The sequence below is a fragment of the Phytomonospora endophytica genome (genome assembly GCF_014202425.1).
GTDB lineage: Bacteria > Actinomycetota > Actinomycetes > Mycobacteriales > Micromonosporaceae > Phytomonospora > Phytomonospora endophytica.
The window spans coordinates 57,672-288,357 of the sequence record NZ_JACHGT010000009.1 but is presented as its reverse complement, the minus strand read 5'-3'; the positions used below and the strand labels follow the sequence as shown (position 1 = coordinate 288,357).

Here is a 230,686-nt window from a genome sequence, read left to right as displayed (position 1 = left end):
GGGCCGACCCGCGTCCCGGCGACGCGCAGGCCCTCGACGACTGCATTCCCTACCTCGCGCCGCGCGGTCCCTGGGATCGCGTGTGGGCGGCGCTGTGGGCGCTGACGTTCCTGGCGGCGGGCGCGGGCCTGCTCGACCTGGCGCTGAGCGGCTACCGGTACCAGAACGAGCTGATCGCGCATGGCACGCCGAGTTCGGCGATGTCCGCCAACGTCGTCGACGCTCTCATGTTCGCCGCGGTCTGCATGCTCGGCGTTGGTGGTTACCGGCTCCTGGTCAAGCCTTTCCGCAGGGGCGCGCGGGCCTACACCCTTCCGCGTCTGGGGGGCCGGGACCAGCCGCTGATCACGCGGTCGGCCGACAACCACAACCCGACGCCGCCGCGTCCGCCGGAGGCCGGGCCGCGCAGTCTGCGGTTCGGCGAGTACCCGCCGCGCGAGTTCGGGCGCGCGCCCCGGCGGGTCGCCGCCGCCGTCGCGGCTCCCGTCGCGGGTCTGTTCGCGCTGGCCGGTCCGGTCCTGGCGGGCCTGGCGATGCTGCGGGCGGCGCAGGCGAGCGCGGTGCCGTCATGGTTCTGGGCGGCGGTCAGCGTCCTCGCCTTCGGTCTTCCGGGGGCCTTCTACTGGGTGCACGGCAACGTCGTGCGCCATTTCCAGGCGGTGAACCGGACGAGCCTGTGGCTCGACGGGAACCGGCTGATCTGCGACGGCCCGCGCGGGGTCCATCGCGGTGACCTGCACAGTCCGCGCGTCCAGGTCAAGACCGTCTACGGCAACGCCGTGCTGTACATCCCCGTCGACGGGTGGTGGCGTAGGTATCCGGTGCTGCTCACGCAGGGCAAGACCGACACGTGGCGGCCGATCGTCGACCTCCACCGCCTCGTCGCGGCCCTGCGGGCCTCGCCGTACCGGGCGGGGCGGGTGTGCGCGACGCAGATCCTGTCGATCGCGCCGCTCGCGGCGGGGGAGCGGCTGCCGAAGCTGCCGGCGCCGTCGAGCCGCCGGGTCCCGCCCGCGGTTCCGGCGATGCCGGCGACGGTCGCGGGCCGCGGTGTGCGGGCGCTGGCGCTGACGTGCACGGCGGCGTTCGTGGTGCTGGTGGGCCTCACCGCCGCCTCGCAGGCGGGTGGGCGGCCGTTCGAGAACGCCGACGGCGAGGAGCGGGTGCTGGTCACGGCCTGCCGCGACGGTGCCCCGATGGGCCCGCACGGTTTCGGCAGTCTGCCGGAGTGCGAGGTGTCGCGGCCGGACGGGTCGGCGGTGTGGGTCACCGGCGGTGAGTTCGGCCCGGCGGACCTCGGCCATTACGTGACGGCCGCCTATGTCGACGTCGACGCCTCGGCGTCCTGGTACGAGCGGCTGTTCGGGACTCCGGGGCCGAGCGTGGTCCGTGCCGACCGGGAGCGCGACTGGTCGGCGCTGCCGATGCTGGTCTTCGCGTTGTGCGGGGCCGCGCTGGTGTTCGTGCAGGCGTGCCGGCTGGCGTTCCGCAAGACCGTCGGGACCGGCTAGCGGCCGATCGCCCGGCCGACGCGGCGGACGACCTTGCGGGGGTTCTTGCGCAGCTCGCGCAGGGAGGTCCGCAGCGTCACGCGGGGGCCGAGCGTGCGCAGCCGTACGCGCAGGCCCAGCGAGGGCTCGCGCAGCGTCGACGGGTCGAAGCCGAGGGTGCCCCAGGTGTCGAGCTTGCGGACGCGGGCGGTGACGTGGCTGAGCACGGCGTCGAGCTGCCCGGCCTCGATGAGCGCGAACTGGCGGCGCAGGTCGGCGGGCATGCCCAGCGCGACCCGTGACTTCGACCAGGCGACGACCGTCGGCGCCACGGCGTCGAAGGCCTGCCGGCGCGCCTGCGGGTCGGGCTCCTTGGTCATGTGCCACAGCAGGCCCTGGAGGCCCTTCTCCATGTGCCGCCGCATCAGCAGGTCGCGGTGGTTCCCGGCCGGGAGTTCGGCCTTGAGCAGCGTGAACATCCGCAGCAGCGACTCAAGGCGGCTCGCCACGCCCGACTCGCGGGCGGTCTTGAGCGTCACGCCGTTCGCGTCGGGCCTGCGGGTGGCGTAGTAGCAGTCGTAGTCGGCGACCACGGAGATGACACGGGCGTTGATGTAGGCCTTGGCGACGAAGGGCTGATCCTCGCCGAAGGCCGCGCCCACGGGGAAGCGCAGGCCCAGGTTCTCCACGAGCTCGCGGCGGAACAGTTTGAGCGGCGAGAGGGTCCAGTAGACCTCCGAGCCGTACAGGGAGACCTTCCGGCGCGTCTTCTTGAACATGACCTTGGGGACGCGGCGGCCGGCGACGCCGACCATCTTGCCCAGCACGACGTCGGAGCCGTTCTCCTCGGCCATCGCGACCATCCGCTCGATCGCCTCCGGACCGAGGTAGTCGTCGGCGTCGAGGAAGAACACGTACTTCCCGGTGGCGATGTCCAGGGCGGTGTTGCGCGGGGCGCCCGGGCCGCCGCTGTTGGGCTGGTGCACCGCACGGACGACCTTCGGATGCGCGGCGGCGAAGCGGTCGGCCTCGTCACCGCTGTCGTCGGTGGACCCGTCGTCGACGACGATGATCTCCATGTCGTCATGCCCGATCGTCTGTCCGAGGGCGGACTCGATCGAGCGGGTCAGATAGGGCATCGCGTTGTACGCGGGCACGACGATGCTCACCAATGGCGCAGACATTAATCCCCGTTGACTGTGCGTTAGAAGTTCATGGCTCTAGTCTGTGGACTTCTCGACGTGTTCGCAGGCGGATTCGAGCGCGCCCACGAGTACGTCCCCTTCCCACTTGTAAAGAGCCCTACGGCGGGCCGTAGGTTGTGTAATCGTGACCGGGGTCACACCCTCGGCGGTGTCGGCGACGAGGTGCTCATAGGCCGCCCGCAGGGCCGCCACGGGCTCCGGATCCGGCTCCGACCCGCGCAAACGTGAAGCGATCTCGGCGTACACGGCCGCCACCGCGCCCCGAAATTCGTCCACCGGCGGCAGCTCCGGCGAGTCCACGTCCGGCAGGTGCGCCTCAAGGACCATCATCGGCCGCGCCGCCCACCCGAGGTCATAGGAGATCCGCCGCGCGTCGGCGCTCATCGGCCCCGGCGCCGTCACCGGCTCGGCCGCCGCCTTCACGATCGCCGCGTCCATCTCCGCCCGCGCCAGCCGCAGATCGTCGAGGGTCTTGCGCAGCTTCCCCTCCTTGCGCCGCGACGGCTTCGCGTGCCGCGACAGCACCAGGTCGGCGTAGGCGGCGTAGCGCTCGGTCAGATCGGCCAGGCGCTCGCCCAGCAGCGGCGTCTCCCACTTCGGCCAGGCCAGGAAGAACAGCAGCGCGAACACGCCGCCGACGATCGTCGCCGCGACCCGCTGCGTTGCCGCGTACAGGGGCGAGTCGCCGCCGAGCTCCATGTTGAACACGACGAACGCGGCCACACTGGCGCTGTAGAGGACATAGGAGGCCTGGAAGAGCAGGTAGGACACGAAGGCGAAGACGATCACGACCGGTGCGATGTAGATCGGGTCGACCGGCAGCAGCGAGGACAGCAGGCCCGCGACGAGCGCGCCGGCGGTCGTGCCGATGGTGCGGCCGACGCCCTTGCCGATCGTCCCGGCGAAGTCGGCCTTCAGCACCAGCCATGCCGTCAGCGGCAGCCAGTAGCCGTGGTCGCCCTGCCACCACAGGGCGCCGACCATCGCGATCCCGACCGCCATGGACGTGCGCAGTGCCTGGCGCAGCGCCGTCGAACGCCACGACAGGTTCGCCCGCAGCGTCACCAGCGCACCCTTGAACATCTCCCGCACGGGCGGGATGTCGGGGACGAGGCGCCAGCGCGAGGCGTCCATGCGGTCGCCGTCGCCCTCGTCGACCGTCGGGGTAGCCGCGGTCGTCGCCGCCGCCCGCACCAGGCTCAGCAGGCGCGTCGACTCGTACTCGGGCACGGGCAGGTAGGTCGACTTGTTGTCCTCCCGGACCTGCTCGACGGCCGCGCTCAGCCGCTTGTGCCACGCCGGTTTCGGCACCTCGCGCTCGGCGAGGGCGTCGGCGATGATGTCGAGCGCGTCGGCGGCCTCCCGCAGGACCGCGGCCAGGTGCCGCGCGGCGGTCGGGTCGGCGTCGGCGAGGCGGCTGCGCGCCGAACCGACCGCGGCGATCACCGCTCGCAGCCGACGCGCGTGCGTGAGGGCCGTCAGGAAGACCTCGGGCGTCTCCCGGTGCGTCTCCAGGACCTGCTCGGCCAGTTCGAGGGGCGCCGTCGACGGCGGGCCGTGCGTCTCGTCGGCCGTCGCGCGGGCCTCGGCGGCGAGCCAGTGGTAGACCCCGGCCAGGGCCATGCGCTCACTGCGGTGGCGGTGGCGGGGGAGGAGCACGACGATGACGGCCTGCGTCACGCCGCCCGCCAGGGCCGCCAGCGCGGCCGTCTCGGGGGAGTTGTCGACGGTGAGGCCGTGGGCGAGGAAGATCGCGGTGCCGCAGGTGACCGCCACCGAGCCGGCGATGTCGCTGAGGGTCCCGATCAGCCCGAAACCCAGGCACCAGACCATCGTGACCGCGATGGACAGGACGGGGAACCCGGCGGTGTGCCCGCCGATGAGGACGCCGAGGCCCATCACCGTTCCGGCGAGGACGGCGAGCATCGGGCGCGGGCGCGCGTCGCGGTGGAAGGTCGTCAGACCCGCCGACCACGCGCCGATCGCCGCCGCGCCGCCGAGCGCGGGATGGCCCAGGAGCATGCCCCCGAGCAGCGGAATCGCGATGCCCAGGGCACAGCGGAAGGCGGCATGGGGGTCGATGCGGTCGGGTGTCCAACCGAGCAGCGACCGCCGCACCTCCTGAACCGGGGCCCGCACCGCCATTCCGGGAGGATATAGGGGCGGAGGGGGCGCGGCGCTCTTGATCCCGAAGGGCGGCATCGACGGCCGTCACACGACCAACACCACCCGGCGGGCGCGCGCCGACCCCCAATTAAGCTGCACACATGACCCTGCCTGCACCGGTTCTCGTCGTCGACTATGGAGCCCAGTACGCACAGCTGATCGCGCGGCGCGTGCGCGACGCCCGCGTCTACTCCGAGATCGTCCCGCACTCGATGCCGGTGGCCGAGATGCTGGCCAGGAACCCGGCGGCGATCATCCTGTCGGGCGGGCCGGCCAGCGTCTACGCCGAGGGCGCGCCGACCACCGATCCCGCGCTGTTCGAGGCGGGCGTCCCGGTCTTCGGGATCTGCTACGGCTTCCAGGCCATGACGGTCGCGCTGGGCGGCACCGTCGAGTCGACCGGACGGCGCGAGTTCGGCGGGACGCCGCTGTCGGTGTCCGAGCCGGGTGCGCTGTTCGCCGGGCTTCCCGCGGCCCAGTCGGTGTGGATGAGCCACAACGACTCGGTCACCAAGGCCCCCGAGGGCTTCACCGCGACGGCCAGCTCGGCCGGTGCCGCCGTCGCCGCCTTCGAGGACCGCGACCGCAGGCTCGCCGGGGTGCAGTTCCACCCCGAGGTCGCGCACACCCCGCACGGGCAGGCCGTGCTGCGGCACTTCCTGTACGAGATCGCCGGGATCGCGCCGACCTGGACGATGAGCAACGTCATCGAGGAGCAGGTCGCGGCCATCCGCGAGACCGTCGGCGACAAGCAGGTCCTCTGCGCGCTGTCGGGCGGCGTGGACTCCGCCGTCGCCGCCGCGCTCGTGCACCGCGCCATCGGCGACCAGCTGACCTGCGTGTTCGTCGACCACGGCCTCCTGCGCGCGGGCGAGGCCGAGCAGGTCGAGACCGACTACGTCGCCTCGACCGGCATCAAACTCAAGGTCTACGACGCCGCCGAGCAGTTCCTCTCCGAACTGGCCGGCGTGACCGAGCCCGAGACCAAGCGCAAGATCATCGGCCGCGAGTTCATCCGCCTCTTCGAGCAGGCCGCCCGCGACCTGGAGGCCGAGAACCACATCGACTTCCTGGTGCAGGGGACGCTGTACCCCGACGTCGTCGAGTCCGGCGGCGGTACCGGGACCGCGAACATCAAGTCGCACCACAACGTCGGCGGCCTCCCCGACGACCTGAAGTTCACGCTCATCGAGCCCCTGCGGACGCTGTTCAAGGACGAGGTGCGCAGGCTCGGGCTCGAACTCGGCCTGCCCGAGGCGATGGTCTACCGCCAGCCCTTCCCCGGGCCCGGCCTGGCCATCCGGATCATCGGCGAGGTCACCGCCCACCGCCTGGAGATCCTGCGCGCCGCCGACGCCATCGCCCGCGCCGAACTCACCGCCGCCGGCCTCGACCGCTCGGTGTGGCAGTTCCCCGTCGTGCTGCTGGCCGATGTGCGTTCCGTCGGCGTCCAGGGCGACGGCCGCACGTACGGGCACCCCGTCGTGCTGCGCCCGGTGTCGAGCGAAGACGCCATGACGGCCGACTGGTCACGACTGCCCTACGACCTGCTCGCGAAGATCTCGACGCGGATCACCAACGAGGTCGAAGACGTCAACCGCGTGACCCTGGACATCACCAGCAAGCCGCCGGGGACGATCGAGTGGGAGTAGTGGACGGGAGCGGGGATTGGGGTTCGAGCATGGGTCCCGGGGGTTGAGGGTCGGGGCCGACGTTCGAGGTCTGAGGTTCGGGGCCTGAGGTTTGGGGCGGCGGTTCGCGTGTGCGCGGGCCGCCGCTTCTTCGTGAGGTGGGGCGGGGTGGGTTCGCGGGCTTGCGGGCTTGTGGGGCGAGTTGTCTTCCGCGCGCCGCCAGCGCGGGTTCCGTGCTCTGCGCTACCGCTACCGCGACCGCGACCACCACGGCCACCGCCGCGACCGCCACCGGCTACCGCTACCACCACGGCCACCGCGATAGCTACCGCAACCGCAACCGCAACCACCGCCACGACGGTGGCGGCCGTTCTGCCGCCGCTGGGTCGAGGGGTGGTCGCGCGTCGCGGGCTCGCGCTCTCAGCCTCTGGTGGAGGTGTGGCGGAGGGGCCGGTCACCCGGCCCGCAGTACCTCGGCGCTCGCGAACGCGGGTCGCGGCCCCGCCTTCCCGTCGGGCCGCGATCGCGTCCGCCATCGCCTCCGCGCCCCCGTCTTCTCGCGCTCACCCCACTTCGTTGCCCGGTCCGGCGTCTCCGTCACGGCCGGTCCGCCCCGCGTCCCACCGCCACGCCAGGCCGCGCGCTCCCTCACCCGGCCCCGTCGCCCACCCGGCCCGCCGTCACCGCCGCGTCGTCTCCCACCCACCCGTCTCCTCCGCACGGCCCGTCCGCGTCTCGCCACCCCGCCACGCCAGGCCGCGCGCTCCCTCACCCCGCCCCCGTCGCCCACCCGGCCCGCCGCCACCGCCGCGTCGTCCCCCACCCACCCCCGTCTCCTCCGCACGGCCCGTCCGCGTCCCGCCACCCCGCCACCCCGCCCCGCCACCCCGCGCCCCCCCTCACCCCGCCCCCGTCGCCCACCCTGCCCGCCGTCACCGCCGCGTCGTCCCCCACCCACCCCCGTTGATCTCCCCCGCCGTCCCCGTCTCCTCCGTCACTCGTCGCGTTTCCCCAGGTCGTTTCCCCTGTACGGTTGATAGATGCGGCAAAAGAACAACTTTCGGCTCGCGGCCTACGGGGTGGTGTACGACGAAGACGGACGCATCCTCCTCGCCAAAGGCTCCCCCCGGGCCATCTACCCCGGCTCCTGGTTCCTCCCCGGCGGCGGTGTCGAGCACGGCGAGCACCCGCGTGACGCGGTGGTCCGCGAGTTCTCCGAGGAGACCGGCCTCAGCGTCGCCGTCGGCGGCATCCGCGACGTCGTCTCCACCGTCATGGACGGCCCGACGGGCCCCGTCCACACCAACGCGGTCCTCTACGACGTCCGCGTGACCGGCGGGACCCTGCGTCCCGAGGTGGACGGCACGTCCGAGCTCGCGACGTGGAAGCGTCCCGACGAGGTCGCCGGGCAGCCGATGACGCCTTTCGTCTCTCGCGTCCTCGAAGTCGCCGGCGCGCCCGTGACGTTGCGCCCCGACTTCGAGCCCGCCGCCGGCGGCGACTCGTCCTCCCCGCCCCGGCGCGGCCAGCGGTTCGGCGCGTACGGCGTCACCACCGACGCCGACGACCGCGTCCTCCTCGCCCGCATCTCCGAGGGCTACCCCGGTGCCGGCAACTGGCACCTGCCCGGCGGTGGCGTCGACTTCGGCGAGCAGCCCCGTGACGCCGTCGAGCGCGAGCTCTACGAGGAGACCGGCCAGCACGGCGAGGTCGGCGACCTCCTCGACGTCACGTCCTTCCGCACCCGCCGCGCCATCGGCCCGGAGGGCTACCCGCTCGACTGGCACGGCGTGCGCGCGATCTTCCGCGTCTTCGTGGCCAAGCCGACCGCGGCACACGTCGTCGAGATGGCGGGCGGCTCGACCTCGGAGTCGAAATGGTGGCCCAGGCGTGCCCTCGACGAGCTCCCGATCACACCCGCGGTGATGGACGGACTTCGGCTGATCTGAATTCGTTGATTAGGACTTAGGCGTTTTGCACGCTAACGTTGGCCCGGCAGGCTACCGAAGGTAGCTCCGTTTCGGTGGGCTTCGCGGCAATTTACCCCCTTATGGGAAAATTTTGCCCTCGCGAGGGATCGCCAAATGTGGCATGGATGTGCCATGGTGTACAGCGCAAAGCTGGGAGACCATCGGAAGGGGAACGAACGCGGTGGTCGGGCGAGAAGGAGATCGCGTGCGAAGGACCTTGTGGCTGCGTCGTCGCAACAACGACAGCCCGCGGCCGGCGGGGCGGGGGATCGCCCGTGGCCTGCGCCGCGGCGGTACGTTCGCGCGCCGACTCGTCCTTGAGCCGCTCCCGCCGATCCGCCTGCGCCGGCGCAACGCGCTGAGCGCCGAGACCCTCGCCGAGCTCAACGAGGTCGAGGAAGCGGCGGTCAAGGAACCGGCCGGCGACGAACTGGCGCCCCCGGCGCCGATCCGGCTGCTGCCGGGCGAGGCGACCGTGGCCCGCCGCATCCAGTTCGCGATCGTCAACGGCTGCACGGTCACTTCCATCGCGCTCGGCATGACCGCGATGATCCTGGCCTCCCGCGGCCCGGAGATGGTCAAGTGGGCCGCGTTGTGCCTGCTCGGGAGTGTCCTCATGGACGCCCTCGACGGCCCGCTCGCCCGCCGCTTCGGCGTCGCGAGCCCCTTCGGTCTCCAGATGGACTCCCTGGCCGACATGTGCTCCTTCGGCATCGCCACCCCGATCGTGGTCTACCAGTGGCTCCACGGCGACGCGCCCGTCGCGGTCGTGGCCGCCGCCTGCGGCCTGGTCGCGATCTGCGCGGCGATCCGCCTGGCGCGCTTCAACGTCTCGCCGAAGGACGGCCGTTTCTTCTCCGGCGTGCCGACCACGATGGCCGCGGCCGTCCTGGTCATCGCGACGGTGCTGATCCCGCAGCCGACCGAGGCGATCGTCCCGACGCTCGGCCTCGCGCTGGTCGTCGCGGCCCTGGCGCTGCTGATGGTGTCGAGCTTCCCGTACGTCAAGCTCGGCCAGCTGCGCAAGCTCCCGCCGGTCCTGTGGATTCTGCCGGCCTGCGGCGCGCTCCTCGACCTCCAGGCCACCTTCGTCATCGTCGTCGGCCTGTACCTGATCTCCGGCCCGCTGCTGTGGGTCAAGCACCGCCGTGCCGACGCCGCCAGCGCAGGTACTGCGGCCTGAGCCCGGCACAGGCCTCGTAGGCCTCGACCGCCAGCGCGCCGAGCCGCTCGCCGTACGCGGCGATCGGCGAGGCACGATGCCACAGCAGCCGGTGCCGCACCCACATCGGTGAACCCGCCAGGGGACGCACCACGACGCCCTCGGGTGCCGGGAACGTCGCCTGGCACGGCACAAGTCCCTTCCCGGCGCTGAGCAACTCGTGCAGCAGCCGCGTCTCGGCGACGTGGTGGCCGACGACGGGCGAGAAGCCCGACTCCCGGCAGGTGTGCGTGAAGTACTCCGGCCAGCCCGCGCCGTCGGAGCGCGGCAGCACCCACGGTTCGCCCGCCAGGTCGCACAGTTCGATCTCCTCGAACTCCGCGAGCCGGTGCCCGGCGCCCATCGCCACGAAGACCGGATCGGCGACCACCGGGCAACCATCCACATGGGACGGTGTGGCCAGTTCGCGGCCCGGATAGTCGACGACGGCCGCCGCGTCGAGCCGTCCCGTCGCCACCAGGTCCAGCAGCAGCCGCGGCGAGTACTCCGCGCGCATGGCGACCCGCCACTGCGGGAACGCCGTCGCCAGCCGGTCGGCGAGCCCGACGATGATCGGCCCCGACACCCCGCCGAGCCGCAACTCGTGCGCGTACTCGTCGCCGACGCGCTGCCGCAGACCGCCCGCCAGATCGGCGAGGTCGGCCAGGATCGCCCGGGATCGGGCGATGAGGTACTCGCCCAGCGCCGTCGGCTCGACACCACGCGGGTGCCTCGCGAATAACGGCGCCCCGGCGGCCTCCTCGATGCGGCGCAGCTTCGCCGTCAGCGCGGGCTGGGACACCCCGAGGACGCTGGCCGCGCGCGTGATGCTGCCCTCGTCGGCGATCGCGCAGACGATGCGCAGATGGCGCGGCTCCAGGTCCATTCGCTGGATGTTATGGGCGTTTGGGATGCGAAGGCAATGCCTCGGTTCGTCCATAGTCGAGGCATGAAGAATCCCGGCAGACCATTACGTTCCGGTCTCGCGCTCGCGTCCGTCGCCGCGCTGGGCCTGATCCTCCTCCACGGACCGGCGGCCTTCGCCGCCGAACCCTCCCCGGCCGCCTCGTACGGCATGCGCACCGAGCTGCGCGAGGTCTTCGCCCCCGACGGATCCATTACCCGGCAGCCGATCGCGGTCCCGGCCGTGGACACGCCGGCCCCCGACTCGGCGGTCGCGGCGGCGGCGGTCACGCCGATCATCAACAACGGCGACCCGGCGACGCACCTCGACCTGGTCATCGTCGGCGACGGCTACACCAGCACGCAGCTCGGGACCTATGACAGCCACGTCCGCTCGAAGGTCAACGAGCTCTTCGCCGTCGAGCCCTTCGCGAGCTACAAGAGTCTTTTCAACGTCTGGAAGGTCGACGTCGTCTCCTCCCAGTCCGGTGTCGACCACGACCCCTACGGCACCTACCGCAACACGGCCCTGGACATGTACTTCTACTGCGGCGGAACCGCGCGGCTGTTGTGCGTCAACGAGAGCAAGGCCAACCAGTACGCCCGGCAGGCACCCGACGTCGACCAGGTCGTCGCCCTCGCCAACACCACCACCTACGGCGGTGCCGGCGGCGGCGTCGCGACCGCCGCGGGCGGCAACGCCTCCGCCGGGCAGATCGTCGTGCACGAACTCGGCCACTCCATCGGCGGACTCGCCGACGAGTACGACTACGGCGGCGGCACCAACTACACCGGGGCCGAACTGCGCGAGGCCAACGCCTCCATCTACACCCGCGCGACCATGGTGAGCCGCCAGACGAAGTGGTGGCGGTGGATGGGACAGTCCACACCGGACGGTGGCGTCATCGACACCTTCAACGGTTGCCGCTACTACACCAACGGGATCTACCGGCCCAGCTCCAACTCGATCATGCGCACCCTCGGCAGACAGTTCAACCTGCCCGGCCGCGAACGGATGATCGCGTCCTTCTACGCCAAGGCGACCATCGCGAGCAGCGAGAAGGCGCTCGAAGTCCTTGTCCCGCAAGGGATCGAGACCATCGACATCAGCTGGACCGTCGACGGGAGGGAAGTCACCCCGGCCCGGGGCGCCACCACCCTCGACCGCGCGAGCCTGACCGCGTTCGGCAGCGGAGGCCACGAGGTCACCGTCACGGTCACCGACCGCACCGAGTGGGTCCGCGATCCCGCGCTGCTGGCGGGACTGACCGGCACCTTCACCTGGCGGATCTGAGCCGGGATCGTCGCGACGGCACCGAAGGCGCGTCCTGCGCCTCCGGTGCCGTCCATGCCGTGTCCCGCGTCCCGGCCTTGGCTCTGTGCACCGGCCCGCAAGGTGTCCGGATACATGCGTTCGGCTCTGTTCGCCCGCCGTTCATAGGGTCGACAGACGTGGCATATCCCCCGTAACGTCGGTCCCGGTCGGCCTTCACACCCGGGCCGGCGCAGGGGAGCGCTGGGGAGCAGAGGGTGCGCGCGGCGCCGTCGATCACCGCATTCCGCCGCGCTCCCGTCGGCATGCTTCCACGCCGTCTCCCGTCGCATGGATGTACCGTGGCCGATCGGCCACAGGGGGGAAACATGGACTTCCTGATTCTAGGACCGGTCGCGGCTTCCGTGGGGGGACGCGAACTTGCTCTGCCCGGACGCAAACGGCCAACCCTGCTCGCGATGCTGCTCCTCGACAACAAACGCGTCGTCCCCACCGAACGCCTCATCGCCGCCCTCTGGGACGAGGATCCGCCGGCCACCGCGCGGCAGCAGACCCAGAACCTCGCCTCGGCCATGCGACGCGACCTCGCCGCGCTCGGCGCGCCCGTCCTCCTCGACGCCGTGCCCGGCGGATACCGCATCGCCGTCGACGACGACCAGCTCGACGCCTCCGTCGCCGACGCCCACGCCGCCCGCGCCCGCGCCGAAGCCGCCGCCGGCCGCCGCGAATCGGCCCTCGCCCGTTTCGAGCAGGCCCTCGCGCTGTGGCGCGGACCGGCGCTCGCCGGCCTGTCCGGGCCCGTCATCGAGGCGGCGGCGCTGCGCCTCGACGAGGCCAGACTGGCGCTGCGCGAGGAATGCGAGGAGACCCGCCTCGCCCTCGGCCGCCACGACGAGGTCATCGCCGCCACCCGCGCGCTCCTCACCGAGCAGCCCTACCGCCAGCGGACCGTCGCGACCCTCATCACGGCCCTCGACCACAGTGGACGGACGTCGGAGGCCCTGGAGACCTACCGGATGTTCCGGGAACGCCTCGGCGACGAACTCGGCATCGACCCCGGTCCCGAGATCAAGGCCGCGCACCTCGCCGTCCTCCGCCCCGAGACGCCGCCGCCGCCCACGACCCCGGCGGTCGTCCCCGCGACGCCCAGTGCACCCGCCGAACTCCCCGCCGACATCCCCGGCTTCGTCGGCCGCGACACCGAACTCGCCGCCCTCGACAACCTCGACGGCCACGGCCTCGCCGTCATCTCGGGCCCGCCCGGCGTCGGGAAGACCGCGCTCGCCGTGCATTGGGGGCAGCACAACAGATCCCGCTTCCCCGGCGGCCAGCTGCACGTCGACCTCCGGGGCCATCACAGCGCCGAACCGGCGCTGCTCATCGACGTTCTGTGGCGGTTCCTGCGCACCCTCGGCGCCAACGGCGAGCTGTCGCCCGACGTCGAGGAGGCCGCGGCCGCCTACCGTTCGATGGTCGCCGACCGCGCGCTCCTCGTCGTCCTCGACAACGTCGCCACCGCCGACCAGGTCCGCCTGCTGCTGCCCGGCGGACGGGCCAGCCTCGCCCTGGTCACCAGTCGCGACAACCTCTCCGGCCTCATCGCTCGCGACGGTGCCCGGCCCGTGCGGCTGCGCAGCCTCTCCGACACCGACGCCGTCGGCCTCCTCGCCCACGTCCTCGGCCCGGAGATCGCCGATGGTGAGGAAGGGGCCCTCCGTCGCCTGTCCGAGCTGTGCGGAGGGCTGCCGCTCGCGCTGCGCATCGCCGCCGCGAACGTGCTCTCCCAAGGGGACCCGACGATCGCGGCCTACATCGACCGACTCGAACGCGACCGCCTCGGCGGACTCGCCGTGGACGGCGAACCCGACACCGCCGTCGACGCGATGCTCCGGTTGTCCTACGAAGCGCTCGGCACCACCGAACGCATGCTGTTCCGCCGTCTCGGACTCATCTCCCGCGGCGCCTTCGGCAACGACCTCGCCACGGTGCTGCTGGGCGCCGACGCGAGCGTGCCCCTCCGGCGCCTGCTCAGCCAGAACCTCGTCGAGACGCAGAGCCCCGGCTGCTACCGCCTCCACGACCTCGTCCAGGACTACGCCCACCAGTGCTCCCTCGCCGACGATCCGCCCGACGAGCGCGCGGCGGCCGTCACGCGGCTCTTCGAGTACCACCTCGACGTTCACGCCGAACCCACCCGCGACAACCGTGTCTACGTCGCGGCGACCGCGCAGAGCTACCCCGACCACCCCATGGCCTGGCGGCTCGTCTACCTGCTCCGCAACGCCATCAACCAGGACGCCGACATGCCCAACGCCCAGGAACTCCTGCGCATCGGTTACGACTCCGCCACCGCGCAGAACGATGTCGTCGGACAGGCGCGCATGCGGCAACTCGCCGCCAGCCACCTCTGGCTGACCGGCAAGGACGCCGAAGCCGTCGAAGTCGGCGAGGAGGCCCTGACCCTCGCCCGCCGCACCGGCGACACCGCGATCCAGGCCCTGGCCATCGGAACCCTCGCCGCGTTCCACTCCCGGCGCGGCAGGTTCGCCGACGCCGCCGCCCTCCACGAGGAGGGACTGCACCTCGACGCCGAGAACGCCGCCGCGCCACCGCGCCTCATCATGCTCGTCAGCCTCGCCGGCACCCGCATCATGCTCGGCGAACGCGTCGAGGCCGAGAAGGCCCTCGCCGCCGCCGAGAAGCTCGCCGCGGACCTCGGCGGCATGTGGCGCGGGACGGTCGCGCTCAGCCAGAGCGTGCACACCCGCGAGATCGGCGCCCACGTCACATCCCGCGACCAGGCCCAGCGCGCCCTCGACCTGTTCGTGCAGGAAGGCAACGAACGCACCCAGATCTGGGCGCTCGCCGCCCGCGCCGACGCGCTCCGCGAACTCGGCGAGGTCACCGCCGCCCGCGCCGACGCCGTCGAGGCGATGTCCGTCGCCGAGGAGCTCGGCCTCGACCGGCAGGTCTCGATCGTGCGGACCGTGCTCGCCCGCGCCCTCAGCGCCTGCGGCGACCACGCCGAAGCGCTCGCCCAGGCGCGCCTCGCCATTTCCGAGCAGGAGGAGCGCGCCGCCGTCGGCGAGGTCGCCGACAGTCTGTGCGTGCTCGCCGAGGTCCACCTCGGCGCGGCGGACACGGCCGCCGCACTGGCGTGCGTCACGAGGGCGCTGGAGACGGTCGGGGACCTGCGCATGCCCGGTGTTTCGGGCCGGGCGCACCTCCTGCGCGGGCACGCGCTGCGCGCGGTGGGCGACGTGCCCGGCGCGCGCGACGCGTGGACGCGATCGCTGGACGCGTACCGGGGCTGGGCGGAAGGGCACGCGATGGAGGTGGAGCTGCTGCTGGGGGAGCTGGCACCCTGGGCGGGGCGGCGAGGTTGAGGGCACGGCGGCGGTGGTGCGGCACGTGCGTTCGTTTGGGGCGGCGGTTGTCTGGACCGGTGGTTGTCTGTGCTGGGCGGGCCGGGCGGGTTGATGCGGTGGCGTGCCTGCGCCGGGCGGGCCGGGCGGGTTGATGCGGTGGCCTGCCTGCGCTGGTTCGGCCGGGCTGGTTTGGACCGGCATGTGTCTGCGTTGGCCGGGCCGGGCTGGTCTGATCCGGCGGCCGTCCGCGCTGGCTCGGCCGTGCTCGTCTGATCCGGCGGCCCGCCTGCGCCGGCTCGGCCGTGCTCGTCTGCGCCGGGCGGGCCGTGCTCGTTTGGACCGGCATGTGTCTGCGATGGCCGGGCCGGGCTGGTCTGATCCGGCGTCCGCCCGCGCTGGCCGGGCCGTGCTCGTCTGATCCGGCGGCCCGCCTGCGCGCCCGCCCGCTCTAACGCGAGCAGTTCTCGCACGCGCCTTTCTGTCACATCTTGCCCGTATCGTGTTTTTTGGGGCCCCTTTGGGGTGATCGGGGGAGCGCGCGATTCGCTCGGCCGCCCGTCGCTTCACGCTGCCCGCGAACCCGTCACTTCACGCTGCCCGCGAACCGCGAACCGCGAACCGCGAACCGCGAACCGCGAACCGCGAACCGCGAACCGCGAACCGCGAACCCGAACCGCGAACCCGAACCGCGAACCGCGAACCGCGAACCGCGAACCGCGAACCGCGAACCCGAACCCCGAACCCCGAACCGCCAACCCGACCCCGAACCCCGAACCCCGAACCGCCAACCCGACCCCGAACCCCGAACCCCGAACCCCATACCGCCAACCCGACCCCCGCCCCCACGAAAAAGCGCCGCCGCGGTCACCCGCGGCGGCGCTTCGAAACCCGGTCCCTACTCGGCGGTCCAGCGCGCGACCACCGTCTCGCCCCCGACGACCCGCTCGCCCGGCGCCACGAGGGCCTCGGCGCGGTCGGCGGGCAGGTAGATGTCGGTCCGCGAACCGAAACGGATCAGCCCGTAGCGTTCGCCCTTGGCGACCAGCGCGCCGACCTTCGCCCGGTTGACGATGCGGCGGGCCAGCAGCCCGGTCCGCTGCGCCACGACGGCACGGCCGCGCGGGGTCTCCACGACGGTGTAGCAGGCGACGTTGTGCTCGGCGGCGGCCTTCATCGCGGGGGCGTAGCCGCCCGACTCGCGGAACACGTCGACGACGCGCCCGGCCACCGGCGAACGGTTGACGTGCACGTCCAGCACCGACAGGAACACCGCGACCCGCAGCCACTCCGTCCCGGCCTCACCGGTCAGCCCGCCGAAACGGTCGTCGGTGAGGTGCTCGACGGACAGGACCTTCCCGTCGCTGGCGGCGACGACGGCGTCGGTCTCGTCGGGTACCGAACGCTCGGGGTCGCGGAAGAACGCGGCGACCGGCGCGGCGGCCAGCGCCGGGACGAGCCACAGCTTCGACTTCGGCCGGACGCGCTTGAGCAGCACGGCCGCGCCGAGCGCGATCGCGCCGGCGGCCACGCCGTTGGAGTCGATGTGCATGCGCCCGGTCACCGGCACGCTGGACGGCCGGTAGGCCGCGGTCAGCTTCTCGGCGGCGGCCGCGGGGGCCACGCCGAAGCGGAGACGGTGCACGCGCAGCGGCGGCCGGTTGCGCAGGACCAGGTCCTCGGCGACGCCGTGCTCGGCGATCAGGTCGGTGAGTTCGAAGGCGACGGGGCCGCGCGCCGGAACGGCGAGCACGAGCATCCCGTTCTCCTTGACGACCGCGCGCAGCGACTCCAGGTACTTCGCCGTCTCACCGTCGAGGGTGGAGACGGGCGCGGCGACCATGACGACGTCGGCGGGGCGGGCGTCGGCGAGGGCGGTGACGACCTTGGCGCGGTCGGCCACCCAGCTGCCCTGCGCGTCGAGGTGCTCGGTCATCGCCGCGGCGGACTCGGGGTCGGCGACGATGGTCAGCTCGTCGCCCGGCGCGAGCGCGTCGAGCGCGGCGGCCAGCGCGGGCGAACCCGCTTCGGCGCCGACGAGCAGGCCGGTCTGCGGCTCACCGCGGCGGGCGAACTCGTCGGCGATGGCGCGGGCGGCACGTTCGCCGACTCGCGAGGATGGGGACAGACTCATCAAAAGCTCCACAGGTGGCAGAAGACCCCATCCAGCATAGGCGGCGCCTCAGCCGCCGCTCTTCCGGTCGCCGGTCTCGTCAGGCGTGTCGGGCTCTTCGGGCCACTCCGGCCGTGTGACGGGACTCTCGTCGCGCGGGATCTCCACGGTCGGCTCCTCCGTGACGCGGGGGATCCGCGCGGTCGGGTCGACCGTCGACGACGCGCCCGGCTCGTCCTCGACGACGGTCTGCGCGCGCGCCTCGCTCATCTTGCGGATGAGCTCGTCGGCGCGGGCGCGGTCCTCCTCGCTGAGCCTGTTCAGGTCGAGGCCGCCGAAGCTCGGCGGGTCGTCGTCGACGGTGGTGCTCGCACCGGACTCGAACAGCCCCGGCGTGGGCGCCGGGCCCGCGGCGGGCGCGGGCTTGCGCGGCCGCAGGGCGCTGACCAGGCCGATCAGTCCGGCGGCGATGAGCGTCCCGGCGACCATGAGGCCGAAACCGGCGGGCGTGAGCTCGGTGAAGCGGGCGGCGAGCCACCAGCCCACCACGCCAAGGAAGATGACGGCGAAGACGAGCGAGACGGTGTCGGTCTGGTGCTTTTTCATCGGGTGACCTCCAGGGCGCCGAACTCGACGTTGCCGTTGATGGTGACGTGGCCCCCGCCGGGGCCGTCGTGGCCGTAGTTGTCGGTGGTGCTGTCGATGTCGTTGCCGCCCGACTCCCACCCGAACAGGTTCACGTAGCCCAGGTCGACGCTGCCGGTGGCCGTGACGTCGACCTCGGGCGGCAGGATCACGTGGAACGAGCCCGCGTCGACGTTGATGTCGAGGGTGATGTCGTCGGTGTCGGTGAAGTCGACCCCGGTCAGGTCGACGGTCCCGTCGACGGTCTCGAAGGTGTATTCGCGCTGGACGGCGGCGACCGTCGTCGGTGCCCAGGTCTTGGGCGGGCCGGAGTCGAAGGTCTCGACGGTCCAGGACACGGCCGTGTAGGCCATGAGGACCAGTGACAGCACGATGCCGAGGGCGATCATGCTGCGCGCCCGGCCGATCCACGTGCCGACGAGCAGGCCGCCGGCGCAGATGGTCAGGGCGGTCGCGAGGTACCAGCCGAAGGGCACCGAGGCGCCGGCCAGGTCGATGACACCGACGATGCCGAGCCCGATCGCCATGACCGACAGCACGCCCAGCGGCAGTTTCGAGCGGGGGCGGCGCGGCCTCGGCGCCGGAATCGGGGCCTGACGCGGTGGCCCGTAGACGGGACGCTGCGGGGGCGGCGGGGGCGTGCCGTAGCGCGGCGGCGTCGACAGCGGCGGCAGGAAGGGCTTCGCGCCCGGCTCGGTGCGCGTCTGGGCGCCGTGGACCGTGCTCTGCGTCGTGTAGGCCGCGTAGGGGCCGTAGGGGGCGAACGGTGCCCGGTAGCCCGTCGGCGGGGTGTGCGGCGACGACGGCGGCTCGAAGTTCGGCGGCGGCACCGGCGGCGGGTAGCCCTGCTGCCGGTAGTCCATGCGCGCCCGCCTCTGCGGTTCGGTGCGCACCAGGTAGACGACCGCCAGGATCAGCGCGACGCCGAGGCCGACCGCGATGGGGAAGTTGTCCCAGAAGATCACGAAGGCGGCGATCGTCACACCGACGGCCAGCGCCAGCGTCAGCGGCGCCGGGGTGCTCGACCGTCCGCGCCCGAACAGCGCTTCGAGCGGGGAGGCGGTGTCGCCTTCGGCGGGGGTGAACAGCCACAGCAGGGCGTAGACGATCAGCCCCGCTCCGGCGAAGAGGATGAGGACGGCGAACAGGACGCGCCACAGCAGCGGGTCGCTGCCGGTCGCGCGGGCGATGGCGGAGCAGACGCCGGCGACCTTGGCGTCCTCTTTCGGCCGGACCAGGCCCAGCGGAGGCCGGGGAAGGCTCCGCGGGGCGGGTCCGTGCGGGCCGGCTTCCGTGGTGTGGTCGTTCATGTCTCGATCGTGCCGAAAATCGGCGCCGAAATCCTCGGGGAGGCCCCTGAACTGACCCTGAGATCCGCATTTCGGGGTCGTAAGACATGGTCACGGGCACGCACGCGTGTGACGATCGAGAAGCGCACCGGTCCCAGCCGCGAAGGAGCCCGATCATCAGCGTTCAGCAGGCACCCCGCCGCCCACGGAGGCGGACGTGACCGCCGCCATGCCCGCCGCGCCCCCGCCGGTCGCCCCCGCCGCCGAACCGCGGCGGCTGCGCCGCGCGGTGAGCGGGCGCATGTTCACCGGGGTGAGCCGAGGGCTGTCGAACCACCTGGGCGTCAGCGTCGTCCCGCTGCGGATCGGCTTCATGGTCGCCTCGCTGTTCTTCGGGCTCGGCGCGCTGCTGTACGTCGCCTACTGGGCCGTTCTCCCACGTGACGCCGACCCCGCGGGCGTCCGCCGGGGGCGCACCGACATTCGCCAGATCCCGGCCTTCATCGCGCTCGGCGCCGGCGTCCTGCTGGTGCAGATCACGACCGGCTGGGGCGGCACGAACATGCTCCTCGGCTGGCTGATCGTGCTCGTCGTCGGCGGCGCCGGGATGATCTGGCAGCAGGCCGACCCGGCGCAGCGCAAACGCTGGGCCGAACAGTCGAAGGGCGCGCCGTGGGTCGGGGCCCTGTTCGGGCGCTCCGGCGGGCGGATGCTGTTCCTGCGCATCGCCGGGGGAGCGCTGCTGATCCTGGTGGGCGTGGTCGGTGTCGTGGCCGTCGTCGACCCGGGCGACACCGGCGGTGAGGCACTGCTGAACTCGCTGATCTTCACCGCCGTCGGCATCGTCGGGATCGGCATCGTGCTCGGGCCGATGGTGTGGCGCGCACTGACCGAACTGAGCACCGAGCGTGAGGCGCGCGTGCGCGAGCAGGAGCGCGCCGAGGTCGCCGGGATGATCCACGACCAGGTGCTGCACACCCTCGCGCTGATCCAGCGCCGCGCGGAGGACCCGCGTGAGGTCGCGCGCCTGGCGCGCGGGCAGGAGCGGACGCTGCGGAACTGGCTGTACAAGCCGACCGCCGAGCCGACCGAGAAGCTGTCGGCGGCCATCGACCAGGTCGCCGCCGAGGTCGACGAGGCCTACGGCCTGACCGTCGACGTGGTGTGTGTCGGCGACTGCGACGTCGACGGCCCGACCGTCGCGCTGGTCGCCGCCACGCGTGAGGCGCTGGTCAACGTGGCGCGGCACGCGGGCGTGGACACGGTGTCGGTGTACGCCGAGGTCGAGGACGAGCAGGTGTCGGTCTTCGTGCGCGACCGTGGTGTCGGTTTCTCCCTGGAGGCCGTGCTGGACAACGAGGAGAGCGACCGGCACGGCGTGCGCGGTTCGATTCTCGGGCGCATGAAGCGGCACGGTGGGGACGCGCGGATCATCAGCGAGCCCGGTGGCGGGACCGAAGTACGCCTGTCGATGCCCCGCGCCGAGGCCTAGGGTTTGGACGGAGGGCCCCCGCGGCCCGCCGACGAGTGGAGGAATTGAGATGAGCGAGCGCCTGCGGGTCTTCCTGGTGGACGACCACGCCATGTTCCGCGCCGGAGTGCGCGCCGAACTCGGTGAGCGCGTCGACGTCGTCGGCGAGGCCAGCAATGTCGCCGATGCCGTCCGCGACATCTCCGCGGAGTTGCCGGAGGTCGTGCTGCTGGACGTGCACATGCCCGACGGCGGCGGCCGCGCCGTGCTGGAACGGGTCCGGTCGGCGCACCCGGAGGTCAAGTTCCTGGCCCTGTCGGTGTCCGACGCCGCCGAGGACGTCATCGGCCTGATCCGGGCCGGCGCCCGCGGATACGTCACCAAGACCATTTCCTCGGATGATCTGGTCGACGCCATCCGCCGCGTCGCCGATGGGGACGCTGTTTTCTCACCGAGGCTCGCGGGCTTCGTCTTGGACGCCTTCGCGTCGAAAACCGTTGGCACCGGAACGGATCCGGAGCTCGACCAGCTGACCAACCGCGAGCGCGAGGTGCTGCGTTTGCTGGCGCGCGGGTACGCGTACAAGGAGATCGCGAAGGAGCTGTACATCTCCATCAAGACGGTGGAGACGCACGTGTCCAATGTGCTCCGTAAGTTGCAGATGTCCAACAGGTACGAGTTGTCCCGTTGGGCGGCGGATCGTCATATTGTTTGATAGCACCGGATGTGCCAACTTGAGATCCACTTTGTACCCGAGTTGAGAAGCAGTTGTGAAGTGTGCAACCGTGTCCCGTCGCGTGTCGTGTGAAGACACGTAAACACCACCCCACTCAACGTTCCCGGGGAGGGACACCCTTCATGAAAACCCGCTTGATCAAGACGGCGCTGGTCGCTGCCGTCGCGGGAATCACCCTCATTGGCTTCGCGGGCACCGCGCAGGCCGAGGACCCGATCACCACGCAGGACGCCGAGGGCACCGTTTCCAGCAAGGACGGGATCAGCGTCTACAACGACGCGACCGACGGGGCCACCTCGGCCCACCCGCTCGTGCTCACCGCGGGCGGGCAGGAGCAGTACGTCTACTGCATCGACCTGCACACGTCGCTCCAGTTCAAGCACACGTATGTGGAAGAGGACTGGGAGACGTCGGGCGTCGCCAACCTCGGCAAGATCAAGTGGATCCTCCACAACGCGTTCCCGAACGTGTCGGCCGCCGACCTGCTGGCCAATGCCAAGGCCACGCTGCCGGACACCTACAGCGAGGACGAGGTCGACTCCTTCGTCTACGCCGCCACGCAGGCCGCGATCTGGCACCGCAGCGACGGCTTCAACCTGCGCGCCGAGGACTCCACCAAGGCCGATGACGACGTCGACGCCGCCGTGCTGGCGATCTACACGTACCTGACGGACGCGGACGCCGAGCTGCCCGACCCCGGTAAGCCGGAGCTGGCCTTCAGCGGTTCCACCACCGGCAAGACCAGCGACAAGATCAAGGTCGACGTCGACAGCAACCTCGGCACCATCACGCTGAAGGTCGACGGCGGCAAGGCCGTGGACAAGGACGGCAAGGAGATCACCGAGATCAAGGGCGGCCAGTCCTTCTGGCTGACCAGCGACAAGGCGGGGACCGTCACGGTCACCGGCACCGGTGAGATCAACGTCCCCGCCGGCCGCATCTTCCTGTCGAAGGAGAGCCTGGCCGACCCGGAGAAGAAGTCGCAGAAGCTGATCCTGGCCGGCGCGCTCGTCAAGCCGGGCGAGGGTAAGCACGCGGTCAAGTTCACCGAGGCCCCGGCCCTGGCCGTGACCGGTACCAGCGTGACCATCATGAGCATCGCCGGTGTGGCGCTGCTGGGCGGCGGCGTCGCCCTCGCCATGATGTTCATGCGTCGTCGCCGGGCCGCCGCCGCGGTCTGGGGTGGCGACGAGGACGGTCTGGCGTAGCGCCACCGTTTTCGGCTCCGGCCGAGCAAGCACCACCGTGAGCAACGGCGGGGCATGGTCCTTTGTGGACCGTGCCCCGCCGTTCGTTTCACGGAAAGAACCATCACCGAGGAGAACAGTGGCGATGTGTTGACTTCGGCAGGGCTCCATGTGTTTACTGGGCGACGCGAGTGCCCGCTCCGTTACGCCCTGGAGGCAAAGTGCCCAGCCCTGCCCGGCGTTGTGTCCGCCCTGCCCTTTTAGTCCTCGTCGCGTCCGTACTCACCGTGCCGCTGGCCGAGCAGTCGGCGCAGGCGTCCACGTGCCCACCCGTCGCCTGGACCGAAGCCGAGGCCGTGGAAATCGCGGTCGAGTGCTCCCAAGAGGTGGAGGTTCTCTCGCTGCGCTCGGAGACCGGCACGATGGTCGCCGACCTCACCGGCGAGCTGACCTGGTCGGAGTCCGTGGAAGCCGAACGAGTCCAGGAGGCCGACGGGACCTGGCTGGCCGCCGACGCCAGTCTCGAAGCCGAAGCGAGCGGGACCTTCCGCCCGGCCGCGGCCACCGTCGACTACTGGTTCCCCGGCGCCGGACACCGGCCCGAGGTCTTCGCGCAGTTCGGTGCCTCCGGCCTCATCCTCGAACTCGAAACCGGTGGCGCGACGGTGCTCTCGGCGCCGACGATCACCGACGACGTCGCCACCTACCCCGAGGTCATGCCGGGCGTCGATCTGGAACTGACCGCCGGTGTGGACGGCTTCTCCCACGTCCTCGTGGTGAAGACGCCCGAGGCCGCCGCCAGCCCGATGGTCAGGGACGCCGCCTTCCGCCTCAAGGGCGACGGAGTCGTCCTCGCCGGCGGCGGCGACGAAGCCCTTCGCATCGAGTCGGCTGCGACCGGAACGACGTTCCTCGAAGCCACCTCGGCCTACATGTGGGACTCGGCGGGGCAGTCCTCCGGAGTCTCGCTCGACGCGAAGACCGCCGGGGGACCCAAGGTCGCCGAACTGGACGTGAGCATCGAAGGCGACCTGCTGAAGCTCGGTGCCGACGAGAAGCTCCTCGACAGCCCGACGACGGTGTACCCCGTCTACATCGACCCGGTGTGGACGGCGAAGAAACGCAGCGCCTGGGCGACTCTCACCGACATCAAGGGCTCGTACTACAACGCCTACCACCCGCCGTTCAACAAGGACGGCGGCGGCGTGAAGGTCGGCAAGTCCCCGGCCGACGGGATGTTCACCGCGCGTTCGCTGTTCAAAATGCCGCTGTCGGGTGTCGCCGGCAAGACCGTCACCTACGCGGAGTTCTCGATGACCCAGGGATGGTCGTCGCGAGCGTGCGGGACGAGCGAGGCGACGAGGCTCTACGAGGTGCCGGCCTTCGGGTCCTCCGTCGACTGGAACACCTCGTGGAACTCGTCGGGATCCGGTTGGCAGGACCACATCGCGACCAACGACGAGGTACGCCGCTACGACTCCTCCGGAGACTGCGCGAAAGGCCGCGTCGAGTGGGGGATCACCGACGAGGTCGCCACCGCCGTCGATGACGGGAGGTCGCACATCTACCTCGGCCTCAAGGCCGCCGACGAGGGCTCGACGAACTCGTGGAAGAAGTACGTCCTCGACGCCCACCTGACGGTCAAGTACAACACCCCGCCGCAGAAGCCCGAGTCGGTCACCGTGATGGGGAAGAAGTGCGCCACCGGTGCCGCGCGCCCGATGATCGGCGCCGGTGCCCTCGCGAACGACCCCGTCACGATCGGCGGCAAGCTCAAGGACGTCGACGCCGCCAAGGACACCGAGAGCGCCAAGCTCACCGCGCAGGTCTGGTGGTCGCCGCTGGGAGATGGGTGGTCGGACACGAGACTCCGCCAGCAGCCCGGCCTCGGCCACAACTCGGCGATGTCCGTTGAACTGCCGACCCTGGCCGACGGCAAGTACGCGATACGGGTCAGAGCCAAGGACAAGATCGACAGCGGCGGTTTCGTCGTCTGCGAGTTCGAAGTCGACACCGCGAAGCCGGGCACACCGGCCGAGGTCGACTCCGCCGACTATCCCTCCTCCGAGGAGAACGCCAACGGATCCGGCGGGATCGGTCAGGCCGGGACCTTCACCATCGCGCCGCCGGCGAACACGACCGACATCGCCGGTTACCACGTCACGCTCAACGACGAGTCCTTCGACGCGAAGGCCCCGGTCGCCGCGGCCGACGCCGCCGGAAACGCCAGCGTGCGGATCACCCCGAGCACCTACGACTCGTCGACGCTTCGCGTCTGGACGGTCGACAAGGCCGGGAACGTCAGCGACGGCCCGCGTGCCTACAACTTCACGGTCCTCAAGTCCTTCACCGAACCGACCGGCGCGTGGTCCTTCGACGTCCGCGACGGAACGACGATCGTCGACGAGTCCGGAAACGGCCGTCCGCTCACGCCCGTCGGAACCCCGGCGACCGTGCCCGGGCACATCCTCCAGGACAGCGGGGCCGGATTCACCGGTACGAGCACCGCGTACAACTCCCCGGCACCGGGCACCGTGCCGATCATCGACACCACGAAGGGCTTCAGCGTCTCGACCTGGGTCAGGATCAACGCGCTGACCACCCAGCAGACGGTCATCGCCCAGTCGGGCGTGAACCAGCCGGGATTCCTGCTGGAGTATCACCTCTCGCGCAACCGCTGGAACTTCAGCATGCCCGGTTCCGACATCGCGAGCCCCACCTGGTCGCAGGTCTCGTCCACCGCCGCGCCGACCGTCGGGCGCTGGACGCACCTGGTCGCGGTGTACGCCGAAGGCGCGCCCGGAACCATGTCGCTCTACGTCGACGGGAAACTCCAGGGGACACCGGTCTCCCGGACGACGGCGTGGAAGGCGCCCGGGCGCCTCTGGGTCGGACAGTCCGCCACGACCGCCGGCGTCACGAAGGCACCACTCGCCGGAGCCGTCGACGACCTGCGCATCTGGAACCGCGCGGTCAACGCCACCGAGGCGGGCTCCCTCTACGGGCGGGCCACCAAGACCGGCCACTGGGCCCTCGACGACGAAGGCACAGGCGTCTCCTCCGACGCGTCCGGTTACGGCAACCCCATGACCCTGGGCGCCGGAGCCGCACCAACCTCCGACGGCAAGGGCGTCCAGCTCACCGGAAACACCTGCCCCACGGTCGGTGAACCCGTCGTGTTCGGCAACACCTCCTTCTCCGTCGCCGCCTGGGTCAAGCTCACCGACAAGGGCGACCACCGCAACGTCATCACCCAGACCGGCGTCAACCGGCCCGGCTTCTACCTGCAGTACGTCAAATCGACCGATCGCTGGCGCTTCACGATGCCCAAGACCGACACGGCCTCGACGACCTTCGTCTCCGTCGACTCCCTCCAGGTCGCCGTACTGCACTCCTGGACCCACCTGGCGGCCACCTTCGAGGCCGCCACCGGCGAAATGCGCCTGTACGTCAACGGGGAACTCGCGGGCACCGCCGTCACCCCGGCTCCCTGGTCCCCAACCGGGCCGCTACGCGTCGGATGCGCGGCGACGCAGGCCAACCCGGCCGGATACCAGCACTTCGTCGGCTCCATCGACGACGTGCAGGTCTACGCCGGCGTACTCGCGGGCGGCAACGCCTTCGACGGCACGCCGACGGTGAAGCGAGTGCTCACCGGAGCCAACCGGCCCATGGGCGGCCTGCCCGACCGCGACCTGCCGGAGAACAACCTGGTCGTCGAATCGGACGACGGACAACTCGTGATCCAGGAGTTCGGACTCGACCAGGCCACCGCGACCTGGGGCAGCCGCGAGATCTGGCGCTCGCCTAACAGTGACTACGGCGTCGGCGAGAACGTCTACTTCGGTGATTTCACCGGCGACGGCGAACGGGACGTCGCGATCCTGATGGAGCGCCAGGAGTACGAGTACTCGCCCTGCGCGGACAACGGAATCCTCACCGTCTGCGCACCCGAGACGATTTACCGGCACATCGAGGTGGATCTGTACGAGATCGACGAGTTCGGGTTGTCGCTGGTCGCTCGCAAGTTCCTGGGCAGCGCTGAAACCGCACCCGGCACCGGCCCGCTGCCTCCCCTGCCCTGGTCCTACGGCGAAAACGACGTCGCCGTCGGCGATGTCGACGGTGACGGTGACGACGATCTGGTCCGCGTGGTCAGCGAATACCACTCTGGCGGCCATCACTGCGCGGGCAAGGCCCTGATCCTTCCGGCCGTCGCCGGTGAGTTCGGTGCTTCCGTGGAGTCGACCTGGGACTTTCTCAACAACTGCTCGACCTACACGCACATCGGTGACCTGGCTGTCGAAGACCTCAACGGCGACGGAGCCGAGGACCTCGAACTTCTCGGTGGCTGGCTCGGTCAGCTCGGCGTGGCCGTGGCAGGTGTGCGCTCGCTCGGGGCGTTCAAGTTCGCGGCACCGGTGAAGCTCTGGGAGACCACTCAGTGGAACAACGAGTCGCCCTATGAGCTGTACGGCGCCGACATCAACGGAAACGCCGACGATCCTCGCGTCGAGCCGAAAACCGGCAAGCGCGGACAGGGCTTCGCCGACCTCGTCGTCACCGCTCCCGGAACCGTGAACGGCACCTGGATCCGGCACGTACTCCGAGCGGTGCCCGGCTCTTTCGCCCTCCAGTCGCCATATCCGTTGCAGTTGCCGCAGGTCGACTCGACACCGGTGGCACAAGGGGCCGTGCTGCACACCGACGTCGATCGTGATGGGGACGGCGACGCCCTCGTCGTCCAAGTCGGTCCCGACTCCGCCGAAGTGCGCCTCTTCACCAACGACGCGGGAGCCTTCACCGGCGGCGAGCCCGTGCTGACCCTGCCGCTCGTGCCCGGCGTCTACTACCGCAACTTCCTCTGACCCATCCGCCGCCCACGGACCTGGAGCCCGCCATGCCCGCTGCCCACTCGCCCCTGAACCGCCGACTCCGCAGGCTCAAGCCGAAAGCCCGCACGCTCATCGCAGCGGGCCTCGTCTTAGCCCTGACCGCAGGCCTCGCCGCGTCGATCCCGCGGCTTCCCGAAGAGCCGTGGGCGGCCGGGGCGGGTGACATCGAAGCCATCGACGTCACCGGCCTGCCGGTCACCGAGGCGGGCGCCGACCCGACGGCCGACACGGTCCTGACGGCACCGCCACCGACTCCGGTGTGGCCGTCGGCGAGCGTCGTGGAGGTCGCGAGTGACACGGCCGCCGTTTCGGTGGGCGGGCTCCCGGTCCAGATCGAAGGGGGCGCGGGGCCGGTGCGGGTCGAGACCCTCGGCCAGGACGCCAGCGCCACGGCGGGGATCGACGGCGTCCTGCTGCGGATCGGCGAGGACACGGCCGACTCCGCGACCGTGCGGTTCGCGGCCGACTACACGGCCTTCGCCAACGCCTACGGCGCCGACTGGTCGACGCGGCTGCGGTTCACCGCGTTGCCCGAATGCGCGCTGACGACGCCCGGAAAAGCCGAGTGCGTCGGCGATCCCCTGCCCACCAGCGCGAACGACACGCCGGACCGGCGGGTGTCCGCCGCGCTCGACGCCGGTGCCTCGCAGCTCGTCGCGATCTCCGCCGCACCGGCCGGCGCGGCCGGCGACTACGCGGCGACCTCGCTCTCGTCGTCGCAGGGCTGGTCGTCGGGCAGCTCGACCGGCGAGTTCAACTGGTCCTACCAGGTGCCCACATCGAAGGCGTGGAACGGGATGTCGCCGTCGGTGACGTTCGGCTACTCCTCGGGCAATGTGGATGGTCGAACGGCCGCCAGCAACAACCAGCCGTCCTGGCTGGGTGAGGGCTTCGAGTACGAACCCGGCTACATCGAACGCAAGTACATCCCATGCGCCGAGGACATGGAGGACGGCAACAACGTCGAGAAGAACGGCGACCTCTGCTGGTTCGAGGACAACGCCTTCATGTCGCTGGGCGGCCGCGCGACCGAGCTCATCAAGGACGCCGACAGCGGCGTCTGGCGGCCGAAGGCCGAAGACGGCTCCCGTATCGAGCACAAGACCGGCGGTCCCAACGGCGACGACGACGGCGAGTACTGGATCGTCACGACCACCGAGGGCACCCGCTTCTGGTTCGGCCGCAACCGCCTCCCCGGCTGGACGGCCGGAAAGACCGAGACCGAGTCCGTCTGGACCGTGCCGGTCTTCGGCAACCAGGACGGTGAACCCTGCCATGCCTCCACGTTCGCGGGCTCCGACTGCGACCAGGCCTGGCGCTGGCAACTCGACTACGTCGAAGACGTCTGGGGCCACACGAGCGCCTACTGGTACGACACCGAGCAGGGCGTGTACGGCCGCGACATGGATCCCGAGGACAAGGCCCCGTTCACCCGCGGCGGCTGGTTGCGCCAGATCGACTACGGGACCCGGTCCAACACCTCCTACGGCACACCGCCGAACAAGATCACCTTCGAGGTGGCCGACCGCTGCCTCTCCGAGTGCGACGACCGCACCGACGCCAACTGGCCCGACGTTCCCTGGGACCAGGACTGCACCGAGGACGCCTGCACCGAGGTCCTGTCGCCGTCGTTCTGGACGACCAGGCGACTGGCGTCGGTGACGACCTGGGTCGTCAACGGCACCACCCACCAGAAGGTCGACTCGGTGACCCTCCGGCACTCGTTCCGCGACCCCGGCGACGGCACACGCGCCGGACTGTTCCTCGAAGGCATCACCCGCAAGGGACACGTCGGCACCGAACTCGCCCTGCCGGAGGTCACCTTCGGGGGCGCGCAGCTCGCCAACCGCGTCGACGGCATCGACAACGCCCCGATGATGAACTGGTTCCGCATCGGGTCGATCATCACCGAGAGCGGCAGCGAGATCCTCGTCGACTACTCCGAAGTGGACTGCGTCGACGGCACCCGCATCCCCGACGAGCCCGCCGGCAACACCTGGCGCTGCTTCCCGACCTGGTGGTCGCCGGTCCAGTTCGGCGATCCGGAGCTCGACTGGTTCCACAAGTACGTCGTCGACGGCGTCTCGGTCATCGACCACGCCGGCGGTGCGCCGCCGGTCGCGACGAAGTACCAGTACCTCGGCGGGGCGGCCTGGCATTACGAGGACGGCAACGGCCTGACGAAGAAGAAGCACCGGACCTGGTCGCAGTGGCGCGGGTTCGCGCGCGTGCGCACGACCGTCGGCGACCCGGCGAAGGGACCGGTGCAGCGTACGGAGGTGCTGTTCCACCAGGGAATGCACGGCGACAAGGACCCCGACGGTGGTACGACCACGGTGAAGGTCAAGGGAAGCGACAACGTCGAGGTCACCGACTTCGACGAACTCGCCGGACGCCCGCGTGAGCAACTCGTCTACGACACCGGTACGGGCGCGGTGCACACCAGCACGATCAGCGGTTACTGGCGCTCGGATCCGACCGCGACCCGGGAGGTCGCCGACCGGACCGTGCACGCCCGCTACGTCGCCGCCGACGAGACCGTCACCAGCAGTCTGCTCGACGGTGGTCGAGGCACACGTGTGGCCACCAGTGCGACCACCTACGACTCCCGTGGCCGAATCGTGAGCGTCGACAGCTCCGGCGACGCGGGCAGCGGCGAGGACGACCGCTGCGTGAAGACGAAATACGTCGTCAACGAGTCGGCCTGGATCATGAACCTGCCGTCGAAGGTCGAGACCTACGCCGTGCGCTGCGCGGCCGTGCCGGACATCGACTCCGACGCACAGGTGCTCAGCATCCTGCGGATGTCCTACGACGAGCAGGCGCACGGCGCCGTGCCGCTCAAAGGCGCGATGACGTACTCCGACTCCCTGATCGAGTGGACGACGACGTCGCAGCGCTATCTGATGGCGTCGAAGTCGGGCTACGACGTGTACGGGCGCGTCGTCTCGGCGACCGACAACACCGGCGCGACGATCACGACGCGTTTCTCGCCGGCCGTCGGCGGCCCCATCACGGCCGTGCAGACCACGAACGCGCTGGGACACGTGGAAACTGCGGGACTCGACCGCCACCGCGGTCTGAAGTCCTATGTCACCGACATCAACGGAGGCCGCACCGAGTACCGCTACGACGGTCTCGGGCGTCTGCTCAAGGTCTGGTTCCCGGGCCGGTCGACCGGCGACGGAGCGAACGTCGAGTACCAGTACCAGTTCGAGGCGGGTAAGCCTCCGGCGGTCACCACGAAGTCGCTGATCCACAACGGAAGCTACGTCTCCAGCACCGCCGTGTACGACTCGCTGCTGCGCGATCGGCAGTCGCAGTCGCCCGCCGTCGGCGGCGGGCGCATCGTCTCCGACGTCCTCTACGACTCCGCCGGACGCGCCTACCGCGGCTACTCGGGCTACTTCGACTCCACGTCGGCGCCGAACACCGCGATCACCGCTCCGGCGTCGCCGGGCTCGGTCGAGCGAGTGTCCACAAAGGTCTTCGACGGGCTCGGCCGCACCACCGCGGAGATCTTCTCCTCGCTGGGCACGGAGAAGTGGCGCACCTCGTACGTCTTCCACGGTGACGCCACCGACGTCGTTCCGCCCGAGGGAGCCTCGGCCACCACGACGATCGTGGACAGCTCGGGTATGACGACCGAGCTCCGCCAGCACCACGGCCGGACCGTCGGCACCGATCCCACGGGCTATGACGCCACCACCTACGAGTACGACAACAAGGGCCAGCTCACGTCGGTGACCGATCCCGTCGGCAACGTCTGGTCGTCGACCTACGACTTCCGGGGCCGGGTCATCGCGACCAGCGACCCCGACAGCGGCGACACCGAGTTCACCTGGGACGAGGTCGGCCGCCTCGTCTCGGCGAAGGACGCACGAGGCGAGGTGCTCGCCTATACATACGACGATCTGGGGCGGATGACCTCGGTTCGCGACGACAGCCCCACCGGCCCGAAGCGCTCCGAATGGGTCTACGGCACGACGACCGGCTACAAGGGACTCCTCGTGTCGAGTTCCCGCTTCGTGGACGGCAAGGAGTACAAGACCACCGTCGACTCCTACGACGCCGGCTACCGGCCGTTGTCGACCACGGTGACCATCCCGTCGGGGCACGAAGGGCTCTCGGGGGCGTACACGTTCACCCAGACCTACAACGGGGACGGGTCGGTCAACACCAGTACCTTCCCGGCCGCCGGCGGTCTTCCCCGCGAGACGCTCACGCACGTGTACGACGACGTCCTCGGCATGCCCTATCGCCTCGGCACCGACTACGGAGACCTGTCCGGCTACGTCATCGACACGACCTACAACCGCCTGGGCATGCTCAAGAGGGTCGACCAGGCCACGGACACCGCACCGACGACGCCGTCGATCGTCCAGACCTTCGAGTACGAGACGGACACGCTGCGGCTGTCGCAGATGGTCGTCGGTCGGCAGCCGATCACCCCGAACCGCTTGCAGGAACTGAACTTCGGCTATGACGCGGCGGGCAACATCGAACGCATCGCCGACCTCCCCGCCGGTGCCGCGCAGGGCGGCGCCGGCAACGAGATCCAGTGCTTCCAGTACGACCACCTGGCCCGGATGACGCAGGCGTGGACACCCAAGGTCGACGACTGCGAGGGGACGAGGACCGGCACCACCGACGGGTCCGATCTCGGCGGCCCGGCGCCCTACCGGCAGTCTTACGAGTTCGACAAGACCGGCAGCCGCACGGAACTGGTCGAGCACAGCACCCTGGCCTCGCCGGTCACCAAGACGACGAGTTACGAACCGCCAGCGCCAGGCGAAGGCCCCGCGCACGGACTGGGATCCACGGAGACGACGACCACCGGTTCATCCGGCGCCTTCACCGAGACTTACGGCTATGACCCGTCGGGCAACACGATCTCCCGCCCGGACGGCGGCGGCAAACTGCAGGAACTGGCATGGGACGCCGAAGGGCTGCTGTCGCGTGTGTCCGATGTGGACTCCGGTGCCGAACTCGGGTCGTACCTCTACGACGCCGACGGCGCCAGGCTCATCGCGAAGGACGCCGAAGGCGAGACGCTGTACCTCGGCGGAATGCAGCTGCGCCGCAACAATGACGGCAACGAGGTCGTCGGCACGCGGTACTACTCCCACGCGGGTCTGACCGTCGCGGTTCGCAGCAGCAAGAACGGATTGAGCTGGCAGACCGCCGACCACCAGGGCACCGCGAGCCTGTCGATCTCCCAGGACACGACGGAGGTCGTCCAGCGGCGGCAGGATCCCTATGGGAACACGCGCGGCCCGGAACCGCTGGAGTGGCACGACAAGAAGGGCTTCGTCGGTGGTGAGAAGGACCCGACCGGACTGACGAGCGTCGGCGCGCGCTACTACGACCCGAAGGTCGGGCGGTTCATCTCGGTCGACCCGATCATGACCGGTGATCCGCAACAGGCGCACGGGTACGCGTACGCGAACAACACGCCGATCACGAGCAGTGACCCGAGTGGGCTCGTCACGACTTCCGGCAGTGGCGGCGATCCGATGTCGGAGCCGGAAAGGTCGCCGTCGGGCGGCAGCTACACGCCGTCGGAGCTCGACCCGGACTCCGTGTACGGGCAGATCGTGAACGGTCTCGCCGCCGGGCTGGCGGACCTGCCCCTGTTCGCGTTCCTCGAATCCATGGCCGACGTGATCTCGTGCGGGATGGACATCGAGGCGTGCGCCAGCGACATCACGGCGTTCTTCCAGTACATCTGGAACAACCCGGGAGCCGCGCTGGAGAGCGCGCTGTACGAGATCGTGGCGCCGGTCGTGGATCCGCTCAAGGAGGGGCGGTACGTTGAGGCCGGGATCGCGGTGGCGAGCGTCGGGGTCGCGCTGGTGTTCGGCGGGTATCTCGGACGCGTCCGGAAGCTGATCAAGGGACTCGGTAAGCCGGATTCCAGTAACAAGGACGGTTCCAGCAGCTCGGGGAGCCCGTCGGGGACGTCGACGGGCGATCCCGATCCCGGGCTCACCGACAGCGAGATGGCCGACCTGAAGTCGGACACCTACGACAGGCAGACCGACGCGCGGGACGACGATGATCCGGGGCCGAAGGACGGGACCTCGGACACCGACGGGAAGGACGAGCAGGAGAACTGCAACTGCTTCGTCGAGGGCACGACCGTCGCGATGGGCGACGGATCGCTCAAGGCGATCGAAGAGGTGCGGCCCGGGGACGAGGTGACGACCTACAACACCGATACCGGCGAGCAGGAGACTCACACCGTTACCGCGCTGTTCCACAAGTCGGCGCAGGTGCTGCTGGAGTTCACCGTCGACGTGTCGGGCAGTCCCGGCGCCGAAGAGGAGGAACGAGCGGGAGACCCGACGTCCGGGACGGTCTCGGGCACCGACCCGCCGGCCGGATCTCAGGTCGAGACGTTCACCGTCACGCCGGAACACCCGTTCTGGCAGGTGGACGAGCAGGCGTGGGTCGACGCGGGGGAGCTGGAGGCCGGCGACGGGCTCCTGCGGCGGGATGGCGACCGCATCGAGATCGTCGCGGTGGAGAGGCTGGAGCGGGATGCGCCGTTCACGGTTTACAACTTCACCGTTGACGGGACGCATAACTACTATGCGACCGCGGTCGACACGTTGGTGCACAACTGCAACGCCGGCGAGGCCACGATTCACCTGGACCCGGACACAAGGCATGCCACGATCACTGTTCGTTACCAAGATGAGTCTCGTCTGGTAGAGCAGTGGGGCTACACCAACAGTCCTACGAACGGCGTTAGAGACTACGATCCTGCAAAGATCTCTTCCCGGGCTTTCCATATCACCGTAGCGCTCCCTAACGCGAATGGAGCACTGGCCTTTATTGAGACGATGATATCTCGGTCGGGCAAGGGTAAATATCCCGCTTATGACCCGCAGGAGCAGAGCTGTGTCACTTTCTGTATGCAGGTGCTTCGAGCCGGTGGAATACCCGACGTCCCAACCAATACCATTGCCGGAACGACTTGGCTATGGCGAAGGCATTGAGAGGAGCTGGGCGTAATGAATGAACTCGGGGCGGATTTGCCTGCTCCTTGGGAGGTTCCTCAAGGTTTGCTGGGACCTTCACGCTCGCCGGACATGAACCTCGTCATCCAGCTGCTCTCATGCGAGCTTCTCGGCTATGACGTGCACCTGGCGGTCGGTAGATATGTGGCCGAGCAGGCGCTGTTCGCAGCTTGGTTCCATGGCGATGCCAAGGCGTCCAGCGTCGAGGCGCTGGAAATGCTGCATCTGCTTGCGTTCGCGCAGAGTCAAACCGCGCGGGTGTTCGATGCATGGAGTCGCTTCCGTGCGGCGAAGGATGCCGACCAGGGTCCGCCGGGCCTGGGGCCGGGAGCCGAGATCCGATCGGCCTATCGTGGGATCCTCGCGGCACTCCATAGTGCGATCGAGTCCTTGAACGGCGTGCGAACCGAGAGTCGGGCTGTGGGCTGACGTCGCAGGACGCACAACTCCAACCCCGTCCTAAACCCGACACCCCACGCGTCACAACTTCCGCGGAGTCGGATCGTTGACCGTCCGAGGTGGGTAAAGCTGGCACAGTGACCCCGACCTCGACGCAACGTGAGGGGGACAAGGTGCTCGACAACGGATCGGCCGGCCACTGCGCGGCCACGCCCGCCGAGGTGCTCGCCCGGCGGTTGGGCCTCACGGCCATGGGCGAACGCCTCCCGACGGCGCGCGTCCGCGTCTACGGCCACGAGGCGCGCCTCGTGTGTCGCCTCGACCCGCATGAGCACGTCCGGCGGGCGGGGGTCGCGCAGCGGCGGCTCGTCCTCGCCGACTGGGGTCCGTTGAACCTGCTGATGGGCCTGCCGCATGAGGAGCCGGTCCCGGTGTCCACATTGTCCAATCGGGAGCGCGGCATGATCTCGCGGCTCCCGCAGTGGACGCACGAGCTCCGCGACGGCCACATCCGCCGCCTCGCGCGTCCGCCGCTGCGGCCGGTGCTCGCCGTCGTCGGGGCCACGCGCTGGTCGGAGGGCCTCGACGCCGCCGTCACCTACCGCCCCTTCTGCGCGCCCGTCGTGGAACTCAACGTCGGCCTCGACGACCCCTTCGCCCCCATGGAGGCCGCCGATCGGGGCATCGGGCTCATCGTCGACGGCGACAGCCTCGTCGAGCCGACGCCCGCCCGCCCCTGCCCGAGCGCCACGAGCTGGTGGCTGGCGGAGCACGCCTACCGGCGCATGGCCGGCTAGAACCGCGCGCGGTTGCGCACGGCCCACTCCCGGTACGTTCTCGCGCGCACGCCGGTGACGTCCTCGATCGTCGTCGTGATGTCCGGCGGCGCCGTCACGGCACGCGCCGACGACGCGAGCATCTCGTCGAAGACCGCGGGCGGGATCCGCGACGGCCGTCGCGCGTGCGCCTCTTCGTCGGTCAGGGCGCGGACGGCGATCGGGTGGCCGAGGACCTCGGCGAGGATGCCGACCTGGTCGCGGTGGCTGAGCGACTCGGGCCCGGTCAGATACAGCGACTCGCCTTCGCGCCCACCGTGGCGAAGGACTTCGACGGCGACGCGTGCGACGTCGTCGGGGTCGACGAAGGCGAGGCGCGCGTCCGGGTGGGGGATCTCGACGGTCCGGTGTGCGCGGATCGACGGTGTCCACGACAGCGAGTTGTGCGCGAGCGCGTGCGGGTGCAGGACGGTGTGGCCGAGACCGGACGCGGCGAGTGCCTCTTCGACCTCGCGGTGGCGGCGGGCGATGGAGTTCGTGGCGGCGCCGGGCATGCGGACCGCCGACGACGACAGCTGCACGACGAGCTGGACCCCGGCCTTTCGGGCCGCGTCGACGAAGGCGTCGATCCCGCCCGGCTGGGTGTAGAGGAACACGCGGTCGACGCCGTCGAGTGCGGCGGCGAGGTCGGCCGGGTCGGGGGCGGCGAGGTCGAGGCGGGCGGTTTCCGGTCCGGACGGCTCTGTGCTGGTGCCGCGTGCGGGGATGTCTTCGGCGGCCAGGCGGGCGAGTACGTTGCCTCCGATTCCGCCGCGGACTCCGGTGACGAGCACGGTCATGGGGTGGCCTCCCTGATAATGCCTTCTAGAGCAAAGCTAATTACCTCTGTGTGCAAAGATATTTTGGAGGCAAAGCCATGTCAAGTCCCGCTGCGGCCGAAGGCGACCTCGACGAGAGCATCCGCACGATGCTGCTGCTCATGCCCCGGCTGGTGGCGAGGGCGAAACGGATCAGTGTCCCGGAGTCGCTGCGCGATTTCGCGCCGGCACCGCGGCATCGGACGCTGCTGGCGCTGCTGCTGTTCGACGGGAAGATGACGGTCAGCGACCTCGCCACGCGGCTGGAGGTGGCGCCGTCGACGGTGAGTCTCATGGTCGGGGATCTGAGCCGCAAGGGCCTGCTCGACCGCAGGGAGGACGACGCCGACCGGCGCCGCATGATCGTCAGCGTCGCGCCACGGTACGAGGAGGCCGTCGTCTCCTGGCTGGCCCCGGGCGCCCGCGCCTGGAACCGCGCGCTGGAGCCGCTGACGGACGAGCAGCGCCGGCTGTTCGTGGACACGATGCGTGCCTACGAGGAGGCGACGCTGGTGGAACGCGGGGAGTGAGGCACTCACGGGTGGGGAGGCCGTTGGGAGGACGACCCCATAAGCGAGGGGCCCCCGCGCTATGCGCGGGGGCCCCTACTGGGAAGGGACGGCAGGCTCTCACCGGCCACGGGGGCTCACGCCCGGCTCGGCCGAACCCGGCGCCTTGAACGCCCGATCCGGCACCCGCCCGAGCGGATCACCCCGTACCACCCTGACTAACTCTCACCGGCCGGAAAGGTTACGACCTGTCCCTACAAATTGTGACAAGCCGTTCAGGCCAGCTTCTTGCTCAGGTTCTCGGCCAGCGCGGCCATGAACTCGTCCGTCGACAGCCAGGCGGCGTCGCCGCCGACCAGCAGCGCGAGGTCCTTGGTCATCTGGCCGCCTTCGACGGTTTCGACGCAGACCGCTTCGAGCGCCTGGGCGAACTCGGTCACCGCGGGGGTGTTGTCGAGCTTGCCGCGGTGCGCGAGGCCCCGCGTCCACGCGTAGATCGACGCGAGGGGGTTGGTCGAGGTCTTCTCGCCGCGCTGGTAGGCGCGGTAGTGGCGCGTGACGGTCCCGTGCGCTGCCTCGGCCTCGACGGTCTTGCCGTCGGGGGTCATGAGCACCGAGGTCATGAGCCCGAGCGAGCCGAAGCCCTGCGCGACGGTGTCGGACTGCACGTCGCCGTCGTAGTTCTTGCAGGCCCAGACGTAGCCGCCCTCCCACTTCATGGCCGCGGCGACCATGTCGTCGATGAGGCGGTGCTCGTAGGTGAGCCCGGCGGCCTTGAACTGGTCGGCGTACTCGGCGTCGAAGATCTCCTGGAAGACATCCTTGAACATGCCGTCGTAGGCCTTGAGGATGGTGTTCTTCGTCGACATGTACACCGGGAAGTCGCGCTGCAGCCCGTAGGCGAACGACGCGCGCGCGAAGTCCTCGATCGACTTGCGGTAGTTGTACATCGCCATGGCGACGCCGCCGCCCTCGGGGTATTCGGCGACCTGGAACTCCATCGGCTCGCTGCCGTCGGCGGGCGTGAACGTCACGGTGAGCGTGCCGGGACGGTCCACCTTGAAGTCGGTGGCCTTGTACTGGTCACCGTGGGCGTGACGGCCGATGACGATCGGCTTGGTCCAGCCGGGGACGAGCCGCGGCACGTTGCTCATGATGATCGGCTCGCGGAAGACGACGCCGCCGAGGATGTTGCGGATCGTCCCGTTCGGGGAGCGCCACATCTTCTTGAGGCCGAACTCCTCGACGCGGGCCTCGTCGGGCGTGATCGTGGCGCACTTGACGCCGACGCCGTGGCGCTTGATGGCCTCGGCCGAGTCGATGGTGACCTGGTCGTCGGTGGCGTCACGGTGCTCGATGCCCAGGTCGTAGTAGTCCAGCTCAACGTCCAGGTAGGGCAGGATGAGCTCGTCTTTGATCTTCTTCCAGATGATCCGGGTCATCTCGTCGCCGTCGATCTCGACGACGGGGTTGGCTACCTTGATTTTCGCCATGCGACCTGGTGCTCCTCTCGGATCTGCCGTGTAACAGTACGAGCGTACGGCACGCGGCGGGGGTGGCTGCAATGACGGTGGGCACCGACGCGGGGTGAGGTCGGCCTCACTTGATGCCGTCGAAGTAGGCGGTCTGCCCGGCTCCCTTCGCGTTGATCGCCTGGACGGTCACGCACGTGAGCGACGGGTGGTTGATGTCGACCCGGAAGGTGCCCGAGCCCACGTTCTTGAGCGTCTCACCACTGCACTTCTTCACCACGTACCCCGTGATCGTCAGCCCGCCGTCATCGGCCGGCCGCTCCCACTTCGCGGTGTACTTCCCCTCCGACGCCCACCACGCGCCGAAGGCCTCGGGACGGCTCGCCGTCGACGTCGTCGGCGGATTCGTCTTCTTCGGGGCTGGCGGCGGGGCCTCGGCGCCGTCGCCGTCATCGGAGCCGCCCGAGTCGCCCGAGCCACCGCCGGGCGGGTCCTCGGGGGCCTCGCCCGCCGTGCCCGGCTTCGCGCTCTTCGACGGCGACTTCGACGGTGACCCCGACGGGGACGGTGGCGTCGTCACCACCGGCTCGTCCGGCGAGACCGAGGTCGGCGCCACGGTCGGCGGGACCGGATCCCCGGCCGTCGCGGCCTGCCCCGGATTCGACGTGCGCGCCATCGAGACCGCGATCGCGCTCACCAGCACCACCGCGATCAGCCCGACGACCACCATGACCGCCCGCGGACTGCGCGTCCGCGACGCCATCCGGCCGGCCAGCGCGCGCACCCGCTGGGGCATGTCCGGCCGGTCGCTGCTCCAGCGTCCATCCATGATCCGCTCTTTCCCGGGGTTTAGGGGTTGTTGGGCACGTGGCCCGTGGACTTCGCGCCCTCACCGGCGGCGTTGACCGCCTGCACGGTCGCGCAGTCGATGAACGGGTAGTTGAACTCGATCGCGTAGGTCGCGTCGTTGACGCGGATGATCTCTTTCCCGCCGCACTCCCGCAGCACGTAGCCACTGATCCGCAGGCCACCGTCGGAGACGGGCCACTCCCAGTTCGCCGCGTACTTGCCGTCGCCCGTCCGCCACACGTCGAAACTCGTCGGGCCCGTCGACACCGTGCCCTTCGGCTTCTTCGTCGTCGGCTCCGGCTCGGGCTCGTCCTCACCGCCGCCACCGTTGTCGTCCTGGGTCGGCTCCGTCGTCGGCTTCTTCTTCGTCTTACTCGGCGATGGGCTCGGGCTCACCGGGGGAGTCGTCGTGGGCGCGAGTGAAGGCGCCGACGTCAGCACCGACTCCGCGGCCGTCGAAGCCGCGCCCTCCCCCTCATCGCCGCCCGACGTCAGCATCGAGACCACGATGGCGACCACGAGCACGGCGGCGACCCCGCCACCCGTCAAGCCGACCACCTTCGTACTGCGACCGCCCTCGCTCAGCCGGCCCGCCCAGCGGCCGAGCCGCTGCGGCATGTCGGGTCGCGTGCCGTTCCAGCGTCCATCCATGATGTCCTTCCGTTCTCTCGTCAGCTGAAGGCGAAACGCTGCGAGGCCGCGCCGGTCGAGCACGCCGCCCCGCCCACCTGGGCGCCTTCGGTGTTGCGGTACCAGGGGAAGTCCATGCAGGTCCCGTACGCGTTCGACTTGATCAGGTACCGGCCGCTCCCGGCGGGCACCAGCGTGAAGGTCTGCCGTGAGCCGCCGTCACAACCACGTGCGGCGAAGAGTTCCCCGTGGTCCTCGTCCGCCCCGACGCACGCCGACCAGTCCTCGGCGGCGAAGTACAGCGTGAAACGGACGGTGTCGTCATCGACTTTGGCCACCGTCAACGACGGCTTCGCCTGCGAGCAGGAATCCTGCACCAGCACCGTGCGGTCCGGATTGTTGATCTCCGGGCCGATCCCGAGACACAGACCCGTGTGCGCGGGCTTGATGTCATAGGTGCCACCCGACGGGAAGACCGGCTCGGACGCGGCCCCACCATCGTCACCGCCACCCGCATCGCCATCGTCGTCCGGCTTCGGTTCCCCCGTCGACTTCGACGGCGACGACGAAGGCTTCTTCGACGGTGACTTCGACGCAGAAGGACCCGACGCCGAAGGCGACGCCGACACCACCGGATCACTCGTCACCGGGAAATCCAGCGGATCGTCCAACGCCGCCCCCACACCGGACGGCGAGGCACCATCACCCCCGCCCGACAATAAGGTCGAACTCGCCACCGCCACGATCAACACCGCGACGACCACACCCACACCCACCCCGACCGCCCGGCCACTACCCGTCCTGCGTCTCGTACCGCGCAACGCCGAACGGATCCGCTCGGGCATCTGCGGTCCGCTCCTCCGCCACCGTCCGTCCACGATCACTCCCTGCTTGTTTTGCGGCGGCGAACGAAACCGCCTGAGAGGTAGGGGATCGGGCTCGGCCTCGCCGCGGTGCCGGGTTCCCGATCTGGATGAATGAAGTTGGGTGGGAGTGGTCTCGGTGAGGGAGGCCGGTCCCGATCTGGGTGGGTGAAGTCATGTGGGCGGGAGCGGCCGTTGTGGTCGGGGCCGGTTCCCGGGGGCCGGTGAGTGGAGAGGTGTGGGGCTGGCCTCGTGAGCGAGGCCGGTTCCCGGTCGTGGTGGTTGAAGGTGTGTGGGGCCTGCTCTTGTCTAGACCTTGTCGAAACGGAACTGCTGTGAAGCCGAATCCGGGTTGCACGTGGCCGCCGCGAACAGGGTCTTGGCCGCCGCCAGGCCCTCCCACGCGTCCATGCACAAGCCGCCCGGCGACTTGATCCGGTACACGCCGTCGGCCACCGGATCCAAGGTGAAATCGTGCAGCAGCTCGTCCTCGCAGGGCTTCGGTCCATAGAGGTAGCCCGGCTCGTCGCCGTCGAGGGTCAGGCAGGCGATCCAGTCCTCCGCCGGATAGTGCAACTTCACGCGATAGACGCCCTTGTCGGGCATCTGCTCGATCGTCATCTTCGGCTTCGTCTTCCCACACGCCATCTGCATCAACGCGTGCCGGTCCTTGCCCGGTTGCTCGTCGACCCCCCAGCAGTAACCCGAATGCAGCACCTGCACGTGGTACTCGCCATCGGCGGGGAAAGTCGTGCTGGGTGGGCCCTCCACGGCGTCCGAACCATCCGGGGCCGGTTCGCCCGACGTGCTCGCCGAATCCTGCGGGGCCGACGGGTTCCCTTTCGCCTCAGGGTCGCCCGAGCCGGAGTTGGCCACCGCGACCACGATCGTGATGATCAGGACGGCGACCACCACACCCGCCGCGATCGCGACCGTGCGGGCACTGCCCGCCCCCGATCGCGTCTTCGCCAACACGCGACTGACGTGGGCCGGGGCGTCTTGGCCCTCCGGCTTCCACTGGCCTTTCATCTGGTCACCACCGCGGAATCGTTTGTCGTCAACCGGAAATGAACTGGAACTGCTGGGATGGCACGCCCTCGGCGCAGGGTTCGGTGTCGAATTGGGTACCGGCCGCGATGCTCCGCTCGATCACGTCGACGCACATCTCCCCGGCCGGGATCTCGATCTGGAAGCGGTCCCCGCCGACGGGCCTGAGCTGGAACACCTGCCACGGCACGTCATCACAAGCCCAGGCCGCGAACAGCAGACCCGCCTCGGTGCCCGGCTCGTCCACGGCGAGGCACTCCTTGCCGGGATAGTCGGGCTCGGCAAGCTTCAAGCGGAACCGTCCCTTGTCGACCTTCTCCAAGAGCACGTTCGCCTTCCCCGCGCACGCCGACTGCACCAGCACGACACGGTCGGGGTTGCCCGGCTCCGGGCCGGTCGTCATGCACAACTCGCTGTGGGCGGCCTTCACCTCGTATCCGCCCTCGGCGGGGAAGTCCTGTTGCGGCGCCTGGCTCTCACCCGACGAAGGCGCCTCCGACGGGGAAGCGGCCGCCGGGTCGGCGTCACCGGAACCGGAGTTGACCACCGCGATCACCACCGTGACCACGAGGACAAGGACGACGACGCTCGCCGCGATCGCCACGGTCCTGGAACTGCCCGCACCGGTGCGCGTCTTCGTCCACATGCGACCGATGCGCGCCGGGGCGTCGTCCTCGGGCTTCCACCGGCCGTTCACCGCGCGACTCCCATCAGACCGGCAGGATCTCGAAGCGCTGGGAACCCTGCCCCTTGTCGCACTTCGTCGTTTCGAAGGGAGCGCCACGAACCGCGCTGCGCTCTTTGACGCCCAGGCAGAGCCCGCCCACGGGCACGCCGATCTGGTAGAACCCGTCCGGCAGGGCCTTGAGCTTGAAGGAGAGCAGTGCGGAGGTCTTGCACTCGGTGGGGACGAAGACCGCGCCGGGCTGGGTTCCGGGCGCTTCGACGCCGACGCAGGTCTCCCAGCCGCGGTCGGCGAACTTCCATACGATCGTGAAGGTGCCGTCCTTGATCTCGGTGAGCTCCAGGTCCGGCCAGGCCTCCTCGCAAGGCTGCTGCACCATGATGGTGCGCTGCTCCTCGCCGCGTTCGGGACCGGTGCCCAGGCACATCGAGCTGTGCTCGACGCGGATCTGGTAGAGACCGTCGACCGGATACAGCGGCTGCTCGGCGGCCTTGTCGTCGGCCGGCTGCGAGTACTGCGTCGTCGTATCGGGAGGCGTCTGCGCGCCCGCTCCCTCGGCCTCGAACATGTCGGTGGCGTAGGCGACGATCGCGCCGGCCAGTACGAGGGTGAGGACGCCGGCGACCACCATGGTCACCCGGCGCGCGCCGTTCCGTTTGCGCACGTGGGCCTTGGGCACACCGCGTTCCAGCACGCCTTCGGTCACGGGAGGGCCGCCGTTCATCGACGCGCCTCCGGTGAGCCGAGCCGGACCCGTCGATCGTTCATGAGCTTTCCACCACCGCCGGCTGCTGCCTTTGCTGTTCTTCTTGCGTGATCTGCTGCTGTCGTTTGAAGGCGCCGGTCACCGCGACCGCGGCCACGATCACCGCGACCAGGATGATCCCGGCCAAGGCCGCCGGCCACAGCGCCTGCCGCTGCCGCCAGCTCCGTGACGATCCATAGAGGACGGCGGCCCGCAGCTGGCGGCGCCGGAGCGCCGCGGCCTGCAGGATGTAGCGCTCCGAGTTGCCGGTGCGCCGCATGGTGAGCGACACGTCCCCGGTCTCGAGCCGCCCGTCCTGAGGGGCGGGCGGCTCGGGAGGCGAGGCTGTCGGCAGGGTCATGCCGAGAAGGTGCGGACCAGGTTGGCGCCGAGGGTGCTGATCTCCGTCGAGGCGTCGTCGGTCGCCGACTTCATCCGGTTGAGCGCGTCCTGCATCATGTTGAACTCGGTGCCGTACTTGTCCATGAGGGACTTGTGGTCGACCTGACCGGCACCGTCCCACAGACCGAGGACCGTGGCGACGTTGGTCTTGACCTGTTCCATGATGCCGTTGAACTTGCCGTGGTGCGTGGCCTGATCGGTCGCCAGGCCGGCGATCTTCGTGGCGTCGCCGCCGATCTCGAACATTCCGGGCATCGGACTACCTTCCGCCGAGGCTGGGGATGGACTTGCCGACCGAGCCGAGGGTGCTCTCGATGTTGGTGTCGGCCTGGATGGTGAAGTTGTTACCTTCGCCGAGCGCGACGGCCTTGTCGCCGAGCTTCCGGCGCAGCTCCTGGTATCCGATGATGAACTGGTTCATCGCCGACTGGAACTGGACCTGGGCGTTGCCCCACAGCGAGTCCTTGACCTTCTCCATGTCGGCGAGAAAGGTCTGCACCTGAGTGTGGATGTTCTCCGTCTCGATGCCCTGGTTGTTGCTGGACTCACTGAAAGCTGTGGCCTTGGTCAGACCGAGCATCTGGTCGCCTGGCATGGCGTCCTCCTGGTTCGAGATGTTCAAGGGCCGTGGTCGGTCCATCGTAGGGGCTGCCGAGGGCACATGGGAGTGTCCAATGTGAACAAGTTTTGACCGGCCCCGGGTGGATCGGGACGAAGTGGATCACCCGGATGGGCGCGCTCCCACGGATTCAGCTCTCGTTAACCCACGCGAAACCCGCCGGACGCTGCGAGACCTTTCCGACGTGGGGTCATGACCGATAAAGTCCGGGTGTCCTTCCCGGACTGTCCACTCTGGATGGAGGAATCATGGCAATCGTCGGAGTGAATCCGAACGACGCGGCCGCGTCGGGGACGCAGACCACCGGAATCGCGGGCGGCTTCAAGGGACTCGCCGAGGGCTTCCGCACCGCCGTGGGCGACGCCGCCGCCGCGGCGGGCAAGGATCCCGGCGTCACCGGCTGGGAGAAGGACTTCGGCGCCGACTGGGTCGGCGCGCTGACCGAGGTCGAGAAGCACGGCGTCGCCGTCGGCAACAACCACGTCTCCGGCGCCGGACAGGGGACCACGGCCGACACCGGCATCGGCAAGGGCTACCAGGGCATCAAGATCCCCGCGCTCGCCGCCATCAACCGCTGATCGAGGAGTCCGTCATGGCCGTCTCCGCCCTCATCCTCCCCGACACCGACGCCGAACCCGGCAAGCTCACCACCGCCTCCGGTCAGTTCGAGGACCTCGGTGGCCGGATCACCGGCACCGGCGGCTCCCTGCACGCTGAGATCCGCAAGGGCGCCACCACCTTCTCCGACCTCATCGCCGACCCGATCCGTGATCTCGCCGAGAAGAACAAGTCCTCCTGGCAGAAGGCCGTCCAGGGTTCGACCTGGGGCGCGGCCGTGACGGCCGCCTGGAGTGAGAACGTCACCGAGTTCCGCACCCGCCGCCAGGAGATCCTCGACCGCTGGACGGCCGCGGCCGCCGCCGACTTCGGCGTCACCATGGACGTCACGCAGCCCGGCATGGCCGAGGCCAAGGCCGCCGAACGCTTCAACGCCGAGGTCGACGAGAAGGGCGCCGCCGTCAAAGGCGAGTTGATGCGCGAGTTCCAGCGCGTCTGGAACAAGCTGGAAGAGGACGCGGGCGAACGCACCACCGAGCTGAAGGCCGGTCCCACCAAGGCGACGCTGGCGACCCTCGTGGACACCGGCGCGCTCGGCTGGGCCGGTTTCAATCTGTGGGGCGCGAAGTCGCCGACCCCGCTCGACGGCGCTGCCGGCAAGGCCCTCGCCGACAAGATCAATGCCGCGCTGAAGCGCGGTGAGGCGCCCAGTGCCGCCGACATGGCGAACTTCAACGCGCTCCTTGCGCACGCGGCCTACCTGCAGAAGAACGGCGGAACGCTCAGTGCCGGCGAGCGCGCGTTCCTGAGCAGTCTGTTCTCGGGGCTGGACCGCAAGGACATGAACAAGAACTTCTCCAATCTCATCACTCCCGGGTGGCTGGACGCCATCAAGGACAAGGCGGCCGCCGACGGCCTGCGGGCCGCGCTCGGCAACGGGCTGCTGGCGCTGTCGGACGAGCGTCTCGGCGGCGGCTACGACCAGTTGCCCGAGGGTGTGCGCGAGATCCTCGACGCCGAGCAGCGCGAGGGGATGAACAAGGGCGACTGGGGTCTGGGGTTGTCGGGCCTGGCGGGCCTGCTCGCCGCGACCGGTGGCAAGTACGCCGCCGTGAAGCTCCAGGGCGGTGCGGAGTTCTCGGCGTTGACGACGATCCGGATCACCCAGAACCTCACCGACATCAACATCGCCAGGGACGAGAAGCTCGCGCTGGGCGCCCTGGAGGCCGCGTTCCGCAACCCCCGGGGCGCCGGCGACATCCTGACCGGGAAGTACGACGACATCACCGGTTACGGCAAGGACACCAATGAGTGGATGATGCGCGAGCTGTGGGGCCGCAAGTGGCCCGATGACGGCAAGACCGTCGCGGGCCTCATCGACTGGATCCCCGGCGCGCTCGACTCCAAGGACCCCGGGCTGAGCGAGCTGGCGGCCAAGTCGGCCTTCGAGGTCTACACGACCACCACGAACGTGGAGAAGACCCGGTGGGACGAGTCGGCCTTCCAGTGGATGACCGACGGGTTCGGTCGCGTCGGCTCGGACCCGGCGGCTCCGTTGGCGTCGCGCAATCCCTTCGTCACCGGTGCCATCGGCGATCTCATCGGCCACGATCTGGACGATGTCTTCGGTGACGCCAAGGACGGCGTCGAGACCAGGCTCGACGGTGGGAAGATCAGCCTTGACTGGGAGACCAGGGAGAGGTTGTTCGAGATCGCGATGGCGGACAAGGGAACCGCCGACCGTCTCGGTAAGGCGATCTACGCCGACATCATCAAGGAGGCCGGCGGCATCGAGAACTGGTCGCCGGGCGAGGGCCAGGGCTTCGGTTCGAAGAACGGCACGCTGGCCAACCTCCTCGACGCGGGTCTGGCGCGTCTCCAGGCCGACACCGGCGACGGGCTCAACGACGCCACGGACGCGGCGAAGGCGGCCAAGGACGAGCAGCGGGTGGTGCGCTGGGCGAACATGGGCGCCGCGGTCCTGAAGGAGGCGGTGCTGGCGATTCCGGGTGTCGACAAGGCCGGCGACATGACGAAGCTCGGTACGAAGGTCTTCTTCGAGTTGGCCAAGACCGCGCCGGGCAGTGCGCACACCGAGGGCTGGTGGAACCTCCGTGAGACGGGGACCGGCATCTCCGGTGAGAAGGCGGTTCCCGGCTTCGCCAGTCTCAACGGGCAGGTCTACCGCTCGGTCCTGGAGGGCTCGGGCGCCGGCTACGGCGACATCGAGAAGCACTTCAACGCCCTGGACGAGAGGCTGCGCGGCGATCTGCGGATGGACGACCTGATCCAGCGCGACGGAACCCTGCGCGAGTGGTCGGAGATCGATCCGGAGCGGCGGCGCGCGGCGTCGGCGATCTACTACGACACCATGACCGACCGGGAGCGGGCCGTCGTCGACCAGTACCTCGAAACGTTCCGGGGTGAGCGCGACGAGGGCAACAAGTAGCCGTACATCGCACGGGCCCGGCCGCCGAAGCGGCCGGGCCCGTGCGTGCGCGTCGTGGTCAGTTCGACATGGCCGCGACCATGTCGTAGATGCCGACGACCTTGCCCGCGATGGCGACCAGCGCGCTGACCAGGACGATCTCGGCGACGCCGACGATCCGCCGGGTGCGGGCACTGCCCACTGTGGACCGCGGGATCGTCGTCGTGCCGGCGTAGCCGAGCGCGACGAGGACGGCGACGGCGGGCAGCCAGGGGCTCATTGCGGTGACCTGGTTGAGCCAGATCCAGGCGGCGAAGCCGACGGCGGCGGTGCCGGCGATCCGCAGCGGTGCCACGTGCCGGATCTGGTCGAAGACACGGGATCGGGTCAGCAGCGCCACCGCCGAGCCGACGGCGAGCCAGCCCTCGAAGACGCCGCCGTCGATGGTCAGCACGATCGAGGTGAGCGCGACGGAGAAGGACAGCGCGATCAGTCCGCCGCACAGCATCGCGTCGATGCGTTCGAGGCGCAGCCGCAGGTCCTCGGTGGTGGCCGACTCGCCGGCCTGGATGCGGCGGTCCATGCCGAACAGACCGCCGGTGGTCATCGAGACCCGGGGCATGATGCCGAGGGTGAACAGCGCCGCCAGCAGGACGCCCGCGGCGGTCGGCGCGAGTGGCGCGCCCATCGCGAGTGCCGCCGCCCCGATGGATCCGAGCAGCGTCACCCCGCCGAGCGCGGTGACGTAGGGGAGCGCCAGGGGAGTGCCGATGAGGCACAGGACGGTGACGAGCAGCGCCGCCGAGGCGCCGTAGGTGTGCCGGGTCGCCTCACCGGCCATGCCGTCGCCGACGACCCCGGCGGTCGCCAGGTGCGCCACGCGCCAGGCCCACAGGGCCCCGCCGATGATCGCGAGCCTTGCCAGGGAATGGTTCTCGGCCGCCGACCACCAGGTGACCACCACCGACAGCAGGCAGATCAGCACACCGGTCAGGATCACCGCGGTGGCGCTGCCGCCGAGGAAGGCCGCCGCACCGACGACGAGCGCGGCCAGCGCGGTGGCGTAGACGCGGCCGGTACCGGCCTGCCAGGCCCTGCCGCCGCCGTCGACGTGATCCTCGATGGCGTCGCGGATGTCCTCGACGGGCGTCGGGATGATCTGGTCGGTGGCGTCGTGGAGGTGCAGGACCTCGCCGTCGCCGACCTCGGCCTCGGCGAGGGTGCGGCCCGGCGCGATCCGGTAGCCCTCCACCGTGGTCAGCGTCCAGCCGGCCGGGTTGACCTCGGTCGGCTCGGTGCGCAGCAGCCCGGGCCGCAGCAACTGCGGCAGCAGTTCGGCCAGCGGCACATTGGTCGGCAACGCGATGTCCCTTGTGGACTGCGGTCCCACCACGGTCACCGCACTGTACTGACCTGGCAAGGAAATCTCCCTGTAGTTCAAGATTTGGCCACTGCAGCTTGCCAGGATCACGCCTGCTGCACAACGATACGCTTGGCCCCCGTTAACCGGGGATGTCCATTGAGGAGCATCTGCATGGGAGGAATCCGGTGAGCACGACGCTGGTGCGCAGGCCCGCCAGGCAACCGGTCCCGGAGGTCTCCACCACTCCGATCAAGCTGGCCGCGCCACCGCAGCTGCCCGAACCGGGCAGCGCCGCGATGAACATGGCGATGGTCATCATGCCCATGATGTCGGGCTCCGGCGCGCTCATGATGGCCCTGACCAACGCCAACCGGCCCCTCTACGCCGCCGCCGGGCTGCTCATGCTCGTCGCCAGCGTCGCCCTCGGCGTCGTCATGTGGATCTCGATGCGCAGCGGCCCCAAACGGAAGCTGCGCGACCAGCGCGAACGCTACCTCGACTACCTGGAGGACATGCGCGGCACGATCCGCAAGGCCGCGCGCGGACAGCGGGAGTCCCAGGCCCTGCGCCACCCGCACCCCGAGCTGCTCGCCGACATCGTCAGCGGCCCAGCCCGCCGCTGGGAACGGCGCGGCGCCGACCCCGAACTGCTCACCATCCGTTGTGGACTCGCACGCGTGCCACTGGCCCGGACCCTCACGCTGAACGTGGATCCCAACCCCCTCAACACATACGACCCCGTCTGCCAGAGCAGCGCCGAAGAGCTCGTCGACCACTACGCGACGATCGGCGGCCAGCCGCTGACCATCCCGCTGGGCCGCTACGGCAACGTCTCCGTCATCGGCGACTACGAGAACGGCCGCGCCGTCGCCCGCACGATGCTCACCCAGCTGACCACCCTCGTCTCACCCGATGACGCCCGCGTCGCCATCGTCAGGCACCGCACCCTCGCCGACCGCTGGCACTGGTCGCTCTTCCTCCCGCACGTCCTCGCCGAAGGCCCCGGCAGCGGACCCCTCCCGCGCCCGCTGCTGTGCGAGAGCACCGGCGAACTCGCCGAAGCGCTCGCCGAGGACATCCACCGCCGCAGCCAGGACTGGCGCCGCCGCCGCGGCGGCCCGCCCGGCCCGGGCACCCAGCACCTGGTCGTCATCGTCGACGGCGAACAGCAGGTCTCCATCGCCGGGCTGTGGGACGAGGACATCTCCCCGGCCGACCTCGGCATCCACATCGTCAGCATCATCGCCGAACAGCGGCAGGAGCCCGAACGCGTCGAGGCCCGCCTCCTCGTCACCGGCGACGGTGAGGTCACCGCGGCGCTCGACCTCCGGATCCCCGTGGAGACACCCCCGGGCGAGGAACCGAAGGAGCGCGAACCGCTGCTCGGGCTCATGGACAAGGTCGGGATCGCCGAGGCCGCCGGGATCGCGCGGGCCCTGAGCCCCTACCGGCTGGCCGAGGCCGAGAGCGGCGAGGCCCTGCACAGCGTGCACGGGCTCGCCGAGATCCTCGGCCTGTCGGACCCCGGAACCGTTGACGTCGAATACATGTGGAACTCACGCCGGGACGAGGACGCGCTGCGGGTGCCGATCGGCGTCGGACCCGACGGCGAGATCGTCGACCTGGACCTCAAGGAGTCCGCGCTCGGCGGCATGGGCCCGCACGGCCTGATCGTCGGCGCGACCGGTTCGGGAAAGTCGGAGGCGCTGCGGACGCTCGTGGCCGCCCTCGCCGTCCGGCACAACCCGGAACAGCTCGCGCTGCTCACCGTCGACTTCAAGGGCGGCGCGACCTTCGCCGACCTGGATCCCCTGCCGCACAACGCCGGCAGCATCACCAACCTCGCCGACGACCTCGCCCTCGTCGACCGTTTCCGCGAAGCCCTTTACGGTGAGATGCTGCGCCGCCAGCAACTCCTCAAGGACGTCGGGAACCTCCCGAACGTGCACGCCTACACGCGGCTGCGCAAGACCCGGCCGGAGCTGGATCCCCTGCCGCACCTGCTGGTCATCATCGACGAGTTCTCCGAGCTGCTGACCGCCAAACCCGACTTCGCCGAACTCTTCGTCGCCGTCGGCCGCATCGGCCGCTCCATCGGCGTCCACCTCCTGCTGGCCACGCAGCGACTCGAAGGCGGCGCGATCCGCGGCCTGGAATCGCACCTGTCGTACCGGATCGGCCTGCGGACCTTCTCCGAAGGCGAGAGCCGCGACGCGATCGGCGTCCCCGACGCCTACCGCCTGCCGCCCGAGCCGGGCTCCGGCTACCTGAAGGTGGACACCTCGGTGTTCACCCGTTTCAAGGCCGCCATGGTCTCCGGCGCCTACCAGCCGCCGCGCGAGGACAGCGAGGAGCGCCTGCCGGTACTGCCGTGGCCGCCGCCGGCCGCGCCCCTGATGGGCGTCTCCCAAGCGCTGGCGGCGATCGCGCCCGACGGCTCGTCCGGTCACGGCGGCCACGCCGCCCCCGAGGAGCGCACCGTCCTGCAGGTCCTCGTCGACCGGCTCTCCTCCACCGAGGCCGCACCCGTGCGGCCGGTCTGGCTGCCGCCGCTGCCGGACGCGATGACCCTCGACGCGGTCCCGGGCGCACTCGACCCCGTCACCGATCCCCTGAAGGTCACCGCGATCCTCGGTCTGCACGACGCCCCGCGCGACCAGCGGCAGAAGCCCCTCGAATGGGACCTGACCGGTTCCGACGCCAACCTCGCCGTCTACGGCGCCCCGGTCTCGGGCAAGTCGACGCTGATCCGCACCCTCATCTCCGGCCTCGCGCTGCGCTACGAACCCGGCCAGATCGCCTGCTACATCGTCGACTACGGCGGCGGCGCGCTCGCGCCCCTCGCCGCGCTGCCGCACGTCGCGGCCGTCGCGGGCCGCTCCGAGCCGGAACTGATGCGTCGCGTGATCGCCGATGTGAAGGCGCAGCTGGACATCCGCGAAGCCGCCATGCAGCGATACGGCCTCGACTCCCCGGCCCGCCTGCGCAAGGCGCGCGCGGCCGGTGAGATCCCGCCGGAGATCGCCGGCGACGTCGTGTTCGTCATCGACGGCTGGGGCGCGCTGCGCGAGGTGGACTTCGAACTCGAAGACCCGCTGATGGAGATCGTCGGCCGCGGCCCGGCCCTCGGCGTGCACACCGTGCTGACGGCGGTGAACTCGACGCAGATCCGCACCCGCCTGACGGCCTCGATCGGCGGCCGCGTCGAACTTCGCCTGTCCGACCCCTTCGACTCCGGCATCGACCGCAAGCTCGCCGAGGCGCTCCCGAAGGAGGTCCCCGGCCGTCTACTGTGGTCGGACGAGCAGTACGGCCACGTCGCGCTGCCGCGCATCGACGGCGTCACCGAATCCGAGGACCTCCCGGCCGCGATCGCCCAGCTGGCCAGGGAAGTCAGCGGGCGCTGGCCGCAGCCACCGGTCCCACAGGTGCGCGTCCTGCCCTCGCACGTCGAGATCGGCGAGCTCGTGCCGAGCTACGTCGCCGACGACGCCGAGGACCCCTTCGGGATGCTGCCGGTCGTCGGACTGTCCGAAAGGGATCTCGGCCCGGCGCGCATCGACTTCGACGTCGACCCGCACCTGGTCGTCTACGGGGATCCGCAGACCGGCAAGTCGACGCTGCTGCGGACGATCATCGGCCAGGTGATCCGCCGGCCCGTCGGCGACGTCGGCGTCATGATGGTCGACTTCCGTCGCACGCACCTCGAAGAGGTGCCGCCCGAGTACGAGCTGACCTACTGCACCTCGGCGGCGCACACGGCGCAGAACGCGCAGGAGCTCGCCAACGGGCTGCGCGCCCGCCTCCCGGGGCCGGACGTGACGCCGAAGCAGCTGCGGGATCGTTCGTGGTGGAAGGGATATGAGGTCTTCCTGATCGTCGACGACTACGACCTGGTCGCCTCGGCGAACGGGAACCCGCTGGCGCCGCTGATCGAGTTCATCCCGCAGGGGCGCGACCTCGGGTTCCACGTGATCGTGGCGCGCCGGACCGGTGGTGCCTCGCGGGCGCTGTACGAGCCGTTCCTGCAGACGCTGTCGGACATGTCGCCGCCGACCATGATGTTCTCCGGCGACCGGATGGAAGGGCGGCTGGCCAATGGTGTCGCGCCGCAGCGGCTGCCGGTCGGGCGCGCGCTGATGACCCGGCGCGGTGAGCCGCCGGAGCCGGTGCAGGTGGCGACGTAGGGCGTTGGCCGGGCCGGGATCGACATCTTTCGGCCTGCGCGGAGTTGACACTCTGGGTTCGAACGTCCCCGTTCGCGGAGAACGCGGCACCCCCGGTGACACCTGGCCGGGGGTGCCGCGCTCGTCTGGGGGTCAGACTCCGGGTTCGCCGTCTCCGCCGAAGGCGAGGTGGATCGCGTAGGAGTCCTCGTGCATGTGGTACCTGGTGACGCGGCCGCCGGTCACCGTCAGGCGCAGGGCGAACGTCGAGTCGAAGTTCTTTCCGGTCTCGTTGACCAGGTAGCGGAAGTCGCCGAGGACGACGGCCTCGTCGCCGTCGACGACGATCGTCTCGATCTCGAAGCGTTCGGGCGTGCAGAGGTTGTGGATCAGGTTGAAGAACTCGGCGACCTGGATGTGGCTGCTTCGCCTGCCCAGCCACGGAACGAGCGGCGATCCGTGCACGGCCATGTCGATCGGGTCGGCGCAGAGGCCGAGCACCCCGTCGATGTCCCCTTTTCCGAGGCCGGCGAGGAAGGTCTCGACGGTCTGGCGCGTGTCGCTCATGGGTGTTCCCTTCGGATGTGGTTGCGATGGGCGGAAAACGCGGCCGACGCCCCGAGGGCGGTGACGGCGGCGGCGACGAGGATCGAGGTGGTCCGTCCGTCGAGAGTGGACGCGACCGGTCCGGCGACGCTCGCGCCGGTGAGCAGGCAGGCGTTGAAGATCCCGGCCCCGAAGGCGCGGGCGGGTCCCGATTCGGTGCCGACGGCCTCGGCGAGACTCGGCGCGGAGGTCGCGACGGCGAGCGTGAGGACGAACAGCAGCGCGGCCAGCACGACGGTCGGTGCGGTGACGAAGGCGAGGATCGCGGTCACGACGGCGACCACGGCCAGCCCGATCGCCGCGCGCCTCGTCGGTGTCATCCGCGACCGTCCGATGAGGAACGGCACGACCACTACCGCCGGAACGGCGCTCAGACGCAGCCAGGGCAGCGATCCGGGATCGACGTCGCCGGAGAGCTGGAGTCCGGTGTAGACGGTCACGAAGCCGACGAGCAGCGTGAAGGCCGCCGCGTACAGTCCGGTCAGTCGTCCGGTGACCTTCAAGCGCGCGGGCGCCGAGTCCTTGGTGCGCACCGGATCCGGCCGCAAGACGAGCCGGACCGCGACCGCGGCGGCGAGCATGAGCGCGGCCCCGCCGAGGAAAGCGGTCCGCCAGTCGGTCACGGCGACCACGCCCTGTCCGGCGAGCTGGGCGAGTCCGCCCGCCGCCAGGAAGCCGCCGGTCAGGCAGGAGAACACCAGTCCCTTGCGCGCCATGGGAACCGTCGCGCCGATGTAGGCGAAAGCGGCGGGCGGGAAGGCGCCGACGGCGAAGCCCTGGACCCCGCGCAGGACATAGGCGCCGGTCAGGTCGCCGGCGAACGTGACGGCCGCGGTCGCCAGGGCGGCGGCGAGCAGGCCGTAGGTCATGACCCGCCGGGCGCCGAGCCGGTCGACGAGGAGACCGAAGACGAGGACGCCGGTGGCGTAGCCGAGGCCGAAGGTGGTCAGCGCGCTCAGGGCGGCGGCGGGCGTGGCCTGCCAGTCGGCGGCGACGGCGGGGACGAGCGGGATGCCGAGGTAGAGCTGGCCGGTCGCGAGGAGGGCCGTCGGCGCGAGGACGAGGATCGTGGGGAGGAGGCGGGTGGCGGCCGGGACGGCCCGCGCGGTCCGGGCCGGTCGGTGGAGGGTGGCCGTTGTCATGTGCACACGCTAACCAACCAACTAGTTGGTTGGCAACCGGCTAAGCTGTCATGCATGTCACGCAACCCCGAAGCGACGCGCGGGCGACTCCTCGACGCCGCCCGCCGCGAGTTCGCCGCGCACGGTCTCGCCGGCGCACGGGTCGACCGGATCGCGCGCGAGGCCGGGGCCAACAAGGAGCGGATCTACGCGTACTTCGGGAGCAAGGAGAAGTTGTACGACATCGTGCTGGAGATGGCGCTCCAGCAGATCCGCGCGGCGACGCCGCTGGAGATCGCCGAGGGCGAGAACGTCGGCGACTTCGTCCGCCGCGTCTTCGAGTTCCACCGCCGCGACCCCAGCCTCATGCGCATCTTCATGTGGGAGTCACTGGAGATGGGCAACCGCGACCTCGTCGCCGACGCCGAACGCCGCGCCTTCTACCGCGCGCGCATCGAGGACATGGCCGCGCAGCTGGGACTCACCGACATGGGCGAGGCGCAGCGGCTGTTCCTGACGCTGGTGGCGATCGCGGGCTGGCCGACGGTGATGCCGAACCTCGCGCACCTCATGACCGACGGCGACACCGACGCGCCCGAGGGGATGGACGCGCTCCGCGAGTTCCTGACGCGCTTCGCCGTCGCGGGTGCGGAGGCCGTGGGGAAGGGCGGGGACGGCCGCGCGCAGGGGCGGCCCGCGGATCCGCGGGCGGGAGCCGCGGCGGATCCGGGACGGACGCGTGATGACAAAGCGGATGTTTAGGGCCATACGAGGATGTTCGCACCCAGGGTGTTAACTCCGCGTAAGTCGAAAGGCGTCGATGTGAGTGGGGGAGTTCGGCTCCGAGCCGCGTCCGGGAAGCGGCCGGTCCGGAAGTCGAGCAGTCCGACGACCACGAAAAACGTCCGGCCGGAAATCCCGGCCGGACGTCTGCCGAACCACCACCGGCCTCGCGACGACCGGTGAATCCCGCACCTCGGTGCGGGCGTTCCCTACCCGACTACATGCTCGCGACGTCAGCCTGCTTGGCGCGGACGGCCTCGGCGGCCTCCTTGAGCCCGGCGAGCTCGGTGTCGGTCAGCGAGGTCTCGACGACCTTGCGCACGCCCACGGCGCCCAGCTCGGCCTCGACGCCCAGGTAGACGCCTTCGATGCCGTACTCGCCGTCGACCCACGCACAGACCGGCATGACCGCGCCGGAGTCCTCGGCGACGGCCTTGGCCATGCGGGCCGCGGCGGCCGAGGGCGCGTAGTACGCCGAGCCGGTCTTGAGCAGTGCGACGACCTCGGCACCGCCGTTGCGCGTGCGCACGACGAGCTCCTCGATCTTCTCGGCCGACAGCACGTCCGACAGCGGCTTGCCGTCGACGGTGCACGCGGACGGCACGGGCACCATGGTGTCGCCGTGCGAGCCGAGGGTCAGGGTCTTGACCGCGGCGATCGGGACGCCGGCGGCCTCGGCCACGAAGTGGCTGAAGCGCGCGGTGTCGAGCATGCCCGCCTGCCCGAGGACGCGCTGCTTGGGCAGCTGCGAGGCGATCTGCGCCAGCGCGGTCATCTCGTCGAGCGGGTTGGTGACCACGATGATCACGGCGTTCGGCGCGTACTTCGCGACGTTCTCCGACACGGGGCGGACGATCCCGGCGTTCTTCTCCAGGAGGTCCATCCGGCTCATGCCCGGCTTACGCGGGAAACCGGCCGTGATGATGACGACGTCGGAGCCCTCGATGACCTCGTAGCCCGACCCGTCGGTGCCGACGGTCTTGCCGATGACCTGGGTCTCGAAGCCCTCGATCGGCCGCGACTGGTTCAGGTCCAGCGCCAGACCCTCCGGCTTGCCGTCGACTACGTCCACCAGCACGACGGTCTCGAAGACGTCGTACTCCGCCAGCCGCTGCGCCGTGGTGGAGCCGTAGAAACCGGCGCCGACGACGGTGACCTTCTTGCCCATTCTGGCTGCTCCTTTGAGTCCCTTGACAGGTCGTTAAGGCGAACCTACGCGCACGCCCGGCGCCCGAGCCCGTCGGGTAGGCGTGGGAGGTCGCGGATCTCACGCGAGCTGTTCGGCGCGCTCCACGACGTTCGTCAGCAGCATCGCGCGCGTCATCGGCCCGACCCCGCCGGGCATGGGCGCGAGGTGACCGGCGACGGCGGCGACCTCGGGTGCGACGTCGCCGAGGATCCTGGCCTTGCCGTCGGCCTGGACCTCGCGGGTCACGCCGACGTCGAGCACGGCGGCCCCGGGCCGGACCATGTCGGGCGTGAGCAGCCCGGCCTTGCCGGCGGCGACGACGATGATGTCGGCGCGGCGGGTGTGCTCGGCCAGGTCGCGCGTTCCGGTGTGGCAGAGGACGACGGTCGCGTTCTCGCTGCGACGGGTCAGCAGCAGCCCGAGCGGGCGCCCGACGGTGATGCCGCGCCCGATGACGACGACCTCGGCGCCGTTGAGGGGCACGTCGTAGCGGCGCAGCAGCTCGACGATCCCGCGCGGCGTGCACGGCAGCGCGCCCTGCTCGCCGAGCACGAGCCGGCCGAGGCTGACGGGGTGGAGGCCGTCGGCGTCCTTGTCGGGGTCGATGCGCTCCAGCACGGCCTGCTGGCTGATCCCGGCGGGCAGCGGCAGCTGAACGATGTAACCGTGAATGGCGTCGTCGGCGTTGAGCTCGTCGATGACCTCGGCGATCTGCGGGAAGGTCGCGTCGGCGGGCAGCTGCTTTTGCACCGAGTGGATCCCGACGGCCGCGCAGTCGCGGTGCTTGCTGGCCACGTACACCTTCGAGGCGGGGTCGTCGCCGACCAGAACGGTCGCCAGACCGGGCGTGACCCCCTTGGTGGCCAGGGCCTTGACCCGGATCGTCAGTTCGTCTTTGATGGCCGCGGCGGTGGCCTTACCGTCAAGGAGCTGCATGGCCGCATCCTCCCACAGCGCGCGTCCGACGCCGAAGAGTGACGACCCTAGAGTGGCAAGGCATGACCTATGCCGATGATCTCGCCATCGCCCGCCGCCTCGCCGATCTCGCCGACCCGATCTCCATGCGCTACTACGACGGCGAGGACCTCGGGACCGTGACCAAGCCCGACGGTTCGCCCGTGACGCTCGCCGACCGGGAGGTCGAGCGGGTCTTGCGCGACGAGCTGGCCTCCGTACGTCCCACCGACCTCGTCATCGGCGAGGAGTTCGGCACCGACGACGGTCCCGGTTCGCGCCACTGGATCATCGACCCGATCGACGGGACCTCGCACTTCATCGGCAAGAAGGACGCCTGGAGCACCCTCATCGGCCTGCAGGACGACGGCGTGGTCACCGTCGGTCTCGCCTCGGCGCCCGCCCTCGCGCGACGCTGGTGGGCGGCCGTCGGCGAAGGCGCCTGGACGGCCCCGAACGGGGGAGAGGCCAAGCGCCTCGGCGTGACCTCGACGGCGACGCTGGACAAGTCGGCGATCGCGATGTGGCCCGTCGCCCACCGCGTGTCCGCCGACCGCCGCCCGGTCGTCGACGCCCTGAGCGCGGCCGCCGCCGTCCTGCGCCCGACGCGTGAGGAGGGCGACTCGCTGCGGGAGGCGACCGGCAACGTGCACGGCGGCCTGATGGTCGCCGAGGGCCTGCTCGACGCCTACGTCCTGCTCGGCGGCGGGGCCTGGGACCACGCCGCCGTCGTGCCGATCGTCGAGGAGGCCGGCGGCCGTTTCAGCGACCTGTCGGGCGGGACCCGCGTCGACCTCCACGCCGGCCTGTACAGCAACGGTCACGTCCACGACGAGCTTCTGCGCCTGGTGACCGCGGCCCTCGGCTAGCTCAGCCGAGGACCTCGTCGACGTAGCACCAGCGCCACTCCTCGCCCGGCTCGGCCGAGCGCATGACCGGGTGGCCGGTCTCCTTGAAGTGGGCGGTGGCGTGCTGGGCCGAAGAGGAGTCGCAGCACGCCACGTTCCCGCATTCGAGGCACATCCGCAGGTGCACCCAGTCGTGCTGGCCCGCCTCGACGCAGCGGGCGCAGAACAGTTCCGCGGGCAGCGGCATGTCCCCGGCGTGGTCCAGGTGCGTGCAGTTCATGGATGCTCCTCGTGTGCGCCCGACCGTGGCGTCGCCGCCACGAGATCACCGTAACTCCGCGAGGGCTATCCGTGTTCCCGCCCGAGCAGGGACTCCTCCAGGTCCATGTCGCGCTGGACGCGGGTCAGGACCTCGTCGGGGATGCGGCCCTCGTCGCGGGCGGAGACGAACACGCCCCGCTCGGTGTCGAGCATCGCGTGCCGCAGCCGCCGATAGCTGTCCGAGGGCGTCTCGATCTCCTCGGGCCCGAGCCGCTCCCAGGCGTGGTTGGCGCGGATCGTCGCCCCCTGCCGCAGTCGCTGCACGACCTCCTGCGGTGCCGGCTGTTCGGTGATCTCCTGTTCGAGCCGGACGAGGGCGGCGCGCGTGGCCTCGTGCTGGACGGCCGCCTCGGCGAGCGCGTCCATCTTCGGGTCGTCCTGTTTCACCTTGAGTTTGCGGACCAGCGTGGGCAGGGTCGTGCCCTGGAGCAGGAGGGTCGCCATGATCGTGACGAAGGCGAGCCAGATGAGCAGGGTCCGGTGCGGGAAGGGCGTGACCCCGTCGGACAGGTACAGCGGCAGGGTCAGCGCGGCCGCGAGGGTGATGGCACCGCGCATCCCGGCCCAGCTGAGCACGATGGGGTAGGTGAGGGACTCGCGGTCGCGGTCGCGGTTGGGGAACAGCCTGGTCATGTAGCTGGCCGGGATGATCCACAGGAAGCGCGCGACGATGACGATGCCGACGACCAGCGCCGACAGTCCGATGAGTACGTGGATGGGCTCGGTGAGGTCGTGCACGATGAGGTTGATGTGCAGCCCGACCAGCACGAACACCGCGCCTTCGAGCATGAACACGACCATCTTCCAGAAGGCCGCCATCTGGAGTCTCGACGCCGCCGACATCATCGTCGGGAGCCGGTGCCCGACGTAGAGGCCGGTGACGACGACCGCGACCACACCGGAGCCGTGGATGAGCTCGGCGGCGTAGTAGGCCGCGAAGGGCGTGATGAGGCTGATGGCGTTGTCGAGCAGCGGGTACAGGGTGCGCCGGTGCAGGAAGGAGATGACGACCCCGGCGATCAGCCCGACGAGCAGGCCGCCCCCGGCAGACTGCGCGGCGGTCAGGGCGACCCCGCCGATGCCGACGGCCTCGCCGACCGCGGCGGCCACGGCCACGCGCAGCAGCACCAGCGCGGTCGCGTCGTTGAGCAGGCTCTCGCCTTCGAGGATGGTCACCAGCTTGCGCGGCAGCCCGAGCTTGCGCGCCACGGCGATCGCCGAGACCGCGTCGGGCGGCCCGACGACCGCGCCCAGTGCCAGCGCCGCCGACAGCGGGATCTCGGGCATGACGGCGTGCAGCGCGAAACCGACGGCGAGGGACGTGAAGATCACCAGCCCGACGGCCAGCAGCAGGATCGGGCGCATGTGCAGGCGGAACGCCGGTACGGAGAACTCCTGCGCGGCCACGAACAGCAGCGGCGGCAGGAAACCGAAGAGGATCAGCTCGGGGTCGAGGCCGGGGGTGTTGATCCACGGCGTGAGGCCCAGAATCACGCCGGTGATCATGAGGGGGATGGGGGCGAGGATCCCCATCCGGCGTGACGCCGCGTACACGGCGACCACGACGATGACGATCCCGAGGACGGTCAGGTACTGGGTCATGTCTTGACTTTCTCTCCACCTAGTGGAGGGTTCTCACCCTCGCGGGCGAGGGTTCCTGCTTCACGGCCGATCGCGGAAGGGGTGTCCCTCGCCGTCCCATATCGGCTCCACAGGCCGCAACCGAACGTCCTTCGGCCAGGATGTTCTTCGCCGCGTCGACGTCCCTGTCGTGCGGGGTGCGGCATGAAGGGTACGTCCGGCGCCCGGTCGTGTCGGCCGGGCGGGCCGGGAGGTGCCCGCGGTGGGAGCAGGTTCGTGACGAGGGGAAGAACCGGTCGACGGTGATCAGCCGGCGGCCCCACCTGGCGGCCTGGTACTCCAGCATCGACCGAAACGCCGGCCACCCGGTATCGGGAGGGCGTTTGGCGTAGCGGCGGTTGGGGCGCGGGCCGGTCACCGCGAGTTCTTCGACGACCAGCAGATCGTAGCGGCGCACGAGGCCGGTGGAGGCGCGCTGCGGAAAGTCGGTGCGGGCGCGCCGTGCGCGGCCGCGGGCGCGGTCGGTCTTCGCCCTGGCCTTCGCGCGGTTGCGCGAACCGGGGCGGCGGTGCGCGGCCCGCCGCAGGTGGCGGGCCGGTTTCCGCTCGTGCCGCGACAGGCGCGCCGGGCCGGTGAGGCGCTCGCCGCCGGAGGTCACCGCGAGATCGGCCGCGCGGGACTCGATACCGTCGCGGCCGGTCTCGGGCCACGACCACGTGAAGCTCAGCGGGGCGCTCATCTTCGCCAGGCGTTCCAGACCTCGCGCACACGCCCGAACGTGCGGGGAAGGATCGCCGCCTGCTCGGGGCCGGGATACGCCCGACACCTGTACGCCCCTCTCATGTGGACGACCTTACCGCCCACGGGTATCCGGTGCTGAGGATGCCCGCCAGGCGGGATCGCCGCCGGTCACGGGTCCGTGACGACGCGAGTCGCCCTCAAGCGGACGAATCACCTATTTCTCAAAAATCAGCGCGTATGGTGGCCAATGTGACCTGGGCTGGCCGTTCGCGCACGCGTCCTGGCGGCCCCGGCCGGTCGACTTCGAGGCATAGGGAGACGCAATGGGGAAGCGCGCGCTTTGCGCCTTCGTGAGCATGCCGCTCGCCGCGGCCGTGCTCGTGGGCTGTGGCGGCGGGGACGACGGCGGCGGCAGTGGTGAGGGGTTCATCAGTGTCGGCATCGGTGAGCCGAAGAGCCTCCTGGTGACGTCGGTCGGTGAGACCGAGGGACACCAGGTCCTCTCCGCGCTCTACACGCCCCTGGTCCGATACAACGACAACCTTGAGACCGAGCTCGAAGCGGCCGCGTCGATCGAGCCCAGCGAGGCCAACAAGGTCTGGACCATCAAGCTCAAGGACGGTTACACCTTCCACAACGGGGAGAAGGTCACCGCCGACAGCTACATCAACTCCTGGAACTACGGCGCCTACGGCCCCAACGCCCAGGACCTCAACTCCTACTACAACAAGATCGACGGCTACGCCGCGCTGAACCCGACCGACGGTTCCACGCCGCCCACTGACCGGATGTCGGGCCTGGAGAAGGTCGACGACCTGACCATCAAGGTCACTCTGGCCTCGCCCTACGCGGCCTTCGACACCACCCTCGGGTACACCAACTTCCTGCCGCTGCCCTCGGTCGCCTTCGACGACACGGCCGCCTTCCAGAACTCGCCGATCGGCAACGGCCCCTTCAAGATGAAGGGCAACTGGGAGCACGACCAGCAGATCTCGGTCGAGGCCTGGGACGCCTACACCGGCACCAAGCCGAAGATCAAGGGCGTCGACTTCAAGATCTACCAGGACGCCGGGGCCCAGTACAACGACGTCGTCGGCGGCAACCTCGACGTCGTCAAGACCATCCCGACCGCGCAGATCGGCAACGCCAAGAGCGACCTCGGCGACCGCTTCGGGCAGACCCCGTCGGGCTCCTTCCAGGGCCTGGCCTTCCCGGTCTACCAGAAGGAGTTCGAGGACGTCCGCATCCGCCAGGCGATCTCGATGGCCATCGACCGCACGGCGATCGTCGACACGATCTTCCAGGGCTCGCAGACCCCGGCCACCTCGTGGGTCTCGCCGCAGTTCCCCGGCGCCCGGGAGAACTCCTGCGGCGAATGGTGCCAGTTCAACCCGACCGAGGCCAAGACGCTCTACACCGCGGCCGGCGGGAAGGACACCATCCAGATCAGCTACAACGCCGACGGCGGCCACAAGGAGTGGATCGACGCCACCTGCAACCAGCTGGCCACCAACCTCGGCGTGACCTGCACCGGCAACCCGGTGCCGAAGTTCGCCGACCTGCTGACCTCGCTGTCGAAGAAGGAGGCCGTCGGCCTCTTCCGTCAGGGCTGGATCCCCGACTACCCGACGATGGACAACTACCTGGAGCCGCTGTACAGCTGCAACGCGATCCCGCAGCCGAACTACTCCGGTTTCTGCGACGAGAACTTCGACGACCTGCTGAAGAAGGGCTTCGGCGCCGAGACCGCCGAGGCGTCCTTCCCGGACTTCCAGGCCGCCGAGGACGTCCTCGCCGAGAAGCTCCCGGTCCTGCCGATGCGCTTCGGCCGTAACAACTTCGGCTACTCCGACAAGGTCAAGAACGTCACCATCGACCTGTTCTACGAGCTCGACCTGCTGGCGATCGAGAACGCCTGAGGCGGACGGCCGGGGCGGTCCGCCGCCCCGGCCCCCGTCCACAAAGGACACCGTGAGGGGCCGCCCCGCCGGCCCATGAGGGGCTGCGATGTTCCGCTACATCATCCGCCGACTACTCCAGATGGTGCTCGCCTTCTTCGGCACCACGCTTCTGGTGTACTGGCTCATGTTCGCCGCCAGCGGCGACCCGATCGCCGCGCTGGCCGGCGAGAAGCCGCTGAGCCCGTCGGTCCGGCAGGCGCTCATCCAGGAGTTCCACCTCGATCAGCCGTTCATCGTGCAGTACCTCTACTACATGAGGGACCTGCTGACCTTCGACCTCGGCGTCAACACCTCCGGCCGCGACATCGGCCAGATCGTCGCCACGGCCTGGCCCTACACGCTGAAACTCGCGTTCATCGCCTTCATCTTCGTCGTCGTCGTCGGCATCACCCTCGGCGTGATCGTGGCGATGAAACGCGGGGGCGTGTTCGACACCGTCGTGCTGCTGCTGACCCTCATCGTCATCTCGATCCCGGTGTTCGTCATCGGTTCGACCCTGGCCCTCTTCGGCGCCAAGTGGGGGCTGTGGACCACCAACGTCGGCGGATCGGGAAAGCTGTTGGCCTACCTCGTCCCGGCGCTCGTCCTCGGCTCGCTGTCCCTGGCCACGGCCGTGCGGCTCACCCGCAGCTCCGTCGGCGAGAACCTGCGCGCCGACTACGTCCGCACCGCCAAGTCCAAAGGGCTCAAGCGATCCCGGGTCGTCGGCGTGCACGTCCTGCGCAACTCCCTCATCCCGGTCATCACCTTCCTCGGCATCGAACTCGGCGGCCTCATGGGCGGCGCCATCGTCACCGAGAAGATCTTCAACATCCCCGGCATCGGCTTCGAACTGGCCAAGGCCATCGGTCTCGAAGACGGCCCGACGGTCGTCACGATCGTCAGCCTGCTGGTGATCGTGTACCTGCTCATGAACCTGCTCGTCGACGTCCTGTACGCCGTCCTCGACCCTCGGATCCGCTATGAGTGATCAGAACGCACTGCCGCCCGCCGACTCCGTGGTCGCCCTCGCCGAAGGCGAGGCCGGCGCGGGCCGCGCGCGGTCCCTCGCCTCCGACGCGTGGCGGGACCTGCGCAAGAACCCGATCGCCATCATCTCGGCGGTCATCATCGTGATCCTGGTGCTCATGGCCGTCTGGCCGTCGCTGTTCACCGGCGCCGACCCGGCCGCCTGCGACCTGAGCCGCTCGCTCCAGCCGCCGAGCTCGGAGGCCTGGTTCGGCTACAACCTCCAGGGCTGCGACATCTACGCGCGCACCATCTACGGCGCCAAGGCCTCACTCCAGGTCGGCCTGTACTCGGTCATCGGCGTGGCGGTCATCGCGATCGTCCTCGGCATGCTGGCCGGCTACTACGGCGGCTGGGCCGACGCGGTCATCGCCCGCGTCACCGACATCGTCCTGGGCATCCCGCTGCTGCTGGGTGCGATCGTCATCCTCTCCTCGGTGGAGCTGGACGGCGTCTGGCCGGTCGTGCTCGCCCTGGCCCTGCTGGGCTGGACGAGCCCGGCGCGGATCGTGCGCTCCTCGGTGATCTCGGCCAAAGGCCAGGACTACGTGCAGGCCGCGCGCATGCTCGGCGCCAACGACAAACGCATCATGATGCGCCACATCGCGCCCAACGCGATGGCCCCCGTCATCGTCGTGCTCACCATCGCCCTCGGCTCGTTCATCTCCGTCGAGGCGACCCTGTCCTTCCTCGGCATCGGCCTCAAAGGCGAGATCTCCTGGGGCGCCGACATCGCCGACGCCACCGGCCGCGTCCGCAACGCGCTCGGGCCGGTGCTGTTCCCGTCGACGTTCCTTGCCCTGACCGTGCTGGCCTTCATCATGCTCGGCGACGCCGTGCGCGAGGCCTTCGACCCGAAGTTGCGGTGAATGAGATGGGTAGACACTCGCAGTCCATTGTGGAGAAGGAGAGCTCGCCCGGTCCCGACGACGGCGGCGGGCACCTCCTGGAGGTCGACGACCTCTACGTGGAGTTCCGGACCGGGGAAGGGGTCGCCAAGGTCATCAACGGCGTCTCCTACCACCTCGACGCCGGCGAGACCCTGGCCGTGCTGGGGGAGTCGGGCTCCGGCAAGTCGGTCACCGCGCAGGCCATCATGGGCATCCTGGACAGTCCGCCCGGGTTCGTCACCGGCGGCCGGATCCTCTACCAGGGCAAGGATCTGCTCAAGGTCGGCGAAGCCGAGCGGCGGGCCGTGCGGGGCCGGGAGATCTCGATCATCTTCCAGGACGCGCTCTCGGCCCTGAACCCCGTGTTCACCGTCGGCTGGCAGATCTCCGAGGCCCTGCGCAAGCGCGAAGGACTGTCCAAGAAGGACGCCCTGGAACGGGCCGTCGAACTGATGGAACTGGTGAACATCCCGGCCGCGCGCGAGCGGCTGAAGTCCTACCCGCACCAGTTCTCCGGCGGCATGCGGCAACGCGTCATGATCGCCATGGCCCTCGCCCAGCAGCCGAACGTCGTCATCGCCGACGAGCCGACCACGGCCCTCGACGTGACCGTGCAGGCCCAGATCATGGACCTGCTCGGGGAACTGCGGCGCGAGATGAACACCGCGATGATCCTCATCACCCACGACCTCGGCGTCGTCGCCGACGTCGCCGACCGCATCGCCGTGATGTACGCCGGCCGGATCATCGAACACGCCGACGTGCACGCCCTGTACCGCAGTCCCGCGCACCCCTACACGCTCGGACTGCTCAACTCGATCCCGCGTCTCGACGACAAGGGCAAGACCCTGCGCACCATCCCGGGGCTCCCGCCGAACCTGACGAAGATCCCCTCGGGCTGCCCGTTCCACCCGCGATGCCGCTTCGTGCGGGACGTGTGCCGTTCCGAGGTGCCGCCCTCACTCGACCTCGGCGGGCGCCAGTCGGCCTGCCACTTCGCCCGCGAGCTCCTGGCCGGCGAGCTGGAGCCCACCCGGAAGGAGCCCGAGCTGTGACGACGCAGACGGGGGCGACCGCGGTCGCCCGGCCGGGTCTCGGCGAACCGATCCTCACCGTCAACGGGATGGTCAAGTACTTCCCCATCACCCGCGGGATCCTCTTCCGCAGCAAGATCGGCGACGTCAAGGCCGTCGACGGCGTCGACTTCGTCCTGCACAAGGGAGAGACGCTCGGGGTCGTCGGCGAATCGGGCTGCGGCAAGTCGACACTCGCGAAACTGCTGATGCGACTGGAGACCGCGACCGCCGGAACCGCGATCTACGACGGGCGCGACATCGTCGCCGCCAAAGGCGGCGAACTCCGCAGGCTCCGCCGCCAGGTGCAGATGGTGATGCAGGATCCGTACACGTCGCTGAACCCGCGCATGACCGTCGGCGACATCATCGCCGAACCGCTGGTCATCCACGGCGTCGGCGGGAACGACAAGGCACGCGAATCACGGGTCCGCGAACTCCTCGACGTGGTCGGGCTCAACCCCGAACACATCAACAGGTACCCGCACCAGTTCTCCGGCGGACAGCGACAGCGGGTCGGCATCGCCCGCGCGCTCGCACTGAACCCCGAGATCATCATCTGCGACGAACCCGTGTCGGCTCTGGACGTTTCGATCCAGGCGCAGGTCATCAACCTGCTGGAGAAGCTCCAAGCCGAGCTCGGGCTCTCCTACATCTTCATCGCCCACGACCTGTCCGTCGTCCGGCACATCTGCGACCGCGTCGCCGTCATGTACCTCGGGCGGATCGTCGAACTCGGCACCGAGGACGAGATCTACTCCCGGGCCACACATCCGTACACGCAGGCGCTGCTGTCGGCCGTGCCCGTACCGGACCCCGACGCGCGCGAACACCGGCAGATCATCCGGCTGTCGGGGGATGTGCCGTCACCGGCGAACCCGCCGTCCGGATGCCGCTTCCGGACCCGGTGCTGGAAGGCGACCGACCTGTGCGCGCAGGAGACACCGGCGCTGATCGAGCGGGAGGCGGATCCGCACCTGAGCGCGTGTCACTACGCGGAGAGGGCCGAGCACATCATCGGCTAGGGGATGTCGGGCGTGGCGGGTCAGAGCGGTGGGGCACCGAGATGGCGCGCGTATCCCGCGACCCCGCCGCCGGCCCTCCACACCGAAAACCGGGCCGCACCCGAAGGCGCGACCCGGTCCCCTGTGGACTGCTCTGGGCCGTTAGGCCCGGATCACCACGGTCGTCGTACCCAGCACCGCACCGGTCGCGTCCCGGTACGTCACGATGCCCCGGTACTCCAGACCGGCCGTCAGGCCGCTCCAGGTCCCGGTCAGCGTGTACGCCTGGTCGACCTTGACCGGCTGCGAAGGCCTGCTCATCACCAGGTTCCCGGCGTCACCGCCGAGCGCCAGCGTGTGCAGCTTCGCCGTCACCGGCAGGTTCGACGGGGAGGCGAACAGGTCGACGTACACGACGTAGGTCGCCCCGCCGGGAAGCGTGGCGCCCTCCTGCGCGGTCGTCCCCGCCGAAGCGCCCAGGTAGGTCAGCGACCCGTTGGCGTTCTTACGGTAGAAGAACAGGTCCAGGTCGGTGCCCGAGGCGTAGTCGGCGTCGTAGGTGTTGAACGAGCCCGTCGCGCCGGCCGGGACCGCAGTCTCGACCTTCTTGACGTGGGCGTTCTCGGCCGGGGCGCCCGTCGGGAAGTTGCTCCCGTCGGGGTTGCTCAGGGCGAGCGGGGTCGTCACGACCGGGGCCAGGCCCGTCACCGTCGCCGAGAGCGTCCCGGTGTAACCGCTGACGCCGTTGAGGTTCAGCGAACCGCTGGACCCGCTGCCCTCGACCGACTTCGGTGCCGACAGCGCGCCCGGCTTGACCACCACGGGGCTGCGCACGGCGTGGCCGCGCATGTCCCGCCAGGTGTAGGAACCCTCGGTGTAGGCGCCCAGGGGCGCCGTGGTCCGGGTGATCGTCACCTTGAAGGACGCCGACTGACCGGGACGCAGCGTCAGCGACTGCGGCGAGACGGTCAGCTTGGTGCCCTCGGGGGCGTCGGTCGTGGCGAAGTACGTGCTGGTCTGGTTCGCGACGTTGGTGACCGTGCGGGTCACCGTCTCGGAGCGTACGAAGTTGCCGATCGCGATCGACGGGTAGTTCATCTGCGTCGGGTCGAGCGCGCCGAACTCCGCGCACAGCTCCGGGAAGCGCGGCGCGAGTTCGCCGATTCCGCAACCCCAGCGCAGCCAGTCGACGGCGTCGGAGTCGTAGACCAGGCCCGGGTCGAAGGCCTTGCCGACGTTGACGTGCCCGGCTCCGTAGTCGAAGGCCGTCGCGTCGTGCCCGCCGCGCTGGATCGGGCGGCCGGCGTTGTCGGTCTGGGTCGCCGTGGTCATCAGCGAGGACTTGACCGCCATCGGCGACCAGTCCGGGTGCTTGCCGATCACGAGCGCGGCCAGACCCGCGATGTGCGGGCTCGACATCGAGGTGCCGCTGTTCGGGCCGAACATCTGCCCGTTGTTGTTGGGCGGAGCCACCGCGGCGTAGACGTCCACGCCGGGAGCGGTGATGTCGGGCTTGAGCAGGTCGCCTCCGGCGGCCAGCGCGGGGCCGGCCGAGGAGAACGCGGCCATCTCCGGCGCGGGCACCATCGACGGGACCGCCGAGCTGAGCGACGCCGTCGGCGTCGCGGTCCCGGCGATGTAGGCCAGCAGCGCGCTGCCGGCGGCGGCCTTGACGTGCACGGCCGGCAGGACGTGGGCGTCGAGGACGACGTCGTCGGAGGCGGGATCGGGGTTGTACAGGATCATCCCGACACCACCGGCCGCGAGGACGGCCTTGCCCTTGTCGACACGGCTGACCGTGCCGCGCGCGCAGGCCACGATCTTCCCGGCCGCCTTGGCCGGGTCGAGGGAGCCGACGGCGCACAGTTCGGCGTTGCCGCCGCCCGGGAGCCCGATGTTCTTCGACGCCACGACCGGGGCACTGGGCAGACCGGCGGTGAGGCTCGCGCCCTTGAAGGTCGCTCCGTTGCCGAGGGTCACCGTCGACTCCGAGACGCGGCCGTGGGTGCTGGCCGCGACCGTGGTCACCCACGGGGTGTTGTGCGCGACGGTGCTGCCCGGACCGCTGTTTCCGGCCGAGTTGGCCACGAACACGCCGGCGGCGGCGGCGTTGAAGTACGCCTGCTGCTGCGGGGTGAAGGCGACGTTCGTCGAACCGGAGATGGAGTAGTTGATGACGTCGACACCGTCGTTGACGGCGTCCTCGATCGCGGCGACGGCGTTGGCCGACGAGACCGTGCATCCGCCGTCGGCGGTGGTCCAGCAGATCTTGTAGTAGGCCAGGCGCGCGGCCGGGGCCATACCGGAGATCTTGCCGAGCGACTTGCCGAAGACCGTCGCCTCGACGCCGTGGTTGCCCGCGGCGGTGGAGCCGACGTGCGAGCCGTGACCGTTGTGGTCGCGCGGCGAGAGGAAGTCACCGGGCTGGATCACCGCGGGCGGGTAGTACCGCGCGCCGATGACCTTGTTGTTGCACTCGATGTCCTTGGCCGGGTCGCCGGTGGCGCCGGTGTCGCAGGTCCCGTTCCACTTGCCGTCGATGACGTCCTGGTCCGGGCGGGGCTCGGGAAGCGCGCCGAAGGACGGGTTCTCCGGCCACACACCGGAGTCGAGGATGCCGACGATGACGCCCTCACCGGCGTGCTCGTCGCCGCCGTACTGCCGCTCCCACACACCGCCGGAGCCGGTCAGTCCCAGGAAGTCGGGGGTCGTGACGGTGTCGGCCTTGAGTTCTTCGTCGGGGAAGACGCTGACGACGCCCGGTGCCTTCGACAGCGCGAGCGCCTCCTCGCCGGACAGTTCGGCGGTGAAGCCGTTGAAGACCGTGTCGTAGGTCCGCAGGACCTCGGCGCCGGGGACCTCGGCGAGCGCGTCGCCGCGGAGGTCGGCGAGGTAGTCGCGGTAGCGGTCGACCTTGGCCAGGCCGGTGTCGAGGCGTTCGCCTTCCTCGGCCTGGGTGGCCGAGAAGCCTTTGACGCCACCGTTGTAGGTGGCGACGGGTTCGGCGGAGAGTTCGACGATGTAGCGGCCGGCGCTGAACTGCTCGGGCGCGCCGTTCTCGGCGAGCGCGGCCGTGCCGCCGCTGAGTACCGCTGCGGCGGTGACCGCCGCGGTCGCGAAGGTTAAAAGGGCCGGTTTACGGCCCGGGAGAGTTTTCGAGGACACGAAACGCTGACCTCCACTGTGGTGGGCTGCCCGGTGGGGCGGACGCCGTCGCGGGCAGTGCCCCTGGGCGAGGGGCGCTGTGCGGAGCGTAAGCCAGGTTTTCGAGCGGTGTAAATCAACCGAACCGGTGGCGGGCGTCAGCGGGCGCGCGCCGGATCCGCCGTGCCGGGGCGCCTTCGGTGGTGTCGTCGCAGGTCGGTGGCGTACACCGGCCGGAGAGGACGGAGCGTGCTCGGCTCGTGGGGGTCGCCGGGCGAGGACGGCGTGAGGACGGGACGGGGACGGTCCGTCGCCCGATCGTCCTCGGGGCGGTCGTGTTGACTGTCGTGATGACCTTCACCGACGAACGCATCGCCTATCAGGACTGGGCCCTTGAGGAGCGGACGAAGGAGCGTTATGAGAACTGTGAGTTCGTCGAGGTGGACGCGACCGAGGCGGTGTTCACCTCATGCGTCTTCGAGCGTTGCGAGTTCACCGGGCTGCGGTTGAACTCGGCGACGCTGACGCGTTGCGCGTTCCTGGGCTGCACGTTCCGGCGCTGCGTGTTGTTCGGCGCGGTCTTCGACGACTGCAAGCTCACGGGCACGTCCTTTGTGGAGAGTGAGTTGCGGCCGGCCCGGATCGCCGGCGGGGACTGGTCTTATGTGTCGCTGCGCAAGCAGAACCTGTCGAAGGCGAAGTTCCGCGGGCTGCGCCTGCGCGAGGCGGATCTGACCGAGGCGGACCTGTCGGGCGCGGATCTGCGGGACGCCGACCTGTCGTACGCGCGGGCGCACAACGTCAAACTGCGCGGGGCCGATCTGCGGGGCGCCGATCTCACCGGGATCGCGCTGCGCGACCTGGACATCACCGGCACGCGGATCGATCTGGCGCAGGCGGCGCTCGTCGCGATGGCTTATGGCGCAAGGGTCGAGGCCTGACACCTCGGTCCACTATGCACCTGTTGGGAGCGCGGTTACGCTGGTGGCCACTCTTCCGTGATCGATGAAAGGAACCACCCCGTGGTCTTGCGTCAGCTCAAGGCGGTCTTCGGTGCGGGGGTCACCGTCGACAGTGTCCTGACCGACCCCAATGTCACACCAGGAGCCACTCTCAACGGGGAGGTCACCTTCGTCGGCGGGGAGAACGACCAGAAAGTCGAGAGCATCAACATCGAGTTCACCGCGATCGTCGAGCTCGACGACAAGGGTGAGGACAAGCAGTCGACCTTCGACTTCCACCGCGCGCAGGTGTCTGGTCCGTTCCAGCTGGCGAAGGGCTCGACGCACAGTGTGGCGTTTTCGATCCCGGTTCCCCTGGAGACGCCGTTGAGCGCCGTCGGCGGCCGTCCGCTGCCGACGATGAAGCTCGGTGTGTCGACGGAACTGGCCTTGGACAACGCTTTCGACAAGGGCGACCTCGACCCGCTGGTCGTTGAGCCGCTGCCGATCCAGGCCGCGGTGATGGCGGCGATGGAGGAGCTGGGTTTCGTGCTTCAGCTCGCCGACCTGGAGGCGGGGACGATTCCGGGGTCGCACATGCCGTTCTACCAGGAGATCGAGTACTGGCCCGGTGGTGAGTTCAAGGACAGGTTCCGCGAGGTCGAGTTGACCTTCGTGGCGGGCAAGTTGAGCACGGACGTGTTGTTGCAGGCCAACGACAAGGGCGGCCTGCTGAGCCCGGCACATGACGCCTACCAGCGCTTCACGGTCCAGAACGAGGAGCCGGGCGACCTCGTCGAGGCGTTGCGGATGCAGCTGACGCAGCTGGCGCAGCGCCAGGGCATCGCTTGACCCTTTCGGGCTGAGAGCCCGGTGGGGGCCGCCTTGAGGCGACCCCCACCCGGTGGCGGAAACGGGAGACAAATGCGTTCCGCGTGAACGAGCGACCCCGCGAGGTGGCCGCGCGCCGGTACTGAGTGTAGACAACGACACACGACCTGTGACGGCGGTATGGCCCAACGCCATTCCGTGTTCGGATCCGCTGTCGTACCGGGTGTCTAGCGTCGCGGAATGACCGAGCCGCGTTCAGCGCGTTTGCGCATGCCCGAGCACTACGAGCAGAGCACCGGGTCGCACCCGACCCTCGACTGGGGCGGCCTCGCCGAACGCCTCGCGGCCGCCAGGTACTACTGGCTGACGACGACCGGCCCCGCCGGCAAACCGCACGCGGTGCCGCTGTGGGGCGCCTGGGTCCGTGACGTCTGGTACTTCGACGGCATCCCCACCGCCCGCTGGGCCCGCGATCTCGCCGAACGCCCCGAGGTCGTGATGCACCTGGAGAGCGCCGAGGACGTGCTCATCGTCGAGGGAGAGGCGGCCGACGTCGCGGTGATCCCGCCGGAGATCGGGGCCGAGGTCGTCGAGCAGTACACCGCGAAGTACCCGCGGGGGCCGATCCCCGACCCGTCGGGAGGGCTGTTCCGCTTGCGCCCGCGACGAGTGAAGGCGTGGACGGTGTCGCGGTTCCCGCAGGACGCGACAGTTTGGGAGATGGGACAGGGGTAGGGGCGTGGGGAAGGCGCCACCGGTTGCGGGGCCCGCGGCTCGGGCCACGCGGAGGTGGAACGGCCCTCAGCGCGGCGCCCCCGTGCTTCCCCTTGTCGTCAGTTGCGCGGGGACGTCGCGGTGGTCCCCGACGTCCTCCCCGGCGATCGCCGCGAGCAGCCGTTTCGCCGCGATCGCCCCGTACGCGGGGATGTCGCGCCCGAGCGCGGTCAGCGCCGGGTGCGTCAGCTGGCACAGCGGGGAATCGTCCCAGGCCACAATGGACAGATCGCCGGGCACGTCGAGCCGGAGTTCCTGCGCCACACCGAGTCCGGCGATGGCCATGACGTCGTTGTCGTAGATGACCGCCGTCGGCCGGCGCGGTGAACTGAGCAGCCGCCGGGTGATCCGGGCGCCCGCCTCGCCGGTGTAGTCGGAGGAGACGGTGACGGCTTCGGGCAGCGCCAGGCGGGTGGTGACGTCGTGGAAGGCCTCGGTCCGCACCCGCGTGTGCAGGAGTTCGGGCAGCCCGGCGACGTGCGCGATCCGCCTGTGGCCCAGGGCCGCCAGGTACTCGACGGTCTCGGCGAGCGGCTGGGCGTCGTCATGCCAGACGCTGGGCAGGCCGCCGGTGTGGGCGGGGCCGCCGATCACGACGGCGGGGAGTCCGAGTTCTTCGAGCGCGGGGACGCGCGGATCGTCGACGCGCAGGTCGCACACGAGTACGCCGTCCACACGGCGTTCGGCCCACCAGCGGCGATGCACGGCCAGTTCGGCGTCGGCGTCGGCGACGACCTGGAGGGTCAGGCCATAGTCGCGGGCGGACAGTTCGGCCTCCAGTCCGCTGATCAGTTCCATGAAGAAGGGCTCGATGCCCAGGACGCGGGCCGGCCGGCACAGCGCCAGACCGACCACATTGGACATGGAGCCGGACAGCGCGCGGGCGGCGCTGTTGGGCTGCCAGCCGACCTCCTCGGCGATGGCCAGGATCCGCTGGCGCGTACCGGCCGAGACGCCGGGTCTGCCGTTGAGCGCGTAGGACACCGCGCCCTTGGACACGCCGGCGCGCCGGGCGATGTCGGCGATCGTGGGCCGCTTCATCACGTGCGATCCCCCGCGGGGTGAAGGGTGGTTGACCGGTTGATCTCGACCGGTTTCGGGCCTGCACAACGCTACCCCCATGCGGCCGGGGCGGCTGAACTCCGCAGACGTCACCGGAACGACATGGCGGCGCCTTGTCCTTGACATCGTTGTCCCGTCGCCCTACGGTCGGTTCACTTATCCGGTTCAGTAGATGTTCGAGCCGCTCGACGGAAAGGCGTGATCCGCGTGAACCCCACCCGAAAAGTATTAAGAACCCTGCTCGCGGCCTTCTCGGTCGCAACAGTCCTTGCCATTTCGGCGTGCACGACCGCGACGCCGCAGACCGACACCGCCGATTCCTCTGAACCGGCTCACCTGGTCTTCTGGAACACCGGCGGTGACGAGGAAGTGGCCGTTCTGCGTGCCGTCGCCGACCTCTACATCGCCGCCCATCCCGGCACCACCATCGACATCCAGGCCGTCGCCTGGGCTGACTCGCACGCCAAGATCCTCTCGGCGGCCACCGCGCAGGAGGGGCCCGACGTCATCTCCGGCGGCCTGTCGTGGGGCAACGAGTTCGGCGCCCTCGGCGGGATGCTCGACCTGAACCAGTTCGGTGTTCCCGAAAGGATCGAGCCGAAGGTGGCGCCCGGTTCCTGGAAGTCGGTCGAGGCGACCGACGGCGCCGTCTACGGCGTCCCGATGGACATGACGCTCTACCTCTTCTACTACCGCAGCGACCTCCTCGCCGCCGAGAACATCACCCCGCCGACGACGTGGGAGGAACTGACCGCCGCCATCGGCCACTTCGAGCAGAAGGGCCACGACAGCCCCTTCGTGATGACCTGGTCGACCCTGAGCTGGCTGCAGTACACCAACTTCCTCAAGCAGGCGGGCGGCGACTGGTACACCGACGACTGCAAGACCGTCACCGTCAACAGCCCCGAAGGCGTCGCCGCCCTGAACTACTGGGCCGACCTGCACCGCGTGCACGGCGCCCCGAACGAGGAACCGGACCTGGCCAGCGGCCTCGAATCCGGCGACATCGTCATGGCCAACGGCGGCAACTGGAACCTCTCCGGCCTCGACGCCTCGCACCCCGACCTCGTCGGCAAGTGGGACGTGTCGGTTCTCCCGTCCGGTCCCGCCGGCGCCGGCAGCTTCATCGGCGGCCGCATCCTCGGCGCCATGTCGTACACGAAGTACCCGGCCCAGGCCGCCGACTTCATCGAGTACTTCTACACCGACGAGGCCGTCGCCGCGCTCCAGCAGGCCGCGAAGGCCAACGGATTCCTGTGGATCTCCCCGCGCGCCGAACTCGTCGACAGGCTGGAGACCACCGACACCGCCAAGACCGCGCTGAAGACCACCCTCCAGACCGCCGAAGGCCCGCCCAACTGCCCGGGCTGGGACGCCAGCAGCCCAGACATCGACAAGCTCCTCCAGGAAGTCGTGCTGAACAAGGCCGACCCCGCCGCGAAACTCGGCGAGATCGCCGAGCTGCTGACCCGGAACCTGACCGGCTGACCGGTCCCCGCGGGCCCGGCCGCGCGGGCCGGGCCCCTTCGCCCCTGGAGCGTCCCATGTCGACGACCGAGACCCCGCACGCCACCGTGCGGTCGGCCCCCAGAATCCGTGCCGCCAAAGCGAAACGCCGCCCACACCTGCGCCGCAACCTGCCCGGCTACCTCATGCTGGCGCCGTTCCTGGCGCTGTTCGCGGCCTTCCTCGTCTGGCCGCTGCTCAACTCCCTCTACCTCGCCTTCACCGACTTCAACGGCATCAAACCGCCGAACCTCGTCGGCCTCGACAACTTCACGCGCCTGTGGACCGACGACGCCCGCTTCCGCAAGGCACTGGGCAACACCAGCCTCTACGTCGTCTTCTCCGTAGGTCTCACCACGCTTCTCGCCCTCGCGCTGGCCCTGGCCTTCCGCACCACGAGACTGCGCGACAAGACCATGCGCACGATCTTCTTCCTGCCCTCGGTCACCTCGTCGATGGCGCTGTTCCTGATCTGGGGCTGGATCTTCGACGTCGAGGACTTCGGCCTGGCCAACACCGTCCTCGCCTGGTTCGGCGCCGACTCCGTCGCCTGGCTCAGCACCCCCGAACTGGCCGTCCCCATCCTCGTGTTCATCTCCGTGTGGGGCGGCGCCGGCTACGGCATGATCATCTTCGTCGCCGGACTCAACGCCATCCCCGAAGAGCTCTACGAACAAGCCGAGATCGACGGCGCCTCGGCCTGGCGGAAGTTCTGGCACATCACGCTGCCCCTGCTGCGCCCGGTGACGACCTACGTCCTCATCACCAGCCTCATCGGCGCCTTCCAGGTCTTCGAAGCCGTCTACGTCGTCTTCCGCACCACCGCCAGCAACGTCGGCGGCGTCCTCGACAGCGCCCTCATGATCGTGCCGTACCTCTACGACATGGGCTTCGGGAAGTTCGAACTCGGCTTCGCCTCGGCGATCGCGTGGACCCTGTTCATCGTCATCTTCGTCGTCAGCACCGTCCAGCTGCGCCTGTCCCGCACCCTGAAGGACCTGTGATGAGCCGACGCCTCCCCTGGGCCGCCATCGCCCGCGTCCCCCTCTACCTGCTCGCCGTGACCATGCTCGCCCCCTTCTGGTGGATGGTCATCGGCGCCTTCAAACCGGTCCCCGAACTCAGCCGCAACCCACCGAGCTTCCTGCCCGCCGACCCGTCCTTCGACAACTTCCACGACCCGTCCTGGACACCCGGGAAACAGATCGCGGGCCACGTCGCCGGCCTCTTCCAGCGCTGGCCCGAACTCCCCGGCGGTTACTTCCGCTTCATGGCCAACTCGCTGTTCGTCACCACCGCCGTCACCATCGGCTCACTACTGCTGGCCGCCATGGCCGCCTACGCGCTCACCAAACTGGAGATCAGGGGCCGCCGGATCATCTTCCTCGTCGTCCTCGCCTCGATGATGGTCCCCTGGCAGGTCAGCCTCATCCCGAACTACCTCATCGTGCGCAACCTCGGCTGGCTCGACTCCTACCAGGGCTACATCGTGCCCGCCCTCGCCAAGGCCTTCGTACTGTTCTTCCTCGTGCAGTACATGCGCTCCATCCCCGACGAACTCGTGCACGCCGGACGCGTCGACGGAGCCGGCGAGTTCCGCATCTGGTGGCGCATCGTGCTGCCCCTCCTGCGGCCCGCACTGGCCGCCATGGCGATCTTCATCGCGCTCGCCGAGTGGAACAACTTCCTGTGGCCGCTGATCATCATCAACGACGACTCCTTCGCCAACCTGCCCGTCGCGCTGTCGAGACTGAGCACCTCGGTCGCGCAGAACCCGCAGGGCATGGGCGTCGTCATGGCCGCCTCACTGCTCACTTCGCTCCCGACTGTGATCTTCTTCTTCGTGTTCCAGAAGCACTTCACCAAGGGCATCACGCTGTCGGGTATCAAAGGTTGACGACCATAGCCAAGGAGATCCATTGAGCCAGCACACCCCGTTGCACACCGGATGGCGGCTGACCGCCGCCCTCGGTTCGCCGGTGCCGGAGAACGTCGCCCCCGCGACGGTGCCCGCGACCGTTCCCGGCTGCGTGCACACCGATCTGCTCGCCGCCGGGCTGATCGACGACCCGTACCTCGACGACAACGAGACGCACCTGGCCTGGATCGGCCGCGCGGGCTGGGTCTACGAGACCGCCTTCGACTGGTCGCCCGGCACGGACACCGGCACCGACCTGGTGTGCGAAGGACTCGACACCGTCGCCACGATCACCGTCAACGACGTCGAGGCCGGCCGCACCTCCAACATGCACGTGGCGCACCGTTTCCCGGTCCGCCACCTGCTGCGGGAAGGGGAGAACCGGCTGGCCGTGCGCTTCGACTCCGCCTACGGCTACGCCGAACGCACCCGCGACTTCCTCGGCGACCGGCCCAACGCCTACCCCGAGCCCTTCGGCTTCATCCGCAAGAACGCCTGCAACTTCGGCTGGGACTGGGGCCCGACCCTGGTCACCGCGGGCATCTGGCGGCCCATCGGCCTGCACGAGTGGACCGCGCGGCTGGCGCGCGTCCGTCCACTGGTGACCGTCGAGGACGGCGTCGGCAAGGTCCGGGTGCACGTCATCGCCGACGGCGGCACCGCCGGACCGCTCACCGTCGCCGCCCGGATCGCCGGTCAGCGCGTGGAGGTACCCGTCGCCGACGGCGAGTTCACCGTCGAACTCGGTGTGCCCGAGCCCGAGCTGTGGTGGCCGCGCGGCTACGGCGCCCAGCCCCTCTACGAGCTCGACGTCGAACTGCTCGGCGCCGACGGCACCGTCCACGACACCTGGTCCCGCCGCGTCGGTTTCCGGACCGTGCGCCTCGACACCGCCCCCGACGAGCACGGCCGGCGCTACACCGTCGAGATCAACGGCCGCCCCATCTGGGTTCGCGGAGTCAACTGGATCCCCGACGACGTCTTCGTCGCCGGCATCACCCGCGAACGCCTCGCCGGGCGTTTCGCCCAGGCCGTCGACGCCAACGTCAACTTCCTGCGCGTCTGGGGCGGCGGGATCTACGAGTCGGAGGACTTCTACGAGCTCGCCGACGAGCTGGGACTGCTGGTGGGACAGGACTTCCTCTTCGCCTGCGCGGCCTACCCGGAGGAGGAGCCGATCGCCGGGCACGTCGAGGCCGAGGCCCGCGACAACGTTGTTCGGCTCGCCTCGCACCCCAGTCTGGTGCTGTGGACCGGGAACAACGAGAACATCTGGGGCCATGAGGACTGGGGCTGGAAGGACGAGCTGGGCGAGCGGACCTGGGGCGCCGGGTACTACTTCGAGACCCTGCCGTCCATTGTGGAGGAACTGGATCCGGCGCGGCCCTACTGGCCCGGCAGTCCCTGGTCGGGCTCGGACGACCTGCACCCCAACGATCCCGCGCACGGCAACATGCACATCTGGGACGTGTGGAACACCCATGACTACACCCACTATCTGACCTACACCCCGCGTTTCGCCGCCGAGTTCGGCTACCAGGCGCCACCGGCGTACGCGACGCTCCGCCGTGCCCTGTCGGACGAGACGCTGGCGCCCGACTCGCCCGGCATGGCCCACCACCAGAAGGCCGCCGACGGCGACCTGAAGCTGAAGCGCGGACTCGACGCCCACTTCGGCGAACCGGCCGACTTCGACGACTGGCACTGGCTCACCCAGCTCAACCAGGCGCGCGCGCTGTCGCTGGGCATCTCCCACTTCCGTTCCCTGCGCCCGGTCTGCACGGGAACGATCATGTGGCAGCTCAACGACTGCTGGCCGGTCACGTCCTGGGCGGCGATCGACGGCGACGGCCGCCGCAAGCCGCTCTGGTACGCCCTCCGCGACGTCTACGCCGACCGGCTGCTGACCTTGCGGGAGCGCGACGGCGTCCCGGTCCTGTTCGCCCTCAACGATTCCGGCGCGGAATGGCACGGTCCGGTCGAGGTGACGCGGCTGTCCTTCGACGGGCGCGTCCTGGCCAAACACAGCGCGACCCTCGACGCCGAAGCCCACGGCTCGGCCCGCGTCGACCTACCGGCCGAACTCACGACACCCGACTACGACCGCGCCGAACTCCTGCTCGCCGAGGCCGACGGGCGCCGGGCGTGGTGGTTCTTCGGCCGGGACAGGGATCTGGCCTACCCGGAGGCCGACTTCGAGGCCGTCGCCGAGCCGATGACCGGCGGCTACGCCGTGCGCGTCACGGCGAGGTCCCTGCTGCGGGACCTCACGCTGTTCCCCGACCGCGTCGACCCGGCGGCCACAGTGGACAAAGCCCTGGTCACGTTGCTGCCGGGGGAGTCGGTGACCTTCACCGTGTCCGGGCCGGAAGGGCTCGACGCCGGGGCGTTCACGGCGGCTCCGGTGCTGCGGTGCGTGAACGACACGCGGAGGTGAGGCGGTGCGGGGATCCCGAACGGATCCCCGCGCTCACCCCTCGGCCCGGCGCCGTTGCGCCAGGCTCTTCATGATTCCCGCCTTCGGCAGGTCGCCGCGGGCACGGTAGATGGCGGCGAGGTTCTCCATGGCGCCGTCATCGCCCGCCCGCGCGGCCATCAGATACCACCGCTCGGCCGCCTCCGGTTCGTTGCGATCGTCGAGGATGAGGGCCAGATTGTGCATGGCCTCCACGCTTCCCGCCTCGGCCGACGCCCGATACCAGTGCTCGGCCAGCTGCGCGTCGTCTCGGTTGGCCGCCAGCAGCGCGAGGTAGTTCATCGCCGTGGCATCACCCGCCGAGGCCGCGCGCAGCCACCAGGACGCCGCCGCGTCCAGTTCCGCGGCCCTGCGGTGGGCGGTCCCCAGCTCGATCATCGCCTCGACGGACCCCGCCTCGGCGGCCGAGCGCCGCCAGCGCTCGGCCCCGGCGGTCTCACCGATCTCGCGCAGGTGTTCGGCGTAGCGGTGCATCGCGGCGGGGTCGCCGCTCTCGGCACCGCGGCGGAGCCGATCCCGGCCCCAGGCCGGGACCCGGATACGGGCCAGCGTGTCGAGCCACCCGGCGAGGTCCTCCCCCGTGACACCGACGGCGACCAGGAACGCCGTCACCGTGTGGGTGGACGGCGGACTCGCGCGCTTGCCTCGGCACAGGTCGTGGAGAGTCGCCTTCGGCAGCCCGCTGTGCTTCGCGAGGTCACCGTAGGACACCCCGGCGGCGAGCTTCAGATGCTGAAGTGCGGCGGCGAAGGAGACCGTGTCGGTCACCTCGGGCGTTTCGGGCTGCTCCGATGAGCACGGCCGCACCGCCGGCGGACGGGAGCCTCTCCCCGGCCGGGCCTCGTGCCAAGCCGCGAGCAGCCGGCCGCGTCCGTCCAGGACCCTGTCGAGACCGAGCGCCACCGCCTCGACGGGAAGCCGGTCCCCGCACTCGACGTGCGAGATCTGGCTCTTCGAATAGTGCACGTACTTCCCCAGCTGTTCCTGGGTCAGGCCCTTGTTGACGCGGAGCCGACGCAGGTGTGCGCCGAACTCCGCGCCGGGACCGCCGGCCGGCCTGGGCACGGGACTACCTGGAGCGCAGCCGCCGGGCGGCGGACACACCGGCTCCGAGCAGTACGACGGTGGTGGCGGCGACCGTCTGGAGATCGTGACCGGCCGCGGTGAGCGCCACGGCGACGGCGAACGTGATCACGATGACCAGGACGGAGGGCGCCCCAGCGCGCCACTCCGCGCTCGCCGGGCCCTCCGGAAGGCAGACCCGGCGACGTCGCGATGGATTCCCGAACAAGTGAACCGCCTCTTGTGCACAAGGCCGCGACCTTCGCGGCGAGCCACAGCGTGACCGTCGACACGGGCCGTCGGCAAATCGCGCCCGGACGGTTCGAGGCCCTCGCGGATCACGGCCGGAGACCGCGGTGATTGAGCACGCCGTCCGGGAAGGACGCGGAAAGCGTTGCGGGAGAACGGTCTTCGCTTTCGGGTCGATCTGGGCGATCGATCGGTTTGGGCAGGTCCGGCACCCCCGCACGGCGGATCCGATGACTCTCGGGGTCGCGGGATCGTCCGCGAGCGTCCGGATCCGTCGCGAATTCTCGGCCCGATCGGGCCATGTCTCCAGTCAGCACAGGTCCCGGAGGGGTCCCGCGCGAGAAAACCCGGGTGGGAAATCCGCACATGAAAAAGTCCCGGGATCCCCCGAACGTGCAATCCACCTAGGGCGCGTACTTCCCCGCGATCGCCCGCGCGCTCGCCGCCAGCCTCTCCCGCATCCACCCCGGCTCCAGCAACTCGGCGTCCTCGCCGAAGCGCAGCACGAGGCTCGTCGTGTGCTCCACGCTCTCGTAGGGGATCCGTGCGGTCACCCACCCGTCCGGGCCGGCGACGCCGGTCTCCGCGACGGCACGGGCGCTGGCGCCGTCGAGCAGGTCGGTGAGCATCTCCAAGCCGGTCGGGGACAGGCGGATCGTCATCTCGCCGCGGACGCGGCGGGCGTCGAACTCGGCGAGGTAGTCGCGCCAGTGGGCGGCCAGGTCGAAGTCCCGTGGGCGCTGGAAGACCTCACCGGTCGGGGACATGGCGAGGACCCGGGACACGCGGTAGGTGCGCGGGTCGCCGCGGTCGGCGGCGACGAGGTACCAGTGCCCGCCTTTGAGGACGAGACCGTAGGGGTCGAGGGTCCGGTCGACCTCGCGCGGGCTGGCCCAGCGCCGGTAGCGGACCTCGATCCGCCGCGCTTCCCATGCGGCGCGCGCGATCGCGCTCAGGTGCGGGGTGTCGTCGGCGGTTCCGTACCAGTCGGGCGTGTCGACGTGGAACCTGTCGCGGACGCGCGTCGCCTGTTCGCGCAGGCCTTCGGGGAGGGCGGCCATGAGTTTCAGCGTCGTCGCGGCGGCGAGCCCTCCGAGTCCGAGGGCGGCGGCGGGGCCGGGGAGCCCGGTGAGGAAGAGGGTCCCGGCCTCGTCGGCGGTCAGGCCGGTGAGTTCGGTGCGGTAGCCGTCGGGCAGCCGGTAGCCGCCGTCGTGCCCGGCGTCGCCGAGGACCGGGACGCCGTTGGCCTGGAGGGCGGCGATGTCGCGGTAGACCGTGCGGACCGAGACCTCCAGCTCGTCGGCGAGCTGCCGCGCGGTCCGGCGGCCCCTCGTCTGGAGGACGAGGAGGGTGGAGAGCAGTCGGCCGGCGCGCATGCCGAAGCTTTACATCTTCACTGCCAAGAGATGTCAGCGGACCCGTTCTAGGTTTCGGGCATGAACGATTTCGACTTTTTCGTCGGGTCCTGGAAGGTTGCCAACCGGCGCCTGAAGACCTGGCTCGCGGGCGACACCGAGTGGGACGAGTTCGAGGGCACGTCGGTCTGCCGGCTGCTGCTCGACGGCGTCGGGATGGTCGACGAGATGGACTTCCCGAGCAAGGGCGTCACCGGGATGACCGTCGGCTTCCAGGACAGGAAGAGCGGCGAGTGGTCGCTGTACTGGGTCGACGGCCGCGACGGGATCCTCACCGAACCGGTGGTGGGCGAGGTGAGCGGCGGTGACGGCGAGTTCCGCGGCGAGACCGTCCACAACGGACGGACGGTCCTGGTCCGCAACTCCTGGACCGGGGAGAACGCCGACGCCTTCCGCTGGGAGCAGTCCTTCTCCGCCGACGAGGGCGCGAACTGGGAGCTCAACTGGGTCATGGACTTCACCCGCGAGTAAGTCGGGGTGCGGGTGAACGGGGGTGATGGGCCCGTCAGGGCACGGCGGTCCCATCACCCACTCGCATCTAGATCGCGTAGGTGACCGTGACGGTCACGTTCGTGCAGCCGCCGGCCAGCGAGGTCAGCGTGCTCTTCTCGGCGCTGTCGACGGTGAGGCGCCAGCGGGTCTTCACCGCGACCCACTCGGTGATGTACCGGCAGCGGACGCTGGTCACCGACGGCAGCCATTCGCGCGGGTCCTTGTCGCCCTTGGCCTGGTTGACGTTGTCGGTGACGGCGATCAGCGAACGGGAGTCGCCCAGGTCGTTGGCGAAGTTCCGGCGCTGCGTCGCGGTCCAGTTGCGGGAACCGGAGTCCCAGGACTCCGCCAGCGGCACGAAGTGGTCGATGTCGAGGTCGGCGGGCTGGGTCCAGCTCGCGCCGTCGTAGTAGGAGAACCAGCGGCCACCGGTGAGGGTGCAGCCGGAACCGACGCTGGGAGCCGTCGTCGCCTCGGCGATGAGGACCTCGTAGCGGGTGTTGCAGCCGTCGCCGTCGGCGTCGATCCAGTGCTGGAAGAGGTCGCGGTCGTAGCCGGTGCGGATCTCCGAGGCGACGGTCAGGTTCGCCACGGCGGTGCGCAGCGGAGCAGAGTAGGTCGCCGCTTGCGCCGGTGCCGGGTAGGCGAGAGCGGAGAGGGTGGAGGCGGCGAGGAGGGCCGCGAGGAGGAGGGTCGTCCGGGTTAAGAGCTTGGACACGGTGACTCCCGGGGGATCGGGGAACGGGGGTGATCCCATGGTCGGGGGAGTGGCACGCGGTGTCAACGACTTGAATGTGTCGATATGCGGACCTTGGGGGGTCGGGGGAGTGGCGGGACGCCCTCACCAAAACCGCCCCGCACTCACGCGCGGGGCGGTCTTCGGCGACGACGTCGCCGTCGTCGTCTCGTCCTAGTGGTAGAAGTGCCGCGCGCCCGTCAGGTACATCGTCACGCCCGCCTTCTCGGCGGCCGCGGCGACCTCCTCGTCGCGGATCGAGCCGCCGGGCTGCACGACGGCCTTCACACCCGCCGCGAGCAGCACCTCAAGACCGTCGGCGAAGGGGAAGAAGGCGTCGGAGGCCGCGACCGACCCCTTGGCGCGGTCGTCACCGGCGCGCTCCACCGACAGCTTCGCCGAGTCGACGCGGTTGACCTGACCCATGCCGACGCCGACGGTGGCGCCGTCCTTGGCCAGCAGGATCGCGTTCGACTTCACCGAACGGATCGCGCGCCACGCGAAGGCCAGCTCGGCGAGGGTCTCCTCATCGGCGGGCGTGCCCGTCGCCAGACGCCAGTTGGCGGGGTCGTCGCCGTCGGCGTCGACGCGGTCGGGGACCTGCGCCAGCACGCCACCGGAGACCTGCTTGAACTCCATCGGCGCCGGCGCCCAAGCCGGAGCCCGCAGGATCCGCAGGTTCTTCCTGCTCCGCAGCGACTCCAGGGCCTCGTCGGCGAAGGACGGCGCCACGATCACCTCGGTGAAGATGCCCTTCACCTGTTCCGCGAGCTCAAGACTCACCTCGCGGTTCACCGCGATCACACCGCCGTAGGCGCTCACCGGGTCGCACGCGTGCGCCTTCCGGTGTGCCTCGGCCACGTCGGCGCCCACCGCGATCCCGCACGGGTTGGCGTGCTTGATGACCGCCACGCACGGGTCGGCGAAGTCGTTGGCCGACCGCCACGCCGCGTCGGCGTCGACGTAGTTGTTGTACGACATCTCCTTGCCGCCCAGCTGCTCGGCCTGCGCGAGCCCGGCCGCCGCCTGCGGATCGTGGTACAACGCGGCCTGCTGGTGCGGGTTCTCCCCGTACCGCAGCGTCTTCGACAGCGACAGCGCCTGCCCCACGAAGGGCGGGAACCCTTCGCTCGTCTCCCGCGCCAGCCACGAACCGACCGCCGCGTCATAGGTCGCGGTGTGCGCGAAGGCCCGCGCGGCCAGGCGCTGGCGGTCGGCGAAGGTGAACCCGCCCGCCTCGACGGCCGCGAGGAGCTCGCCGTAGGCGGAAGGCTCGGTCACGACGGCGACGTTGGCGTGGTTCTTCGCCGACGAGCGCACCATCGCGGGCCCGCCGATGTCGATCTGCTCGATGATCTCGTCGGTCGAGGCGCCCGAGGCGAGCGTCTCGGCGAAGGGATAGAGGTTGCTCACCAGCAGGTCGAAGGGCTCGATGTCCAGTTCGGACAGTTGCGCGCGGTGTGTGTCGAGCCGAAGGTCGGCCAGCAGCCCGGCGTGCACCTTCGGGTGCAGCGTCTTCACGCGCCCGTCGAGGCACTCCGGGAAACCGGTCAGCTCCTCGACCCGGGTCACCGGGACGCCGAAGGACTCGATCGTCGAGGCCGTCGATCCGGTGGACACAATGGACACACCGGCGGCGTGCAGGCCGCGGGCCAGGTCTTCCAGGCCGGTCTTGTCGTAGACGCTGACCAGCGCGCGGGTGATGGGTTTGCGTGCTTCGCTCATTGCTCGCTCTTCTGTCCGAGGGTTACCTTGCGTCCGGTCACGGTCCAGCCGTCGCGCACCATCCGGCCGACGCAGTCGACGAGTTGCCGCCGCTCGGCCTCCTTGATGCGTTCGGTGAGCGTGTCCACGGTGTCGTCGTCGACGACGGGCACCGCCACCTGCGCGATGATCGGGCCGGTGTCGATGCCCGCGTCGCAGAAGAAGAGGGTGGCCCCGGCGAGTTTGACGCCCGCCTCGAAGGCGTCGCGGGGACCGTGCATGCCGGCGAAGGACGGCAGCAGCGAGTTGTGGGTGTTGATGTAGCGGTCGCCGAACTCGGCGAGGAAGGACTCCCCGAGGATCTTGAGGAAGCCGGCCGACACGACCAGGTCGGGTTTCGCGGCGGCGACGTCGGCGGTCACCGCGGCGTTCCAGTCGTCGCGCTCGGCGAAGTCCTTGACCCGGTGGACGAAGGTCGGGATGCCTGCCTTCTCGGCGCGCGTCAGCCCGGCGATGCCGCCCCGGTCGGCTCCGACCGCGACGACCCGCGCGCCGTAGGCGGGGTCGGCACAGGCGTCGATGAGCGCCTGGAGATTCGTGCCGGAACCGGAGATCAGGACGACGAGACGAGCGGGGCTACGCAGGGTCACGACCTACCTTAACCGCCGGTCGCGGCCCAGAAGCGCACGGGTCGCGGCGGCGCCGAAGCCGACGGCCACGGCGATCGTCCCCGCGGCGGTGAGCGTCGTCGGCCACAGGTGCGGGCCGATGGTGGCCAGCCGCCCGGTGCCGAGCGGCCCGGAACCCGCGTAGGACACGATCGCGACGAGCACGCCGGCGACCAGGCCCGCCGAGATCGCGGCGAGGAACAGGTGGGCCAGCCGCAGCTCGGAGCTGCGCCGGGCGAGGAGGACGCCGAGGACGACGCCGGTGGCGACGGGGACGCCGAGCAGGACCGTCGCGGCCGGGGGAGCGGGCTGGGTCGGCAGTGCCGCGAGCAACGGGACGGCCGGGACGGGCCCGAGGACGACGTCGACGAGGGAGACGGTCGTTCCGGTCCCGAAGGCGAAACCGGGCCCGAGCAGGAAACTCGTCGACCAGATCGCGAAACTCGGCACGTAGAGGAGGCAGATGAGCCCGACGCCGAGGGCGCCGGTGCCGTAGCCGTCGAGGATCTCGATGGCGGCCGACGCGTTCGCGGCGAGGGAGATCCCCGCGGCCAGCGACCCGGCGGCCAGGAGGAGGACGGTCGCGATCATGCCGGTGCGCAGACCCCGGCGCAGCCACAGCGGGAGCCGCCGCCAGCGCCGGACGCCGACCTTCGACTCGCGCAGCGCGCCCCAGACCCCGAAGACCGCCGCGAACAGCGCGGCCTGACCGGCGCTGCGCAGGACGCCGACGCTGAACAGGTCGGAGTCGACGAGCGCGGCGACGATCACGGCGATGCCGGTGTAGGGCGGGACGAGCGCGAGGAGGACCGAACGGACGGCCGCCGAGTCGCGCGCGCCGATCGCGCGCGCGGTGTTCGCGCCGGCCTTCTTCAGCCGCCAGGCGAGGACGACGGTGACGACCAGCGGCGGAAGTCCGATGAGGCCGCCCGCGATGCCGACGGGCACGCCGTGCCCGAGGAGCCAGACCGCGCCGGCCGCGCGGACCGCGTCGGAGACCGAACCGGGATGCCCGGCCAGGAACCAGGCGGCGACCACGCAGACGATCAGCGGTGTGCCCACGACGAGGACGGCCCAGCCGGTCGTCGCGACGCCCGCGGTGAAGACCGACCGCGCCGTGCGCTTGCGGCGGGGCAGCGGCGACCGGCCGACCGCGACGGTCTCGCGCTGACGGCCGCGGGGGCGCTCCTGGACCGGGACGGTCTCACGTTGCGTGCCGCGCCGCTGGCGGACACGGCTGACGTCGACCTTCGCGGTGTCGCGTTGTGCGCCTCGTTTCCGCTTCTGCTCGCCCATCGCGGTAAGTGTCTCAGGGGGACGGGCGAATCGGGTGGCGGCCTGCCGGGTGGATCTTCGCCGAGGTTCGGCGGGGGCCTCACCACGGGCCCCGGACACGGCGAACCCCGGGAGCCACCACGCTCCCGGGGTTCGCCGTCGTACCGCGTCGAATGGTCGGGGACCTACAGGCCCCGCACGACCTCGCGCATGAGCTTCGCCGTCTCCGACGGCGTCTTGCCGACCTTCACACCGGCGGCTTCGAGGGCCACCTTCTTGGCGTCGGCGGTACCGGCCGAGCCGGAGATGATCGCGCCCGCGTGCCCCATGGTCTTGCCGGGAGGGGCCGTGAAGCCCGCGATGTAGGCGACGACCGGCTTGGTCACGTGCTCGGCGATGAACTCGGCGGCACGCTCCTCGGCGTCCCCGCCGATCTCACCGATCATCACGATGGCCTCGGTCTCCGGGTCGGCCTCGAAGGCCTTGAGGCAGTCGATGTGCGTGGTCCCGATGACCGGGTCGCCACCGATGCCGACGGCCGTGGAGAAGCCGATGTCGCGCAGCTCGTACATGAGCTGGTAGGTCAGCGTCCCCGACTTCGAGACCAGGCCGATCTTGCCGGCGCCGGTGATGTCGGCGGGGATGATGCCCGCGTTGGCCTTGCCGGGCGACTGGAGGCCCGGGCAGTTCGGCCCGATGATCCGCGTCTTGTTGCCCTTCGCGCCCGCGTGCGCCCAGAACGACACCGAGTCGTGCACGGGCACGCCCTCGGTGATGACCACGGCGAGGGGGATCTCGGCGTCGATGGCCTCGATCACGGCGGCCTTGGTGAAGGCCGGCGGCACGAACAGCACCGATACGTCGGCGCCCGTCTCGGCCATGGCCTCGGCGACGGTCGCGAAGACCGGCAGCGAGGTGCCGTCGAAGTCGACCTTCGTCCCGGCCTTGCGCGGGTTGACGCCGCCGACGACGTTGGTGCCCGACGCGAGCATGCGGCGGGTGTGCTTCATGCCCTCCGAGCCGGTCATGCCCTGGACGATGACCTTGGAGTTCTCAGTGAGGAAGATAGCCATCGTTACGCTCCCTGCGCCGCGAGCTGGGCGGCCTTGTCGGCCGCGCCGTCCATCGTGTCCACACGCTGCACGAGCGGGTGGTTCGCCTCGTCGAGGATCCGGCGACCCTCCTCGGCGTTGTTGCCGTCCAGCCGGACGACCAGCGGCTTGGTGACCTCTTCGCCGCGCGACGCGAGCATCGCCAGCGCCTGCACGATGCCGTTGGCGACCTCGTCGCAGGCGGTGATGCCGCCGAAGACGTTGACGAAGACCGACTTCACGTCGGCGTCGCCGAGGACGATCTCCAGACCGTTGGCCATGACCTCGGCCGAGGCGCCGCCGCCGATGTCGAGGAAGTTGGCCGGCTTCATCCCACCGTAGTTCTCACCGGCGTAGGCGACCACGTCCAGCGTGGACATGACCAGGCCGGCGCCGTTGCCGATGATGCCGACGTTGCCGTCGAGCTTGACGTAGTTGAGGTCCTTCTCCTTGGCGGCCTGCTCAAGGGGGTCGACGGCGTTGACGTCGACGTACTCCTCGTGCTGCGGGTGGCGGAACCCGGCGTTCTCGTCAAGGGTGACCTTGGCGTCGAGGGCCAGCACGGTCCCGTCGCCGATGCGGGCGAGGGGGTTGACCTCGACCAGGGTCGCGTCCTCGGCGACGAAGGCCGCCCAGAGCTTGACGAACATGTTGACCAGCTGGTCACGCAGGTCGGCGGGGAAGCCGGCCCGGTCGGCGATCTCACCGGCGACGGTCTCGTCGACGCCCTTGATCGCGTCGATCGGGAGCTTGAGGACCTTGTCGGGGTCTTCGTCGGCGACCTGCTCGATCTCCATGCCGCCGGCCGTGGAGGCGATGCACAGGAAGGTGCGGTTGGCGCGGTCCAGCAGGAACGAGAAGTAGTACTCCTCGGCGATGTCGGCCGTGACGCTCAGCATGACCTTGTGGACGGTGTGGCCCTTGATGTCCATACCGAGGATGTCGGTCGCGCGCGCGAAGGCCTCGTCGGCGCCGTCGGCGAGCTTCACGCCACCGGCCTTGCCGCGGCCTCCGACCTTCACCTGGGCCTTGACGACGACCTTGCCGCCCAGCCGCTCGGCGAGCTCGCGAGCCTCTTCCGGAGTGGTGGCCACTCCGCCGTCGAGCACCGGCACCCCGTGCCGCTCGAACAGCGCGCGCCCCTGATATTCGTACAGGTCCACGATTTAGTCCCTGCTCCCTGCGTCTTCGCTGACATTGGTTGAGACAAGAGTTGGGTCGCCGGGGCGACTCCTCCGCAGGGTAGCGAGGGGGTTGCGATCACACCCGGGCCGGGTGTGTCGTACGTGTCACATCGACTGTCCGTCACCGGAGGCGGGGTTGGCGGCGGCCCGCTGACGGTCGACCTCGGCGGCGATCTTGAAGCGCGACTGGTCCTTGCCGCTGTCGGTGATGGCGAAGGGCGTCTCGTGGGCGTTGCGGGCCGCGGCGGTCTTCTGCCAGAGCTTCGGGGCGGTCTCTTCGAGCTCGGCGGCGGCCTCGTCGGCGTCGACGCACAGGAACCAGAAGCCGCCGTGGCTGGTCGAGCGCACGCCGGTGACCTGTGTCCAGGGCACGGCGACGAGGTGGCGGGTGCCGATGCGGAACCAGATGTGCTCGGGCCCGACGGCCAGGACGGGGAAGGAGAGCTGGCGGCGCCACTCGATGAGGGTGTGGGCGAGGATGGCGAGGCCGATGACGGTCAGGCCCCAGGCCGCGGGGGAGGCGAGGTCGACGAGGAGCTGCACGAGACCGCCGAGGGTGACGAGCCCGCCGATGAGCGCCATGGCCCCGAAGACCTTGCGCTGCGCCTTGGAGTCGGCGCGGACGACGAAGGTCGCGTCTTGCGGGGAGCCGGTGCGGATCTGCATGGAACGCCTCTCGTGGTGAACGGTCGAGCCGGAGACGATTGTGCCTGACAAGCACGCGAATCCGACACGCCGAAAACTAGTTGTAGAAGATCTGCGTGCAGGGCGTAACCCTCGTCTGGCAGGATCGTTGATATCAACGTCGGCCAAAACGGACAGTGAGCGGCGAAATAAGCCGCCGGTCCGGGTCGATGTTTACGGCCGATGCCCTGTCGGTCGAGGGGTGGCGGCGGGGTGTCGTGCATGAGAGGGACCGGACGTCTGAGGGGTGCGTCCGGTCCCTCGTTATATGCGCCGATGAGCGGCGGGAGCTTCAGGCTCCCGCCGCTTCTTTGTTGTTCCGCGGTCGGAGGCTAGGCCGCCGACGAGGTCTTCACGTTCCCGCGCACCCATTCCACGATCGAGGCGGTCGTCGCCCCCGGTGTGAAGATCTTCGCCACGCCCATCTCGGTCAGGCGCGGGATGTCGTCGTCGGGGATGATGCCGCCGCCGAAGACGACGATGTCGCTCGCCTGACGCTCCTTCAGCAGGCCGATCACCCGCTCGAAGAGCGTCATGTGCGCGCCCGACAGCACCGAGAGGCCCACGACCTGGGCGTCCTCGGCGATGGCCGTGGCCACGATCTGCTCGGGCGTCTGGTGCAGGCCGGTGTAGATGACCTCCATGCCGGCGTCGCGGAGGGCGCGTGCCACCACCTTGGCTCCGCGGTCATGGCCGTCCAGGCCCGGCTTGGCCACCACGACCCTGATGCGTGAACTCATGGTCCTCACCCTTCAAGCACGGCGCCTCGGTGCGCCAACGACTCGCCGTCGAGCCTACCGATCGTTCAGGTCCGGCAGGTCGAAGGTGTGGGACAGGTCCCGCCCGGAACGCTGTGTGAGCGATCGGTTACGGTATCCGGCGATTGGGGGTGTCTCGTGAGGGACAGTCACTTCGTGGCGCGTCACCGCGCGGCCCCACACTGGGAGACCACGGCCGCGCAGATGCTGGTGCGGGTGGGCGCCGAGTGGGAGTTCGGCGCCGGGACCTATGTCGGGCGGCGCCGGGCGGCCTCGGCGATACAGATCCAATACGCGACGGTCGTCGCCACCGCGGTGATCGCCGGAGGCGTTATCGCGCTGGGAAGCGCCGCCGCCCTGCCCGACGAGTCCCCGGCCACCGCGATCGGCGGGCCGCCCGCGGTCGTCGCCGTCGTCGAGGACGGCCAGGCGGGAGGAGACCTGTCGACGGTGCAGCGCACGACGACGTCGACCGTCGCCACCCGCGGCCTGGACCGCACCCCGCTGAAGGCGCAGGCCGCCGAGGAGATCTGGACCACGCCCCTCAAGAAGGGCGAGTTCGACCTCACCTCCTACTTCGGGCAGCGCTGGGGTGTACTGCACGCGGGCATCGACCTGGCCGCGCCGACCGGCACGCCCGTCTACGCCGCCCACCGTGGCAAGGTCAGCGAGGCCGGATGGGCCGGGACGTACGGCTATCTCGTCGTCATCGACCACGGCAAGGGCCTCCAGACCTACTACGCGCACAACTCGGCGCTGACGGTCTCCTCCGGCGACACCGTCGAGGCCGGCGACCCGATCTCGAAGGTCGGCAACACCGGCTACTCCTTCGGGCCGCACAGCCACTTCGAGGTGCACCTCGACGGGGAGAAGATCGACCCGATGCCCTACCTGAAGAAGCGGGGTCTCGACGTCGAGAAGGCCGCCCGGACGGTGTACCCGGACGACTCGGTCCTGCCCGGCTAGACGGGCGGCGCGGTTTTGTCGGACCCCAGGAATAGACTCGACGGGCCATGGATGTGCTCTTTCCCGAAACTTCCCCGAAGCCGTCGGCCACGCCCGATTCCCCCCGTCGAGACCCCGGTCTCGACGACCTGAACGAGGCCCAGCGGGCCGCCGTCCTGCACGAGGGCACACCGCTGCTCATCGTCGCGGGTGCGGGTTCGGGCAAGACGCGTGTGCTCACCCAGCGCATCGCGCATCTGCTGTCCCACCGCAAGGTCCATCCCGGTGAGATCCTCGCGATCACCTTCACCAACAAGGCCGCCGCGGAGATGCGCGAGCGCGTGACCGAGCTCGTCGGCCGCCGCGCCCGGATGATGTGGGTCAGCACCTTCCACTCGGCGTGCGTGCGGATCCTGCGCGCGGAGGCCGCGACGCTGGGCCTGAAGTCGTCGTTCACCATCTACGACGCCGACGACGCCCGCCGCATCATGCAGATGGTCATCGCCGAGCTCGATCTCGACCCCAAGCGCAACTCCCCGCGCTGGCTGGCCGCCGAGGTCTCGAACCTCAAGAACGAGCTCGTCGACGCCGAGACCGCCTTCGCGCGCGCCGACACGCCCAAGGAGAAGACCGTCGCCGAGGCCTACAAGCTCTACGAGGAGCGGTTGCGCACCGCCCAGGCCCTCGACTTCGACGACCTGATCGGGCACACGGTGCACCTGCTGTCGGCGTTCCCGCTGGTCGCCGAGAAGTACCGGCGGCGTTTCCGGCATGTGCTGATCGACGAGTACCAGGACACCAACCACGCCCAGTACCGCCTCGTGCGCGAGTTGGTCGGGACCGACGGCGACGCCACCGGTGTCCCGCCGGCGGAGTTGTGCGTCGTGGGTGACGCCGACCAGTCCATCTACGCCTTCCGTGGCGCGACGATCCGCAACATCCTGGAGTTCGAGCGGGACTATCCCGACGCGCGCACGATCCTCCTTGAGCAGAACTACCGCTCCACGCAGACGATCCTGTCGGCGGCCAACGCCGTCATCGACCGCAACAACGGCCGCAAGCCCAAGCGCCTGTGGACCGACCAGGGCGACGGTGAGCAGATCGTCGGCTACGTCGCCGACACCGAGCACGAGGAAGCCGAGTGGATCGTCAAGCAGATCGACCGGCTCACCGACGACGAGAACATCCGCTACGCCGACGTCGCCGTGTTCTATCGCACCAACGCCCAGTCGCGCGTGTTCGAGCAGCGCTTCATGAGTGCCGGGATGCCGTACAAGGTCGTCGGCGGCGTGCGCTTCTACGAACGCAAGGAGGTTCGTGACGCCCTCGCCTACCTGCGGCTGGTGTCCAACGGCGACGACACGGTGAGCGCGCGGAGGGTCGTCAACGTGCCCAAGCGCGGTGTCGGCGACCGCGCGATCGAGGCCATCGACGCCTTCGGGCAGCGCGAACGGATCTCCTTCGGCGCGGCGCTGTGGCGCGTGAACGAGGCCGTCGGGGTGACCGCGAGAGCGGTCAACAGCGTCAAGAAGTTCACCGCGCTCATCGACGAGGCCCGAGCCATCGCCGAGACCGACGGACCCGAGGCGGTGCTGGAGCACATCCTGGCCGGCAGCGGATACCTCGCCGAGCTGGAGGCGACCGGTGACCCGCAGGACGAGGGCCGCGTCGAGAACCTCCAGGAGCTGGTCAGCGCCGCCCGCGAGTACACCGAGCGGGTTCTCGGCGAGACCCCTGCCGACGAGGACGAGGAAGCGGTCGAGGAGCGCCCGACGCTCGGGGGTTTCCTGGAGCAGGTCGCGCTCGTCGCCGACGCCGACCAGATCCCCGACGACGACGACACCGACGGCGTCGTGACGATGATGACGCTGCACACGGCCAAGGGGCTGGAGTTTCCCGTCGTGTTCCTCACCGGGATGGAGGACGGGGTGTTCCCGCACCAGCGCTCCACGAAGGAGTCGGAGCTGGAGGAGGAGCGGCGGCTGGCGTACGTCGGCATCACCCGTGCGCGGCGGCGGCTGTACCTGTCGCGGGCGGTGACGCGCAGCGCCTGGGGGCAGCCGCAGTACAACCCGCCGAGCCGCTTCCTCGAAGAGGTGCCCGACGAACTGCTCGCGTGGGAGAAGACCGACGCGGCGCCGTCACGGATGGTGCGGTCGAGCGGGGTGCGGCACCCCGAGTCGTCGCTCGCGGCGAAGCTCGGGCTCGGCGGCGTCGGACTGACCTCGGCGAGCAACCTGCGCGGTGGCGCGGACATCCCGGTGCTCGTGCCGGGGGACAGGGTCACGCACGACAAGTTCGGGCTCGGACGGGTCACGCAGGTCGAGGGGTCGGGCGCGCGGGCACGCGCGGAGATCGACTTCGGGGACCAGAAGCGGTGGCTGGTGGTGCGGCACGCGCCGGTGCAGAAGCTTTAGGCGGGTGGGGGCTCAGGTGAGCTCTCGCCAGCCGGTGCCTTCGGCCATGGCTTGAGATCGGTCGGGGAAGTCGCGATGCGTCGCGGCTTTCGCCGTGCCGACGACGCGCCGAATGCCGTCGATGAGGGGCACCACGAGGGCTCGCCTTCCCCCCACCTCGCCGACGTGTACGCCGCCGTGCAGGAGGTCGTGGACCAGTTCGACGATCTCCTCCTCGATCTCACGCGCGAACCAGCGGTGCAGGTCCAAGCCGATGGGGTAGAGGTCGGTGTCGTGCGAGGTGCTGAGCAGCTCGCCGCCCTGATCGTCGAGCACGGTGAAGACCATCCCGACCCAGGACTCCGGGTCCACGAAGATCACCATCCGGTATGAGGGCGCCGACACGTCGTACTGGACCGTCGTCTCCGTCACCTTGGTCTTGACGCTGACCCCCGGCCGCCGCCCCAGGTCCACCACCGCCGCCGCGACCATCGCCCCCACCGGCGGCAGGATCGAGTACTCCGGCGCCATCCCCCGTCCGTCCACTCCGGACGACCCCAACGACCGCCCCCCACGAACCCGTCCCATGCCCCACCATGTCTCCATGCGTGCCCGAAGCGCCTATGTCGCGCCATCGCCATCGGTCAAGACCGCCACGGCGGCCGTGACACTCCTGTGGTTCCTCACCGCCTTAGGCCTCGCCTACATGGCCTACAGCGTCTCCCTCTTCGACGGCCCCTACCAGCGCCTCGCCCTGTGGTGCATGGGTACGGCGACCGCGGGGCCGGCCGTCATCGGCGTCTTCGCCTATTGCGGCCGCCTGCGCAAGACCGGGATCGGCTTCCTGATCGCGGCGCTCGCGGCCGGCGGCCTGCTCGTGCGTCCGGCGCTGGCGTTCTACGCCTGAGCCGCGAACCGCTACAGCGGTCCGCGGCCCGAGCGCAGCAGGAGCAGCGCGACCTGCGTCCCGTCGGCGCCGAGGGCCTCGCGGAAGCGCGCGAGGATCTCCCGCTCCCGCGCCAGCACCAGGCGGGTGCCGCCCGATGCCATGCGTGCTTGGCCGACCTGCTGGGACAGGCGTGATCGCTCCTGCCAGAGGCGGATGAGTTCGGTGTCGATGCCGTCGATCTGCTCGCGCAGGGAGTCGATCGGAAGGGCGTCGGTCTCGGTGATGGCGTTCATGTCGGCTCCTCGATAAGGAAGCCCGGTCGAAGCCCAGAGACGACGAATCCCCGGGCGATTCGGCCCGGGGTCGTTGGTCAGATGGTTACGCGCGACCTACGACTGCCGGAGCCCCGGTGCCGTAGTAAAAGTAAAATCGCGCGTTGGTCACGTCGCCGAGTATGCCACACGGTGTCGCGGAACCGCCATCGGCGACTCCGCGACGTACCGAGGAATGGGACGTCAGACGGTGACCGCCTCCACCCGCGCGACCACCGGCTTCTCTTCGGGCGCCTTCTTCTTCCCGACGGCCAGCAGGACGAGTCCCGCCACGATCCAGCAGGCGAGCACCAGCGTCGGCCGGGTGAGCGCGGCCCCGTCGAAGTAGACGGCGTTGCGCACGGCCTCGACGGTCGCCCCGGGCGGCAGGAACGACCCGACGGTCGCGTACCACTCGGGGATGTAGCGCGGCCCGACCGGCCCGCCGGAGGCCGGGATCCCGATCGGGAAGAACAGCAGCGCGGCGGCCCCGCCCGCACCCGCGCCGGCGAGCCTGGCCAGACCCGCGACGGTGAACGCGATCGCCGCCGACGCGAGCACCGACACGGCGAACAGCCGGGCGGGCGCGCCGGGCAGGACGCCCGTGGCGGCGTCGGCGACGGCGACCGCGACGCCCCCGACGACCACCGCGACACCCACGAGCGCGGTGACGAGACCGGTCCGGCGCAGTCTCGTGCCGACGGCGAGCATCAGCGCGCCGCCGAGGGACGGGACGAGCACGGACATGAGGTAGAAGAACATCGCCGAGCCCGACGGGTCCTCCGCCGACAGCGGCCGCACGTCGGTGATGGTCAGGGTCGTGCCCTGCGCCTGGGCGGCGGTGGTGAACACCTTGCCGATGATCGTCGCGCCGGCGGCTCCCGCCGCGCTCGCGGTGAGCAGTGTGCTCGCGCCCTGGCCGGGGATGAGGACGGCGTCGACCTGGCGGCCGTCGAGGGCCTCGCGGGCGTCGGTCTCGGTGGCGTAGGCGCTGAGTTCGAAGGCGCCGTCGGCCTTGGCGTCGAGTGCGGACTGGATCTGGGTGACGGCCTGTTCGGGGCCGACGACGGCGATGGGCACGTCGTGCGGTTCGGGCTTGTGCATGGCGCCGATGAACGACCCGGCGAACAGGGCGGTGAGCAGGGCGACGGCGAGCAGCATCCCGGCTGCTTTCCGGATGTCCTTCATGGGACGGCCTTTCGGAAGGTCAACAGGCGTTGAGTTCAACGCTGTTGAAATTAGCTCAATTCATCGGCGTTGAATAGAGCTTGTGAAAGGCGCCACGTCCCTCGTCCTGGCACGATGAGCCGGTGACGACGACGCGAAAGTCCACGGCGGGCAGACGCCCCGGCGACTCCGGCACGCGCGAGACGATCCTCGACGCGGCGACCGCGGCCTTCCTGGGCCTCGGCTACGACGGCGCCACCATGCGCGGCATCGCCCGCGCGGCCGACGTCGACGCGGCCCTCGTCGTCCACTTCTTCGGCAGCAAGGACGGCCTGTTCAAGGCGGTCCTCGCCGCCGGGGTCGACCCGATACGGCGCATCGCGGCCTTCGCCGACGGCCCCGACGAAGGCCTCGGCGACCGCCTCATCCGCCACTACCTCGACGTGTGGGAGGCGCCCGACACCTCCGCGCGGATGACCACCGTCCTGCGTGCGCTCGCCCTGTCGTCCTCGGCCGTCGAGCTGCTCAAGGGTTTCATCGGCGAGGCCGTGCTCGGTCCGCTGAGCGGGCGCCTCAACGCCGACGAGGCGCCGCTGCGCGCGGGCCTGTGCGGAGCGCACCTGGCCGGGCTGTCGCTGACCCGCTACATCCTCAAAGTCGAGCCGATCGCGTCCCTCGACCCCGGCCGCCTCGCCGCCATCGTCGGCCCCTGCCTGCAGCACTATCTCTCCGGCGAGCTCGGCGAGCCGCCCGCGACCTGACCGTGACGTCCACCGGGTTCCATTGCGGCACAACAGGAAGCGAGGTGGCGCGATGAGGTACGTCGTGCACGGCGACAAGGTGTTCCCCGAGGGGATCACCGAGGACCCCGACGGCCGGGGCTTCTACGTCTCCGGTTCCGCCGACGGGACGATCTACCGCGGCGAGCGGGGTGTCCCGGACACCGAGGTGTGGCAGGAGGCCGGGTCCGACGGCCGCGACTGCGCCCTGGGCATGGCCGCCGACCCGTACGGGCGGCTGCTGGTGTGCGGCGGGAAGGACGGCGTGCTCTACGCCTACGACCTGGCGACCGGCGCCCTCGTGGCGCGGCGGGCCGTCGGGACCGAACCGACGCTACTCAACGACGTCTGCGTACTCGGCGACCACGCCTACGTCACCGACTCGCTGCGGCCGGTCGTGTGGCGCTTCGGCCTCGGCGCCGACGGTGTCGGCGAGGCCGAGGAACTCGTCGGCCTGACGTCGCACGACCCCGGCGACGCCTACCTCAACGGCATCGTGCCGACGCCCGACGGCGACGGGCTCCTCGTCGCCGCGCAGGGGACGGGCGAGCTGTGGCGCGTCGAGGTCGCCACGCGCACCGCGTCGCGCGTCGACCTCGGCGGCGTACCGGTCAACGGCGACGGCATGGTGTGGGTCGGCGACGTCCTCTACGTCTGCGACAACACCGACGAGCCCGACGGCAGCGTGCGGTACTGGCTCACCGCGCTGCGGCTCGACGGCACGCACCGCGCCGTCCTCGCCGGCCGCTGGGAACAACGGCCCGAGGACACCCCGACCACCGTCGCCCACGTCGGTGGACGGCTGCTGCTGGTGCACTCGCAGTTCGCGATGCGGCGGCTGGGAAGGCCCGTCGAGCCGCCGTTCACGGTCGGGGAACTGGACCCGCCGCTCTAGGCGTCCCGCCACTTGATGCCGCAGCCCATGGCCGGGTGATGCGGCTCGGGGACGGACTCGCCCTTGAGGACGTGCTCGATGGCCGCGCGCAGGTGCTCGCCGGTGACGGGCTTGCCGTTGCCGGGCGTCGAGTCGTCCATGGCGCCCCGGTAGGCGAGGGTCAGGTCGGGGCCGTAGAGGAAGAAGTCGGGGGTGCAGGCGGCGTTGAAGGCACGGCCGACGCTCTGATCGGCGTCGACCAGGTAGGGGAAGTCCCACTTCGCCCGCGCCCGCTGCTCGGCGAGCTTGTCCGGCGCGTCGTCGGGATAGGCCTCGGCGTCGTTCGTGCAGATCGCGACGGCGGGGAGGCGGTCGGCGTACTCGGCGAGCAGAGCGCCGAGCACCGACTCGACGTGCTTGACGTACGGGCAGTGGTTGCACGCGAAGACGACGAGGAGGCCTGGACCCCCGGCGTAGTCGGCCGTCGCGTGCGGGGTGCCGTCGAGGTCGGGGAGGGAGAAGGTGGGGGCGGGCGTGCCGAGGGGGACCATGTGGGAGGTGAGGGCCATGGGGAGGGCTCCGTCCTTAGGGGCTCGGGCGAGCCTATCGCCGGGGGTGGAGAAAAGGCGGTGAGTTCACGCCTCTATGCCCGGCAGATCGAAACATGGAAACTCGGCAAATCAAAAGCACATCATTCGGCAAATCTAAACTCCCTGATAGGAGACGATCCGGTCCGTTTCGTTCGGCACGAGGGCTCCATGCTCATCGATGAGGTGCAGAGGGTTCCCGAGCTGTGGCTTGCGATCAAGCATCTGGTCGACCGTGAGCCGCAGCCGGGGAGGTTCCTGCTCACCGGTTCGGCGAGGCTGCTCGCACTGCGAGAGCTACCGGATTCGCTTCCAGGACGTTCGGAGACCATCGAGCTCTGGCCGTTGTCGCAAGGCGAGATCGACGGGACTTCGGACGACTTCGTCGACGCTGCCTTTGTGCAGGGAGACGAGCTGCGAGTTCCGTCCCCGGAGTGGCGTCGTAAGGACTACCTGGAGCGGATGATGCGCGGCGGATATCCGGAAGCCGTGCGTCGCGAGGCGCCTCGTCGGCGGGAGCGGTTCTTCGACGGGTACATCGGCGACATCATCACCAGAGACGTTCGACAAGTCGCCGATATCCAGCGAGTCTCGGACATGCGCCGCCTCATCTCCCTGCTCGCAGCTCAGACCGGGGGACTACTCAAGGTCGACAGACTCGCTCGGGATCTGGGCGTCACCGCTCCGACCGTCCGCCACTACGTCGAGATCCTTGAGACGATCTTCTTGGTGCGGCGCGTGCCACCGGCCGTGCGATCGCCACGCCCAAACTGATCTTCGCCGACTCCGGTTTGGCGAACTACCTCGTCGCCGGCGCCGTCGGCGACGCGCCGATCGGCGGACTCATGGAGAACTTCGTCCTCGGAGAACTCGCCAGACAGCTCACTTGGGCGCGCGCCTCGGTTCGGCTCTTCCACTGCCGCGACCGTGATCAGTACGAGGTGGACGCGGTCCTCGAAGACAATGCCGGCCGGGTCGTGGGAATCGAGGTCAAGGCCGCGGAGACCGTGCGGTCGGACGACTTCCGTGGACTTCGGCTGCTGCAACGACGCCTCGGCGACCGCTTCCGGGCGGGGTTCGTCCTGTACTGCGGTGAGGAGCAACTCGGCTTCGGGGACGGCTTGGCGTGCCTTCCGATTTCGGCGCTGTGGACGAGTCGGCTCGACGGCGCAGTTCTTTCCTGACGCCTACGACTGCGGGCGGTGGGTGCACGCCGCCGGGGACCGGCATCGATCCGATCCTCGTCGGCAGCGACCTGCACACGATGGAGACGTTCACCGGATACGACAGGTCGTTCTACGAGCGCGCCGACGAACTCGTCATTCGGCCGCTCAACCCCCCGGCCGCCCCCTTCACCACCCCGCCCCCGCGCGTTAACCCACGCGCCCCCGCCTTCCCCTACGTTGATCTTGTGAGTCACACCCCCGCCATCTCCCGCCGTTCCCTTCTCACCGCCGCGCTCACCGGTGCGGGCGTCGCCGTCGTCGGTGCCGGCCCCGCCGACGCGCATGGCCGTCCCCACCGGCGGCGGGTACTCGTCGCCACGAACGAGCCGTGGGGCACCTACCACGTCAAGCCCCTGCTTCCCGAGGCTCGGCGGCGCGGCTGGGACGTCGTCCAGCTCGTGCCGGACCTGTCCGGTGTCCAGCCGGGCGATCCGGTGCCGGTCGCGACGCTCGACGACGTGCCGCGCGCCGACCTCCTCGTCGTCACCGGTGCCGGCGACTGGCCCGCCGACTGCGCCGCCGCCCTCAAGCGGCTGCCGCTCGCCGCGTCGTCCCTGGCCTACCAGCTGCCGGTCGAGGCGCCCCGCGCGCACGAGTTCCGGCGGCGGCTGCGCGTACTGACGGCGTCGTCCCCGGCGGAGGCGAAGGTCTTCGACGACTACCTCGGCACGCGCCGCCGCGTCGAGGTCGTCGGTTCGCCGCAGACCGACGACCTGCCACGCCACGCGCCGGAGGCGGGCACGGTCCTGGTCCTCACGAGCGTCACGAAGTCCGACGGCACCGGCGGTTCGGCGCCCGGCACCGAGCTCCTCCTGGCCGCCGCCGAGAAGCTCGCGGCGTCGGGCAGGCACGTTCTCGTCGGCCTCCACCCGCGCGAGGACCGCACGCTCTGGGAGCGCTACGAGATCAGCGAGGTCCCCTCGGTCCAGGCCTCGGCGCGCGCGGAGGTCGCCGTCGGCATCCCCGGCACGGTCTTCCCGCTCGTCGCCGCCGTCGGCGTGCCGCTCGTCGGATGCGTCGACCCGCGCCTCCAGATCCCCGACTACCTGCTCAGCGTCTGCTCGGACACGATCACCGACGCCGCCGAGGTCGTCGCGGCCGCCGAAACGGCCCGGCCCGCCCCGCGTGACGTGCTGTACGAGGCGGCCGGGCCGGTGGGCGGTTCGGCGCGCAGGCTGCTGAAGTCGTGGGGAAGGGCCTGCTGACTCAGTCGAGCCGGTCGACCAGCAGGCCCGGCTTGTTCATGTTCACCGCGAGGTCGGGGCGCAGCGGCATGATCGGGCTCGAATAGCCGGAGGCGTTCGCCGCCTGCCGCAGCGCGATGATCTTCTCGTGGTTCTCGCCGAGGACCTTGATGATCTTGTCCTCCTCGGTCGTGATGTACGTCCACAGCCGTTCCATGGCCGCGGCCATGTTGTCGATGACGCCGTTGACGGTGTCGGCGTCGAGCGGGATGTCGCCGTCCTCGGGCAGGAGCTTGTCGCCGACGGTGATGGCCGCGCTGACGCTGTTGAGCGTCAGGTTGACCGCCAGCGCCCCGCCGACCGACATGCCGCCGGTGACCGGTGCGAGAAGCACGCCCGCCGTCGCCACGACGATCCCGGCGACGCACAGTCCCATGGAGATGTCGTCGCTGCTCTTGTCGCCGACCGCTTCCAGCGCCGTGATGACGTTCTTGGCCAGCTGCAGGGCGTCGGTGCGGACGGCGGCGAAGATCGCCTCGTTCGCCTCCATCTGCTCCCGCAGGGTGGTGATGACCTTCTTCTGGTTGTCGGGAATGGATTCGGGGCCGGTGAGGGTGGCCAGGAAGTTGGCCCGGAAGGTCGCCGAGAAGGTCCCGTCCCAGCCTCCCTCGCCCATCAGGTCCATCGCGAGCGTGGCCAGGCCGAGACCGCCGCTGCCGAAACTGCCCTCGGCCGCGCGCATCGAGTCGGTCAGTTTCTCCAGCGCGCTCAGATCCGGTTCGGTGAAACTCTCGAAAACGCCGGGGATCCAGTCGAAGGCGGTCTTCATGCCGTCCAGGTAATCGGCGAGGGTGCGCGGACCGGCCAGTGCCAGTGACCCCTCCCCGTATTTCTCCTCGTAGGCCTCCTGATAGGAATCGGCCTCTTCGCAGAGTTTCTCGTAGGCGAGTGCCGGGATCTTGTTCGCCTCGGTCATGATCTCGTTCGCGGAGGGGTATTGGAAGGCCATGTCAGCGGTCACCGGGGGAGGTGTAGTAGTCGGGCGGTTTCGGCTCGCCGGGGGCCTGTTCACCGGTGGGCGGATTCTGCACGGGATCGTTCGGGTCGTACTTCTCGGGATTCTCGAAGTAGTTCTTCCGCAGATCGGCCGCCGCCTCGGCGTCGGCCGCCTGGTAGGCCTCGATGGCGTTGTTGCAGGCCGTCTGGGCGTCGAGGATGTTCTGGGCGGTCTGCGCGACGATGTACTGCATCTCGTCGCGCAGTGGCGCGAAGGCCGCGAAGACCCGGCCACCGGCCGGTCCATAAGGGCCCGGATCGCCGCGGCCGAAGGCCTCGGAGTCGCCGTCGGCGGTTCCGGCGAGTCCGTCATTGGCGCGGGTGAAAACGGCGGCGATCTGCGGCAACTGGACGTTGGCGACCGTCCACAGGTTGAACAGATCTCCACCGGTGACTTTGTCGGTCACGTGTTCCTCCCGGAGGGCAGGGGGTGGACGAATACCGTGTCGCGAGACTATTGGGTCGGCGCAAGCATCGGGTCCGTAAGCTGTGCGGGCCGCGCCTCAGTCGCGGTGGAAATCGGTGCGAAGGAGGCCGACGGTGAATCGCAGACGAGTCCTGTCGGCATTTCTCGCCGCCGCGGCGGTTCCCGCTCTCGGGGCGTGTACCGGTGAGCCGGTGGCGAATCCGTCCCCGTCGTCGAGTGAACCGTCTCCTGTGGACGGTGTGGTCTCGGTGGTGGAGAAGGGTTTCAGCGAAGGCGATCACGGCGGACAGCCGACGGTCAGCTACGGCGTGGTCGTGGAGAACACCGGCGGCGGGACCGCCTACCTGACCGGAATCTCCATCCGGCTGCTCGACGCGGCCGGGAAGCCGATCGGCGAGGTCGGCGGCGGTGCCGAACGCACCCGTGACATCGGCGTGATCCTCCCCGGGCATCGCGCGGGCATCGGCTACGGCGCCTTTCTCGAACGCGCGGGCGTCGCGTCGATCGAGGTGACCGTCCTCGGTACACAGTGGACACCGCTGGGCGACGGCACGACCCGGCCCGCCGAACTCACCGCGACCTGGCGCTCCAGCGAGCGCGATGACGACGACGACCTCACCGTGACCTTCACGGTCGACTCCGCCTACCCCGCCCCGATCGACGGTGTCACCGCCGAAGCCGTGCTGCGCGACGCCGCCGGCGCCGTGGTCGGCGGGACCGGGCCGGCGTCGAGTCGGCTGACCACGGTCGCACCGGGCGAGTCCACCGGGTCGATCAAGGAGACCGGCCCGCTGCCGTCCGATGTGGACGACGCCCGCACCGAGATCCACCTGTACCCCAGGAGGCTGCTGTGAGCCGCTTGAAGGACCTCCTCGACCGCATGGTCGTCACCGTCCGCTCCCCGGACAACATGATCAAGGCCAGGCTCTACGAACAGAAGCGGCTCCAGGTCGCCTTCCGGCCCGGCGCCTACGAGCGCTACCGCGCCGACCGCCTGGAACACCAGCTCTCCCGCCTCGGGACGCTCATGTGGACCGGCTACCGCCGCGGTTACTACGCCGCCCTCGGCGAGGTGACCGGCCGCGCCCACGACCCCTCACCGCGACGCGCCACCTGGGACCCCAACCGCCGCCGCTTCCAGGAGGAACAGGCCACCACGCCCTTCGAGGGCGCCTCTCCGAGCGGACTCGTCCGCGTCACCAACGTCGGCATGATGGACTGGCGCGTCACCGTCGAACCCGAGGCCCTGAAACTGCGCGACGAGCACGGCTTCGCCGACGAACTCGCCGCCGCCGGCCGCTCCCTGCTCGCCGACTACCGGGTCAAGACGGTCGTGATGAAGGACGAGCACTATCGACTGGCGATCCCCGACTGGATGCGGCTGCCGAAAGGCACCTTCCGCGAAGGCCGCGACTAGGCGCGGGAGCCTCGCCACAGCCACTCATGACGCTCGACGGCGGGTGCACGCCGACCTGCGGCAGGCGGTCGCCGTCGACGTTCACCGACACGAAACGCCGGCCGGGCCGGGGATCCGGGGATCGCCGTCCCAGAGGGCAAAGGGAGAGGCCGGGACGCGAATCCCGGCCTCTCGTGTTCGGGTCAGCGCTTCTCCAGCGCCGCCAGCTGTTCGGCGAAGGGCACGACGGTCTCCTCGGCGGGAGGCGCGACGGCGGCCCGTCCGCGCATCAGCGCGGCCAGTTCCCCTGCCGCGCGGTCGATCCGGGTCGGCAGGGTGTCGGTCAGCGGATCGCCGGAACCGCCCCAGTCCTCCGAGGCCGCGTACACGGCCGTCGGGACGACCACCGCGCGCAGGTAGGCGAACAGCGGCCGCAGCGCGTGCTCCAGCGCCAGCGAATGCCGTGCCGTGCCACCGGTCGCGGCTGTCAGCACGGGCGTGCCGGTCAGCGCGGTGTTGTCGAGTACGTCGAAGAAGGACTTGAACAGTCCCGAGTACGACGCTGAGAACACCGGCGTCACCGCGATGAGCCCGTCGGCCCCCGCGACGGCGTCCAGCGCCGCCTGGAGCCGCGCGCCGGCGAAGCCGGTGACCAGGTTGTTGGCGATGTCGACGGCCAGATCCCGCAGCTCGATCAGCTCCACCTCGGCCTCGGGCACCAGCGCGGTGGTCGCGGCGGTGAGCCGGTCGGCGAGCAGCCGGGTCGAGGACGGGACGCTCAGGCCCGCCGATACGACGACGAGTCTCATCTACACCTCCTGGGCGTTCGCGGTCGCGAGACCGGCGGTGTTCCGGGCGGCCAGCAGCGACGCGTGGTTCGGCGCGTCGGGCACCTCGGCGGGACGGCCCTCGGCGAAACCGGCGCGCAGGGCCGGCAGGATCTCCCCGAGGAGGTCCATCTGCTCCAGCACGGTCTTCAGCGGCAGACCGGCGTGGTCGACGAGGAAGAGCTGGCGCTGGTAGTCGCCGTAGGTCTCACGGTAGGACAGGGTCTTGTCGATGACCTCCTGCGGGCTGCCGACGGTCAGCGGCGTCTCGGCCATGAACTCCTCCATCGACGGGCCGTGCCCGTAGACGGGCGCGTTGTCGAAGTACGGGCGGAACTCGCGGACGGCGTCCTGGGAGTTCTTGCGCATGAAGAACTGCCCGCCGACGCCGACGACGGCCTGCGAGGCGGTGCCGTGGCCGTAGTGCTCGAAGCGCTGCCGGTAGAGGTTGATCAGCTTCTGGAAATGCGTGCGCGGCCAGAAGATGTTGTTGGCGAAGAAGCCGTCACCGTAGAAGGCGGCCTGCTCGGCGATCTCCGGCGAGCGGATCGAGCCGTGCCACACGAAGGGCGGCACGCCGTCGAGCGGCCGGGGCGTCGAGGTGAAGCCCTGGAGCGGCGTGCGGAAGCGGCCCTCCCAGTCGACGACGTCCTCGCGCCACAGCTTGTGCAGCAGCGCGTAGTTCTCGATGGCCATGGGGATGCCCTGGCGGATGTCCTTGCCGAACCACGGGTAGACCGGACCGGTGTTGCCGCGGCCCATCATCAGGTCGACGCGGCCGTCGGCGAGGTGCTGGAGCATCGCGAAGTCCTCGGCGATCTTCACCGGGTCGTTGGTGGTGATCAGCGTCGTGGACGTCGACAGGATCAGCTTCTCGGTGCGCGCGGCGATCCAGCCCAGCATGGTCGTCGGCGAGGACGGCACGAAGGGCGGGTTGTGGTGCTCGCCGGTGGCGAAGACGTCGAGGCCGATCTCCTCGGCCTTGAGCGCCATGGTGACCATGGCCTTGATCCGCTCGTTCTCGCTCGGCTCGCGGCCCGTGGTCGGGTCCGGCGTGACGTCACCGACCGTGAAGATACCGAACTGCACGGCACTCACCCTCTCCTAATTGCTGACGTGTCAACATCGCCTCCAACGCTAGCCTGTCCCGGCCTATTCCGGCGACCCGGGCCGGGTGTCCTGCGGCACTTTCCCGCCGTGGGCTGCCCGGACGTCCCGCGCGTCATGAAGGAGACCTACGAGACCGCCGAGCCGGATGAAACTTTTCTCGATCCAGCTATGGTCCACGCCACTTGATCTTTGCTATAACGGTTGCCTCACAAGGGACAGCGTTCGTTGTCCGCCTGAGGAAAGGAAGCCCGCATGCGCAAAATCCTTGGCATCCTCGGTACCGCGGGGGTCGCCGCCGCGGCCCTCGTCGCCACCGCCGCGCCCGCCCAGGCCGCCGGTGCCTGCACCCTCGTCCAGAGCGAGATCTACAACGGCGCGAACATCATCCAGTACGTCCAGGGCCTCGAAGGCTGCGCAGGGGACGTCTACTGGGAGGTCCAGAGCCAGAACACCGACGGCTCCTACTCGGTGTGGGAGAGCGGCACGACCTACTACGACAACGAAGAGGTCACCCGCACCGGCGACGTCGATTTCCCGTGCCTCATGCGGGTCCACGCCGAGTTCGGCTCCCAGTCGAAGACCACGGCCACGGTCCGCAACAACAACTGCGGCGGCGGCTGAGCCCAGGCGTGTGACGCCCCACGGGTGACGTGACGCCCGCCGCCGGGGGAGCGGCGGCGGGCTCGGGCCGGCCGCGACAACGGCGGACCCGCCCCCGAGCGAACCGGGCGGCGTGAACCGGCCCCACGGCGAAGGCCCGGCCATTTCCCACGGCCGGGCCCTTCCGAAGTCGGTATTACTTCTTCTCGGCGCTCTCGCGCTCGTCGGTCACCTTCGCGTCCACCGGCACGTCGAAGCTCGCCGCGTCGGCGGTCTCGACGTACGACACCAGGAACATCTTCACGTCGACGCCGTCCACGGCACCCTCGAAGCTCCCGACGACCCCGCGGTCGGTCACGCAGGTCTCGAAGCTCTCGGCGGCCGCGTCGGTCAGGCCCGTGACCTTCGCGCAGGTCGCGTGCTCGCCAACGAGCGTGTCGTCGCTCTGCTCGATCGACGCGCCGGCGTTCAGCGCGGCCTTGGTGAGCAGGCCGAGGATGGTCTGGGCGGGCAGGAAGCCCTCGTCGCCGACCGCGGCGATCGCCGCGGTGTCCAGCGGTGCCGCCGACTCCAGGGGCTCGACGAGCGTGCAGTCGCGGTTCTCGCAGGTCAGCTCGAACTCGGGCGTGCTCACGTAGCGGCCACCGGCGAACAGGAAGGCGTCGCGGTAGGGGTCCGGGGTGTGCACGACGGTCACGGTCCCGCCACCGGTCACCTGGTACGTGGCGGTGTAGGAGCGCGTCGTGCCCTCGTCGACCTTGCTGGCCATGCCGTCGACGACGCGACCCTGGTCGATGACCTCCTGGGCGTCGCCGGGCGTCGAGCACGCGGTCGTCGCCGCGAGACCCGCCGCGACCAGCGCGGCCACGGCCACGCGGCCTGCCGCGCGCCGGTACTTCATCCGGATTGCCAAGTCCGGGCCACCTCCCAAGGCGCAGCCGCGTCGGCTGCCAGGCCACCCTACTCGGCGGGGGCCATACCCCACGGCGTGCCCCACAAGGGCCCTTCACCGGCTCGAACTAGGCTCGTCTCGCGACAGTGTCGTCGGCGCGGACAACCACGGATATAAGGAGTAACGAACGTGGCGGGCATCAGCAACATCTCCGCCCGGGAGATCCTCGACTCCCGCGGCAACCCCACCATCGAGGTGGAGATCCTGCTCGAAGACGGTACGACGGCGAGCGCGGCGGTGCCCTCGGGCGCTTCGACGGGCGCCTTCGAGGCCGTCGAGCTGCGGGACGGCGACGAGGACCGCTACGGCGGCAAGGGCGTCTTGAAGGCCGTCGACAACGTCGACGAGCAGATCGTGGAAGAGCTGCTGGGCTACGAGGCGAGTGAGCAACGTCTCATCGACCAGGCCATGCTGGACCTCGACGGGACCGCCAACAAGGCCAACCTGGGCGCCAACGCCATCCTCGGGGTCTCCCTCGCGGTGGCGCGCGCGGCCGCCGAGTCGGTCGGACTGCCGCTGTACCGCTACCTCGGCGGACCCAACGCGCACCTCCTGCCCGTCCCGATGATGAACATCCTCAACGGTGGCGCGCACGCCGACACCAACGTCGACGTGCAGGAGTTCATGATCGCGCCGATCGGCGCGCCGAACTTCACCGAGGCGGTCCGCTGGGGCGCCGAGACCTACCACGCCCTGAAGTCGGTGCTGAAGAAGAAGGGCCTTGCCACGGGCCTGGGCGACGAGGGCGGTTTCGCGCCCGAGCTGGCCACCAACCGGGCCGCCCTGGAACTGATCGCCGAGGCCGTCGGCAAGACGGGCCTGACCTTCGGTTCCGACATCGCCGTCGCGCTCGACGTGGCGGCCACCGAGTTCTACGCCGACGGCGTCTACCAGTTCGAGGGCGCCAAGAAGACCGCCGAGGAGATGACGGCCTACTACGAGCAGCTGGTCGCCGACTTCCCGGTCGTGTCGATCGAGGACCCGCTGTCGGAGGACGACTGGGCCGGCTGGGCGGCGCTGACCGCCTCGCTCGGTGACAAGATCCAGATCGTCGGCGACGACCTGTTCGTCACCAACCCCGAGCGCCTGCGCCGGGGCATCGACGAGCGCTCCGCCAACGCGCTGCTGGTGAAGGTCAACCAGATCGGCACGCTCACCGAGACCCTCGACGCCGTCGACCTCGCCCACCGCTCCGGCTTCACCACGATGATGAGCCACCGCTCGGGCGAGACCGAGGACACCACCATCGCCGACCTCGCCGTGGCCGTCGGCAGCGGTCAGATCAAGACCGGCGCCCCGGCCCGGTCGGACCGCGTGGCCAAGTACAACCGGCTGCTGTGGATCGAGCGCGACCTGGACGACGCGGCCCGCTACGCCGGCGCCTCGGCCTTCCCGCGCTTCTCGGCCTGACCCGATCGGTCTCACCCGCCGCTCTCCTGCGGCGGGTGAGACCATGGCCACGCCCCGAATACGGGTACCGTCGACGCGTGGCAGCACGTCGTAGACCCAGTGGGCAGGGCCCGGGCACCGGCAGACCCCGGAAGCCCCGCCGCGGCACCGTACGGCCTGGAACGACCCGTCGGACCAGCGCCACCGGTGAGACGGCGAAGTCGACGCCGACCCCGCGGATCCGGCCGCCGCGCAGCCGCCGCATGAGCGCGCGCACGGCGATCCTGGCGCTGGTGCTGTCGGCGCTCGCGCTGGCCTACGCCTATCCGGTGCGGACCTACTTCGGGCAGCGCGCCGAGATCGAGGCCCTCGAAGCGCAGCAGGCCGCCCAGCGGGACCGGATCTCGGTGCTGGAGGCCGAGCGGGCCAAGTGGGAGGACGACGAGTACGTCGCCACCCAGGCGCGCATCCACCTGCTGCTGGTGCGGCCGGGGGAGAAGCCGCTGATCATCATCAGCGACCCGGAGGGCGCGGCGAAGGACGCCGGGGAGCCCTACGAGGAGCCCGCGCCGGACGCGGGCAACTGGTACGAAGAACTGTGGTCGAGTGTTGACGGCGCCGACGGCGCCGGTTGAACAGGGCGGATTGAACGAAGTTGAGCTTGAGCGAAGACGACCGGCGGGCGGTGGCGGCCCAGCTGGGTCGCCCGCCCCGTGATGTCCACGAGGTGGCGCACCGCTGTCCGTGCGGGAACCCCGACACGGTGGCGACGATGCCGCGCCTGTCGGACGGCACGCCTTTCCCGACGCTGTACTACCTGACGTGCCCCAAGGCGTCCAGCGCCGTCGGGCGCCTGGAGGCGGCCGGGGTCATGAAGGAGATGCAGGAGCGTCTCGCGGAGGACCCGGAGCTGGCCGCGCGGTACCTGGCGGCGCACGAGGACTACCTCGCGCAGCGGGCGAAGCTCGGCGAGGTGCCCGAGATCGACGGGATCTCCGCCGGGGGCATGCCGACGCGGGTGAAGTGCCTGCACGTCCACCTTGGACACTCGCTCGCCGTCGGGCGCGGGGTGAACCCCTTCGGGGACGAGACCCGTGACCTGGTCGGCGAATGGTGGGCGGCGGGGGCGTGCGTCGCGCCGGACGCGGACGGGACGGACTCGACGGGGGAGAGCGCGTGAGGGTCGCCGGGATCGACTGCGGGACGAACTCGATCCGGCTGCTCGTCGCCGACATCGAGGGCGATTCGCTGACCGACGTGGTCCGCCGCATGGAGATCGTGCGCCTCGGCGAGGGCGTCGACAGGACCGGACGGCTGTCGGACGCCGCCCTGGAGCGCACCCGCAAGGCGCTCACCGACTACGCCGCGCAGATCGCCGGCCTGGGCGCCGAGCGCGTCCGGATGGTGGCGACGAGCGCCAGTCGCGACGCCGCCAACGCCGACGAGTTCACCGCGATGGTGACGGGGATCCTCGGTGTCGCACCGGAGGTCATCACCGGTGAGGAGGAGGCCGCGCTGTCCTTCGGCGGGGCCGTGCGCGGTCTGCCGGCCGACGTCGAGGCGCCGTTCCTCGTCGCCGACATCGGCGGCGGCTCGACCGAGCTCGTGCGCGGCTCGCGGTCGGTCGACGCGGCCCGCTCGGTCGACGTCGGCTGCGTGCGGATGACCGAACGCCACCTGCACGACGATCCGCCGACCATGGCCGAGATCGAGGCCGCCACCGCCGACATCGGTGCCGCGATCGACACCGCACTGGCCACAGTGGACCCCGACCACGGCGCCCGGACCCTCGTCGGCCTCGCCGGTTCGGTCACGACCGTGACGGCGCTCGTCCTCGGCCTTGAGGACTACGACTCCACCCGCATCCACCACGCCCGGATCTCGTATGCCGACGTGGTCCGCGTGACCGAGGAACTCCTCGCCGAGACCCGCGCCGAACGCCTCGCCCACGGCGTCATGCACCCGGGACGCGCCGACGTGATCGGCGCGGGCGCGCTGATCCTGCGCGTCCTGATGGAGCGGTGCGGTGCCGAGGAGGTCATCGCGAGCGAGCACGACATCTTGGACGGGATCGCTTGGAGCGTAGCGGGTTAGGGGCGGATCTCCAGCCCGGTGAGCCCCTCCGTCCCGGCCAGTACCAGCAGTTCTCCCGCGAACACCATCCCGCCGACCCCGCCCGCCTCGGCGGTGACGATCCGGCGCCGTGCGGCCAGATCCCACACGGTGACGGCGTCGGCGTGCGCGGCGGCGAGGACGGGCGTGCCGTCGAGGGCACCGACGGCGAAGAGGCGGGCGGGGCCGACGTCGGAGGCGTCGAGGGACGCGACGGGCGCGCCGTCGAGGACCCGGCGCAGGCGGATGCGGCCGGTGGGGTCCCAGGCGACCAGGGCGGGCCGTCCATTGAGGACGGTGACGGCCGCCGCGGTGTGGTCCTGGTCGGCGTCGAGGTGCCAGGCGCGGCCCACCGGACCACCCGTCTCCAGGTCGAAGGCGGCGACCAGCAGGGCCTGGTCATCGTCCTGGTCGTAGTCGCTGAAGGTGCCGACGACGGCGGCCCGCCCGTCGGCCTCGAAGGGCAGCAGGGCCTGGGCGTAGACGTCGGAGACCGACTCGATCGAGAACGTGTGCCGCAGCGTCCGAGCGCCCAGATCCCAGGCGTGGCCGCTGGAGCCCCACTCGTTCCCCACGACCGCGACCAGGCGGGCGCCGTCGGTGCTCGGGACCAGACCGCTGACGTCGAGGTAGTACTCGGTGAACGCGTCGTCGGCGATCGGGTCTCCGGCGGGTTCGCCGGTCGCCGCGTCCCGCACCAGGATCGCGCGGCGCTCGACCTCCTCCTCGTCGACGGTCCCGTCGAGCCCGTAGGCCGCGACCAGGGTGCGATCGCCGACGTCCACCGCGGTCAGCGTCTGCGTGTCGCCCGGACCGGCGAAGGGCTCGCCGACCGGTGTGCCGTCCGGGCCGTGGACGTGGATCAGGTCGTCGCGGTCTACGGAGACGACGCGCCCATCGGTCGTGAGGGCCGGGTGGAACAGGCCGCGCTCGTGCTCGACGCGCCAGGCGATCACCCATCTGCCCGCGCCCCGGTCGACGACGCGGGCCGCCTCCGAAGCGGGCTCCCCGGGCCGCGCCGCGGGCGCCGGCAGCGGGTGCGTCTCGCGGTCGGTGTGCACGTCGAGGACGGCGATCCCGTGCTCGGTGCCGACGGCGAGGCCGCCGTCGGGCAGCACCGTCAGCGTGCGGACCGGCACGCCGAAGGCGATCTCGTCGACACGCACGCCACCCGCCCACAAGGACAGGGCGGCATCGTCGGCGACGGCCAGCCACATCCCGCCGGGCGCGGGGATCTCGGCGACCGAGCGCACGGTCATGCCGCGTCCGGGCAGGGGGTCGCCGACCGCCTCGCCGGTCGACGGATCCCAGAAGTGCAGGGTCCCGTCGTCCTCGGCGGAGACGACCCGGCCGTCCGACAACGCGCACGGGACGCGGTGCTCGGACACCTGTGCCAGCCGCGCGCCGACCGGTTCCAAGGTGGCGGCGTCGAAGAAGACGAGCGCGCCGTCGTCGGTGCGGCAGCCGATCCAGCAATCCCCGTCCGGCCGCGAGACGTAGACCGACGAGCGGATCCGTCCCTCGGGTGAGGTGATCGCGGCGGTCCGTGCACCGGTCAGGGGGTCCCAGATCCGCATCTCGGGCTCGGCGTCGACGCTGCGGTGAAGGTACCCGACCCGAGACAGGAGGCGGTCGGTCCCGTCGGGCATGAGCGCGTGCGCGACGAAGGGGGCGTCCAGTGTCGCGAGCCGTTCGCCGGTCGCGGGATCCCAGACGCGCGTGCCGGAACGGCGGTCGGCGACGAGCACCCGGCCGTCGGCGAGCGCGAAGGCGCGCTGCATCGTGTCGACGTTGTCGGGCACGAAGGCGCCGAGCCTTTCGCCGGTCCGGACGTCCCAGCGGCGTACGCCGTACATGTCCACGGCGGTGAGGGTGTCGTCGTCGGCGGCGATGGACCACACGACGAGCCGGTGCCCGACGGGTGCGGCGTTGGCGGCGTCCCACAGCCACACCTGCTGGCCGGTGGCGGCGGCGATGAGCGTGCGGCCGTCGGGCGTCCCGGTCGAGGTGAGCGCGTAGGTGAGGCCCTTGCCGTTGAGGAGGACGCCGCCGTCGCAGGCGCCGGTCGCGGGGTCCCACAGCAGGATCGCGTCGTCGTCGCTTCCGGCGGTGACCGTCCGGCCGTCGGGCAGTGCGCCGATCGCCGAGATCCCGCCGGTGACGGCCTTCCGGCCGCCGTGGTGGTTGTCGCCGTCGCGGAGGTGCGCGCCCGTCGCCGGGTCCCAGAACCGTGGGCGGCCGCCGGGCCCGCTGGTCACGAGCAGTCCACCGGCGGTGCTCGCCACGTTGCCGGAGTCGCCGAGCTCGGTGGTGCGTTCCCCGGTCGTGACGTCCCAGGTGGTGGTCGATACGTGGTAGGCGCTGGCGGTGAGGAGCACGCGGCCGCCGCTCGCATGGACCGCGAGGCCCGTGACCGAGCCGTCCGGCAGAGTCAGTTCGCGGACGATGGTGTTCGTGCGCGGATCCCACAGGCGTACGCGAGTGCCGCCGCCGAGGGCGACGAGGTGGCCGCCGCCGGTGGGGACGACCGCGAGGGCCCGGACGTCGTCGCCGTCGTCGAACTCGCCGAGGATCCGTCCGGACAGTGGTGCCCAGATCCGGACCAGGCCGTCGGAGCCGCCGGAGACGAGCAGGTCGCCCTCGTCGGAGGGCAGGGACGCCAGGGCGTGGACCCCGTCGGTGTGCGCGGCGAAGGGCGCGCCGAACTGTTCGCCCGCGAGGGGATCCCACAGCCGGACGTCGCCGTCCTCGCAGCCGGATGCGAACAGTGGCCGCCCGCCGGGGAGCGTGAGGGTGGTCAGCGCGCGGACGTACGCGCGATGCCCGGCGAGGAGGGTGAGTGCGGCGGGGTTCCGGGCGTTCGCCCATCGCGGCGTCCACAGTGTCCGGTCGTTGACGGTGGCGGGGCCGAGGAGCGCGATCAGGCGTTCGTCGCGGGAGCGCATGCTCACGATGACCCGCACGCCCGGTTCGGCGGCAAGGCGCCGGGCGACCGTGCCCGCGACGCCCGCCGGATCGTTCGCGGCGGCGAGGTCGTGGAGCGCGATGGTGACGTCGCCGCCGTCGCGCCGGGCGAGGGCGGCGGCGAGTTCGGCGGTCCGGTCGCAGGGCGGCAGACCGAGCCCGGCGGCCAGCGCCTTTACGCAGCCGGCGACCGTCAGGCCGGTCAGGTCGAGGCCCGGCCGGCCGGTCACCGCGACCGTTCGCTCCGCCGCCTTCGCGTCCCCGATGAGGATGTAGAGCCCGCCGCCGGACTCCGCCAGCCAGGTGCCGATGCGTCGCATCGGGCGATCCTAGGGGGAGGGGGCGACAGGACCGTCCACTGTGGTCACCCCTGCGCGAACATCCCCGCCAGACCGCAGGCCCCGTGCAGGAAGAAGGTCAGCCGCCCGTCGAGGAAGTCGTCCCATGGGTCGCCGAGGTCGATCTGCGCGATGTAATCCATCGTCCGGCCGCAGTCCGGGCAGGCGGGATAGCGGGCGTCGTCGCGCCAGACCGGCAGGCCGCCGATCGCCGAGCCGCCGGGGAAGCGCCCGGCGGGCTCGCCGACGGCGAGGCGGGCGGTCGGGGGATCGGCCTCCTCGCCGGCGCCCGAGGGGCTGTGCGGTGACCGGCGGCAGCTTCCGTCGGGCGCGACCTCGCGGTAGATCACGTCGGCGGTGAAGTCGCAGCGGTGGCAGACGTCGACGCGCAGGCGGCCGTGCCAGGCGGTGTGGGCGAGTGCCTCGGCGACTTCCGGGGACGCGGTGTCGACGTCAAGCGCGGTCCACAAGGGACCATCGCAGTCGTGGCAGGTCTCGCCTTCGGGGATCTGCGGGCCGTCGACGGTGTGGAGCGAGTAGCCCGACGGTGAGCACAGTTCGCGCGGTTCGTCGACGTCGAGTTCGCGGCCGCCTTCGCGCAGGTAGTGGGCGGGTGCGACGAGGAGTTCGCCCGCCCGCGGTGGCGGGTCGTCCCGCCAGTGCAGGAATGCGGCGGCGGTCTCGGGGCCGGACGACTGGACCAGCGCCATGAGCAGGTGGTTCAGATCGTCGTCCGGGTCGCCGGCGTCGATGCGGTCGATGAGCGCGCGCCGGGCCGCGGTGTCGGCCGCGCGGAACAGGGTCGCCGGGTAGACCACGCCCGCCGCGATCAGGCGGGGGAGGAACGGTGTGAGGCGTTCGGGCGCGGTCTCGGCGAGTTCGTACAGGTCGCCGTCGCGGCGCCGGATCGCCCGCGCGATCGGCTTTTCCAGGTCGTCGCCCATGCGGGGAGGCTAGCCCGACCGCATCCCGTCGAGTCGGTCGGCGGCCTCGCCGAGCCAGCGCAGGATCGTCGCGCCGTCCTCGCCGGCGGTCTCGGCCAGGACGCCCTCGGTCGCCGCGACCGCCTTGCTCGCCAGGCCGAGCCGGCGTTCGCCCTCCGCGGTCAGGCGGGCGCCGAGTTTGCGGCCGCCCTCGGGATCGGGCGTGCGCGCGAGGAGTCCGGCCTGCTCCATGGCCATGACGATGCGGATCATCGTCGGCGGGGTGACGAAGGTGCGGCGGGCGAGTTCGGCGTTGGCGATGCCCGGGTCGGCGGCGAGCAGGCAGAGGACGGCGTACTGCGGTGCGCTGAGACCGAGTGACGCCAGGTTCTCGTCCATGCGCGCCCGCAGTGTCTTCTGCAGCCGGTTGAGGGTGTAGCCGAAAAGGTGCGAAAGCACCTCGCCGAGACCCGTGAGATCGCCGTCTCATTCGAGCCGCACCTATACCGGGTCCGCTCGGTCCACGCCCGCCCCTGACCTCGACGGACGCACCTTTCCGGACGGTGATCGCCCGCGACGGGGCGATCCGCCCGTCGCGCCCGCCTCACAAAGCGGCGCGCCGCCTCGTCGAAACGAGCGCACCTCTAAAGAAAGGACGTCACCATGCCGACATCACCGGCGCGGACGACCTCCCGCATGCCCAACCCCATGCGCTTCGTCCCGAACATGGCCGCCGCCGCCCAAGCCCTGCACGGCGTCGTCGACACCGGCGTGCTCCCCGACACCACCGTCAAGTTGATGTGCCTGCGCGTCGGTCAGCTCCTCGGCAGCGACTACTTCACCGTCCGCGACACCGCCGACCTGGAGAACTCGGGCGAGACCCCGGAGCGGATCGCGGCCGTCGCCGACTGGCGCGCGGCCACCTGCCTCACCGACGCCGAACGCGTCGCGCTCAAGCTCGTCGACGCCGTCCACACGCCCAACCCCGACGGCGAGCGCGTCTCCGACGAGCTCTACGCCGAGGCCTCCGCGCACTACGACGACGAGGCCATGTGGTCCCTCGTCCTCGTGATCGGCCACATGGGCTTCTTCGCCCCAGCCGCGCTGATCGCCAAACCGATCCCCGGCATGCCCCCCGGCCAGAACTACCGCGACTGACAACGGGAAAGGAGGACACCGAGCATGAGTACCACCACCACCTTCGCCGTCGCGGGAGCGACCGGGCGCCTGGGACGTCATGTCGTCGACGTGCTGACCGAACGCGGGCACGAGGTCGTGCCGATGTCACGCGCCACCGGCGTCGACGTCATCACCGGCGACGGCCTCGTCGAAGCCCTGACCGGCGTCGACGTCATCATCGACTGTGCGTCCCGGCGCGGCCCGGACCAGGAAGCCGCCGCCGAGTTCTTCCGCACGGCCGCGCGCAACATGCACGAAGCCGGCTGGAAGGCCGGGGCCGGCCTCATCGTCGTCGCCTCCATCATCGGCGCCGACAAGGCCACCACCGGTTTCCTCGCCGCCCAGCAGGTGCACGAGGAGGCACACCTGGACGCGTCCCTGCCCGTCCGGGTCCTGCGGGCCGCGCAGTTCCACGAACTGGTCGGGCAACTCCTGGAATGGCGGCAGGGCGACGTCGCCCACGTACCGGCACTGCCCAGCCGGCTCGTGTCCGCCCGGACCGCCGCCGAAGCGCTCGCCGACCTGGCCACGGACCCCGACGCGCCCAATGGCCACACTCCCGGGACGCCCTTCCCGGAGATCGCCGGACCTCGCGAGGAGACCATGTCCGAGGTCGCCGAGCTCCTCGGCACCCGCATTGGCGTGCGGGTCGTCCCCGTGGACGCCGCCGCGTTCCCCGACGGCGACCTCGCCGCCGAGGGCGCGTTCCTCCCCGGACCGCACGCCCGGCTCGCCGGTCCCGGCTTCCGGGAGTGGCTCGACGCCCAGGCCTGACAGGACACGACAGGCCGTGGCGAGTTTACGACCGGACGGGAACTCGTCAGCTCTCATCGGGGCCGCGCATCCACCTGGACACATATAAAGATGCGCATGCCCCCAAGCAGAAGACGCGTCGCCCGGCGCTTCACGCCCGCGCTCGCGCTCACCGTGGCGCCCGCGATCGCCCTCTCCGGGCTCGCGGCCCCGGCGCAGGCGGCCGACCCGGCCCCTTCCCCGTCCATCATCGCCACGCCGCAGGGCGTGCCCGCGGACAGCTCCGTCACCCTCCTCACCGGTGACGTCGTTCGCGTGCACGCCCTCGGCGACGGCACCTCGACCATCGAGGTCGACCGGCCCGAAGGCGCCACCGGCGGCGTCCGCACCCAGACCTTCAACGGCAGCACCTACGTCATCCCCGACGAGGCGATGCCCTTCGTCACGGCCAAGTCCGTCGACATCGACCTCTTCAACGTCGACCTCCTGCTCGAATACGGCTACACCGACGGCATCCCGGTCATCGCCTCCTACGGCTCGGCCATGCCGCGCAGTCTGTCCACACTCGACGGTGTCGGGACGGGGCGAGCGCTGTCCAGCATCAACGCCGCCGCGTACACAGTGGACGGTGACGAGCCCGGTGGTCTCTGGGACGACCTGACGTCCTCGGGCCACGCCCGTGCGCTGTCCTCCGGCGTCGACCACCTCTGGCTCGACGGGAAGGTCAAGGCCGACCTCACCCAGAGCGTGCCGCAGATCGGCGCGCCCGACGCGTGGGCCGCCGGCTACGACGGCACCGGCACGACCGTCGCCGTCCTCGACACCGGCATCGACGCGGCCCACCCGGACCTCGCCGAGCGGATCACCGTCACCAAGGACTTCACCGGAAGCCCCAACGGCGTCAACGACATGCACGGCCACGGCACGCACGTCGCCTCCACGATCGCCGGTTCCGGCGTCGGCGACGGGCAGCACACCGGTGTCGCCCCCGGCGCCGACGTCATCGTCGGCAAGGTCCTCGACGACTCCGGCTACGGCCAGGACTCCTGGATCATCGACGCCATGGAATGGTCCGTCGACCAGGGCGCCGACGTGGTCAACATGAGCCTCGGCGGCCAGGCCCCCGACGACGGCGGCGACCCGATGTCGCTGGCCGTCAACGAGCTCTCCGCCTCCGGCACCCTCTTCGTCATCGCCGCCGGCAACTCGGGCTGCTCGGGCTGCATCAGCGCGCCCGGTTCGGCGTCCTCGGCGCTGACCGTCGGCGCCGTCGACAAGAGCGACGAGATCGCCTACTTCAGCAGCCAGGGACCGCTCACCGGCAGCTACGCCCTCAAGCCCGACCTGTCCGCGCCAGGTGTGGACATCTCGGCGGCGCGCTCCCAGTACGCCGACGGATCCGGCCTGTACCAGTCGATGTCGGGCACCTCGATGGCCACACCGCACATGGTCGGTGCCGCCGCGATCCTCAAACAGCAGCACCCCGGCTGGTCCGGTGAGCGCATCAAGAACGCGCTGATGAGCACCTCGAAGCAGCTGGCCTACACGCCCTACGAGATCGGCACCGGCCGCGTCGACGTCGCCGCCGCGGTGTCGGCGACGATCACCGCGACCGGCTCGATCGACTTCGGCTTCTACGACTGGCCGCACGAGGACGGTCCGGCAACCAAGACGGTCACCTACGACAACACCGGCGACACCGACGTGACGCTCGACCTCACGCTGGCCGTCGCCGACCAGACGGGTACGGCCGCCCCGGAAGGCGCCTTCGGCCTCTCCAGCTCGACAGTGACCGTCCCCGCCGGTGGAAGCTCCACCGTGGACGTCGTCGCGACCCCGGGCCCGCTGCCCCTCGGCAAGACCTACGGCGGCAAGGTGACCGCCTCGGTCGCCGGAACGGCCGTCGCGCACACCGGCCTCGGCCTGGTCAAGGAGGAGGAGCGCTACGGCCTCACCGTCAAGGTGATCGGCCGCGACGGCGCGCCCGCCACCGGCTCCTTCGGGATCCAGAGCCTCGAATGGGCCGAGCCCTACCCGATCGCGATCGACGGCGAGACCGAGCTGCGGCTGTCGCCCAGCACCTACGCGATCACGATGTTCCTCGACCAGCCCGGACCCGACGGCGCCGCCGACGGCTCGCTGGTCATCCTGCTGGCCAACGAGATCGTGCTCGACGGCGACACCACGGTCGTCCTCGACGCCCGCACCGCCGTCAAGAGCGAGGCCGAGGCGCCCGTCGACACCGTCGACCGCCAGCGCCACGTCTGGACCCACCGCAAGCTCAGCGACGTCTCCGTGATGGACAACGGCGCGATCCTGCCGCTGTACGTCGAGGACGTCTACGTCACCCCGACCGCTCCGGTCACCGTCGGCGAGTTCGAGTTCTACGCCCGCTGGCGCAAGGGCCTTTCCCCGCTGACGCTGAGCCTGTTCGGGCTCGGGGAGATCGACGCGCTCGTACAGGCCGGTTCGACGCAGACCGACTTCCGCTGGCTCGCCAAGCCGACGGTCTACGCCGGAAAGGGCGCGGCCGCCGACTACGAGGGCCTGAGGGCGAAGGGCAAGATCGCGGTGATCACCCGCGACGACGAGGTCCCGGCGGCCGAACGCGCCGCCGCGGCGAAGGCCGCGGGAGTCGCGCTGCTGATCGTCGTCAACGACGAACCGGGCGTGCTGTCGGAGTACTACGAGACCGAGGGCCTGCTGGTCGCCTCGCTCAAGGCCGACAAGGGCGCCGGGCTGATCCGGCTCGCCAGGTGGGGGATCCCGCTGACCGCGGTCTCCACGAAGTACACCCCCTTCGTCTACGACCTCGTCGACCCGCACCCCGGTGCGGTCCCGGCGGACCTGACCTACCGTCCCGCCAAGCGCGACCTGGCCCGCGTCGACGCCCGCTACCACGGCAAGACCCCGGGCGAGGGCGGCGGTTTCCGCTACGACCTGCGGCCGTGGTCGCCGCGCGCGATCGGGTTCGCGGAGTACCTGCCGGTCCCGTCGGTGCGCACCGAATGGGTCTCGGCGCCCGAGGGCACCGAGTACCACGAGATCGCCTACTCGGCCGGGCTCGACTGGGAGTCGCGCGGCGGACGGGACGTGTACGCGCCCGGTTCGCGGCAGACGAGGAACTGGTTCCAGCCGGTCGTGCGTCCCCGCCTCGGCCTCGGCGCCTGGCAGCCCGTGCGCTACCCGGGAACGTGGACCACGATCAACATCACGCCGTGGACCGACTCCGGTCGCGGGCACGCCGGTTTCCTCGGTGACGAGGCGCTCGACCTGAAGCTCTACCAGGGCGAGACGCTGCTGAAGCAGTCGGTCTGGCAGGCGATCTACCTGGATCTGCCGATGGAACGGCAGGACTACCGGCTCGTCCTCGACGCGCAACGGCCCGACGCCTGGGAGTACTCGACCCGGACGCACACCGAGTGGGAGTTCTCCTCCGAAGGCCACACCGCCGACGAGCTGCGCGCCCTGGCGCTGCTCCAGCTGGACTACACCGTCGACACCGACCTCGGCGGCGACGTCAAGGCCGGCAGCAAGGTGTCCTTCGGTCTGGAGGCCTCGCACATGCCCGGCGTGACCGGCGCCGGCAGTGTCACCGGTGCGACCTTCGAGTTCTCCTACGACGACGGCGCGACCTGGCAGACCGGTTCGCTCGTCGCCGACGGGCACGGCGGCTGGAAGAGCACGATGACCGTGCCCAAGGACGCCTCGAAGTACGTGTCGATCCGCGCGACCGCGCGGGACGATGCGGGCAACACCGTTACCCAGGAGGTGATCCGCGCCTTCGGGCTGCGGTAAAGCCCATCCCCTCCGGCCCCCGCCCGCCTCGCCGCGGACGGGGGCCGTTTTTGCTGGAGGAAGACCAGAGACCGTTCGGGGGCTTGGGGAGGTGCCGGTGGTGGGGAGAGAGCTCACGGGGGATGGGACGCGGGGAGGGATCGGGCGGGAGGCGGGCTACCGGGTCCGCCGCCATACCCGTCCCTGCCGTCCCCTCCTCAAGATCCGCTCAAGGTTCGGGCGGCGCGGCGACGTTATCCTTCCCATCGCCGCACGTCCCGAGCAGCGAAGGGGACCACCGACATGTCCGAGCCGTCCGAGGCCACCCCGAAGAAGCGTCCCCGTGTCTGGGACGCGCCGGAGCAGGCGCGTGTCTCCGGCTCGTCCGGCCGGCGGAAGCCGCCTCGCCGCAACCTCGCCGGGGCGGTCTTCGCCTACGCCCTGTTCATCGGCGTCTTCGGTTTCCTCTGGATCTTCCCGAGCTTCTCACTGGTCTTCCTGCTCACCCAGGAACCGATCCAGATCACCGTCACCGACTGCTACAACGGCAGCGGCAAGGGCAACACAGGTGGCTGCGACGGCACCTGGACCTTCGCCGACGGCAGCGCCGGCGAAGGCCGCTTCACCGACTCCCGTCAGGAGTACGAGTCCGGCGACATCATCGACGGCGTCCACATCGGCGGGCGGGTCGCCACCGGCTCGGTGCCCTGGATCCTCGACGTGGCCATCGTCTACCCGATCGCGGTCCTGCTGACCGGGGCGCTGGCCGTCAAGGTCGTCCGCGACGTCCGCCGCGAGAAGCGCGGCCTTCCCCCCGAGCGGACGCCCGAGGAGCGCGCGGGCCGCCCGCCGGCCTTCGTCCGCGCCCTCGGCTGGGGCCTGCTCGCCGCCGCCTACCTCTTCTTCTGGGGTTTCCCGACCTTCTCGGCCTTCGCCATGGTCACCGCCGACCCGGTCGCCATCACCGTCACCGACTGCCTCAACTCCCGTGGGCTGACGACCCGCTGCCACGGCGAGTGGATCCTCGACGGGAAACCCGGCGACGGCTCGATCGAGAGCTGGACGAAAGGCCTCGACGACGGTGCCGTCCTCAACGGCGTGGCCATCGGCGACCGCGTCGTCCACGTCCCCGCCGCCTGGATCCTCGACCTGGTGATCTTCTACCCCCTCGCCGCCCTGCTGACCTACGTGCACCTGCGCGTCATCCGCAAGGCGCGCCTCGACCAGGAGCGGCGGGAGAGCGCCGCGGCGGAGCCCGGTACGATCTCCTCATGCGAACCGTCACGTTCACCCGAATGACGCGCCCCTTCTAGGGGCGGTGCGTTCGCATACTCACCAGGCCCCCTTCACGGGGCCTTCTTCTTTGTCCGGCGGCCCCGTCACCACAGTCGAGGACCCGCCATGACCTTCTACCTCACCACCGCGATCCCCTACGTCAACGCCGCGCCCCACATCGGCTTCACCCTCGAAATCGTCCAGGCCGACGCCCTCGCCCGGCACAAGCGCGGACGGGGTGAGCCCGTGCGCTTCCTCACCGGCACCGACGACAACTCGCTGAAGAACGTCAAGGCCGCCGCGGCCGAAGGCGTCACCGTCGAGGAACTCGTCGCCCGCAACGCCGCCCTGTTCGAGGGCCTGCGAGGCCCACTCGACCTCAGCTTCGACGACTTCATCCGCACCGGCTCCGACCCGCGCCACCGGCCCGGCGTCGAGAAGCTCTGGCGCGCCTGCGAACAGTCCGGTGACCTCTACAAGAAGCACTACGAGGGCCGCTACTGCGTCGGCTGCGAGCAGTTCTACGCCGAGGCCGACCTCGCCGACGGGAAGTGTCCCGAGCACGGCGTCGAACCCCAGCTCGTCGCCGAGGAGAACTGGTTCTTCCGGCTCTCCCGCTACGGCGACCGTCTCAAGGAGCTGATCATCTCCGGCGAGCTGCGCGTCGAGCCGGAGTCCCGGCGCAACGAGGTCCTGTCGCTGATCGAGTCGGGCCTGCACGACTTCTCCATCTCGCGCTCCCGCGCCCGCGCGCACGGCTGGGGCGTCCCGGTCCCCGGGGACCCCGACCAGGTCGTCTACGTCTGGTACGACGCGCTGGGCAACTACATCACCGCCCTGGGCTACGGGTCCGAGGACGACGCGCCCGCGCCCGACTTCGACCGCTGGTGGACCGAGGGCGACCGCCGGGTCCACGTCATCGGCAAGGGCATCATCCGCTTCCACGCCGTGTACTGGCCGGCGATGCTCCTGTCGGCGGGCGTGCGGCTGCCCAGCGACATCTTCGTGCACGACTACGTGACCGTCGACGGCCGCAAGATCGGCAAGTCGCTGGGCAACACCGTCGACCCCGTCGCCCTCGCCGGGACCTACGGCGCCGACGCCCTGCGCTGGTGGCTGCTGCGGGAGGTGCCGCGCGTCGGGGACGCCGACTTCACCGTCGAACGGCTCGTCACGCGCGCCAACGAGGACCTCGCCAACGGCCTCGGCAACCTCGTCAACCGGGTCGTGAGCATGGCCTGGCGCTACCGCGACGGTGCCGTCGTCATCCCCGACACGCTTGTCGACGCCGCCGACCGCGCCTTCGCCGAGGTCTTCGACGCGCTGCCCGCGGCCGTCGGCGAGGCCGTCGCCGACTTCGACTTCCGCGCGGCGACCGGCGCGATCGTCCGCGCGGTCGACGCCGCCAACCGCTTCGTCGAGACCAACCGCCCCTGGGACCTCGCCAAGGGCGAGAAGGGCGGCTCGCTCGTCGACGGCGTCCGGCTCGACACGGTCCTGTCGCTGCTCGTACACGCCTGCCGGGTCCTCGGCGCCGAACTCGCGGCCTTCACCCCGGGCCTCGCCGCGCGCGTGGCGGAGCAGTGCGGCGAGGGGACGACGGTGGCACCGGCGGCGCCGGTCTACCCGCGGCTGGAGGTCGCGGAGTCCGACCGGGTCACCGCGGCCTGAGAACGGCCGGTCCCGGGCGGGTTTCCCGCCCGGGACGCTCGCTTCCGTCCGTCGTATGTGGATGACGCGGGCGGTCCGGCCGGGACGGCGGGCGCCACGGCCCATGGGTGACAATCAGGGCGACTCCCCGGCACAGTTCGGCCACAGCCGCCAAGTGGGTCTTGACGCGGCTCGCTTCGGAAGGTTTTGCTTTCGGGGAGCCCGCGTCGGTACAGGGGTCGGCGAGGGAAACGGGAGGCGGGGTATGGCACAGCTGCGCAGATGGGCGCCGCTGCTCGCGATCGCCGCGCTGGTGATGCTGATCGCCGGCGCCGCCTCCATCGTCGACCTCAAGGCCGCCGACGTCGAGGTCCCCACCCTCGACGACATCCTCGGCGTCTCGCAGAGTCCGACCGAGGTCGAGGAGACCCAGCGGCCAGAACCACCACCCCCGGCCGCCGAGGCCGGCGCCCAGTCGGGCGTCCACCCCTTCTTCTGGGTGGTCGTCGGCACCATCCTCACGTTCTTCGCCGGCGTCATCGTCTTCGCCGTGATCATGATCCTGCGCAACTACCTGGAGAACCGCAGGTTCCGCGAGGTGCGGCCCCTCGACTTCGCCGACGCCCCCGCCGAGCAGGAGTCCAGCGCCGAGGAGGTGCGCGAGGTCGTGCGGGCGGGACTCGCCGACATCGACGCCGGCGACGACCCGCGTAAGGCCGTCATCGCCTGCTGGCTGCGCCTGGAGAAGGCCGCGGCCGGCGCCGGGACCGCGCGCATGGCCGCCGACACCCCCGGCGACCTCGTGACGCGCCTGCTCTCGGCCCACCGGGTCAACGACCGCGCCCTCCAGCGCCTCGCCGACAGCTACCGGCAGGCCCGCTACGCCCCCGACGAGGTCACCGAGCAGGTCCGCGCCGACGCCCGCCAGGCCCTCACCGAGATCGACGCCGAACTGGCCGCCGCCGTCCACGAGGCGGCCGCGCGCGCGGCCGCCGAGTCCGCCCCGAACGGAGCGTCGTCGTGAGCGCGACGCGGGCGAACGTCCGCTGGGCCCTGTGGACCTTCGCGATCACCGCCGGGACGACCGCGGCCGTCCAGACCTTCTCCGTCTTCTTCGGCAAGCGCCTCGACGCCTGGTACGTCGGCGGTGTCGTGCTGCTCGCGCTCGTCCTGCGCAAGGTCGTGCGCACCGTCCGCTCCACCCACGAGGACCGGACCCCGTCGGTGCCGATCGTGCGGGAGAGCGGCGCGCTGGTCGCCAAACGGCCCTTCGCCGAGGTCAACCGCTGGGAGAACCGCCTCTCGTGGTCCGCCGGCGACCCCGAGCGCTACGACCGGGCGGTCACCACGCGGCTGCGGGACCTCACCGACGAACGCCTCCGTCAGCGTCACAGCGTCACCATGACCACCGACCCGGGCCGCGCCCACGCGATCATCGGCGACCACCTGTGGAGCTTCCTGCACCACCCGTTGGCCGTGACCCCCACACCGGCGCAGCTCGACTGGTACATCGCACGTATTGAGGAGATCTGATGTCCGAGGCCACCGAAGCACAGCCGACGCGGGCGATGTCGCTCAACGACGTGAGCGCCGCCGCCCAGCGCGTCCTCGACCAGGTCGGCACCGTCATCGTCGGCAAGCGCGACTCCCTCGAACTGGTCCTCGCGGGCATCCTCGCCGGCGGGCACGTCCTCCTTGAGGACTTCCCGGGCCTGGCCAAGACCCTCACCGCGCGCTGCTTCGCCCAGACCCTCGGCATCGACTTCCGGCGCGTGCAGTTCACCCCCGACCTGCTCCCCGCCGACCTCACCGGCTCCTTCCTCTACGACCAGAAGAACGGCGAGTTCAGCTTCCGCGCCGGGCCGGTGTTCACCAACCTCATGCTCGCCGACGAGATCAACCGAACGCCGCCCAAGACGCAGGCGGCGCTGCTGGAGGCGATGCAGGAGAAGCAGGTCTCCGTCGAGGGCACCACCTACACGCTCGACGCGCCCTTCCACGTCCTGGCCACGGCCAACCCGATCGAGTACGAGGGCACCTACCCGCTGCCCGAGGCGCAGCTCGACCGTTTCCTGCTGCGCGTCTCCTTCGGTTACCCCACGCCCGACGAGGAGTGGACGGTCCTCCAGCGCCGCCTCGCCCGGCGCAGGGAGGAGGCGACGCTGGAGCAGGTCGTCGACGCCCGGACCCTCGTTGCCATGCAGGCCGCGCTGGAGGACGTCGCCGTCGAGGACTCCATCGGCCGCTACATCGTCAACATCGTCGCCGCGACCCGCGCGCACTCCATGGTCCAGGTCGGCGCCTCGCCACGTGGGTCGCTGGCGCTGCTGCTGGCCGCGCGGGCGCGCGCGGTCCTGTCGGGCCGCGGCTACGTCATCCCCGAGGACGTCAAGGGCGTCGCGGTGGCGGCCCTGACCCACCGGATCTCGCTGAAGCCGGAGATGTGGCTGCGCAGGGTCGACCCCGCCCAGATCGTCGCCGAGATCTGCGAGTCGACGCCCGTCCCCGCCTCCGAGCGGCTCCCGACCTACACCGGCGCCCCCGGCGGGGCCGCCCCGGCGCAGGCCGGCATCGACCCGAACAGCCCGGTCTACAAGTACCAGAACCCGCGATGACGAGCGGCGACCGGGGAATTCGGGGCGTCGACAGCGCGGCCGACGACTTCGTCGCCCGCCGTCGCGGCCAGGCGTCCGCACCCGCCGCCGCGGACCGGCCGGGCTGGCGGCCGACGCGGGCACTGTCGCGCGCCTTCGTCGTGATCGCCGTGGCCTCGGCCCTCGGCGTCCTCCTCGGACGCGTCGACCTCGTGATCCTCGCCCTGCCCTTCATCATCGGCACGGCCGTCGCACTGCGCTCACGCCCGACGGCCCTGCCGACGGTCACTCTCCAACTGGGCACCGACGTCGGCGCCGAAGGCGGCGACGTGCACGCGCGCATGCGCGTGGCCAACCCCGGCGAGGTGCCGCTGAGCACCGCCGTCCTGCGCGCGGGGGTGTCGCCGTGGGTGAGACTGCGCCAGGGGCACGGCACCTACGCCGCCTCCGTCGGCGCCGAGATGGGCAACTCGATCGTCGTCGCGGGGCGCGCGATGCGCTGGGGCGCGCACTTCTTCGGGCCGGTCCTGGCCGACACCTACGCCTGCGACAACCTCTTCCACTACGAGACCCTCCCCGCCGAGGCCAAGCGGGTGCGCACCTACCCCGTCGGCGAGCCCTTCTCCGCCGACGAGGCCATGCCGCGCGCCTCCGGCCTCGGCGGCACCCACCGCTCCCGCCGTCCCGGTGAGGGCGGCGAACTGGCCGGGGTCCGGCCCTACCAGCCCGGCGACCGTCTCCGCCGCATCGACTGGCGCGTCTCGATGCGGGCCCGCGAGCTCTACGTCAACCACACCCTCTCCGACCGCGACGCCGAGGTCGTCCTGCTCCTCGACGTGGGCGTCGACGCCGGGACCTCCGGCGGCGTCGACGGCAAGGCCTCGGTCCTCGACACCGCCGTCCGCGCCACCGCCGCCATCGCCGAGCACTACCTGCATCGCGGCGACCGCGTTTCCTGCCTGGAGTTCGGCCCGCGCGTCCGGCGCCTGCGCCCGGGCACCGGCCGCCGTCACTACCTGTCGACGCTCGAATGGCTCCTGGGCGTCCGGGTCGCCGACGGCGTCAGCTCCGACACGCGCCTCCTGCGCTCCGGCGCGCTGCCGCCCAACGCGCTGGTCGTCATGCTCACGCCGCTCCTCGACGACAGCAGCCTCTCGGCGCTGGCCGGGCTGGCCCGCGCGGGACGTTTCCTGGTCGCCGTCGACACCCTCCCGGAGCACGTGCGGCCCGAGCACGACGGCGTGTGGTCGGCGCACGCCGAGCGCCTGTGGCGCCTCGACCGGGAGAACGCCATCGGCGAACTGCGCGAGCACGGCGTGCCGGTCGTGCGCTGGGGCGGCGCCGGCAGCCTCGACCAGGTACTGCGCGACGTCACCCGCATGTCCGCCTCGGGGAAGGCGATGATCTAGATGAACGACTCCCGCCTCGCGCAGCGTTACCACCAGGGACGGGCCTGGCTGCGTCGGACGCAGCCGGGCGCGATGGCCGTCCGGACCTCGGTCTACGTCACCGGTTTCCTCGCCGTCGTCACCGCCGCCGCGCCCGCGATCGGCGCGGCCCGTGCGGCCGGGTTCGCGCTCGTGTTGCCCATCCTGCCCACGGTCCGCCCGATGAAGGTCTGGCCGACGGCGCTGATCGTGACCTGTGTGGCCGTGTGGGCTCTGACCGGTGAGCACTCCTACGCCCTCGCCTTTCTTCTCGGCGCGCTGCTCTACACGCACCACACCTCGGCGGCGCAGGCCGTGACGATGCGCACGGACACCTACGTCACGCCCGAGGTCGTCACCGGCTGGGCACGCCGGACGGGCCTGGTGCTGCTCGCCGCCGCGGCCGCGTCGGCACTGGTCGGCCTGCTGCCGCGCCTGTTCGGGCGCACCGACGCGATCGCCTACGGCCTCGCCGGGCTCGCCGCGGTCGTCGGTCTGGGCGGCGTCCTCGCCTGGCTGGTGTTCCGAAAACTGTGACGTCGCTTCCGAATCGCTACCGGCGGGTCGCCATCGGCGCAATGATGGCGTGGTGGACCGCAAGAGGATTCTCATCATCGGCGCCGGACATGTCGGTTTCTATGTCGCCGAGCGCCTGAGTCGCAAGCTCCGCACCGAGATCCGCAAAGGCGCGGTGGAAGTGGTCGTCGTCGACCCGAACCAGCACATGACCTACCAGCCGTTCCTGCCCGAGGCGGCGGCCGGGCACATCTCGCCCCGGCACGGCGTCATCTCGCTGCGCCGCAACCTCAAGAAGTGCACGATCCTCGCCGGGCTCGTCACCCGCATCGACCACGCGTCCCGCGAGGTGACCGTCCAGCCCATCGTCGGCCCGGCCCGCCAGGTCTCCTACGACCACATCGTCGTGGCCCCCGGATCGGTCTCGCGGACCCTGCCCATCCCCGGCCTCGCCGAGCACGCCATCGGCTTCAAGACCATGGGCGAGGCCATCTACCTGCGCAACCACGTCCTGTCGCGGCTCGACATCGCCGCGACGACCACCGACGAGCACGTGCGCCGCCGCGCGCTGTCCTTCGTGTTCGTCGGCGGCGGCTTCGCCGGGATCGAGGCCCTCGCCGAGCTGGAGGACATGGTCCGCGACGCCATCCGGGTCTACCCGGAGCTGGAGATGGACCAGACCCGCTGGGTGCTGGTCGAGGCGAGCCAGAAGATCCTGCCCGAGGTCGGGCCCGACATGGGCGTCTACACCGTCCAGCAGCTCATCAAGCGCGGCCTCGACATCCGGCTCAACACGCTGCTGAAGTCCTGCGAGGACAAGCACGTCGTGCTCTCCGACGGCGCCGAGTTCGACGCCGACACCATCGTGTGGACCGCCGGGGTAAAGCCGAACCCGATGGTCCGCCGGAGCGATCTGCCGATCGGCCCGAAAGGCCACGTCATCTGCCTGCCGACCCTCCAGGTCGCCGACGAGGACGGCAACGTCCTCGAAGGTGCGTGGGGCGCCGGCGACAGCGCGCAGGTCCCCGACCTGACCGGCGAGCCGGGCGCGTTCTGCTCGCCGAGCGCGCAGCACGCCGTGCGCCAGGCGGTCCGGCTGGCGGGGAACCTGGTCCTCGCGGTACGCGGTAAGCCGCCCGTCGAGTACCGGCACAAGTACGCCGGTTCGGTGGCCAGCCTCGGGCTGCACAAGGGCGTCGCGCACGTCTACGGGATCAAGGCCAAGGGCATCTTCGCCTGGTTCCTGCACCGCTCGTACCACCTGATGCGGGTGCCGGGCTTCGGGCGCAAGGTCCGCGTCGTCGCCGACTGGACCCTGGCGCTGCTCACCAAGCGCGAGATCGTGCAGCTCGGTGAACTGCACGAACCGCACGACCCGTTCAGCGAGGCCAGCAGGCCGCCGCAGGCCTGAGCGGTTCCGGCGGGTGTCCGGTCAGGGCACCCGCCAGATCCACACGTCGCCGAAGGGCTCGCCGGGTCCCATGAGGTCGGTGGTGACCCGGATGAGCTCCGACTGGCGGCCGTAGTCGGGGATGACGACGCAGTCGGCCTTCCACGCCGCGAGGTCCTCGCGGGTCTTGGCCCGCTGCTCGTCGTCGATCACCGGTACGGCGCCGGTCTCCCACACGTCCCGCCAGATGCGGGCCGTCCCGCGTGACCACGTGCCCATCGAGGTGACGCCGTCCTTGCCGTAGGGGCCGAGGAAGAAGCCCTCGGGGACGCCGAAGGCGCCGTTGGCGTAGGCCGGCCAGCGCATGGTGTTCGGGTTTCCCGGCGTGGGCGGCGGGACGGGGACGAGCACGCCGCCGGGCGGGACGCAGTCGCGCCACTGTCCACTCGCGATGAAGTCGGGGATGGGCATGCGCGGGGCCACCGGCAGGGTGGTCGGGAACAAGGGGACGAGGGCGATGGCGACGACGATGAGCGTCGTCCAGCGGGCGACGAGGTGCCGGTCGCCGGGCAGTCCGCCGAGCTGGAGCCGCAGTGCGGTCAGCAGGCCGCGAGGCTTGGCCGCGTTGACGATCAACGCCAGCAGCGCGCCGATGACCGGGATGGCCACGAGGGCGTAGCGGGTCGGCAGGGCGGCGTCGATGACGGGCACGTCGGCGATGAGGGCGTAAGGCCCGGGAACGCCTGTGCGGGTGCCGCCGATGATGATCTCCGGCCCGAGCGACAGCGCGAACATCAGCAGCACGACCACGGCGAGGGGCCGCACGACCGGCCTTCGCCGCCACAGGAACACCGTCGTGACGACCACCAGAACGATGAGCACCGGACCGAGGAAGGTGTTGAGTTCGGTGTGGTTCGGCGCGATCGGTGTGATGTCGGTGGCCTCGCCGGCCCAGGTCAGCGGCGAGTAGGCGATCCAGGACAGCAGGTCGGCGCTGAAGTACTCGGCGGAAAAGGGCGCGTTGATGAGGTGCTGCGGTCCGGTGAACTGGACCGACAGCGGATAGGCGACCAGCGCCAGCCCGATGAAGGCCGCCGTGCACAACCCGAGACCGAGTTCGATGACGCGGGCCTTGAAGGCGGCGAAGTTCTGTGCCGCGTAGGCGATCGCGAAGATCGCCGTGGCGGCCACGGCGAAGAACAGGACCTCCTCGCCGACGAACAGCTGCGCGGCGGCGAGCACCCCGAGCAACGCGCCCCAGCGGACCGGCCGCTTCGACCGCCAGAGCTTGATGACGCACCAGAACAGCAGCGGTGTCAGCCATCCCGCCGAGATGTGCAGGTGCGACTGGGACTGGGAGATCATGCCGGGCGCGAAACCGGCGAAGAGGCCGCCGGTGAAGGCCGCGATCCGCGAGGTCACCAGTTCGCGGGAGAACAGCAGGTACCAGCCGAGGGCGGTCGCCGCGAGGTTCAGCACGAGAGCGACGGCGAAACTGACCGGCGCGCCCCAGATCCACGTCACCGGTGCCAGGAGGACGGCATGGGCGATGTGGGATGCGTTCGACATGAGGTTCACGCCGTCGGGGGAGTTGAGGCGGTCGGTGACGAGATCGAAGTCGCCGAGCCAGACCCGGCTGCCGTAGGCGAGGAACCACTCGATGAGGACCTGGTCCTGCCAGTTGCGCGCGAGGAGCCGGGAGTTGGGGGCGGCGAGCAGCTGGTGTCCGATGTAGACGGCCAGGGCGAGGTACGTCGCGGCGGCGGTCAGGTCGGTGGAGATCCGGTGCGAGAGGCGGCGTCGCCACCGGGGGATCGTTGCCACAACGGCACCTTAGCCGCGCGCGGCCGCGGGCTTCTCGCGACACCGGCAAAAAAGTTACGAACCCTTTGCCGGATAAGCGTTCTATACGGCTTATTTCAGGGGAGCGCTGAGAGCCAGATCACCGCTACCGTGTCATCTACGCCCGGGTGGTGGAAACGGGAGACACAACTGCCTTAAAAGCAGTTGCCGCGAGGCGTGAGGGTTCGAGTCCCTCCCCGGGCACCGCGTTCAGAGCCGATGGTCCCTTGAGGACGTCGGCTCTTTCGCTGTCGGTGTGGTGGTGGGCCACCGGTGTTCATCTTGGACGACATCCCCTGGCGTGCGGTTCCGCCGTCCGGTCAAGATTTTTCTGCCGACCGGAGCGGCCCCCCACGCCGATTGGCCCATCGATAACGGTCAAAGTATTCGTAAGGGGTCGAGCCGCCGCCGGTCCTGAACCGGACGGCGGCCCACCTGGGACGACGCGAAGCGCGTCAGTGGCAGTCGTCGCCGACCTTCGAGAGATCTAGCTCGGGATCGAAGGCCGCGTCGGGGTCATCGCCCGACGGAGTCCCCTCGCCGTACTGCGCGGGATCGGCGCGGTATGCGGAGAGGAAGCCGTCGTCGAAATGGCCGCACTCGATGTTCTGCGCGAAGTAGCCGGTGTCGGCCGGCCACAGCCCCTCGTCCTCGGGACGGACCTCCCCTTCGCGGCCGAACTGCCACACCTGCTGGGTGTTGAGGACCAGGAGGTTGTCGCCGGGGGCGAGCAGCGGACCGTCGAAACCGTAGGCCCAGACCAGATTCGTGCGGATTTCCAGGACGCGCACAGTGTTCGCGGTGAGTTTTTCTTTCACTGAAATGCTTCCGGTGACGCGCGGTTCGGCGACCAGCGAGCGCCCGTCGAGGATCGCGCTGACATAGGCCAGCCGTTCCGACCCGCCGAGGATCTCCGCGATGTCGTCACGCTGTGAGGGCGCGAAGCGCTTCGCGAAGGCCGCGGGCTTCTGCGGCTTCGACGGCCAGTCGACGCGGCCCGCCTCGATCATGTCCCGGACGGTGTCGAGGGCATCGGCGACGGTGTTCTTGCCGAAACGCTTCGTCGCCTTCGCCTTGGGGAACTTCAGCTCGGCGAAGGTGCCGAACTCGGCGGCGGGCGTGCCGTCGAAAGGCGAGGACGGGCCGCTCGCCTCGTCCGAGGGGCCGGCGGAGTCGGAGCCGCCGTCGCCGACCGGCAGGTCGATGACGCCCGCGCGGGCGAGACCGACGGTGATGAGCAGCCCGCAGACGATGACGGTGAGGGTGATGCCGAAGGCGGTCTTGAGCACGTCGCGGACACGCCGCCGGCGGCGGAGGGTGTGGAAGGGGTCCATGATTCCTCGGGGTGGGGTCGACGGCGGCGAGGGAGGCCGCAGGGTTCTTGGTGGGGTTCGCGTTGGTGCGGGCTTCAGCCCTCGTGGAAACAGAGGTCGTCCGGGCCGGGTTCGGGCGCGTCCCCGACCTTTCCGATGGCAGCCCAGTCGATCCGGCCGGAGTCGTCGCGCGGCCCCGACGCGGTGGCGGGCTCGCCCGGACTCAGGTAGCCCAGCCGGAGATCCGCGCAGTCGGCGCCGGCGACATCGACCTGCGACAGGTGCATCCACATCCCCACGCCTTCCGCGGTGGTGCCGTCCGGATGCGGAAACCACCAGTCCACGGTCACCGAGAGCATCACCGGGCGATCACGCCCGGCGTGCGGGAAGGCGTAGGCCCACACCGTCCGCGTCCGCACCTGGAGCACCGGACGGCCGTGGTCGTCGATCTCCGTGGAGAACGCGAAGTCGCCGGTCACCCGGACGTCCGGCCGGGCGGCGGTCCCCGCCCGGAACTCGCTGACGAGGAAGGTCCGGCCGGTGTCGGTCACGAGCTCGCCGATCCACTCGCGTATGCCGGGGGCGAAGCGGTCGCCGAAGGCGTCCCCGTCGCGGTCCCAGGTGACACGCCCGGCGATGAGCGCGCCGCGCGCGTCTTCGAGGGCGTCGGCGACCATCTCCCGGCCGAAGGGGCCGACGGAGCGGGCCGGGGGCACGGTCAGGTCCTCCGGCGGTCCCCACAGCGCGGCCGGAGTGCCGGTGAAGGCGTCTCCGGACGGCTGGACGAGCTCCGCCACCGGACGCGGCGGCAGGAAGACGGCCGCGGCGACGGCGACGGCGACGGCGACGGGAAACAGGAGGAGCGGCCACCGGCGCCGACGGCGGGGCGGGGTGGGAGGCAGGTCCGGAGTCGGCAGGTCCGGAGTTGGCGGGACAGCAGGCGGCAGGGCGGGGCCGCCGGAGGCGATGTCGGGCAAGGCGTGCTCACTTACGGGCTCGGGCGTTCGGGCGTGGGCGGAGCCCATCCTGACGCACCCCGGACGTGTCGGCAAACACTGCCCCCGCACGGCCGGGCCCGTGACCTGCGGGCATGCCGCCCTCGGCGTGGATCGTTACCGGATTGTCGTTTCGGCGCTCTACTCTTGTCCTGACGCTCGACCACAGGAGGAAGTTGTGCGCAGCTCGAACCCCGCGCTGAACCGGTGGGTACAGGGATCCCGGCAGCAGGCGCCCGCCCCCGAGTACGGGCACATGGTGAACGCCCCCCGTGTCACGCCGATGACCCTCGACGACGTCGTCATCCGCACCATCGGGCTGATCGCCCTCACCGGCATCGCCGGTGCCGTCGCCTGGAACATGTGGACCATCGCGCCCAAGGTCGCGCCCGTCCTCATCGCGGTCGGCTCGATCGTCGGTCTCGCGGTCATCCTCGCCTCCTGGTTCACGACCATCACCAACCCGGCCGTGATCATCACCTACGCCGTCGCGCAGGGACTCATGCTCGGCGCGGTGAGCGCGGTCTTCGAGAACCGCTTCCCCGGCATCGTCATCCAGGCCGTGATGGGCACCTTCGGTGTGTTCGCCACGATGGCCCTGCTCTACAAGTCGCGCGTCATCCGCGCGACCCCGCGCTTCAAGAAGATCACCATCGGCGCGGTGCTGGGCATCATGGCCCTGAGCTTCATCAACTTCGTGCTGTACCTCTTCGGCGCGAACATGGGCCTTGAGGTCTACGACCTCAACGAGAAGGCCGGCCTCATCGCGATCGGCTTCACCGTCGTCTGCATCATCGTCGCGGCCATGACCTTCGTCCTCGACTTCGACATGGTCGAGATGGGCGTGCGCACCGGCGCCCCGAAGAAGTACGCGTGGGCCGCCGCCTTCGGCATGCTCGCCGGCCTGATCTTCCTGTACTGGCAGATCCTCAAGCTGCTGTCCTACCTGCGCCGCTAGTGACCGAGACCATCGGCGTCCTCGCCGAACGCGTCGCCGGTCAGGTGGCGGGCTGGGGACCGGCCCGCTGGCGCGCCACGACGCCCGCCTCGGGCTCCCGGACGCGACGCGAGGTGCTGTACGAGCTCGTACAGCACCTCGCCGATCTCTGTGCCGACGTCGAAGGCCGTCAGCTCCGCCGGGTCCCGCACCTGGAGAACGACTACGCCCTCCCCGACCAGCTGCGCGTCGTCGCCGCCGACCTCGACGCGGCCGGCCCGGACGAACTCACCGGCGACAAGGCCCTCGTGTCGCTGCGGGAGACGCACCGGGTCATCTTCGCCTAGACCCAGCCCACTTCCGTGAAGAACGCCCGCAGGGCCCCGGCGACCTCGCCGGGCGCCTCCTCGGCCATGTGGTGACCGCTGTGGATCGGCACCATGCGCGGCTCCCCGGCAGACCACTCCCGCCAGATCGCGTCCAGGTCGGGATAGAGCTCCAGCAGGTCGTCCTCGGTCGACCACATGACCAGCAGTGGGCAGTCCACCCGCCGTCCGGCCGCGCGGTCGGCGTCCTCGTGCGCGCGGTCGACGGTCAGTCCCGCGCGGTAGTCCTCCAGCATTCCCCGCACGACCGCCGGGTCGTGGATCGCCTTCTGGTAGTCGTCCCAGGCCTCGGGGCCCATGTGCTCGGGCGTGCCCCCGTACCAGGCGGCCGGGTCGGCGAGGATGGCCCGCTCGGGCTTGTCGGGCTGGGCGAAGAAGAACCAGTGCCACCACGCCGTTGCGAAACGCTCGTCGCAGCGCCGCAGGTGCTCGCTGATCGGGACGGTGTCGCCGAGGGCGAGGGCGGCTACCCGCTCCGGGTGGTCCAGGGCCAGCCGCAGCGCGGCCGGGCCGCCCCGGTCGTGGCCCATGACGGCGAAGCGTTCGTGGCCGAGCAGGCGCATGAGTTCGGCGCCGTCGGCGGCGACGGCCCGTTTGGAGTGCGGGGAGTGGTCGTCGGCGGGCTCCGGTTTGCCGGACTGGCCGTATCCGCGCATGTCCGGGCAGACGACGGTGTGGAAGGGCGCGAGCCTCTCGGCGACGGCATGCCAGGTGACGTGCGTGCGGGGATGCCCGTGCAGGAGCAGGACGGGAGGTCCCTCCCCACCGTGGCGGACGCGCAGGACGACGTCACCGACGTCGATGTGGTCGAGGGTGAATCCGGTGAACACGGGCGGCTCCTCGGTCGGGGACGGCACCGTGTCGCGATACCCCCGCCGGGGACCGTTCAGTCCTAGGTGCGCGCCCGCGAGGCCGCGTCGTAGACCGCCGGGTACAGCGCGTGCGCGAGCGTCCGGTAGCCCTCCGCCGACGGGTGCAGCCCGTCGGGGCAGAGCATGCCCCGGTCGGTGCGGAACACGACACCGCAACGGGAGGCCAGGTCGACGGGCACGCCGCCGGCGAGGCGCACGGCCGGTGCCTGCGCCCGGGCCAGACGCGAACCGCGCCAGCCCGCGATGGCCCGCAGGGGCTGGGCGAGCGCCCGCAGCGACGACAGGTCCGGGCAGGTGCCCACGACGACGGAGGTTCCGGCCGCGCTGAGCTTGCGGACCGCGCCGGCCAGCTGCGCGACCGACTCCGAGGGATGCATCGTCTCGGCGAGCCCGTTGAGCAGGATCACCGCGACGTCCGGCGGCTCCGACAGCAGCGCGCGGGCGACCTGGGTGTGCAGGTCGGCGGTGTCGGCGCCCGGCACGGCGACACTCGACAGCGCCACCCAGTGCCGCACTCCCGCGAGCAGTTCGGCGAGCACGCCGCCGACGGTGTCGCCGGCGTCCTCGACGCCCACACCCGCCGACAGCCCGTCGCCGAGCATGACGAGCTTGAGGGGGGTCGCGTCGGCGTCGCCGAGCCACATCCGCATGTGGGGGCCGTGCGCGGCGTGTTCGAGCCGCGCGCGTCTGGCCGCGTACAGCTCGATCGCCATCACGGCGGTGCCGGTCACGACCGCCACACCCGCTCCGATCGCCGCCGAGTAACCGGCCCGGCGCAGCAGTGTGGACAGCCTCATGCCCGGCTCCTTCCCGTTCGTTTGGTGGCCTGTGCCATAGGCTACCCGCGTGGACTACTACGAATCAGTGGTCGACCTGATCGGGGGAACCCCGCTGGTTCGACTCAACAAGGTGACCGAGGGCGCCGAGGCCCTGGTCCTCGCCAAGGTCGAGTACGTCAACCCCGGTGGGAGCGTCAAGGACCGCATCGCGGTCCGGATGATCGATGACGCCGAGAAGGCCGGACTGCTCAAGCCGGGCGGGACCATCGTCGAGCCGACCTCCGGCAACACCGGCGTCGGCCTGGCCATCGTCGCCCAGCAGCGCGGCTACAAGTGCGTCTTCGTCTGCCCCGACAAGGTCAGTGAGGACAAGCGCAACGTCCTGCGCGCCTACGGCGCCGAGGTCGTCGTGTGCCCGACCGCGGTCGACCCCGCCGACCCCCGTTCCTACTACGAGGTCTCCGACCGGCTCGTCCGCGAGATCGACGGTGCCTGGAAACCCGACCAGTACAGCAACCCGGCCAACCCGCGCTCGCACTACGAGACGACCGGCCCGGAACTGTGGAAGCAGACCGACGGCAGGATCACCCACTTCGTCGCCGGTGTCGGCACGGGCGGGACGATCACCGGCGTCGGCCGTTACCTCAAGGAGGTCTCCGGCGGCAGGGTGAAGATCATCGGCGCCGACCCGGAGGGCTCCGTCTACTCCGGCGGCACGGGCCGCCCGTACCTCGTCGAAGGTGTCGGCGAGGACTTCTGGCCCTCGGCCTACGACACCTCCGTCACCGACGAGATCATCGAGGTCTCCGACAAGGACTCCTTCGCCATGACCCGGCGGCTCGCCCTCGAAGAGGGGCTGCTGGTCGGCGGTTCCTGCGGGATGGCGGCCGAGGCGGCGCTGCGGGTCGCGCGCGAGGCCGGTCCCGACGCGGTCGTGGTCGTGCTGCTGCCCGACGGCGGCCGAGGCTACCTGTCGAAGATCTTCAACGACGAGTGGCTCGCCCGCTACGGTTTCCTCACCACCAGCGGTGAGACGACCGTCGCCGACGTGCTGGCGGGCAAGAGCGGCGACCTGCCCGACCTGGTCCACGTGCACCCGACGGACCCGGTCCGCGACGCCATCGACATCCTGCGCGAGTACGGCGTCTCGCAGATGCCGGTGCTCAAGGCCGAGCCGCCGGTCGTGACCGGCGAGGTCGCCGGTTCGGTCGCCGAACGCGACCTGCTCGAAGCGGTGTTCTCGGGTCGCGCGCAGCTGGCCGACCCGGTCGAGAAGCACGTGAGCGAGCCCCTGCCGATGATCGGCGGCGGTGAGCCCGTCGCGCACGCGGTGGCGTTGCTGGAGAAGCACGACGCGGCACTGGTGCTGATCGACGGGAAGCCGCGCGGGGTCATCACGCGGCAGGACCTGCTGGTGTACGTGCAGGCGGGCTGACCGCCCCGGAACGCGATAATCCCCGGTCTCCTTGGTGGGCAAGGAGACCGGGGATTGCTTGTGCGCGAGGTGCTTAGACCGAGGCGTTCGGGTCCAGCGGGTTGAGGACCGAGTCGGTCGCGTCGGTGCCCTCGGCGCCGTCCGCCTGGTAGTAGTCGCCGGCGGTGCCGTCCTGGTCCTCGCCGTAGACCTCGGAGTCGTCGATGACGCCGTCGTTGTTCAGGTCGGACTCGGCGTAGTCGAGCGCGCCGTCGCCGTCGGTGTCGGCGACGTAGGTCTCCATGCCGTCCTGGCCGTCGGCGTTGACGAGCGCCTCGTCGACGGTGCCGTCGTTGCCCTCGTCGTAGATCGCCATGTCGTCGGTGCCGTCGTTGCCGAGGTCGACCACGTACTCGGTGCCGTCACCGGTGTCGTACGCGGTGACCGAGTCGTCGACGCCGTCGCCATCGATGTCGCCCACGTAGCTGTCGTCAGTCATGTCAGGTGTTCCCCTCGGTCTTATCGGTGATTCGCGGTCTTAGTGTGTCGCCTTGACGTGACCGACTCTACGAGGCGGTCGCATGGTGGTAAATCGCGGATTCGTGCCAGCGCGTAGTCGTCGACGGAACGTCGCCGGACCGTGACGCGACGCGATGACCTGCGCATCCGCGTGCCGGGTGCGGATGGAGGCGCGGCCGGGTGCTCGTCGTGGTCACTCGGAGTGAACCCCGGCCGGGTCAGCGCCGGTGGAAGAGCCTGGCGTAGCGGCCGCTGTCGCGGGTGAAGTCGACGAGCCGGACGGGGTTGCCCGCCGGGTCGGCGAAGACCGCGTAGTGGCCGGTGGCGATCTCGGTCGGGGGGAGGAGCCACCGCAGCTCCGGCTTCTCGGCGTGGAAGGCGGCGACGTCGTCGATGTGGAAGACGGGGCCGGGGCCGGCCTTCATCTCCAGTGGGTGGCGTTCGAGCATGACGGTGACGGGACCTTCGCCCGAGGAGAGCAGGAGGGTGTCCTCGTCGGGTCGCGCGACGTCGACGAAACCGAGCGCCCGGTAGTGCTCGGCGACGGTGTCCAGGTCCTCCACGGGATACATGGCGCACAGCAGTTCCATGGAAAGTTACTGTGCCGTAGCAATGGATCCGGGGCAAGCCCGGTGACACGGCGGCCGGGGGCCGTCACAGCTGGTCAATCGTCCTTTGTGGACTTTCCGCGGCCCTTGGGAGATAAGCGATGTGATGTCAAGTTACAGGTGTCTCTCGGTGTACTCCGCCGACGCGTAGTGCCCGCCCTGGGGCGCGAAGGGATCGAGCCCGCCGTCGATGCCGTCGGCGTGGGCCTCGGCGTCGTCGACCGGCGCGTAGAACGCCGCCGGAGGCAGCGCCCAGAAGCGCCGCTTGTTGGCCGACACCGCGTACACCGTCGAGAAGCGCGCCTCGGCCGTCAGCGCCGCCCGCACGAAGCCGACACAGTCGTCGGGACTCAGCCACGTCGACAGTTCCCGCACCGAACTCGGCCGCGCCTCGAAGCTTCCGATGCGCAGGCAGACGACCGAGACGCCGAACTTGTCGGCGTAGAGGCGCCCCAGGGCTTCGACGGCGAGTTTGGAGACGCCGTAGAGCCCGTCGGGCCGCGGCGGGTCCTCGGGTGTGGTGACGTGGCCGTTGGGGTGGAAGCCGCCGACCCGGTTGCTGCTGGCGAGGACGACGCGCCGGATCCCGTGGCGCCGCGCGGCTTCGAGGACGTGCTGCGTGCCGAGCACGTTCGCCGTCAGGAGGTCGCCGAGCGGCGCCTCGTCGGCGATCCCCGCCATGTGCACGACGGCGTCGACACCGTCGAGCGCCGCGTGGACGGCCGGCCCGTCGGCCAGGTCGAGCGTGTGGACGCGCTCGCGTCCGTCGTCGGCGGCGGTGAGCGGCACGCGGTCGAGGAGGACGAGGCGTTCGGCGTCGTCGCGCAGGCGCGTGCGCAGGAGCGAGCCGATGGCGCCGGCCGCGCCGGTGATGGCTAGGGAGGGCATGGGGGGAGGGTAGTGGGTCGGCGGCCGGCGGGGTGTGGATCGTCGGTGTTCCGACGCCGCTCGGTCCGGGTTCGTCAGGGGCCCGGCCGGCGGGCGGCTAGGACGTTGGTGTCCGGTGTTCCTCGAACACCGCCGACCGCGCGGTCCCTTCGCGCTCGGGCGGTTCCGGGTCCATCCCGCCGCGTGCGGCGATCCTGTCGCGAATGCGGCTGCCCAGCCCGGTGACCGCGGCTTTCGGCGAGGGCCTCAACCCACCACCCACCCCGCATACCGCCGCAACCCCAGCCCTCCCGCCAGCTCGTCCGCCAGCCCGAGCAGCGTCCCCTCCGACCCCGGCGGCCCGACGAGCTGCACCGCCGACGGCAGGCCGTCGCCGCGTGCGCCCGTCGGCAGCACGAGCGCGGGCAGTCCCGTCAGGTTCCAGGCCGATGTGAAGGTGTTCATGCGCGTCGACGCCGCGAGGTTGCTGCGCCAGCTGCGGACCGACCACCGCTCGTCCACGGGCGCGGGGCCGGGGAGGGCGGGCGTCACGAGCACGTCGAAGGACTCCTGCCCGAACCACTCCGACGCCCGCCGCCGCCAGCCGTCCATCGACGCCAGCAGCCCGTTGAGGTACACGCGCTGGCCGATGGAGGCATGACGGCGCGTGCGGCGTTCGAGCCGCCCCTTGTCCAGCCGCAGCGACGACAGGTAGGCCGTCGCCGTCCACGCCGAGAAGATCGCGCCGTACGCGGTCGGCGGCAGCGTGAAGGCCGCGCGGTGCGCGTCGTGCCCGCCGTTGGTCAGCAGCCGGATGATCTGCCGCAGCGCCTCCCACTCGGCGCGGTCGGTGTGCTTCCCGGCCAGCGGCGGCGACGCCGTCACGGCGATACGCAGCCGCCCCGGTGCCGTCGGCTCGTACTCGCCGCCGCCGGGCTTGACGCTCTGCCCGGCGAGCACGCCGAAGACCGCGGCGACATCGCCGACGGTCGTCCCGGCGATCGCCGGCGTCGCCAACCCGAACCAGTCGCCGGCACCGCTGAGGGCCGGGAGGACACCGCGCCCGGGCTTGAAACCGATGACGCCCGACGCGGCGGCCGGCACCCGGATCCCGCCCAGTGCGTCGACGCCGACGGCGACCGGCACGGTCCCGTAGGCGACGGCCGCGACGGCACCGCCCTCGGCGCCGCCGACACCGCGGTCGTCGCGCCAGGGATTGCGCAGTCCGTCCGAAGTGGACCACAACCCCAGCTCGGCGACCTTCGTCGTACCCGCGATCACCGCGCCGGCACCACGAAGGCGGCGCACCGCCTCGTGGTCGGCGTCGGCGATCGCGGTACCGGCCGCGGCACTACCGTGCTTGGTGGACTGTCCGGCGACGGCGAGCTGTTCGGACACGGCGACCGGAACCCCGGCCAGCGCGAGGCTGCCCAGGTCCGGCAGGTCGTCGACGGTGGCCGCCTCGGCGAGCGCGTCGACCCCGCGGAGCCTGCTGTAGGGATCGCCGTACCGTCCACTCACGACGGTCGCGGCGTGGCGCATGTGCTGGTCGACGACCGCACCCGCCGTGGCGTCCCCGCGCCGTACCGCCCGCGCGATCTGCCGCGCGGTGGTCGCTGCCCAGCTCACGAGTGTCCCTTCTAGTCGCCGAACGCCTGCGACAGGTCGGCGAGCAGGTCCTCGGCGTCTTCGATGCCCACCGAGAGGCGCACGAGGTCGCCGGGGACTTCGAGGGGCGTGCCGACGGCCGAGGCGTGCGTCATGCGTCCCGGGTGCTCGATGAGGGACTCGACGCCGCCGAGGGACTCACCCAGCGTGAACAGTTTAGTGCGGTTGCACAGATCCAGGGCCGCCTGCTCGCCGCCGCGGAGGCGCACCGAGACCATGCCGCCGAAGCGGCGCATCTGCGCGGCGGCGGTCTTGTGGCCGGGGTGCTCGGTGAGGCCGGGGTAGAGCACGTGGGTGATGTCGGCGCGCCCGGAGAGCCAGTCGACGATCCGTTCGGCGTTGTCGCAGTGGCGTTCCATCCGCACGGCGAGGGTCTTGATGCCGCGCAGGGTGAGCCAGGAGTCGAAGGGCCCGGCGATGGCGCCCATCGAGTTCTGGTGGAAGGCGATCGTCTCGGCGAGCTTGGCGTCGCGGACGATCAGGGCGCCGCCGACGACGTCGGAGTGCCCGCCGACGTACTTGGTGGTGGAGTGCACGACGATGTCGGCGCCGAGGGTCAGCGGCTGCTGGAGGTAGGGCGAGGCGAAGGTGTTGTCGACGACGAGGAGCGCCCCGACCTCGTGCGCGAGTTCGGCGAGGGCCTCGATGTCGGCGATGTTGAGCAGCGGGTTGGTGGGCGTCTCGACCCAGATCACCTTGGTGTCACTGGTGACGGCGGCACGCACGGCGTCCACATCGGACACCGGGGCGGGTGTGTAGTCGAGGCCCCAGCGGGAGGCGACCTTGGCGAAGAGCCGGAAGGTGCCGCCGTAGGCGTCGTCGGGGATGACCACGTGGTCCCCGGGGGAGCAGATCGCGCGCAGGAGGGTGTCCTCGGCGGCGAGTCCGGAGGCGAACGCGAACCCGTGGGTGCCCTGTTCGAGGGCCGCGACGCACTCTTCGAGAGCGAGCCGCGTCGGATTCTTCGTACGGCTGTACTCATAGCCGTTGCGCATCTCGCCGACGGCGTCCTGGAGATACGTGGACGTGGCGAAGATGGGCGTGACGACCGCGCCGGTGACGGGGTCGGCCGGTTGCCCGGCGTGAATCGCTCGGGTGGAGAAGCCTTCGGTCATGAGGAAGAGTCTCGCCTACCGATGACACCGACGTGCATCGTCCCGGCGGTTTGAGCCTTACGAGTCGCTGACATCACGTGCCGCGGAGCCGCGCGCGAGCGAGAATGGAGCCATGTTCCTACGCCGTGTTCCGGACATGCCCGACCCTTCCCGCGCCCTGCCCGGCCGTGCCGAGGCGATGCCGGTCCCGTCGACGCACACCGTGCTCGGCACGCCGATGCGCGGGCCGTGGCCCGGCGACACCGAGCTCGCGATCGTCGGCATGGGCTGTTTCTGGGGCGCCGAGCGCATCTTCTGGCAGCTCGACGGGGTGTACAGCACCTCGGTCGGCTACGCGGGCGGGTTCACGCCGAACCCGACGTACGAGGAGGTGTGCAGCGGGTTCACCGGGCACACCGAGGCGGTGCAGGTCGTGTTCCGGCCGGCGGTGGTGTCCTACGAGTCGCTGCTGAAGGTGTTCTGGGAGAACCACGACCCGACGCAGGGCATGCGGCAGGGCAACGACGTCGGCACGCAGTACCGGTCGGCGGTCTACGCGACCACCGACGCGCAGTTGAAGGCCGCGCTGGCCTCGCGGGAGGCCTTCCAGCCGGTCGTGTCGGCGGCGGGATTCGGGGAGATCACCACGGAGGTGTCGGCGCTGCGCGGCGAGTACTACTACGCCGAGGAGTACCACCAGCAGTACCTTGACAAGAACCCCGGCGGTTACTGCAACATCGGCCCGAACGGGATGAGCTGCCCGGTGGGGATCGGCCGGACCGACTGAGGCCACCCGTTCCGCGCTTCGGCGCGGACCGGGCGCCTTTCGGCGGCATGATGATCACGTGCTGTCACTGAACATATTCGCCGCCGTGCTCCTCGTGGCCGGTTTCGCCGCCGCCTACGTCCTGTACCGGCCGCGGGCCGGAGTGCCCGCCGCGGGCCGGTATCCCGACCCGGTGGCGCGTTCCGCGGCCCGCGAGCGCATGTGGGACTCGCGCGCGTGGACCGCCGAGGTCGGCCCCGGCGACACCGCCGCGCGCGTCGGGCCGCGCTTCCGCGGCTGGTTCCGTGGCGGCTGGGTGCTCTATCTCCTCGGCGCCCTGCTCGTCTTGATCGCCGGCGGTGCGCTGTACCGGTCGAACGACGACGTCCACGTGATGGCCGTGACGAGTTTCCTGGCCATGTCCGGTGTCGCCTGGGCCTTCTACCGCTTCACCGCCGCCCGGCTCGCCCTCGACGACGTGATCTCGCCGGTGCAGGTCATCGCGATCGGTACGGCGACGGCCGGGGCGGTCCTGCTCATCGCCGCCAACCTGAACTCGTGGCTGATCGATCTCGGCGGCACGCGGCTGGCGGCCGGGACCGTCGGGCTTGTCGAGGAGGGCACGAAGCTGCTGGTCCCGCTGGTGCTGTTCGCGCTGGCCCGCTACCGCGATCCGCGCGCGGGCATCGGTGCGGGCCTGGCCGCGGGCTTCGGTTTCGCCGTCGCCGAGACCACGCAGTACGCGTACGCGACGGCCTCGGCCTCGGGGCCCGACTTCTGTGGCGGCGAGACCGCCGACCCGACGGCCGCGGGGGTCGTCTCGGCACAGGTCACGCGCGTCTTCACCGTCTCGCCGCTGCACTGGCTGTGGACGGGGATCGCGGTGGCCATCGCGTGGCGGCTGTGGCACCTCTTCGGCCGACGCGGGACGCTCGGCGCGGTCACGGCGATCGTGGCGGTCATGGCGGTCCACTCGTTCAACGACAGCTCGGTCACCTGGGGCTGCGGCAGCCCTGGCCTGACCTTCCTGTTCCAGGTGCTGCGCTGGGCGATCCTGGTCGCGAGCTACCTCGTGTTCAAGGCCGCCGCGCGGCGCTCGACCCCGCCGCAGCTGATCGGGACCGTCAGCCCAGGCTGGACGCCCCGCCGCCTCTAGTTCCCGAACGGTTTCGCGGCCATCAGCACCGCCGCCAGCGCGTACAGTCCCACCGCCAGCCCGCCCAGGGCCAGCAGGCGCCCACGGTGCTGGTCGACGCGCGCGGCGGCCAGGGCGGCCGCGGCGGGATCGTCGGGCGTGTCGGGCACCTCGGGCGAGGCGGTGTGGGCCTCCTCGACGTGGCGGGCCGCGCGCGACAGGATCGCCGGCAACGCCAGCACGTCGATGAGCAGCGCGAGCACGTAGACGGTGACCGAGATCGTCACCCACGGCGTGCCGAAGCGGTAGGTGTCCGACAGGCTCACCGCGGCCGTGCCGAGCGCACCGATGACCAGCGTGAGCAGCCCCAGCTGGAGGGTGCGTTTTCCGACGGCGCGGATCCGCTCGGCGTCGCGGCCGGCGAGACCGCGCAGGGCGAGGAAGGGGACGAAGGCGGCCGGACCGGTCAGCAGGACCGCGGCCAGCACGTGCACGGCGACCACGAAACGGTACATACCGCAATGCTATGGCCGATCGGGCCCTGTCGGGGGCGTCTGCCACCATGCGGCACATGAGTGACGCGACCTCCGCCGACTACGGCTGGCTCGAAGAAGGCGACGCCGGGCTCACCGAGGCCTACTGCCTGACCTTCCTGCGCGGGCTGTCGCCCGAAGCGGTCCTCGAAGCCCTCGGCGCCGAACCCACCGGGACGGTCGTCGGCGTCGAGCCGCTGCACGACGCGGCCTTCGAGGTCTGGGAGCGCCACCACGGCGACCGCGTCCACGTGGCCGCGACCGCCGTCGGCGACTGGACGGTCCTGGTGGAGGTCAACGGCTACCTCGGCACCTTCGAGGAGGTCATGATGCCCCTGTCGGCCGGTGGCGGCCGGGTCGTGTCGCACTTCCGCAACGTCAACGCCGTCGACCACTTCAACCTGTGGGACGACGGCGAGCACCGCCTGCACTTCGAGCCGCTGTTCGCGCACCACCGTGAAGGCCCCGACGCCGAGGCGCTGACCGGTGAGATGGCCGCGGCCGGTTTCGACCTCGCCGAGGACGGCGGCTACGAGGCCCACACCGAGGCCGCCTGGGCACTGGCCGAGCGTCTCACCGGCGTGCGCGTCACGCCGGAGATGATCGTCTCGGCCGTCTTCCACACCGGCGTCGCCCCCGACCGCTAGACACCAGGGAGCGGGGCCCCGCAGGACCCCGCTCCCTGGAAACCGGCACCGCGCGGGGCTGTCTCCTCCCCGGCGCGGAACGCGCTAACGCAACCCGGCGAACAGGTCGTCCTCCGGCTTGGTCGTCTCGATGGTCGACTCGACCAGCTCGAAGTCCTCCGTCGGCCACGCCTTCTGCTGGATCTCCATCGGCACCGAGAACCAGAAACCGTCGGGGTCGACCTGCGTGGCGTGCGCCCGCAGGGCGTCGTCGCGCAGCGGGAAGTACTCGGCGCACTCGACGCTGGTGGTGATGCGCGGGCCCTTGTCGCGGGTCCAGTCGCGGTCGGTCAGCCACTCGGCGTACGGCGAGTCCAGCCCGGCGGCGACCATGGCCTCGTGCAGCGCCGTGACGCGCTGGCGGCCGAAGCTCATGTGGTAGTAGAGCTTCGACGGCTGCCACGCCTCGCCGAACTCCTGGTAGCGCTCGGGGTCGCCGGCCGCCTTCCAGGCCTCCATCGTGACCAGGTGGGTCTTGATGTGGTCGGGGTGCGGGTAGCCGCCGTCCTCGTCGTAAGTGGTGATCACGTGCGGCTTGAACTCGCGGATGAACTTCACCAGCGGCGCCGCGGCGACCTCGTCGGGCACAAGGTAGAAGCAGTCCTCCGGCAGGGCGATGTCGGAGTCGGGGAGCCAGCCCTCGGGGAGCCCGGAGTCGACGAAGCCCAGCCACTGCTGCTTCACGCCGAGGATCTCGCGAGCGGTCTCCATCTCCTTGGCCCGGATCTCGGTGATGTTCTTCCACACCTCGGGCCGGTCCATCTTCGGGTTGAGCACGCTGCCCCGCTCACCACCGGTGCAGGACACCACAAGGACGTCGACGCCCTCCTTGACGTACCTGGCCATGCTCGCCGCGCCCTTGCTCGACTCGTCGTCGGGGTGCGCGTGCACGGCCATCAGGCGCAGTTGCTCGGGTGCGTCAGACACCAGGTTCTCCTCATGCTTGCTTTTTTCGCGGATGTTCACCGATGAGTCCCAACGGCTCGTCCGGCGGTCTTATGCCGCGGGCCGGCTCGGCGCCACTCGACCGGAGTGTGCCCGTGCGTCCGGCGGCAGGCATAATCGATTCTTCCCGACGCGTACGACACCACCCAGCCCGAGGAGCGCCACATGAGCGAGACCCGCACCACACCGGTGCGTTTCCCGCCTGGGCGCTACGGCCGTCGGCGCGACGGGCGCAAGGTCTCACGGCCCCTGGTCGTGATCGCCGCGGCCCTCGTGGTCGCCGGTGGCGTGGCCGTCGCCGTGAAGCTGTACCAGCAGTACGGTGACCCGGCCTACACCGCCAGCACGGTCGGCTACGAGCTGACCGACGCCACCGCCGACATCACCTTCCAGGTCACCAAGCCGGGCGGCACGCCCGCACTGTGCCAGGTGCGGGCCAGATCCCGCGACGGCGCCGAGGTCGGCCGCGCCGAGGTCGCGATCCCACCCGGCGAGCCGGGCGGTGACGGCGTCACCGTGACGTACTCGCTGGCCACGAGCGCGCGGGCGGTCGTCGTCGAGGTCCAGCGCTGCTACCCCGTACAGCCTTAGCGCGTACGCGAGCATCGGCCGACGGGCGCGAAACCGGGCCGTTTTGTGGTCGGCCGCCATGGCCCCACGCTGGTAACTTGGTCATTTACCCAAAACCCATTCCGGAGGAACAGGTCGTGTCCATCAGTAGCAATGAGCCCGGCGGCACCTGGTTGTCGCAGGAAGCCCACGATCGGCTCACCGCCGAGCTGAATGAGATGATCGCCGCCCGTCCGGTCATCGCGGCCGAGATCAACGCCCGTCGCGAAGAAGGGGACCTGAAGGAGAACGGCGGTTACCACGCGGCCAAGGAAGAGCAGGGGAAGATGGAGGGGCGCATCCGCTACCTCCAGGAGTTCCTCCGTACCGCGCACGTGGGCGAGCCCCCGTCGATCGACGCGGTGAGTGTCGGCAACGTCGTCACCATCGCCTTCGACGACGACCCCGAGGACACCGAGACCTTCCTGCTCGGGTCGCGCGAGATCGCGCCGACCACCGAACTGACCGTCTACAGCCCCGAGTCGGCGCTGGGGACGGCGATCCTCGGCCGCAAGAAGGGCGACGCGGTGTCCTACCAGGCCCCGTCGGGCGCCGAGATCAAGGTCTCCGTCGTCGAGATCGCCCAGTACGCGGGCTGAACCGTGGAGGGGGAAGAGCGGTGGGAACCGCTCTTCTTCGACCGGGCGGAGCCGGCGGGGGACACGGCCGAAAGCCGCAGGGCGCCCGTCTCTCGACCGGAACGTACGGCATGATCGTCCCCATGGCAGCACCCCTGGTCACGCTCGACGACGTGCGTGCCGCGCGTGAACTCCTGTCCGGCGTGGTCCGCACCACACCGATGGAGCCCTCGCGCGGCTTCCCGCCCGGCCCGGGGGCGCGGATCTTCTACAAGCTGGAGAACGTCCAGCGCGCGGGGGCCTACAAGGTCCGCGGCGCCTACGTCCGCATCGCCCGCCTCTCCGACGCCGAACGCGCGCGCGGAGTCGTCGCCGCCAGCGCCGGGAACCACGCCCAGGGCGTCGCCCTGGCCGCCGGGCTGCTCGGCGCGAAGTCGACGGTGTTCATGCCGACCGGCGCGCCCATCCCGAAGGTCGCCGCCACGAAAGGCTACGGCGCCGCCGTGGAACTCGTCGGGTCCACTGTGGACGACGCCCTGGAGGCGGCCCGCGAGTTCGCCGACACCACCGGCGCGGTCTTCATCCACCCCTTCGACCACCCCGACGTCATCGCCGGGCAGGGCACGGTCGCACTGGAGATCCTCGAACAGCTACCCGAGGTCAAGACGATCATCGCCGGAGTCGGCGGCGGCGGACTGATCTCCGGCATCGCCGTGGTCGTCAAGGCCCTGCGGCCCGACATCAAGGTCATCGGGGTCCAGGCCGAAGGCGCGGCGGCCTTCCCGCCCTCGCTGCGGGCCGGGGAACTCGTGCGCCTTCCCCACATCCACACCATCGCCGACGGCATCAAGGTCTCCACACCCGGCGAGGTCACCTTCGCCCACGTCAGCGAACTCGTCGACGAGGTCCTCACCGTCTCCGACGAGGACATCTCGCACGCCCTGCTGATGCTCCTCGAACGCAGCAAACTCGTCGTCGAACCGGCCGGCGCGGTCGGTGTCGCGACGCTCCTTGGCGACCCCGAGCGTTTCGAGGGACCCGTGTGCGCGGTCCTGTCGGGCGGCAACATCGACCCACTGCTCATGCTGCGCGTCATTGAGCACGGCCTCACCGCCGCCGGGCGCTTCCTGCGCTTCACCGTGCGCTGCGGTGACCGGCCGGGTGTGCTCGCGGCGATCCTCGGGCTCATCGCCCAGTACGGCGGCAACGTCCTCGACGTCATGCACCAGCGCCACGACCCGCGACTGCAGCTCGGCGAGGTCGCCGTGGAGCTGTCGGTGGAGACCAGAGGCGACGACCACTCCACGCGGCTCATCGCCGCGCTGGAGGAGGCCGGGTACGAACTGACGTTCCTGCGGCCGCACGCCTGAACGCGGTGATCCACAAGGGAACGCTTACAGTGCACATCAGACGCGCGAGGGCGGAAACGTCGGTGCCCTGCTGTATATCAATGGCACCGAGCACGGCCCACGCTTTGACCAGCACTCCGTGAAAGGAGAGAAGCGGCGCGCGCCAGTCTTCCCAGGCCCGCCGTGAATCCCATGACGACAGCACGCCCCCTTGAGGAACTCGTGGACGAGGGCTGGGCGAAGGCCCTGGAGCCCGTCGCGTCCAACATCGCGTCGATGGGCGACTTCCTGCGCGCGGAGATCGCCGCCGGCCGTTCCTACCTCCCCGCCGGCGAGAACGTCCTTCGCGCCTTCAAGCAGCCCTTCGACGACGTCCGCGTCCTCATCGTCGGACAGGACCCGTACCCGACGCCCGGGCACGCCGTCGGCCTGAGCTTCTCCGTGGCGCCCGACGTCAAGCCCATCCCGGGCAGCCTGCGCAACATCTACACCGAGCTGATGGACGACATGGACGCGCCCAAACCGTCCAACGGCGACCTCACGCCGTGGACCGAGCAGGGTGTGCTGCTGCTCAACAGGGCCCTGACCACCGTCCCCCGCAACCCCAACGGGCACAAGGGGAAGGGCTGGGAGCCGATCACCGAACGCGCCATTCAGGCGCTTGCCGAGCGTGGCGGTCCGCTGGTGGCGATCCTGTGGGGCAGCAACGCCCGCAGCCTCAAGCCGCTGCTCGGGAGTGTTCCGTGCGTGGAGTCGGTGCACCCGAGCCCGATGTCGGCGCGGACGGGATTCTTCGGTTCGAAGCCGTTCAGCAAGGCGAATGCGCACCTGGTGGCGCAGGGCGCCGAGCCGATCAACTGGGAACTGCCCTAGGCACACGCGTCGCCGTGGACTGCCCGAAGAGCCCGCCCCCTCGGGACGGGGCGGGCTCTTCGCACGCGTGGAGCGAACACGCGCGGAGGGGACACGGCCGTCCGCCTGTTCCCAAGCCGGTCGGACGGCCGTGCGTTCGCTCGCGGCTCAGCCCTGCTCGGCCTTCTCCAGCGCCGTGCAGCACGTGTCGACGATCAGGCGCGTCACCACGTACGGGTCGCAGTTGGCGTTGGGCCGGCGGTCCTCGATGTACCCCTTCTTGTCGACCTCGACCTGCCACGGGATCCGCACGGACGCGCCACGGTCGGAGACGCCGTAGCTGTACTGGTCCCAGGGCGCGGTCTCGTGGAGGCCGGTGAGGCGGCTCTCGACGCCGAAGCCGTAGTTCTTGACGTGTTCGAGGACCTTCTCGCCGAGCGACTCGCACGCGGTGATGATGGGCTCGTAGCTTTCGCGCATCGCCTTGGTGGAGAAGTTCGTGTGGGCACCGGCGCCGTTCCAGTCGCCCTTGACGGGCTTGGGGTCGAGCGTCGCGGAGACGCCGAACTCCTCGGCGGTGCGGTACAGCAGCCAGCGCGCGACCCACAGGTGGTCGGAGACCTCAAGGGGCGACAGCGGTCCGACCTGGAACTCCCACTGGCCGGGCATGACCTCGGCGTTGATGCCGGACAGGCCGAGTCCGGCCTTGAGGCAGTTGTCGAGGTGCTTCTCGACGATGTCGCGGCCGAAGATCTCGTCGGCGCCGACACCGCAGTAGTAGCCGCCCTGGGGCGCGGGGAAGCCGCCTTCGGGGAATCCGAGAGGCCTGCTGCCGGCGAAGAAGGTGTACTCCTGCTCGATGCCGAAGATGGGCTCCTGCTCGGCGAAGCGCTCGGCGACGGGCGCCAGCTGCGCGCGCCTGTTCGACGGGTGGGGCGTCATGTCGGTGAGCAGGACCTCGCAGAGGACGAGGACGTCGTCACCGCCGCGGATCGGGTCGGGGCAGCTGAACACGGGCTTGAGCACACAGTCCGAAGCCGAACCGGCGGCCTGGTTGGTGCTCGACCCGTCGAAACCCCAGATGGGCAGCGCGGCACCGTCGGGCAGGATCTTCGTCTTCGAGCGAAGCTTCGCGGTCGGTTCGGTCCCGTCGATCCAGATGTATTCGGCCTTGTAGCTCATGATTGGCGATCCTCGCGCGCTAGTGGACTGTGCGGGCAGCCTTTCAACGGGGCTTTTCCGGGCTGTTGCTCGTTTATGAACGACGTGTAACACGACGCGGGTCGCGCCGCCTTCGACGCGCGCGGCACTCGCCATCCACGCCTCCGTCCCCGTACCCTCGACGTCGAATCGTGGAGGTGGTGAACGTGGCGCGTTTGTTCGTGTGGCCCGGGGTGAACCCGAGCGATCCCGGTGGTGTCGACGTGATCCTCGTCGTCGATCCCGACCACGACCGTCCGCAGGAGGCCGTGGGCCGCCTCGGCGACTGGGGCTACGAGGGCGACGGTGCCCTGCACATCGTCCGCACCGACGCCTGGATCGAGCGTCGGCTCGTCGGCGACCGGCTCACCGCCGAGGTCTACGTCTACGACACCCTCGTCAAGCAGCTCAAACTCGATCTCGCCGAGTTTCCCCGCCGCTCCCCGGTCGATCCCGACGCGGTCCTCGTCCTGTCCGTCGAGGCCGTCGTCGACGCCGAGCTCTACGCCGAGGCCGACGGCGGCACGGCTGTCTTCTGCGCCGAACCGGGCGTCACCGACGAGCAGGTCGTCGAGGCCATCCAGAACGAGGAGGAGTGGCCGATGATCTTCCGGCCGCCGCCGACCGCGGAGGACCTCGGTCTCGTCGGGCCGCCCCCGTCACCCCCGGCCTGACGACCGCCGGGCCCCGGCGGCGCATGCCGTACCGTGGAGGCGTGATCGAGCTGCTGGCCGACAACAACTTCGGCGACACCCGCCCCAACGCCCTCGCCGGCCCCACGGGCCTGGTCATCATCCTGCTCCTGGTGGCCGCGACGATCTTCCTGATCCGCAACATGAACAAGCGGCTCAAGCGCCTCCCGGAGTCCTTCCCGAACCAGCAGGTCCCGGCCATGCGCACCGAGGCCGACGCTCCTGAGAAGACCGACGGCGATCACCGTCCCGAGCGGGAGGACGGCGCCGAACCCGGCGCCTGACCTCTCCTGTTCGAGCGCGCCCGAAACGCGCGCAAGCTTTCTGCAAGGCGTCCCCGCCACCCTGGTGTTCACGTTCGACCGCCAGACCAGGGGGCGTCATGTCAGACCCGTACACACCGCAGGCCGGTCCACCCCGGACCGCCTGGGACATGGATCCGTACGCGCAGCCGGTGACCGGCCCGCCGGCTCCACCGCCGCCCGCGCCGAGCCGCACACCGTGGATTCTGGGCGGCGCCGTCGTCGCGGTGATCCTCCTCCTCGGCGTATCGATCCTGCTCGTCGCGACGGGCGCCTTCGACGGCGACGACACCGGCGGCGCGCCCGGCACCGGCTCCTCCGGTCAGCCGACGAAGGAACAGCCGGCCGACGGGACGGGCGAGGAACCCGCCGACCCGGGCACGCCCGGCAGTTACGTCTTCGTCGACGACGTGTGCGGCGAACTCGACTTCTCCGGCTACCAGGCACTCGGGGCCCTGGCGAGCGGCTACGAGGACCGCGGCGCCGACTACGGGACCTCCGCCAACCTCGGCTGCGACATGGACTTCGGCGACGGCGGTGAACTGCGCGTCGGCGCCATGCTCGCCGGTGCCGACAAGACCGCCGAGAACTGGGACTTCGCCCAGGGCCTCATCCACAACCGCACGCAGGAGCCCGCGGCCGGCGACTGGGAGGAGGGCGTCGTCGGCGTCGACGACACCTGGGGCCCGGGCAAGACCGACGCGATCCTCGCCGTCCGCGACGGGAACATCGTGGTCACCGTGGCCTTCTACTCGATCAACGACGACGTCGGATACGAGAAGGTCAAGTCACTGCTTCCCACGACGGCGGCGGCCGTGCTCGCCGCCGCCAAGGGTTGAGGGGGTGCCCGGTTCAGACGGGGGACCGGGCGACCGGGTGAGGCCGCCGGGACGCACACCCGGCGGCCTCGCCGCGAGGGTCGTCCCCGTGGAGTTCGCTCGCCTTGACGCTGAGCCCCGGCTTCGTAGATATCCGGCGGGGGTCGGCGCCGGGGTGTTCGCTGCCGCTGCCGCTGCCGCTGCTGGTCCCGGGGTCGTCCGTCGCCTGCCGTGCTTCGCCGCGAGGTCTGCGAAGCTCCCCTCAGGCCTTGCCCGGCTCCGCAGGGATCCGGCGGGGTTCGGCGCCGGGGTGTTCTCCGCCGCCGCTGCCGCCGCCGCCGCTGCCGCTGCCGCTGCGGCCGCCGGTCCCGGGGGCGTCCGCTGCCTGCCGAGCTTCGCCGCGAGGTCTGCGAAGCTCTCCTCAGGCCTTGCCCGGCTCCGCAGGGATCCGGCGGGGTTCGGCGCCGGGGTGTTCTCCGCCGCCGCCGCCGCTGCCGCTGCCGCTGCCGGTCCCGGGGTCGTCCGCCGCCTGCCGAGCTTCGCCGCGAGGTCCCCGAACCTCTCCTCAGTCTTCGCCCGGCTCCGCCCCGACCTCCGCCTCGACCTCCGCCCCGGCCTCCGCCCCGACCTCCGCCTCGGCCTCGGCCTCCGCCTCCGCCCCGACCTCCGCCCCGATCTCCGCCCGCAGCTCCGCCGCGACCCGTCGTGCCCCGGCCGCGCCCGCGTCGTCCCCGCCCGCCGCCCTGGCGTCGGCGACGTGCTCGTGCGCCTTGGCGACCATGCCCGTGTCGTGCAGTTTCTCCGCCAGCGCCAGCGCCTCCAGGGCGAACTCCAAGGCGGAGGCGGGACCCTCGACGGCCAGCTGACTGGGCGCGGAGTGGTTCAGGATCTGCAACCGCAAGGCGTCATAGGACAACTCGTCGGCGTCGCTGAGCGTCTCCCGGAACACCCGCAGCGCCTCGGCGTGCCGCCCCCGGCGGGCGTCGATGACCGCGAGGTGGCACCGCGCGACGATCTCCCCGGCCCGCTCGCCGGTCGCGTCGAGTTCGGCGCGGGCCTCGGTGATCCGCCGGGCGGCGCTGTCGAGGTCCCCTTCGGCGAGGTCGATCTTGCCCAGGTCGAGGAGGGTGCTGCCGCGCTCGCGGCGGCGGCCGGCCTCGGCGTGCAGCGCGAACGCGCGGGTGTATCCGGCGCGCGCCTCGCCGAGGCGCCCCCGGAGGAACGCGATGTCGGCGATCTTCCCGACGTGGATCGCGATGCCGTAGGGCTCGCCGAGCCGCTCGTAGATCTCCAGCGCGGCGGTGAGGTGGCCGAGTGCGGTGTCGAAGTCGTCGTTGCCGAAGCTGATACCCGCGAGGCTGCCGAGGGCGTCACCCCGGACGCCGTCGAAGTTCCCCGCACGCGCGATGTCGAAGGCGCGGGTGTACACGTCCACGGCCTCGTCGACGCGTCCCAGCAACTCGTAGCCGTGCCCGAGTTCGAGCAGCGTGTTGGCCTCCTGATAGCGGTCGGGGAGCCGTTCGGCGGCACGCAGGCCGATCAGGCTGGTCTCGATCCAGTCGCCGAGATTCCAGCGGGTGTGGAAGTACCGCCACAGCGCGCTCGCCTGATGGGTCGCGCGTTCGGGCCGGCCCCCGGCCTCGGCGTGTGCGGCGACGGCGGTCAGCGTCTCGTGCCTGGTGTCGAGCCAGGCGAGGGCGTCGGCGATGTCGTCGAGGTCGGGCGTCTCGACCTCGACGGGCCCGATCTCGTACCAGGGTCTGATGCCCGTGACGCTCTGCCGGGCGGCGAAGCTCGCGGCCAGGTACCAGTCGTACATGCGCAGGTGGGCGCCGGGGAGCGTGTCGGCGTCCTCGGTCCGGGCGCGGTCGGCGGCGTACTCGCGGAGCAGGTCGTGCGAGCCGACGCGGTCCTCGTCAACGCGCTGCACGAGGTGCCCGGCGACCAGTTCGTCGATCAGCGTCGTGGTCGTGGCGGTGTCGAGCCCGGCCATCGCGGCCAGCGAGCGGATCTCGGGGTGCGCGGCGGGGTGGGCGCCGAACAGCCGGAACAGCCGTCGCGCGGGCTCGGGGAGCGCGTCATAGGACAGGTCGAAGGTCGTGCGCAGTGCCACGCCGTCGTCGCCGGGCACCGACAGCGCGGTGATCCGGTCGTGACGGCCCCAGCGCGCGAGGAGCCCCGCGGGCGTCAGTCCGGGCGCGAAGACGAGCTGGCTCGCGGCCAGGCGCAGGGCGAGTGGGAGGCGCCCGCACAGGTCGGTGATCTCACCGACGGCGACCTCGCCCGGCACCGCCCGCCCGGGACCGACGAGGCGGTGGAACAGTCCACCGGCCTCCTCGGCGGACAGCACGTCGAGGGCGAGGACGCGCACGTCGTGGCTGACCACGAGCCCGCGCGGGTCGACGCGGCTGGTGACCAGCACCAGGCTCGACCCCGAACCGGGCAGCAGCGGCCGCACCTGCGCCGGGTCGTGGGCGTTGTCGAGCAGGATCAGCAGGCGCCGCCCGGCCGTCAGCGACCGGTACAGCGCCGCCTTCTCACCCGTCTCGGCCGGGATCTCGTCGGCGGCGACGCCCAGGCCGCGCAGGAACGCCGCCAGGACCGATCCCGGCTCGGCCGGTGCCTGCTGCGCGAAGCCGCGCAGGTCGACGTAGAGCTGCCCGTCGGGGAAGTGCCGGGCGGACCGGTGCGCCCAGTGCACGGCCAGCGCGGTCTTGCCGATCCCGCCCGACCCGGTCACCGCGACGAGCCCGGCGCGCGGCACACCGTCGGCGTCGAGGACGGCGTCGAGTTCGGCGAGCGCCTCGGTGCGGCCGGTGAAGGTGCTCAGGTCGACCGGCAGCTGCCGGGGCAGTGGACGGTTCCGCGGGCGTGTCGCCGGGCGCGCGCCCGCGCGCAGGGCCGGGTCGTCGCGGAGGATGCGGCGGTGCAGTTCGTCGAGGTCGCGGCCGGGCTGGACGCCGAGTTCGGAGCGCAGCAGGTCGCGGGTGCCGCGGTAGGACGCCAGGGCCTCGGCGGTGCGGCCCGTGCGGTGCAGCGCCAGGAGGTAGTGCGCGGTGACGGGTTCGTCGTAGGGGAAACGCGCGGCCAGTTCGGCGAGTTCGCCGACGACGGCGGCGTGCCGCCCGGCGGCCAGTTCGGCCTCGTAGAGGCGGCCGTAGAGGGCGAGTCGTTCGGCGGCGAGGCCGACGCGGACGCGTTCGGCCCAGTCGCCGCGCACGCCGGTCAGCGGTTCGCCGCGCCACAGGTCGAGGGCCCGGCGGAGCAGGCCGGGGGTGGAGGGCGCGTCGTCGCGGGCGCGGGCGGCGAGGTCGCGCATGAGGTGGAGGTCGACGCGGTCCTCGTCGACTTCGAGGACGTAGGCGCCGCCGCGCTGGGTGAGGCCGACGCCGAGGGGTTCGAGGAGCCGCCGCAGTCGGGCGATGATCGTGTACAGGGCCGAGCGGCTGGCGGGTTCGTCGCCCCAGGCGCGGTCGGTGAGGGTGTCCATGGTGACCGGGCGGCCCGCGTGCAGCGCTAAAGCGGCCAGGACGCACGCCTGCCGGGGCGGGCCGGCGCTGGTGCCGCCGCCGGTCGCGATGCGGACCGGGCCGAGCAGTGCGATGAGCGGAGCGGGCTCGTGGGTCACGGGGCTAATGCAACCAGTAGTCCCGGCCCGGTGGCAACGCGGCGTACGTTCGATGCAGGTACCTTGTGTGCGCTGAATCACCGCGGGCGCCGGACGGGGAACCACGGCCCGCGCGGCAGCGACTACCGGGGGAGCCCCACTGAGCTAAGGATCCGCCAGATGACCGAAGCGACACTTCCCTTCTTGAGAGACGGCTTCGACCCGGTGGCCGCCATCGGCGAGCTCCGCGCGAAACGGCCGATCACCCGCCTCGAACTGCCCGTCGGGCCGACGACGTGGCTGGTGACCCGGTACGAGGACGTGCGGGCCGTGCTCGGGGACGCCGAGCGCTTCAGTAACGACTTCTCCAACCTCACCGAGCTGGCCGAGATGGGCATCTCGGTGGAGATGAATCCGGGGGGCCTCGGGTTCGCCGATCCGCCCGACCACACGCGCCTGCGCAAGCTCCTGACGCCCGAGTTCACCATGCGCCGCCTGAAGCGGCTGGTGCCGCGCATCGAGGCGATCGTCGCCGAGTGCCTCGACGAGATCGAGCGGCGCGGGCCGGGCGCCGACCTGGTCGAGACCTTCGCGTTGCCGATCCCGGCGCTGGTGGTGTGCGAGCTGCTCGGGGTGAAGTACGCCGACCGGGTGGAGTTCCTGCACCAGGCCGAGGACCGGTTCGACATCTCCGGGGACATCCTGGGTTCGATCGGGGCGATCAGCGCTTCGCTGGACTATCTGGAGGATCTCGTCGCGCGTGAGCGGCGCGATCCCGGCGACGGTCTCCTCGGCGCGCTGTTGCGCGACCATCCCGACATCGACGACCGTGAGCTGGCGGGCATCGCCGACGGTGTGCTCACCGGCGGGCACGACACGAGCACGAGCATGCTGGCGCTGGGCAGCCTGCACCTGCTGGCCAACCCGGCCGACCGTGCCGCGATGACCGGGACCGACGCGCAGATCGGCGCGATGGTCGAGGAGCTGCTGCGGTACATGACGGTCGTGCAGGTGGCGTTCCCGCGTTTCGCGCGCGAGGACCTGACCGTGGGCGGGCAGGACGTGTCGAAGGGCGACATGCTGCTGTGCAGCCTGTCGTCGGCGAACCGGGACGAGTTCCTGGGGACCGAGTTGGAGGTCGTGGCGTCCGGGCGGGCCGTGGCCTCGTCGCACATGGCCTTCGGGTACGGGATCCACCGCTGCGTGGGCGCCGAGCTGGCGCGGATGGAGCTGCGGATCGCCTACCCGGCGTTGCTGCGGCGCTTCCCGGGGATGCGGCTGGCGGTGCCGTTCGAGGACCTGCGGTTCCGTGAGCTGTCGATCGTGTACGGCGTGGAGGAGCTGCGGGTCGAGTGGTGAGGGCCGCGCGCGGGCAGCGTGAAGGTGCGCGCGGTCGAGTGGAACGCGCGCTTCGCCTGTCGCCCCCTGGGGGGCCCCGAAATTCACGATACGGGCACCCTGTGACATTTCGAAAGCCCTGAAATCGTCCTCGCTTCTGGCGAGACTGGTCAGCGACGACACCGCCGACCAGCCAGAAGCGAGGCGACACGCATGACCGACCCATTCGGCGCCTTCGACGACATCTTCAACCGCTTCTTCGGCGGCGCCGGCGACCGCCCGGGCGGCCTCGGCGGTCCCGGGCCCGGCCCGGGCTCCGCCTCCGGCCCCCGTGGCGGCGCCCCGACCGGCGTCCAGCGCGTCGACCTGGGCCGGCTCCTGTCGCGTCAGGCCCGCCGCCTGCTGACGCGCGCGGTCGAGCAGGCCGGGGAGTGGGGCAGTCCCGACGTCGACACCGCGCACCTGCTGTGGGCCGCCACGCAGGAGGAGCCGACGCGCACGATGCTCGACCAGTCCGGTGCCGACCCCGACGCGATGGCCGCGGCGATGGAGTCCGCCGCCGAACACGGCGACCGCGCCTCCGGCACGCCCGCGCTGACGCCCGCCGCGAAGAAGGCCCTGCTCGATGCGCACGCGCAGTCGCGGGCCGCCGGCGCGAGCTACATCGGCCCCGAACACGTCCTGCTCGGCCTCGCCTCGAACCCGGAGACGCCCGCCGGCGCGGCCCTGCGCGCGATGGTCACCGAGGAGGAGGGCACCGCCGCCGCGCCGAAGCGCGAGACCGACACCCCGACCCTCGACCAGTACGGTCGCGACCTCACCGAGGAGGCCCGCGCGGGCGGGCTCGACCCGGTCGTCGGGCGCGAGGAGGAGATCGCCGACACCGTCGAGGTCCTCTCCCGCCGCACCAAGAACAACCCGGTCCTGATCGGTGAGCCCGGCGTCGGCAAGACCGCCATCGTCGAGGGCATCGCGCAGCGCATCGTCAACGACGACGTGCCCGACACCCTCAGCGGCAAGCGCGTGATCATCCTCGACCTGGCGGGCATGGTCGCCGGCTCGAAGTACCGCGGCGAGTTCGAGGAGCGCCTGAAGAAGGTCATCGACGAGGTCAAGGCGGCCGAGGGCGGCCTGGTGCTGTTCCTCGACGAGCTGCACACCGTCGTGGGCGCCGGTGCCGGCGGCGAGGGCGCGATGGACGCCGGGAACATGCTCAAACCGGCGCTGGCGCGCGGCGAACTGCACGTCGTCGGCGCGACCACGCTCGACGAGTACCGCAAGTACATCGAGAAGGACCCGGCGCTCGAACGCCGCTTCCAGCCGATCATGGTCCCCGAACCGAGCGTCGACGACACCGTCGTGATCCTCCAGGGCCTCCGCGACCGCTACGAGGCCCACCACCAGGTCCGCTTCACCGACGAGGCGCTGACCGCCGCCGCGGAGCTGTCGGCCCGCTACATCACCAACCGCTTCCTGCCCGACAAGGCCATCGACCTCATCGACCAGGCCGGCGCGCGCGTCCGGCTGCGCTCGCGGACGAAGGCGCCCGACACGCGCGTCCTCGAAGCCAGGCTCGCCGAGCTGCGGCGGGAGAAGGACTCGGCGGTCGCGGGCGAGGAGTACGAGCGGGCCAGCGCCCTCAAGGAGGACATCGCCGCCGCCCAGAGCGACCTCGACCGCGAGCGCAAGGCCGGCGGGCCGGTGCCGGAGGTCGGCGTCGAGGACATCGCCGAGGTCGTCGCCCGCCGCACGGGCGTCCCGGTCTCGCAGCTCAACCAGGCCGAGAAGCAGCGCCTGCTGGAGCTGGAGAGCCACCTGCACGACCGGGTCGTCGGCCAGGACGAGGCCGTCGTGGCCGTCGCCGAGGCGGTCCGGCGGGCGCGGGCGGGTCTCGGCGACCCGAAGCGGCCGGACGGGTCCTTCATGTTCCTCGGGCCGACGGGCGTGGGCAAGACCGAACTGGCCCGCGCGCTGGCCGAGGCGCTCTTCGGGGAGGAGGGCGCGATGGTCCGCTTCGACATGAGCGAGTTCCAGGAGAAGCACACCGTCAGCCGCCTCATCGGCGCGCCTCCCGGCTACGTCGGCTACGACGAGGCCGGGCAGCTGACCGAGGCGGTCCGGCGCAGACCCTATTCGGTGCTGTTGTTCGACGAGGTCGAGAAGGCGCACCCGGACGTGTTCAACACTCTCCTCCAGCTCCTCGACGACGGGCGCCTCACGGACAACCAGGGCCGCACGGTCGACTTCAGCAACACCATCGTCATCATGACCAGCAACGTCGGGGCCCAGCGCATTCTCGACGCGCGGGCCGCCGGGCAGTCCGTCGACTCCCTGCGCGACGAGCTGATGGACGCCCTCGGGCAGCGTTTCCGGCCGGAGTTCCTCAACCGCATCGACGAGATCATCGTCTTCAGCGGCCTCGACCGCGCCCAACTGCGCCAGATCACGCTGCTGTTCGTCGACGGGACCAGGCGCCGCCTGCGCGCGCAGGACATCGATCTCGAACTCGACGACAACGCCGTCGACTGGCTGGCGAACAAGGGCCACCAGCCCGAGTTCGGGGCCCGGCCGCTGCGCCGGACCATCCAGCGCGAACTGGAGAGCCGCCTGTCGCAGCTGCTGCTGTCGGGCCGGGCCGAGGCCGGCGACACCGTCCGGGTGTCCGTTGTGGACGGTGAGCTGAACCTGAGCGTCGAGAGGGCCGCCCAGAGCGAGGCCATCGACGCCGAGACCGCCGAGGAGCGCGCCAACGAGGAGGCCGCGCTGAGCTGAGAGGCGTCTCCCCACGGGTCGGGCATTCCGACATACTGTCCGTCGTGACCGACCCGAGGGAGCCGCGCATGCCACAGCTCACCGTCGACCAGCTCCGCATCGACGTCGACGCCGGCCGCGTCGACACCGTCCTGCTCGCCCTGACCGACATGCAGGGGAGGCTCCAGGGCAAACGGCTGGCGGCCCGCTACTTCCTCGACGAGGTGGTCGCGCACGCCGCCGAGGCCTGCGCCTACCTGCTGGCCGTCGACGTGGACATGAACACCGTCGACGGCTATCCCATCTCCTCCTGGGAGACCGGGTACGGCGACTTCGTGCTCACCCCCGACCTCGCGACCCTGCGCCGGGTGCCGTGGCAGGAGGGGACGGTCCTGGTCATGGCCGACCTGTCGTGGCCCGACGAGGCTCCGGTCGCCGAGTCGCCGCGGCAGATCCTGCGGCGCCAGCTCGACCGTCTCGCCGAGCGCGGCCTGTCGGCCTACGTCGGCACCGAGCTGGAGTTCGTGCTCTACGACGAGACCTACGAGGACGCCTTCGACAAGTCCTACCGGAACCTGCGTCCCGCCAACCAGTACAATGTGGACTATTCGCTGCTGGGGACCGCGCGCGTCGAACCGCTGCTGCGGGCGATCCGCAACCACATGGCCGGTGCCGGGCTGTACGTCGAGTCGGCGAAAGGCGAGTGCAATCTCGGGCAGCACGAGATCGCCTTCCGTTACACCGAGGCCCTCGCGACCTGCGACAACCACGTGATCTACAAGAACGGCGCCAAGGAGATCGCGGCCCAGCGGGGCAAGGCGCTGACCTTCATGGCCAAGCCGAACGCGCGCGAAGGCAACTCCTGCCACGTGCACTTCTCGCTGCGCGACGCCGACGGGCCGGTCATGTCCGGCGACGGCGCCCAGGGCCTGTCGGAGTTCGGGCGGCGCTTCATCGCCGGGCAGCTGGCCCTGCTGCGCGAGATGACGCTCTGGTACGCGCCGAACGTCAACTCCTACAAGCGTTTCGCGCCGGGCAGTTTCGCGCCGACGGCGGTGCGCTGGGGCGTCGACAACCGGACCTGCGCGCTGCGGCTCGTCGGGCACGGGCCCTCGCTGCGTTTCGAGAACCGTGTCCCCGGCGGCGACGTCAACCCCTACCTGGCCGTCGCCGCGATCATCGCCGCCGGACTGCACGGCGTCGACAACGAACTCGACCTGCCCGATCCCTTCGCGGGCAACGCCTATGACGCCGACGGCGAGCGCGTCCCGGCGAACCTGCGCGACGCGCTCGGCCTGTGGGAGACCTCGGCGGTGGCTCGTGAGTCCTTCGGTGACGGCGTGGTGGATCATTACGCCAACAACGCCCGGGTCGAGCTGGCGGCCTTCGACGCCGCCGTCACCGACTGGGAACTCCACCGCGGCTTCGAACGGATGTGAGGCGGATGCAGAGGATCGTCAACCCGGCCACCGGGAAGCTCATCACCGAGCTGCCCGGTGCCGACGCCGACGCGGTGGACGACGCGGTCTGGAAGTCGCGCGTGGCCTACCAGGGGTGGAGCAAGGTCTCCCCCGGGGATCGGGCCCGGATGCTGCGCCGCTTCGCGGCCGTGGTCGAAGAGCACAAAGAGGAACTGGCCGGGCTGGAGACGCTCAACGCCGGCCACCCCGTCTCCTCGGCGCGGTGGGAGGCCGGGAACGTCGCCGACGTCCTCGCCTACTACGCGGGCGCGCCCGAACGCCATGTGGGGCAGCAGATCCCGGTCGCCGGCGGGGTCAACATCACGTTCCACGAGAGCCTCGGCGTCGTCGGGATCATCGTGCCGTGGAACTTCCCGATGGCCATCATGATGTGGGGCGCCGCCCCCGCGCTGGCCGCCGGGAACACCGTCATCGTCAAGCCCGCCGAGCAGACCCCGCTGACGGCGCTGCGGTTGGCCGGACTCGCCCTCGAAGCCGGGATCCCCGAGGACGTCCTCCAGGTCGTGCCCGGTGAAGGTGAGGTCGCCGGTGCGCGCCTGGCCGGGCATCCCGACGTCCGCAAGATCGTGTTCACCGGCTCGGTCGAGGTCGGCCGCGAGGTGGCCCGCGCCGCCGCCGGGTCGGTCAAGCGCGTGACGCTCGAACTCGGCGGGAACAGCGCCAACATCGTCTTCGGCGACGCCGACATCCGCAAGGCGGCCGCGTCGGCGCCCTACGCGGTGTTCGACAACGCGGGCCAGGACTGCTGCGCACGCTCCCGGATCCTGGTGCAGCGCGACGTTTACGACGAGTTCCGCGAGCTCTTCACCGAGGCGCTGCGCACGGTCAAGGTCGGCGACCCGGCGCTCGACACCACCGAGATGGGGCCGCTGATCAGCGCCGAGCATCGCGAGCGCGTCCGCGGCTACCTCAAGCGGGAACCCGACGTCGTCGGTGAATGCCCCGAAGGCGAAGGCTTCTGGATGCCCGCGTCGGCGTACTTCGACGTCGCCGAGGACGATCCACTGTGGACCGACGAGGTCTTCGGGCCGGTCGTGGCCATCGCGCCCTTCTACGACGAGCTTGAGGCGATCTCCCTGGCCAACGCCACGCCCTACGGCCTGTCCGGCTCGATCTGGACCGGCGACACCGGCCGCGCACTGCGCATGGCGCGCGCGGTCGAGGGCGGCAACCTCAGCGTCAACTCGAACTCCTCGGTGCGCTACTGGACCCCCTTCGGCGGGGTCAAGCAGTCGGGCCTCGGCCGCGAGCTCGGGCCCGACGCGCTCGACGCGTTCACCGACGTCAAGAACGTCTTCATCGCCAATGACTAGCCTTGTGAGCGAGGAGCAGCACATGCAGCGACTGTCCGACCGCGTCGCGGTGATCACCGGCGCGGCCAGCGGAATCGGCCTGGCCACCGCGCGGCGCTTCCGCGACGAGGGCGCCAAGGTCGTGCTCGTCGACATCGACGAGACCGCCGGGACCGAGGCCGCCAAGGAGGTCGACGGCCTGTTCATCGCCGCCGACGTCACCAGCGAGGCCGACGTCGCGCGGGTCTTCCAGACCACCGCGGAGACCTTCGGGCGGGTCGACATCGCCTTCAACAACGCCGGGATCTCCCCGCCCGACGACGACTCGATCCTCACCACCGGCCTCGACGCCTGGCGCAAGGTCCAGGAGGTGAACCTGACGTCGGTGTACCTGTGCTGCAAGGCCGTGATCCCGTACATGCGGAAGCAGGGCAAGGGCTCGATCATCAACACCGCCTCCTTCGTGGCGAAGATGGGCGCGGCGACGTCTCAGATCTCCTACACCGCCTCGAAAGGCGGCGTGCTGGCGATGAGCCGCGAACTCGGCGTGCAGTTCGCCCGCGAGGGCATCCGCGTCAACGCGCTGTGCCCCGGTCCGGTGAACACGCCGTTGCTGCGGGAACTGTTCGCCAGCGACCCCGAGCGCGCCGCCCGGCGCCTCGTGCACATCCCCATGGGCCGCTTCGCCGAGGCCGAGGAGATCGCCGCGGCCGTGGCCTTCCTCGCCAGCGACGACGCCGCCTTCGTCACCGCCGCCGAGTTCCTCGTCGACGGCGGCATCTCCGGGGCCTACGTGACGCCGCTGTGACCCGTCCCGTCATCGGCGTCACCTGCTATGTGGAGCGCGCCCGCTTCACCGCCTGGGACGTGCCCGCCAGCCTCCTTCCGCAGTCCTATGTGGACCGTGTGACGGCGGCCGGCGGGCAGCCCGTGATCCTGCCGCCCACCGGCGCGCCGGCGTCCCTCGTGAACGTCCTCGACGGCCTGATCGTCGCCGGCGGCGGCGACGTCGATCCGGCCCGCTACGGCGAACCCGCCCACCCCGAGACCGGCTATGTCCGCGACTTCCGCGACGAGGCCGAACTCGCGCTCGTCGGCGCCGCCCTCGATCGCGGTCTGCCCTTCCTGGGCATCTGCCGGGGAATGCAGGTCCTCAACGTCCACCTCGGCGGGAGCCTGCACCAGCACCTGCCCGACGTCGTCGGTCACACCGGGCACGCGCCCGCACCCGGCCAGTACGGGCGGATCCCGGTCGAGGTCGACGCGGGCAGCGCGCTGGCGAAGGTCACCGGGGCCGCATCGCTGGAACCGGCCCACTACCACCACCAGGCCCTCGACCGCCTCGGCGAAGGCCTGTCGGTGTCGGCGCGGACCGCCGACGGCTGTGTCGAGGCCGTGGAACTGGCCGGGCACCCCTTCGCGCTGGCCGTGCAGTGGCATCCGGAGGTGGACGCCGACACCGGGCTGTTCGCCGCATTCGTCGACGCCGCAGGGGTTTTACGCGCTGTCGGAGCCACCCCCTACCATCGGCGCCCATGGACATCGCGGGCAAGAAGATCGCATTCAGCGGAAAGTTCCACAGAATCACCAGGGACGAGGCGACCGAGGGAATCGAGGCCCTCGGCGGCAGGGTGCAGAAAACGCCCTCGCAGAACGTCGACCTGATCTTCGCGGCCCGCACGTCGGGGATGACGTACGGCAACGTGATCGGCGTGCCGATCCTCAACGAGTCGGCGCTGCTGCGTCTCATCAGGGGCCGCGGGGATCAGCCGGTGCGCGGTGAGTTCGCCGACCTCACCGCGATCGCCGGTGCCGACGCCGATGAGCTCCACGCGATCCTGGAGGCCGCCGACTGGGCGGCCTTCACCCCCGAACGCGACCTCCCGATCCTGCGGGCGAGGCTCACCGAGATCGAGGCCGCCCAAGGCATCGGCGACGCGCACCGGCTCGCCTCGGCGAAGATCACCGACTGCTCGACGCGGCTGACCCATCCCTTCCGCAACAAGGGCTTCGCCGAGCTCCACCACCCCTTCGTGCACGTCGGCGAGGTCCGCTCGGCCGCGCTGAGCCCCTGCGGCCGCTGGCTCGCCGTCGGCAGCGGGATCGAGATCCCGGACGAGGACGACGACCGCCCCGACGCCTGGGGCATCGCTTACCGGGGCGGCGGCACGCTCCAGGTCTTCGAACTGGAGACCGGCCGCCCGGTCAACCGCCTTCACAACTCCAACGCGATCAGCGGCGGCATCGGCTGGAACGAGTACCGCGACGCCCTGCGCTGGTCGGCCGACTCCACGCGCCTGGCCGGGGCCTTCCACACCAACGCCATCGGCGTCTGGGATCCCTTCGGTGACAACGCCTACCCCGACGCCTCCGCCGACATCACCGACGGCGCGAGCCGCCCGCCGCAGTTCGGGTTCAGCCCGGACGGCAAGCGGGTGTGGGTCGACGTGCGCACCGACGGCGCGGTGTGGGGCGCGATCGCCGACGTCGAACGCGGCGGTGTGCGCTGGGATCCCGGCTACCGCAAGAAGAAGCGCCCCTACGGCGGCGACTTCACCATCCTCGCCGAGGACGTGCCGGCGGCCGTTGAGGAGGCCGTGGCGGCGGTGAGCAACGGGCAGTTCTACGACGACGCCCTCTACGTCGAGAAGTGCCTCGGCTGGTCCCCGGACGGCGCCATCCTGCGCTTCGCCTCCGGCCGCTTCCTCTTCGCCGTCGACATCGCCGACGGTCGTGTCGCGTGGCTGCTGCCGCACGGGAACCACGTCCACCACGCCGATGTCGAGATCCCGATCGTCTTCAGCCCGTGCGGGCGCTTCGTCGCCTGCGCCGGACGCAAGGCGATCACCGTCGCCGACGCGCGCACCGGCGAGGTCCTCGCCCGCCACGACGCCAAGGCGCGGACCGTGGTCTGGACCGCCGACGGCGAGCGCTTCGCCGCCCTCGCCCGCGACGGTGTGCGCGTCTTCGACCGCGACACCGAGGTCGCGCGGATCAACAAGGTGGCACGCGAGCGCGACACGGCGATGCCCGACGCGGGCGGCTTCGTCTGGTCCCCGGACGGAACCCGGGCGGCGGTGCTGACCGGCGAGGGCGTCGAGATCTGGTCCCTGGCGGGCGATCCCGTTCGCGAGACCGTGTTCGCCGCACCCGACGCCGCCGGGATCCACTGGGGCACCGGCGACGTCATCGTCGCCATCGGGCGGGACGGCGTGCGTTTCACCCGCGCCGACGGCACCGTCGTCGGGGGAACCGACTTCCATGCCACCGCCGCGGGGCACCGCCCACTGATGACGCCCGACGGAGAGGACCGGGGCAGGTACATGGGCATCAACCCCGGCTTCGCGCTCGACGCCGAGACCTGGGCGGTCGCCTTCGACGACGACGAACTGGTGATCGCGCCCCCGAGCCGACTGTCCGATCTCGACGACCGGATCAACTGGACGGTCGGCCTGCGCCACTCCTGGCCTTTCCGCTGGGGAGAGACGCTCGTCGTCCCCGACGCGCGGGCGGCGTACGACCACGCCGTCTCCATCGACAGCCCGTTGCGCTACTCGCTGTGCGACGTGGTCGGCAGCAAGGACGAGGACTGACATGGACTTCACCGCACCCACGGCCGACTGGACCGCCTTCGACCCCGACCGCGATCTGCCGCCCCTGCGCGCCCGCCTGGCCGCGCTGGAGGCCGCCGAAGGCGTCACCCAGGTCCACTTCCGTGTCACCGAGGAGATCCTGGCGCACCCGGGCGCCCGCCGGGTCCCGCCCGTCCGCCACGCGGGACGCGTCCACGGCGCCGCCCTCAGCCCCTGCGGCCGGTACCTCGCCGTCGGGACGTCCATCGAGGTCCCCGAGGGCGCCTGGGACGCGGAGTACGAGGACGGCGGTGTCCTGCACGTGTTCGAACTCGCCACCGGCGGCCGGGTCGGCGGGATCACCGAGCCCGGCGCCCTGCGCGGCGGCATCGGCTGGACCGACTATCCCGGAGCGATTCGGTGGTCGGCCGACTCGGCGCGCCTCGGACTCGCCTACGACACCAACATGGTGGGTGTGTGGGACGCGTTTTCCGGCGACGATGAGCCCCTCGGCGCCGCCGACACCACGTACGGAGGGAGTTCGCCTCCTCCTTTCGCGCTGGCGCCCGACGGCCGTGCCGCCTTCATCGGTGTCTCCGCGGGGGAGGAGCACGCCGTCCCGGGTTGCCTGGTGCCCTTGGCGGACGGCGAGATCTCCTGGTATCCGCACGAAGCACCGCCGCGGCCCGCCGAAGGCGAACCGCGGCTGATGTCGGCGGTGTTCGGTCCGGCCTTCGAGGACTCGGCGGACGATCTCTTCCTCGACGTCGAATACGTCGCGGGCTGGAGCCGCGACGGCACCCGCGTGCACATCGTCGACCGCCGGCACCTCTTCGCCGTCGACATCGCCACCGGTCTGCCGCTGTGGATCCACGAGCACGGCTCGGGCTACGTGTGGTGGGACGAGGGGGCTCCGCCGGCCGCCTTCAGCCCCGACGGCGCCCGCGTCGCCTGGTACACCGGTGACCGGCTGTTCATCGCCGACGCGGCCACCGGCGGGATCACGGCGGAGTTCGACCGCGAGGAGGCCGCCGTCCTCGTCTGGGGCCGAGACCGGCTGGCGGTCCTCGGTGCCGAGGGGATCCGGATCATCGACGGCGACGCCGAGACCGTCCGGATGCCGGTGGCCGCGCGCATCGGGCGCGGCATGGCGTCCGACATCGTGCCGCTGGCCTGGTCGCCGGACGGGACGCGCTTCGCGGTCGTCACCGGGCAGGGCGACGTCGAGGTATGGGACCTCGACGGGGCGGGCGAACCGGCCGCGCGCTTCGGTGCCCCCGCCGATGCCGTCGGCCTCCACTGGGGCGACACCCTCGCGGTCCTGGGCAACGAGCGCCTGGGTTTCCGCACTCCGGAAGGCGCCACGGTGCGGGAGGTCGACCTGCGCGACCAGCCCGCCGCGTGGTCGGTCGGCGGGCGTCACGCCTGGCCGGCGCACTGGGAAGAGGACTGACCCGCCTCGACCGAACGGCCGCCCGCGAGTCCCGCGGGCGGCCGTTTTTCGGTGCCACGCGCAATACTCCTTGGATCAGATGTAGTACACCTGCTACATTCTGACGCGTACCTGAGATGCCAAGGAGAGGGTCATGTCCGTGGCGCACACCCCCAACCCGGCCGTAGTCGAGGCCGGTCCACCCCTCGCCGACGCCGTCATCGACGTCCGCGACCTCCGCATGCGATACGGCGACAAGGACGTCCTCAGCGGTGTGGACTTCCAGGTTCGCGCCGGTGAGGTCATCGCGCTGCTCGGCCCCAACGGCGCCGGCAAGACCACCACCATCGAGATCCTCGAAGGCTTCCGGATGCGATCGGCCGGGCGGGTCAGCGTCCTGGGCGTCGACCCCGCCAAAGGCGACGAGAGCTGGCGGGCGCGTCTCGGCGTCGTCCTGCAGTCCTGGCGCGACCACGGCAAATGGCGTGTCCGCGAGCTGCTCCAGCACTTCGGCACCTACTACGCGCCCTTCTCGACCGACCGGGTCGCGCGTCCCTGGCCGGCCGACGACCTGATCGAGACCGTCGGCCTCACCGAACAGGCCGGCCAGACCATCAACAGCCTGTCCGGCGGCCAGCGCCGCCGCCTCGACGTCGCCATCGGCATCGTCGGGCGGCCCGCCCTGCTGTTCCTCGACGAGCCCACCGTCGGCTTCGATCCCCAGGCGCGCAGGGAGTTCCACGACCTCGTGCACCGGCTCGCCGACATCGACGAGACCGCGATCCTGCTGACCACCCACGACCTCGACGAGGCCGAGAAGCTCGCCGACCGGATCCTCATCCTGGCCGGCGGACGGATCATCGCCGACGGGTCGGCCGACGCCCTGTCGCGCCGGATGTCGACCGAGGCGGAGGTCAAGTGGAGTCGCGGGGGCGAGATGTTCGTGCACTCCACCGTCGACGCGACGGCCTACGTCCGCAAGCTCTTCGAGCAGTACGGCGACGAGATCGGAGACCTTGAGGTCCGCCGGGCCAGCCTTGAGGACACCTACATGGAACTGGTCCGGCAGTTCGAGTCCGGCGGCGGCGACGCGCTGATCCGCGAGTTCGAGGAGAGTGGACGGTGAACGTCAGCACCACGCCGATCAAGGCGGGCCTCGCCCGCGGCTGGATCGAAACGAAGCACACCATGCGCTCCTATGAGGGGCTCGTCGGCTTCCTTGCCCCGTCGGTCATCGCGATGGTCGTCATCTTCTTCCTGCGCGGTGTCGACATCGAGGGCGCGCCGGTCTCACTCGGATCGATGTCACTGCCCAGCCTCATCGGGCTCAACGTCGCCTTCGGCGGACTCCTCGGCGTCGTGCAGACCCTGACCGTCGAGCGCGAGGACGGGACGCTGCTGCGGGCCAAGACGCTGCCCGGCGGGATGACCGGGTACCTCGTCGGCGTCATCACCGAGACGTCGATCTTCGTCATCTTCGGCGCGATCCTGGTGCTCGTGCCCGGCCTGATCGTCTTCGAGGGCGTCGCCTTCGACGGACCCGGCTCCTGGCTGATGCTCGCCGCCGTCCTCGTCCTCGGACTCGTCGCGACGATGCCGATCGGCGCCGTCCTCGGCTCGCTGTTCTCCAACCCGCGCATGCTCGGGCTGATCATGATGCCCGTCATGGGACTGGTCGCGATCTCGGGGATCTTCTACCCGCTCGGGCAGATGCCGCCGCTCCTGCAGGGGATCGGGCAGATCTTCCCGATCTACTGGCTCGGCCTCGGGATGCGCTCGGCGCTGCTGCCCTCCGACATGGCCGCCGCCGAGATCGGCGGATCCTGGCGATACCTGGAGACCTTCGGCGTCCTCGGTCTGTGGGCCGTCCTCGGGCTGGTCCTCGCGCCGATCCTGCTGCGCCGGATGGCCCGGCGCGAGTCCGGTTCGGCGGTGGCCGAGCGCAGGGAGCGCGCCATGCAGCGCATAACCTGATGGGCGCCCACCGGTCGAACGAGGAGGACGACGGCGTTGAGCAATGAGGTGATCTACAACCGGATCGCGATGCTGCGCGCCGAACGGGGGATCTCGCGACGGCAACTCGCCGAGGCCCTCGGGGTCCACTACCAGACCGTCGGGTACCTCGAACGCGGCGAGTACAGCCCGAGCCTGTACCTCGCCCTGCGCATCGCCGAGTACTTCGAGGTGGGCGTGGAGGTCGTGTTCTCGACGGCGCCGTTTCCCCGGATCGGGAGTTCGTAGAGGGACGGTCGGGTGTGAACCTGGACCGACCTTCCCCCACCGAGTCGTCTCCATGCCCGGCTCGTGGCACTTCGCGGTCTTCCCGCACGAACGCGAGGTGTTCGGAGTCGGGCTCGTTCGGCGCGGGCCGAGGATCGCCGACGTCACCGTCACGTTCCCGGCGTCCACGAGCGAGCCCGAAACCCTGGAAGCGCGAAAACGAAAGAGGGGAGCTAACCCACCCGCACACGTAGGCCTGGGCCCATGTCCCCGCGCCCCGGGTGCCCATAGTGTCGGCTCCTGGAGTCCACTGTGGAGGGTGATCGGCGTGAGCAGACGCAACTTCCTTCGAGCCGGTGCGGTCGGTGTCGCGACCGTGGCGGCGGCCACCGTCGACGCGGGCCTTACCGGCCCGGCGGTCGCGAGTGAGGGGCCGGGCCTCGTCGAGGCAGGGCCGGACGATCCGCGCTACGAGCATCTGCGGACGCGCGGAAACCTGCGCCACCAGGGCAACCCCGACTACATCGTCGTCGCCTCGACCACCGCGCAGGTCGTGAAGGCCGTGCAGCGGGCCGTGCGGGAGAAGCGGCGGGTCGTGGCCCGCTCGGGCGGGCACTGCTTCGAGGACTTCGTCGACCATCCCGGCGTGCGCGTCGTCGTGGACCTGTCGACCATGACCGGCGTGCGCTTCGACGCCGACCGCCGCGCCTTCGAAGTCCGCGCCGGGACCACGCTCGGCGAGACCTACCGGCGCCTCCACCTCGGATGGGGCGTCACGCTCCCCGGCGGGTCCTGCCCCACCGTCGCCGTCGGCGGCCACGTCCCCGGCGGCGGATACGGCCCCCTGTCACGGATGCACGGCCTGATCAGCGACCACCTGTACGCCGTCGAAGTCGTGATCGCCGACCGCGACGGCCGCGCCCGGGCCGTCATCGCCACCCGCGAACCGGGCGACCCGAACCGCGACCTGTGGTGGGCCCACACCGGCGGCGGTGGCGGGAGCTTCGGCATCGTCACCCGCTACTGGTTCCGCACGCCCGGCGCGAAAGGCACCGACCCCTCGGCGCTGCTGCCGTGCCCGCCCGCCACGGTCCTGTCGTTCACCGTCACCTGGCCGTGGGAGAACCTCTCGCGGCAGGGCTTCGAACGGCTCGTCGCCAACTTCGGCGGCTGGTGCGAACGCAACTCCGCACCCGGCACCCCGTCGACGAGGCTCTACGCCGAACTCATCCTCTTCCGCCGCCAGTTCGGGCGGCACATGATGATCGGGCAGGTCCCCGGCGAAGACGACGCGCTCTTCAGCCGCTTCCTCACCGAACTCGCCGACGGCGTCGGCGCCACACCCGAACCCACGACCGTGCGCCTGCCCTGGCTGAACTCGGCGCAGCTCATGCCCGGCGGCGACGACGGCCGCTCCCAGCGCCTCAAGTGCGCCTCGGCGTACGCGCGCGAAAGCCTCACCCCGCGACAGGTCGCGGCGATCCACCACCACCTGACCCGCGACGACCTCGACCACGCCGGCGGCATGCTCAGCCTCAACACCCACGGCGGGGCGGTCAACACCGTCGAGCCCTCGGCGACGGCCACCGCCCACCGCGACTCGGTCATGAAGCTGTTCTGGCTGTCGTCGTGGACCGACTCGGCCTTCGACGAGCGCGGAACCCGGTGGCTGCGCGATTTCTACCACGACTTCCACGCCACGACCGGCGGCGTCCCCGTCGACGAGGGCGCCTTCATCAACTACGCCGACAACGGTCTCGCCGACCCGGCGTGGAACACCTCCGGCGTCGAGTACGGCCGCATCTACTTCGGCGCGAACCTCGACCGGCTCCGCCGCGCCAAAGCCCGCCACGACCCCGCCGACGTCTTCCGGCACACCCTGTCCATCCGGGCCTGACTCACGGCCGGGGAGTCGCCCGGACCACCAGAAGCGTGTCGCCGTAAGGGATCCGGGTGTTGTCGAAACCCCCGGCCGACAGGTGCTCGGCGAACATCTCCCGCCGCTGCCCAGACGGCGGATCGAAGCAGAGCACGAGACACCCGCCGGGCGCCGGCAGACCGGCCACGGCCGCCGGTTCGGCCGTGGCCGCGCCGGTCCAGAAGACGTTGACGTCGACCGCGAGGATCTTGTCGAAGAGCTCACCGTCGGCCGTGAAGCGGGTGATGAACGCGGTGGTGAAGCTCGCGAGTCCACTCTCGACGGATGCCGCGTTCCGCGCGAGGGCCGCGGCGGTACGAAACCGGCCAGGGGTCGCCATCGGCCGGTTATCCGCCCGCGACGTACGATCCGCTCGCCATGTCCTCCACCGCCGACCGCTTCGGGGCCCACCCGAGCCGCGCGGTGTGCGCCGAGGTGACCGCCTGGTCGGTGGCCAGTGCCGTCGCGAAGTTCTCGCCCACCAGTTCGGCGGCCCGCCCGACCGTCCAGCGCTCGGCCGTGCCCGGTCCGCCCGCGGCGACGTCGGCCGCCGCCGCCAAGGCCACAGTGGACACCGCCGGTTCGTCGACGGCGTGCCAGAGTCGCGGCGGTTCCACCGACTGGAGGATCCGCGCGAACAGGTCGGCGAGGTCGTCGACGTGGACCATCGGCCAGCGCGTCGCGCAGGAGCCGACGTAGCGGCCCGAACCGTGCTCGGCGGCCCAGCCCACCAGCATCGCCGGAATCCCGGCGCCGTGCCCGTAGACGATCCCCGGCCGGATCACCGTCCCGCCGGCGGCGAGGACGCGCTGCTCGACGCGCGGCCGGAAAGCCGAGATCGCGAGGGGGTTGGTCGGCGCCGACTCGTCGACCGGGTCGCGTCCCGTCGCACCCAGCGACCAGATCCCGCTGGTGTACAGGAACGGACGGCCCGGCCCGCTCAGCGCGTCGATCGCGGCGGCCTCGACCCGCTCGTCCCCGGTCGGCGCGGCCGTGTGCACGACCGCGTCGGCCTCCGCGGCGGCCGCGGCCAGCACCTCGGGCACGTCCAGCCCGCCCTGCCGCCCTTCGGCGCCCTCATGCGGCGACTTCCCCGAACGGCTCATGGCCACGACCGCGTGGCCGTGCGCGAGCAGGGCGTGCACGACGGCGGCACCGATGTACCCGGTGCCGCCGACGACGAGGACTTTCACCATGATGCTCCTCTCGGTGGATCAACCCGTTCTTCGCAGTAGATCATCACCCGGGCATCGCGGTCATTTGGTCTTGTTGACCCATTTCGGGTTGGACAGTGCCCACTGGTCGAGCGTGTCGCCGCTCAACGCCTCGAAGAGCTCCTGAGCGGTCTCCTCCTGCTCGCCGGGCTGCATCACGACGTAGGAGGTCTCGCCGATCATCGCCGGCTCCGACGGGACCTTCAGCGTGGTGATCGCCGAAGCGTCCATGCCGCGCAGGGCGTAGGCGAAGTCGGTGACAGCGCGGCCCTTGAGGTCGAGGAGGAGCTGGTCGCCGATCGCCTCGATCAGCGTGGTGACCTTGAACGGGTCGGTCATGTAGCCCTCTTCCTTCGCGCGCTTCATCAGCTGCTTGATGAAGTGCTGCTGCATGCGCTGGCGGCCGTAGTCGCCGATCCCGTACTCCTCCTTCCAGTCCGGGTTGGTCGGGTCGTAGGCGTAGCGCTCGCGGACGATGCCCAGTGCCAGGTCGGGTTCGTACTCCTTGCAGCCCTTCTTGACGTGGGGCTTGTTGCCGAACTCGTCCTTGGGGTGTTCGAGGTCCATGTCGAAGGGCACGCACAGCTCGATGCCGCCGAAGAGTTCGACGAGGTCCTTGAAGCCGCCGAAGTTGATCATCGCGACGCCGTCGAACTTCTCCAGCCCGGTCAGGTTGGTCAGCGTGGTCGCGAGGTTCTGCACCGACTTCGCCTTGTCGAGCCCGCCGGCGGCGAAGGCGGTGTTGATCTTCTCGGTGCAGGCGTTGTTGCCCCAGCCCGGACCGCAGTCGGGGATGTCGACGTAGAGGTCGCGCGGGATGGAGATGATGTTGGCCGCCGTCAGGGCGGCGTTGATGTGCAGGATCATGATCGAGTCGGACTGCGCCGCCGACCAGTCCTTGCGCATGTCGGAGCCGATCATGAGCAGGTTGAGCGGGCCCTTGATCTCCTCGCCGGGCTTGAAGGCCTCGCAGTCCTCCAGCAGGCAGGCGGTGTTGACCGCGTCGTTCACCTTGTCCAGCATGATGTTGGCGTAGCCGACGGCGCCGATCGAGACGACCATGAGCATCGCGCCCACGCCGACCATGATCTTGGCCCACAACGGCGAACGCCGCTTCGAGCCGGCTCCGCCGCGCCGCCTGGTGCCTCGCCTGTTGCCCATCACCGCTCCTCAACTGCCGACGCGACCTTAGTCACGTCGGCCGAAAAATGCTACCCAGGTCAACGAGGTGGCCGTGCGTCCTGGTTGCCCCTCGCGGAAAAGGCGCGCCGAATCGACCTGGAACGCCGATTGTTACTGCTTTTCCCGCTTCGTCGTACAGCGGGGTCACCCGTCGCACTCGCCCGCTTCGTGGTGACGGGTCAGGATACGTACCCCTGTCCAGCCGTCATCCCCTGTGGACGGTCCACTGTAGTAAGGGCGCGCAGGACCGACGGAGCCGCCAGCGCCACCACCAGAGCCAGGACGGCGGGGATCACCAGGGCCGCCGACAGCGAGCTCACCGAGGCGGTGAAGCCGATCACCGCGGGTCCGGCGAGCCCGCCGCCGTAGCTGATCGCGCCGACCGCCGACAGGCGCCGTCCGGAGGCTCCCGACGCACCGAGTGTGCTGGTCACCACGGGCCACACCACCGCCATGCCGACACCGGCGAGGATCCAGCCGGCCAGGGCCGTCGTGAGGCCCGCACCGCCGAGGGCGGGGGCGGCCAGAACCAGGACGTATCCGAGCGAAGCGGTCACCCCGGCGATGAGGACGGTCGTCGGTGCTCCCAGGCGCGAGCGGACGGCGTCGCCGGCGAAGCGCATGGCGGTCATGGCGGCGAAGAAGGCCGTGTAGACCATCGACGCGGTGGCCGGGTCGGCGCCGAGCTCGCGGCCGGCGTGGATCGCGGCCCAGTCGGTGGCCGCGCCCTCGGTGAGGAAGGCGGCGGCGCCGATCACGCCGAGCAGGACGAGGGAGCCGAGGCCGGGGCCGCGTCGAGCCGAGGTCTCGGCCGGTGGCGCGGGGACGGGCGTGTCGTGGGTGAGTCGGGACCCGGCGGCCCCGAAGCCCGCGGCGAGCACCAGCCCACCGCCCGCGACCAGGGTTCGCGCGTCGACGCCCGCGTGCAGACCGGCGGTGGTGGCGGCACCTCCGGCGACCGCCCCGAGTGTCCACATTCCATGCAAGAGGGATATCACGGGCTTTTCGTGCGCGCGCTCGACCGCGACGGCCCGCACGGTCAAGGCGACGTTCAGTGCGCCCATGAGCGTGCCGAGGAGAAGCGCGCCCGCGAGCAGCCACGGGTAGGAGGGCGCGGCCATCGGCGCGGCCAGGGCGAGCGCGGCGGCGGGCGCCGTCGCGCGGAGGAGTCCCCGGCCGCCGAAACGGTCGGCCAGCCATCCGGCGGCGGGCATGGCGGCGAGCACACCGAGGCTGAGGGCGAGGAGGAGCGCGCCGATCTTGGCCTCGCCGAGGTCGAGGCGGGCGTCGGTGGCGGGGAGGGAGGCGCCCCACAGGGCGGTGAGGACGCCGGTGAGGGTGTAGTGGGTGATGGCGTTGAGCTTGGGTGTCATGCGCTCACGGTCCCGCCGGTGGGTGGTCCTGGTCCAACACCTGTTCCGGGGGATTCACGCACTCCTGTTGTCAACGGGTGTCGTCAACGGGTGCCCAGCTGCGTTCCGGTCGGGTCAGCCAGCCTTCCTCGGCGGCGAGCGCGGTGGCGGCCTCGCGCAGGGCGAGCAGTCCCGGGTGCGGGTCGCCGCGGCGCCAGAGCATGCGCCAGGGGTAGACGGGGACGGGATCGACGAGGGGGCGCAGGACCGTGCCGGGGACGGGCGGCTGGGAGACGAGGGTGAGGACGGCGACGTCGCGGATGCGCAGGTGGTGGGCGATCTCCTCGTCACCGACGATGTGCGGATGCTCGATGGAGGGTTCGGCGTCGGCGTCGACGAGGAGCCGGTGGGCGGCCCGGCGCCATTCGGGGGAGGCGTGGTCGCCGGTGCTCCAGCAGACGGGGACGCCGTTGAGGGACGCGAGCGGGACGGACTCGCGGGCGGCGAGCGGGTGGTCGTCGCGCAGGAGGAGCGCCATCGGTTCCCAGCGGATCGGCTGACCGTCCACATCGGAGGGCAAGGGGCCTTCGGTACGGCCGAAGGTGACGTCGAGGCGGTGGGCCGCGAGGAGCGGCAGGGACTCGCCGAGTCCATTGTGGAACCGCACGAAGAACTCCAGCGCCGGGTCCCGCCTCGCCCTGGCCAGCACCCGTCCCGGTGTCATGCCGCGCGCGGCGACGTCGACGAAGAGGGGCGCGGCGTCGGCGGGGCCGCGCAGGATCTCGTCGTGGAGGGCGAGCAGGCGGCGCGCCTGGCCGAGGAGCCGTTCCCCGTCGGGGGTGAGGGACACTCGCCGTGTCGTGCGTTCGAAGAGTTTCGTGCCGAGGCGTTCCTCCAGGCGCGCGATGTCGCGGCTGAGGGCCTGCTGCGCGACGTAGAGCCGCGCCGCCGCCCGGCTGAAATGCAGGTCTTCGGCGGCGGCGACGAAGTACCGCAGCGCGCGGATGTCGAGATCGCCGGCCATGAGGGCGACTTTAGCCAGTTCCGGAAGCGCACAATGGGCCCATGAGCTTCCAGGCGCGCCCGGTCGGTGTCGTCGCGTCGACGCTGACCGACCTCGACACCGCACCCCGACAGCCCGACGAGGGCGCGCCCGCCGCCTGGCTGGTGTTCCAGCCGGAGTTCGCCGAGGCCGCGCGCTCGATAAGTCCCGGTGACGAGGTCTTCGTGCTGACCTGGCTCGACCGCGCCCGCCGCGACCTGCTGGAAGTGCATCCCCGCGGCGACCGCACGCGGCCCGTCGAAGGCGTGTTCTCGACGCGCTCGCCGCACCGGCCGAACCCGATCGGGCTGCATCGCGTGACCGTCGTCGAGACCGATGGGGCGCGGCTGCGCGTCGACGGCCTCGAAGCCGTCGACGGGACGCCGATCCTCGACGTGAAGCCGGTTCTGGGTTCGGAGCCTTCGGCGCGTTAGACCTGGCCGAGGAGCGCGCGGGTGCGCGGGTCGACCCAGATCGAGGCGGGGTCGGCGTAGGGCGCGAAGAGGGCGGTGAGGGCGTCGTCGCCGTGGCCGTGCAGGTGGTGTTCGAGGATGCGGCGGGCCGTGCCGGCCATGATGTCGGCGAGTTGGATCCGCGCGTCGGTGTTCGACGGGGCCAGCCGCAGTTCGGCGAGGTCGGGGGACATCTCCTTGAGCTGGACGACGCGTTCGGGCGCGAGGGCGTTCTGGCGGTCGTGGAGGACCGAGACGGGCCGGGTGCCGCCGTCGGCCCAGACCTCGGCGGCGCGGACGATGGCGGGGATGAGCAGGTCGAGGGCGGGGACCGCGCCGGGATCGTCGGCGAGGCGGGCGCGGAAGGCCTCGGCCCGCCCGCGTGAAGCGCGCAGGCCCGCGAGCGCCGGGGCACCGTCGAGGAGGTCGAGCATGTGGCAGAACGCGTCGACGGGCGCCACGGCCTCGACGCGTTCCTTGACGCGCAGGACGTTGTTGGCGGCGTCGAGGAAGGCGGCCCAGCGGGTCGCGCCGAACGCGGCGGGACCGTCGCGGTGGAGGGTGCCGGCGTCGGTGTTCTCCTCGCCCAGCAGCGTGATCAGCCGGTCGAGGAGGTAGTAGGTCTTGTCGACGATGAAGATGCGCGCGTTACCGAGCAGCGGCCCCTCCGGCCCGAGGATCCAGTGCAGGACGGCGACGTGCTTCTCGCGCAGGAGATGGTTCGCCTTGTACCCCGTCGCCGGCGACTTGATCCGCGTGCGCAACTCCGCCATGCACGCGTCGGCGACACCGAGGTCGACGTCGACGCTGCCGTGCACGAACACGTCGGTCGTGCCTCCGACGAGCTTCTCGCCCTCGTACCCGGACTCATCGCAGGCGACCACCCGGTCAAGGGTGGGGATGCCTGCGGCGGGGGTCATTGGGCCACGGTACTGGGGTCGGGAGGCCGGGTCGAGGGGGTTTGGGGTGGGGACGCGGGCTCAGTCGTCGAACTCGAAGCCTTCGGCCTCGGCGGCGGCGACGAGCTCGCGCATGCGGTCCCCGTCGGACGTCAACGGCAGCAGCAGTGCGGCCAGGGTCTCCAGCGCCGCCCGGTCGGTGCCGTACGCGCAGAACATGCCGCCCTCGGGGTCGTAGGAGAACCGGGCTTCGAGGCCGGGGTCGGAGGCTTTGACCAGGAACCTCGCGACGCCCTCCCAGAAGTAGCCGTTCGGTTCGTGGCCGAGCCCCTCGACGAGTTCGTCGACCCGCGTGTCACCCGCGTTGAGGAGCAGCGAGAACTTTCCCGGCGTGGTCTCCACCAGCTTCATCGGTTCCATCCGCGGAAGCTAGCACCCGGCTGCGACAGCCGTCGCGCGATGGATCGCGGAGACGGCGGGCTGTGGCACCCTGAACCCATGAACCACCTCGCCACCGCACTCTCCCCCTACCTGCAGCAGCACGCCGGAAATCCCGTCGACTGGCGCGAATGGGGCGAGGACGCCCTCGCGGAGGCGAAGCGGCGCGACCTGCCGCTCTTCATCTCGATCGGGTACGCCGCCTGCCACTGGTGCCACGTCATGGCCCACGAGTCCTTCGAGGACGAAGAGGTCGCCGCGCTCGTCAACGAGTTCACCATCCCCGTCAAGGTCGACCGCGAGGAACGGCCCGACATCGACGCCGTCTACATGCAGGCGACGATCGCGATCACCGGCCAGGGCGGGTGGCCGATGACCGTCTTCGCCGCCCCCGACGGCACCCCGTTCTTCGCCGGCACGTACTTCCCGCGCGAGCACTTCATCCGCCTCGTCAACGCCGTCGGCACCGCCTGGGCCACACAGCGGACCGAACTCCTGAGCCAGGGGCGCGCCATCGTCCAGGCCTGCGCGGCCGCAGGGCCCGACCTCGCCGACGTCAGCGACTCCTGCCCCGTCGACGGGCCCTGCCCGGCCGGCGCACCCGTCGAGGCGTCCATTCTGGACGCCGCGGCACGGCAGATCCACGGCTCCTTCGACCCCGTCAACGGCGGATTCGGTGGCGCGCCGAAATTCCCGACCGCCCCCGCCCTCGCCTTCCTGCTCCGCCACCACGAACGCACCGGCGACGCCCGCAGCCTCGACATCGCCGACCACACCGCCGAACGCATGGCCCGCGGCGGCATCTACGACCAGCTCGGCGGCGGTTACGCCCGCTACTCCGTCGACGCCGAGTGGATCGTCCCCCACTTCGAGAAGATGCTCTACGACAACGCCCTCCTCCTCGGCCTCCACACCGAACTGGATCGCCTCACCGGCAAGGCGATCCACGCCCGCGTCGCCGACGAGACCGCCCGCTTCGTCGTCGACGCCCTCGGCACCGCCGAAGGCGGATTCGCCGCCGCCCTCGACGCCGACACCGACGGCGTCGAAGGCGCCACCTACGTCTGGACCCCCGCCCAGCTCACCGAAGTCCTCGGCGCCGACGACGCCGCGTGGGCCGCCGAGCTGTTCACCGTCACGGAAGAGGGCACCTTCGAACACGGCACCAGCGTCCTCCAGCTGCCTGCCGACCCCGACGGATCCGCTGCCGCGCAACGCTTCGCCGACATCCGCCGAAGACTCACCGCCGCCCGCGATCTGCGCCCCCAGCCCGCCCGCGACGACAAGGTCGTCGCCGCGTGGACCGCGCTCGCCGTCACCGCGCTGACCGCCTACGCCGCCCACCGCGCACAGCCCTGGGCCGACGTCGCCGCCGACCGCGCCGCCCGCCTCCTCGCCGACGTGCACACAGTGGACGGTCGTCTCCGCCGCGTCTCCCGCGACGGTAGGGCCGGTACCGCCCAAGGGGTCCTCGAAGACCACGCCGCCGTCGCCTCGGCCTACCTCGCCCGCCACGCCGCCGACCCCGACGGCGGCTGGCTCCCGCGCGCCAAGGAACTGCTCGACCTCGTCGACCGTCACTTCACCACCGGCGACGGCGGTTTCCACGACACCGCCGACGACGCCGAGACCCTCGTCCACCGCCCCACCGACCCCACCGACGGCCCGACGCCGTCGGGCTGGGCACTGGCCGCGCAGGCCTACGCCGAGTACGCCGGTGTCACCGGTGACCCTTACTACCGGGACGCGGCCTACCGCGCGCTCGCGGTCGCGGAACCGGTGCTGCGCAAGCATCCGCGGTTCGCGGGAGGCCTGGGGGTCGCGGCGGAGACGATGAGGTGAGGGGGCCGGGTCGCACGCGAGCGGCCCGACGGCCGGTCCATGACGGGCCCGCGGCCGTCGGCGGGCGGCGCCGAAAAACGTCACACCCCGCCCGTATCGTGATTTTCGGGGCCCCTTTGGGGCGTGCGGGGGAGTGCGAACGTTTCGCCGGCTCGTCCGCCGCCGCAGCTTGCCCATCGCCATCACCCCGTCACTCCACCGGGTATTCATCCGTTGAGGTAGCGAACGACTACGATCGGTCGTCGCACGACGATCGAGCGCGAGCGGACCGCGCGCAGCCGTCTGCCTGGGGGTACGCACATGCCTGGAATCGCCGCCTGCCTTGAGGCGTCCCGATCCGTCCTATCCGCGCTGTCCGGGGGCCTCGCCGCGCGCGGCGCCGACCACTCGTCCTGGCACGAACGCGGCATCGGCGTCGTCGCCCGCGCGGAACTGCCGACGGTGCACAAGGCCGAAGGCCTCGCCGCGGTCGCCGACGGCGTCGTCGAGACCGCCTCGCTCCTCGCCCGCTACCTCGACGAGGGCGTCACCGCACTGCTCGGCTCCCCGCACCCCTACGCCTTGATCCTCGCCGACCCGGTGCGCCGCGCGCTCCTCCTCGTGCGCAACGGCGACGGACCGAGCCTCTACTACGCCCGTCTCGACGACGGCACCGTCCTCGTCGGCTCCGAGCCCGCCGCGCTGCTGTCGGCGGGGATCCCGCCGACGCCCGACCGGGACGTCCTGGACCGCTTCCTCGACACCGGCGCCTGCGACGACGGCCCGGCCACCTTCTTCGCCGGGATCCGCCGCGTCCTGCCCAACCAGATCCTGGAGGCCCGCGCCGACGGCGTCGAGGTCACCGCGTCCCGCTCGCTCCAGGCGACGGCCTACGCGCCCGTCCCGGTCGCGCTGCGCTGGTCGGCGCGCGGCGACCGCGTCGGCGTCCGCCTCGCCCAGGGCCTGCCCGGCGCGGCCCTGCTCGGCGCGGCGATCGACGCGCAGGCCGAGTACGCCGCCGACCTCGACGCGCCCGTCGTCGCCGTCCCCGTGTACACCGCCGCCTACGAGGGCGAGTCCGACGACGAGCAGACCTACGCCGCCACGGTCCTGCGCGCCCTCGACGAGAAGACCTACCGGCACCGCGCGCTGCCCTTCGACGCCGCCGCCTTCGCCGCCGGCATGCCCGACTTCGTCCGCGACCTCGGCGAACCCATGCCCGACCCGGCCGCCTACATCCTGTGGGCGAGCGCCCGCGCGGCCGCCGGGGAGGTCGACGTCCTCCTCGACGCCGCGGGCGCCGAGCGGCTGCTGTCGACCGAGGACGCCCGCGCGACCCGGCCCGGCCACCTGTCGCGTCTCGTGGACCGCGTCTCGGCGCGTTTCGGCGTCGGGATCCGCACTCCCTTCCCCGACGTCGCCGGGGCGGGGGAGGGGCTGCGCTGCGAGCTCGGCGCGTTCGTCCGGGCGACGCTGCCGGACCCGGCGCCGCGCCTGGCCGACGAGGTCCGCGTCCCCGTTCCGCTGCGGACCCTGCTGATCACCGCCCGGGAGCACGCCTACCGGGTGTTCACCTCGCCGCTGTTCGCATCGCGGCCCTGGGTGAACCAGCGTCGTGTCCTGCGGACCTTCGCCGCCCTGCTCAACGGTCGTGTCCCGGCACCGCGCGTCGAGGAGGAGGCGGCCCTGTTCTGGCGGCTGTACGTCGTCGAACTGTGGTTGCGGGCGCATCACCCCGCCGTCGCCGTGCCGCGTCAGCGCCTGCCGCGCAGCCGGACCGTCCGCGGCGGCGTGACCTGGCAGCGGCACCCGGTCCACACGCGCTGGTTCGGGCCCGGCGACGGCACGGCGGGCTTCATCGACGCCGTGGCCTGGTACGTCGGCGAGGTCATGGGCGGCGACCGGCGGGTCGAGGGCACTCGCCAGGCCTGGTACGTGTTCGTCTCGGCACGGGCCGCCGCCGTCGCGCAGGGCCGCTGCACGCCCATGTGGGAGATCAGGCCCGGGCGGCTCGCGCGCCTGGCCGCCAACCTCACCAGCGCCGACGAGTGGTGCACGCAGGTCGCCATGAAGGACGTCGGGCGCGGCCGGGTGCTGCGCGCGACGATCGCCGGTGCCTGCGGTCGTCTCCTGCGACGGCCGGAGTGGTTCGACCGCACGCTCGGGTCGGTGGCGGTCCGCTCCCTGCGCGGCCCCGCCGAGGGCGCTCCGGCGCCGCTCGACGTCGGTGTACTGGCCCCGCCGCGCCAGCCCGGCCGGCTCAGCTCGCAGCTGACCGCCGAGATCGCCGCGAAACTGCCCTCGGCGATCGCGAAGAACTTCGGCGGCTGCTACCTGGTGACCGGATCCGGCGCCGTCCTCGGCCGCACGGTCTTCGACCGCTCCGCCGCGCCCGGCGAGGAGACCGTCGCCGCGCTGCTCGCCGACGACCCGCTCGGCGCCCGGGACGCGTCGACGCCGCTGTGCGTAATGGTGCAAGAGCGGCAGAACGCCCGCTAGAACCCTGAGATGACCCTGAATCACACCCGCGTGGATGGCGCTACGCCGTAAACCGTGTAACGCTGTAATCGCCGATACGGTGTTTCGGCGTAAGGGAGGAAGACCATGCAGCATCAGAACCCCGAGTGGACCGGAATGTGGACCCCGTCCGGTGGCTGGCAGTACGCCGACCTGCCGCCGACCGACGACGCCGCCAGCTGGATCAGCGCGCGCGTCCCCGACGACTGGTTCGTCGGCGTGCCCGAGGTCCTCGCCGACCGTGACGAGATGATCATCATCGGGCGGCTCGCCGAGCCGACCGTCGACGACGACGCCACCGACGCCGACCGCGCCGCCGCCGAGGAGGGCCGCATCTCGCGCTTCCGCGAGGGCACCCGCGAGCAGCGCATCCAGATCTCGCAGCAGATCACCCACCGCTTCCGCCGCAAGGCCAGCTGGGGGGCCTCCTGCGGCTCGACGCGCGAGATCTTCACGCACATGACCGTCCCGGTGATGACGCGCCTGCGTCAGCCCGAGCGCTGGGTCCTCGACACGCTCGTCGACTCCGGTGTCGCACGCTCGCGCTCGGACGCGCTGAGCTGGTGCGTGCGGCTCGTCGGCGAGCACGCCGACTCGTGGCTCGCCGAGCTGCGCGAGGCGATGACGACCGTCGACGCCCTGCGCCGCCAGGGTCCCGACATCACCTGAGTCGATGGCGGCGGGGGAGTGGGCCCGCCGTCTCCACTCATGCCGTCGAGCGAGCGGGGGCGGCGGCCGGCGCCGCCGTCAGCGACGGGCGGCCGAGCGAAACGCGCGGTCCCCTCGCACGCCCCAAAGGGGCCCCGAAAATCACGATACGGACGAGCGGTGACATTTCACGAAGGCGGAGAGCCCGACGCCCGCTCAGCCCTCGTCCTTGCTGTACAGCACGATCTCGCCTTCCCCCGCCCGGACCTCGATCCCCGCGCCGTTCGGCGTCGGCGAGACCGTCAGCGACAGCATCCGCCCGCCGCCCTCGATGGTCATCTCCAGCGAGAACACTCCCTCGGCCAGCGGAGTCATCGTCCCGGTGTACACCTCGCCGCCGTCCTCGGAGTAGGTGCAGTTCCCGGCGGCGTCGCAGGTCAGGTCTTTGCCCTTGCTGATCCAGCGCCCTTCGAAGAGCGCGACGTCGGCGGGCAGCTCCTCGTCGGCCGGAGCCGAAGACCCCGAGCCCTCCCCGCGCGGGTCGGCCGTGCTCCTGTCGCCGCCGTCGCTCCCGCAGGCGCTCAACGTCAACGCGAGGGCGCAGGCGCCGGTGACGGCGAAAAGGCGGAACCGTGTAGTCAACTGCTTCTCCCTCAAGGCGGCCGAAAGGCGATCGTAGGATCCACGCGCCCGCGGGCACGGTAACGTTTCGGCCTCTTTCCGCCCACAGTGGACTCGGCGGCCCGCGAAGTGACGGCCGTCTCGCCCGTCCCGGTGCGCGGGAATTGGACTGAACGTTTCCCCGGTCTTGGTATTAGGGTCACGCCACGTGCACCCACTCGCGATCTTGCTCGTCCTCTGCGCGGCCCTATGTCACGCGGTGTGGAACCTCTACGCCAAACGCGCCTCCGACGGCGGAGTGGTCTTCATCTGGCTCAACGCCGGCGTCTCCACCGTCATCTACCTGCCCATCGGCGCGACGGCCCTCGTCCTCAGCCCTCCACATTGGACACCCTGGGTGCCCGTCGCCCTCATCGGCAGCGCGCTGATCCACCTCGGCTACTTCTCGCTCCTCCAGCGCGGCTACCGGCACGGCGACATGACCGTCGTCTACCCCCTCGCGCGCGGCACCGGGCCCGCCCTCTCGGTGCTGCTGGCGATGTTCTTCTTCGGTGAACGCCCCGGCCCCATCGGACTGGTCGGCGCGGCCTGCGTCGTCGGCGGCATCCTCATCATCGGGTTCAGCCAGAAAGGCGACGGGACCGGCAAGGTCGCCGCCGGCGTGCTCTACGGCGTCGCCACCGGCCTGGTCATCGCGACCTACACCGTCTTCGACGCGTGGGCGGTCGGCCCCCTGGCCATCTCACCGTTCATCTTCGACTGGGTCAGCAACGTCGTGCGCACGAGCGTGCTGTCGCCCTACGCCCTCCGCCGCCGCGACGAGGTCCGTCGCGTGTGGCGCGAACACCGGACCCCGGTGCTCGTCGTCGGCACCCTGGCCCCGCTCGCCTACATCCTCGTGCTCTTCGCCTACCGCTACGCCGACGTCAGCCTCGTGGCGCCCGCCCGCGAGCTGAGCATCGTCGTCGGCAGCGTCCTCGGCTGGCTCGTCCTGCGCGAAAAGGGTGCTTCACGTCGGATCGCGGGTGCGATCGTGGTGCTCGGTGGGGTTATCGCGCTCGCCCTCGCGCGCGCGTGAGCCTGCAAGATCTTTCAAGGGCCTGAAATACGCGCGACGGATGCGCGAACGTGTGGCACTTTCCGCGCGCGATTGCGCGTCTGCGCACACGTCCGCCGCCGCGTGCAACTTTGTGCACTCTTTCACAAGCTCTCCCTGGTGCGGTCCCAAATCCTGGGCTTACGCTGAGGTCATTCCCACGAATCCGCAGCGTCACCTGCGGTTCTTCGGTCAGACGTGAACCACGAGGAGAGGCGACGATGAGCGTTCCGGTCATGGTCCCCGGGCTGGAAAATCCACCGACCAACCACAGCCGACTGACCGCCTGGGTGCGCGAGGTCGCTGAACTCACCACCCCCGAGCGCGTCGTCTGGTGCGACGGTTCCGACGAAGAGTGGCGCCGCCTGACCGACGAGCTCGTCGCGTCGGGCACGCTGGTGCGCCTCAACGACGAGTACAAGCCCAACTCGTTCTGGGCCCGCACCGACCCCAGCGACGTCGCGCGCGTCGAGGAGCGCACCTACATCTGCTCGGTCGACGAGGCCGACGCCGGACCCACCAACAACTGGATGGCGCCGGCCGAGATGAAGCAGACGATGACGGAGCTGTACCGCGGCTCGATGCGCGGTCGCACCATGTACGTCATCCCGTTCTGCATGGGCCCGCTCACCGCGGAGAACCCGATGTACGGGGTCGAGATCACCGACTCCGCCTACGTCGCCCTCAGCATGCGCATCATGACCCGCATGGGCTCGCACGTTCTCGACGCCATGGGCGACGACGCCGTCTACGTGCCCGCGCTCCACTCCGTCGGCGCGCCCCTCGACGAGGGCCAGGCCGACACCGCGTGGCCGTGCAGCGAGACCAAGTACATCTCGCACTTCCCGGAGAGCCGCGAGATCTGGTCCTTCGGCTCCGGCTACGGCGGCAACTCGCTGCTGGGCAAGAAGTGCTACTCGCTGCGCATCGCCTCGGTGATGGGCCGCGACGAGGGCTGGCTCGCCGAGCACATGCTCATCCTGAAGCTCACCAGCCCGCGAGACGAGGTCCGCTACATCGCCGCGGCCTTCCCCTCGGCGTGCGGGAAGACCAACCTGGCGATGGTCGAGCCGACCATCCCGGGCTGGAAGGTCGAGACCCTCGGCGACGACATCGCGTGGATGCGCTTCGGTGAGGACGGCCGCCTGTACGCCGTCAACCCCGAGTACGGCCTGTTCGGTGTCGCCCCGGGCACCGACTGGAAGACCAACCCGAACGCGATGCGCGCCATCGACAAGGGCAACTCGCTGTTCACCAACGTCGCGCTCACCGACGACGGCGACATCTGGTGGGAGGGCATGGGCGAGCCGCCCGCGCACCTCACCGACTGGCACGGCAAGGACTGGACGCCCGACTCGGAAGGGCCCTCCAGCCACCCGAACAGCCGTTTCTGCACGCCGATCCAGCAGTGCCCGATCCTCGCCGACGAGTATGAGGACCCGAAGGGCGTGCCGATCTCGGCGATCCTGTTCGGTGGCCGCCGCGCCTCGACGATCCCGCTGGTCACACAGTCGCGCGACTGGGCGCACGGCGTGTACTTCGGCGCGACCCTGTCGTCGGAGACGACGGCCGCCGCGGTCGGGAAGGTCGGCGTGGTCCGCCGCGACCCGATGGCGATGCTGCCGTTCATCGGCTACAACGGCGCCGACTACTTCCGGCACTGGATCGAGATGGGCAAGGGCGCCAACGGCGGAGACTCCTCCAAGATGCCCGCGATCTTCTACGTGAACTGGTTCCGCCGCGACGACGACGGCAAGTTCCTGTGGCCCGGGTTCGGCGAGAACAGCCGCGTCCTCAAGTGGGTCGTGGAGCGTCTCGAAGGGCGCGCGGAGGCGGTCGAGACGCCGATCGGCTTCGTGCCGACGCCCGAGTCGCTCGACACCGACGGCCTCGATCTCGACGCGGCCTCGCTCGACGCGGTCCTCAACGTCGACGTCGAGGAGTGGCGCGCGGAGATCCCGCTGGTCCAGGAGTGGTTCGAGAAGTTCGGGGACAAACTCCCCGGTGTGCTGTGGGCGGAGCTCGATGCCCTGAAGGCCCGACTTGGCGTGGAATAAACCGCGACTAGGCTCAGACCCGTGTGGTTGAAAGATCTGATCTACAAGGTATTCCTCCGGGTCTACGAGAGGCGGCTCGCCGGCAAGCTCGCCGGCAAGCCGCTCCCTCGGCACATCGGGGTCATGGTCGACGGAAACCGCCGCTGGGCCCGCGAGATGGGCTATATCAATCCCAACGACGGTCACCGGGTCGGCGCCGAGCGCATCAAGCAGTTCCTGCGATGGTGCGATGACATGGGCGTCGGGCACATCACGATCTGGCTGCTGTCGACGGACAACCTGTCGCGCCCGGCGGCCGAGCTCGACCCGCTGCTGCAGATCATCGAGGATCTGGCGACGGAACTCGCCGAGGACGGTCAGCCGTGGCGGCTGAACATGATCGGCGCGATCGATCTGCTGCCGCCGCAGCACTTGGGGGCGTTGAAGGCGGCGGAGGAGCGGACGCGGACGCGCAACGGTGGCGCGCAGGTGAACCTGGCGATCTGTTACGGGGGACGCCGGGAGATCGCGGACGCGGTTCGGTCGCTGTTGCACCAGCACGCGCAGTCGGGGACTTCGCTTGAGGAACTGGCGGAGATCGTGGACGTGCACCACATCGCCGAGCACCTGTACACGAAGGGGCAGCCGGATCCCGATCTGGTGATCCGCACGAGCGGCGAGCAGCGGATGTCGGGGTTCTTGATGTGGCAGTCGGAGTACGCGGAGTACTTCTTCTTCGACGCGAACTGGCCGGATTTCCGGCACGCGGACTTCTTGCGGGCGCTGCGGTCCTACGCGAACCGGCAGCGGCGGTTCGGGACGTAGGGGAGAGGGCTCGCGGGCTGGGCTTGGTCTTTGTGGCCGCACCGGTCTGGTTCGGTCCGATCCGGGTCCGGGTCCGGGTCGGGGTTTGGGTCTGGGTTTGGGTCCGGGTCCGGCGGGCAGGACTCTTGCTCGCGGCGCGCCTGCCGTGCGCCGATCGCGCGGGCGGGAACCTCGCCTCGTGACCCGCTCGCGCGAACCTCACGCAGGGTCGGCCGCGCACTCCGGTCTCCGGCGCTCGGCGTCATCCGCCCACGCTTGATCGGCTCTGGGCGCAGTCTCGACGCTGGCCGCCCGCACGCTTGGCCGACTCTGGGCGCACTTCTAAGGTGGCCGCACACTCTGATCGGACCCCGGCCACAATCTTCGCGGCTCCGGCTCCGGCTCCGGCTCCGGCTCCGGCTCCGGCTCCGGCTCCGGCTCCGGCTCGCGAGCGATTCTTACATCACGTTCTGTCACACCTCGCCCGTATCGTGATTTTTGGGGCCCCTTTGGGGGCGGCGGGGGAGTGCGTTTTTCGCGCGCCCACCCGCCGCCGAACGCTGCCCACAAGCCTGAGCATCCCCGCTGCGCGACCCGCCCCCGCCGAGACCCCGACCGCAGCGACCTCACGTGGGCGAGCCTCGCTCAGTGGCTCCCGCACGCCGGGACCCCGGCCGCAGCAGTCTCAGCGCGGGCGAGTCTCGCTTCGCGAGCCCGCCCGCGCCGGGAACCCGCTCGCGGCTCCCGTGCGCCGACCGCACGCCGAGTCCGGCTTCACCGACGCACCCACGCCGGGAACCCGGCACCGGCGGCGGGCCGCAGCCCGATCCCATGCCGCAAAGGCGGTTTCGTTCGCGCCGCCCAAACAAGCACAGGCCCTTCAAGCTCACCCGCCCAGGTCGGGGACCTGCTCGTCTGCTCCCGCACGCCGGGACCCCGGCCGCAGCAGTCTCACCACGGGCGAGTCTCGCTTCGCGAGCCCGCCTCCGCCGAGGCGCCCACGCCGGGGACCCGGCACCGGCGGCGGGCCGCAGCCCGATCCCACACCCGCAAGCCGGCCCCGTCCGCGCCGCCCAAACAAGCACAGCCCGATCCCCTACCTTTCAGGCGGTTTCGTCCGCGCCGCCCAAAACCCGGGCGCCGCCGAAACCGGCCGAGTGTCTCCCGTCACCGAACTCCTGTTCGATGACTTCCGTCACCCCGCTTCCGGCATCGCTTTGAACCTTCCTCCCGGGCACTACCGACATGTCGGATTCCGCTTGTCTCCGGTTGCAGTGAGTTTCGTCATGGTCACCTCGTGCCGGTGAGTAGTCGTCCTTTCGTCTTCGGGAATGGTCCCTGGCTGGCCCAGCTCCCTATGGAAGGACCGCTAACGTGCGCGACAAGCTCAAGCGCATCTTCGACCGCGAACGTCTGGCGAGGTTCACCGCGCCGGGTCGGCTCCGGTTCGTGAGCCTCGGGGCCGTCGGCCTGCTCGTCGTCGGCGCCGCCCTGCTGGGTGTGGTGTCGGGTGGTGAGCCGACGCCCGCTTCCTCGTTCGCGGGTGACTCGTCGAGTCGCCGTATCGACGACGAGGCCGCGCGCGGCACCGACCGGACCGCGCCGTCGGCGACGCCTTCGTCCCCGACGCCGTCGCCGGACAAGACTCCGAAGCCGGAGAAGCCGACGGACGAGCCGAAGGAGACCGAGCGGGAGACCTCGACGGGTTCCGGTTCGGGCCCGAAGGTCGACGTCCCGGCCGACTGTGACCACTTGTCGGGCAACCGCGCGATCGGTTGTGCCGTGATGCTCGACGAGGGCTTCGGCATGGACCAGTGGAGCTGCCTGAACACGCTCTGGGACCACGAGAGCGGCTGGAACCACAAGGCGGAGAACCCGTCGTCGGGTGCCTACGGCATCCCGCAGGCCCTGCCCGGCAGCAAGATGGGCAGCGAGGGCGACGACTGGGCGACGAACCCGGCCACGCAGGTCAAGTGGGGCCTCGGCTACATCAAGGGGCGGTACGACTCGCCCTGCGGCGCCTGGGGCTTCTGGCAGGCGAACAACTGGTACTAGGGCGTACTCGTGCCGTGACCGGCTCGTCCCCGGAAGGGGGCGGGCCGGTTTTGTCGTCGGTGGACGGCGGTGCGGGCACAGGTCCGTAACGTCGCTTGCCCCGGATCTCGGCGCGACTGCGTCACCCCTCCACCGTGAACACCACCGCCCGCGTCTCCCCACCCTCCAGCCGTACCCGGCGCGGCTGCGACTTCCTCCGCCCCGGCACGCGTACCGCGAAGGCGTACTCCCCGGCCGGGAGCCCCGACCAGGCGTAGTGCCCGGCGAGATCGGTCGTGCGGGGGAGATCCATGGCGACGGTCCAGGGCGTGTCCATGCCGATGGCACGAACCTCCACGCCGACGTCGGCCAGCGGTCTGCCGTCGGGCGCCGTGACCGTCACCAGGACCGTGCAGGGGCCCGCGCCCGAGTCCGGTGCCGGGCGTTCGGGTTCGAAGGCCATGGAGTCCGACATGAGCGCCCTTCCGATGCCGCGAGGAGCCGCCGGCGGACGGGGTCCTCCGTCCGCCGGCGGCCGTGGCCTGCTTACAGGCCTTCCCAGTAGATGAAGTTGTTGAAGACGCCCTCGGTGATGCGCGTCCCGCTGTTGTTGGTCGCGCCGGGAGCCGCGCCCCCGGTGCCGTAGGCGTGCACGGCGACGCCGCACGGCCCGCAGCTCGCGTTGCTGTAGGTGTAGACCGGTCCGCCGCTGTTACCGCCGACAGTGTCGTGCTGGTAGAACAGCCGCCGCGTCTGCGACGCGCGGATCTGGTCGTAGCTGGCCCACTGCTCACCGAAGCCCTTGTCCTGGCTGTACCCGCGGTTGTAGGTGGTCGTGCCGTCGAGTGAGGCGGCCTGCCACATGAAACCGAAGGTCCCGGTGGTCGTTCCGACGTTGCAGTTGAGCTTCATGGCACCGTAGTCGTACTCAAGGTTGTTGTTGACCGTCCAGCCGACGACCGAGTGGATCTGGGAGACCGAGCACGACCCGTACGGGGTGCTGTTCCCATAGCGTCCCGGCCAGGCGGTGAACTCCGCCGCCGTGTACCAGGATCCGCCCGAGCCTCCGGTGTGGACGCAGTGGCCCGCGGTGATGACCGTGTTGGCGTTGATCAGCCAGCCGGTGCACCAGCGGTTGATCGAGGCGCCCACGGTCCTGGTGAAGTAGACCGTCGAACTGGCGGGCCACCAGTTGGCGGGGTTGGTCGCGTACCGGTCGTCGGTCCCGATGAGCGACGAGATCCCGGGCGGCGACATCGGTCCGATCATGCCTTCCTGGACCGCGACCGAACGGTGGTCGGCGCCGTCGGAGGCGGCGCCCTTCGGTGATGGTGCCTCGGCCTTGGCGACCGTGGCGTCTATCTGTCGGGCCAGAACGGCCGGATCGACGGTGCGGCCGTCGGGCGAGGTCGGCGCCGACGGGCTCCGCAGACCGGTGGCGGCCGGATCGGCGGCGGCCTGCGGGGAGAGGGTGAGCACTAAAACGGCGACTACCGCGCCGATCAGGATCGTCCCCCTCATGCGAACGTGCTTGAGCATTTCGCACTCCTGCTTTGCGTGGGTTGGAAGTGAACACGCGGGACGCGAAGCAGAAAATCTCGACGTCGAGTCTCGTGGTGATCTCGAAGCGTCATCGCCCCCCGGCGCATCCGGATCCCAGAGTTGTCCGGCTATCACGGAATGCGAGCCGAGTGTCCTTGATCCGACACCTTGACGGCCTTTGTGGACAGTGCCCCCGAGAACACGATGAGGGCGGTGGAGGAAGACTCCACCGCCCTTTCGCGCGTTTTTCTCAGATGGCGCCCATCGGGGCGCCGCGTCGGCGGCCTAATACCACCCGTTGTTCACCGAGTGCGTCCACGCTCCGCAGGGATCGCCGTAGCGGCCCTTGATGTAGCCGAGTCCCCAGTCGATCTGGGTGGCCGCGTTCGACTCCCAGTCCGACCCGCTCGACGCCATCTTGTCCCCGGGCAGGGCCTGCGGGATGCCATAGGCTCCGGAACCGGAGTTGTAGGCCTTCTCGTTCCAGCCGCTTTCCTTGTCCCACAACTTGTCCAGGCACGGCATCTGGTCGAGGCCGAACCCCTCCTTGAGGAGCAGGGTGCAGCCGACGGCGCGGTTGCCGGAGTACTCGTCGCAGTCGTCGGGGATCTCGCCCGGGTCGACGCCCGGGATCTCGTTCTCCTTCTCCTCCTTGCGGCGCTCGTACTCCTCGTCGGCGGTGGTGGCCTGTTCGCCGACGATCTTGGTGAGTTCCTCGGCCTTGTCCTCGGCGTCGGAGTCCGCGGCCGACTCGGCGTATTCGCGCCACCAGTCGCGCGTGGTGCGCTCCTGGTCCTCGGCGCGGGCGGAGTCGGCGGCGGTTTCGCGGGTGTCGCGGTCGTCGTGCCCTCCGCCCGGCGCGAGGCCGAGCTGGATTCCGGCGGCGACGCCGGCGAAGAGCAGGAGAACGGCGAAGGTTCGGCAGCCGATGCGCGTCAGCGTACGCAGCACGCGTTGGTCCTTTCATCCGGCGACATTCGCGAGCCGCGTCCCAGAAAATGACGGGACTGCGGTCACTGGCCGGGCCTCACCCTGCCGGATCCCCGGAGGGTTGTAAAGCCCGACGGCCCAAACAGGGGAACTCTACCGGGGCACGAAAAGGGCGGTGGAGGGTCCACCGCCCAAATCACCCGTCAGTAGGAGCCGTTGTTGACGAAGTTCTCCCACGCGCCGCACGGATCGCCGTAGCGGCCCTTGATGTAGCCGAGGCCCCAGTCGATCTGGGTCGCGGGGTTGGTCTGCCAGTCCGAACCGCTCGACGCCATCTTGTCGCCCGGATAGGCCTGCGGGATGCCGTAGGCGCCCGACCCGGAGTTCGTGGCGTGCTCGTTCCAGCCGCTCTCGTGGTCCCAGAGCTTGTCGAGGCAAGGCATCTGGTCGAGTCCGAAGCCCTCCTTGAGCAGGAGCGCGCAGCCGATGGCGCGGTTGCCGGAGTACTCGTCGCAGTCATCGGGGATCTCACCGGGATCGATGCCGGGGATCGCGTTCTCCTTCTCCTCCTTGCGGCGCTCGTACTCCTCGTCGGCGCTGCTGGCCTGCTCACCGACGATCTTGGTGAGCTCGGTGGCCTTGTCCTCGGCGTCGGCGTCGGCCGCCGACTCGGAGTACTCCCGCCACCAGTCGCGCGTCGTGCCCTCTTGGTCCTCGGCACGGGCGGTGTCGGCGGCGGCCTCGCGGGTGTCGCGGTCGTCGTGCCCACCGCCGGCCAGTCCGAGATTGATGCCCGCGGCGACGCCGGCGAACAGCAGCAGAACGGCGAAACTTCGGGCGCCGATGCGCGTCAACGCAACCAACACGCGTTCGTCCTTTCGTCCGGCGACGCGGGCCGGGCCTCACCCTGCCGGATTCCCGGCGGGAAGTAAAGCCCGGCCCGCGCGCGCCGACGCTAAGGCAGATCCTCCAGCAGATCGGTGACGACTTCGGCGATCTCGGAACGCTCCGAACGTGTCAGGGTCACGTGCGCGAACAGCGGATGTCCCTTGAGGGCGTCGACGACGGCGCTGACGCCGTCGTGGCGGCCGACGCGGAGGTTGTCGCGCTGCGCGACGTCGTGGGTCAGCACGACCCGCGAGCCGGCCCCGATGCGCGACAGGACGGTCAGCAGCACGCCCCGCTCCAGCGACTGGGCCTCGTCGACGATCACGAACGCGTCGTGCAGCGAACGGCCGCGGATGTGGGTCAGGGGCAGGACTTCGAGCATCCCGCGCTCCAGGACCTCTTCGAGGACGTTGTCGTTGGTGACCGCGCCGAGGGTGTCGAAGACGGCCTGCGCCCACGGCGACATCTTCTCCGCCTCGGTGCCCGGCAGGTAACCCAGCTCCTGCCCGCCGACGGCGTACAGCGGCCGGAAGATCATGACCTTCTTGTGGCGGTTGCGTTCCAGGACCTGCTCCAGCCCCGCGCACAGGGCGAGCGCCGACTTCCCCGTACCGGCCCGGCCGCCGAGGGAGACGATGCCGATCGAGTCGTCGAGGAGGAGGTCGAGGGCGACGCGCTGCTCGGCGGAGCGGCCGTGGATGCCGAAGGCCTCACGGTCGCCGCGGACCAGGGAGATCGTCTTGTCGGGTCGGACGCGGGCGAGCGCGGAACCCTTGTTGCCGGTGAGGACCAGGCCCGTGTGGCAGGGAAGCTCCGACGCGTCCACAAGGGACACGGCGTCGCCGGCGTAGAGCGCCGACATGTCCTCGTCGCTGATCGGCAGTTCGGCCATGCCCGACCAGGTCGGGTCGCTGGCCTGTTCGTGGCGGTACTCCTCGGCGGGAAGCCCGACCGATGCGGCCTTGACGCGCAGGGCCATGTCCTTGGTGACGAGCCGGACGTCGGCGCCGTCGGCGGCCAGCCCGAGCGCCACGGCGAGGATCCGGTGGTCGTTGGCGTCGATGCGGAAGCCGTGCGGGAGGACCGAGGCGTCGGCGTGGTTCAGCTCGACCCACACCGTGCCGCCGACGTCGTTGACCGGCAGGGGCTGGTCGAGGCGCCCGTGCTCGATGCGCAGCTCGTCGAGCAGGCGCAGCGACTGGCGCGCGAACCAGCCGAGTTCGGGGTGGTGGCGCTTGCCTTCGAGCTCGGAGATCACCACGAGCGGGAGCACGACGGTGTGCTCGGCGAACCGCCGGAAGGCGGAGGGGTCACTGAGCAGGACCGAGGTGTCCAGAACGAACGTGCGAGGTGTCGTCACGATCAGCTCCCACGAAGCCGGGGGCGAGCCGGGAGAGCTCACCCGTGACCTTGAAGGTAGCCGCGTTTTCACTGGATGCACCAGATTGACGCGGGATCAATCGGGGAGTGGTCAACCCGCGCCAGGACTTTCACCAGGCTCGATGCCCCGGCGTGTCGTTCACCCGTCAGTCGGAGTTCATCCAGGTGAGGATCCCCGGACCGTCGGGAGTGGACACCGGGATCCACGCCTCGTCGACCTCGTGGAGGAGACGTTCGTCGAGGACGAGGGGGTGCGAGGTCTCGTCGCGGCCGTCGCAGGACCAGTACTCGACCTCGCCGACCAGCCGCCGCAGGCGGTTCAGTTCGGCGTCGTCCCAGTCGTGGCCGCGGGTGCCCGCGCCCTGGAAATGGAGTTCGAAGAGGTCGCGGAGGCCCTCGTCGGGCTCCTCCCCGAAGATCGGGACGAGGAAGCCCTCGGCGGCGCCGGGGCGGCACGCGGTGCCGCCGTACTGGGTCTGGTAGACGACGCCGGTCGGGGCGCTCATGATGACCGACAGCCATCCGCCGGTGCTCGCGCCGATCGGATCGAGGAAGACGTAGCGGGTCGAAGGCATAGCGGCAGTCTCCCCCCGCCGGCCGCCCGGCTCAAGGGGCGTTTCGGCCTTTAACCGTACGTCCATCTCGGATACCGTCGAACCACGAGCCCAGCCTCTACACGGCGGTGAGTGCCATGACGCACGATTCCGGACACCCCGACACGACCGACATCGCGATCATCGGAGCCGGTCCCACCGGCCTGTTCGCGGCCTACTACGCCGGCTTCCGCGGCCTCTCGGTGACCCTGATCGACGCGCTGCCCGAGCCCGGCGGCCAGATCACGGCCATGTACCCGGAGAAAATGATCTTCGACGTGGCCGGTTTCCCCGAGATCCGCGGCCGCGACCTCGTCGAGAACCTCGTCAAACAGGCCGCGCCCTTCAACCCGCGCTACATCCTCGGCAGACGTGCTGAACGCATCTCCTACGACGGTGAGCTCCCGCGCCTGACCATGGACGACGGGAGCACGCTCGGCTGCGGCGCCGTCCTCATCACCAGCGGCATCGGCAGCTTCACCTCCCGCCCGCTCCCCGCCGCCGACGGCTTCGAGGGCGAAGGGATCGTCTACTTCGTGCCTCAGCTCGCCGTGCACGCCGACGAGGACGTCGTGGTCGTCGGCGGAGGCGACTCGGCCTTCGACTGGGCGCTCGCCCTGCACCCCATCGCCCGCAGCGTGACGATCGTGCACCGGCGCGACAAGTTCCGCGCGCACGCCCACACCGTCGACCGCGTGACCGCCCTCGACGTCCCGATCGTGGTGAACGCGCAGGTCACAGCCCTGCACGGGGGTGAACGCGTGACCGGTGTGGAGGTCGTCGTGAAAGGCGAGGACGGCCCGCGGTCGCTCCCGGCCGACACGATCGTGGCGGCTCTGGGCTTCGTCGCCGACCTCGGCCCGCTCACCGAGTGGGGCCTGGAGCTCGACAAGCGGCACGTGCTCGTCGACCCGTCCATGGCGACGAACCTCCCGCGCGTCTTCGCCGCCGGCGACATCACCGAGTACGCCGGGAAGGTCCGCCTGATCGCGACCGGTTTCGGCGAGGCGGCGACCGCGGTGAACAACGCGGCCGTGGTCATCGACCCCTCGGCCCACCTGTTCCCCGGACACTCCTCGGACGCGGGCTAGCCGGCTCGGTCTCGACACGCTGCCCGGCGGCCGGTCGCCGCCGACCGCCGCGGCCGCTCACCGAGGCCGGACCGCCCCGAAACCGGGTTGCCGTGAACCGCCGTCCCCGCTTGGCTCACCGGCATGACCGCGATCGACGCACTCCACCGTCCCGACCGCTACCCGCGCTCGTCGACCTACGACCCCGCCTGGCTCCTCGGCCTCGACATGGGCCCCCACCCGCTCTGGCTCCTCGAAGACCTCGCCGCCGACCTCGACCTGCGCCCCGGCATGCGCGTGCTCGACCTCGGCTCCGGCAAGGGCGCCACCTCGGTGTTCCTGGCCCGCGAATACGGCGTCGACGTCGTGGCCGCCGACTGGTGGATCACCGCCGAAGACGCGGCGGCGGTCTTCGCCGAGGCCGGTGTCGCCGACAAGGTCGAGGCCGTTCACACCGAGGCGCACGTCCTGCCCTTCGAGTCCGAGAGCTTCGACGCGATCATCAGCATCGACGCCTTCGAGTACTTCGGCACCGCCGACGGCTACCTCCCCTACCTCGCCCGCTTCCTGCGGCCCGGCGGGCAACTCGGCGTCGCCACACCCGCCCTCACCCGCGAAGTCCGCGAACTCGGCGCCATCCCCGCCCACGTCAAAGACCTCGTCGGCTGGGAGGCCATCGCCTGGCACACCCCGGAATGGTGGCGCTTCCAATGGGAGATCACCGAACTGGTCACCGTCACCTCGGCCCGGCGGCAGACCGACGGCTGGCAGGACTGGCTCCTGTGGGCCCGGGCCTGCGCCGAACAGCGGCCCGACGGCGAAGCCGCCAACGGACCCGTCATCGACATGCTCACCGCCGACGGCGGCGAACACCTCGGCTTCGCCCTCGTCACCGCCCGCAAGCACGGCCCGGACGGTAGCCTCACCGCGTGATCGACAGAGCGAAAGTCGCCGTCATCGGCGTCGGCAACGGTGTTTCCGCACTGCTGCAGGGCATCGCGCACTACCGCGCCACCGGCAGCACGGTCGGCATCGGCCGTCCCGTCCTCGACGGCTTCGGTGTCGGCGACATCGACATCGTCGCGGCCTTCGCCATGTCGGCGGCCAAGGTCGGCACCGACCTCGCCGAGGCGATCCTCATGCCGCCCAACAACTACCCCCGCGTCGGCACCGACCCGCCGCCAACCGGCGTGACCGTCCAGAAGGGACTGTCCGACGCGAGCGAGACCGACCGCGTCGCCGCCGCGCTCGCCGGCGCCGAGGTTCTGCTCTACGCCGCGCCCTCGGGACGGCCCGACGTGGCCCGCGCCTACGCCGAGGCCGCGCTGCGGGCCGGTGCGGCCTTCGTCAACACGACCTCCGACGCCGTCGCCCGCGACCCGGAACTGATGGCGCGCTTCGAGGCCGCCGGTCTCCCGCTGCTGGGGGACGACCTCTCCGCCCAGCTCGGCGCGTCGATCGTGCACCGGGCGCTGCTGCGGCTGCTGGAAGAGCGCGGTCTCACCCTCGACGGGTCGTACCAGATCACCGTCGGTGGGACCGAGGACATCCGTAACCTCGCCGGCAACGGCGAGAGCAAGACGCGCTCCAAACTCAACGCCGTCACCTCCGAGCGGTCGACCGCCGAACGCGTCGAGATGGCACCGATCGGGTACCTCGCGCAGCTCGGCTCGCAGAAGGCCGCCTACCTCAACATCGAGGCGCGCGGCTGGGCCGAGGCCCCGGTCAGCCTCGACGTCAAGCTCAAGGTCCACGACGCCAGCGGCGGCGCCGGGGTCGTGATCGACCTGCTGCGCATGGCGGCCGGGGCCCTGCGCGCCGGACGCGGCGGGCACGTCGAGGCGGCGGCGCCGTTGCTCAAGTCCCCACCCGGTACGGCCGGCTGACCCGCCCTTCGCGGTGACCACCGGTCACCGCCCGACAACCCCGCTCACCAGGCAACCCGCGCCCGGATCACGGCGCGGTCTCGAAATCGTGACATTCTCACCAACAACGCTCGCGGTCACGCCTGCGGTCCTTTGCGCTCCGGGCGCGAAAGCGTAATGTGACCGGCGTTCGTGCAAGTGGTGGCACGTTCCCGGGATTCGCCCGTTGCCCTGGCGCCGTACGGTAATTCCAGAAGCGCGGCACCGCCGCTCGAATATCGAAACAAAAGACGCCTCATGGGAGGGCTTGGATATGAGTGACTTCGACTCGCCGGACACCGACACCGCCGATGGCACTGAGTACGATGCGACGTTCGATGAGGCGATCGACCTCAACGCCGATGGTGTGGCCGATGAGACGATCACGGCTGATTACGGTGATCACTCCGAGACGTTGATCGACACCGATGGTGATGGGGACGCCGAGGGTGTGGCTGTGGACGCCGACAATGACGGTGACTACGACAACCTGTACGTCGACGCCGATGGTGACGGGACGATCGATTCGGAGGCTCTGGACCAGAACGGTGATGGTTACATCGACACCGTGGTCTCGGACTTCAATGGTGACGGCGTGGTGGATCAGGTCGCGCAGGACACCGATGGTGACGGGTTCGTCGACGCGGTGGCCACCGATGCCGATGCCGATGGTGCGATGGACACCTTCGCCGCTGACAGCAATGGTGACGGTCTGGTCGATGAGGTCGTTCTCGACTCTGATGAGGACGGGATCGCCGATGCGACCCTGACCGACGGCAACCTCGATGGTTCGATCGACACCGTGACCTACGGTGACGCCTCGGTGGCCGACGGCCCCGGCGCCACCCCCGGCACCCCGATCAACCCCTACGCCAGCTAAGGCGCAGCGCTGAAGCGACCTCCCGCGGTCGCGGTGCCCCCGGGCACGTGGCAAGGCCCCCGACCTATCGGTCGGGGGCCTTTTTCGCGTCCCTACTCGACCGGCAGCGGCGTGCCGTCGTAGTCGACGACCGCGTACCGGCGCAGCTTCTCCAGGCGGTGGTAGGAGTCGATGACGCGGGTCGTCCCCGACTTCGACCGCATCACGATCGACTGCGTGTACGCCCCACCGCGCTGGTACCGCACGCCCTTGACGAGGTCGCCGGAGGTCACGCCGGTCGCGCAGAAGAACATGTTGTCGCCGCTGACCAGGTCGTCGGTGCCGAGCACCCGGTCCAGGTCGTGCCCGGCGGCCAGGGCCTTCTCCCGCTCGACCTCGTCCTGCGGCCACAGCTTCGCCTGCATCGCGCCGCCCATGCACTTGAGCGCGACGGCGGCGATGATGCCCTCGGGCGTGCCACCGATGCCCATGAGGACGTCGGTCTCGCTGCCGGGACGGGCGGCGCTGATGGCGCCGGCGACATCGCCGTCGGAGATGAAGCGGATCCGCGCGCCCGTCTGGCGGACCTTGCGGACGAGCTCGGTGTGCCGGGGCCGGTCGAGGATGCAGACCGTGACGTCGCTGACCTCACTGTGCTTGGCCTTGGCGATGCGCCGCAGGTTCTCCTCGACGGGCGCCTCGATGTCGATCACGTCGGCCGCTTCGGGCCCGACCGCGAGCTTCTCCATGTAGAACACCGCCGAGGGATCGAACATCGCGCCCCGCTCGGCGACGGCGAGGACCGCCAGCGCGTTCGGCATGCCCTTCGCCATCAGCGTCGTCCCGTCGACCGGGTCGACCGCGACGTCGACGGCGGCGCCGGACCCGTCGCCGACCTCCTCGCCGTTGTAGAGCATCGGAGCGTTGTCCTTTTCACCCTCGCCGATCACGACGGTGCCGCGCATCGGCACGGAGTTGATCAGCAGGCGCATGGCGTCGACGGCCGCGCCGTCCCCGCCTTCCTTGTCGCCCCTGCCGACCCACCGGCCCGCCGCCATCGCGGCGGCCTCGGTCACTCTGACCAGGTCGAGGGCGAGGTTGCGGTCGAGTTCTTCGGTACGACGGTCGGACATGGGACCTCCTCGGCGCTGAGGGTCGAATCTAACCGCATCCTGACAGAGACCGCATCCGTACGGGGCGGTCGGGTCACGCGCTGTGGCATAGGCGAGGATGGATCCTGTGTCGAGCACCTACACCGCGCCCCGCCGCCCCAGGGACATGATCCTGTCCCTGGCGGTCATCCTCGTGCCGATCGCGCTGATCCTCGGCGGCTGGCGGCTGCTGACGTCCGGCACCGACGTCAACGCCATCGACCCGGCGCCGACCTACCAGGAGGCCGCCGACGCCGGGCTGACCGTCCTGCGCCCGCAGGGCCTGTCGGAGAAGTGGCTCGCGACGCAGGCGATCGTCAGCCGCGAGAACGGTGTCACCCTCCGGGTCGCCTACCAGACGCCCGACGGTTCGGGCGTGCAGCTGGTGGAGAGCAGCGCCGAGTCGGCGACCCTCCTGGCCGCCGAACTCGGTGAGGCACCGCGCCTCGAAGGCAACATCGAGGCCTCCGGCGCCGCGTGGATGTCGTACCTGACCCGTGACGGCAACGTCGCCCTCGTCCGCCTCGACGACGCCCGCACGATCATCGTCATCGGCGACGCCGACCAGAACGAGCTCCTGGAACTCGCGACCGCGCTGGCCTGAGCGGAAAGGTCGCACCCGGTCCCTATCCTGCCGGGATGACCCACCCCCTGTCGGACAAGGTCCTCGCCGAGATCGCGCGTCTGGGCGGGCGGATCCGCGCGGACTTCGCCGTCCGCGACACGGCCGTGGAGACCCCGGTCGGGCCCCGCTCGGTGCCGCCGTCCATCCAGGCGCTGCTGGCGATCGAGTGGCCCGCCGGGCAGGTGCTGGTGCACAAGGAGGATCTCAACTGGGAGCTGACCTTCCCCGCGCCCGCCGAGGCGGAGACCGGTTTCACCGCCAGCGGGTACGAGAACGCCTGGTACGCCGTCGGCCGCGACTCGCAGCGCTGCACCCTCATGGTCGACCTCGCCTCGCCACGCAATCCCGGCGACCCGATCGTCTACCGCTTCGACTCCGACGGGATGTGGCACCCGCCCCGGTTGCTGTCGGCGCGGCTCGCGCGTGCGAAGGTCCAGCGCCCGCCCACGGCGAAGAACGCCCTCGCGCACGCCTGTGCCCGCGGCGACCTCGACACCGCTCGCGCGCTCGTGGCGGGCGGGGCCTCACTCGGCCCGGTCAACAAGGCCGGGGTGACGCCCCTGCACATGGCCGCGTTCACATCCGGCTCGCCGGAGACGGTGCGCTTCCTGATCGAGGCCGGCGCCGACATCGACGCGGTGACCACCGGTGAGAAGCCCCCGGCGCTGCACGCGCTGGTCGACTCCGGGCGGCTCTACCGCCGCGAACTGCGGCCGGGCACGTCGCCGCTGGCGGCGGCGGTGCAGTGCGTCGGCGTCTTCGTGCGGAAGGCCCAGCCGCGCGCGGTCGAGGTCGTCGAGGCGCTCGTCGATGCCGGAGCCGACCCGAACACCACCGACGACCTGGGCGAATCGCCGCTCCTGGAGGCGGCCAGGGTGGCCCGTGACCGGGCGGGCGAGGTCGTGACGATGCTGCTGAAGGCGGGCGCCGACCCCAACCCGGGCGTGGGGAAGAGCAGCCCCCTCTACGCCGCCGTGTACGGCCTACCCGGGCCGGTCGCCGAGCTCCTGGCGGCGGGCGCCGACCCCTGCCGGGGCACCGGGCAGACCTATTGGAAGGCGTCCGGTCTGACACCCCTGCACCGCGCGGCCGTCGGCGCGCTGGAGGAGGTCATGCGGATGGTGGTGGACGCGGCGAAAGACGTCGACGTACGCACGCCGGAGGGCATCACGCCGCTGCACATGGCCGTCAGCGGGTCCGAGCCCGCCCGCGCCCGGATCCTGCTGGCGGCCGGCGCCGACCCGCACGCGAGCACCGTCGGCGACACCGCCTTCGGCACCCAGTTCGGTCCGGGGACGCGCACCCCGCTCGACGTCGCCGCACGCTGCGGGCGGCGCGAGATGATCGCACTGCTGGAGGAGTACCGATGAGCCCCGCACCCTCGGCGAAGACGCTCTTCGCGAAGGCCTGCGCGACCGGCGACCTCGCCGCCGTCGAGGCGGGCCTGGCCGCGGGCGCCGGGCTCGGACCGGTCAACCCGAAAGGCCTGACACCGCTGCACCTCGCGGCCTTCACCAGCGCCTCACCCGTGGTGGTGCGGCGGCTGGTCGAGGCCGGTGCCGACGTCCACGCGCGGATCACCGGCGGCATCTCACGGTTCGGCGCCTACGCGGGGACGCAGCGCGTCGGCGGGCGCGAGCTGAACGAAGCGGACACGCCCCTGCACGCGGCCGTGCGCCCGGGCCGCAGTCCGCTGAGACGCGACGGTACGGCGATAGTCGGGATCGTCGAGGCCCTCCTCGACGGCGGCGCCGACCCCAACCTCCGCGGCTGGCTGGGCTTGCCGCCGCTGGTGCAGGTCGCCTACGGGCGCGAGTGGCAGACGGCGGCACTCGTCGAGCTGCTGCTGAGGGCGGGCGCCGACCGGGACGGCGGCGGCCACGACACGAGCCCGCTGTTCGCGGCCGTGTCCTGCCGCAACCGCCCGGCGGTAGAGCTGCTGCTGGCGGCCGGCGCCGACCCGTGCCGTCCCGAGATCGCCGCGCCGAACGTCGTCGCGGGCTCGACGGCGCTGCACATGGCCGTGATCATGTGCGACGACCACATCATCCGCCTCGTGCTCGACGCGGCCGGCGACGTCGACGTCAAGGACGCCGACGGCGGCACCCCGCTGCACATCGCGTCACGGCTCAACGGCGTCGGCCTCGTGCGGATGCTGCTCGAAGCGGGCGCCGACCCGCACGCGCGCCTTCGCGCCCCCAGGGAGGCGTTCGGGCGCAGCGCGGACGACCCGATCGGCATCGCCCGGATGTTCGGGCTCGACGGGGTCGTCGCGGTCCTGGAGGAGTACGGGGCATGAGCGGCTGGCCGTCGATCCGGATCCTCTTCGCGAAGGCCTGCGCGACCGGCGACCTCGCCGCCGTCGAGGCCGGTCTGGCCGCGGGCGCCGGTGTCGGGCCGCTGAACCCGAAAGGGCTCACGCCACTGCACCTGGCCGCCTTCACCGGAGGCTCGCCCGCCGTGGTGCGGCGGCTGCTCGGGGCCGGTGCCGACGTCCACGCGCGGATCAGCGGCCGCATCACACGGTTCAGTGCCTACGCGGGCCCGCCGAGGGTCGGGAAACGCGAACTGAGCGAGCCGGACACGCCACTGCACGCGGCCCTCCGGTCGATCGGCCACCCGCTGTGGCGCGAAGGGACGGCCGTCGCCGAGATCGTAGGCACCCTGCTCGACGCTGGCGCCGACCCCAACGCGCCTGGCGGGTCGGGCACGTCGCCGTTACTGCGGACCGCCTACGAGACGTGGGGGCAGGTCCCCGAGATCATGCGGCTCCTGCTGGCCGCGGGCGCCGACCGCGACGCCGTCGGCTTCGGCACGAGCCCGCTCTTCGCGGCGGTGTCCTGGCACAACGAACCGGCCGTGGCGGTACTGCTGGCCGCCGGTGCCGACCCGTGCCGCTCCGAGCTGGCGCCGTCCGGCGACGTCCCCGGCACGACCCCGCTGCACCGGGCCGCCCGGATCGGGCGGGGGAGCACGTTGCGGCTGGTGCTTGAGGCCGCGCGCGATGTCGACGTGCGGGACTCGCGGGGAGCCACGCCGCTGCACGGGGCCGCGGGGATGGACGCGCCGGGGAACGTGCGCATGCTGCTTGTCGCGGGGGCCGATCCGCACGCGCGGCTCGCGGAGCCGCTCGTGCTGCGGGGCCGGAGCGCGGCGACGGCGGTGGAGATCGCGCGGATGCTCGGGCTGGAGGGCGTGGTGGCCGAGCTGGAGGAGTTCGGTTAGAGCGGCAGTGGCCAGCGATGCTCGGAGCCGGGCTCGTCGAGCCAGATCCAGCCGCCCTCGGTCGTGGCGGTGAGGCCGTAGCGGGTGCGGTCGGGGCGCCCGGCGGCGACGAACTCGCGCCAGGCCGCCGCGAGGGCGCCGGGTTCGAGGAGGCGGTCGGCGCGGCCGGTCGGCGCCGGTGGCGCGTCGGGGGAGTAGACGTATTGGACGTGGCGGAGGGCGAGGCCGAGCCAGAGCCGGAAGTCGAGGTCGCCGAGGGCCTGGGGCCCGGGGTCGCCGGGGCTCGCGGGCAGTTCGGGCGCGGCCTGCCGCCACATGTGCCGCTCGGTCTCCTCGCCGTCGAGGGAGCCGCGCAGGGGCATGAAGAACGCGCATTCGGCGTCGATGCGCCCGTCGACGCGGCCGGGCGCGGTCTTGTCGCAGACGATGAGCGCGCCGCCCTCGACGAGGGGCGCGACGATGCGCCCGCCGGGCGCGAGCTGCTCGATCCAGGCGGGGTGGACGTCGTCGGTGGCGGCGGTGACGACGATGCGGTCGTAGGGGGCGCCGTCGGCGAAGCCGCGGGTGCCGTCGCCCGCGACGAGCCGGGGACGCCGGCCGGCGGTGGCGAGACGGACGGAGGCCTCGGCGATCAGCTCGGGGTCGAGGTCGACCGAGACGACGGCGTCGTCGCCGAGACGATGGCCGAGCAGGGCCGCGTGGTAGCCCGTTCCGGTGCCGATTTCGAGGACGCTCATGCCCTCCCGGACGTCGAGGAGGCCGAGCATGACGGCGATGACCGTCGGCTGCGAGGACGAACTCGTCGCGACGTACTCCTCGCCGCCGCCCGGCGCGCGGACGAGCTTGCGGCGGGTGACCAGCGGCTTGTCGGAGTAGACCTCGCGCAGCCAGCCGGGATCGTCGGCCTCGACGGCCTCGACGAGACGTTCCCCGTCGGCGTCGACGTAGAAGCGCGGGACGAAGACATGCCGCGGCACCGAGACGAAGGCGTCGGCCCACGCGGCATCGACCTCGACGCCGCGATCCCGGACGACGTCGACCAGGGCGGCGGCGTGTGAGCGCCAGCGCGTCATGTGTCCCATTGTGTCCGATGGGGAGGGGCGGCGGGATCCTTCGGTTCGTGTTCTCGGCTGGTGGAGCGTGGTTTCACGGTTGCGGCGGTGTGCACCCGCGGCGGGAGGGTGGCCGAGGCCTGGACAGCTTCGCCTCCGAGATGCCGGGAGCAGGCCTTCGCGACCACGGTGGTCCTTCACCCGCCGCGAGTTCCGCCAGAGACCCGCATTGTCCGGGAGCCTTACCGAGACCCGTCCGCGACCGCCGCCGCGATCCCCCGCGCGAGATTCGCAGGGACGGTCCAGCGCCGTCGACGCCTCGGCCGTCGACAGCCGCTCGCGAACCGCCGAGGGCGCGTCTGCCGCTACGATTCCCGACTCGCCCGAGCCTTCCTCGAACTGTCTCGATCGCCGCCGCCCAGTCCGCATCGGCTCCCCGCTGGGGCGGGCTGCCTGCCCTCGCCGCCGAGGCTGTCCGCGATTGCTTCGCCCACGAGCCTGCCGAGGTGGGCTTGACCGCTTCGTCCGTGCGAACCGCCGAGACCGCGCCCGCGGCTGTCCGTCACTGCGGCTAGAGGCCCCGAGACACTGGCGGCTGCTTCGGGCGCCTCGGCTTCCTCGCGCGCGAGCCTTGCCGATCCGGGCGAAGCCGGGCCCGGCCGCCGCCTCACTGCCGCCACGGTCCCGTGAGCCTCATCGAGACCGCCGCTTCGGCTGGCTGCGGTCGACCGCTTCTGCGAGACGCGCCGAGACCGGCTGTCCGCCGCCAACGCCGCTGCTGCTCCCGTCCCCGCCGCCTGCGAGACCTGCGGGACCTCGCCCCGACCTCTGGCGCGCTGGTTCCCGACCTCGGCAGCTCGCGCCCTGCCCCGCCGCCTGCGAGACCTCGCGCTGCCCTGTCGCTGGCGGGGCCAGCCGGCTTGCGTGCCCGTCGCGGCGGAGGGGGCGCTGCTCGGCCTCTTTATCCCTGCCTGCCCGCGCAGGCCCCCCAGCCCATCGCGCCAATCCGAGCCCGCGCCGGCTCGCGCCCTGCCGCCCGTGAGTTCCACGAGACCCCGTCCGTCGCGGCGGAGTGGGCGCTGCTCGGCCTCTTCATCCCCGCCCTGCCCGCGCAGGCCCCCGGCCCGTCGCGCCAACCTGAGCCCGCGCCGGCTCGCGCCCCGCCGCCCGTGAGTTCCACGCGACCCCGTCCGTCGCGGCCACGTGAGCATCGCCCCTCCAGCCCCGCCTCCGCCAGCCCCGCGAGCCCTCGCCAGCCCCGCCAGCCCTCACCCCCATCGCGCCAACCCAAGCCCCCGCCCCCGTTCTCCCGTCCCCACATAACGATTCGGTCTCGACTCGTGACAAGGATGTTCATTTATGTTGGAGTAGCCGTGGATTTCCCATGAATAGGTTTCGGAATCCATCACCCCTGCTTGGAGGACACATGAGGCGACAGCGAGGCAGCTGGGCGCTGGGGTTGGCCACGGCTTTAACGGCCGGGGCCGCGATCGGCGTCCTGCCGACCCTGCCCGCGGCGGCGGGCGAGACGGCGGTGATCGGGTCGGGCGCGGTGAGTGTCGAGGTCGCCCGCGACTTCCCGCGGATCGTCTCGTACACGCACACCGCCACCGGCGCGGTCGTCCACGGCCGCACCGGCGCGCTCGACACGGTCGTGCTCAACGGGACGGCGTTCAAGCCGCACGTCACCAGCGACATCGGCGACGCGGCCGCCTACACCCTCGACTTCCCCGAGGCCGGGGGAGTCCGGCTCGGCGCGCGGATCTCCGTCGCCGAGTCCACCGTGACCTTCGAGGTCACCTCCATTGAGGACAACGACGGCTTCCGCGTCAACACCCTCGCCATCCCGAACCACGACCTGGTCTCCGTGCGCAGCACCGACTCCGGCAACCAGGTCGCCGCCGCCCGGCTCGACATCGACAAGAGCAAGGTCGGCGACACGATCTACCAGGTCACCGACACCACACCGGCCGACCCGGCGCCGATCGGCGCCAACTACGTCCTCTCGGCCGCCAACGGCGCCGCCGTGGCCATCGAGACGAACTCCGTCTACGACAAGCCGGCCGGCGCCAACTCCGCCGCCAACGGCCGCGTCCTGCGCCAGGCCCGGACCGCCGACGGCTACCGCGAAGTCGGCCTGTGGAGCGGCGAGTGGACCTACCGCGGCTCCGGATCCGCCGCGGGGGACACCGAACCCCTGCCCCAGGTGCGCATCGCGCTCACCGGCGACGCCAACGACGACGGCACCGCCGACTGGCAGGACGCCGCGATCGCCCTGCGACCGCTCCAACCGTCCATTGTGGGCGCCGAGAACACGCCCTACCGCGTCGTCCCGCGCATCCCCTTCAACATCGCGTCCCTGGCCACGCATCCCTTCGGCAAGACCCTCGACGACACGAAACGCATCAACCTGGCCACCGACGGCCTCGGCCAGTTCGTGCTGCTCAAGGGATACGGCTCCGAAGGCCACGACGCCGCCCACCCCGACTACGGCGGCAACTACAACACCCGCGCCGGCGGCCTCGACGAGCTCAACGCCCTCCTCGAAGCCGGACGCGAGTACAACGCCGAGTTCGGCGTCCACGTCAACGCCACCGAGTCCTACCCGGAGGCCAAGGCCTTCTCCAGCGAGCTCATCGACGAAAGCGCCAAAGGCTGGGCCTGGATGGACCAGTCCTACTACATGGACCAGCGCTACGACCTGACCAGCGGCAACATCATGAGCCGCTTCGATCAGCTCTTCGCCGAGACGAACAACAATCTGTCCTTTGTGTACATCGACGTGTACTACAGCCAGGGCTGGCTCGCCGACAGCCTGTCCCGCCGCCTCAACGAGGCCGGGGTCGCCGTCGCCAGCGAGTGGTCGCATCGCCTGCCCAGTAACCAGATCTGGTCGCACTGGGCCAACGACCCCGACTACGGTCCGGACACCTCGCGCGGCATCAACTCCAGGATCCTGCGCTTCGTGGGCAACCACACCAAGGACGTCTACATCGAGAACGACCTGCTCGGCGGCTCGCGGATGAGCGACTTCGAAGGCTGGACCGGTGAGGTCGAGTTCGACAAGTTCCTGTCCAACGTCTTCACCTACAACCTCCCGACGAAGTACCTCCAGCGTTCGGCGATCACGTCGTGGAGCACCGACGAGATCACCTTCGCCGACGGCGGGCGCGTCACCGACGCCGACGGCACGCGCCGGATCCTCGCCCCCTACGGCGAGATCGCCGCCGGGGACGCCTATCTGCTGCCCTGGCCGGACGGCGACGAGGGGCAGAAGTTCTACCACTACAACGCCGACGGCGGGCGCAGCACCTTCGCCGTCCCGGAGACCGTGACCGGTGACGCGACCCTGTACAAGCTCACCGACACCGGCCGAAAGAAGGTCGCGACACTGCCCATTGTGGACGGGAGGGTAACGATCGACGCGTCGGCGAAGACGCCCTACATCCTCTACGCGGACCCGGTCGCGTCGACGAAGGTCACCTACGGCGAAGGCACGCCCGTCGCCGACCCCGGCTTCAACGCCGGCCGATTCGGTCCATCATGGACGGTCGACGGCGCGGCGAAGGTCGCGCGCAACGAGCGCGGCCAGTACGAGGCCATCGCCGGCAACGGCGGCACCGCGATCTCGCAACGCGTCGACGGACTCGAAGCGGGCACCTACGTCGCCTCGGCCAACATCGAGGTGGAACCCGGGAAGTCGCGCCCGGCGAGCATCTCGGCGACCGTGAACGGCCGCACCGTCAAGACCACCATCGAACGCTCCACCCTGCGGAACAACAACAACTCCGACGAGAAACACGAGACCAACGCCCAGCGGGTCCGCGTGTTCTTCGACGTCCCGCCCGGCGGCGGGAAGGTGAAGCTGTCACTGTCGGCGGGCTCCGGCTCGGCCCGCGTCATGTTCGACGACGTGCGGCTCGTCCCGGCCGTCCGCCCGGCCGCACCCGGATCCCTCACCTACTGGGACTTTGAGAACGTCGACCAAGGCTGGGGACCGTTCTACCGAGGCGGTGAAGGCGACTCCGGCGACGCGAACTCGCACCTCGCGGAGATCCACGCGCCCTACACGCAGGCCGGATGGAACGGCAAGGTCATCGACGACGTCATCGCCGGGAACTGGTCGATGAAATCCTTCGAGTACGGCCACAAGCTCGCCTACCGGACAACCCCGGCCACGGTGAAGTTCACGCCCGGCCACCGCTACCGGGTCAGCTTCGACTACGAGAACGAACTGGCCGGCGCCTACGGCTGGACGCTCGGCGTCGACGGACCCGGCGGCAGCCGCGACCTCGCGGTCACGCCCTTCGAACAGGCGACGACACCCACCGAGCACGTCCAGGAATTCACCGCCGGCGACTGCGGCGACTACTGGGTCGGGCTGCGGCGCCTGCCGCCCAACGGCGACCAGGTCGAGTTCACCCTCGACGACTTCAAGGTCGAAGACCTCGGCAAAGCCACGCCCGAAGGCAACTGCGGAGCCGTCACGGTATCGACCGATGCCGCGAAACTCGTGCCCGGCAAAGCCAACGAGGTTACGACGACCTTCGTCAACGGCGAAGCCGGAACCGTCGCCGACGTCACCACGGCGCTCGCCGTCCCCGAAGGCTGGACCGCGACCACCGGCGACGCCACCGTCGCACGGCTCCGCACCGGCCGGCCGGCGACCGTCACCTGGCAGGTCACCCCACCGTCCGATGTGGACGACGTCGACCACGCGCTCACCGCCACCACCACCTACCGGTACGACGGGAAACGCGAGACCGTGACCGGAAACGCCGTCGTACGAACACTTCCACCACCCCCGACCGGCACCGTCCACGCCTCCGACCACCCATGGATCTCCGCCGAAAGCGGCTGGGGCCCCGTCGAACGCGACCTGTCCAACGGCGGCCAAGGCACCGGCGACGGGACACCACTCACCCTCAACGGCGTCACCTACGCCAAAGGCCTCGGCACCCACGCCCCCGCCGAAATCGTGTACTACCTCGGCGGCGACTGCACCACCTTCACCGCCCACGTCGGCGTCGACGACGCCCAACCCACCCGCGGCAGCGTCGTCTTCCAGGTATACGCCGACGACACGGCCGTCGCCGAAACCGGCGTCATGCGCGCCGACACCCCCACCGTGGCACTCACCGCCGACGTCAGCGGAGCCCAGTACATCCGGCTCGTCGTCACCGACTCCGGCGACGGCAACGGCAACGACCACGCCGACTGGGCCGACGCCACATTCACCTGCGACTGACCTTTCCCTCCCTTGTGAGAAAAGGGCCGCCGCGGCCAGGAGCTGCCGCGGCGGCCCCTCACACGCCGGACACAGCGTGACGTCAACACGAAAAGTCGCGACACCGATACGTAAAGACTCGGTGCGGGCAAAAGTTCCACATCCACAAAGGACCCCGACACCCACGGGACTGGAATCCCTACCGAACCGATGGTGAAATGGAAACAGACGAGACGACGCAAGCAACGCAAAGAACACGTCGACTCGCCGCCCCCGAAAGCAAGTCGCGTCTTTGGGCTGAGGCGTGACATGAGCGGTGCGGGGTGGACACGGGCGAGCGTGCCACCCCGCGCTGTGCTGTGTTGGTTGGCTCGCTGCGCTCGCGATGCGGCTCAGCCGCTGGGCGGCTTCGCCTCCGGGCCTTCGGCCCGCTTGCCGCTGGGCGTGGTGGTCGGCTCCGCCGCCTTTACCGGGTGGGGCTGGCCTGGGGCGAGTGTTTGGTGGGTGGGGGTTGAGGGACGGCTGCGTCGACCACCACGCCTTACGCGGCAGAGTTCACCCGTGGGGGGTTGCGGTGGTGGTGGAGTTGCGGCCGTCAGTTGGCTGGTTTTACGGGGCGGCTGCCGTCTGCCGTCCTCCGCCTGCCGCAGTGCCCCGCCGTGCCGGCCGCCCGCCGCGAGACTGCGAACCCGCTGCTTTGCCGCGAGGCCGGGAACTGCAAGCCGCCCGCCGCGAGACCACGATCTGCCCGCTGCGCCCGCGCCCGCTGCGTGGCCGCGAACGGTGCTGCCCTGCCGCAAGACCGCGGACTGCGCGTTGCCAGCCCGCACACCGCCAGCCCGCACGCTGCCCGCCTCGTGGCCGCCGCTTTGCCGCGAGACCGCGAACCGCATGCCGAAAGACCATGATCTGCCCGCTGCCCGCTGCCCGCTGCCCGCTGCCCGCTGCCCGCCGCGAACGGCGCTGCCCTGCTGCCAGCCGCGTGGCCACCGCCCTGCCGCAAGACCACGATCTGCCCGCCGCGAGACCGTGAACCGCCTGCCGCCTGCCGCCTGCCGTGAGACCACGATCCGCCGCGAGCTCGCGGACCGCGCGGTTCTGCCGCGAGACCGCGAACCGCGCTGCCCTGCCGCAAGGTCGCGAACTGCGCATCGCCCGGCCGCGCGTTGCCCGCCGCCCGCCGCAAACGGCGCTGCCCTGCTGCCAGCCGCGTGGCCACCGCCCTGCCGCAAGACCACGATCTGCCCGCCGCGAGACCGTGAACCGCCTGCCGCCTGCCGCCTGCCGTGAGACCACGATCCGCCGCGAGCTCGCGGACCGCGCGGTTCTGCCGCGAGACCGCGAACCGCGCTGCCCTGCCGCAAGGTCGCGAACTGCGCATCGCCCGGCCGCGCGTTGCCCGCCGCCCGCCGCAAACGGCGCTGCCCTGCTGCCAGCCGCGTGGCCACCGCCCTGCCGCAAGACCACGATCTGCCCGCGGCAAGGCTGCGAAGGGCGCTGCCCTGCCGCAAGGCCGCGAACTGGCGTCGCCAGCCCGCCCGCACATCGCCCCGCCTCGAGACCACGAACCGCATGCCGCGAGACCACGAGCTGCCCGCTACGTGGCCGCGAAGGGCGCTGCCCTGCCGCAAGGCCGCGAACGGCGCGTCGCCAGCCCTCGCGTCGCCCGCCGCATACCGCCCGCCCGTCGGGCGCCGTGTTGAGGCGGCGCCGGGGTCAGGATCGAGCGGCTTGCGGTCCGCGACCCCCGCCGTCCCGGCCGCCGTCCCGGCCGCCGTGCCCCGCCACCCCCGCCGCCGTGCCCCGCCGTCAACCGTGAGGCCTTAGCCGCTCCTCGGTGAGACATGCGCATGTTTCACCGGCGGCCGGTCTTGTCGCACCCTGCCCGTATCGTAATTTTTGGGGCCCCTTTGGGGCATGCGGGGGAGTGCGCGTTTCGTTCGAGCCTCCGCCGCTGAGTGCTGCCCGGTGTTCGGCGCCGTCATCAGCCCGCAGCCGTCAGCCCTTGCCAGCCCCGCCGCCCCGTCCTCACCGGCCCAAGTACGCCGCCACTCGGTCCGCCTCCGTCATCCCCTCCGCCGTCTCGTGTTCCTCGTCGAAGTTGAAGCCCATCGCCTCGCGTGGGTAGTCGGCGAAGAACACCTTCCAGCTCTCCAGGGAGCGCGTCGCGATGTCCGGCACCAAGTCCGTTGACGTGCCCAGGCCCTTCGCCAGATCCCAGCTGTGCGTCAGCAGCTCGTTGACCACGTGCTGCACCGCCACCGAGCCGGGCTGCGGGCCGATCGGGGTCGGTCTCACCTCGGTGAGGTAGCCCGGGGCGTTGAAGGCCTCGCGGGCGCGGGCCGCCTGGATGGGGAAGGCCGCGATCGGGTCTTCGTACGTCGGGGTGTCCTCGGGGATCTCGCCCGTCGAGGCGAGCGTGGCGTACACGTCCGTGGTGTCCGCGAGGTGCGCGATCACTCGCCGCACATCCCAGTCGCCGCACGGCGTCGGGTCGTCCATCTGTTCCGGCCTCACCGAGGCGAGCAGCGCCTCGACGGTGTCGACGAGGCGCTCGTAGGCCGCCATCGGGTCGGGTTCGGTCACGTATCTGTCCGCGAAATCCGCCATGTGAGCAGCATGCCCCGACGGACCGACATTCACACCCGCTCAGGCCTCCGCCGCGCGCGCCTTCTCCAGCCGCTCACGGGCCCCGTCCAGCCACGCCTGGCACGTGTCGGCGAGCTTCTCACCGCGCTCCCACAACCCCAGCGACTCTTCGAGCGTCGCTCCGCCCGCCTCCAGCTTCTCCACCACGGCGACCAGTTCGGCGCGGGCCTGCTCGTAGCTCAAGCTCTCCTCGGACATGCCTGCACTCACTCCTTGACACTCGCGTGGATCTCGCCTTCGGCGAGCCTGACCCGCAGGACCTCGCCACTCTCCGCCTCGGCGGCGGCGCGCAGCACCGAACCGTCGGCGCGCTGCACGATCGCGTACCCGCGATCGAGCGTCGCCTGCGGCGACAACGCCCGCAACCTGGCCCGCACGTGCCCGAGCCCGTCGACGGCCGACGCCAGCCGTCCCGACAGCGAATGCCGCGTCCTGCGCAGCAACTCGCCGATCTCCACCTGACGGTTCTCGATCATCGTCTTCGGCTGCGCCAGCACCGGCCGCGAACGCACGGCGTCCAGGCGGTGCTGCTCGCGGTCGAGGAGACCGTTCATCGCCAGGTCGAGGCGGCGGCGGGCCATGCCCAGGGCGCGCAACTCCTCGGAGAAGTCCGGGACGACGCGCTTGGCGGCGTCGGTCGGGGTGGAGGCGCGCACGTCGGCGACATAGTCGACCAGCGGATTGTCCGTCTCGTGCCCGATGGCGGCGACGATCGGCGTGCGGCACGCGAACACCGCGCGGCACAGCGCCTCGTCCGACCAGGGCAGCAGATCCTCGACACTGCCACCACCACGCGCCAGGACGATCACCTCGACGTCCGGGTCCGTCTCCAGCGCCCGCAGCGCGTCCAGCACCGCCGGGACGGCCGACGCACCCTGCACGGGCACGTTGATCACGCGGAAGTCGGCGGCCGGGAAACGCAGCTTCGCGTTCTCCAGAACATCCTTCTCGGCGGCGCTCGCGCGGCCCGTGATCAGCCCGATCCGGCGCGGCAGGAACGGCAGCGGCCGCTTGCGGGCCGGGTCGAACAGCCCCTCGGCGGCGAGCATCTTCTTCAACGCCTGGAGGCGGGCCAGGAGCTCGCCCAGCCCGACCGCGCGGATGTCGTCGGCGCTCAGCGAGAGCGTCCCACGCCCCGGGTACCAGGAGGGCTTGCCGTGCACGACGACCCGCCCGCCCTGCACGAGGGGCGGCTCGGCGGCCTCCACGAAGCGGCGGGGCACGGTCACGGTCACGCTGATGTCGGCCGACATGTCCCGCAGGGTGATGAACACCAGCGGACTGCCGGGCCGTTTGGTGATCTGGGCGATCTCGCCCTCGGCCCACACCCAGCCGAGGCGGCCGACCCACTCGCCGATCTTCTGGCTCACGACCCGCACGGGCCACGGGGCCTCCGGGCTGGGAGCCGGCGCGGCGCCCTCCCGTTTCTGCTGGGTCTCGGTCACCCGGTCAGCGTACGGGAGGGCTGTGACGGAACGACGGTACGGAGCGCGCCGGTGCCGAAAACGGTGTATTCCGGACGGCGGAGCGTCACGGAGTCCAGTTCGGGTCGCGACCCGACAACGCCAGCGCCCGGTCCATCGCGCTCGCCCCGGCCGGAACCTCCACGGGCTCGCCGAAACCGTCGTACTGGCGGTACATCTCCGCCCACTGCTCGACGAGCGGCAGGACGCCCTCGCCGAGGGCCGGATCGGTGACGTAGTCCTGACCGGTCGCCTTCGCGAAGTCCCAGGAGTGCAGCACGGTCTCCAGCAGCAGCATCGTCGCGATGTCGCCCGCCGCCATCGCGCTGTGACCCGTCCCGATCTCGCCCTCGAAGGTCTTCGGGTCCGACCAGACCTCCAAGGCGTGGTCCATGGTCGTCTCGTACTCGGCGCGCCAGTCCGCCTCGCCGACGAAGTCGCGGCCGGTGACGTCCTCGCCCAACTCCTGACGGAGACCGCGCCTCTCCAGCGCGTAAGCGCTCCACACGATGAAGTGGTTCGCCAGTTCGCGGACATCCCAGCCGGGGGACGGCGTCGGACGGCCGAAGTCGATCTCGCCCGCGCCCGCGACGACTCGCGAAGCGCTCGCGGCGGCCAGTTTCAGCAGTTCATGGGTCTTCTTGTCATCGCTCATGCCCCCGACTCTATGGAGCCGGACCCCCGCCGGTCTTGAACAAAGGCGACAGCCGCCTCCTGTGAGGGCCCGCACGTGCATGATCCCGCGCCGGGGGCGCCTGCGTACCATGGCAGGCGTGTCGACCAAACGCGTCCTGCTGGCCAAACCGCGCGGATACTGCGCGGGCGTAGACCGTGCCGTCGTGACGGTGGAGAAGGCCCTGGAGGTCTACGGTCCGCCGATCTACGTGCGCAAGGAGATCGTGCACAACAAGCACGTCGTCTCGACGCTTGAGGCGAAGGGCGCGATCTTCGTCGAGGAGAACGAGGAGGTGCCGGTCGGCGCCACCGTGATCTTCTCCGCGCACGGCGTCGCCCCCGTCGTCCACGACGAGGCCAAGGCCCGCGAACTGCGCGCCATCGACGCGACCTGCCCCCTGGTCACCAAGGTCCACAACGAGGCCCGGCGCTACGCCGCCGAGGACTACGACATCCTCCTCATCGGACACGAGGGCCACGAAGAGGTCATCGGCACCTCCGGCGAGGCCCCCGAGCACATCCAGCTCGTCGACGGCCCCGACGACGTCGCCAACGTCAAGGTCCGCGACCCCGAGAAGGTCGTGTGGCTGTCCCAGACGACCCTTTCGGTCGACGAGACCATGGAGACCGTCGAGCGGCTCCGCGCCAAGCTCCCGCTGCTCCAGGCCCCGCCCAGCGACGACATCTGCTACGCCACCCAGAACCGCCAGCTCGCCGTCAAGGAGATGGCCGGGGAGTGCGGGCTCGTGATCGTGGTCGGTTCGCGCAACTCGTCGAACTCGGTGCGGCTGGTCGAGGTCGCCCTCGGGGCCGGCGCGAACGCGTCGTACCTCGTCGACTTCGCGCACGAGATCGACGAGTCCTGGCTCGAAGGCGTCGACACGGTCGGCGTCACCTCCGGTGCCTCCGTGCCCGACGAGCTCGTGCAGGAAGTGCTCCGTTTCCTCGCCGAGCGCGGATACGGCGAGGTCACCGAGATCGACTCGGCCGAGGAGAAGCTGGTGTTCTCCCTGCCGCAGGACCTCAAGCGCGACATGAAGAAGGCCGGGGTCTCCTAGGCCGTCACGGTCTTGCCCGCCGCCCCGAGGGGCTCGTACTGCTCGGTGTACAGCCGCGCCACGAGTTCCCGGCGGCTGCTCACCCCGACCTTGGCGAACACGGCCTTGACGTGGTCGCGCACGGTGTGCGGCGAAATGTACAGCGCCGCCGCGATCTCCGCGGTACCCAGGCCCCTCGCCAGGCACTGCGTCATCTCCAGTTCGCGGGCCGTCAGGCCGTAGGCCTGCACGACGAGCGTGGCGACCTCCGAGGGCGCCGCCGCTTCCAGCACGACGGCCGTCTGCACGGGGGTCCCGTCGGGGGCGCGCAGGCAGGTGGCGTGGCAGACGATCCACCGGCCGGAGCGCCCGCGGATGCGGATCCGGGCGGCACCGGCTTCGTCGGCCCACCGCGCCCGCAGCGCCGTGCTGTGCACCCACGCGGGCACGCGCACACCCCAGGCCGTCTCGACGGAGGGCCCGGGCGGCATGTCGCCGAGATGCCCGCGCGCCTCGTCGTTGACCGCGACGAGCCGGTCGTCGGCGTCGAACAGCAGCAGCCCGGGACCGGCGCCGTCATGCGGCTCGGTCGAGGGGACGGCGAAGGCGCGCAGGCGACGCGCGAGCGGCGTCGAGAGCGCGGCGACCGCGCGGGTCTCCGCGATGGTGAACGGTGCCCGCCCGCGATGCCGGAACAGGCTGATCTGGCCCCACGGGAGACCGTCGGCGCGCAGGACGGCACGCAGCTCGTCGTCGATCCCGCGCGGGCGCATGAAGTCGCGGTACAGCACGCTCCGGGCGGGCAGCCCGCCGGTGCTCTCGCGCAGCCCGGCGGCGGGCGAGGCCGCGCGGGCGAGTTCGGCGAAGGCGTTGACCGGGTCGCCGCCCAGCTCGATCCGCCAGTAGGCCGCGCAGCCTTCGGCGGTGACGTCCTGCCCGAGGATGGGTGCGGTCGGCAGGCCGGTGAAGGGGTCGACGGCGCGCCACACGGCCGAGTCGAAGGGCACCTGCCGCCGCAGCCGGTGCGCGGCCCGCGCGAACAGGTCGAGGGGAGTGTCCACGGCGCCTCCGGTCACGGGATCAGCAGTGTCTTACCGATAGTGCGCCGTTCTTCGAGGGCGCGGTGCGCCTCGGCGGCGTGATCCAGCTCAAGCCGGGCGCCGACGTGCACGTCGAGGAGGCCCTCGGCGAGCCAGCCGAACACGTCGTTGGCGCGGGCGAGGAGTTCCTCGCGGTCGGCGATGAAGTCGATGATGCCGGGGCGGGTGAACATCAGCGACCCGCCCGTCAGCAGCCGTGCGGGGTCGACGTGCGCGACGGGACCGGAGGCCGTGCCGAGCAGGACGTAGGTGCCGCGCCGGCGCAGGGCGGCCAGGCCGCCGTCGAAGGTCACGGCGCCGACTCCGTCGTAGACGGCGGCGACTCCGGCGCCGTCGGTGCGGCGGCGGGCCTCGGCGGCGAAGTCCTCGTAGCCGACGACCTCGGCGCCCGCCTTCTCGGCGATCGCGGCCTTCTCTGATGTGGACGTCGTGCCGATGACCCGGGCGCCCCGGATCCGCGCGACCTGCGTCAACGTCAGCCCGAGCCCTCCGGCGGCGGCGTGCACGAGGACGGTGTCGCCCGGCCGGACGGCGTGGACGGAGTGGGTCAGGTAGTGCGCGGTCAGGCCGTGCATGAGCGCGGCGGCCGCGGTGTCCAGCGTGATGCCGTCGGGGACGGGCACGAGGCCGGCCACGGGGACGGCGACCTTCTCGGCGTAGCCACCCGCGCCCTCGTGCAGGCCCCTGGGCATCGCCCAGGCGACCCGGGCGCCCGCGGGCAGGTCGACGGTTGCCGTCAGCAGCGTGCCCGAGCCCTCGACGCCCGGCACGAACGGTCCCGGTACCGCGATGGTCCCCGCGCAGTGGGCGACGTCGATGTAGTTGACACCCGCCGCGGCGACCCGGACGAGGGCCTCACCGGGCGCGGGCACCGGATCGGGATGCTCGGCGACGGCCAGCACCTCGGGGTTTCCCGCCTCGTGGACGACGACTGCGCGCATGGCTGCTCCTTCTCGGTCGGTGACGACTTCGAGCCTCCGGCGCGGGCGGCGCTCCGCACACCCCGCGTTTGAGGGGTTTCCCGCCCGCGAAACCCCGCAGGCGAGGGATACGCCCGGCCGGTGAGGCGGCGGAGGGTCGAGATCCACCGACCCGAGGAGCCCCTCATGTCCCTTGTCCATGCCCCTGCCCAACCGGCCGTCCGCCTCGTCGGCCTGCGCCTCGGCGCCCTGTTCGGACCTGCCGTCTTCGGCGTCACCGCCGCGGGCGTCGCGCTGCCCGCCGTCATCACCTCGCTCGGCGCCGACCCCGCCGCCGCGACCTGGATCCTCACCGTCCACGCGCTCGCCCTCGGCGTCGGCACGGCCCTCTTCGGCCGACTCGCCGACGCCATCGGCACCCGAGCCGTCCTCTGGTCGGGCAGCGCGATCGCCGCCGCAGGCGCGCTCGCCTGCCTCTACGCACCCGGTCTCGGCACGCTCATCGCCGGTCGGGCGGTGCTCGCCCTCGGGTCCGGTGCCCTCGCGGCGGGCGGACTCGCGCTGGCCGCGGCGACCGACCCTGCCGAGCGGCGGCGTGTCCTGGCCGTCTTCGGCGCGGTGATCGCGGTCTTCGCGGCCGCCGCGACTTTCGCCGGAGGCATCACGACCTCGGTTCTGACCTGGCGGATCGCGCTCGTCCTGCCGGTGCTGTCGGTCCTGGCGGTCCCGCTGTGCCTCCCGCTGGCCGGTGCGGCCCGGGAACGGCGGCCCGTCGACGCCGTCGGCGCGCTCCTGCTCACGGCGACCGCGACGGCCGGTCTCATGCTGATCCAGGCGCGCACGATGCCTTTCGCGGCCGTCCTCGCGTGCGCGCTGGTCTTCCTCGGCGGGGCGGTCGCACTGTGGCGGCGGGTCGTGGCCAGGCCCGAAGGCTTCGTGCCCCGCGCGGTCGTCACCGACCGCCGTTTCCTGCGCGCGGCGGCCGTCGGCGCGGGCGTCTACGCGGGGCTGTTCGCCGCCATGTACGCCGTCCCACAGCTCCTCGCGCGTGAGCACCACTGGGGTGTTCTGGCGGTCGGGGCCGCGCTGCTGCCCGGGGCCGTGCTGGGGGCCGTGGTGTCGCGCGTGGCCGCCCGGCCGGTGGTTCTTGCGGCCGTCGCGATCGCCGCAGCCGTCGCGGGCGCCGCCGCCGGGCTCGGTGTCGGCGGCGCCTGGGGACTCGTCGTCGGAACGTCGCTGGCGACCACGGGCTTCGCGACCACCCAGGTCGTGGCGACCGGCCGCGTCTCCGCCGCCGTCGAACCGCGACGGCGGGGAGCCGCGATGGGGCTGCTCAACCTGTGCTTCTTCGTCGGGGGAGCGGCCGGTTCGGCGCTGGCCGGAGCGCTGTCGGGACCGCTCGGGCCGGGCGGTGCCCTGGCCGTCGCGGCGGCGGCGCCGCTGCTGACCGGGCTCCTCGCCCCCGGCCTCGCCCGCGACTAGCCCGCCGCGTTCAACCGCGCGCGCTGCCCATCGCTCAGTTTCACGTCGCGCGCGGCCAGGTTCTCGTCGAGAGTCTCCAGGCGGCTCGACCCGATGATCGGGACGATCCCGTCACCCATCAGCCAGGCGAGCACGACCTGGCTCGTCGAGGCCTCCAGTTCGGCGGCGACTTCGGCGAGCACGGCGAGTTTCGCGGTGGTGCCGGCGTGGTCGTAGGCCTCGGGGAGGGGGCGGCCGCCGTAGGCGCCGAAGATCATCGACGTGTACGCGAAGAGCGTCAGCTCGGGGTTGCTCCGCACGTAGTCGAGCAGGTCGGGCTGGGCGACGCGGTGGCCGCTCTGGTCGAGGGCCGCGTCGGGCCGGGGCTGGAGGTAGGAGTGCCGGTACTGGAGCCACGTGAAGGGCGTCCAGCCGTTCGCGGCCGCCAGGTTCTGGGCGCGCTCGACGCGCCAGACGGCGTGGTTGCTGACACCGATGCGCCCGACCTTGCCCGCCGCGACCTGCTCGTGCAGCGCCTCCATCGTCTCGTCGAGGCCGACACGGCGGTCCTCGATGTGCGCGTAGAGGACGTCGACGTGATCGACGCCGAGACGTCGCAGGCTCCCGTCGAGGGCCGTCCGGATCGCCTTCGCCGACAGGCCCTCGGTGTTGTCGGGCCACTCGCCCGGCCCGACCGGCTGCGCGCCGAGCTTCGTCGCGATCGTCAGGCCTTCGCGGCCCCGGCTCGCGAGCCACCTGCCCAGCATGCGCTCGGCCTCGCCGCCGTCGGCGCCCTCGTCCCAGAAGTTGTAGTTGTCCGCGGTGTCGATGATGCGGCCCCCGCCGTCGGCGAAGCGGTCGAAGATCGCGAAGCAGCGCTCTTCGTCGATGGTGGTGCCGAAGGAGACCGTGCCGAGGGCGAGTTCGTTCGTCATGCGATCACTGTGCAACCTGGAGCGCGCTCCAGGTCAAGCCGCGAAAGATGCGCCCGGCGGAGATCAGCTGGCATGCTTTGACGGATGAAGTACTACTCCCCCTCGGAGACGGCCGAACGGACCGGCTTCAGCCTCGACACCCTCCGCTACTACGAGCGCATCGGCCTGCTCGACTCGGTGCACCGCGCGTCGTCGGGCCACCGGCGCTTCACCGACGACGACATCGGCTGGCTCGGGACGCTGTCGTGCCTGCGCAACACCGGTATGCCGATCGTCGAGATGCGCCGCTTCGCCGAACTGTGCCGCGAAGGCGACCACACGATGGGCGAGCGGATCGCGCTCCTCGAAGAGCACGATGCCCGCGTCTCCGAGGAGATCGCGGGCATGCGCGACAGGCAGGCCTACATCCGCAACAAGGTGAAGTGGTACCGCGAGGTCGCGGCCCCCGCGGCATCGGCCTCGGCGTCGGTTTAGAGCCCGGCCAGGGCCTCTTTCGCCTCGGCGAGCGTCGCCGGGTGCGGGTCGCCGGCGATGACGTGTTCGAGGGCGGCCTTGTAGGCGACGCCGAAGGCGTCGTCGGCGGGCACCGCGATGTCGGGGACGACGCCCGTGCCCTCCCAGTTGGTGCCGGTCACCGGGTTGATGGAGCGGGCGATCGGGATGGTGATCTCGAAGGTCGCCGACAACGGGAACACCTCGGTCGGGTGCGCGCCGCCCCGGGTCGTTTCGCCGACGAGAGTCGCGCGCTTGAGCGTCTTGAGGTTGTAGCTGAACTCCTCGCCGGCCGAGAAGGTCGTCGACGACGTCAGGTTCCAGACCGGGCGGTCGTGGTAGCGCGGGCCGGGGACGGCGGGGAGCGTCCAGTACTGGCGCGTCACGCCGGTGCCGCCGGTGAAGATGTCGTTGAGGTGCGTGTCGCCGTCGGGGAACAGGTGGCTGTGCCACAGCTGGACGCCCTCGGGGGAGCCGCCCCTGTTCTGGCGGTTGTCGAAGATCAGGGCGTGCGTGTTCGCGACGAGGGTCATCGCCGCCGCGATCACCGCCGAGCCGCTCTCCGGCGAGCTGATGTTCGTCAGCGAGATCAGACCGACGTTGCCGGGCAGGCGGCGAACCTCGGCGACGCCGTGGTTGGTGCGCGTCAGATGCGCTTCCCACGCGGCGATGATGTCCGCCTCCGCCGGTGTCTCGGCACCCGGGTTCGCGGTCGGGCGCAGGCGGAGGTGCTTGTCACCGGAGAGCTCGTCGAAGAGGGCGGTGACGCGCTCGCCGAGGGTGGGCTCGTCGAGGCCGTCGTAGTCGCCGGCGGCGTCGCGTTCGCGGACGGCGGCGGCGATGGTGGCGGCTTTGTCCGGGAAGATGTAGTTGCTGGTGAGGAGGGTGAGGGCGGGTTCGATCATGGGGTGCGGCATGGGGTGAGGTTAGCCCTCGCGGAGGCTCCGGATGAACCCGTGCCAGGCCGAGGGGGAGATGGTGAGGACGGCGCCGGAGCGGCCCTTGGTGTCATGGACGAGGACGTCCGGGCGAGCGGCGACCGCTACCGCCTCGTCTGGGTCGATTCCCCGCCCGAGTCCTGAAGCCCGTCGTCCACCAACTCCGCCGCCTGTACCTGCCGGGGCGTCAGCTCCACCGGATCCAGGTCGGGGATGACCTCCTTGCTCACCCCCATCTCGGCGAACTTCCTCGCCGTCACCAGCACCCGCGACTCCATCGACCCCACCGCCTTGTTGTACGACGACACCGACGCCCCCAGCGACGCCCCCAGCTTCGTCAGGTGCCCGCCCACCGTCGACAAGCGCGCGTACAGGTCCTTGGCGAGGGCGTGGACTTCCAGCGCGTTCTTCGCCAGGGTGTCCTGCCGCCAGCTGTAGGCAATGGTCCGGAGCATTGCGACCAACGTGGCGGGTGTCGCGAGGACGATGTCCCTCGAAAACGCGTACTCCAGCAGGGTCGGCTCACGGCGAAGGGCCGCATCCAAGAAGGCGTCCGCGGGCACGTACAGCACCACGAACTCCGGCGTCGTCGGGAACGCTCGCCAGTACTCCTTGCGCGACAGCGCGTCCACGTGCGCCCGCAGCTGCTTGGCGTGCACCGACAGGGCGCTGTTGCGGCGCGGCTCGTCGTCGCCCGCCTCCATCGCCTCCATGTACCCGTCGAACGGCGCCTTGGCGTCGACCACCACCTGCTTCCCGCCCGCCAGGTGCACCACCAGGTCCGGCCGGAACGTCCGCTCCTCGACGGCCACCGTCACCTGCTCGCTGAAGTCGCAGTGCTCCAGCATCCCGGCGGCCTCGACGATCCGGCGCAGCTGGTGCTCGCCCCACCTTCCCCGCACCTGGGGCGCCTTCATCGCCGACGACAGCGACGCCGTCTCCGCCCTCAAGCGGTCCGACGTCTGCGCGACCTCCGACACCTGCGTGCGCAAGGTGGCATAAGCCTCGATGCGGGCGCGCTCGACGTCGGCGATGTGCGCCTCATACCGGTCGAGGCTCTCCCACAGCGGCCGCACCAGCTCCGACAGCCCGGCCTTGGCCTCGGCGTGCACGTCATGACTCAAGGCCCGCAGGGACTGCTCGAAGCGCGTCTCGCCCTCCTCGCGCGCGGCCAGTCTCGCGGTGAGCGTCGCGGTCTCCGCCGCCGTCTTCGCGCGGGCCGCGAACCAGCCGAGCGCGCCCCCGGCAACCAGACAGACGATCGCTATCAGGACATACGACATGCGCTCCAGTGTGCCCTCAGTTTTCCCGGGTACCGTTCAGACATGTCGGGTTACGTCGTTCCGGTCGTCATTCTTCTCGCGGTCGCCATCGTGGTGGTCGCCGTCGTGATCCTCGGCCGCAAGGCCGCCGCCCGGCGCGTCGCCGACGCGCGCGAGGAGGCCCAGCGCTGGTATGAGCGCCTCGGCGGACAGACCATGAACCTCACCGCGGGCGACGACGTCGCCGTGCAGCAGGCCCTCGTCGACGCCGGCGAACGCTACAACGCCGCCGGCGCCCAGCTGGAGCGCGCGACGACCCTCAAGCAGTACGACCTGGCCGGGCAGACGGCCCTGGAAGGCCTGTACTACGTGCGAGCGGCCCGTACCGCGCTCGGCATCGACCCCGGTCCGGAGCTGCCGACGCTGCACGGGCAGTCGCGCGCCGGGCAGGTCAAGGAGCGCATCGACGCCGACGTCGACGGCCACCACTACAGCGCCAGCCCCACCCCGGGCAAGGGCAACCGGCACTACTACCCGGGCGGGATGGTCGGCGGCCGACCGGTTCCGGGTGGCTGGTACTCCGAGCCGTGGTGGCGTCCGGCGCTGATCGGCGGCGCGAGCGTCCTCGGCACGATGCTGATCTTCGACGCGCTGATCATGCCCGCGATGTACGGCGGGATGATCGACGGCGCCTACGCCGACGGTTACGCCGACGGCGCCGGCTCCGACGGTGGAGACGGCGGCGGTGACGGTGGCGGTGACGGCGGCGGGGACTATGGTGGCGGTGACTTCGGCGGAGGCGACTTCGGTGGCGGGGGCGACTTCGGCGGTTTCTAGGACGTCTTCGGGCTACGGAGACGTGGAACGAGTGGGTGACAATGTTGCGGGTCAGCAGTCTGCTGTGCGTCTTCTTGATTCTCGTGGTGGTCGCGGCGGCGATCGTCGTCCCGATCGTGATCGTCAACAACAAGAAGAAGAACGCCAACCCCTACGGTCCGCAGCAGTACGGTCAGCCGCCGTACCCACCCGGCCCGCAGAGCGGTTACCCGCAGCCGCCGCAGAGCGGCGAGTATCCGTACGGTCAGCCGCCTTCGCAGCAACAGCAGCAGTACCCGTACGGCCAGCCTCCTCAGGACCCCGGGCAGCCTCCCCAGTACCCGCCGCAGCAGCCGCCGTACTGAGTCCGCGACGGTAACGGGACGGTGTTGACAGCGTCCCTACCCTGGCGTGATGGTGCTCGCTGCGTCGTCCGGTCTCGACCCCGGAGTCCTCTGTGTCTTCCTGATCATCGGCGGTGTCATCGCGGCGGCGATCCTCGGCGGCAAAGGCCGCTGGGGGAAGTCCGAGCGCCGTGGTGGAGGGGGCGGGTACTACCACTCCTCGTCATCGTCCTATGGGGACTCCGGCTCCGGCTACGAGAGCGACTCGGGTGACTCCGGCGGCTGGGGCGACTCCGGTGGAGGGGACTCGGGCGGCGGTGATTCCGGTGGTGGCGGTGATTCCGGCGGCGGTGGCGGCGGCGACTGAGCGTCGCGCCCGGTCGACCGTCTCAACGCCACGAGCTTCGGAGGCGGAGGCCATGAGGGGCGACGGAAGCGGCCTTCGTTCACGTACCGTGAATCCATGAACGCTTTAGCGGTGTGGGGTCTCGTCGGTATCGGTGTGCTGGCCGCGATCTGTCTTGTCATCTACCGGCGTGAGCGCGGCCGCAACGCCCCTTCGCACGAGCATGGCCGTGTCGAGAAAACCTGGGGAGGCGGTGACAAGAACCCCTACGGCGGCGCGACCCACGACGGGGCCCAGCGCCACTACGGCAACACCGACGCCACCGGCGGCGGGAACCCCTAGCCCTTCCTCAGGTGTGCGCCCGGTCGCCGCGCGCCTTCAGCTCGTCGACCAGCTTCTTGACGTCCTGCGCGCGGTTGCGCGGGCAGACGAGAACGGCGTCGTCGGTGTCGACGACGACGAGGTCGCGCACGCCGACGGTCGCGATGAGGCGGCCGCCCTTCGGCACCACGACGGTGTTCGTCGTGTCGATGCTCAACACCTCGCCCGAACCGATCGTGACGTTGCCGTCCACATCGGACTCCAGCACCTCGGCGAGGGTGTCCCAGTCGCCGACGTCGTGCCAGGTGAAGTCCCCGGGCACGACCGCGACCTTGCCCGCGGCGGCGGCGCCCTCCATGACGGCGTGGTCGACCGAGATCTTCGGCAGCTCGGGCCACAGGCGCCCGATCAGTTCCTCGCGCGACGGAGTGTCCCAGGCCGCGGCGATCTCGCGCACGACGTCGTGCAGCTTCGGCTGCTGCCGGGCCAGTTCGCCCAGGAACGTGCTCACCTGCCACACGAACAGACCCGAGTTCCACAGGTAACCGGCGTCCACATAGGACTGCGCGGTCGCCTTGTCGGGCTTCTCGCGGAACTCCCGCAGCACCATCCCGCCGTCCAGCGGGTCGCCGCAGCGCAGGTAGCCGAAGCCCGTCTCCGGCGCGGTCGGTTTCAGTCCGATCGTCATCAGGTAGCCGTCGCGAGCCAGGCGCATCGCGGTCCGGACGGTCTCGACGAAGCGGGCCTCGTCGGGGATGAGGTGGTCGGAGTGGAAGGAGCCCATGATCCCCGAGGGGTCGCGCTCGGCGATCACGGCGGCGGCGAGCGCGATGGCCGGGCAGGAGTCGCGCGGGGAGGGCTCGATCAGCAGGTTGCGGTCCGGTACGGCCGGTAGCTGCCTGGCCACCGGCGTGGCGTGCGCGGTGCCGGTCACGACGTAGGTGCGGTCGGCGTCGGCGAGCGGTGCCAGCCTGGCCACGGTCGACTGGAGGAGGCTGCGCTCGGCTCCGGTCAGGTCGTGCAGGAACTTGGGGTGGTTCGAGCGGGACAGCGGCCACAACCTCGTGCCGCTGCCGCCAGCCGGGATGACCGCGTGAAGCATCGGACCAGTATGCGGGATTGGGGCGATTGCCGCTCAACCGGCCATCGGCGGGGGTGTGATCGGTGACTCATCGGCTTGCGCGTCGGCGGCTCCTAATCTCTAATGACAATCGTTTTCAATTGTCTCGGAGGTCCACCCCGCATGCCCCCGCCCGCCGCCCTCGCGGCCGTCCCGGCGCCCCCACGATCACGCCGGGGATCCCACACCCTCGCCGTCCTCGCCCTCGCCGCGCTGCTCCCGGTCGCCGTGATCCTCGCCGTCGGCCTCGGCTCGGCCGCCATCCCGCCCGCCGACACCGCCGGCTACCTCTGGGCCGCCCTCACCGGCGGCACGATCGACGCCGACGAGGTCACCCGCTACCAGATCGTCTGGCGGATCCGCATGCCGCGAGTCCTGCTCGCCGCGCTCGTCGGCGCCGGACTCGCCGCCGCGGGAGTCGCGATGCAGGCGCTGGTCCGCAACCCGCTCGCCGACCCGTACATCCTCGGCGTCTCCTCGGGCGCGTCCGTGGGAGCCGTCGCCGCCGGACTGCTCGGTGCGGGCGGCCTCGCCGTCACCGGGGGAGCGTTCGCCGGAGCCGTCGGCGCGGCCGTCGTCGTCTACCTCGCGGCGGCCGGGCTCGCGCCGCTGCGGCTCGTCCTCACCGGCGTCGCGATCTCCGTCGGGCTCCAGGCGGTCATGAGCGTCCTGGTCTACCTGCTGCCCGACGGCGAGACCACCGGCACGATCCTCTTCTGGACCATGGGCGGGTTCGGCGCCGCGAGCTGGGACGTGATCCCCGTCGTCGCGGTCGTCGTGCTCGGCGGGATCGGCGTGCTCCACCGGCTGCGTCGCGACCTGGACGTCCTCTCGCTCGGCGACGAGACGGCCGGCGCGCTCGGCGTGGACGCGCGCGGGCTGCGGCTCGGCCTCTTCGCGCTCACCGCGCTGATGACCGGCGCGATGGTCGCCGTCAGCGGCGCCATCGGCTTCGCCGGACTGGTGATCCCGCACGTCGCAAGGCTGCTCACCGGCGCGGTCCACGCCCGGGTGCTCGTCCTGGCACCGCTGCTGGGAGCGGCCTTCATGGTCCTCGTCGACGTCGCCGCGCGAACGCTCGCCGCGCCCAGGGAACTGCCCGCCGGAGTCATCACCGCCCTCGTCGGCGTACCGCTGTTCCTCGCCCTGATGCACCGGAGACGCTGATGGACCTGCGACTCGACGGCATCTCCGTCGGCGCCATCGTGCGCGACCTGAGCCTGCGCGTCCCCGCCGGGCGGATCGTGGGACTCGTCGGCCCCAACGGGTCCGGGAAGACCACCGCCCTGCGCTGCGTCTACCGGGCACTGCGGCCGACCACGGGCACGGTGTGGCTCGGCGACGCCGACCTGACCGCGATGCGGCCGCGGCGAAGCGCCCGCCACGTCGCCGCCCTCACCCAGGAATCCCACGACATCCCCGACTTCACCGTCGCGGAACTCGTCGCCCTCGGCCGCGCCCCGCACGGCGACGGACGCTCCACGAAGGACGGCGAAGCCTGCGCCGCCGCGATGGCCGAAGCCGACGTCGCCCACCTCGCCGACCGCCACGTCAACGGCCTCTCCGGCGGCGAACGGCAGCGCGTCCTGCTCGCCCGCGCGCTCGCCCAGGAACCCGAGGTCCTCGTCCTCGACGAACCGACCAACCACCTCGACCTGCGCCACCAGATCGCGCTGCTGTCGTTGCTGCGCAACGGGAAGCGGACGGTCCTGCTCGTCCTGCACGACCTGAACCTCGCGGCCGCCGCGTGCGATCGCGTCGCCGTGCTGCGCGACGGCGCACTGGTCGCGTCGGGGACACCGGCGGAGGTGCTGACGACGGAGCTCGTCCGCGAGGTCTTCGGCGTCGAGGCCGTCGTCGTCGCCCATCCCGTCACCGGTGGGCCACATCTGTTGTACAGCCTGGAAGGAGACCCCTCATGAAGTACTTCGCACTCACGGTCGTCCTGGCGCTCACCGCCTGCGGCGCCGACGTCGCCGGCGACGGAGCCGCCGACACCGTCACGGTCAACCGCTGCGGTGAACCCGTCGCCTACACGACCCCGCGCGAGGCGGTCGTCTACGAAGGCGGCAGCGCCGACAAGATGTTCGCCCTCGGCCTCGCCGAGTACGTGCGCGGCTACGTGATGCCCCCGGCGAACCCGCCGGTCACCGAGTCGCCGTGGGCGTCGGAGTACGCGAAGGTCGACTTCCTCTCCGACGACCTGCTCAACAAGGAACTCGTCGTCGACGTGGCCGCCGACTTCGTCCTCGCCGGCTGGAACTCCGGCTTCAGCGACAAGCGCGGGATCACCCCGGAGATCCTCGACGGCCTCGGCGTCATGAGCTTCATGCACGCCGAGAGCTGCTTCAACTACCCGGGCCATCCCGAGCGGTGGACGCCTTTCGAGGGGTTGTACACCGACCTGACGCGCCTCGGGCGGATCTTCGGGGTGCCCGACCGGGCCGAGACTCTGGTCGGTGAGCTCAAGGCCCGTGTGGAGGCCGTCAAGGCACAGGCACCGGTGGGGGAGCCGGTCAAGGTGTTCCTCTACGACAGCGGGACCGAGCAGCCGTTCACCGCCGGGAGTCAGGTGCCGCCCAACGACATCATCCGCTTCGCCGGCGGCGAGAACATCTTCGCCGGGCTCGACGAGCGCTGGACACAGGTCGGCTGGGAGCCGGTGGTGGAGGCGGCACCGGAGGTGATCATGATCCTCGACTACGGCGACCAGTCCGCCGAGGAGAAGATCGCGTTCCTGGAGTCGTCGCCGATGACGAGGGAACTGCCGGCGGTGGTCGCGGGGAACTTCTTCGTCCTGGACTACAACGAGGGGATCAGCGGGCCGAGGAACGTTGAT

200 protein-coding genes and 1 tRNA gene (2 of these 201 only partly in view) are annotated in these 230,686 nt (G+C 70.8%); 110 read left to right on the top strand and 91 right to left on the bottom strand.

The window, feature by feature from the left end:
• Window positions 1-1,511, top strand: partial view of a DUF6346 domain-containing protein gene (locus HNR73_RS40810; RefSeq protein WP_184789449.1) — the 3' portion only. It extends 556 nt beyond the left edge of the window; only the last 1,511 of its 2,067 coding nucleotides appear in the window; its start codon lies off the left edge, out of view; it ends in the stop codon at window positions 1,509-1,511.
• Here HNR73_RS40810 and HNR73_RS21960 read toward each other — a convergent pair.
• Together HNR73_RS21960 and HNR73_RS21955 are read right to left on the bottom strand one after the other, a co-directional pair.
• The gene (locus tag HNR73_RS21960) at window positions 1,508-2,674 is read right to left on the bottom strand and encodes a glycosyltransferase family 2 protein (RefSeq protein WP_184789448.1); all 1,167 of its coding nucleotides are present in this window, start codon (window positions 2,672-2,674) and stop codon (window positions 1,508-1,510) included. The genes HNR73_RS40810 and HNR73_RS21960 overlap by 4 nt on opposite strands.
• Window positions 2,675-2,710: 36 nt before the next feature.
• Window positions 2,711-4,840 carry an FUSC family protein gene (locus HNR73_RS21955; protein ID WP_184789447.1) on the bottom strand — a complete coding sequence of 710 codons (2,130 nt, stop codon included), beginning with the start codon at window positions 4,838-4,840 and terminating at the stop codon, window positions 2,711-2,713.
• Window positions 4,841-4,962: 122 nt separating this feature from the next.
• Here HNR73_RS21955 and guaA point away from each other — a divergent pair, with 122 nt between their 5' ends.
• From guaA to HNR73_RS21940, 3 genes are all read left to right on the top strand, one after another.
• Window positions 4,963-6,513: a glutamine-hydrolyzing GMP synthase gene (gene guaA / locus HNR73_RS21950; RefSeq protein WP_184789446.1), complete on the top strand. Its 1,551-nt coding sequence runs from the start codon at window positions 4,963-4,965 to the stop codon at window positions 6,511-6,513.
• A 1,019-nt stretch (window positions 6,514-7,532) separates the two neighbouring features.
• Complete coding sequence (locus HNR73_RS21945; RefSeq protein ID WP_184789445.1) at window positions 7,533-8,441, top strand: NUDIX hydrolase; 909 nt, start codon at window positions 7,533-7,535, stop codon at window positions 8,439-8,441.
• A 301-nt stretch (window positions 8,442-8,742) separates the two neighbouring features.
• Window positions 8,743-9,645, top strand: coding sequence for a CDP-alcohol phosphatidyltransferase family protein (locus HNR73_RS21940; RefSeq protein ID WP_444544120.1), 903 nt, complete (start codon window positions 8,743-8,745; stop codon window positions 9,643-9,645).
• On the opposite strand, the gene HNR73_RS21935 is transcribed toward HNR73_RS21940, so the two are convergent.
• The gene (locus HNR73_RS21935) at window positions 9,599-10,549 is read right to left on the bottom strand and encodes a LysR family transcriptional regulator (RefSeq protein WP_184789443.1); all 951 of its coding nucleotides are present in this window, start codon (window positions 10,547-10,549) and stop codon (window positions 9,599-9,601) included. The two genes, HNR73_RS21940 and HNR73_RS21935, sit on opposite strands and share 47 nt — an antisense overlap.
• A 63-nt stretch (window positions 10,550-10,612) precedes the next feature.
• On the opposite strand from HNR73_RS21935, the gene HNR73_RS21930 reads away from it, so the two are divergent.
• Window positions 10,613-11,860, top strand: coding sequence for a M64 family metallopeptidase (locus HNR73_RS21930; RefSeq protein ID WP_184789442.1), 1,248 nt, complete (start codon window positions 10,613-10,615; stop codon window positions 11,858-11,860).
• 437 nt (window positions 11,861-12,297) lie between these two features.
• Window positions 12,298-15,225 (top strand): AfsR/SARP family transcriptional regulator, encoded by a 2,928-nt coding sequence (locus tag HNR73_RS21925; RefSeq protein WP_184789441.1) that lies wholly within the window; start codon window positions 12,298-12,300, stop codon window positions 15,223-15,225.
• Between the two features lie 877 nt (window positions 15,226-16,102).
• On the opposite strand, the gene HNR73_RS21920 is transcribed toward HNR73_RS21925, so the two are convergent.
• The 3 genes from HNR73_RS21920 to HNR73_RS21910 are packed head-to-tail and all read right to left on the bottom strand — an operon-like array spanning window position 16,103 to window position 19,272.
• Window positions 16,103-17,338, bottom strand: coding sequence for a phosphatidylserine decarboxylase (locus HNR73_RS21920; protein WP_184789440.1), 1,236 nt, complete (start codon window positions 17,336-17,338; stop codon window positions 16,103-16,105).
• Window positions 17,339-17,386: 48 nt separating this feature from the next.
• Window positions 17,387-17,923: a hypothetical protein gene (locus HNR73_RS21915; RefSeq protein WP_184789439.1), complete on the bottom strand. Its 537-nt coding sequence runs from the start codon at window positions 17,921-17,923 to the stop codon at window positions 17,387-17,389.
• Window positions 17,920-19,272 (bottom strand): PspC domain-containing protein, encoded by a 1,353-nt coding sequence (locus tag HNR73_RS21910; protein WP_184789438.1) that lies wholly within the window; start codon window positions 19,270-19,272, stop codon window positions 17,920-17,922. Before HNR73_RS21910 ends, HNR73_RS21915 begins: the two co-directional genes overlap by 4 nt.
• Window positions 19,273-19,480: 208 nt before the next feature.
• Between HNR73_RS21910 and HNR73_RS21905 the strand changes: the two genes are divergently transcribed.
• From HNR73_RS21905 to HNR73_RS21875, 7 genes are all read left to right on the top strand, one after another.
• Window positions 19,481-20,743: an ATP-binding protein gene (locus HNR73_RS21905; protein WP_184789540.1), complete on the top strand. Its 1,263-nt coding sequence runs from the start codon at window positions 19,481-19,483 to the stop codon at window positions 20,741-20,743.
• Between the two features lie 49 nt (window positions 20,744-20,792).
• Window positions 20,793-21,437, top strand: a complete 645-nt coding sequence (locus tag HNR73_RS21900) for a response regulator (RefSeq protein ID WP_184789437.1) — start codon at window positions 20,793-20,795, stop codon at window positions 21,435-21,437.
• A gap of 143 nt (window positions 21,438-21,580) precedes the next feature.
• Window positions 21,581-22,666: a thioester domain-containing protein gene (locus HNR73_RS21895; RefSeq protein WP_184789436.1), complete on the top strand. Its 1,086-nt coding sequence runs from the start codon at window positions 21,581-21,583 to the stop codon at window positions 22,664-22,666.
• 200 nt (window positions 22,667-22,866) lie between these two features.
• On the top strand, window positions 22,867-27,513 hold the full coding sequence (locus tag HNR73_RS21890; protein WP_184789435.1) for a LamG-like jellyroll fold domain-containing protein: 4,647 nt from the start codon (window positions 22,867-22,869) through the stop codon (window positions 27,511-27,513).
• Window positions 27,514-27,545: 32 nt separating this feature from the next.
• Window positions 27,546-34,544 (top strand): RHS repeat-associated core domain-containing protein, encoded by a 6,999-nt coding sequence (locus tag HNR73_RS21885; RefSeq protein WP_184789434.1) that lies wholly within the window; start codon window positions 27,546-27,548, stop codon window positions 34,542-34,544.
• 93 nt (window positions 34,545-34,637) lie between these two features.
• Complete coding sequence (locus HNR73_RS21880; protein WP_184789433.1) at window positions 34,638-34,994, top strand: hypothetical protein; 357 nt, start codon at window positions 34,638-34,640, stop codon at window positions 34,992-34,994.
• A 107-nt stretch (window positions 34,995-35,101) separates the two neighbouring features.
• Window positions 35,102-35,761 carry a hypothetical protein gene (locus tag HNR73_RS21875; RefSeq protein WP_184789432.1) on the top strand — a complete coding sequence of 220 codons (660 nt, stop codon included), beginning with the start codon at window positions 35,102-35,104 and terminating at the stop codon, window positions 35,759-35,761.
• Here HNR73_RS21875 and HNR73_RS21870 read toward each other — a convergent pair.
• Entirely contained in the window at window positions 35,758-36,579 is an 822-nt protein-coding gene (locus tag HNR73_RS21870) for an NAD(P)H-binding protein (protein ID WP_184789431.1), read from the bottom strand. The two genes, HNR73_RS21875 and HNR73_RS21870, sit on opposite strands and share 4 nt — an antisense overlap.
• 77 nt (window positions 36,580-36,656) lie before the next feature.
• Here HNR73_RS21870 and HNR73_RS21865 point away from each other — a divergent pair, with 77 nt between their 5' ends.
• On the top strand, window positions 36,657-37,127 hold the full coding sequence (locus HNR73_RS21865; RefSeq protein ID WP_184789430.1) for a MarR family transcriptional regulator: 471 nt from the start codon (window positions 36,657-36,659) through the stop codon (window positions 37,125-37,127).
• Between the two features lie 254 nt (window positions 37,128-37,381).
• On the opposite strand, the gene HNR73_RS21860 is transcribed toward HNR73_RS21865, so the two are convergent.
• The 10 genes from HNR73_RS21860 to HNR73_RS21815 form a co-directional block, all read right to left on the bottom strand.
• Window positions 37,382-38,599: an NADP-dependent isocitrate dehydrogenase gene (locus HNR73_RS21860; RefSeq protein WP_184789429.1), complete on the bottom strand. Its 1,218-nt coding sequence runs from the start codon at window positions 38,597-38,599 to the stop codon at window positions 37,382-37,384.
• Between the two features lie 106 nt (window positions 38,600-38,705).
• A complete protein-coding gene (locus tag HNR73_RS21855) occupies window positions 38,706-39,407 on the bottom strand; it encodes a hypothetical protein (protein WP_184789428.1) in 702 nt (233 codons plus the stop codon).
• A gap of 20 nt (window positions 39,408-39,427) precedes the next feature.
• Window positions 39,428-40,078: a hypothetical protein gene (locus HNR73_RS21850; RefSeq protein WP_184789427.1), complete on the bottom strand. Its 651-nt coding sequence runs from the start codon at window positions 40,076-40,078 to the stop codon at window positions 39,428-39,430.
• A 20-nt stretch (window positions 40,079-40,098) separates the two neighbouring features.
• Entirely contained in the window at window positions 40,099-40,821 is a 723-nt protein-coding gene (locus HNR73_RS21845; RefSeq protein ID WP_203686047.1) for an RICIN domain-containing protein, read from the bottom strand.
• A gap of 408 nt (window positions 40,822-41,229) precedes the next feature.
• Window positions 41,230-41,832, bottom strand: a complete 603-nt coding sequence (locus HNR73_RS21840; protein WP_184789425.1) for an RICIN domain-containing protein — start codon at window positions 41,830-41,832, stop codon at window positions 41,230-41,232.
• Window positions 41,833-41,977: 145 nt separating this feature from the next.
• Window positions 41,978-42,664, bottom strand: a complete 687-nt coding sequence (locus tag HNR73_RS21835; RefSeq protein WP_184789424.1) for an RICIN domain-containing protein — start codon at window positions 42,662-42,664, stop codon at window positions 41,978-41,980.
• 13 nt (window positions 42,665-42,677) lie between these two features.
• The gene (locus tag HNR73_RS21830) at window positions 42,678-43,376 is read right to left on the bottom strand and encodes an RICIN domain-containing protein (protein ID WP_184789423.1); all 699 of its coding nucleotides are present in this window, start codon (window positions 43,374-43,376) and stop codon (window positions 42,678-42,680) included.
• 40 nt (window positions 43,377-43,416) lie between these two features.
• The gene (locus HNR73_RS21825; RefSeq protein WP_184789422.1) at window positions 43,417-43,758 is read right to left on the bottom strand and encodes a hypothetical protein; all 342 of its coding nucleotides are present in this window, start codon (window positions 43,756-43,758) and stop codon (window positions 43,417-43,419) included.
• Entirely contained in the window at window positions 43,755-44,054 is a 300-nt protein-coding gene (locus HNR73_RS21820; RefSeq protein WP_184789421.1) for a WXG100 family type VII secretion target, read from the bottom strand. Before HNR73_RS21820 ends, HNR73_RS21825 begins: the two co-directional genes overlap by 4 nt.
• 4 nt (window positions 44,055-44,058) lie before the next feature.
• Entirely contained in the window at window positions 44,059-44,394 is a 336-nt protein-coding gene (locus HNR73_RS21815) for a hypothetical protein (RefSeq protein ID WP_184789420.1), read from the bottom strand.
• A 272-nt stretch (window positions 44,395-44,666) separates the two neighbouring features.
• Here HNR73_RS21815 and HNR73_RS21810 point away from each other — a divergent pair, with 272 nt between their 5' ends.
• Together HNR73_RS21810 and HNR73_RS21805 are read left to right on the top strand one after the other, a co-directional pair.
• Window positions 44,667-44,996 carry a hypothetical protein gene (locus tag HNR73_RS21810; RefSeq protein WP_184789419.1) on the top strand — a complete coding sequence of 110 codons (330 nt, stop codon included), beginning with the start codon at window positions 44,667-44,669 and terminating at the stop codon, window positions 44,994-44,996.
• Between the two features lie 14 nt (window positions 44,997-45,010).
• On the top strand, window positions 45,011-47,425 hold the full coding sequence (locus HNR73_RS21805; protein WP_184789418.1) for a TPR repeat domain-containing protein: 2,415 nt from the start codon (window positions 45,011-45,013) through the stop codon (window positions 47,423-47,425).
• Between the two features lie 58 nt (window positions 47,426-47,483).
• Here HNR73_RS21805 and eccD read toward each other — a convergent pair whose 3' ends face one another.
• Entirely contained in the window at window positions 47,484-48,824 is a 1,341-nt protein-coding gene (gene eccD / locus HNR73_RS21800; RefSeq protein WP_184789417.1) for a type VII secretion integral membrane protein EccD, read from the bottom strand.
• Between the two features lie 128 nt (window positions 48,825-48,952).
• Here eccD and eccCa point away from each other — a divergent pair, with 128 nt between their 5' ends.
• Entirely contained in the window at window positions 48,953-52,954 is a 4,002-nt protein-coding gene (gene eccCa / locus HNR73_RS21795) for a type VII secretion protein EccCa (protein WP_203686038.1), read from the top strand.
• Between the two features lie 132 nt (window positions 52,955-53,086).
• Here eccCa and HNR73_RS21790 read toward each other — a convergent pair whose 3' ends face one another.
• Both HNR73_RS21790 and HNR73_RS21785 read right to left on the bottom strand, forming a co-directional pair.
• Window positions 53,087-53,500: a nuclear transport factor 2 family protein gene (locus HNR73_RS21790; RefSeq protein WP_184789415.1), complete on the bottom strand. Its 414-nt coding sequence runs from the start codon at window positions 53,498-53,500 to the stop codon at window positions 53,087-53,089.
• Window positions 53,497-54,681: an MFS transporter gene (locus tag HNR73_RS21785; RefSeq protein ID WP_184789414.1), complete on the bottom strand. Its 1,185-nt coding sequence runs from the start codon at window positions 54,679-54,681 to the stop codon at window positions 53,497-53,499. Before HNR73_RS21785 ends, HNR73_RS21790 begins: the two co-directional genes overlap by 4 nt.
• 54 nt (window positions 54,682-54,735) lie before the next feature.
• Between HNR73_RS21785 and HNR73_RS21780 the strand changes: the two genes are divergently transcribed.
• On the top strand, window positions 54,736-55,422 hold the full coding sequence (locus tag HNR73_RS21780) for a TetR/AcrR family transcriptional regulator (RefSeq protein WP_184789413.1): 687 nt from the start codon (window positions 54,736-54,738) through the stop codon (window positions 55,420-55,422).
• Between the two features lie 238 nt (window positions 55,423-55,660).
• Here the strand turns inward: HNR73_RS21780 and mdh are convergent, their stop codons facing one another.
• Both mdh and HNR73_RS21770 read right to left on the bottom strand, forming a co-directional pair.
• Entirely contained in the window at window positions 55,661-56,611 is a 951-nt protein-coding gene (gene mdh / locus HNR73_RS21775) for a malate dehydrogenase (RefSeq protein ID WP_184789412.1), read from the bottom strand.
• Between the two features lie 99 nt (window positions 56,612-56,710).
• On the bottom strand, window positions 56,711-57,568 hold the full coding sequence (locus HNR73_RS21770) for a bifunctional methylenetetrahydrofolate dehydrogenase/methenyltetrahydrofolate cyclohydrolase (protein ID WP_184789411.1): 858 nt from the start codon (window positions 57,566-57,568) through the stop codon (window positions 56,711-56,713).
• 62 nt (window positions 57,569-57,630) lie between these two features.
• Here HNR73_RS21770 and HNR73_RS21765 point away from each other — a divergent pair, with 62 nt between their 5' ends.
• Window positions 57,631-58,455 (top strand): inositol monophosphatase family protein, encoded by an 825-nt coding sequence (locus tag HNR73_RS21765; RefSeq protein ID WP_184789410.1) that lies wholly within the window; start codon window positions 57,631-57,633, stop codon window positions 58,453-58,455.
• A gap of 1 nt (window position 58,456) precedes the next feature.
• Here HNR73_RS21765 and HNR73_RS21760 read toward each other — a convergent pair whose 3' ends face one another.
• The 4 genes from HNR73_RS21760 to HNR73_RS41230 all read right to left on the bottom strand — a co-directional run bounded on the left by HNR73_RS21760 (window position 58,457) and on the right by HNR73_RS41230 (window position 61,179).
• On the bottom strand, window positions 58,457-58,714 hold the full coding sequence (locus tag HNR73_RS21760; protein ID WP_184789409.1) for a UBP-type zinc finger domain-containing protein: 258 nt from the start codon (window positions 58,712-58,714) through the stop codon (window positions 58,457-58,459).
• A 65-nt stretch (window positions 58,715-58,779) separates the two neighbouring features.
• Window positions 58,780-60,357 carry a Na+/H+ antiporter gene (locus tag HNR73_RS21755; protein WP_184789408.1) on the bottom strand — a complete coding sequence of 526 codons (1,578 nt, stop codon included), beginning with the start codon at window positions 60,355-60,357 and terminating at the stop codon, window positions 58,780-58,782.
• 19 nt (window positions 60,358-60,376) lie between these two features.
• Window positions 60,377-61,075, bottom strand: a complete 699-nt coding sequence (locus HNR73_RS21750; RefSeq protein ID WP_203686036.1) for an RNA-guided endonuclease InsQ/TnpB family protein — start codon at window positions 61,073-61,075, stop codon at window positions 60,377-60,379.
• The gene (locus HNR73_RS41230) at window positions 61,072-61,179 is read right to left on the bottom strand and encodes a helix-turn-helix domain-containing protein (protein ID WP_203686034.1); all 108 of its coding nucleotides are present in this window, start codon (window positions 61,177-61,179) and stop codon (window positions 61,072-61,074) included. The genes HNR73_RS21750 and HNR73_RS41230 overlap by 4 nt, the downstream gene beginning before the upstream one ends.
• Before the next feature lie 221 nt (window positions 61,180-61,400).
• Here HNR73_RS41230 and HNR73_RS21745 point away from each other — a divergent pair, with 221 nt between their 5' ends.
• The 5 genes from HNR73_RS21745 to HNR73_RS21725 all read left to right on the top strand — a co-directional run bounded on the left by HNR73_RS21745 (window position 61,401) and on the right by HNR73_RS21725 (window position 67,034).
• Complete coding sequence (locus tag HNR73_RS21745) at window positions 61,401-62,996, top strand: peptide ABC transporter substrate-binding protein (protein WP_184789407.1); 1,596 nt, start codon at window positions 61,401-61,403, stop codon at window positions 62,994-62,996.
• A gap of 88 nt (window positions 62,997-63,084) precedes the next feature.
• Window positions 63,085-64,008 carry an ABC transporter permease gene (locus HNR73_RS21740; RefSeq protein ID WP_184789406.1) on the top strand — a complete coding sequence of 308 codons (924 nt, stop codon included), beginning with the start codon at window positions 63,085-63,087 and terminating at the stop codon, window positions 64,006-64,008.
• Window positions 64,001-64,915: an ABC transporter permease gene (locus HNR73_RS21735; protein ID WP_184789405.1), complete on the top strand. Its 915-nt coding sequence runs from the start codon at window positions 64,001-64,003 to the stop codon at window positions 64,913-64,915. The genes HNR73_RS21740 and HNR73_RS21735 overlap by 8 nt, the downstream gene beginning before the upstream one ends.
• Window positions 64,916-64,920: 5 nt before the next feature.
• Window positions 64,921-65,991, top strand: coding sequence for an ABC transporter ATP-binding protein (locus HNR73_RS21730; protein WP_203686032.1), 1,071 nt, complete (start codon window positions 64,921-64,923; stop codon window positions 65,989-65,991).
• A gap of 68 nt (window positions 65,992-66,059) precedes the next feature.
• Window positions 66,060-67,034 carry an ABC transporter ATP-binding protein gene (locus HNR73_RS21725; protein WP_239122057.1) on the top strand — a complete coding sequence of 325 codons (975 nt, stop codon included), beginning with the start codon at window positions 66,060-66,062 and terminating at the stop codon, window positions 67,032-67,034.
• A gap of 141 nt (window positions 67,035-67,175) precedes the next feature.
• Here HNR73_RS21725 and HNR73_RS21720 read toward each other — a convergent pair whose 3' ends face one another.
• The gene (locus tag HNR73_RS21720) at window positions 67,176-70,178 is read right to left on the bottom strand and encodes a S8 family peptidase (protein ID WP_184789403.1); all 3,003 of its coding nucleotides are present in this window, start codon (window positions 70,176-70,178) and stop codon (window positions 67,176-67,178) included.
• Between the two features lie 329 nt (window positions 70,179-70,507).
• Between HNR73_RS21720 and HNR73_RS21715 the strand changes: the two genes are divergently transcribed.
• The 3 genes from HNR73_RS21715 to HNR73_RS21705 all read left to right on the top strand — a co-directional run bounded on the left by HNR73_RS21715 (window position 70,508) and on the right by HNR73_RS21705 (window position 72,664).
• The gene (locus HNR73_RS21715) at window positions 70,508-71,098 is read left to right on the top strand and encodes a pentapeptide repeat-containing protein (protein WP_184789402.1); all 591 of its coding nucleotides are present in this window, start codon (window positions 70,508-70,510) and stop codon (window positions 71,096-71,098) included.
• Between the two features lie 81 nt (window positions 71,099-71,179).
• Entirely contained in the window at window positions 71,180-71,950 is a 771-nt protein-coding gene (locus HNR73_RS21710; protein WP_184789401.1) for a sporulation protein, read from the top strand.
• Window positions 71,951-72,169: 219 nt separating this feature from the next.
• On the top strand, window positions 72,170-72,664 hold the full coding sequence (locus tag HNR73_RS21705; RefSeq protein WP_184789400.1) for a pyridoxamine 5'-phosphate oxidase family protein: 495 nt from the start codon (window positions 72,170-72,172) through the stop codon (window positions 72,662-72,664).
• A 66-nt stretch (window positions 72,665-72,730) separates the two neighbouring features.
• Here HNR73_RS21705 and HNR73_RS21700 read toward each other — a convergent pair whose 3' ends face one another.
• Window positions 72,731-73,744, bottom strand: coding sequence for a LacI family DNA-binding transcriptional regulator (locus HNR73_RS21700; RefSeq protein ID WP_184789399.1), 1,014 nt, complete (start codon window positions 73,742-73,744; stop codon window positions 72,731-72,733).
• A 228-nt stretch (window positions 73,745-73,972) separates the two neighbouring features.
• Between HNR73_RS21700 and HNR73_RS21695 the strand changes: the two genes are divergently transcribed.
• Genes HNR73_RS21695 through HNR73_RS21680 form a run of 4 tightly spaced genes read left to right on the top strand, consistent with a single transcriptional unit; the run spans window position 73,973 to window position 79,626 of the window.
• Window positions 73,973-75,253: an extracellular solute-binding protein gene (locus HNR73_RS21695; RefSeq protein WP_184789398.1), complete on the top strand. Its 1,281-nt coding sequence runs from the start codon at window positions 73,973-73,975 to the stop codon at window positions 75,251-75,253.
• A 56-nt stretch (window positions 75,254-75,309) separates the two neighbouring features.
• Complete coding sequence (locus HNR73_RS21690) at window positions 75,310-76,275, top strand: carbohydrate ABC transporter permease (RefSeq protein WP_184789397.1); 966 nt, start codon at window positions 75,310-75,312, stop codon at window positions 76,273-76,275.
• On the top strand, window positions 76,275-77,168 hold the full coding sequence (locus HNR73_RS21685) for a carbohydrate ABC transporter permease (protein ID WP_184789396.1): 894 nt from the start codon (window positions 76,275-76,277) through the stop codon (window positions 77,166-77,168). The genes HNR73_RS21690 and HNR73_RS21685 overlap by 1 nt, the downstream gene beginning before the upstream one ends.
• A gap of 22 nt (window positions 77,169-77,190) precedes the next feature.
• The gene (locus HNR73_RS21680) at window positions 77,191-79,626 is read left to right on the top strand and encodes a glycoside hydrolase family 2 protein (RefSeq protein ID WP_184789395.1); all 2,436 of its coding nucleotides are present in this window, start codon (window positions 77,191-77,193) and stop codon (window positions 79,624-79,626) included.
• 33 nt (window positions 79,627-79,659) lie between these two features.
• Here the strand turns inward: HNR73_RS21680 and HNR73_RS21675 are convergent, their stop codons facing one another.
• From HNR73_RS21675 to HNR73_RS21670, 3 genes are all read right to left on the bottom strand, one after another.
• Window positions 79,660-80,730 (bottom strand): helix-turn-helix domain-containing protein, encoded by a 1,071-nt coding sequence (locus tag HNR73_RS21675; RefSeq protein WP_184789394.1) that lies wholly within the window; start codon window positions 80,728-80,730, stop codon window positions 79,660-79,662.
• 4 nt (window positions 80,731-80,734) lie between these two features.
• Window positions 80,735-80,860: a hypothetical protein gene (locus tag HNR73_RS40015; protein ID WP_260337313.1), complete on the bottom strand. Its 126-nt coding sequence runs from the start codon at window positions 80,858-80,860 to the stop codon at window positions 80,735-80,737.
• A 520-nt stretch (window positions 80,861-81,380) separates the two neighbouring features.
• On the bottom strand, window positions 81,381-82,352 hold the full coding sequence (locus tag HNR73_RS21670; protein ID WP_184789393.1) for a helix-turn-helix transcriptional regulator: 972 nt from the start codon (window positions 82,350-82,352) through the stop codon (window positions 81,381-81,383).
• A gap of 60 nt (window positions 82,353-82,412) precedes the next feature.
• Between HNR73_RS21670 and HNR73_RS21665 the strand changes: the two genes are divergently transcribed.
• A complete protein-coding gene (locus HNR73_RS21665) occupies window positions 82,413-82,862 on the top strand; it encodes a hypothetical protein (RefSeq protein WP_184789392.1) in 450 nt (149 codons plus the stop codon).
• A 67-nt stretch (window positions 82,863-82,929) separates the two neighbouring features.
• Here HNR73_RS21665 and HNR73_RS21660 read toward each other — a convergent pair whose 3' ends face one another.
• The 8 genes from HNR73_RS21660 to icmB all read right to left on the bottom strand — a co-directional run bounded on the left by HNR73_RS21660 (window position 82,930) and on the right by icmB (window position 90,965).
• A complete protein-coding gene (locus tag HNR73_RS21660) occupies window positions 82,930-83,601 on the bottom strand; it encodes an HNH endonuclease family protein (RefSeq protein WP_239122055.1) in 672 nt (223 codons plus the stop codon).
• 192 nt (window positions 83,602-83,793) lie between these two features.
• Window positions 83,794-85,344 carry a bifunctional phosphoribosylaminoimidazolecarboxamide formyltransferase/IMP cyclohydrolase gene (gene purH, locus HNR73_RS21655; RefSeq protein ID WP_184789390.1) on the bottom strand — a complete coding sequence of 517 codons (1,551 nt, stop codon included), beginning with the start codon at window positions 85,342-85,344 and terminating at the stop codon, window positions 83,794-83,796.
• Window positions 85,341-85,973, bottom strand: coding sequence for a phosphoribosylglycinamide formyltransferase (purN, locus tag HNR73_RS21650; RefSeq protein ID WP_184789389.1), 633 nt, complete (start codon window positions 85,971-85,973; stop codon window positions 85,341-85,343). The genes purH and purN overlap by 4 nt, the downstream gene beginning before the upstream one ends.
• A gap of 3 nt (window positions 85,974-85,976) precedes the next feature.
• Window positions 85,977-87,287, bottom strand: a complete 1,311-nt coding sequence (locus tag HNR73_RS21645) for a cell division protein PerM (protein WP_184789388.1) — start codon at window positions 87,285-87,287, stop codon at window positions 85,977-85,979.
• Window positions 87,288-87,451: 164 nt separating this feature from the next.
• Entirely contained in the window at window positions 87,452-88,339 is an 888-nt protein-coding gene (sucD, locus tag HNR73_RS21640; protein ID WP_184789387.1) for a succinate--CoA ligase subunit alpha, read from the bottom strand.
• Between the two features lie 2 nt (window positions 88,340-88,341).
• The gene (gene sucC, locus HNR73_RS21635) at window positions 88,342-89,520 is read right to left on the bottom strand and encodes an ADP-forming succinate--CoA ligase subunit beta (protein ID WP_184789386.1); all 1,179 of its coding nucleotides are present in this window, start codon (window positions 89,518-89,520) and stop codon (window positions 88,342-88,344) included.
• Between the two features lie 126 nt (window positions 89,521-89,646).
• Window positions 89,647-90,207 (bottom strand): hypothetical protein, encoded by a 561-nt coding sequence (locus tag HNR73_RS21630; protein WP_184789385.1) that lies wholly within the window; start codon window positions 90,205-90,207, stop codon window positions 89,647-89,649.
• A 350-nt stretch (window positions 90,208-90,557) separates the two neighbouring features.
• Window positions 90,558-90,965, bottom strand: coding sequence for a coenzyme B12-dependent isobutyryl CoA mutase small subunit (icmB, locus tag HNR73_RS21625; protein ID WP_184789384.1), 408 nt, complete (start codon window positions 90,963-90,965; stop codon window positions 90,558-90,560).
• 174 nt (window positions 90,966-91,139) lie between these two features.
• Here icmB and HNR73_RS21620 point away from each other — a divergent pair, with 174 nt between their 5' ends.
• Window positions 91,140-91,949, top strand: coding sequence for a M23 family metallopeptidase (locus HNR73_RS21620; RefSeq protein WP_184789383.1), 810 nt, complete (start codon window positions 91,140-91,142; stop codon window positions 91,947-91,949).
• 47 nt (window positions 91,950-91,996) lie between these two features.
• Entirely contained in the window at window positions 91,997-94,345 is a 2,349-nt protein-coding gene (pcrA, locus tag HNR73_RS21615; RefSeq protein ID WP_184789382.1) for a DNA helicase PcrA, read from the top strand.
• A gap of 12 nt (window positions 94,346-94,357) precedes the next feature.
• Here pcrA and HNR73_RS21610 read toward each other — a convergent pair whose 3' ends face one another.
• Entirely contained in the window at window positions 94,358-94,855 is a 498-nt protein-coding gene (locus tag HNR73_RS21610) for a hypothetical protein (protein WP_184789381.1), read from the bottom strand.
• Window positions 94,856-94,928: 73 nt separating this feature from the next.
• Between HNR73_RS21610 and HNR73_RS21605 the strand changes: the two genes are divergently transcribed.
• On the top strand, window positions 94,929-95,231 hold the full coding sequence (locus tag HNR73_RS21605) for a hypothetical protein (protein WP_184789380.1): 303 nt from the start codon (window positions 94,929-94,931) through the stop codon (window positions 95,229-95,231).
• 11 nt (window positions 95,232-95,242) lie between these two features.
• On the opposite strand, the gene HNR73_RS21600 is transcribed toward HNR73_RS21605, so the two are convergent.
• Window positions 95,243-95,506, bottom strand: a complete 264-nt coding sequence (locus HNR73_RS21600; protein WP_184789379.1) for a chorismate mutase — start codon at window positions 95,504-95,506, stop codon at window positions 95,243-95,245.
• Window positions 95,507-95,728: 222 nt separating this feature from the next.
• The gene (locus tag HNR73_RS21595; RefSeq protein WP_184789378.1) at window positions 95,729-96,712 is read right to left on the bottom strand and encodes an ABC transporter permease; all 984 of its coding nucleotides are present in this window, start codon (window positions 96,710-96,712) and stop codon (window positions 95,729-95,731) included.
• A gap of 122 nt (window positions 96,713-96,834) precedes the next feature.
• On the opposite strand from HNR73_RS21595, the gene HNR73_RS21590 reads away from it, so the two are divergent.
• Complete coding sequence (locus HNR73_RS21590) at window positions 96,835-97,452, top strand: TetR/AcrR family transcriptional regulator (protein WP_184789377.1); 618 nt, start codon at window positions 96,835-96,837, stop codon at window positions 97,450-97,452.
• 52 nt (window positions 97,453-97,504) lie between these two features.
• On the top strand, window positions 97,505-98,365 hold the full coding sequence (locus tag HNR73_RS21585) for an SMP-30/gluconolactonase/LRE family protein (protein WP_184789376.1): 861 nt from the start codon (window positions 97,505-97,507) through the stop codon (window positions 98,363-98,365).
• Here the strand turns inward: HNR73_RS21585 and HNR73_RS21580 are convergent.
• Window positions 98,362-98,913, bottom strand: coding sequence for a thioredoxin family protein (locus HNR73_RS21580; RefSeq protein WP_184789375.1), 552 nt, complete (start codon window positions 98,911-98,913; stop codon window positions 98,362-98,364). The two genes, HNR73_RS21585 and HNR73_RS21580, sit on opposite strands and share 4 nt — an antisense overlap.
• Window positions 98,914-98,973: 60 nt before the next feature.
• Between HNR73_RS21580 and HNR73_RS41380 the strand changes: the two genes are divergently transcribed.
• From HNR73_RS41380 to HNR73_RS21570, 3 genes are all read left to right on the top strand, one after another.
• The gene (locus HNR73_RS41380; protein WP_221331058.1) at window positions 98,974-99,705 is read left to right on the top strand and encodes a DUF8612 domain-containing protein; all 732 of its coding nucleotides are present in this window, start codon (window positions 98,974-98,976) and stop codon (window positions 99,703-99,705) included.
• Window positions 99,706-99,776: 71 nt separating this feature from the next.
• Window positions 99,777-100,115, top strand: coding sequence for a DUF4143 domain-containing protein (locus HNR73_RS41375; protein ID WP_505862819.1), 339 nt, complete (start codon window positions 99,777-99,779; stop codon window positions 100,113-100,115).
• A gap of 227 nt (window positions 100,116-100,342) precedes the next feature.
• A complete protein-coding gene (locus tag HNR73_RS21570; protein ID WP_203686028.1) occupies window positions 100,343-101,362 on the top strand; it encodes a hypothetical protein in 1,020 nt (339 codons plus the stop codon).
• Between the two features lies 1 nt (window position 101,363).
• Here the strand turns inward: HNR73_RS21570 and HNR73_RS21565 are convergent, their stop codons facing one another.
• Window positions 101,364-102,362: a hypothetical protein gene (locus HNR73_RS21565; protein ID WP_184789374.1), complete on the bottom strand. Its 999-nt coding sequence runs from the start codon at window positions 102,360-102,362 to the stop codon at window positions 101,364-101,366.
• On the bottom strand, window positions 102,352-102,804 hold the full coding sequence (locus HNR73_RS21560; RefSeq protein ID WP_184789373.1) for a hypothetical protein: 453 nt from the start codon (window positions 102,802-102,804) through the stop codon (window positions 102,352-102,354). Before HNR73_RS21560 ends, HNR73_RS21565 begins: the two co-directional genes overlap by 11 nt.
• Before the next feature lie 133 nt (window positions 102,805-102,937).
• On the opposite strand from HNR73_RS21560, the gene HNR73_RS21555 reads away from it, so the two are divergent.
• Together HNR73_RS21555 and HNR73_RS21550 are read left to right on the top strand one after the other, a co-directional pair.
• Window positions 102,938-103,678 (top strand): hypothetical protein, encoded by a 741-nt coding sequence (locus HNR73_RS21555; RefSeq protein ID WP_184789372.1) that lies wholly within the window; start codon window positions 102,938-102,940, stop codon window positions 103,676-103,678.
• Window positions 103,675-104,241, top strand: a complete 567-nt coding sequence (locus tag HNR73_RS21550; RefSeq protein WP_184789371.1) for a YbaB/EbfC family nucleoid-associated protein — start codon at window positions 103,675-103,677, stop codon at window positions 104,239-104,241. Before HNR73_RS21555 ends, HNR73_RS21550 begins: the two co-directional genes overlap by 4 nt.
• Window positions 104,242-104,423: 182 nt before the next feature.
• Here HNR73_RS21550 and HNR73_RS21545 read toward each other — a convergent pair whose 3' ends face one another.
• Window positions 104,424-105,029, bottom strand: a complete 606-nt coding sequence (locus tag HNR73_RS21545; RefSeq protein ID WP_184789370.1) for an FMN reductase — start codon at window positions 105,027-105,029, stop codon at window positions 104,424-104,426.
• Window positions 105,030-106,136: an LLM class flavin-dependent oxidoreductase gene (locus tag HNR73_RS21540; protein WP_184789369.1), complete on the bottom strand. Its 1,107-nt coding sequence runs from the start codon at window positions 106,134-106,136 to the stop codon at window positions 105,030-105,032.
• Window positions 106,137-106,409: 273 nt separating this feature from the next.
• On the opposite strand from HNR73_RS21540, the gene HNR73_RS21535 reads away from it, so the two are divergent.
• Window positions 106,410-106,778, top strand: coding sequence for a hypothetical protein (locus tag HNR73_RS21535; protein WP_184789368.1), 369 nt, complete (start codon window positions 106,410-106,412; stop codon window positions 106,776-106,778).
• A gap of 175 nt (window positions 106,779-106,953) precedes the next feature.
• On the opposite strand, the gene HNR73_RS21530 is transcribed toward HNR73_RS21535, so the two are convergent.
• A complete protein-coding gene (locus HNR73_RS21530) occupies window positions 106,954-107,670 on the bottom strand; it encodes a hypothetical protein (protein WP_184789367.1) in 717 nt (238 codons plus the stop codon).
• 168 nt (window positions 107,671-107,838) lie between these two features.
• On the opposite strand from HNR73_RS21530, the gene eno reads away from it, so the two are divergent.
• From eno to HNR73_RS21510, 4 genes are all read left to right on the top strand, one after another.
• Window positions 107,839-109,119, top strand: coding sequence for a phosphopyruvate hydratase (gene eno / locus HNR73_RS21525; protein ID WP_184789366.1), 1,281 nt, complete (start codon window positions 107,839-107,841; stop codon window positions 109,117-109,119).
• A gap of 242 nt (window positions 109,120-109,361) precedes the next feature.
• Window positions 109,362-109,733, top strand: a complete 372-nt coding sequence (locus HNR73_RS40005) for an FtsB family cell division protein (protein ID WP_239122054.1) — start codon at window positions 109,362-109,364, stop codon at window positions 109,731-109,733.
• Window positions 109,734-109,753: 20 nt separating this feature from the next.
• Window positions 109,754-110,278: a DUF501 domain-containing protein gene (locus HNR73_RS21515; protein WP_184789364.1), complete on the top strand. Its 525-nt coding sequence runs from the start codon at window positions 109,754-109,756 to the stop codon at window positions 110,276-110,278.
• Window positions 110,275-111,192: a Ppx/GppA phosphatase family protein gene (locus tag HNR73_RS21510; protein WP_239122053.1), complete on the top strand. Its 918-nt coding sequence runs from the start codon at window positions 110,275-110,277 to the stop codon at window positions 111,190-111,192. The genes HNR73_RS21515 and HNR73_RS21510 overlap by 4 nt, the downstream gene beginning before the upstream one ends.
• Here the strand turns inward: HNR73_RS21510 and HNR73_RS21505 are convergent.
• Genes HNR73_RS21505 through HNR73_RS21495 form a run of 3 tightly spaced genes read right to left on the bottom strand, consistent with a single transcriptional unit; the run spans window position 111,189 to window position 115,894 of the window.
• Complete coding sequence (locus HNR73_RS21505; protein ID WP_184789362.1) at window positions 111,189-114,494, bottom strand: WD40 repeat domain-containing protein; 3,306 nt, start codon at window positions 114,492-114,494, stop codon at window positions 111,189-111,191. The genes HNR73_RS21510 and HNR73_RS21505 overlap by 4 nt on opposite strands.
• Window positions 114,495-114,538: 44 nt before the next feature.
• The gene (locus HNR73_RS21500; protein ID WP_184789361.1) at window positions 114,539-115,456 is read right to left on the bottom strand and encodes a hypothetical protein; all 918 of its coding nucleotides are present in this window, start codon (window positions 115,454-115,456) and stop codon (window positions 114,539-114,541) included.
• Between the two features lie 9 nt (window positions 115,457-115,465).
• The gene (locus tag HNR73_RS21495; RefSeq protein WP_184789360.1) at window positions 115,466-115,894 is read right to left on the bottom strand and encodes a MarR family winged helix-turn-helix transcriptional regulator; all 429 of its coding nucleotides are present in this window, start codon (window positions 115,892-115,894) and stop codon (window positions 115,466-115,468) included.
• Window positions 115,895-116,098: 204 nt separating this feature from the next.
• Here HNR73_RS21495 and HNR73_RS21490 point away from each other — a divergent pair, with 204 nt between their 5' ends.
• The 11 genes from HNR73_RS21490 (at window position 116,099) to HNR73_RS21440 (ending at window position 130,017) form a co-directional block, all read left to right on the top strand.
• Window positions 116,099-116,593 (top strand): carboxymuconolactone decarboxylase family protein, encoded by a 495-nt coding sequence (locus HNR73_RS21490; protein WP_203686026.1) that lies wholly within the window; start codon window positions 116,099-116,101, stop codon window positions 116,591-116,593.
• A 24-nt stretch (window positions 116,594-116,617) separates the two neighbouring features.
• Window positions 116,618-117,388 (top strand): SDR family oxidoreductase, encoded by a 771-nt coding sequence (locus HNR73_RS21485; RefSeq protein WP_184789359.1) that lies wholly within the window; start codon window positions 116,618-116,620, stop codon window positions 117,386-117,388.
• 96 nt (window positions 117,389-117,484) lie between these two features.
• A complete protein-coding gene (locus HNR73_RS21480; protein ID WP_184789358.1) occupies window positions 117,485-121,165 on the top strand; it encodes a S8 family peptidase in 3,681 nt (1,226 codons plus the stop codon).
• A 282-nt stretch (window positions 121,166-121,447) separates the two neighbouring features.
• Window positions 121,448-122,443, top strand: coding sequence for a hypothetical protein (locus tag HNR73_RS21475; protein ID WP_184789357.1), 996 nt, complete (start codon window positions 121,448-121,450; stop codon window positions 122,441-122,443).
• Between the two features lie 102 nt (window positions 122,444-122,545).
• Window positions 122,546-124,090 (top strand): methionine--tRNA ligase, encoded by a 1,545-nt coding sequence (locus HNR73_RS21470; RefSeq protein WP_184789356.1) that lies wholly within the window; start codon window positions 122,546-122,548, stop codon window positions 124,088-124,090.
• A 244-nt stretch (window positions 124,091-124,334) separates the two neighbouring features.
• The gene (locus HNR73_RS21465) at window positions 124,335-125,093 is read left to right on the top strand and encodes a DUF4129 domain-containing protein (protein ID WP_184789355.1); all 759 of its coding nucleotides are present in this window, start codon (window positions 124,335-124,337) and stop codon (window positions 125,091-125,093) included.
• Window positions 125,090-125,602 (top strand): hypothetical protein, encoded by a 513-nt coding sequence (locus tag HNR73_RS21460; RefSeq protein WP_184789354.1) that lies wholly within the window; start codon window positions 125,090-125,092, stop codon window positions 125,600-125,602. The genes HNR73_RS21465 and HNR73_RS21460 overlap by 4 nt, the downstream gene beginning before the upstream one ends.
• A gap of 35 nt (window positions 125,603-125,637) precedes the next feature.
• Window positions 125,638-126,684, top strand: a complete 1,047-nt coding sequence (locus HNR73_RS21455; protein WP_184789537.1) for an AAA family ATPase — start codon at window positions 125,638-125,640, stop codon at window positions 126,682-126,684.
• Window positions 126,681-128,072 (top strand): DUF58 domain-containing protein, encoded by a 1,392-nt coding sequence (locus HNR73_RS21450; protein ID WP_184789353.1) that lies wholly within the window; start codon window positions 126,681-126,683, stop codon window positions 128,070-128,072. Before HNR73_RS21455 ends, HNR73_RS21450 begins: the two co-directional genes overlap by 4 nt.
• On the top strand, window positions 128,073-128,627 hold the full coding sequence (locus tag HNR73_RS21445; protein ID WP_184789352.1) for a hypothetical protein: 555 nt from the start codon (window positions 128,073-128,075) through the stop codon (window positions 128,625-128,627).
• 52 nt (window positions 128,628-128,679) lie between these two features.
• Complete coding sequence (locus HNR73_RS21440) at window positions 128,680-130,017, top strand: NAD(P)/FAD-dependent oxidoreductase (RefSeq protein ID WP_184789351.1); 1,338 nt, start codon at window positions 128,680-128,682, stop codon at window positions 130,015-130,017.
• Between the two features lie 21 nt (window positions 130,018-130,038).
• Here the strand turns inward: HNR73_RS21440 and HNR73_RS21435 are convergent, their stop codons facing one another.
• A complete protein-coding gene (locus tag HNR73_RS21435; protein ID WP_184789350.1) occupies window positions 130,039-131,820 on the bottom strand; it encodes a DUF6311 domain-containing protein in 1,782 nt (593 codons plus the stop codon).
• Window positions 131,821-131,960: 140 nt separating this feature from the next.
• On the opposite strand from HNR73_RS21435, the gene HNR73_RS21430 reads away from it, so the two are divergent.
• Window positions 131,961-132,042 (top strand) — tRNA-Leu (locus HNR73_RS21430).
• A gap of 251 nt (window positions 132,043-132,293) precedes the next feature.
• Here HNR73_RS21430 and HNR73_RS21425 read toward each other — a convergent pair.
• Together HNR73_RS21425 and HNR73_RS21420 are read right to left on the bottom strand one after the other, a co-directional pair.
• Entirely contained in the window at window positions 132,294-133,172 is an 879-nt protein-coding gene (locus HNR73_RS21425) for a hypothetical protein (protein WP_184789349.1), read from the bottom strand.
• 74 nt (window positions 133,173-133,246) lie between these two features.
• The gene (locus HNR73_RS21420; RefSeq protein ID WP_184789348.1) at window positions 133,247-134,128 is read right to left on the bottom strand and encodes a hypothetical protein; all 882 of its coding nucleotides are present in this window, start codon (window positions 134,126-134,128) and stop codon (window positions 133,247-133,249) included.
• A gap of 196 nt (window positions 134,129-134,324) precedes the next feature.
• On the opposite strand from HNR73_RS21420, the gene HNR73_RS21415 reads away from it, so the two are divergent.
• Together HNR73_RS21415 and HNR73_RS21410 are read left to right on the top strand one after the other, a co-directional pair.
• Window positions 134,325-135,104 (top strand): Bax inhibitor-1/YccA family protein, encoded by a 780-nt coding sequence (locus tag HNR73_RS21415; protein ID WP_184789347.1) that lies wholly within the window; start codon window positions 134,325-134,327, stop codon window positions 135,102-135,104.
• Entirely contained in the window at window positions 135,104-135,430 is a 327-nt protein-coding gene (locus HNR73_RS21410) for a hypothetical protein (RefSeq protein ID WP_184789346.1), read from the top strand. The genes HNR73_RS21415 and HNR73_RS21410 overlap by 1 nt, the downstream gene beginning before the upstream one ends.
• Here HNR73_RS21410 and HNR73_RS21405 read toward each other — a convergent pair.
• Both HNR73_RS21405 and HNR73_RS21400 read right to left on the bottom strand, forming a co-directional pair.
• Complete coding sequence (locus tag HNR73_RS21405) at window positions 135,427-136,299, bottom strand: alpha/beta fold hydrolase (protein ID WP_184789345.1); 873 nt, start codon at window positions 136,297-136,299, stop codon at window positions 135,427-135,429. The two genes, HNR73_RS21410 and HNR73_RS21405, sit on opposite strands and share 4 nt — an antisense overlap.
• A 62-nt stretch (window positions 136,300-136,361) precedes the next feature.
• A complete protein-coding gene (locus HNR73_RS21400) occupies window positions 136,362-137,138 on the bottom strand; it encodes an SGNH/GDSL hydrolase family protein (protein ID WP_184789344.1) in 777 nt (258 codons plus the stop codon).
• Between the two features lie 49 nt (window positions 137,139-137,187).
• On the opposite strand from HNR73_RS21400, the gene HNR73_RS21395 reads away from it, so the two are divergent.
• Window positions 137,188-138,555, top strand: coding sequence for a cystathionine beta-synthase (locus HNR73_RS21395; protein ID WP_184789343.1), 1,368 nt, complete (start codon window positions 137,188-137,190; stop codon window positions 138,553-138,555).
• Window positions 138,556-138,628: 73 nt separating this feature from the next.
• Here the strand turns inward: HNR73_RS21395 and HNR73_RS21390 are convergent, their stop codons facing one another.
• From HNR73_RS21390 to HNR73_RS21370, 5 genes are all read right to left on the bottom strand, one after another.
• A complete protein-coding gene (locus tag HNR73_RS21390; RefSeq protein WP_184789342.1) occupies window positions 138,629-139,033 on the bottom strand; it encodes a hypothetical protein in 405 nt (134 codons plus the stop codon).
• A gap of 238 nt (window positions 139,034-139,271) precedes the next feature.
• Window positions 139,272-139,643: a VOC family protein gene (locus HNR73_RS21385; protein ID WP_184789341.1), complete on the bottom strand. Its 372-nt coding sequence runs from the start codon at window positions 139,641-139,643 to the stop codon at window positions 139,272-139,274.
• Between the two features lie 132 nt (window positions 139,644-139,775).
• Window positions 139,776-140,549, bottom strand: a complete 774-nt coding sequence (locus HNR73_RS21380; protein ID WP_184789340.1) for an NAD-dependent epimerase/dehydratase family protein — start codon at window positions 140,547-140,549, stop codon at window positions 139,776-139,778.
• A gap of 246 nt (window positions 140,550-140,795) precedes the next feature.
• Complete coding sequence (locus tag HNR73_RS21375; protein ID WP_184789339.1) at window positions 140,796-142,157, bottom strand: amidase; 1,362 nt, start codon at window positions 142,155-142,157, stop codon at window positions 140,796-140,798.
• A gap of 11 nt (window positions 142,158-142,168) precedes the next feature.
• The gene (locus HNR73_RS21370; RefSeq protein ID WP_184789338.1) at window positions 142,169-143,311 is read right to left on the bottom strand and encodes a cystathionine gamma-synthase; all 1,143 of its coding nucleotides are present in this window, start codon (window positions 143,309-143,311) and stop codon (window positions 142,169-142,171) included.
• A gap of 112 nt (window positions 143,312-143,423) precedes the next feature.
• Here HNR73_RS21370 and msrA point away from each other — a divergent pair, with 112 nt between their 5' ends.
• Together msrA and HNR73_RS21360 are read left to right on the top strand one after the other, a co-directional pair.
• Entirely contained in the window at window positions 143,424-144,077 is a 654-nt protein-coding gene (msrA, locus tag HNR73_RS21365) for a peptide-methionine (S)-S-oxide reductase MsrA (protein WP_184789337.1), read from the top strand.
• A 58-nt stretch (window positions 144,078-144,135) separates the two neighbouring features.
• A complete protein-coding gene (locus HNR73_RS21360; RefSeq protein WP_203686024.1) occupies window positions 144,136-145,212 on the top strand; it encodes a PrsW family glutamic-type intramembrane protease in 1,077 nt (358 codons plus the stop codon).
• Here HNR73_RS21360 and HNR73_RS21355 read toward each other — a convergent pair.
• The gene (locus tag HNR73_RS21355; protein WP_184789336.1) at window positions 145,209-145,706 is read right to left on the bottom strand and encodes a DUF2269 family protein; all 498 of its coding nucleotides are present in this window, start codon (window positions 145,704-145,706) and stop codon (window positions 145,209-145,211) included. The genes HNR73_RS21360 and HNR73_RS21355 overlap by 4 nt on opposite strands.
• A gap of 56 nt (window positions 145,707-145,762) precedes the next feature.
• Between HNR73_RS21355 and HNR73_RS21350 the strand changes: the two genes are divergently transcribed.
• On the top strand, window positions 145,763-146,371 hold the full coding sequence (locus tag HNR73_RS21350; protein WP_184789335.1) for a DUF6461 domain-containing protein: 609 nt from the start codon (window positions 145,763-145,765) through the stop codon (window positions 146,369-146,371).
• An 84-nt stretch (window positions 146,372-146,455) separates the two neighbouring features.
• Here HNR73_RS21350 and mca read toward each other — a convergent pair whose 3' ends face one another.
• On the bottom strand, window positions 146,456-147,307 hold the full coding sequence (gene mca / locus HNR73_RS21345; RefSeq protein ID WP_184789535.1) for a mycothiol conjugate amidase Mca: 852 nt from the start codon (window positions 147,305-147,307) through the stop codon (window positions 146,456-146,458).
• Between the two features lie 213 nt (window positions 147,308-147,520).
• Between mca and HNR73_RS21340 the strand changes: the two genes are divergently transcribed.
• The 4 genes from HNR73_RS21340 (at window position 147,521) to HNR73_RS21325 (ending at window position 150,764) form a co-directional block, all read left to right on the top strand.
• Window positions 147,521-147,946, top strand: a complete 426-nt coding sequence (locus tag HNR73_RS21340; protein WP_184789334.1) for a DUF4307 domain-containing protein — start codon at window positions 147,521-147,523, stop codon at window positions 147,944-147,946.
• Between the two features lie 116 nt (window positions 147,947-148,062).
• Window positions 148,063-148,563: a transcription elongation factor GreA gene (gene greA / locus HNR73_RS21335; protein WP_184789333.1), complete on the top strand. Its 501-nt coding sequence runs from the start codon at window positions 148,063-148,065 to the stop codon at window positions 148,561-148,563.
• Between the two features lie 122 nt (window positions 148,564-148,685).
• Window positions 148,686-149,912 (top strand): threonine ammonia-lyase, encoded by a 1,227-nt coding sequence (gene ilvA, locus HNR73_RS21330; RefSeq protein WP_203686022.1) that lies wholly within the window; start codon window positions 148,686-148,688, stop codon window positions 149,910-149,912.
• Between the two features lie 171 nt (window positions 149,913-150,083).
• Window positions 150,084-150,764: a uracil-DNA glycosylase gene (locus HNR73_RS21325; RefSeq protein ID WP_184789331.1), complete on the top strand. Its 681-nt coding sequence runs from the start codon at window positions 150,084-150,086 to the stop codon at window positions 150,762-150,764.
• A gap of 147 nt (window positions 150,765-150,911) precedes the next feature.
• On the opposite strand, the gene glnII is transcribed toward HNR73_RS21325, so the two are convergent.
• Window positions 150,912-151,925, bottom strand: a complete 1,014-nt coding sequence (gene glnII, locus HNR73_RS21320) for a glutamine synthetase (RefSeq protein WP_184789330.1) — start codon at window positions 151,923-151,925, stop codon at window positions 150,912-150,914.
• Between the two features lie 185 nt (window positions 151,926-152,110).
• On the opposite strand from glnII, the gene HNR73_RS21315 reads away from it, so the two are divergent.
• The 3 genes from HNR73_RS21315 to HNR73_RS21305 all read left to right on the top strand — a co-directional run bounded on the left by HNR73_RS21315 (window position 152,111) and on the right by HNR73_RS21305 (window position 153,776).
• Complete coding sequence (locus tag HNR73_RS21315) at window positions 152,111-152,617, top strand: hypothetical protein (RefSeq protein WP_184789329.1); 507 nt, start codon at window positions 152,111-152,113, stop codon at window positions 152,615-152,617.
• A 41-nt stretch (window positions 152,618-152,658) separates the two neighbouring features.
• Window positions 152,659-152,919: a hypothetical protein gene (locus HNR73_RS21310; RefSeq protein ID WP_373316596.1), complete on the top strand. Its 261-nt coding sequence runs from the start codon at window positions 152,659-152,661 to the stop codon at window positions 152,917-152,919.
• A 98-nt stretch (window positions 152,920-153,017) separates the two neighbouring features.
• Complete coding sequence (locus HNR73_RS21305; protein ID WP_184789327.1) at window positions 153,018-153,776, top strand: hypothetical protein; 759 nt, start codon at window positions 153,018-153,020, stop codon at window positions 153,774-153,776.
• Window positions 153,777-154,320: 544 nt separating this feature from the next.
• Here HNR73_RS21305 and HNR73_RS21300 read toward each other — a convergent pair.
• On the bottom strand, window positions 154,321-157,383 hold the full coding sequence (locus HNR73_RS21300) for an AfsR/SARP family transcriptional regulator (RefSeq protein ID WP_184789326.1): 3,063 nt from the start codon (window positions 157,381-157,383) through the stop codon (window positions 154,321-154,323).
• Between the two features lie 159 nt (window positions 157,384-157,542).
• Here HNR73_RS21300 and HNR73_RS21295 point away from each other — a divergent pair, with 159 nt between their 5' ends.
• From HNR73_RS21295 to HNR73_RS21245, 11 genes are all read left to right on the top strand, one after another.
• Complete coding sequence (locus HNR73_RS21295; protein WP_184789325.1) at window positions 157,543-158,721, top strand: cytochrome P450; 1,179 nt, start codon at window positions 157,543-157,545, stop codon at window positions 158,719-158,721.
• Between the two features lie 192 nt (window positions 158,722-158,913).
• Complete coding sequence (locus tag HNR73_RS21290) at window positions 158,914-161,472, top strand: ATP-dependent Clp protease ATP-binding subunit (RefSeq protein WP_184789324.1); 2,559 nt, start codon at window positions 158,914-158,916, stop codon at window positions 161,470-161,472.
• A gap of 68 nt (window positions 161,473-161,540) precedes the next feature.
• Window positions 161,541-162,890 carry a glutamine synthetase family protein gene (locus HNR73_RS21285; protein WP_184789534.1) on the top strand — a complete coding sequence of 450 codons (1,350 nt, stop codon included), beginning with the start codon at window positions 161,541-161,543 and terminating at the stop codon, window positions 162,888-162,890.
• Window positions 162,891-162,895: 5 nt separating this feature from the next.
• A complete protein-coding gene (locus tag HNR73_RS21280; protein WP_184789323.1) occupies window positions 162,896-164,245 on the top strand; it encodes an aldehyde dehydrogenase family protein in 1,350 nt (449 codons plus the stop codon).
• A 22-nt stretch (window positions 164,246-164,267) separates the two neighbouring features.
• Window positions 164,268-165,032, top strand: coding sequence for a 3-oxoacyl-ACP reductase (locus HNR73_RS21275; RefSeq protein WP_184789322.1), 765 nt, complete (start codon window positions 164,268-164,270; stop codon window positions 165,030-165,032).
• The gene (locus HNR73_RS21270; RefSeq protein ID WP_184789321.1) at window positions 165,029-165,889 is read left to right on the top strand and encodes a gamma-glutamyl-gamma-aminobutyrate hydrolase family protein; all 861 of its coding nucleotides are present in this window, start codon (window positions 165,029-165,031) and stop codon (window positions 165,887-165,889) included. Before HNR73_RS21275 ends, HNR73_RS21270 begins: the two co-directional genes overlap by 4 nt.
• Window positions 165,890-167,818: 1,929 nt before the next feature.
• A complete protein-coding gene (locus tag HNR73_RS21265; protein WP_184789320.1) occupies window positions 167,819-169,249 on the top strand; it encodes a WD40 repeat domain-containing protein in 1,431 nt (476 codons plus the stop codon).
• A 220-nt stretch (window positions 169,250-169,469) separates the two neighbouring features.
• Entirely contained in the window at window positions 169,470-170,354 is an 885-nt protein-coding gene (locus HNR73_RS21260) for an ABC transporter ATP-binding protein (protein ID WP_203686039.1), read from the top strand.
• Window positions 170,351-171,202 (top strand): ABC transporter permease, encoded by an 852-nt coding sequence (locus HNR73_RS21255; RefSeq protein WP_184789318.1) that lies wholly within the window; start codon window positions 170,351-170,353, stop codon window positions 171,200-171,202. Before HNR73_RS21260 ends, HNR73_RS21255 begins: the two co-directional genes overlap by 4 nt.
• 69 nt (window positions 171,203-171,271) lie before the next feature.
• The gene (locus HNR73_RS21250; RefSeq protein WP_184789533.1) at window positions 171,272-171,469 is read left to right on the top strand and encodes a helix-turn-helix transcriptional regulator; all 198 of its coding nucleotides are present in this window, start codon (window positions 171,272-171,274) and stop codon (window positions 171,467-171,469) included.
• A 307-nt stretch (window positions 171,470-171,776) separates the two neighbouring features.
• Window positions 171,777-173,345, top strand: coding sequence for an FAD-binding oxidoreductase (locus tag HNR73_RS21245; RefSeq protein WP_203686020.1), 1,569 nt, complete (start codon window positions 171,777-171,779; stop codon window positions 173,343-173,345).
• Between the two features lies 1 nt (window position 173,346).
• Here HNR73_RS21245 and HNR73_RS21240 read toward each other — a convergent pair whose 3' ends face one another.
• The 5 genes from HNR73_RS21240 to HNR73_RS21220 form a co-directional block, all read right to left on the bottom strand.
• On the bottom strand, window positions 173,347-173,706 hold the full coding sequence (locus tag HNR73_RS21240) for a hypothetical protein (protein WP_184789316.1): 360 nt from the start codon (window positions 173,704-173,706) through the stop codon (window positions 173,347-173,349).
• A gap of 7 nt (window positions 173,707-173,713) precedes the next feature.
• Window positions 173,714-174,562 carry an NAD-dependent epimerase/dehydratase family protein gene (locus tag HNR73_RS21235; RefSeq protein ID WP_184789315.1) on the bottom strand — a complete coding sequence of 283 codons (849 nt, stop codon included), beginning with the start codon at window positions 174,560-174,562 and terminating at the stop codon, window positions 173,714-173,716.
• Window positions 174,563-174,622: 60 nt separating this feature from the next.
• Window positions 174,623-175,741, bottom strand: coding sequence for an LCP family protein (locus HNR73_RS21230; RefSeq protein WP_203686019.1), 1,119 nt, complete (start codon window positions 175,739-175,741; stop codon window positions 174,623-174,625).
• A 200-nt stretch (window positions 175,742-175,941) separates the two neighbouring features.
• The gene (locus HNR73_RS21225) at window positions 175,942-177,135 is read right to left on the bottom strand and encodes an MFS transporter (protein ID WP_184789314.1); all 1,194 of its coding nucleotides are present in this window, start codon (window positions 177,133-177,135) and stop codon (window positions 175,942-175,944) included.
• 70 nt (window positions 177,136-177,205) lie between these two features.
• Window positions 177,206-178,138: a LysR family transcriptional regulator gene (locus tag HNR73_RS21220; protein WP_184789313.1), complete on the bottom strand. Its 933-nt coding sequence runs from the start codon at window positions 178,136-178,138 to the stop codon at window positions 177,206-177,208.
• A gap of 41 nt (window positions 178,139-178,179) precedes the next feature.
• Here HNR73_RS21220 and tsaA point away from each other — a divergent pair, with 41 nt between their 5' ends.
• Window positions 178,180-178,590: a tRNA (N6-threonylcarbamoyladenosine(37)-N6)-methyltransferase TrmO gene (gene tsaA / locus HNR73_RS21215; RefSeq protein WP_184789312.1), complete on the top strand. Its 411-nt coding sequence runs from the start codon at window positions 178,180-178,182 to the stop codon at window positions 178,588-178,590.
• Here tsaA and HNR73_RS21210 read toward each other — a convergent pair.
• Both HNR73_RS21210 and HNR73_RS21205 read right to left on the bottom strand, forming a co-directional pair.
• Entirely contained in the window at window positions 178,587-179,528 is a 942-nt protein-coding gene (locus HNR73_RS21210; RefSeq protein ID WP_184789311.1) for a hypothetical protein, read from the bottom strand. The genes tsaA and HNR73_RS21210 overlap by 4 nt on opposite strands.
• 60 nt (window positions 179,529-179,588) lie before the next feature.
• Entirely contained in the window at window positions 179,589-179,927 is a 339-nt protein-coding gene (locus tag HNR73_RS21205) for an Imm51 family immunity protein (RefSeq protein WP_184789310.1), read from the bottom strand.
• A 78-nt stretch (window positions 179,928-180,005) separates the two neighbouring features.
• On the opposite strand from HNR73_RS21205, the gene HNR73_RS21200 reads away from it, so the two are divergent.
• From HNR73_RS21200 to abmR, 3 genes are all read left to right on the top strand, one after another.
• On the top strand, window positions 180,006-181,787 hold the full coding sequence (locus HNR73_RS21200) for a thioredoxin domain-containing protein (RefSeq protein WP_184789309.1): 1,782 nt from the start codon (window positions 180,006-180,008) through the stop codon (window positions 181,785-181,787).
• Between the two features lie 300 nt (window positions 181,788-182,087).
• The gene (locus tag HNR73_RS21195) at window positions 182,088-184,265 is read left to right on the top strand and encodes an asparagine synthase-related protein (RefSeq protein ID WP_184789308.1); all 2,178 of its coding nucleotides are present in this window, start codon (window positions 182,088-182,090) and stop codon (window positions 184,263-184,265) included.
• A gap of 105 nt (window positions 184,266-184,370) precedes the next feature.
• Window positions 184,371-184,952: an ATP-binding transcription factor AbmR gene (gene abmR / locus HNR73_RS21190; RefSeq protein ID WP_239122052.1), complete on the top strand. Its 582-nt coding sequence runs from the start codon at window positions 184,371-184,373 to the stop codon at window positions 184,950-184,952.
• Between the two features lie 195 nt (window positions 184,953-185,147).
• Here the strand turns inward: abmR and HNR73_RS21185 are convergent, their stop codons facing one another.
• A complete protein-coding gene (locus HNR73_RS21185) occupies window positions 185,148-185,573 on the bottom strand; it encodes a hypothetical protein (protein WP_184789307.1) in 426 nt (141 codons plus the stop codon).
• 187 nt (window positions 185,574-185,760) lie between these two features.
• Here HNR73_RS21185 and HNR73_RS21180 point away from each other — a divergent pair, with 187 nt between their 5' ends.
• The 4 genes from HNR73_RS21180 to HNR73_RS39995 all read left to right on the top strand — a co-directional run bounded on the left by HNR73_RS21180 (window position 185,761) and on the right by HNR73_RS39995 (window position 191,543).
• Window positions 185,761-186,630, top strand: coding sequence for a DMT family transporter (locus HNR73_RS21180; RefSeq protein WP_184789306.1), 870 nt, complete (start codon window positions 185,761-185,763; stop codon window positions 186,628-186,630).
• Between the two features lie 239 nt (window positions 186,631-186,869).
• Window positions 186,870-188,705, top strand: coding sequence for a phosphoenolpyruvate carboxykinase (GTP) (locus HNR73_RS21175; protein WP_184789305.1), 1,836 nt, complete (start codon window positions 186,870-186,872; stop codon window positions 188,703-188,705).
• 21 nt (window positions 188,706-188,726) lie between these two features.
• On the top strand, window positions 188,727-189,509 hold the full coding sequence (locus tag HNR73_RS21170) for an isoprenyl transferase (RefSeq protein ID WP_184789304.1): 783 nt from the start codon (window positions 188,727-188,729) through the stop codon (window positions 189,507-189,509).
• A 1,353-nt stretch (window positions 189,510-190,862) separates the two neighbouring features.
• Window positions 190,863-191,543: an aggregation-promoting factor C-terminal-like domain-containing protein gene (locus HNR73_RS39995; RefSeq protein WP_239122050.1), complete on the top strand. Its 681-nt coding sequence runs from the start codon at window positions 190,863-190,865 to the stop codon at window positions 191,541-191,543.
• Between the two features lie 121 nt (window positions 191,544-191,664).
• Here HNR73_RS39995 and HNR73_RS21160 read toward each other — a convergent pair whose 3' ends face one another.
• From HNR73_RS21160 to HNR73_RS21135, 6 genes are all read right to left on the bottom strand, one after another.
• Window positions 191,665-191,997 (bottom strand): carboxypeptidase-like regulatory domain-containing protein, encoded by a 333-nt coding sequence (locus HNR73_RS21160; protein ID WP_184789303.1) that lies wholly within the window; start codon window positions 191,995-191,997, stop codon window positions 191,665-191,667.
• A gap of 71 nt (window positions 191,998-192,068) precedes the next feature.
• On the bottom strand, window positions 192,069-193,061 hold the full coding sequence (locus HNR73_RS21155; protein ID WP_184789302.1) for a trypsin-like serine peptidase: 993 nt from the start codon (window positions 193,059-193,061) through the stop codon (window positions 192,069-192,071).
• Window positions 193,062-193,349: 288 nt separating this feature from the next.
• Window positions 193,350-194,015: an aggregation-promoting factor C-terminal-like domain-containing protein gene (locus HNR73_RS21150; RefSeq protein ID WP_184789301.1), complete on the bottom strand. Its 666-nt coding sequence runs from the start codon at window positions 194,013-194,015 to the stop codon at window positions 193,350-193,352.
• Window positions 194,016-194,197: 182 nt separating this feature from the next.
• A complete protein-coding gene (locus HNR73_RS21145) occupies window positions 194,198-194,860 on the bottom strand; it encodes an aggregation-promoting factor C-terminal-like domain-containing protein (RefSeq protein WP_184789300.1) in 663 nt (220 codons plus the stop codon).
• An 89-nt stretch (window positions 194,861-194,949) separates the two neighbouring features.
• Window positions 194,950-196,242: an RNA 5'-3' helicase PhoH2 gene (gene phoH2 / locus HNR73_RS21140; RefSeq protein WP_184789299.1), complete on the bottom strand. Its 1,293-nt coding sequence runs from the start codon at window positions 196,240-196,242 to the stop codon at window positions 194,950-194,952.
• 166 nt (window positions 196,243-196,408) lie between these two features.
• The gene (locus HNR73_RS21135) at window positions 196,409-196,837 is read right to left on the bottom strand and encodes a DUF6210 family protein (protein ID WP_184789298.1); all 429 of its coding nucleotides are present in this window, start codon (window positions 196,835-196,837) and stop codon (window positions 196,409-196,411) included.
• Between the two features lie 116 nt (window positions 196,838-196,953).
• On the opposite strand from HNR73_RS21135, the gene HNR73_RS21130 reads away from it, so the two are divergent.
• The 4 genes from HNR73_RS21130 to HNR73_RS21115 all read left to right on the top strand — a co-directional run bounded on the left by HNR73_RS21130 (window position 196,954) and on the right by HNR73_RS21115 (window position 200,709).
• Entirely contained in the window at window positions 196,954-197,946 is a 993-nt protein-coding gene (locus tag HNR73_RS21130; protein ID WP_184789297.1) for an NAD(P)/FAD-dependent oxidoreductase, read from the top strand.
• A gap of 123 nt (window positions 197,947-198,069) precedes the next feature.
• Window positions 198,070-198,858, top strand: a complete 789-nt coding sequence (locus tag HNR73_RS21125; protein ID WP_184789296.1) for an SAM-dependent methyltransferase — start codon at window positions 198,070-198,072, stop codon at window positions 198,856-198,858.
• Window positions 198,855-199,811: an inositol-3-phosphate synthase gene (locus HNR73_RS21120; RefSeq protein ID WP_184789295.1), complete on the top strand. Its 957-nt coding sequence runs from the start codon at window positions 198,855-198,857 to the stop codon at window positions 199,809-199,811. Before HNR73_RS21125 ends, HNR73_RS21120 begins: the two co-directional genes overlap by 4 nt.
• Window positions 199,812-200,103: 292 nt before the next feature.
• Complete coding sequence (locus HNR73_RS21115) at window positions 200,104-200,709, top strand: hypothetical protein (protein ID WP_184789294.1); 606 nt, start codon at window positions 200,104-200,106, stop codon at window positions 200,707-200,709.
• A gap of 92 nt (window positions 200,710-200,801) precedes the next feature.
• On the opposite strand, the gene glpX is transcribed toward HNR73_RS21115, so the two are convergent.
• Window positions 200,802-201,821 carry a class II fructose-bisphosphatase gene (gene glpX, locus HNR73_RS21110; RefSeq protein WP_184789293.1) on the bottom strand — a complete coding sequence of 340 codons (1,020 nt, stop codon included), beginning with the start codon at window positions 201,819-201,821 and terminating at the stop codon, window positions 200,802-200,804.
• A gap of 106 nt (window positions 201,822-201,927) precedes the next feature.
• Between glpX and HNR73_RS21105 the strand changes: the two genes are divergently transcribed.
• The 4 genes from HNR73_RS21105 to HNR73_RS21090 are packed head-to-tail and all read left to right on the top strand — an operon-like array spanning window position 201,928 to window position 205,689.
• Window positions 201,928-202,443: a DUF4245 domain-containing protein gene (locus HNR73_RS21105; protein WP_184789292.1), complete on the top strand. Its 516-nt coding sequence runs from the start codon at window positions 201,928-201,930 to the stop codon at window positions 202,441-202,443.
• A gap of 35 nt (window positions 202,444-202,478) precedes the next feature.
• Window positions 202,479-203,834: an ankyrin repeat domain-containing protein gene (locus tag HNR73_RS21100; RefSeq protein WP_184789291.1), complete on the top strand. Its 1,356-nt coding sequence runs from the start codon at window positions 202,479-202,481 to the stop codon at window positions 203,832-203,834.
• Window positions 203,831-204,763, top strand: a complete 933-nt coding sequence (locus HNR73_RS21095; RefSeq protein ID WP_184789290.1) for an ankyrin repeat domain-containing protein — start codon at window positions 203,831-203,833, stop codon at window positions 204,761-204,763. The genes HNR73_RS21100 and HNR73_RS21095 overlap by 4 nt, the downstream gene beginning before the upstream one ends.
• Complete coding sequence (locus tag HNR73_RS21090; protein ID WP_184789289.1) at window positions 204,760-205,689, top strand: ankyrin repeat domain-containing protein; 930 nt, start codon at window positions 204,760-204,762, stop codon at window positions 205,687-205,689. Before HNR73_RS21095 ends, HNR73_RS21090 begins: the two co-directional genes overlap by 4 nt.
• Here the strand turns inward: HNR73_RS21090 and HNR73_RS21085 are convergent.
• Entirely contained in the window at window positions 205,686-206,762 is a 1,077-nt protein-coding gene (locus HNR73_RS21085) for a methyltransferase domain-containing protein (protein ID WP_184789288.1), read from the bottom strand. The two genes, HNR73_RS21090 and HNR73_RS21085, sit on opposite strands and share 4 nt — an antisense overlap.
• 1,405 nt (window positions 206,763-208,167) lie before the next feature.
• Here HNR73_RS21085 and HNR73_RS21080 point away from each other — a divergent pair.
• Entirely contained in the window at window positions 208,168-211,989 is a 3,822-nt protein-coding gene (locus tag HNR73_RS21080; protein ID WP_184789287.1) for an endo-alpha-N-acetylgalactosaminidase family protein, read from the top strand.
• 2,007 nt (window positions 211,990-213,996) lie between these two features.
• Here the strand turns inward: HNR73_RS21080 and HNR73_RS21075 are convergent.
• From HNR73_RS21075 to HNR73_RS21060, 4 genes are all read right to left on the bottom strand, one after another.
• Window positions 213,997-214,578 carry a TIGR03086 family metal-binding protein gene (locus HNR73_RS21075; protein ID WP_184789286.1) on the bottom strand — a complete coding sequence of 194 codons (582 nt, stop codon included), beginning with the start codon at window positions 214,576-214,578 and terminating at the stop codon, window positions 213,997-213,999.
• 39 nt (window positions 214,579-214,617) lie between these two features.
• Entirely contained in the window at window positions 214,618-214,815 is a 198-nt protein-coding gene (locus HNR73_RS21070; RefSeq protein WP_184789285.1) for an exodeoxyribonuclease VII small subunit, read from the bottom strand.
• An 8-nt stretch (window positions 214,816-214,823) separates the two neighbouring features.
• Window positions 214,824-216,062: an exodeoxyribonuclease VII large subunit gene (gene xseA / locus HNR73_RS21065; RefSeq protein WP_184789284.1), complete on the bottom strand. Its 1,239-nt coding sequence runs from the start codon at window positions 216,060-216,062 to the stop codon at window positions 214,824-214,826.
• Between the two features lie 85 nt (window positions 216,063-216,147).
• Window positions 216,148-216,735: a TIGR03086 family metal-binding protein gene (locus HNR73_RS21060; protein ID WP_184789283.1), complete on the bottom strand. Its 588-nt coding sequence runs from the start codon at window positions 216,733-216,735 to the stop codon at window positions 216,148-216,150.
• Between the two features lie 118 nt (window positions 216,736-216,853).
• On the opposite strand from HNR73_RS21060, the gene HNR73_RS21055 reads away from it, so the two are divergent.
• The gene (locus tag HNR73_RS21055) at window positions 216,854-217,813 is read left to right on the top strand and encodes a 4-hydroxy-3-methylbut-2-enyl diphosphate reductase (RefSeq protein ID WP_373316595.1); all 960 of its coding nucleotides are present in this window, start codon (window positions 216,854-216,856) and stop codon (window positions 217,811-217,813) included.
• On the opposite strand, the gene HNR73_RS40805 is transcribed toward HNR73_RS21055, so the two are convergent.
• Both HNR73_RS40805 and HNR73_RS21045 read right to left on the bottom strand, forming a co-directional pair.
• Entirely contained in the window at window positions 217,810-218,853 is a 1,044-nt protein-coding gene (locus HNR73_RS40805) for a helix-turn-helix domain-containing protein (protein ID WP_203686013.1), read from the bottom strand. The genes HNR73_RS21055 and HNR73_RS40805 overlap by 4 nt on opposite strands.
• Window positions 218,854-218,864: 11 nt before the next feature.
• Window positions 218,865-219,833, bottom strand: a complete 969-nt coding sequence (locus tag HNR73_RS21045) for a quinone oxidoreductase family protein (protein WP_184789280.1) — start codon at window positions 219,831-219,833, stop codon at window positions 218,865-218,867.
• Between the two features lie 165 nt (window positions 219,834-219,998).
• Between HNR73_RS21045 and HNR73_RS21040 the strand changes: the two genes are divergently transcribed.
• Window positions 219,999-221,294 (top strand): MFS transporter, encoded by a 1,296-nt coding sequence (locus HNR73_RS21040; protein WP_184789279.1) that lies wholly within the window; start codon window positions 219,999-220,001, stop codon window positions 221,292-221,294.
• Here the strand turns inward: HNR73_RS21040 and HNR73_RS21035 are convergent.
• Complete coding sequence (locus HNR73_RS21035; RefSeq protein ID WP_184789278.1) at window positions 221,291-222,208, bottom strand: aldo/keto reductase; 918 nt, start codon at window positions 222,206-222,208, stop codon at window positions 221,291-221,293. The two genes, HNR73_RS21040 and HNR73_RS21035, sit on opposite strands and share 4 nt — an antisense overlap.
• Window positions 222,209-222,292: 84 nt before the next feature.
• Here HNR73_RS21035 and HNR73_RS21030 point away from each other — a divergent pair, with 84 nt between their 5' ends.
• On the top strand, window positions 222,293-222,682 hold the full coding sequence (locus HNR73_RS21030; protein ID WP_184789277.1) for a MerR family transcriptional regulator: 390 nt from the start codon (window positions 222,293-222,295) through the stop codon (window positions 222,680-222,682).
• Here HNR73_RS21030 and HNR73_RS21025 read toward each other — a convergent pair.
• On the bottom strand, window positions 222,679-223,617 hold the full coding sequence (locus HNR73_RS21025; protein ID WP_184789276.1) for a S41 family peptidase: 939 nt from the start codon (window positions 223,615-223,617) through the stop codon (window positions 222,679-222,681). The genes HNR73_RS21030 and HNR73_RS21025 overlap by 4 nt on opposite strands.
• 125 nt (window positions 223,618-223,742) lie before the next feature.
• The gene (locus tag HNR73_RS21015; protein WP_184789275.1) at window positions 223,743-224,921 is read right to left on the bottom strand and encodes a DNA recombination protein RmuC; all 1,179 of its coding nucleotides are present in this window, start codon (window positions 224,919-224,921) and stop codon (window positions 223,743-223,745) included.
• Window positions 224,922-224,963: 42 nt separating this feature from the next.
• Between HNR73_RS21015 and HNR73_RS21010 the strand changes: the two genes are divergently transcribed.
• From HNR73_RS21010 to HNR73_RS20995, 4 genes are all read left to right on the top strand, one after another.
• A complete protein-coding gene (locus HNR73_RS21010) occupies window positions 224,964-225,737 on the top strand; it encodes a hypothetical protein (RefSeq protein ID WP_184789274.1) in 774 nt (257 codons plus the stop codon).
• Between the two features lie 35 nt (window positions 225,738-225,772).
• Complete coding sequence (locus HNR73_RS21005; RefSeq protein WP_184789273.1) at window positions 225,773-226,081, top strand: hypothetical protein; 309 nt, start codon at window positions 225,773-225,775, stop codon at window positions 226,079-226,081.
• 49 nt (window positions 226,082-226,130) lie between these two features.
• The gene (locus HNR73_RS21000; protein WP_184789272.1) at window positions 226,131-226,427 is read left to right on the top strand and encodes a hypothetical protein; all 297 of its coding nucleotides are present in this window, start codon (window positions 226,131-226,133) and stop codon (window positions 226,425-226,427) included.
• A 96-nt stretch (window positions 226,428-226,523) separates the two neighbouring features.
• Window positions 226,524-226,748 carry a hypothetical protein gene (locus tag HNR73_RS20995; protein ID WP_184789271.1) on the top strand — a complete coding sequence of 75 codons (225 nt, stop codon included), beginning with the start codon at window positions 226,524-226,526 and terminating at the stop codon, window positions 226,746-226,748.
• Window positions 226,749-226,755: 7 nt separating this feature from the next.
• On the opposite strand, the gene HNR73_RS20990 is transcribed toward HNR73_RS20995, so the two are convergent.
• On the bottom strand, window positions 226,756-227,829 hold the full coding sequence (locus tag HNR73_RS20990; protein WP_184789270.1) for a mannose-1-phosphate guanylyltransferase: 1,074 nt from the start codon (window positions 227,827-227,829) through the stop codon (window positions 226,756-226,758).
• 141 nt (window positions 227,830-227,970) lie between these two features.
• Between HNR73_RS20990 and HNR73_RS20985 the strand changes: the two genes are divergently transcribed.
• The 3 genes in view from HNR73_RS20985 to HNR73_RS20975 are tightly spaced (each overlapping or abutting the next) and all read left to right on the top strand, a layout consistent with a single transcriptional unit that may run on beyond the window.
• Window positions 227,971-229,014 (top strand): FecCD family ABC transporter permease, encoded by a 1,044-nt coding sequence (locus HNR73_RS20985; RefSeq protein ID WP_184789269.1) that lies wholly within the window; start codon window positions 227,971-227,973, stop codon window positions 229,012-229,014.
• Window positions 229,014-229,769 carry an ABC transporter ATP-binding protein gene (locus tag HNR73_RS20980; protein ID WP_184789268.1) on the top strand — a complete coding sequence of 252 codons (756 nt, stop codon included), beginning with the start codon at window positions 229,014-229,016 and terminating at the stop codon, window positions 229,767-229,769. Before HNR73_RS20985 ends, HNR73_RS20980 begins: the two co-directional genes overlap by 1 nt.
• Window positions 229,766-230,686: the 5' portion of an ABC transporter substrate-binding protein gene (locus HNR73_RS20975; protein WP_184789267.1), read on the top strand. It continues 45 nt past the right edge of the window; 921 of the gene's 966 nt are visible here — the first part of the coding sequence; its start codon is at window positions 229,766-229,768; the stop codon falls past the right edge of the window. The genes HNR73_RS20980 and HNR73_RS20975 overlap by 4 nt, the downstream gene beginning before the upstream one ends.

Excerpts from the sequence above, each read along its gene's own strand:
- HNR73_RS21960 (WP_184789448.1), bottom strand. The coding sequence starts at position 2,674 with ATGTCTGCGCCATTGGTGAGCATCGTCGTGCCCGCGTACAACGCGATG.
- HNR73_RS21955 (WP_184789447.1), bottom strand. The coding sequence starts at position 4,840 with ATGGCGGTGCGGGCCCCGGTTCAGGAGGTGCGGCGGTCGCTGCTCGGT.
- guaA (WP_184789446.1), top strand. The coding sequence starts at position 4,963 with ATGACCCTGCCTGCACCGGTTCTCGTCGTCGACTATGGAGCCCAGTAC.
- HNR73_RS21945 (WP_184789445.1), top strand. The coding sequence starts at position 7,533 with ATGCGGCAAAAGAACAACTTTCGGCTCGCGGCCTACGGGGTGGTGTAC.
- HNR73_RS21935 (WP_184789443.1), bottom strand. The coding sequence starts at position 10,549 with ATGGACCTGGAGCCGCGCCATCTGCGCATCGTCTGCGCGATCGCCGAC.
- HNR73_RS21930 (WP_184789442.1), top strand. The coding sequence starts at position 10,613 with ATGAAGAATCCCGGCAGACCATTACGTTCCGGTCTCGCGCTCGCGTCC.
- HNR73_RS21925 (WP_184789441.1), top strand. The coding sequence starts at position 12,298 with ATGCTGCTCCTCGACAACAAACGCGTCGTCCCCACCGAACGCCTCATC.
- HNR73_RS21920 (WP_184789440.1), bottom strand. The coding sequence starts at position 17,338 with ATGAGTCTGTCCCCATCCTCGCGAGTCGGCGAACGTGCCGCCCGCGCC.
- HNR73_RS21915 (WP_184789439.1), bottom strand. The coding sequence starts at position 17,923 with ATGAAAAAGCACCAGACCGACACCGTCTCGCTCGTCTTCGCCGTCATC.
- HNR73_RS21910 (WP_184789438.1), bottom strand. The coding sequence starts at position 19,272 with ATGAACGACCACACCACGGAAGCCGGCCCGCACGGACCCGCCCCGCGG.
- HNR73_RS21905 (WP_184789540.1), top strand. The coding sequence starts at position 19,481 with ATGCCCGCCGCGCCCCCGCCGGTCGCCCCCGCCGCCGAACCGCGGCGG.
- HNR73_RS21900 (WP_184789437.1), top strand. The coding sequence starts at position 20,793 with ATGAGCGAGCGCCTGCGGGTCTTCCTGGTGGACGACCACGCCATGTTC.
- HNR73_RS21895 (WP_184789436.1), top strand. The coding sequence starts at position 21,581 with ATGAAAACCCGCTTGATCAAGACGGCGCTGGTCGCTGCCGTCGCGGGA.
- HNR73_RS21885 (WP_184789434.1), top strand. The coding sequence starts at position 27,546 with ATGCCCGCTGCCCACTCGCCCCTGAACCGCCGACTCCGCAGGCTCAAG.
- HNR73_RS21880 (WP_184789433.1), top strand. The coding sequence starts at position 34,638 with ATGAACCTCGTCATCCAGCTGCTCTCATGCGAGCTTCTCGGCTATGAC.
- HNR73_RS21870 (WP_184789431.1), bottom strand. The coding sequence starts at position 36,579 with ATGACCGTGCTCGTCACCGGAGTCCGCGGCGGAATCGGAGGCAACGTA.
- HNR73_RS21865 (WP_184789430.1), top strand. The coding sequence starts at position 36,657 with ATGTCAAGTCCCGCTGCGGCCGAAGGCGACCTCGACGAGAGCATCCGC.
- HNR73_RS21860 (WP_184789429.1), bottom strand. The coding sequence starts at position 38,599 with ATGGCGAAAATCAAGGTAGCCAACCCCGTCGTCGAGATCGACGGCGAC.
- HNR73_RS21855 (WP_184789428.1), bottom strand. The coding sequence starts at position 39,407 with ATGGATGGACGCTGGAGCAGCGACCGGCCGGACATGCCCCAGCGGGTG.
- HNR73_RS21850 (WP_184789427.1), bottom strand. The coding sequence starts at position 40,078 with ATGGATGGACGCTGGAACGGCACGCGACCCGACATGCCGCAGCGGCTC.
- HNR73_RS21830 (WP_184789423.1), bottom strand. The coding sequence starts at position 43,376 with ATGAACGGCGGCCCTCCCGTGACCGAAGGCGTGCTGGAACGCGGTGTG.
- HNR73_RS21825 (WP_184789422.1), bottom strand. The coding sequence starts at position 43,758 with ATGACCCTGCCGACAGCCTCGCCTCCCGAGCCGCCCGCCCCTCAGGAC.
- HNR73_RS21820 (WP_184789421.1), bottom strand. The coding sequence starts at position 44,054 with ATGCCCGGAATGTTCGAGATCGGCGGCGACGCCACGAAGATCGCCGGC.
- HNR73_RS21815 (WP_184789420.1), bottom strand. The coding sequence starts at position 44,394 with ATGCCAGGCGACCAGATGCTCGGTCTGACCAAGGCCACAGCTTTCAGT.
- HNR73_RS21810 (WP_184789419.1), top strand. The coding sequence starts at position 44,667 with ATGGCAATCGTCGGAGTGAATCCGAACGACGCGGCCGCGTCGGGGACG.
- HNR73_RS21805 (WP_184789418.1), top strand. The coding sequence starts at position 45,011 with ATGGCCGTCTCCGCCCTCATCCTCCCCGACACCGACGCCGAACCCGGC.
- HNR73_RS21790 (WP_184789415.1), bottom strand. The coding sequence starts at position 53,500 with ATGAGCGACACGCGCCAGACCGTCGAGACCTTCCTCGCCGGCCTCGGA.
- HNR73_RS21785 (WP_184789414.1), bottom strand. The coding sequence starts at position 54,681 with ATGACAACGGCCACCCTCCACCGACCGGCCCGGACCGCGCGGGCCGTC.
- HNR73_RS21780 (WP_184789413.1), top strand. The coding sequence starts at position 54,736 with ATGTCACGCAACCCCGAAGCGACGCGCGGGCGACTCCTCGACGCCGCC.
- mdh (WP_184789412.1), bottom strand. The coding sequence starts at position 56,611 with ATGGGCAAGAAGGTCACCGTCGTCGGCGCCGGTTTCTACGGCTCCACC.
- HNR73_RS21770 (WP_184789411.1), bottom strand. The coding sequence starts at position 57,568 with ATGCAGCTCCTTGACGGTAAGGCCACCGCCGCGGCCATCAAAGACGAA.
- HNR73_RS21765 (WP_184789410.1), top strand. The coding sequence starts at position 57,631 with ATGACCTATGCCGATGATCTCGCCATCGCCCGCCGCCTCGCCGATCTC.
- HNR73_RS21760 (WP_184789409.1), bottom strand. The coding sequence starts at position 58,714 with ATGAACTGCACGCACCTGGACCACGCCGGGGACATGCCGCTGCCCGCG.
- HNR73_RS21755 (WP_184789408.1), bottom strand. The coding sequence starts at position 60,357 with ATGACCCAGTACCTGACCGTCCTCGGGATCGTCATCGTCGTGGTCGCC.
- HNR73_RS21750 (WP_203686036.1), bottom strand. The coding sequence starts at position 61,075 with ATGAGCGCCCCGCTGAGCTTCACGTGGTCGTGGCCCGAGACCGGCCGC.
- HNR73_RS41230 (WP_203686034.1), bottom strand. The coding sequence starts at position 61,179 with ATGAGAGGGGCGTACAGGTGTCGGGCGTATCCCGGCCCCGAGCAGGCG.
- HNR73_RS21745 (WP_184789407.1), top strand. The coding sequence starts at position 61,401 with ATGGGGAAGCGCGCGCTTTGCGCCTTCGTGAGCATGCCGCTCGCCGCG.
- HNR73_RS21740 (WP_184789406.1), top strand. The coding sequence starts at position 63,085 with ATGTTCCGCTACATCATCCGCCGACTACTCCAGATGGTGCTCGCCTTC.
- HNR73_RS21735 (WP_184789405.1), top strand. The coding sequence starts at position 64,001 with ATGAGTGATCAGAACGCACTGCCGCCCGCCGACTCCGTGGTCGCCCTC.
- HNR73_RS21730 (WP_203686032.1), top strand. The coding sequence starts at position 64,921 with ATGGGTAGACACTCGCAGTCCATTGTGGAGAAGGAGAGCTCGCCCGGT.
- HNR73_RS21725 (WP_239122057.1), top strand. The coding sequence starts at position 66,060 with ATGGTCAAGTACTTCCCCATCACCCGCGGGATCCTCTTCCGCAGCAAG.
- HNR73_RS21715 (WP_184789402.1), top strand. The coding sequence starts at position 70,508 with ATGACCTTCACCGACGAACGCATCGCCTATCAGGACTGGGCCCTTGAG.
- HNR73_RS21705 (WP_184789400.1), top strand. The coding sequence starts at position 72,170 with ATGACCGAGCCGCGTTCAGCGCGTTTGCGCATGCCCGAGCACTACGAG.
- HNR73_RS21700 (WP_184789399.1), bottom strand. The coding sequence starts at position 73,744 with ATGAAGCGGCCCACGATCGCCGACATCGCCCGGCGCGCCGGCGTGTCC.
- HNR73_RS21690 (WP_184789397.1), top strand. The coding sequence starts at position 75,310 with ATGTCGACGACCGAGACCCCGCACGCCACCGTGCGGTCGGCCCCCAGA.
- HNR73_RS21685 (WP_184789396.1), top strand. The coding sequence starts at position 76,275 with ATGAGCCGACGCCTCCCCTGGGCCGCCATCGCCCGCGTCCCCCTCTAC.
- HNR73_RS21670 (WP_184789393.1), bottom strand. The coding sequence starts at position 82,352 with ATGCGCGCCGGCCGACTGCTCTCCACCCTCCTCGTCCTCCAGACGAGG.
- HNR73_RS21665 (WP_184789392.1), top strand. The coding sequence starts at position 82,413 with ATGAACGATTTCGACTTTTTCGTCGGGTCCTGGAAGGTTGCCAACCGG.
- purH (WP_184789390.1), bottom strand. The coding sequence starts at position 85,344 with ATGAGCGAAGCACGCAAACCCATCACCCGCGCGCTGGTCAGCGTCTAC.
- HNR73_RS21645 (WP_184789388.1), bottom strand. The coding sequence starts at position 87,287 with ATGGGCGAGCAGAAGCGGAAACGAGGCGCACAACGCGACACCGCGAAG.
- sucD (WP_184789387.1), bottom strand. The coding sequence starts at position 88,339 with ATGGCTATCTTCCTCACTGAGAACTCCAAGGTCATCGTCCAGGGCATG.
- HNR73_RS21630 (WP_184789385.1), bottom strand. The coding sequence starts at position 90,207 with ATGCAGATCCGCACCGGCTCCCCGCAAGACGCGACCTTCGTCGTCCGC.
- icmB (WP_184789384.1), bottom strand. The coding sequence starts at position 90,965 with ATGAGTTCACGCATCAGGGTCGTGGTGGCCAAGCCGGGCCTGGACGGC.
- pcrA (WP_184789382.1), top strand. The coding sequence starts at position 91,997 with ATGGATGTGCTCTTTCCCGAAACTTCCCCGAAGCCGTCGGCCACGCCC.
- HNR73_RS21610 (WP_184789381.1), bottom strand. The coding sequence starts at position 94,855 with ATGGCGCCGGAGTACTCGATCCTGCCGCCGGTGGGGGCGATGGTCGCG.
- HNR73_RS21605 (WP_184789380.1), top strand. The coding sequence starts at position 94,929 with ATGCGTGCCCGAAGCGCCTATGTCGCGCCATCGCCATCGGTCAAGACC.
- HNR73_RS21600 (WP_184789379.1), bottom strand. The coding sequence starts at position 95,506 with ATGAACGCCATCACCGAGACCGACGCCCTTCCGATCGACTCCCTGCGC.
- HNR73_RS21595 (WP_184789378.1), bottom strand. The coding sequence starts at position 96,712 with ATGAAGGACATCCGGAAAGCAGCCGGGATGCTGCTCGCCGTCGCCCTG.
- HNR73_RS21585 (WP_184789376.1), top strand. The coding sequence starts at position 97,505 with ATGAGGTACGTCGTGCACGGCGACAAGGTGTTCCCCGAGGGGATCACC.
- HNR73_RS21580 (WP_184789375.1), bottom strand. The coding sequence starts at position 98,913 with ATGGCCCTCACCTCCCACATGGTCCCCCTCGGCACGCCCGCCCCCACC.
- HNR73_RS41375 (WP_505862819.1), top strand. The coding sequence starts at position 99,777 with ATGGAGAACTTCGTCCTCGGAGAACTCGCCAGACAGCTCACTTGGGCG.
- HNR73_RS21545 (WP_184789370.1), bottom strand. The coding sequence starts at position 105,029 with ATGAGACTCGTCGTCGTATCGGCGGGCCTGAGCGTCCCGTCCTCGACC.
- HNR73_RS21535 (WP_184789368.1), top strand. The coding sequence starts at position 106,410 with ATGCGCAAAATCCTTGGCATCCTCGGTACCGCGGGGGTCGCCGCCGCG.
- HNR73_RS40005 (WP_239122054.1), top strand. The coding sequence starts at position 109,362 with ATGAGCGCGCGCACGGCGATCCTGGCGCTGGTGCTGTCGGCGCTCGCG.
- HNR73_RS21505 (WP_184789362.1), bottom strand. The coding sequence starts at position 114,494 with ATGCGACGCATCGGCACCTGGCTGGCGGAGTCCGGCGGCGGGCTCTAC.
- HNR73_RS21500 (WP_184789361.1), bottom strand. The coding sequence starts at position 115,456 with ATGGGCGACGACCTGGAAAAGCCGATCGCGCGGGCGATCCGGCGCCGC.
- HNR73_RS21490 (WP_203686026.1), top strand. The coding sequence starts at position 116,099 with ATGCCGACATCACCGGCGCGGACGACCTCCCGCATGCCCAACCCCATG.
- HNR73_RS21485 (WP_184789359.1), top strand. The coding sequence starts at position 116,618 with ATGAGTACCACCACCACCTTCGCCGTCGCGGGAGCGACCGGGCGCCTG.
- HNR73_RS21480 (WP_184789358.1), top strand. The coding sequence starts at position 117,485 with ATGCCCCCAAGCAGAAGACGCGTCGCCCGGCGCTTCACGCCCGCGCTC.
- HNR73_RS21475 (WP_184789357.1), top strand. The coding sequence starts at position 121,448 with ATGTCCGAGCCGTCCGAGGCCACCCCGAAGAAGCGTCCCCGTGTCTGG.
- HNR73_RS21470 (WP_184789356.1), top strand. The coding sequence starts at position 122,546 with ATGACCTTCTACCTCACCACCGCGATCCCCTACGTCAACGCCGCGCCC.
- HNR73_RS21465 (WP_184789355.1), top strand. The coding sequence starts at position 124,335 with ATGGCACAGCTGCGCAGATGGGCGCCGCTGCTCGCGATCGCCGCGCTG.
- HNR73_RS21455 (WP_184789537.1), top strand. The coding sequence starts at position 125,638 with ATGTCGCTCAACGACGTGAGCGCCGCCGCCCAGCGCGTCCTCGACCAG.
- HNR73_RS21450 (WP_184789353.1), top strand. The coding sequence starts at position 126,681 with ATGACGAGCGGCGACCGGGGAATTCGGGGCGTCGACAGCGCGGCCGAC.
- HNR73_RS21445 (WP_184789352.1), top strand. The coding sequence starts at position 128,073 with ATGAACGACTCCCGCCTCGCGCAGCGTTACCACCAGGGACGGGCCTGG.
- HNR73_RS21425 (WP_184789349.1), bottom strand. The coding sequence starts at position 133,172 with ATGGACCCCTTCCACACCCTCCGCCGCCGGCGGCGTGTCCGCGACGTG.
- HNR73_RS21400 (WP_184789344.1), bottom strand. The coding sequence starts at position 137,138 with ATGAGGCTGTCCACACTGCTGCGCCGGGCCGGTTACTCGGCGGCGATC.
- HNR73_RS21390 (WP_184789342.1), bottom strand. The coding sequence starts at position 139,033 with ATGACTGACGACAGCTACGTGGGCGACATCGATGGCGACGGCGTCGAC.
- HNR73_RS21385 (WP_184789341.1), bottom strand. The coding sequence starts at position 139,643 with ATGGAACTGCTGTGCGCCATGTATCCCGTGGAGGACCTGGACACCGTC.
- HNR73_RS21380 (WP_184789340.1), bottom strand. The coding sequence starts at position 140,549 with ATGCCCTCCCTAGCCATCACCGGCGCGGCCGGCGCCATCGGCTCGCTC.
- HNR73_RS21370 (WP_184789338.1), bottom strand. The coding sequence starts at position 143,311 with ATGACCGAAGGCTTCTCCACCCGAGCGATTCACGCCGGGCAACCGGCC.
- msrA (WP_184789337.1), top strand. The coding sequence starts at position 143,424 with ATGTTCCTACGCCGTGTTCCGGACATGCCCGACCCTTCCCGCGCCCTG.
- HNR73_RS21355 (WP_184789336.1), bottom strand. The coding sequence starts at position 145,706 with ATGTACCGTTTCGTGGTCGCCGTGCACGTGCTGGCCGCGGTCCTGCTG.
- HNR73_RS21350 (WP_184789335.1), top strand. The coding sequence starts at position 145,763 with ATGAGTGACGCGACCTCCGCCGACTACGGCTGGCTCGAAGAAGGCGAC.
- mca (WP_184789535.1), bottom strand. The coding sequence starts at position 147,307 with ATGGCCGTGCACGCGCACCCCGACGACGAGTCGAGCAAGGGCGCGGCG.
- HNR73_RS21340 (WP_184789334.1), top strand. The coding sequence starts at position 147,521 with ATGAGCGAGACCCGCACCACACCGGTGCGTTTCCCGCCTGGGCGCTAC.
- ilvA (WP_203686022.1), top strand. The coding sequence starts at position 148,686 with ATGGCAGCACCCCTGGTCACGCTCGACGACGTGCGTGCCGCGCGTGAA.
- HNR73_RS21325 (WP_184789331.1), top strand. The coding sequence starts at position 150,084 with ATGACGACAGCACGCCCCCTTGAGGAACTCGTGGACGAGGGCTGGGCG.
- glnII (WP_184789330.1), bottom strand. The coding sequence starts at position 151,925 with ATGAGCTACAAGGCCGAATACATCTGGATCGACGGGACCGAACCGACC.
- HNR73_RS21305 (WP_184789327.1), top strand. The coding sequence starts at position 153,018 with ATGTCAGACCCGTACACACCGCAGGCCGGTCCACCCCGGACCGCCTGG.
- HNR73_RS21295 (WP_184789325.1), top strand. The coding sequence starts at position 157,543 with ATGACCGAAGCGACACTTCCCTTCTTGAGAGACGGCTTCGACCCGGTG.
- HNR73_RS21290 (WP_184789324.1), top strand. The coding sequence starts at position 158,914 with ATGACCGACCCATTCGGCGCCTTCGACGACATCTTCAACCGCTTCTTC.
- HNR73_RS21285 (WP_184789534.1), top strand. The coding sequence starts at position 161,541 with ATGCCACAGCTCACCGTCGACCAGCTCCGCATCGACGTCGACGCCGGC.
- HNR73_RS21280 (WP_184789323.1), top strand. The coding sequence starts at position 162,896 with ATGCAGAGGATCGTCAACCCGGCCACCGGGAAGCTCATCACCGAGCTG.
- HNR73_RS21275 (WP_184789322.1), top strand. The coding sequence starts at position 164,268 with ATGCAGCGACTGTCCGACCGCGTCGCGGTGATCACCGGCGCGGCCAGC.
- HNR73_RS21265 (WP_184789320.1), top strand. The coding sequence starts at position 167,819 with ATGGACTTCACCGCACCCACGGCCGACTGGACCGCCTTCGACCCCGAC.
- HNR73_RS21260 (WP_203686039.1), top strand. The coding sequence starts at position 169,470 with ATGCGATACGGCGACAAGGACGTCCTCAGCGGTGTGGACTTCCAGGTT.
- HNR73_RS21250 (WP_184789533.1), top strand. The coding sequence starts at position 171,272 with ATGCTGCGCGCCGAACGGGGGATCTCGCGACGGCAACTCGCCGAGGCC.
- HNR73_RS21240 (WP_184789316.1), bottom strand. The coding sequence starts at position 173,706 with ATGGCGACCCCTGGCCGGTTTCGTACCGCCGCGGCCCTCGCGCGGAAC.
- HNR73_RS21235 (WP_184789315.1), bottom strand. The coding sequence starts at position 174,562 with ATGGTGAAAGTCCTCGTCGTCGGCGGCACCGGGTACATCGGTGCCGCC.
- HNR73_RS21230 (WP_203686019.1), bottom strand. The coding sequence starts at position 175,741 with ATGGGCAACAGGCGAGGCACCAGGCGGCGCGGCGGAGCCGGCTCGAAG.
- HNR73_RS21225 (WP_184789314.1), bottom strand. The coding sequence starts at position 177,135 with ATGACACCCAAGCTCAACGCCATCACCCACTACACCCTCACCGGCGTC.
- HNR73_RS21220 (WP_184789313.1), bottom strand. The coding sequence starts at position 178,138 with ATGGCCGGCGATCTCGACATCCGCGCGCTGCGGTACTTCGTCGCCGCC.
- tsaA (WP_184789312.1), top strand. The coding sequence starts at position 178,180 with ATGAGCTTCCAGGCGCGCCCGGTCGGTGTCGTCGCGTCGACGCTGACC.
- HNR73_RS21210 (WP_184789311.1), bottom strand. The coding sequence starts at position 179,528 with ATGACCCCCGCCGCAGGCATCCCCACCCTTGACCGGGTGGTCGCCTGC.
- HNR73_RS21205 (WP_184789310.1), bottom strand. The coding sequence starts at position 179,927 with ATGGAACCGATGAAGCTGGTGGAGACCACGCCGGGAAAGTTCTCGCTG.
- HNR73_RS21200 (WP_184789309.1), top strand. The coding sequence starts at position 180,006 with ATGAACCACCTCGCCACCGCACTCTCCCCCTACCTGCAGCAGCACGCC.
- HNR73_RS21195 (WP_184789308.1), top strand. The coding sequence starts at position 182,088 with ATGCCTGGAATCGCCGCCTGCCTTGAGGCGTCCCGATCCGTCCTATCC.
- abmR (WP_239122052.1), top strand. The coding sequence starts at position 184,371 with ATGCAGCATCAGAACCCCGAGTGGACCGGAATGTGGACCCCGTCCGGT.
- HNR73_RS21175 (WP_184789305.1), top strand. The coding sequence starts at position 186,870 with ATGAGCGTTCCGGTCATGGTCCCCGGGCTGGAAAATCCACCGACCAAC.
- HNR73_RS21160 (WP_184789303.1), bottom strand. The coding sequence starts at position 191,997 with ATGTCGGACTCCATGGCCTTCGAACCCGAACGCCCGGCACCGGACTCG.
- HNR73_RS21155 (WP_184789302.1), bottom strand. The coding sequence starts at position 193,061 with ATGCTCAAGCACGTTCGCATGAGGGGGACGATCCTGATCGGCGCGGTA.
- HNR73_RS21135 (WP_184789298.1), bottom strand. The coding sequence starts at position 196,837 with ATGCCTTCGACCCGCTACGTCTTCCTCGATCCGATCGGCGCGAGCACC.
- HNR73_RS21130 (WP_184789297.1), top strand. The coding sequence starts at position 196,954 with ATGACGCACGATTCCGGACACCCCGACACGACCGACATCGCGATCATC.
- HNR73_RS21125 (WP_184789296.1), top strand. The coding sequence starts at position 198,070 with ATGACCGCGATCGACGCACTCCACCGTCCCGACCGCTACCCGCGCTCG.
- HNR73_RS21115 (WP_184789294.1), top strand. The coding sequence starts at position 200,104 with ATGAGTGACTTCGACTCGCCGGACACCGACACCGCCGATGGCACTGAG.
- glpX (WP_184789293.1), bottom strand. The coding sequence starts at position 201,821 with ATGTCCGACCGTCGTACCGAAGAACTCGACCGCAACCTCGCCCTCGAC.
- HNR73_RS21100 (WP_184789291.1), top strand. The coding sequence starts at position 202,479 with ATGACCCACCCCCTGTCGGACAAGGTCCTCGCCGAGATCGCGCGTCTG.
- HNR73_RS21095 (WP_184789290.1), top strand. The coding sequence starts at position 203,831 with ATGAGCCCCGCACCCTCGGCGAAGACGCTCTTCGCGAAGGCCTGCGCG.
- HNR73_RS21090 (WP_184789289.1), top strand. The coding sequence starts at position 204,760 with ATGAGCGGCTGGCCGTCGATCCGGATCCTCTTCGCGAAGGCCTGCGCG.
- HNR73_RS21085 (WP_184789288.1), bottom strand. The coding sequence starts at position 206,762 with ATGACGCGCTGGCGCTCACACGCCGCCGCCCTGGTCGACGTCGTCCGG.
- HNR73_RS21080 (WP_184789287.1), top strand. The coding sequence starts at position 208,168 with ATGAGGCGACAGCGAGGCAGCTGGGCGCTGGGGTTGGCCACGGCTTTA.
- HNR73_RS21075 (WP_184789286.1), bottom strand. The coding sequence starts at position 214,578 with ATGGCGGATTTCGCGGACAGATACGTGACCGAACCCGACCCGATGGCG.
- HNR73_RS21070 (WP_184789285.1), bottom strand. The coding sequence starts at position 214,815 with ATGTCCGAGGAGAGCTTGAGCTACGAGCAGGCCCGCGCCGAACTGGTC.
- HNR73_RS21060 (WP_184789283.1), bottom strand. The coding sequence starts at position 216,735 with ATGAGCGATGACAAGAAGACCCATGAACTGCTGAAACTGGCCGCCGCG.
- HNR73_RS21045 (WP_184789280.1), bottom strand. The coding sequence starts at position 219,833 with ATGCGCGCAGTCGTCGTCCACGAGGCGGGAAACCCCGAGGTGCTGGCC.
- HNR73_RS21040 (WP_184789279.1), top strand. The coding sequence starts at position 219,999 with ATGTCCCTTGTCCATGCCCCTGCCCAACCGGCCGTCCGCCTCGTCGGC.
- HNR73_RS21035 (WP_184789278.1), bottom strand. The coding sequence starts at position 222,208 with ATGACGAACGAACTCGCCCTCGGCACGGTCTCCTTCGGCACCACCATC.
- HNR73_RS21030 (WP_184789277.1), top strand. The coding sequence starts at position 222,293 with ATGAAGTACTACTCCCCCTCGGAGACGGCCGAACGGACCGGCTTCAGC.
- HNR73_RS21025 (WP_184789276.1), bottom strand. The coding sequence starts at position 223,617 with ATGCCGCACCCCATGATCGAACCCGCCCTCACCCTCCTCACCAGCAAC.
- HNR73_RS21015 (WP_184789275.1), bottom strand. The coding sequence starts at position 224,921 with ATGTCGTATGTCCTGATAGCGATCGTCTGTCTGGTTGCCGGGGGCGCG.
- HNR73_RS21010 (WP_184789274.1), top strand. The coding sequence starts at position 224,964 with ATGTCGGGTTACGTCGTTCCGGTCGTCATTCTTCTCGCGGTCGCCATC.
- HNR73_RS21000 (WP_184789272.1), top strand. The coding sequence starts at position 226,131 with ATGGTGCTCGCTGCGTCGTCCGGTCTCGACCCCGGAGTCCTCTGTGTC.
- HNR73_RS20995 (WP_184789271.1), top strand. The coding sequence starts at position 226,524 with ATGAACGCTTTAGCGGTGTGGGGTCTCGTCGGTATCGGTGTGCTGGCC.
- HNR73_RS20990 (WP_184789270.1), bottom strand. The coding sequence starts at position 227,829 with ATGCTTCACGCGGTCATCCCGGCTGGCGGCAGCGGCACGAGGTTGTGG.
- HNR73_RS20985 (WP_184789269.1), top strand. The coding sequence starts at position 227,971 with ATGCCCCCGCCCGCCGCCCTCGCGGCCGTCCCGGCGCCCCCACGATCA.
- HNR73_RS20980 (WP_184789268.1), top strand. The coding sequence starts at position 229,014 with ATGGACCTGCGACTCGACGGCATCTCCGTCGGCGCCATCGTGCGCGAC.